A 226,427-nucleotide genomic window follows, 5' to 3' on the forward strand; every position below is an offset into this window, starting at 1 on the left:
TTTTCTTCTTACCGCTTTCTGAATTCCCTTAACGCTATGCGCCAGGCTGCGCAGAACGGATATTTTCCTGTTCCCCATCACTCCCTATTTCGTCATCTTAGCTCGGTCGTTAAACATCTTGATCTGTACCCATCAAGGGTATATTTTCACACGGAGAGTGAATGACCGACATTTATCTCACAAAAGCCTTCCAGACATTTGCCGGCGACGAACGCATCAGTGACGCCACGATAGTGAAAGCGGCGCGAGAGATGCAAAATCAGTTGTACGACGCCAATCTCGGTGGTTGCGTTTACAAAAAACGCATCGCCCGGATGGGGAGTGGAAAACGGCGCGGGTATCGGGTCTTAATCGCAACGGCAGATGAAGGCAGGATCTTTTTCATGTATGGCTTTGCCAAAAACGAAAGAGACAACATCAATCAGGATGAGTTAATTTCCTGGCGGCATTTGGCGGCGCTGTATCTGGATTATTCACCATTCAGACTGTATCAGCTGGTCAACTGCGGGGAATTAATAAGGTTACAACTATGAGCAAGATGCTGAAATCGATCCACCAGGAAGTTCAGGGCCTGCACCGCGCCGGTTTCGTCGACGACGTGACCATGCGCACCTTCGACATGCTGTGCCTGCGGCCGGTGAAACAGTTCGGGCCGGCCGAGATCCGCGCATTGCGCGAACGCGAAAACGTCAGTCAGCCGGTGTTTGCGCTGTATCTTAACGTCAGCAAAAAGGCGGTGCAGAAATGGGAGCGCGGCGAAGCGCAACCGAACTCCGCCGCGATGAAGCTGTTGACGCTGGTGGAACGCAACGGCCTGGCGATCCTGGCCTGAGGCGCCCCTCCCGCCACTTCGCTCACCGGATGAGGTCGGCAGCCGTCGGCCAGACAATCGAAGTTGAAATCAGAACACATTAAACAGCCCTCGATACAACAAGGAACTATCCGATGTATATTATCGATTCTATTAATTGCTTCATATCGAGAGCCAGCGAATCGGCCTATTGAATAAAACGCTTCAGGGTATTTATATTCATGCCATAAATGCCCGTAGCTTACATTTACCTTACCTGTTTTTGTTACTTAAACGGCGTCAATTTAGACGCTCGCAGCTTATAAAGCTCATTGTTTTTCGCTTTAAACTGCCCATCGATAATACCGCCATACCAATCGCCATACATCGGATTCGGGAAGATAATAAAACGCTTGCCAAATTCTTGCTGCACATCCTCCATCATTTTATTCCTTTCAGCCTGGCTTTTACCTTTTGAATCAATAAAGTCAGCCAGATTGTCGCCAAAATACAGCACGACGTCATACTGGCTTTCCAGCGCGTCGCGACGACTCTGTTTACCCTGCATCTCCGGTGTTTTTAACAAAAGATTTTCTTTTTTCGCCTGAGGCAAATTAATGCGGCGTAAATTTTTTAGCGTCACGTCAATCTGCGACTGCTTTCTGTCACTCAGGTAGAAAATGGTAACGCCGTTTTCATCGGCAAACCTCAGGAAATCGATAGCGCCGGGCACGGCTTCCGCCGCTGCCATGTCGACCCATTCGTCCCAACCGTCAAGCAAAAACGACTGGTTCTTTATCAACCAGGCCTGGTGCGGGCTGTCATCCAGCACGGTCTCATCAAGATCCAGCACGACGGCACGCGGCTTCTCCGATTTATTCTTTAATTCCTGCTCAAGTCGGAGCTTGCCCAACTGATACCCTTGATAAAAAGCCGCCCGTGCCTCTGCCGCATTCTGATACCACAATACCGACATGGCGAATTGTTCCGTGAGGCAACTGGCGGGCAGTTCAGTCCGGGAAGGATCGCAGTGATTATTTGACGAAGCGGTGAAAGCCACGCATAAAAGTAATAATGGCATGTATGATTTTAAAATTTTCATAGATACTCCATATAAGTTTAATTTTATGAGAGTACGGCGAGGATTATTTATATAGTTAATACATTGCGCATAATTTACTGAGGGACGGGTAAATTAACGCCCTTCACGCACATTTAATCTTCATAAATTTGAAGATTAAGCGGAAATTACAATAAAACAAAGAGAGAAACAACGTATAAAAATAGGATTATGACTGTTGTCACATAAACAGGCTCCAAATTGTGCCGCGCGACAAAATCGGCCGTGAGTCTTGAATTTCCAGGCTCATTTTATCGCTTAAGCATAACGCCGGCCGGCGCCAAACTACCCCGCCGAACCGGGCGGCGATCTATTCGTAATTGACGATCACCTGATTGCCAATCACCCGCAGCGGCGGGTTCAGCCCGCCTTGTGACTGCACGTAATAGACAAAGCGCAATTCCGCATTGGCCGGTTCGCCCTGCAGACCGTTGCTGCTGCCGCTGCCGCTGCCGAGCGGAATGCAGCGGTTTACCGTGCAGAGCTGGGCCTGCAGCCCGGCCGGCTCCGGCCCCAGCAAACGGTAGCGCCAGCTGACGCGGGTGATGCGCGCATTGGCGTCCGGCAGCGCGTTCGGCGGCCGCAAACCGGCGGACTCATCGCCCATGCCGCCCTGTTCCAACGTCACGCCCGCCCCTTCGGCCACCCAAGAGCCGGACACCGCGCCGGCAGTCAACGGGGCCAGCAAACACAGCACGAACAGACAGCGTTTCATCAAGCGGCTCCGATGGTCGAGGTCATGCGAATCTGGCGATCGTCGTTGATCTCGAGGTTGGACAGCACCACGAGCTGCGGCAGGCTGCGACGCAGGAAGCGCGCCAGTAAAGGCCGCAGCGCATGGTTAACCAACAGCACCGGCGGCGCGCTGAGCATCTCTTGCCGCTGCAGCGCCTGGCGCGCCTGCTCCAGCAGGCGATCGGCCAGCCCCGGCTCCAGACCGCCGCCGCCCTGCAACGCCTGCAGCAACAGACGCTCCAGTTGGGTATCCAGACCGATGACCTGGATCTCGCCGTTGCCCGGGAACCACTGCTGCGTGATCGCCCGGCCCAGCGCCACCCGCACCACGGTGGTCAGTTCATAAGGATCGCTCTGCGCCGGAGCGTGCTCCGCCAACGTTTCGACGATGGTGCGCATATCGCGGATGGAGACGCGCTCGGCCAGCAGGTTTTGCAGCACCTTGTGCAGCGTGGTCAGTGATACCACGCCCGGCACGAAGTCTTCGGTCAGCTTCGGCATCTCCTGCGACACGCGATCCAGTAACTGTTGGGTTTCCTGGCGGCCAAACAGCTCGCTGGCGAACTGGCCGATCAGGTGATTGAGGTGTGTCGCCACCACGGTGCTGGCTTCCACCACGGTAAAGCCTTGGATCTGCGCCTGCTCGCGCAAGGCACTGTCGATCCACACCGCCTCGAGCCCAAAGGCCGGATCGACGGTTTTGTCTCCCGCCAGCTCGCCCACGGCATTGCCGGGGTTGATCGCCAGCCAGCGGCCCGGCTGCGCTTCACCGCTGCCGATTTCGACGCCTTTCATCAGGATGCGGTAGCTGGCAGGCGGCAGTTCCAGGTTGTCGCGAATGTGTACCACCGGCGGCAGATAGCCCATGTCCTGCGCGAATTTCTTGCGGATCCCGCGGATACGCCCCAGCAGCTCGCCGTTTTGTTGAAAATCGACCATCGGAATCAGCCGGTAGCCCACCTCCATTCCCAGCGGATCTTCCAACTGCACGTCGGCCCAGCTGGCTTCGGCGGCCTGCGGGTTGTCCGGCATCACTGGCTCTTCAACCGCTCTCGGCGCCTGTTGTTCACGGCCGCGCAGCCACCAGGCAAGACCCAACAGAGCCGCGGTAAACAGCAGGAACACCAGGTTCGGCATGCCCGGCACCAGGCCCAACAGCCCGAGCACCCCGGCGCTCAACAGCATCACGCGCGGATTGTTGAACAGCTGGCCCACCATCTGCTCGCCGACGTCCTGATCGGTCGCGACGCGGGTGACGATAACGCCGGCGGCGGTGGAGATCACCAGCGCCGGGATCTGCGCCACCAGGCCGTCGCCGATGGTCAGCAGCGTATAGCTTTCCGCCGCCGCCCCCAGCTCCATGCCGTGTTGCACCACGCCGACCAACAGGCCGCCGACCACGTTCAGCACCATGATCATCAGGCCGGCGATGGCGTCGCCGCGCACGAATTTACTGGCGCCGTCCATCGAGCCGTAGAAATCGGCCTCCTGGGTGACTTCGGCGCGGCGTTTCTTCGCTTCGTCCTCGCCGATCAACCCGGCGTTCAGGTCTGCGTCGATCGCCATCTGCTTACCCGGCATGCCGTCCAGCACGAAGCGCGCGCCCACTTCGGCGATACGCCCCGCCCCCTTGGTGATCACCATAAAGTTGATCAACACCAGGATGATGAACACCACGATACCGATGGCGAAGTTGCCGCCCACCAGGAAGTGGCCGAAGGCCTCCACCACGCGGCCGGCGGCGGCGGAACCGGTGTGCCCTTCCAGCAGGATGATGCGCGTCGACGCGACGTTGAGCGACAAACGCAGCAGCGTGGAGAACAGCAGAATGGTCGGGAAGGCGGCGAATTCGAGCGTGCGCTGGGTGAACATCGCCACCAGGAGCACCATGATCGACAGCGCGATGTTGAAGGTAAACAGCAGGTCGAGGATAAACGCCGGCAACGGCAGCACCATCATCGACAGGATCAGCAGGATCAACACCGGGCCGGCCAACACCTGCCACTGCGTATCTTTAAAATTGCCCGGCAAACGAAGCAGGGAGGCCAAATTAGCCATCAGAGTCACTCTCTTTTGCAAAATCCAGTGCTTCCGGCACCGGTAAACGTTCAGGTTTTTTCGGGATCAGGCCGCCCTCGCGCCGCCAGCGGCGCAGCTGGTACACCCAGGCCAGCACTTCGGCGACCGCGGCATACAGGGTGGCCGGAATATGTTGCCCAATCTCGCTGTGTCGATACAGCGCACGCGCCAGCGGCGGCGCTTCCAGCATCGGGATGCGGTGTTCCGCGCCGAGCTCGCGGATGCGCAAGGCGATTTCACCGGCACCCTTGGCCAGCACTTTCGGCGCACTCATTTTTTTATCGTTGTACTGCAACGCGACGGCGTAGTGCGTCGGGTTGGTGACGATCACGTCCGCCTTGGGCACATCGGCCATCATGCGGCGCCGGGCGATCGCCCGCTGCTGCTGACGAATGCGCCCCTTGACGTGCGGGTCCCCTTCCTGATCCTTGAATTCGTCGCGAATATCCTGCTTGGTCATCTTCAGCTTTTTGAAGTGGCTCCACAGCTGATAGAACACGTCGAACGCCACCATCGGCGTCAGCCCCAGCACCACCAGAAAACCGCAGAACAGAATCATCTGCAGCGCATTGCCCAGCGCATCGAGCGGCTGCTGGGTCATCAGATGCAGCATCGCCGCCCAGTTGTGCCACAGATAGAGGCCGGTCACCCAGCCGACCAGCGTCGCTTTCAGGATCCCTTTCAGCAGCTCGGCCAGCACCTGGCTGGAAAAGATGCGCTTCAACCCGGACAACGGGTTCAGCCGTTTCAAGTCGAATTTGATCGACTTGCCGCTGAACAGGATGCCCCCCAACAGCATCGGCGCGGCGAGCGCCACCAGCACCAGCCCCGCCATGATTGGCAACAGCGCCAGCACCGCCTGGCGCAGCAACATGCCCAGTTGGCGCAGCATTTGTTTATCATTGCTGACCATGCCGTGGTCGAAGTTCAAGCCCTGCGTGAGCATCGCCGCCAACTGTTGCGCCATGTTGCTGCCGGACATCAGGATGATCGCCAGGCCCGAGAGCAGCATCAGTACCGAGGTCAGTTCGCGGGAACGCGGGATCTGGCCGTCTTCACGCGCCTTCTCCAGCCTGTGGGGCGTGGGGGCCTCGCTTTTTTCCAGATCGCTGTCTTCAGCCACGAAACGCCGTTCCTGTGTCGGGAGGGTAAAGAATGGCGGTCAGCATGCCAAAAAATTGGCGATGTCATTGAAGGAACAACGGGGGAAAAGGCGGGTTATTTAGGGGATGAGACGAAAACTGCGCGGAATGTTGTCGGGGCGCGCCGCTGTGCGCCCCGATAAGCCTCAGAAACCGAGGCTGTCGAGCAGATCGTCGACCTGCGCCTGGTTGGCGATCACGCCGACGCCGTTCTGGTCGAGCTGCGGGCCGTTCAGCAGGCTGTCGTTCGGCCGTTTTTCCTTCACCGGCTGCTCCGGCATGTTTTCCATCAGCACCATCAGCAGCTGCTTTTCGATCTCCTGCACCACGTCCATCATGCGCTTGATCACCTGACCGGTCAGATCCTGGAAGTCCTGCGCCATCATGATCTCCAGCAGCTGGGCGTTGGTGAAGGCCGTATGGCCCGGCACCTGATCCAGATACTGGCGCGTGTCGTTGACCAGAGAACGCGCGTCGTCCAGTTCGATAGGATTGGCGAACCACTCGTCCCAGCGCCCCTTCAACGCGTTCGCGCCGGATTCCAGCTCCGCCTGGCGCGGTTGCGCCGCCTCCACGCAGTTCAACGCCCGTTCCGCCGCCTGCGCCGTCATGGTTACGACATAGTCAAGACGGTCGCGCGCATCCGGGATCGCCTCTGCCGCCTGGGCGATCGCCTGATCGAGCCCCAGTTCGCGCATGCTGTCGCGCAGCATTCGGGTCAGTTGGCCGATGCGGGAGATGATCTCTCCCGCGGTCGCTGCATCGCTGGCAGGCATTGGAATGTCTCTCATCGCCCTCTCCTTACATGCCCAATTTTTCAAAAATCTTGTTGAGCTTTTCTTCCAGCGTCGCCGCCGTAAAAGGTTTCACTACATAACCGCTGGCGCCGGCCTGCGCCGCCGCGATGATATTTTCTTTCTTGGCTTCCGCCGTCACCATCAATACCGGCATCGCGGCCAGCGCGCTATCGGCGCGGATGGTTTGCAGCAGCTCCAGCCCGTCCATGTTCGGCATGTTCCAGTCGGACACCACGAAGTCGAAACCGCCGGCGCGCAGCTTGTTCAGCGCATCCGCGCCGTCTTCAGCTTCTTCGACGTTGTTGAAGCCCAGCTCTTTGAGCAGATTTCTGACGATGCGACGCATGGTGGAAAAATCGTCCACAACCAGAAATCTGAGGTTCTTGTCTGCCATTGTTACTCCTGAAATAGTTAACCGTTTAATGATGCAAAACCGCAGGCAGCCGCGCGGCGAGCCTGGGTCATATCGCCGCGGGGAAGACCCTGCGGACTAAAATCAAATGCGCAATGCCTGGCCGCCGGAAATCTGCGCCAACATGCGCTGGCTCATCCTGTCCAGCTCGACCACTTCGCTGACGCCGCCGCCGGCGATCGCCTCGCGCGGCATGCCGAACACCACGCAGCTCGCCTCGTTTTGCGCCAGGGTATAGGCCCCGGCGCGGTGCATCTCCAGCATCCCCGCCGCCCCGTCGTTGCCCATGCCGGTGAGGATAACGCCCACCGCATTGCGGCCGGCATATTGCGCCACCGAGCGGAACAGCACGTCGACCGACGGACGATGGCGGTTGACCGCCGGGCCGTCATGCAGCTTCACCTGATAGTTGGCGCCGCTGCGCGCCAGCTCCAGGTGGCGATCCCCCGGCGCGATGTAGGCATGGCCCGGCAGCACGCGCTCGCCGTCCTCCGCTTCTTTCACCGTGATCTGGCACAGCTTGTTCAGCCGCTCGGCGAACGAACGGGTGAAACCCGGCGGCATGTGCTGGGTGATCAGCAGCGCCGGGCTCGTCGCCGGCAGCGGCTGCAGCACCTGGCGGATCGCTTCGGTGCCGCCGGTGGAAGCGCCGATGGCGATCAGTTTTTCACTGCTCAGCAGCGGCGCGTGGCTGAGGATCGCCGGCGCCGGGCTGTTGGAACGCTGCGGCAGGCGCGCCCTGGCGGCGGTGCGGATCTTCTCGGCAATCAGCTCGCTGTAAGCCAACATGCCTTCGCGAATGCCGAGCTGCGGTTTGGTCACGAAGTCCACCGCGCCCAGCTCCAGCGCGCGCAGCGTGATTTCCGAGCCTTTGCCGGTCAGCGAAGAGACCATCACCACCGGCATCGGCCGCAGGCGCATCAGCTTCTCGAGGAAATCCAGCCCGTCCATGCGCGGCATCTCGACGTCCAGCGTCAGCACCTGGGGATTAAATTTTTTGATCAGATCGCGCGCCACCAGCGGATCCGGCGCGGTCGCCACCATCTCCATGTCGGCGTGGCCGTTCACGATTTCCGTCATCAGCTGGCGCATCAGTGCCGAATCGTCTACGCATAACACTCTGATTTTACTCATTACCTCTCCTTGGTCAGCCCATACACGGTCTGCCCACGCAAGTAGAAATCCGGGCTGATCTGGCTGAAATTCTCGGAGTGGCCGGCGAACATCAGCCCCCCCGGCTTAAGCAAGGGAACGAAGCGGCGCAGGATGCGCTCCTGCGTCGCCTTATCGAAATAGATCATGACGTTGCGGCAAAAAATGGCGTCGAACTGCCCCGGCAGCGCCCACTCCGGCGCCAGCAGGTTCAGCGACTGAAAGTTCACCCGCGCCGCCAGTTCCGGCCGCACGCGCACCAGCCCCTGATGCGGCCCGGTGCCGCGCAGGAAATAGCGCTGCATTTGGGTCGGCGTCAGGGTGCGCAGATCTTCCTGGCGGTAAACGCCCGCTTCCGCTTTTTCCAGCACCTGCGTATCGATGTCGCTGGCCCAGACCTGGCAACTGCCGGCCCGCTGGCCCAATGCATCGCTCAGCGTGATGGCGATCGAATACGGCTCTTCGCCGGTCGAGGCCGCGGTGCTCCACACGCTGTAGCCGTTCGGCCGCGAGCGCGCGTGTTCCGCCAGGATCGGGAAGTGATGCGCCTCGCGGAAAAAGGCCGTCAGGTTGGTGGTCAGCGCGTTGATAAACGCCTGCCACTCCGCGCTGTTCGGATCGCTTTCCAGCAGCGCCAGGTAGTCGCCGAAATCGTGCAATCCCAACAGCCGCAGCCGGCGCACCAGACGGTTGTAAACCATCTCGCGCTTATGCTCCGCCAGCACGATGCCGGCGCGTTGATAAATCAACTGGCTGATACGGCGAAAATGCACGTCCGACAGCGGCAGGCGCTGCACCATTTGCGTCAACATCGACGCAGTATCCCGGTTAGAAGTTGACGGCGCCTGTTTCATGCCACCTCACCGGGGAAACACGTGCTGCTTATGCGGTTTAACAATCTTGGGCTTCCTTTACCACGGGTGAAACTGCGTTGTTGCTGTTACCTGGCGCGACGAAGTTATCGTCCGCCAGACGGAATACCGCGACCGCGTCAGCCAGGGTAATGGCCTGCTCTTCCAGCGCGGTGGCGGCAGAAGCGGACTCTTCCACCAGCGCGGCGTTCTGCTGGGTGACCTGATCCATCTGGGTCACCGCCTGCGTCACCTGCTCGATGCCGCGGCTCTGTTCATCCGAAGCCGACGCGATCTCGCCCATGATGTCGGTCACGCGGGTCACCGAACGCACGATGTCCTGCATGGTGGCGCCGGAGTTTTCCACCAGCACCGAGCCGTGTTTGACGCGGCTGACCGATTCATCGATCAGCACCTTGATCTCTTTCGCCGCCTGCGCGCTGCGGCTCGCCAGGTTGCGCACTTCGCCGGCGACCACGGCGAAACCGCGCCCCTGTTCACCGGCGCGCGCCGCTTCCACCGCCGCATTGAGCGCCAGAATGTTGGTCTGGAAGGCGATGCCGTCAATCACGCTGGTGATGGCGCCGATTTTCTGCGAACTGTTGGCGATATCGTGCATGGTGGTCACCACGTCGCCGGCCAGTTCGCCGCCCTTGGCCGCGGTGGCCGAGGCATCGCGCGCCAGCTGAGAAGCCTGCCGCGCATTATCGGCGTTCTGTTTCACCGTGGCGGTCAGCTGTTCCATGCTGGCGGCGGTTTCTTCCAGCGACGCGGCCTGCTGCTCGGTGCGGGAAGAGAGATCGTTGTTGCCTTCGGCGATCTCCTGCAGGCCGATCAGAATCGACTCCGCCCCGTCGCGCACCGCGCCGACGGTGCCGATCAGCGACTGCTGCGTGCGTTGCAGGCTGGCGAACAGCATGCTGATTTCATTGCGGCCATACACCTGAATCGGCGTCGCCAAATCGCCGGCGGCGATGCGTTCAAAGTGGCTGCGGATCTGGTTCAGCGGCTGTACCAGCATGGTGCGTAACCACCACATGGCGCTGCCGGTCACCACGATCAGCATCAAGACCGCCCCCGCCAGCATCAGGCCCGCCAGCGTGAAGGAGAACTGGTTGGCGTCTCTGGCTTCGCTGATGTCGCCGTTGACCAACTGCAGGTACTGCACGAAGTCGGCTTCGAACAGGTCCTGGGTTTTCTGCGTCGGCTGGTCCATAAACGCCTGCAGCTCCCCTTTCTCCAGAAAGCCGATCAGCTCACGCAGCGCGCCGCGCAGCCGCTCGTAGCTGGCCTTGGTGGTTGCCGTCTGCTGACTCTGTTGCTCACTGCTGCGCTCAACCGCCATGAACTGATTGAAATAAAGATCGGCCTTCTGCAGCGAACTGCGGGCGCTGCTCATCAATTCGTTCACCTGCTCCTGCGGCAGTTTCAGCGCCGCACGGGTGCCGGCGCGGTTAAGCGTATTGCGCGCCTGCAACAGCGACACCCAGCTCAGGCTGAGCGAATCGCGCTGCTGGCTGCCGAGGGTGATGATGTCGAGGTTGTGGTTATCGGAACGAAACGCGGAATACGACAGGCCGCTGCTGGCCAACTGCAGAACGCAGAAGGTCATCAACAACAGGAACAAGCTGGTAGAGATACGGATTCGGTTAAACACTGTGAACCTCCTTGCAGCCGGCCGGCGACCGGCCTACGTAGGGGAAAGGGCCGCTGCGAGAGAGGCCCGATACCGGTCAGAACGTTTCCCAGTTATCCTGCAGATCGCTGGCGTTCATTTTCTTATGATTGATTACCGGTGTTACCGTCGCCTTGCTGGTGACAGGCGCTTTAAACTCTTCCTGGCCTTCCGCCCTCAGGCGGAATACCGCCACCGACTGGGTCAGCATGCTGGCCTGTTCTTCCAGCGCCGCCGCCGCCGAGGCGGACTCTTCCACCAACGAGGCGTTCTGCTGGGTCACGCGGTCCATTTCCGCTACCGCCTGGCCAACCTGATCGATCCCGCGGCTCTGTTCGTCCGAAGCCGAGGCGATTTCGCCCATGATGTCGGTCACGCGGGTGACGGCGTTGACGATGTCGCCCATGGTTTCGCCGGCGCTTTCCACCAGCACGGAACCCATATCGACGCGGCTGACCGAGTCTTCGATCAGGCCTTTGATCTCTTTGGCCGCCTGCGCGCTGCGCTGCGCCAGGTTGCGCACTTCACCGGCCACCACCGCGAAGCCGCGGCCCTGCTCGCCGGCGCGCGCCGCTTCCACCGCGGCGTTCAACGCCAGGATGTTGGTCTGGAAGGCGATGCCGTCGATCACGCCGGTGATATCGGCGATTTTCTGCGAGCTGCCGGCGATGTCGTGCATGGTCTGCACCACGTTGGCCACCACCTTGCCGCCCTTCTGCGCGGTTTCGGAGGCGCTCAGCGCCAGCTGTGAAGCCTGACGGGCGTTTTCGGCGTTCTGTTTCACCGTCGCGGTCAGCTGTTCCATGCTGGCGGCGGTCTCTTCCAGCGAAGCGGCCTGCTGCTCGGTGCGGGAAGAGAGATCGTTGTTGCCCGCGGCGATTTCAGACGCGCCGCTGTAGATGGCATCTGCGCCCTGACGCACGCCGCTGACGGTTTCGATCAGTTCGCTTTGCATGTGTTTCAGGCTGGCCGCCAGCACGCCCATTTCGTTGCGGCTGGTGACCACGATCTGCTGAGTCAGGTCGCCGGCGGCGATCTGTTTGATGTGGTCAATCATGCGGTTCAGCGGGCGCACCAGGATATGATGGATGCCGGTCCAAACGAGCACGATCACGGCCAACACGACCAGCAACACGATCACCAGCGTCCAAATGGCCGAGGAGAACGACTTGTTGCTGTCTTCTACCGCGCCTTGGTACAGCTTGTCGTTTTGTGCCAGGTAGGTGTTGTAGATCTGCTCGAAGCCATCCTGATAGCTTTGTGTCGGTTGATCGAAGAAGGCATTGATTTTGCCTTCGCCCAACAGCTGAATCAGTTCGGTCAAAGCACCGTGCAAGATGTCATACTGTTGCTTGAGTTTTTCCGCGGACTGCACGTCCTGACGCGGATCGAGAGGAATTTTTTCATAGGCGGCGTAATGCTGTTCCGCGACCGTCAGCATGCTCTTCGCCGAAGTCAACAGATCGGTGACGGTGGCACCGCTGCCGATTTTGTTGGTATCCATCATGTAACGAATACCCGCTCGGTTCAGGGTATTACGAGTCTGCAGCAGGTTGACCCAGCTTTCGTTCAATTCAGACTGCTGCTGGCGGATCGTTTGCAGGACGGTAAAGTTTTCCTTATCGCTTTTCAGCGAGGAGAAAAAGAGTCCGCCCGAAATCAACTGCAAGGCGCCAAACAGCACCAACACCAGCAACAGGCTGGTGACCACCTTCATACGATTTAACATGATTTCCCTTGTTGAAGCCCGCGCAGACAGGCTCTGATGACGTTGAATGTGAGAGTTATCGGCGCCGTGCGGCAAAACTTTATGCGGGAAAGTAACTATTTTTAGTGGGGGTTCCGGGCGCGGTCTGCGGCGCCGCGACAGGTCAGGAAGAGTGATGGATGAAGGGGGCAGCGCCCTGCCCCCTGGGGTCATGAATCAGACGCTTTTCGCCACGCTGTCGACCAGCGACATCTCTTCGCTGCTCAGCAGCTTTTCGATATCCACCAGGATCAGCATGCGCTCGCCCAGCGAACCGAGACCGGTGAGGTATTCGGTCGCCAGCGTCACCGCGAACTCCGGCGCCGGGCGGATCTGCTCGGCGGTCAGCGACAGCACGTCGGAAACGCCGTCGACCACGATGCCCACCACGCGCTGACCAAAGTTCAGCACGATCACCACGGTGTTTTCATCGTAAGACACGCTTTGCTGCGAGAATTTCACCCGCAGATCGATGATCGGGACAATCACGCCGCGCAGGTTGGTGACACCCTTGATGAACGCCGGCGTGTTGGCGATGCGGGTCACCTGATCGTAGCCGCGAATTTCCTGCACCTTGAGGATATCGATGCCGTACTCCTCATTGCCCAGGGTGAAAATCAGAAACTCTTGCCCTACCGTTTCGCCAGCCAATTTGCTGACGGCTGCCAATCCTGCCATATCATTCACCTTTTAAATCAATAAACTCATTATTATGCGGCGGCGTCCGTCAGACGCTTTTCACGGTTCAAGGTTTGCAACGCCGAGACATCGACGATCAAGGCCACGCTGCCGTCGCCCAAAATGGTCGCGGCGGAGATGCCCGGCACTTTGCGGTAGTTGCTTTCCAGATTCTTCACCACCACCTGGTGCTGGCCGATCAGTTGATCCACCAGCAACGCATAGCGGCGGCCGGCGCTTTGCAGGATAACGACGATGCCCTGCGTGGCGTCGGTTTTGGCGCCGTCCACTTCGAATACCCGATACAGCTCCACCAGCGGCAGGTATTCGCCGCGCACCTGCAGCACGCGTTCGCCCCCGGCCAGCGGATGCAGATCTTCCGCCTGCGGCTGCAGCGACTCCATCACCGCGTTCAGCGGCAGGATAAAGACTTCGTCGTTCACCTTGACCGACATGCCGTCGAGGATCGCCAGCGTCAGCGGCAGCAGGATGCGGATGGTGGTGCCTTTGCCGGCCTGCGAACGGATCTCGACGTGGCCGCCCATCTCCTGAATATTCCGTTTCACCACGTCCATGCCGACGCCGCGGCCGGAAACGTCGGTCACCTGCTCGGCGGTGGAGAAGCCCGGCGCGAAGATCAGCATGCCGACTTCTTCGTCGCTCATGCTTTCGCTCACCGCCAGCCCTTGCGACGCGGCCTTGGCGAGAATTTTTTCGCGGTTCAGGCCGGCGCCGTCGTCGATAACCTCAATACAGATGTTGCCGCCCTGATGTTCGGCCGACAGCACCAGATTGCCCACCGCCGATTTGCCGGCGGCGATGCGGGTGGCCGGCTCTTCGATACCGTGATCGAGGCTGTTGCGCACCAGGTGCGTCAACGGATCGATGATGCGTTCGATCAGGCTCTTGTCCAGTTCGGTCGAGCTGCCCTGCAGCGTCAGCTCCACCTGCTTGTTCAGCTTGCCGGCCAGATCGCGCACCAGGCGCGGGTAGCGGCTGAAGACGTATTCCATCGGCATCATGCGGATCGACATCACCGACTCCTGCAGATCGCGCGCGTTACGCTCCAGCTGGCTCATGCTGTTCAGCAGATCGCCGTGGTTGACCGGATCGAGCGTGCCGGAGCGCTGCGCCAGCATCGACTGGGTGATCACCAGCTCGCCCACCAGGTTGATCAGCTGATCCACCTTTTCCACCGCCACACGAATGCTGGTGGACTCGCTCGCCTTGGCGCGCGCTTTCGGCGCTTCCGCCGCTGCGGCGGCCGGTTTAGCGGCAGGCGGCGCGGCGCTGGCGACCGGCGCTGGCGCAGGTTCCGGCACGGCGACCGCTGCCGGTAAGCTAGCTTCTGCGACGGCCGGTTCGCTCGGCGTCGGCGTCGAGAAGCTGATTTGTTCCGGTTCCAGCACGAAGCACAGCACGGCGCTGATGTCGTCTTCGCTGGCGGAGGTGAGCAACGTCACGTCCAGACTGTGTTCCGTCTGATGAGGGTCTTTAACCTCGCCGAGGTTGCCCAGCTCTTCCAACATCAAGGGGATTTCACTGGCTTTCAGCCCGTTCAGGCTGATGCGCATGCCGCCTTCGATCGCCGCCGGCGCGGCCGCCGGCTTCACGACAGGCTGCTGAACGGCCGGTTGAGCCGCGGGCGCCGCCTGCTGCTGTTGCGCTTCCAACGCCAGCTGGCGCAGCGCCTGGCAAATGTATTCAAAGCTTTCGGCGTCAGGCTGTTGCGAGGTTTTATAGGCGTCCAGTTGCTCCTGCATAATGTCTTTGGTTTCCAGAAACAGGTTGATAATCTCGGTGCTCAGGCTCATTTCCTGGCGTCTTGCACCGTCCAGCAGGTTCTCCAGCAGGTGGGTGGTTTCCTGCAGCACCGAAAAGCCAAAGGTCGCCGCGCCGCCCTTGATCGAGTGCGCCGCGCGGAAGATGGCGTTCAACGGCTCGATATCGGGGGCCAGCGGATCCAGCTCCAGCAGATGTTGCTCCATGTCGGCCAGCAACTCGTCCGCCTCATCAAAGAAGGTCTGATAAAAATCGCTAATGTCCATGCTCACGGGGTCACCTCTGGCTGTGAGTCGCGGTTAGTCGGTGCGGGTGCGGCCGCCGGTTGTTCCGGCGCCTGATCGGCCGGGGCTATCGCCGGGGATACCTGCGCTGGGACGCTCGGCGCTGGCGTTGACGCCGCCGGCTCCGGGGCTGCCGCCGAGTGCTCCGGCGTTTGGCTGGCCGGTGCAGTTGCCGACGGCGCCAGCTGTTTCAGGCTGTCCGGCTGGGCGATATCCATCGCGTTGCTTTCGGCATTTTCATGTTCGATGCCTTCTTGCGTTTGCTTATTCAGCACCAGCACGGTGATGCGACGGTTAATCGCGTCATCGGCGCCGTGCTGTTTCAGGCTCATGGTGGCCGCCATGCCCACCACCCGCAGCACCTTGCCTTCCGCCAGGCCGCCGGCGATCAGCTCGCGTCGGGAGGCGTTGGCGCGATCGGCCGACAGTTCCCAGTTGCTGTAGCCGCGCTCGCCGGTGGCATAAGGGATATCATCGGTGTGGCCGGACAGGCTGATCTTGTTGGGCAAATCGTTGAGGATCGGCGCTATCGCCCGCAGAATATCGCGCATGTAGCTCTCGACCTGCGCGCTGCCGGTTTTGAACATCGGCCGGTTTTGGCTATCGATAATCTGGATGCGCAGCCCCTCGTCCATCATGTTGATCAGCAGATGCGGGCGCAGCGCCTTCAGGCGCGGATCGGACTCAATCAACTCATCCAGCTTTTCGCGCAGCTTGTTTAGGCGCAGCTCTTCGGCGCGCTTGTCCGGCGAATCGACCTGCTTTCTCACCAGGCCGTGCTGCTGCGTAGGATCGTCGCCGCCGCCCGGGATCGGGCTGCTTTCGGAGCTGCTCTTGTCGCCGCTGGTCAGGGCCACCTTGAGCGGCGTGCGGAAATATTCGGCGATTTGCGTCAGCTCCTGCGGGCTGGCGATCGCCAGCAGCCACATCACCAGGAAGAACGCCATCATCGCCGTCATAAAGTCGGCATAGGCGATCTTCCAGGAGCCGCCGTGATGGGCGGCATGATGTGACTTGCGCTTTCTGACCAGAACGACCGGATGATTCTGTTTCATGCTTCTTCTTCTTCCGTCGCCTGCTGCGCCGGCGCTTTCACGCGGCGCACGTGTTCTTCCAGCTCAACGAAAGAAGGACGTTCGGTGGTATACAGCGTTTTGCGGCCAAACTCGACGGCGATCTGCGGCGCGTAGCCGTTCAGGCTCGACAGCAGCGTGACCTTGATGCACTGCATCATCTTGACGTTTTCGGCGCTCTTCTGGCGCAGCAATGTGGCCAGCGGCGAGATGAAGCCGTAGGCCAGCAGAATGCCGAGGAAAGTACCGACCATGGCGTTGGCGATCAGCGCGCCCAGTTCCGCGGCCGGCCGATCGGCCGAAGCCAGGGCGTGCACCACACCCATCACCGCCGCGACGATACCGAACGCCGGCAAGGAGTCGCCCACCATCGCCAGGCTGCCGGCGGGCACTTCGCTTTCCTGCTCGTAGGTTTCGATCTCTTCGTCCATCAGCGCTTCGATCTCGAACGCATTCATATTGCCGCTCACCATCAGCCGTAAATAGTCGGTAATGAACTCCACCAGGGTGTTATCGGCAAGGATGCGCGGATAATTAGAAAAAATTTCACTTTCTTGCGGATTATCGATATCGAACTCGAGCGACAGCATGCCCTGCTGGCGCGATTTGGCCAGCAGGCGGAACAGCAGCGCCATCAGATCCATGTACAGATCTTTGTTGTATTTGGAACGGCGCATCAGCCGCGGCAGCGCGCGCAGCGTGGCTTTGATTGCCTTGCCGTTGTTGCCGACGATGAAAGCGCCGACCCCCGCCCCGCCGATAATCAGAAACTCCGCCGGCTGATACAACGCACCGAGATGGCCGCCCACGATCAGGTAGCCGCCAAACACCGCACCCAATACCACCAGATAACCCAAAATAACTAGCACACGCATTCCTTAAATTAACAATGTGGATGGAAGGTGGGGCAAACGCGCCCTGGCGCACTGACCAGGCTGCGTGTCTGGGGGCGGCATGCCGCCCCTGCGTATCACACGTCGGTATTCATTGCCGAGAGCCGGCAATGTGGCGGCTCAAATGGCGCGTTTGACCTGCTCGTCCAGCAGTTGAGGAATAATATCGGCCAGTTGCGGCGAAAGTTTACGTCTTTTTACGGCGCGGGATGGGGGTTGGCATAAACTGCAGATGAAACCGTTCAGCGGCTGGTGCGCGTGGGTGATAAATGCGCCGCCGCAGCAGCTGCAGGCAGAGAGCTGCAGCATGCCGCTGTCGACGAAACGCACCAGCGTCCAGGCACGGGTCAGCGCCAGCAACGGCGCCTCGCCGGCCTGCTGAGGACACTGCTCCAGGTAGAGGCGATAGGCTTTGATCACCGCCTCCACTCCGCTGCACTGCCCGCTTTTCATCAGAAACAGGTAGGCGTTGTAAAACATCGACGAGTGAATATTTTGTTCCCAGGTCATAAACCAGTCGGTTGAGAACGGTAACATTCCTTTTGGCGGCGGGCTGCCGCGTAACTCCTTGTAAAGTTTAATCAAGCGCCCGCGGCTAAGCTGGGTTTCGCTCTCCAGCATTTGCAATCGGGCTCCCAGCGAAATCAGCTCCATGGCGAGCTGAATGTCCTTGGCTTCTTGAACGATACTTTTCTCAACCATCATCAGGCTCTTTTCTTCGTCGGGCTAGCGTCTTTACTCGATAGCTCTTGCAGTAAATGGCTTGATAGCAAAATGCCGGTATGGATTTGTTGCAGATCGTCGACGCGCGACTCTTTGGTCAGGCGTTCGATGGTCTGGCTTTCGTTAAAGCGGAAGTGGCAAACCAGCTGGTTGGTCTCGGCCAGTTTCACCATTTGCGGCAAAGTCAGCTGCGCCAGCGCATCGGCCATGGCTTCATCAATACCAAGACGGAACATCGCGGAGGCTTTTTCATCGTTGATCAAACGCTGTGCTAAAAGTAAATATGACAGATTGATGTCATAAATATGCTTAAGTAATTCAGACGTACCCATATTCCCCATCCCGACAGACTATGTTTAAAAACATACGCTGGGTGATAAATTTTATCGCCCGTGACCTGGGTTGTTTCCCAAAGCTGGCAAATTAATCTCTCAAAAACGACTGCTATAATTTTCAACAATCGCTAAATTTGACCACTGTTCAGTATTTGCTACGAGCGTAAACCAACGTGTATGGATGTACAGCATTCTGCTTCGATAGTGTTTAGTCACCATGAAACTATTTTTACAAATTTAATAAGATTATTCCTAAAGCAGCGCAACTCTACCCCCGAACCATTAGCACACACAATGTAAGTGAGAGGCAATTTTAAATACAATGTGACATAGATCACAAAAATAAAAAATAATTAAGCCAAATACACCCAAATACGCTCACTTATTGACCGCCATTTTGTTCACAAAACAGCCATAGGTAAAAAAACGTCTTAAAAGCAATGTTTATCCGCCAAAAAATTATCTTTTTTAGATCAATTCGAACAAAAGCATCACCAAACCAAAATAACAGAACAAAAATCTGTATATAGGCGACAAACTCAGTATAAATAACCATTTGAGTTACTAAAAAATATCCAAGCTGAAAAATAACCTGCGTAAACTATAAGGTTATTAGCTATCGGATTTGACTTAAGCCCTCAGCCTGAAGCTGTTCTAATTTTCCACATCAGGTGATTATGGCTTATCAATGATTCGCAGGCGTAGTGAACAAGCTAACAGACGTAACGATATGTTTCCGTATTAGCGCGATGCAAGAATGCTTTTTCTACATTAGAGTTCACCAAAACGACATATCGGCAACAATCCATAAAACTTTAATGCCTTTATTTCTTTTTCTGTCGCCGTGATAATTCTCTCTCCCCCAGAGATTATTTACATGGCTTACGTTTTCATCACTTCATTGTCATAAAATAAAACGCAGTTTTGTTTTACTCTTCATATTTCTCCATCAAGAAAAACGGCTTTTCAGCGCAAGCGATGACGACAAACACCGCCCAATGCCGCAGCGGCACCACGGACGGTGAAAAAATCACCGCAAAGATGGCCTGGCGCGGTGCCGCGAGCTTGTGCACGGCAAGAACGACGACGCGTCGGCCGTCAGCCGCCCTGAGACTTTCCCTATTTATCCGTTTATCAGCAGGATGAGATTGCTGACGGCGCACTGGCATATTATGATTTATCAAAGCGCCGCTACGTGCGGCGTGACATCATTACCCGGTGCAATTTATCTACTTGAAATGATTTTTGTCAGGTCGTACATCGCTGCCTCGACGGCGTCGCCGTGAGCCGCCGATGTGTTATTCACCCGGCTTTAACTATTAACAGGCTATATTTTAATCATGACCGATACGCTCGAATATCTGCTGACATTCCGTAAATGCTCCTCTTTGGACAGCCTGGAGAAGGTGTACGACAAACTGAACTACTCCATTGAAAATGATAAAGAAATGAGCAACATGTACCGCGCCGCCGACCACCGTCGCGCCGAGCTGGTTGCCGGTAAATTGTTCGATCTGGGCAAGGTGCCGAAAACGCTGTGGGCGCAGGTGCTTTAATTCAGTGAAATTACGTGCGGCAACGGTTTTATCTTTTATTGCTATATAACCGGGGTAAATTCGGCTTTTATTGCCGCGCGTGATGCGAAACACATTTATTCCCCCCGCCAGGCTCTACCCTTTATCCGACGCAGTACCTCCGCTAAGGCCGCCGATGCAGCAGCCTGGAATGCGATGGATACAACAAGGAGTGGGATATGGGGTATCAAAACGTTCTGGTCACCGTCGCCGTTGCCCCTGACAGCCACCGCCTGGTGGAAAAAGCCGTCTCCATCGTCCGCCCTTACGGCGGCAGCATCACCTTGTTAAGCACCCTCGCCAACCCGGAAATGTACAATAATTTCGCCGGGCCGATGCTGGGGGATTTGCACTCGTTGATGGAGGAGGAAACCCGGCTGTTTATGGAGGAACTGCGTCAACGCGCCGGTTACCCGATCGCCGATGCGCTGATCGTGCATGGCGAGCTGGGTGACAGCCTGGAATACGCCAGCCGCCGTCAGCCGTTCGACCTGCTGATCTGCGGCAATCATCGCGACGGCATGATGAATAAGGTCTCCTGTTCCGCCGCCCGCTTTATCAATATCAGCCACATCGATGTGCTGATCGTTCCGCTCTAAGGCTAAGCACATTCGGTAACGTTGCCTTGCCGCCCCTGGACTAGGCTTAACGCATCTTGTTTGTCGCAACGCAAAGGAGCTTTCGATGTCCCCTTCTTCTCAACAGAACCGCCGCTTCCTGCTGGCCTCGCGTCCGCACGGTGAACCGACGGCGGCCAACTTCCGTCTCGATACCGTCCCCGCACCGCAGCCCGGCGCCGGACAGCTGGTGCTGCGCACCGTTTATCTGTCGCTGGATCCTTATATGCGCGGGCGCATGAGCGATGCCCCCTCCTACGCGCCGCCGGTGGAGATCGGTCAGGTGATGGTGGGCGGCACGGTATCGCGCGTAGCGGCTTCACAGCATCCCGATTTCAACGTCGGCGATTGGGTGTTGGGTTATGACGGCTGGCAGGATTACGCCCTGTCTGACGGCAGCGGCCTGCGCAACCTCGGCCCGCACCTGCCGCATCCTTCCCGCCTGCTGGGCGTGCTGGGCATGCCGGGATTTACCGCTTACATGGGGTTGCTCGACATCGGCCAACCGCAGGCGGGAGAAACGCTGGTGGTGGCCGCCGCCAGCGGTGCGGTCGGTTCGGTGGTCGGCCAAATCGGTAAGCTGAAAGGCTGCCGCGTCGTCGGCATCGCCGGCGGGGCGGAAAAATGCCGCTATGTGGTGGAAGAGTTGGGTTTCGACGCCTGCATCGATCACCGCGCCCCTGACTTTGCCGAACAGCTGGCGGCTGCCTGCCCTAAAGGCATCGACATCTATTACGAAAACGTCGGCGGGGCGGTGTTCGACACCGTACTGCCGCTGTTGAACACCAAAGCGCGCATTCCGGTGTGCGGCATCATCGCCCATTACAATGCCACCGGGTTGCCTGCGGGGCCGGACCGCTTGCCGCTGCTGGAGGGGCTGATCCTGCGCAAACGCATCCGTATGCAGGGCTTTATCATCTTCGACGACTACGGCTCACGCTTTGACGAGTTCCTGCAACAAATGAGCAGTTGGGTCGAGGAGGGGAAAATCAAGTTCCGCGAGGACATCGTCGACGGGCTGGAGCAGGCGCCGCAGGCGTTTATCGGCCTGCTGCAGGGCAAGAACTTCGGCAAGCTGGTGATCCGCGTCGCCGACGAATAACCTCTAGCAGGGCGTGGTACACCACGCCCTGCTTTTAGTCGCCGAATCGCACATCCTCCTCTACCGTCCTCGGCCGTCAGCGTCACCTGCACGATAGTGCGCACCGCTTCCACCCTCGCCGCCAGCGCCCTGCTCGGCTTGCCCGGATGCGCCGCCACCGGCAAACGCGCAACGCGTACGCATTCTCCCGCTGCCTGACGAATTGGCCATCACGTCTTTCCCCATTGAGCCGATCGCCGGCCGGCAGGCAAAGCGCGACCCGGCCTTAATCTGGCTCTGCGGCCTGATAAGCCAAATCGCCTTCGCTCCCTGTCCACATTAATAATTGCTGCATTATCAACCGTTCAACCCCTCGACCAACGGCCTGCAGAGGGGGCTTCCCACGCCTACCAAATAGGAATCATCCGAATTAACATTCGGAAAATTTATATATTTGATCATCTTTAAGTGGCAAATGGTAAGGATAAAAAACAGTCAGTGACTTTTTTTACGTAAAAAAAGAGTTGTTTTATAAGCACGTTGACTTAAGTGTTACAGATTTATTTTTTGGTATTACCAATTATCCAATAATTTGAGATAAAAAATGATCTGCTCGCATGTATATGTTTTAGATGATTAAAACCAAGATCGTGAGCAAGTTAACGAATTGAGCATTGATCCACAAGGCTATTTTGCAAATGCAGAGCTCTATTGTAGACTGCACAAATCGTGCCTTTGTGTAAACTTTGTTAAATCTTTCGTCAGTTCCTGTCTCCATTCGTGACAGATACGCCATCGGGATCGCGCGTCAATTCTCGTGCGGTAGCTATGCCTAAAGCGGGGAATAGTATGGATCGCCTTATCATTGCGCACACGCCTTTGCCCTCCCATCAGCTGTTGTTCAGAAGCCTTTCCGGTGAGGAAAAACTGGCCGGATTGTTCGAGTTCGACGTCGAGCTGCTCAGCCCCGACAATCGGCTCGATCTGAAAGCGCTGCTGGGACAAAAAATCACGTTGGAGCTGCGGGGCAATCCGCTGGCGCCGCGCTATCTCAACGGCAATATCACGCGTATGACCCTCTCCGGAAGGGAAGCCGGCGGCAACCGTTACTATATCTACCGCGCCGTGCTGCGCCCCACGCTGTGGTATCTGACGCAAAACCGCGATTTTCGCATCTACCAGGAAAAGACCGTTCCCGACATCCTGACGCAGGTGCTGGGGCAGTATCAGGTGAAAATCGATAACCGCCTGAGTTACGACTACCGCATCTGGGGGTACTGCGTGCAGTACCAGGAGAGCGATTTCGATTTCATCAGTCGCCTGATGGAGCACGAAGGCATCTATTACTATTTCACGCACCAGCAAGACGGCCATACGCTGGTGCTGGCTGACGCGCCGTCGGCGCATCAGGAACTCGCCGGCTACGCCAGCATTCCCTATCAGCTCGCGGAAGGCGGCCTGGTGGAAAACAAAGACAGCATCAACAGCTGGAGCGTTTCGGACGCCATCACGCCCAGCCTGTATAGCCTGGATGACTACGATTTTCGCAAGCCGCGCGCGCGGTTGCTGGAGGCGCGGCAGAATCCCGCCTCGTTCGCGCAGGACAAAGCCGAGGTGTTCGACTGGCCCGGGCGTTATACCGATCACGCCCACGGCCAGTTTTACGTCAAGGTTCGCCAGCAGGAGTTCGAAGCGCAGCACGAGCAGATGAGCGGCGAAGGCAGTTCGCAGGGCATTGCGCCCGGCTACCGTTTTCAACTGATCCAGGCGCCGCGTATGGAGGACAACCGCGCCTACCTGGTGGTCAGCGCGCATTACTTCATGCAGGAAAACAGCTACGCCAGCAATGATAACGACGTCGGCGAGCAGCGTACCGAATTTCAGGTCGTTCCGGCGGACATCAATTGGCGCCCGGCGCGCATCACGCCCTGGCCGAAAACCCACGGCCCGCAAACTGCCGAAGTGGTGGGGCCGGAAGGCGAAAGCATCTGGACCGATAAATATGGCCGGGTGAAACTCAAATTCCGTTGGGATCGCCACGGCAGCGGCAATGAAACCAGTTCCTGCTGGGTGCGCGTCTCCAGCGCCTGGGCCGGCTGGAAATACGGCGGGATCCAGATCCCGCGCGTGGGCGAAGAAGTGGTGGTCGACTTTATCAACGGCGATCCGGATCGCCCTATCATCACCGGCCGCGTTTACAACGAAGACAGCATGCCGCCGTGGGATCTGCCCGGCGACGCCACCAAAATGGGCTTTATGAGCCGCAGCAAAGGCGGCGGCGCCGACAACGCCAGCTTCCTGTTCCTGGAAGACTCGCCCGGCAACGAATCTTTCGACATGCACGCCGAACGCAACATGAACATGACGGTGGAAAACGACAAGAACGTCAATATTGACGGCAGCCGCACCACCACCATCGGCCGCAAGCAGGACGACACCGTCACCGGCGACGCCACGTTCCTGTACAAAGCGAAACGCACCACCACCGTCGATGGGCTGGAAACCGCCAACCTGAACGCCCACCAGACGGTGAACATCAAAGGCGGCCGCGACCTGACGATTATCGACGGCGGCGATAAAATCGACATCACCGGCAATCAGTCCTTCAAGCTTGACGGCGCGCAGACGCAAAACATTACGCAAACCCAACACGTCACGGTGAAGGGCAATCAGACCCTCGACATTACCGAAGGGCAACAAACCAGCACCATCAAGCAAGGGCAAACGGTCAACATCACCTCCGGCGGGCAGCACACCACCATCACCGCCGGCGGGCAGGAATTGACGGTTAAAGGCGGCGGCCAAACCGCTACCGTCACCGGGAATGTCACCGAGACCTACAAAAACGATCAGAGCACGACGATCACCGGTACGCTGACCATCAAAGCGAAAACGATCAACATCACCAGCGCGGACGGCGTGTCGGTGCAGACACCGAGCTGGAAAGATAACTGCCACGGTTGGAAATGGGTGGCGACCGGGGCCAACTTCGCCTTCTACGGCTCCAATCTTGCGTTGACAGGAGCCAGCCTGAAACACACGATGCTGGATATCTCGCACAATCCGCTGGCGATCAGCAAAACCAATTTCAAGCTCAGTAACGATCCCATGACGTTCACTCAGCTTGGCGCGCTGGTGACCAACGGCGCCTTACGGTTGAGCACCAAGGCGCTGGCGATCTTTTTATAAAGGGACTCCCATGTCGAAGGCCAAAAATGTTCTCACCGTTATCGGGTTGATTTTATTGGCTCCTATCCTCAGCCTGGTGGGTTTTTTCAAATTCATCACGGTCGATATCTGGGGTTATTTCAAACATATCGGTTCTTCCCTCAGCGTGATGGAGAACGGTATTTCCGCCTCCGGGCAAATCGTCAGCATTCGCCAGACCAACCTGTGGGACGGGAATCGGCCGGTCTGCGAAGTCGAAGTCAAATACATCGCCCAAGACGGAAAAAACCATACGGCCGTGGCGAAAGGCCCGATCAGCGTCGTGGATCTGCCGCGTTATCAGCCGGGCCATTTCACCGCGATCAAGTACGACCCGAAGAACCCCAAAAAAGCGGTGATCGAAGAGCTTTCCCGGCTTTGAGCGAAAAGGCTCCTTTCAATCACGCGATCCGATTGCAACGCTCTGCCAACGGCTTATCGTTCATCGGTTCGCTAACTCACCTTGCATAAGGAAGTGTCACGATGGGCGCGTTCATTGCCTTTTCGACGCAGGACAGCCTCTGGGGACAAATCCTGTTTACCTTCTTTGGCATCCTGGTTGGCTGCGTCTTGCTCGCCGCGATCGGCAAAACCTTTTTGTCGGCCAGCCGATCGGCCGCGTTGCCTGCGCGGTTGCTGATCTTTGTCGCGCTGATGCTGGCGCTGCTGAAATACAACCAGCAGGTGATGTCTGCGGTGAATGCCCCCGCAGAATTGATCGGGTTCCTGATTTTGCCCGGCTTTTTGATGGGTTACCTGGGTGCGGCGCCCACCGGCAGACTGGCGCTGGCGATAGAGCTGCCCTGTTTTGCGGCGCTCGCCGCGCTGCTGATTCTGGGCACCGCCGACGTCGAGTTTTTTGCCCCCTATCACCTGGAGAGCGCCGGCCAATTTATCGCCAAGGCGATCGCCGCGGCATTGTCCGTCGCCGCCGTGCTGTTGGCTCGCGGAATAAACGGGAAGGACGGCGCACTGTCCTCTTGATCATCCCTTTCGAAGCGGGGCCCTCCCCGCATTAACGATCGGCGCTGAACGCCGCATCGTTTTCTTCATCTGTTGTGACATAGCCTGATATCTATTAAACCGAAAAACGGATTGTTTTTGAGCAGCAGCCTGGCTGCCAGCTGATATCCACAGGAAGCTTTACACACACAATGAAAGTCGTAAAACCTCTGCGCCTCAGCGCGCTTCATCGCCCCTTCTCTTGGCAAGGGCAAAACCATCTGGGCGTTTCCGTTTTGGCCTTGGCCGATATGGGGGCTTCCCCGCGCCTGCGCCCCGAACCGGAACTGTGGCAGTTGGCCGCCGAAGAACTCACGCTGAGCGGCGGCGTGCTCGATTTGGCTATCCCCAAAGCCTGCGCGGAGTTTCTCGCCACCGGTAACGCCTACACCCACCATCAACAAGACAAAACCGCTTGCGCCGTAAAGATCCAGCTGGATTCGCTGGAAAAAACGCTGGTGGTTTTCGGCGATCGCCATTGGATCAACGATCGTCCCTCCACTCCCCTCCCTTTTGCAGAAATGCGTCTGGACTGGCGCCGGGCTTACGGCGGCACCCAGTTCGCCGATAATCCGCACGGCATCGGCGCCACTCCAGAAACATTTCCGCAGGGCCGCATCCATCGCCTACCCAATGTTGAACCGCTGCAGGGGCGCCTCGCGTCTCCTCGGCAAAGCGCGCAACCGGTAAGCTTTGACGCGTTGGATATCACCTGGCCGCGCCGCTTCTCCCGCATCGGTAAAAACTACGACGCCAACTGGTTGAAAAACGGCTTTCCCGGCTTCGCCAACGATATCGACTGGCGCCTGTTCAACATGGCGGAAAGCGATCAGCAGTTTCCTCAACGCGACAGCTTGCCGCCCCGCGCCGCCTATCGAATTTGGAACATGCACCCTTCAGAACCGGTGCAGCAAGGTCATTTGCCGCCGTGGCGCACACGCTGTTTCATCAACCGGCTGCGCGGCGACGAAACGCATTTCGAAGAAATCGCGATGCGCCACACCACCGTCTGGTTCTTCCCGCATCGGGAACAGATGCTGCTGATTTATCAGGGCAGCACACGCATCAATGAAGACGATGCCGCCGACGTAATGCAGCTGATGCCGGCTTTGGAAATCGAAGGCGAGCCCCGCTCCACCGTGCATTATCGGCAGGTGTTGACCCAGCGGCTGGATAAGGAACGGGGTGCTCTGCACGCGTTTCGTGAGCAAGAGTTGTTGCCGGAAGCGTGCATCGGCGCCTGGCTGGATACGGAAACGCCGACGCAGCAAAGCCCGATGGCGGAAAATATCGCCGCCTACGAGCACCGGCAGCGCGAAGAGCACCGCCAGCGCCTGCTGCGTGAAGGCCAGGACATCGATGAACTGTTCCCGCTGCCGTCGCAAGACGCGCCGCCGAAGCTGGACCAACTCGCCGAATTCGTCGAGCGTCTGGAAAGCCAGGCCGAGGCGCAGTATCAGGACATGCTCAAGCTGGCGCAAGCCGAGGGTATCGACCCGCGCAATCCCGGTGGGGATCACGTGCCGCCATCCGGTGCGGAAAGCTACCAGCAGCAGCGCGATCTGCTGTTCCAGGAGGCGCGCCGGCATCCCGACGCGTTCAGCGAAAAACAGCTGGGGGAAAGCGAGCGCGCGCTGCACCAAATGTATTTAATGTCGGCACAGGCGCAAAGCCCTGCGCTGCGTTTAAGCGGCGATCTGGCGCAAATCATTCGCCAACGCGTCACCGCCGCCATGCTGCGCGATAAGGATCTCAACGGTCTTGATCTCACCGGTGCCGATCTGTCCGGCATGGATCTCTGCCAGGCTAACTTGCGCGGCGCTTTGCTGGAAAACGCCAATCTGCGCCAAACCCAATTGGTGGGTTGCGACCTTCGCGAGGCGATGCTGGCGCGCGCCGATCTCAGCGGCGCCGTCTTGCAGCAGGCCGATCTGAGCCACGCCTCTTTGGCCCTGGCGAAATGCGAAGCGACGGATTTCGGCGGCGCACAGCTGCACGAAACCAACATTCAGCAAACGTTGTTTCAACGCTGCGATTTCACGATGGCCTCATTACGCGATTTGCTGGGATACGAAACCTTGCTCGGGCAGTGTGATTTCAGCCGCGCCACGCTGGCCAACATTACGCTGATGGAGCTGCAACTGGAGCAGCTGACATTCAGCCACGCCCGGCTCGAAAAAGTCAGCTTCGTCAAATGCCGCTTGCAGGCGGTGAACTTCGATCGGGCGCGGCTGGAAAGCTGCGCCTGGGTTGATACCGAGACGCAAAGCCTCAGCTTCCGCGCCGCACGCCTCACGGCCTGCGCCTTCGCGGCAAAGACGCTGCTGCCGCAGGCGGATTTCAGCGACGCGACGCTAAACCAGTGCAATTTACGCCAGATGCCGTTGCAGCGGGCCAATTTCAGCCGTGCACGTCTCAATAATTGCGACCTGTCGGAAAGCCGGTTGAACGACGCTGATTTCCGTCAGGCCAACGGCAGCGGCAGCCTGTTCATTCGCAGCGATCTGTCTCGCGCCAACCTGCGCGACGCCAATTTCATTGCGGCGATCCTGCAAAAATGCGTGCTGTCGGGCGCCGACCTGCAGGGCGCCAATCTGTTCCGGGCCGACCTGTCGCAGTCGCAAGTGGATCAGGCGACCCGGCTCGAGGGCGCCTATACCGCCAGGGTGAAAACATTGCCTCGCCACAACGGGAAGGAAGTATGACCTCAAAGCCAGAGCAAATACGCCAGCGCGTGAAACGCGGCGAGCTGATTGCCGGTGAGGATTTGCACGGCCTGTCATTCGCCGGTATGGATTTGGCCGGCGGCATGTTCAACGAACTGAACCTGAACGGTGTGAACTTCTCCGATTGCGATCTGCGCGACAGCGTCTTCAGCAATTGCCGGCTCGAACAGGCGCAATTTGCACGGGCGAACCTGAAGCAAACGGCCTTCAACCAGTGCGCCATGTCGGGCGGCCGCTTCAGCGAGAGCCATATCGAACTGACGATGTTCAACGACTGCCGGCTTGAACAGGGCGACTTCAGCCGGCTGGCGCTCAACCAAAGCCACTGGATGTCATGCCAATTGGCCGGCGCGAATTTTTCCGCCACTCAGCACGATCGCACCACCTTTTACGAAAGCCCGCTCGACGGCGCTGCGTTGAATCAGGCGCGGTTATCTCTTGTCACGTTCTTCCGATTAAACCTCCGTGACACGCGGTTTGAAGGGGCAGATTTCGACCGCGTCACGTTTTTCGAATGTGACCACCGCGGCAAAAGTTACGCCGGGCAGCGCCTGATCGCCTGCCAGTTTACCGATAACCAACTGGACGACGTCGATTTCAGCCAGGCGACGCTGCGTCAAAGCAACTTCAAGGGCGCTTCGCTGCGGCGCGCCAACCTGACGAGCGTGCAGGCGCAGCAGTCACTGTGGCTGGAGGCCAATCTGACCCACGCGCAGTGCCGCGGCGGGCAGTTCGATCAGGCGATCTTCAGCGAAGCGACGTTGGACGCCGCCAACTTCAGCCAGGCGCGCCTGTATCAATGCGTATTCCAGCACAGCCGCGCGGCGCGCTGTGATTTCAGCGACAGCGACCTGACCTACGCCGACTTCTGTTATGCCGACATCGGCGCCGCCGATTTCCGGCGCGCGCGCTTTATGCGCACCCGCATGCACCGCGCCCATCAGCAGCAAACGCGCTGGGGCGATCGCAGCGGGATCCTCGAGCGCGACGAAGAGCTGTACGCCGCCGAAACCTGGAGCGCACAGCGCCAGAGCCGAATCTGAATGCATTGACCACTTCACGAGGGGATCACCATGAGCGTTGCCAACACAACCCGCGCCGTCAACATCGCACCGCCCCAGCAGGCCGCCGGCCAGGTCGTCAACCTGTTGCCGGACGGCAGTCTGGTGGTGGAGTGCGAAGGCCGCGGCTGGCATTGCCGCCGGGCGGCGAGCTGCCTGCTGACGCCGGCACTCGGCGATAACGTGCTGGTCGCCGGCTGCGGCCACCAGCTGTGGGCGATCGCCGTCCTTGAGCGCGCGGAACCGCAAAGCGCGGCGCGGCTGAGCGTTGCAGGCGATCTGCACATTGAAACGCCGAGCGGCTCACTGTCGCTGCACGGCGCGCAGGCGCTGAAACTGAGCGGCGACGCCATGACGCTGCAGGCCAACAGCGGCGACTGCCAGGTCGACAAGATGAAATACAGCGGCGAAGAGCTGTCGGCCTTCGTCAGCATCAGCCGCCTGGTCGGCAAACGCTGCGAGTCGCTGTGGCATTCGGTCAGCCAGATCAGCCATTCGCTGTTCCGCAAAGTGCGCCAGACCGAGCACGTGCGCGCCGGGCAGCTGGATTACCAGGCGGAAGATTACGCCCGCATTCATGCCCGCAACACGCTCATTACTTCAAAAGACATCACCAAGCTGGATTCGGAACAAATCCACGTCGGATAACCTGCGGAGGCCTTTTATGTTTGCCAACAGCCAAATGATCGGCGTGGACCTGGCGTTTCCCGACGTCTGTCTGACGCCAAGCCCGGCGCCAGTACCCGTGCCCTACCCGGATATCGCCCTGGCGCCGACCGCCATTCCGAACGCGTTCAACATTCTGTTCGTCGGCACCCCGGCGCACAACATGGCGACGGTGACGCCGCTGACCAACGGCGACAACCCCGGCGTGGCCACCGGCGTCGCCTCCGGGACAGTGATGGGGCCGTCCCGCCACCTGACCGGCGCCTTTACCGTGCTGCTCAAAGGCACCCCGGCCACCCGGCTGACCAGCCTCAGCCTGCAAAATTCCACCAACGCGCTCGGCATGCGCATCGTGCCGAGCCAATTAAAAGTGTTGCTGCTTGCGCCCTGATGACGGCGCCCTATTACACAGCCATTAAACAAGAAGAGGACATTGTGAAAACACGGATTACCCTGACGCTGCTGACCGCCCTGACGCTTGCCGGTTGTTCCACGCCGCCGCCACCGCCGCCGGCGCTCAATAACGACGCCATCGTCAGCAGTGAGGTCAACGGCGTCACGCTAAAGCACCGCGCCGCGGTGAGCGCGCCGCAACAGTTCAAGCCGATTGGTGAGGAGTACCGCAGCCTGTACGCCGCCAGCATCATGAGCAGCCCGAATTATACCGGCACCGCCGTCGGCAGCCTGGACAACGCCGCCGCGTTCTACGCGCTGGGCGAAGTGGAAAACAACTGGCTGGCGATCTCCGCCATCCGGGGCGGCGACCTGGTGGGTTACATCCAGGCCAACGCCGGCGTACCGGAAGCGCGCTACAAATCGACGCTGCGCAAAGATCTGCCGCGCCGCGCGCGCGCCGCCAAACAGGACTGCGTCAAAGTCGGCGGCGACAGCAAGGCGTGTAAAAACGCCGGCTCAGCCACCTGGATCCTCCAGTAGTCAGCACGCCTGCGGGCGACGAGATTCCCATGATGACGACCCCTATCGCTTCCCGCTGGTGCGGGATGCTTTTTCTGCTGCTGAGCGCGTTGGCGCTCGGCGGCTGCATGTCTTCCGCCAAAAGCGTGCCGTCGCGATACAGCCTGGTGTTCGATGCCGATCGCCAGGTCAACGCCGCCGCCGGCGCGCAACCGGCGCCGATAAAAATTCGCGTGCTGCTGCTGCGTTCGGATGCGGAATTCATGGATGCCGACTTCTTCAGTCTGCAAAACGACGCCAAAAGCGTGCTCGGCAACAGCCTGCTGGACAGCGATCAGTTCTTCCTGACGCCGGGCCAGACCGGCAAAAAACTCGGTGGGCAAAGCGCGTTGGATGCGCGCTACATCGGCGTGATCGCCGAATATCAAAATCTGGACGGCAAAACCTGGCGCCTTTCACTGCCGCTGCCGGAACCCACCGAAACCAATTTCTACAAGGTATGGCAATTCTCGCCGGATGAGCTGGAAGCGCATATCGTCGCGGGCGTGAGTGGCCTGCGCCCCGTAAAAAAGGTCGACTGACCTACCGCTGCGCTGAAGCGAAGTAACTATAGGTGTGATGATGAAAGATGCTCATAAGGTTGTCTGGACGGAGGGGATGTTTTTGCGCCCCCACCATTTCCAGCAGGCGGAAAACTATCTCGAAGGCTATATGCGCAACTGGGGCCAGGCCCACAGCGGCTGTTTCTGGGGTTTCCTGACCCTGGATCTGGACCAAACGCTGCTGCGCCAGGGCAAGATTGCCCTCAACGCCGCCAGCGGCATCATGCCGGACGGCACGCCGTTTCGCTTCGCCGGCGCCCAGCAGGCGCCCGCGCCGCTGACCATCGCCGAAAACAAGACCGGCGAAAACGTGGTGCTGGCCCTGCCGACCTACCGCGCGGGGCGTGAAGACGTGATCTTTCAGGAAAGCCCGGAGGCGCTGGCGCGCTATCTGGCTTACGAGAATGAAGTCGACGATCTCAACGCCGTCTCGGTGGGCAGCGCGGCGCTGCAGTTTGGCCGCCTGCGCCTGCGGCTGATGCTGGAGAGCGAGCTCAACGCCGAATGGACGGCGCTCGGCGTGACCCGCGTGCTGGAAAAACGCGGCGACAACAGCCTGCGCCTCGATACCGCGCAGATCCCGCCGATGCTGAACTGCCAGGGCAACCCGGTACTGAAAACCTTCATCAACGATCTGCAGGGCCTGCTGCAACAGCGCAGCCAGCAGATGAGCCAGCGCCTGCTGCAGCCGGGCCGCGGCGGCAGTTCCGAAATGGTCGATTTCATGCTGCTGCAGCTGATCAACCGCCACCTCGGCCAGGTGAGCCACGCCTACCACCTCGACCATCTGCACCCGGAGCGCCTGTTCGCCGATTGGCTGCAGTTCGCCACCGAGCTCGCCAGCTTCTCGGCGCAGCGCACCCCGGAAGGCCGTCTGCCGGTGTATGACCACGACAACCTGGCGCTGTGCTTCGGCAAGCTGATGCTGTTGCTGCGCCAGGGGCTGTCGGTGGTGCTGGAAGACAACGCCATTCAGCTGACGCTGGTCGAACGCTCCCACGGGCTGAACGTCGCCACCGTGCAGGACGCCAAAATGATGCGCGACTTCGGCTTCGTGCTGGCGGTGCGCGCCGACGTGGCCGCCGAGGTGTTGCTGACCCATTTCCCGGCGCAGATGAAGATCGCCCCGGTCACGCGCATCCGCGATTTGGTGCAGCTGCAGCTGCCAGGCATCGGTTTGCGCACCATGCCCGCCGCGCCGCGCCAGATCCCCTATCACGCCGGCTACACCTACTTCGAGCTGGAAAAAGGCGGCGACCTGTGGAAACAGATGGAAAAATCCAGCGCCTTCGCTCTGCACCTGGCGGGCGAATTCCCGGGGCTGGACATGGAATTTTGGGCGATTCGCAGCCATACGGACCGGTAACCTATGACTCAGGAAAATAGCATGGCGCCGGCGGCCAACCCGCTGGTGGACGCCGCCAACCCGCTGCTGAACGCCATTTCGCAGATCCGCCAGTCGGCCACGCACGCCAACCCGGCGCAGCTGCGCCAACAGCTGATCGACGAAATGCGCCGCTTCGAGATCCGCGGCCAACGCGCCAACCTGCCGTACGAGGTGATCATCGGCGCGCGTTATTGCCTGTGCACCGCGCTGGATGAAGCGGCGGCGCTGACCCCGTGGGGCAGCAACAGCGTGTGGTCCGGCAGCGGGCTGCTGGTGACCTTCCATAACGAAACCTGGGGCGGCGAGAAATTCTTCCAGCTGCTGGCCAAGCTGTCGCAAAGTCCGCGCGAGCACATCAACCTGCTGGAGCTGATCAATTATTGCCTGCTGCTGGGCTTTGAAGGCCGCTACCGGGTGATGGAAAACGGCCGCTCGCAGCTGGAAACCATGAAACAGCGCCTGCTGCAGCTGATCCGGTCGGTGCGCGGCGGCTATGCCCCGCCGCTGTCGCCCCATGCGCTGGATCTGCCGGTACAGCAGAAACTGTGGCGCCCGCTGGTGCCGCTGTGGGCCTGCGTGGCGCTGACCGGCTTCCTGGCTTCGCTGCTGTTTATCGCCCTCAACTGGCGGCTGGGCGACAACACCAGTCCGGTGCTGGCGGCGATTTACCAAACCAATCTGCCGCAGGTGGCGATCGGTAACCCGGCGCCGGCCGCGCCGCCGACGCTGAGCCTGAAAAGCTTCCTGCGCAAAGAGATCGCCGAAGGGCTGGTGGTGGTGCGCGACGAAGCGCAGCAAAGCGTGGTGATCCTCAAAGGCGACGGGCTGTTCGACTCCGCCGCCACCACGGTGCGCGCCAACTATATTCCGGTTATCGACCGCATCGCCGCCGCCATGAACGGCGTCAGCGGCAAAATCCTGGTCACCGGCTACAGCGACAACGTGCCGATCCGCAGCGCCCGTTTCGCCTCCAACTGGGAGCTGTCGCTGGCGCGCGCCGAAGCGGTCAGCGCCCGGTTGCAAAAGCACCTCGCCAACCCGCAGCGGGTCAAGGCTGAGGGCCGCGGCGAAAGCAACCCCGTCGCGCCGAACGATAACAAAGTGAACCGCGCGTTGAACCGCCGGGTAGAAATTACGCTGTTGGTCGCCCCGGAAAATACCCAGGCGGAAATCAACGGCTTGCCGCAAGGAACCGGAAAGTAATGCTCAGTACGTTATTCTCCATCATCACCAGCCGCCTGCTGTGGGGCTTTGTCGGCATTACCGCGCTGGCGTTCATCATCTGGATGATCGGCCCGCTGGTGGCCATCGGCGACTATCGCCCGCTGGAGCCGGAACTCAACCGCCAGATCGCCATCGGCGTTATCTACCTGATCTGGTTCCTGTGCCGCCTGATCCCGCGCCTCTACAGCGCCTGGTTCAACAGCCGCCTGCTGAGCAACCTGCGCGCCGCCGAAGCGGTGCCGGCGGAAGACGGCAAGCCCGAGGTCAAACAAGACGATCAGTTGGCGCAGCGCTTCGACGAAGCGGCGCAGCTGCTGAAAAAGGCGCGCTTCACACCGGGCCAGGGCGACGGCAAACACCGCTGGATGACCCGCTTTAGCCGCCAGTACCTGTACCAGCTGCCGTGGTATGTGATCATCGGCGCGCCCGGCGCCGGCAAGACCACCGCGCTGGTCAACTCCGGCCTGCACTTCCCGCTGGCGGATCGCTTCGGCAAATCCGCGCTGCGCGGCGTGGGCGGCACCCGCAACTGCGACTGGTGGTTTACCAACGACGCCGTGCTGCTCGACACCGCCGGCCGCTACACCACGCAGGAAAGCCAGCGCGAAGAAGACGCCGGCGAGTGGCAAAGCTTCGTCGCGCTGCTGAAAAAATACCGCACCCGTCAGCCGATCAACGGCGTGATGGTGACCATCAGCGTCGCCGATCTGCTGAGCGACAGCGCCGAAGCGCGCGCCGCCCAGGCCAGCGCGCTGCGCAAACGCCTGATCGAACTGCACGAACAGCTGGGCATTCACTTCCCGGTCTATGTGCTGGTCACCAAAACCGACCTGCTCAACGGCTTTATGGCCTACTTCGGCAGCTTCGACAAAGCACAGCGCGACCAGATCTGGGGGTTCACCTTCCCTTACGAGCGCTCGCGGCAGCCGGACTTCAACCTGAACGCCGCTTTCGAACAGCAATACGCCCTGCTGCAACAGCGGCTGGACGCGGCGCTGCCTGATACGCTGCTGATGGAGCACGACGCGCGCCAGCGCGCCGAAAGCTACCTGTTCCCGCAGGAGTTCGCCGCGCTGCGCTCGCTGCTCGGCCAATACCTGGAGCAGGTGTTCGCCACCTCCAGTTTTGAAACCCGCTTTACCCCGCGCGGCATCTATTTCACCAGCGGCACGCAGGAAGGCCTGCCGTTCGACCGGGTGATGGGCGAGCTGAACCGCTATCTGCAGCTGCCGACGGCAAACTCAGGGGCGCAGGCCAACGCGGCCTGGGACAGCGTGGGCCAGGAAGCGCCAATCCCGGCGGCCAAGGGCCAAAGCTTCTTCCTGAAAGAGACGTTGGAATCGGTGGTCTTCCAGGAATCCGGGCTGGCGGGCAGCAACCGCTGGTGGGAATACCGCAACCGCGCCCTGCACTGGGCGGGTTACATCGCGCTGGCGGTGATCCTGGCGGTGCTGGCGATGCTCTGGTTCACCAGCTACGGCAACAACAAGGCCTATCTGGCGGAAGTGGCCGCCAAGGTGCCCGGCGTCGAGCGCCAGGGGCAAAACCTGACGCAGTTGGGCAACGGCGACATGTTCTCGCTGCTGCCGTTCCTCAACAGCCTGCTGCACCTGCCGGACAGCCAGAACTTTTCGCTGGACGATCCGCCGTTCACCTACCGCATGGGGCTGTTCCGCGGCGATCAGGTGAGCGACGCCGGCAATGCGCTGTACCAAAAAGCTCTGAAAGAGCTGCTGCTGCCGCAGGTGGCGCAACAGATCGCCACCACGCTGCGCAACGACAACCACGGCGATGCGGACTTCAGCTACGAAGCGCTGAAGGCCTACCAGATGCTGTATCTGCCGAAGCAGTACGACGGCAAATTCCTGCGCGCCTGGGTGATGCTCAACCTGCAGCGCAACCTGCCGCAGGGCAGCACCCAGAAACAGCTGCAGCAGATCGAATGGCATTTGGGCCAGCTGCTGGATGCGCAGATCCAGGCCTCGCCTTACGCCAAAGACGACCAACTGGTGGCGCAGGCGCAGGCTGCCATCAACCGGGCGCCGCTGTCGCAGCGCGTCTACGGCCGCCTCAAGCGCCTGCTGCTAAAGCAGACCGACATCAAGCCGGTCAGCCTGGTCGATTTGGCCGGCCCGCAGACCGAGCTGGCATTCAGCCGCAAAAGCGGCAAACCGGTGACCGACGGCGTGCCGGGTCTGTTTACCTCGCAGGGGTATTGGAAAGCGTTCAACGACAACATCGATCCGGTGACCGACACCCTGCGCAAGGAAGACGTCTGGGTGTTGAACAGCCAGACGCCGGAGCAGAAGAGCGCCGACCTGACCAAGACCATCCGCCAGCTGTACATGCAGGACTTCATCAGCGCCTGGGATGAGCTGCTGGGGGATATCCAGCTGGCCAACATCGGCAACCTGACCCAGCGCATCAGCAGCGCGCGCCTGCTGTCCGGCAACCCATCGCCGATGCGTAACCTGCTGGTCAACGTCAGCAAAAACGTCACCCTGCGCGACGAGAAAAGCGACGCCGACTCCCGCTCGCTGCTGGCCAAAACCGAAGACAGACTGAATCAAAACGCCAACCGCACGCTGGAAGCGCTGTTCACCAACCGGCCGGCCAACGCCGACGGCGACGTATCCGCCCAGCCGGAACAGCTGGTGATGGCGCACTTCGCGCCGCTGCTGGAGCTGGCGCAAAGCCAGGGCGAAGGCAATAAGGCGATCCCTTTCGACAGCGTGCTCAAGCAGGTCGATGAGCTGTACAGCTATCTGACGGCGGTTCAGGGCGCGGCCAACAGCGGCATGTCGGCGCCACCGAGCGACATCATCCCGCGTCTGCAGGCCGAATCCGGCCGCTTGCCGGTGCCGTTCAAACAGATGCTGCTGTCGCTGGCGATCGGCGCCAGCAGCGACACCCAGCGCAAAGAGATGGAGAACGTGAAAAAGCGCATCAGCTTCGAGGTCGGCAGTTTCTGCCGCCAGGCGATCGCCGGCCGTTATCCGCTGGTGGCACGGGCGCGCCAGGAGGTGACGCCGGACGATCTGGCGCGCATGTTCGCGCCGAACAGCGGGCTGATGGACAGCTTCTTCCGCGACAACCTGCAGGGCAAGGTCGACACCACCCGCGCCAACTGGCGTTTCACGCCCGGCGTGGACGGCAAAACGCTGCCCGGCGGCGAAGGCATCCTGCGTTCGTTCCAGCAGGCGCAGCGCATCCGCGACGCCTTTTTCGCCAACGGCACCGCGACGCCCTCTTACCGCGTGACCGTGCGGCCGGTGCGGATGGATAACGACATCCTCAACCTGACGCTGGATATCGACGGGCAGCTGTTCAAATACAGCCACGGCCCGCAGGTGCCGCTGGTGGTCAGCTGGCCGGGCACCCGCAATACCAACCAGGTGCATCTGCAGCTGGCGCTGGCCAACGGCACCACCGCCAGCCTGGTGACCAGCGGGCCGTGGGCGCTGAACCGCCTGGTAGACATGGCGCAATCTTCGGGCACCGGCGGCCTCGGCCGCCAGGCGACCTTCAATCTCGACGGCCACCGCGTCACGCTGGAGTTCACGCCCAACAGCATTCGCAATCCGTTCCAACTGCCGGCCTTCTCGTGCCCGTAGCCCCGAAAGGACATGACCATGAGCACTGATTCAAGCGCCCCGACGAGCATCGGCTGGTACGGCAAACTCCCTTCCGCCGGCGACTTCCTGCAACGCCGCCTGCCCGATCCGGTGGTCAACAACTGGGCCCACTGGTTCCATAACGGGCTGGTGAATTTGCAGCGCGATGCGCAGGGGCCGAACGGCCACCCGTTCAGCAACGCACCGGTGTGGAACTTCGTGATCCCCGCCACGCTCGGCAGCCCGTACGTGCAGATGGGTTGCCTGTTGCCGGCGCGCGATCGCGTCGGGCGACGCTACCCGATCTGCGCGCTGCGCCTGTTCAGCCAACAGGATTGGCGGCCGCAACAGCTGAACATGGCGGCGAGCTGGTACCAACAGCTCGGTTATACCCTGCTGAACGGCGTGCGCAACGGTTTCTCCGCCGAGCAGATCGACCGCACGTTGCAGGCGATCCCGGCGCTGCCCAGCCCGCCGGCGGAAGCGGATTCCGAGATATTGTCGATTATCGGTTTCCAGCATCCGGACGTACCGGGCCTCGGCTGGCAACAGGCCGCCGACTGTTTCGACCCGGCGCAGTACACCAGTTTCTGGTGGACCAATCAGGCCGACGGACACCCGCTCTACACCCACGTGCACAGCGGCAACCTCACCGTGCAGCTGTTTTCACTGCTGTTCGAGCCCAACGGCTGGGCGCGCCCCGGCCGCGGCGGCCAGTACCCGCAAATGTTTGATTAACATCGCTCGTTGAAGGAAATTTTATGGCTATCGACACCGATACCCTGCTGACCCCGGTCGACGCGGACAATCCCTGCGGCGACAACCTGGAATACGACGCCGACTTTCTGGCGATGGAACAAGCCGCCACCGGCAAGGCCGAACAACAGTTCGGCAGCACCATCATCCCGGAAGAAGCGCCGGATTGGGTGCAGGTCGAACGCCTCGCGACCTCGCTGCTGACGCGCACCAAAGACCTGCGCGTCATGCTGTATCTCACCCGCGCCTGGACCCAGCTGCGCGGGTTGCCGGGCTACGCCGACGGGCTGACGCTGATCCACCAGTCGATGGCCCGTTACTGGGACGCCCTGCAGCCGCCGCTGGAGTTCGACGGCGAGGCCGACCCGCTGTTTCGCATCAACGCGCTGGCCGACCTTGGCGACAAAGCCGCGCTGGCCGCTAGCGTGCGCGCCGCGCCGCTGCTGAAAAGCGCCGCCGGTGAAATCTCGCTGCGCGATGCCGGCGCCCTGCTCGACGGCAGCAAGCAGGAGTGCCCCAATTTTCCCGGCGGCCGCGCACGGCTGCAGGATGAACTGGCGCAACAGGATCGCCCCGAAGGCGCCCTGGTGGCGCGCATCGCCAACACCCTGAGCGCCATTCGCGGCGAAGTGACCCGTCATCTGGGGGAAAGCGCGCTGCCGGAAATGAGCGCGCTCACCAAGGTCTTTTCGCTGGTGGCGCTCGCCGGCCAGAGCGAGGCCCCGGCCGCCGCCGAACCCGACGCCCCGCCGGAAGCCGCCGCCGTGCAGCCACCCGCCGCCGTGCAGAGCGCCACCGCCCCGCTCAACTGGCGCAGCGCGCAGATCCAGTCGCGCGACGACGCCCAGCTGATGCTGGACAAGGTGAAAAACTATTTTCGTCTTCATGAGCCGAGCCACCCGGCGCCGCTGATGATCGATCGGGTCCAGCGGTTGATTACGCTGGACTTTATGCAAATCGTCCGCGATTTGGCGCCCGATGGGCTTAACCAACTGGAGACCATTCTCGGTCGCCCCGACAACGAGGAGAACAGCTAGCCGCCGACCTTTGTTCTCTTGACGCATCCGATACCGTCTGCCCCTGCGCAGACCCGAATCAGAACCTGACTCTCCCAGCCGGACGAGGCGCGTTCCCAATCGCCATTAGATGGAGTAAATCATGTCAAACTCGAAATCCCGCAGCGGGCAGAAATTCATCGCCCGCAACCGCGCGCCGCGCGTACAGATTGAATACGATGTCGAAATTTATGGCGCAGAGCGCAAAATCCAGCTGCCGTTCGTGATGGGCGTGATGGCGGATCTGGTGGGGAAAGCGGTCGATCCGCAAGCCAGCGTGGAAGAGCGCAAGTTCATGGAGATCGACGTCGACAACTTCGACGAGCGCATGAAATCGCTGAAGCCGCGCGTCGCTTATCAGGTCGACAACACCCTGACCGGCGAAGGCAAGCTGAACATCGATCTGACCTTCGAAAGCATGGAAGACTTCTCCCCCGCCGCCATCGCCCGCAAGGTCGACGCGCTGGACAATCTGCTGGACGCCCGCACCCAGCTTTCCAACCTGCTGTCCTACATGGACGGCAAGAACGGCGCCGAAGAGCTGATCTCCAAGATCCTGCAAAACCCGGCGCTGCTGCAATCCCTGACCGACGCGCCGAAGCCGGCGGTTAACGACGAAAACAACGAGCGTGAGGATTAATCGATGAGCAACTCGCCTCAGCAACAAAATGCGTTGCAGACCACCGAGACTTTTTCCAGCGATGAATTCAGCGCGCTGCTGAACAAAGAGTTCCGGCCGAAGACCGATCAGGCCAAAGAAGCGGTCGAGAACGCGGTGAAAACCCTGGCGCAGCAGGCGCTGGAAAACACCGTCACCGTTTCTTCCGACGCCTACCGCACCATCCAGGCGCTGATCGCGGAAATCGACGAAAAGCTGTCGCAGCAGATCAACCAGATCATTCACCACGACGACTTCCAGAAGCTGGAAGGCGCCTGGCACGGCCTGCATTATCTGGTCAACAACTCCGAAACCGACGAGATGCTGAAGATCCGCTTCATGAGCATTTCCAAACAGGAGCTAGGCCGCACGCTGAAGCGTTATAAAGGCGTGGGCTGGGACCAGAGCCCGATCTTCAAGAAAGTCTACGAAGAAGAGTATGGCCAGTTCGGCGGCGAACCGTTCGGCTGCCTGGTGGGCGACTACTACTTCGATCACAGCCCGCAGGACGTGGAGCTGCTGGGCGAAATGGCCAAGATCGGCGCCGCCTCGCACTGCCCGTTCATCGCCGGCACCGCGCCAAGCGTAATGCAGATGGAGTCCTGGCAGGAGCTCTCCAACCCGCGCGATCTGACCAAGATTTTCCAGAACACCGAGTACGCCGCCTGGCGCAGCCTGCGCGAGTCGGAAGACGCGCGCTACCTGGGTCTGGTGATGCCGCGCTTCCTGGCGCGCCTGCCGTACGGCATCCGCACCAACCCGGTGGACGAGTTTGACTTCGAAGAAGACACCGACGGCGCGACCCACGGCAACTACACCTGGACCAACGCCGCCTACGCCATGGCCGCCAACATCAACCGTTCGTTCAAAGAGTTCGGCTGGTGCACCGCCATTCGCGGGGTGGAATCCGGCGGCGCGGTGGAAAACCTGCCGTGCCACACCTTCCCGAGCGACGACGGCGGCGTGGACATGAAGTGCCCGACTGAGATCGCCATCAGCGATCGCCGCGAAGCCGAGCTGGCCAAAAACGGCTTTATGCCGCTGGTGCACCGCAAAAACTCCGACTTCGCCGCCTTTATCGGCGCGCAGTCGCTGCAGAAGCCGGCGGAATACTACGATGCCGACGCCTCCGCCAATGCCCAGCTTTCCGCGCGCCTGCCGTACCTGTTCGCCTGCTGCCGCTTCGCGCATTACCTGAAGTGCATCGTGCGCGACAAAATTGGCTCCTTCCGCGAGCGCGACGACATGGAACGCTGGCTGAACGACTGGATCATGAACTACGTGGACGGCGATCCGGCCAACTCCTCGCAGGAAACCAAGTCGCGCAAACCGCTGGCCGCGGCGGAAGTGCAGGTGGAAGAGATCGAAGACAACCCGGGCTATTACAGCGCCAAGTTCTTCCTGCGCCCGCACTACCAGCTGGAAGGCCTGACCGTCTCCCTGCGCCTGGTGTCGAAGCTGCCTTCGCTGAAGCAAAACGACGCGTCCTGATGGGCTGAAGTCAGGCCGCGATAGTGCGGCCTGGCTGATACATTAACCTCATCACAGGGAAAGAAAGATGAAGACAAAACGGTTTTATCTGGCATCGCTGTTGGCAGTCGTCTGCTCGCTCTCCGCCGCGCCGCCAGCTTTCGCAGAGCAGACAACGAGACAGCATTTGACGTCCGATGATGTCAATCTGCCAGGCAGCGACTTTTTCCGTTTCTATCGCAGTGCAGATAAACAGGAAAAAGAGAAAGCGCGGATTTATTTGCTGGGCGTGCTGGACGCGACGGAAGGAAAAAGCTGGTGCCAATACAGCCAGCTACAAACCGTCACTCTGCAGGAGTTTGTGTTCGAATTCTTTAATAAACTTCCCGCTGCGCGCCTGCACGAAAGGGCAGCCTCCCTGATTGAAGAGGCTCTGGCGACTCGCTTCCCCTGCAAAGGAGGCAAAGCATGAAACCATTATATCGTCAGCTAAAAAGCAGCCATTACTCCTCTGATTACTCTAGCCCGGGATATTTGGCCGCAGAAGCCGTTTACGCCGAGATTGGTTATGAGCTTGATACGCTTCTAAAGCAAAACCCTGGTTATGCCAATACCTGTGCCGTCCGCATGAGCCTGGCGCTGTTGAAAGCCGGCATCAGCTTCAAAGGCCGCCTGCCAATCAAAAAAGGCGCCTATAAGGGTAAAACAATTGAACCTGGAGCCAAACTGCTGGCCGATCAGTTGCATCGCTCCAGTAGTTTTGGCAAAGCCAACATTTTCTTTAATGCTCCAGATGCAGAGAAGGGTATCGGTAATAAAAAAGGCGTCGTGTTCTTCAATAAAATAACCAACTATGATGGCGGACACATTGATCTTATCGAACCAGAAAACTCGCTATTGACCTGCCATTCCCATTGCTATTTTAACTGCAAAGAAGTCTGGTTTTGGGAATTAAGCTAGTGTTCCATCGGCTTGTCAGTACATGCATGAGGTTTGGTTTAACTGCATGCTTGCTCATAGCAAGCAATCCAGAACGCACATGGACCAAGATAACGCGAAATAATTAAGCATTGAGCCATTAGCACTTAATAGTGGCTCGGTAACCCGTACCGATAGTTTTCGGTATTTAATAAGGTGCATGGCACAAGGATATAAATTGGTAATGCATTACCACACTTGCAATTCCTGCTGCTATTACCTGAGTTTTTCAACGTAACGTTAATACTACTGTTAACCCTTAATAAAGAGTGAAGAAACTATGGCTATTGATATGTTCCTGAAAGTTGAAGGTGCCAGCGGCGAATCTAAAGATTCGAATCACAAAGGCTGGACCGACATTACTTCTTTCTCCTGGGGCGCTTCTCAACCGGGCAATATGGGCGTTGGCGGCGGCGGTGGCGCTGGCAAAGTGTGCTTCAACGATCTGCACGTTAACGCGCTGGTCGACAAGTCAACCCCGGCGCTGCTGAAGCACTGCTCCAGCGGTAAGCACCTGACCAAGGTTGAGTTGTCTGTCTGCAAGGCGGGCGGTACTCAGGTTGAGTACGTTAAAATCACCCTGGACGACGTGCTGGTCACCGCCGTGCAGTACACCGGCGCAGGCGGCGAAGACACCGTGGGCGTCACCTACTCCTTCCAGGCGGCGAAAGTGAAACAGCAATACTGGGAGCAGAGCGACAAAGGCGGCAAAGGCGCCGAAAGCAGCGCAGGTTGGAACATCAAGGAAAACCGCGAAGCTTAATTTGTATGCCCCCCCGGTTACGGCCGGGGGTCTAATATAGGGAAATAACAATGAATAATAACCGCCCCATTTTTTCAGCCGCATGGGCTGCAAGCACTAAAATATATAACGCGCAATATTCAGCTCAGAATGTTGCCGAGATTATCGGTGGGCGTGTAGCCATGAATATTGCGCCTAATGGAAAGTGGGAAAACACCTGCGCTGTACGCATGAGCTACATCTTGAATAAATCTGGCTTTCCCATTCCTTATGTAAAAGATCAGACCGTATCAGGTGCCGATCGTCAATGGTATTTTTTTAGAGTTAAAGATCTTATCGCTTATTTGACAAAGATCTGGGGCAAACCCGACCTTCGAGTCAAGTTCCCTCCTCCAGGTGGTGGTGAATTAGCAGGAAAGAAGGGGATCATATTGTTTGAAATTGCAGGTTGGAGCGATGCCGGAGGACATGCTACGCTCTGGAATGGGAACGGCGATTGTTATGATCATTGTTATTTCAATGAACCAGAAGCTCGCTATACAACAAATTACGCTAACTTTTGGGTATTGAGATGAAAAAAATCCTTATCTCCTTTTTTTGTCTATATGCCACTTGTGCTATAGCACAGAAAAATCAAGAAGAACCTATTGAAAAGTGGCCACCGCAGGCAGCATACAGAAACTATTTGCAAAACTATAAAGATATCGCTCTAACCTACTGCATTTCAGTCGCTTATAAGACATCACCAGAAGCCAGCAAAGATGCAATTGCCTCATCGAATGGAATCGATGCGTGGTCATACTATGCAATTCGTGATGAAGAATCCCCTATCATTGCGCTGACAAAGCAGTACTTGCAAAAGAATTACAATGCTAAGGATGGGAAAAGCCGCTTAGACTTAATGAAGTGCATGGATATGTACCATAGTAAAGATCTTGACAAACTTGCGAAAGACTATGTACAGCGCCCTAATGATAATTGGGTGAAAGACAATCCGGATAGAATAAATGAAAATCCTCCTCGGAAATAATCAGTGAAAAGAATCTTACTGACTGTGGCCATCGCCGCAACGTTGAACGCTAATGCAGCGACAAAAATTGACTACTCCCCTGCCGAGTACCTCAAAAACTACGCGCTTAGCGTTTGTATCGCCGAGGGGTACTCAGCAAAAGAAGTCAAAAACGATGCCGCCGCTGCCGCCAGGGGTTACATGGAGTTCGGCGATTATTCTCTGGAAGCGCATACCGCTGTCAGGGCGCTGGCAAAAGAATTTCTGGCAAAGCCCTATGACAGCATGTCTGGGGAGCCGATGACGATGGCAAAGTGCATCGATCTTGTACATAGCCAAGCGTTGCAAACCATCATCAAGAAGTACCAAGGGAAAGACGACAACTGATATCAGAGTTGCTCAAACGACGGCTCATATCAAAGGTTATCTCGGATGAGAAGATACACGTACTTTTTAATGTCTCTGCTGCTCGGAAGCCATGTAGTCCTTGCTGAAAACTCGCTCAATGCTTTATCGCAAGAGGCACTATATAAAAATTGGTTAACCAGCCGCTGCATTGGGAAGTCCACTGACTCAGTAAAAACCAAACAGGATGCCTTCCGTTCCGCCGCCGCCTATTTAGAATTGAGTGAGCTGCCTCTGGATGCATTCGAACAAGGTGAAAAACTGGCTGAACAGTATGTCAATAAAAATAACCAAGGCTCAGTTAAAGGGAGTTATCATATTTTAGCGTGCCTTTCGCTGCAGAGCGCCAGTGAAGCTAACGTCATCTTTTCTCGCTACTCTAGCCAGTAAATTAGTTATAAGAGGGTAGTTACCTTGGGATAATCAAGAAATCTAATTTCAACTCTCTAATCAACAAGCCTTCAATTAATAACAAAAGCATTTCGTAAAATTAAGACCACAACAAGCCTTAGTGAACAAGTTAAGAAACAACTTAACGGCTTGCCAAAATACCCGCCAATTTTGGCAAGCCACAGATCGAATCATTAATTATTGCACTACCTCCTAATCAGCAGGAATGCCTTATGCGATTTTCCATTGTAAAAAATAAAAGCGGCCAGGTTCCGCCGCAGAGCAGTTGCGATTTTCTGCCGCCGGGCGGCACCATCGGCCGCAGCGTGGACAACAACCTGGTGCTGCCGGACGAAGAGCGCGCCATTTCTCGCCTGCAGGCGATCGTGCATATTTCCGCTGACGGCGAATGCCGCATCACCAACCGCGGCAACGTTACCCGCGTGCTGCTGAACGACATTCCGCTGGAACGTGGCCGCCAGGTTGAACTGCAGGACGGCGACGTGCTCGGCATCGACGATTACCAGATTGAAGTCAGCGCTCTGCAACAGCACGCCGCGCCACAGGCTCAACCGGTGGCCAAGGCCGCCGCCGTTGCCGCTGCTGCGGCCCCTGCAGCCGCCGCCAAAGAAAAATCCGCCGCGCCAATCCCCAACGAAATCTGGGACAGCCTGGTGGAAGAATTCACGCCGAATGCGCCGGCCGCCGCCACAGTCACACCGCCGCCGGTCGCCAATCCAGGCAACCACCCGCTGCTGGATACCCCCGCTCGCGAGCTGAACCCGGCCGATCCGCTGGCTCAGCTGGCGGGCGATGTCGATCTGCGCCAGTTGCAACAGCAGCAAACCGATCCGGCGGCGCTGTTCAACACCGACACCACCTTTGAGCGCGAACACATCCTGGCCGATACCACCCCCAGCGCGCTGCTGGCGGAGCAGGCTGCGCCGCCGCGCCCGGCGGCTCCCACCCAAAAAACGCAGCAACCGGAGCAAGAGCTGGATCCGCTGGCGCTGTTCGGCGGTTCATCCGCGCCCGCTTCACCAGAAGCGTTGAACAGCAACGATCCGCTGGGGCTGCTGATGGGCGGCGCCGTGCCGCTGGCCCAGCCGGAGGAACCGGTACAGCCGCCCGCGCCGCCGATCGCCGCACAACCGCAAGCGCCGCGCCCACAGCCGACGCCGCCACCTGTGCAAATCCCCGAGCCGCAGCCCCAACCCGCGCCGCAGTTCAGCCAGCAGGAACCACCCGTGCAGCCGCCGCGCCCGCGTCAGGGCAACCGCCTGGGCATCGATCCGGTCGCCTACCAGTCCGCCCAGCGGCAACACGCCGCCGCGCCGAATGGCGACACATTGGAAGGGCCGTTGCTGGCGGCGCTGCTGCAAGGCATCGGCCTCGACGATCTGCAGCCGCAGCCGCACTTCGACGAACAACAGATCCGCCAGGCCGGTCGCCTGCTGAGCCTGTTCTCGCAGGGCACCGTCGCCCTGCTCTCATCCCGCTCGATCCTCAAGCGCGGCGTGAAGGCCGAAATGACCATGATCCTCGACGAAGCCAACAACCCGTTCAAGCTGCTGCCTTCGGGCAAAACGGTGCTGATGCAGATGTTCGGCAGCCAGATGCCGGGCTTTATGCCGCCGGAGCAGGCGGTGCGCGACGCGCTGATCGACCTGCAGGCGCACCAGCTGGGGATGATCGCCGGTATTCGCGCCATCATCGCCGCCATGCTGCAGTCGTTCAACCCGGAGCGTCTCGAAGAAGAAGCGCGCAAGGAAGGCGTGGCGCCGCGCCTGTCGCTGCCCGCCAACCGCAAGGCTGCGCTGTGGGACTACTTCGTGAAGAACTATCAGCAAACCTCCGGCGAGATCGAGGACGATTTCCACACCCTGTTCGGCGAAGCCTTCCTGCACGCCTATGACGTTGAAGTGAATCAATACAAAGACTCACAGACCAAACCGGACGCGTAATGAATATCACCATAGCCTCTACCTCCAACCAGGGCGGCCGCGCCTCCAACCAGGATCAGACCGGCGAGGTGCTCGGCAACCGCGCCGCCTGCTTCGTGGTGTGCGACGGCATCGCCGGCTTTCCGGGCGGCGATATCGCCGCCAAACTGGCGCGCGACACCATTTTGCAAAACTTCGACGGCGAAAAGCACCTGAACGCCCAGAGCATTCGCCAGCACATTACGCGCGCCAACGCCGCCATCCACCAGCAGCAGCGACAGTCGGACGAATACAGCAAGATGGGCACCACGCTGGTCAGCCTGTTTATCGATCGCGATTATCAGCTGGCCTACTGGGCGCACGCCGGCGACAGCCGCCTGTATCTCTTCCGCCGCGGCTACCTGCATGCCGTTACCACCGACCATAGCCTGATCCAACAGATGCAGGACGCCGGTTATCAGACCAACGGCATCAACAGCAACCTGCTGTATTTCGCACTGGGGCTCAATGAAGAGCGCGACGCCACCTACAGCGACGTGCTGCAGCTGGAAGACGGCGACGTTTTCCTGCTGTGCACCGACGGCTTCTGGCACAGCTTCAGCCAGGCCGAACTGGAACAGTCGCTGCACATGGTCAACTCCCCCAGCGAGTGGATCGCCCTGATGCAGCAGGCATGGAAGAAAAACAATAACAGCGATAACTACAGCGCTATCGCCGTCTGGATTGGCTCACCGCAGGAAACCACCCTGCTGCATTCGCTGGCGGATGCGGAGCGGTTTCTGAGCCGCGACTGAGCAGCGCACATTCACAGCAAGGTTCACTATGAAATATTGGATGCCGGGGCTCGTCGCCCTGATGGCGGTGCCGACCGCGCAGGCGATGAACTATCGCCTGGTTTACTCCCCCAGCCAGAAGCTGGAAGTGTTTATCGATGACGTCAAAAACAGCAATCCGGCAAGCTGGTGCGGCAAAAGCATCCCGCTGCGCATCGTCTCGGCGCAAAGCCAGGATCCGGCGGTGCTGAACGACTTCCTGCCGCGCGTCGGCAATCTGCTGGAAAAGCAGTGCCCGAAAACCGGCCACCTGCCCTGGACGCTGACCGACAAGCGCGGTGAGAAGCTGGCCAGCGGCGAGGCCGCCAAAGCGCGCGGCTGGAAACCGGTGGTCAAACAGGAGGCCGTCGAGCAGCCGCAGACCCCGCCGCAGCCGGCGATCCCTGCGGCGGTAGCCGTGACCTCTCCGCAAGCGGACACCGCGCCGGCTCAGCGTTTCAGCCTGCCGCAGGGCTGCCACTTCCGCACCTTCTGGCGTGACGAAGCCAACGGCGGCGCGCTGTTCATTCCCGCCGGCGACGCGCTGCGCTGCGGCGAAGACGGCTGGCTGCAGGGCAGCGGCGCGGTCACGCTGCAACAGGGCGGCAAAACCCTCTCGCCGACGCTGTGGTTCCTGCAAGGCTATCCGCTGGCGCAGATCAACGGCGGCGATCGCGCGCTGACCGTCGTCAGCGCCAACGCCCAGCGGCTGGTTCTGGGCGGCAACCCGCAGGCGCCGGGCAGCTTCCTGCTGCTGAGCTTCGAACCGAAGCTGCACGCGTGGGCGTTCAACGGCGAAGCGATCGTTGAAATGCCGCGCGTCGACGCCGCAGACGAGAACAAGATCAAACAGCGCCTGCAGCAGGCGCAAACCGCCTGGCAACCGCTGCTGAGCGCCCCCGCTCCGCTGACCTTCAAGCTGGTGGAAAAGCTGGCCGCAGACCGGGTCGATCCCGCTAGCGGCAGCTACCTGTCGGTTAACGGCGCCACTCACTGATTACAAGGAAAGCCTGTGAAATCATTAGCAAGCATGCTGCAAGGTCAGTCGATCGGCGCGGCCATCACCGCCGTCGAAAACGATATCAAGGCGAAACCGGCGGATGCCGACCTGCGCGCCGCGCTGGTGCAACTGCTGTGCCTGAGCGGCAACTGGACGCGCGCCAACGCGCAGCTGAAATCCTGGCAGGCGCTGAAACCGATAGCTCAACCGACCACGCTGCTGCTGATGCAGTCGGTCAACGCCGAGCTGCAACGCCAGGCGGTGTTCGCCGGCACGGCCGCGCCGGCGCTGCTGCGGCAGGATCAGCCCTGGCTGAAACTGATGGTGCAGGCGCTGCATCAGGATGCGCAAGGGGCGGCCAAACAGGCCCAGGCGCTGCGCGATGAAGCGCTGGAGGCCGCCCCGGCCGGCGCCGGGCGGTTAACGCTGGCCGAAGGCGACCAAGAACGGCAACTGCGTTTCGACTGGCTGACCGACGGTGACGGCCGCCTCGGCCCGGTATGCGAGCTGGCGCTGAACGGCGTTTACTACTGGCTGCCGTTCGCCGACATCGCCGCGATCCAGTTCCAGGCGCCGCAGAGCGCCATCGATCTGGTGTGGAGCCATGCGCTGGTGCGCCTGACCGACGGCCGCGAACAGGTGTGCCAACTGCCCGCCCGCTACCCGCTGGCCGAAGACAGCGACGACGCGCTGCTGCTCGGCAAACGCACCGAATGGCAACCGCTGGGCGACGGCACCCACTATGCGGGGCTGGGCTTGAAGACCTGGCTCAGCGAAAGCGACGAATTCCCGCTGCACAGCCTGCGGCAGCTGAGCTTCGACGCGAGCGCCTGACCATGAACGACAAGCGCCCCCCCCACTACGACGGCGGCGATCTGCACCGCCAGGGCTATCGCTATCGTCAGGACAGCGAGCGCCTGACGTCGCGCGACAAAATGCAGCCGGTGCTGCTCGACATGCTGACCGACGACGAGCCGCAGAAAAAACAGGAGACGCAGGTGCGCAACCTGGTGTCGCACAGCGAACTGCGCCGCCGGGTGCTGCGCGATCTGCAGTGGCTGTTCAACTGCGTCAACAGCGAATCCAATCTGGATCTCGGCGATTTTCCGCAGGTGCGGCGCTCCACCCTGAATTACGGCATCGCCTCGCTGGCGGGCAAGCGCATGTCGGACATCGAATGGCTCGACATTCAGCGCGCGCTGACCGAGTCCATTCTCCATTTCGAGCCGCGCATTTTGCCCGAAGGGTTGCAAGTGCGCTGCATCTCGGACACCGGCTCGCTGGAGCTGCACAACGTGTTGTCGATCGAAATCAAGGGCCGCCTGTGGTGCGTGCCCTATCCGCTGGAGTTTCTGTTCCGTACCGACGTGGATCTGGAAAACGGCCACTTCGATCTGAAAGACATAGGGTAAGGCGATGGACAGTAAACTTTTAGACTATTACAACCGCGAGCTGGCCTATCTGCGCGAGATGGGCGCCGAGTTCGCCGAACAGTACCCGAAGGTCGCGGGCCGTCTCGGCATGCGCGGCATCGACGTGGCGGATCCCTATATCGAGCGCCTGATGGAAGGCTTCGCCTTCCTCACCTCGCGCGTGCAGCTGAAAATGGACGCCGAGTTTCCGCGCTTTTCTCAGCGCTTGCTGGAGATCATCTACCCCAACTACCTGTCGCCGACGCCGTCGATGGCGATCGCCGAACTGCAGCCGGACAGCAGCAAAGGTGACATCAGCAACGGTTTCGTGGTGCCGCGCGGCACCATGATGGACAGCCAGACGCTGAAGAAAAGCGGCATCACCTGCAGCTACGCCACCGCCCATGACGTCACGCTGCAGCCGGTGCGCATCGCCGCCGTCGAGCTGGGCGGCATTCCGGCCGATATCCCGTTGGCCTCGCTGGGGCTGCAGCACAGCGGCTGCGTCAGCGCGCTGCGCATTCGTCTCGAGTGCTACGAAAGCGTGACGCTCAACAACCTGCAGCTGGATCAGCTGATGTTTTACCTGGCCGGGCCGGACATGCAGGCGCAGCAGCTGCTGGAACTGCTGATGCAGCACAGCGTCGGGCTTGTTTGCCAAACGGTGGAGGCGCAGCCGCAGCGGCGGGCGCTGGCGCTGGATGGGCTGCGGCAGGAGGGCTTCGCCGCCGAACAGGCGCTGCTGCCCAACGATCTGCGCAACTTCGAAGGCTACCGGCTGCTGCAGGAGTACTTCGCCTTCCCGGCGCGCTTCCAGTTCTTCAGCGTCAACGGCCTGCGCCCGCTGCTGCAGAGCGTGCGCGGAGGGAAAAAGGCGCTGCGCCAGTTCGAAATCGTGGTGCTGCTGGATCGGCACGACGCCGCGCTGGAACGGGTGGTCGACGCCGCCCATTTGGCGCTGCACTGCACGCCGGTGATCAACCTGTTTCCGAAGGTCGCCGAACGCATCGCGATCAACGAAAAAAACCACGAATACCATCTGGTGGTCGACAATATCCGGCCGCTGGATTACGAAGTGTTCTCGGTGCAGCGGCTCGGCGGCAGCGCCAGCGAAAAACGCTACGAGCAAGAGTTTCGGCCGTTTTACAGCACCCTGAGCGCGGACGACGGCAACTATGGCGCCTACTTCTCGCTGCGGCGCGAACAGCGCACGCTGTCGGAGCACGCCCGCCGCTACGGCACCCGCACCGGCTATGCCGGTTCGGAAGTGTTCGTGTCACTGGTGGACGAGCGGCAATCGCCGTGGCACAGCGATCTGAAATACCTCACCGCCGACGTGCTGTGCACCAGCCGCGACCTGCCGTTGATGTTGCTGCAACAGGATCAGGGCAACTTCGTGATGCCCGATTCGATCCCGATCAAGCAGGTCTCGCTGCGCAAAGGCCCCACCCCGCCGCGCCCGGCGCTGGCCGAAGGCATGATCACCTGGCGGCTGATCAGCCAGCTGCAGCTGAACTACCTCAGCATGATGGACGGCGATCCGGAACAGGGCGCCGCCAGCCTGCGCCAGCTGCTGGGGCTGTACGGCAACCTGAGCGAGCCGGCGATCGCCAAACAGATCCAGGGCGTGCGCTACTGCAACCTGCGGCCGGTCTATCGGCGAGTGCCGGAGCCGGGCCCCATCGTGTTCGCGCGCGGCATCGCCATCGATCTGACGGTCGATGAGCAGGCGTTCTCCGGCAACAGCCCTTATCTGCTCGGCAGCGTGCTGGAGCGCCTGTTCTCGCGCCTGGTGGCGATGAACACCTTCACCGAGATGACGCTCTCCAGCCAGCAGCGCGGCGAAATCGCCCACTGGCAGGCGCGCATGGGCAAAAGGACGCTGATATGAGTGCGGAGATGATTGCCACCGAACTGGCGCCGCCGCAGATCAACGCGCTGTATCGCCTGCCGGACGACTTCTGGCCGCGGCTGCGCAGCGCGCCTTACAAGCACGATCTGTTTCAGCTGCTGCGCCGCATCGACGCCCAGGGCGGCCAGCCTTACCTGCTGGGGCGCGCGCCGCTGCCGCGCCACGAGATGCTGCGCCTGGGCCAGGAGCCGTCGCTGTCGTTCGCGCCCTCCACGCTGGCGCAGGTGGCGCCGCGCGCCAACAGCCCGCTGCACGACGTCTCGATCTTCAGCTTCGGCCTGTTCGGCCCCAACGGGCCGCTGCCGCTGCACCTGACCGAATACGTGCGCGAACGGGTGTACCACCACCAGGACACCAGCCTGCTGGCGTTCACCAACCTGTTTCATCACCGGCTGACGCTGCTGTTTTACCGCGCCTGGGCCGACGCGCAGCCGACGGTGTCGCTGGATCGTCCGGACAACCGGCGCTTCGACGAGTACCTGTCGAGCCTGATCGGCATCGGCCAGCCGGCGCAGCAGGAACGCGACAGCATCAACGCCCACGCCAAACATTTTATGGCCGGTCATCTGATTCGCCACAGCCGCGATCCGGAAGGCCTGAGCAAGATTTTGCAGCAGTATTTCAAGGTGCCGGTGCGCATCGTCGAAAACGTGCCGCACTGGCTGCGGGTGGAACCGCGCGAGCAAGCTCGGCTCAAGGCTGGGCGCGGCGCGCCGCGGCTCGGCGAGTCGGCCTTTCTCGGCATCGCGGTGCGCGATATTCAGCACAAATTCCGCATCGAGCTGGGGCCGATGCCGCAGCAAGACTATGACCGCTTCCTGCCCGGCGCCGACCTGTGCCGGCAGCTGCGCGACTGGGTGCGCCAATATCTGGGCATCGAGTTCGTCTGGGAAGTGCGCCTGATCCTGGCGAAGGAACAGGCGCACGGCATCCAGCTCGGCGGCGCGCAGCGACTGGGCCTGAGCAGCTGGCTGGCCGACGATCGGCGGCAACGCGATCTCGACGATCTGATCTTCAGCCCTGAACCGCTGGAAAATCCGTTCTGACCCTATTTCGGCCGGCGCCCTACGGCACCAGGCCACTCTGAGACCTGAGGAAAACCATGTCTGAAATCAGCCGCTCGGTATTATTTGGCAAACTGGATAGCCTGTTATTCACCTCTCTGGAAAGTGCGACGGCGTTTTGCAAGCTGCGCGGTAACCCCTACGTCGAACTGGCGCACTGGCTGCATCAGCTGATGCAATCGCCGGACGGCGATCTGCAGCAGATCGTCCGCCACTTCGCGCTGGACGAGGCGCAGCTGGCGCGCGATATCGTCGAGGCGCTCGATCGCCTGCCCCGCGGCGCCAGCGCCATCTCCGATCTGTCCGAGCACATCGACAGCGCGGTAGAACGCGCCTGGGTCTATGGCTCATTGAAATTCGGCGCGGCGCGCATCCGCGGCGGCCACCTGCTGCTCGGCATCCTGAAAACCTACAGCCTGCGCCATCTGCTGAAGGCCATTTCCCCGCAGTTCGAGCGCATCAACGCCGATCTGTTGATGGAGCAGTTCGCCGCCATCACCGCTCACTCGGCGGAAAACGCCCAGGATGCGCCGGCGGAAAGCAGCGCCGAGAACGTATCCGGCGCGGCGCGCAGCGGTGAAAGCGTGCTGGCGCAGTATGCCCAGGATCTGACCGCCAGAGCGCGCAACGGCGAGATCGATCCGGTGGCCGGGCGCGATGAGGAGATCCGGCAAATCATCGATATCCTGATGCGCCGCCGCCAGAACAACCCGCTGCTCACCGGCGAGGCCGGCGTCGGGAAAACCGCGGTGGTGGAAGGCCTGGCGCTGCGCATCGTGGCCGGCGACGTGCCGCCGCAGCTGCGCGACGTGAAACTGTGCCTGCTGGACATCGGCATGCTGCAGGCCGGCGCCGGTGTCAAAGGCGAGTTTGAAAAACGGCTGCAGGCGGTGATCGACGAAGTGCAGTCCAGCCCGACGCCGATCATCCTGTTTATCGACGAAATTCACACCCTGATCGGCGCCGGCGGCGCCCAGGGTACCGGCGACGCCGCCAACCTGCTGAAACCGGCGCTGGCGCGCGGCCAGCTGCGCACCCTCGGCGCCACCACCTGGTCGGAATACAAGAAATACATCGAGAAGGATCCGGCGCTCACCCGCCGTTTCCAGGTGGTCCAGGTACACGAGCCGAGCGAAGACAAAGCGCTGCTGATGCTGCGCAGCACCGTCAGCCCGCTGGAGCAACACCACCGCGTGCTGCTGCTGGATGAAGCGGTGGACGCCGCGGTGCGGCTGTCCCATCGCTATATTCCTGCCCGCCAGTTGCCGGACAAGGCGGTGGCGCTGCTGGATACCGCCTGCGCGCGCGTGGCGGTCAGCCAACATGCCGAGCCTGCTCAGGTCGAAGACTGCCGCCACCGCATCGATGCGCTGCAGATAGAGTTGGATATCGCCCGCCGCGAGGCCAAGGTCGGCATCGGCGATCCCCTGCGCCCACAGGAGATTGAAGCCCAGCTGACCGCGCTGCGCCAGGAATTGGAACAGCTGACCGACCGCTGGCAGCAGGAGCTGGCGCTGATCCAAGAGATCATCACACTGCGCGCTCAGCTACACCAACAGGAAGCGGAGCCTGCCGACGAAGAGACGCAGGCTGGCCCTGACGCCGACGCGCTGCGTGCCCAGTTGGGCGAACTGCAGCAGCAGTTGAGCGCGCTGCAGGGTGAAGCGCCGCTGATCTTCGCCGCCGTCGACGCCAACATCGTGGCGGCGGTAGTGGCCGACTGGACCGGCATCCCGCTGGGCCGCATGGTGAAAAACGAGATTGAGGCGGTGCTGCAACTCTCCGACACCCTGAACCAGCGCGTGATCGGCCAACGCCATGCGCTGGATCTGATCGCCCGCCGGGTGCGCACTTCGCGGGCGCGGCTGGACGATCCGAACAAGCCGGTCGGGGTGTTCCTGCTGGCCGGGCCGTCCGGCGTCGGCAAGACCGAAACCGCACTAGCGCTGGCGGAAACCCTGTACGGCGGCGAGCAGAACGTCATCACCATCAACATGAGCGAATTCCAGGAGTCGCACACCGTTTCGACGCTGAAAGGCGCGCCCCCGGGCTATGTCGGCTACGGCGAAGGCGGCGTGCTGACCGAGGCGGTGCGCCGCCGCCCTTACAGCGTGGTGCTGCTGGACGAAATCGAGAAGGCGCACCCGGACGTGCATGAAATCTTCTTCCAGGTGTTCGACAAGGGCTGGATGGAGGACGGCGAAGGCCGCCATATCGATTTCCGCAACACCATCATCATCCTGACCTCCAACGTCGGCACCGATCTGATCGCCGGACTGTGCAGCGATCCGGAGCTGCTGCCGGAGCCAGAGGCGCTGAGCGGCGCGCTGCGCCAGCCGCTGCTGTCGGTGTTCCCGGCCGCCTTGCTCGGCCGCCTGCTGGTGGTGCCGTATTACCCGCTGACCGACGCTACGCTGGGCAACATCGTGCGCCTGCAGCTGGGCCGCATCCAGCGTCGCCTGGCGGAGAATCACGGCATCGTCTGCACCTTCGACGACGCGGTCATCGAGCAGATCGTCAGCCGCTGCACCGAGGTGGAGTCCGGCGGCCGCATGGTCGACGCCATCCTGACCAACACCCTACTGCCGCAGATCAGCCACACCCTGCTGACCGGCAGCGCCAACGACCAGCGCTATCGCCAGCTGCATATCGCGCTGCAGAACAACGAATTCATTTGTCAATTTCAGGCATAACGCCGCGGCCGCCGAGACGGCGGCCCTTTGAACACAGAGAGTCATCACTATGTCGGGAACCGGGATAACCAAACCGAATTCGAACAGCCTGCCGAGCGGCTATCGATTCAACGAATTCGAGATCCAGGAAGCGATCGGCGAAGGCGGCTTCGGCATCGTCTACCGCGCCTACGATCACCAGCTGGAACGCACCATCGCCATCAAGGAGTACATGCCGACCTCGCTGGCGAAACGCAACGACGATCTCAGCATCGGGCTGCGCGGCGAGCGCTTCGGCAAAACCTTCCAGGCCGGGCTGAACAGCTTTATTCAGGAGGCGCGCCTGCTGGCGCGCTTCTCGCACCCCGGCCTGCTGCACGTGCTGCGCTTCTGGGAAGAGAACGGCACCGCCTACATGGGCACCCAGTTTTACAGCGGCACCACGCTGAAGAACCTGCAGGCGCAGCAGCCGGAGAAGATCGACGAGGCGTGGATCCGGCGGCTGCTGCCGCCGCTGTTCAGCGCCATCAACACCATCCATCAGGAAGGCTACCTGCACCGCGACATCTCACTGGATAACATCCAAATCCAGGAGAGCCAGCTGCCGGTACTGCTGGACTTCGGGTCGGCGCGCAAAGAGATCGGCAACCTGTCGGACGAAACGGAGATCATGCTGAAACCGGGTTTCGCGCCGATCGAGCAGTACACCGAGAACAGCGACGGCGAACAGGGGCCCTGGACCGATATTTATGCGCTGGGCGCCGTGCTGCACACGCTGATCGTCGGTTCGCCGCCGCCGGTCAGCGTGGTGCGCAGCATCGAAGACAGCTATCAGCCGCTGGCCGAGCGCCGCCCCGCCGGTTACTCGCCGGAGCTGCTGCGCACCGTCGACCGCGCGCTGGCGCTGAAACCGGAAGACCGCCCGCAAACCATCGATGAAATGGCCGAGCTGTTGCATCTGCCGATCGCCGATGAAAATGAAATCATCAGCACCCCGGCCGCCGCGCCGGAGAACCTGCTGGTGGCCGCCAACCCGGCTGCTGCCGCCGCGGCCGCCGGCGCCGTTACCGCGCGCAGCACCCAATTCTCGCGGCCGATGATGGCCGGCGCCGGCGTCGCGGCGCTGCTGGCGATCGGCGCCGTCGCCTGGCTGAGCGGCGGCCAGGATGATACCCCGGCCGTAGCGCAAAACACCGAGACGTCACCGGCGCAGAAAACCCTGACGGAGCAGCCGAGCGCACCGCAAATCGCGCCATCTGCGCCGGTGGAACCGCAAAAGGCGGCGCCGCCACCGCAGCCGGTGGCGCTGGTGTACTTCAAACTGCAGCCGGGCGAACAGGTCAGCCTCGACGGCAAGCCGCAGCAGGTGACGCCGGGCGAAAACGGCTTCGCCAGTCTGAATCTGGCGCCGGGCCGTTATCAGCTGGAGATCCGCCACAACGATCGGCTCCGCCAGCAGCAACTCAGCATCGACAACGCCGGCACCTGGCTGGTCAATCCGGCCACCGCCGGTTAATCCCGTTCTGCCCCCCGCCGCCGCGGGGGTTCCCTTTTTCATGAGACTGACGCACCACTGCCCACCATCATTGGCCGCGCGGCAAGGCCGCTGCAACGTCGGGGTATGCAGGGCACGACGTCAATCACAGAGGATGTTCTCATGTTGGATCGCATTATTGCGCACACGCCGCTGGGCCAGGAGCAGCTGCTGTTCCGCTCGCTGGACGGTATCGAGGCGCTTTCCACCCCTTTCGACTTCTCTATTGAATTGCTGAGCACCGACGCGCGGCTCGATCGCAAAGCGCTGCTCGGCCAACCGCTGACGCTCGAGATCCCGACTCAGGGCTTTCTCAGCGCCCCGCGCTACCTGAATGGCAAGATCACCGCCATCGCCGTCAGCAGCGAAGAGATCGGCGGCACGCGCTACGCGGTGTATAACCTGCACGTACAGCCGGATCTGTGGCCGATGACCAAGGATCGCAACTTCCGCATCTTCCAGGAACAAACGGTGCCCCAGATCGTCAAGACTCTGCTGGCGGAGCACAACGTGCAGTTGGAAGATCAGCTGACCGGCGACTATCGCCTGTGGGGCTACTGCGTGCAGTACAACGAAAGCAGCTTCAACTTCATCAGCCGCCTGATGGAGTTGGAGGGCATCTATTACTATTTCAAACACGAGATGGGCAAACACACGCTGGTGCTCGGGGATGCGCCCCACCACCACCAGCCCTATCCCGGCTACGAGATGATCCCCTACCACCTGACGCCGTCCGGCGGCAGCACCAGCGAGGAAGGCATCAGCCAGTGGACATTGTCCGATCGCGTCACGCCGGGCATCTACAGCCTGGACGACTACGATTTCCGCAAGCCGAACGCCTGGCTGTTCCAGGCGCGGCAAAACCCGGTCTCGCCGACGCCGGGGCAGATCGACGTCTACGACTGGCCGGGCCGCTACACCGAGCATCAGCAGGGGGAGTTCTACGCCCGCGTGCGCCAGGAGGCCTGGCAGGCCGAGCATCAGCAGATCCGGGGCACCGCCACCGCGATGGGCATCGCTCCCGGCAGCACCTTTACGCTGTATAACGCCCCGCACGCCGACGACAACCGCGAGTACCTGACGCTGCAGGCCAACTACCATCTGAAAGAGAACCGCTACGCCAGCGGCGACGATCAGAGCAGCGAACACCGTATCGACTTCACCGTGCTGCCGGCGGACGTGCCCTGGCACCCGCCGCAGCAGGCCACCTGGCCGAAAACCCACGGGCCGCAGACCGCCCGGGTGGTCGGCCCGGCCGGCGAATCAATCTGGACCGACAAATACGGCCGCATCAAGGTGAAATTCCACTGGGACCGCTTCGGGCCGAAGGACGACGGCAGCTCCTGCTGGGTGCGCGTCTCCAGCGCCTGGGCCGGCCAGGGCTACGGCGGCGTGCAGATCCCGCGCGTCAACGACGAAGTGGTGGTGGACTTTATCAACGGCGATCCGGATCGGCCGATCGTCACCGGACGCGTTTATAACGAAGCCAGCATGCCGCCGTGGGCGCTGCCGGCCGCCGCCACCCAAATGGGCTTTATGAGCCGTTCCAAAGATGGCACCGCCGACAACGCCAACGCCCTGCGTTTCGAAGACAAGGCCGGCGCCGAACAGGTGTGGATCCAGGCGGAACGCAACATGGACACCCAGGTCAAAAACGATGAGAGCCACAGCATCGCTAACGACCACACCCACCTGGTGGGTGGCAACCAGATCAAACGGGTGGTGCTCAATCAGGCCAGCGGCGTCAAAGGCGAGGCCTCGGCGCTGACCGGCAAAACGCGCAGCGACGCCGTGGTCAACGCCTTTACCCTCGGCTCCGGCGAATCGCTGCGGCTGGAGTGCGGCGAAAGCGTGATCGAGCTGCTGGCGAACGGCCAAATCAACATCACCGGCACCAGCTTCAATATCACGGTGAAAGAGGACGGGGAGATCAATACCGGCGGCCAGCTGGATCTCAACCAGCCCGGCGGCGCCGCACGCACCGCCGCGCCGGGCGGCGGCCATCAGGCGGCGATCCAGAGCGCCGTCGATCAGCTGTTCCCTAAAGAGTAGCCAAGTGGTACGTCGGGAAAGCCGGTTAACGCCGGCTTTCGGGCGGCGGCGCCGGCAAAACCGGCTGCCGCTGTAACCCCTTTTGGCAAGGAGGTGAATGCGCTGGCGGCAAGGTCACCGACGTTTAGCCAAAACAACGGGCTGAAGCTGTCCCGTTCATCGCTTCAGCCTTCCTTATCATCAACGCCCCCTCACCACTTCTTCACCGTCTGGTAAATATCGAGGTCGAAATAGCCGTCGGCTTCGCAGTCGTTGAGATAGTGCTCATAGCTTACCCCCTCAACCGGCTGATAGCCGCTGGCCGGCAACAGCTTCTGGTAGAACTCGCCCCACACCCGCTCGAAGTCGCCATCGCTGATGCGCACGTGGTAGACCGCGTACTGCCCGGCGGGCAGCGTCTGCACGGTAACGCCCTCGCTCTCCGCCGGCAGCGCGAAATCGTCCGCCACGCTCATCACCACGTCGGCGCGCAGCTTTTCCGGCGCCACTTCCGCCGGATCGTCCCAATACAGCACCAGCCATTTGCCGAACGGCACGCCGTGGCGCTGCCGCCATGCCAGCAGTTGCTGCGAGCCCTGTGGGATCGTCTGCGGATACGGCCCCACGACTCTCACCCCCACCACCTTCTCCGCCGCCTTATCGATAATCCTCACGCTCATCGCCCTTCCCCCCCACATTGTCTCAGGCGCCGATTTCGGTACGTACGTCCAGCAGCTCGGGGAAAAAGGTCAGATCCAACGCCTTTTTCAGGAAGCTGACGCCGCTGGAACCGCCGGTGCCCGACTTAAAGCCAATGATCCGCTCCACCGTTTTCATATGGCGGAAGCGCCACAGATGGAAGCTCTCTTCGATATCCACCAGCTTCTCCGCCATTTCATAAGCTTCCCAGTAGGTTTGCGGGTTGTCGTAGATCACTTTGAACGCCGGCAGCAGATCCGGGTTGCGCTGGTAGGGCTGCGTCCAGTCGCGCTCGAGGCACTCCTGCGGGATCGGCAGGCCGTGGCGCGCCAGGTACAGCAAGTATTCGTCGTACAGGCTTGGCGCTTCGAGGATCGCCTTCAACGCGGCGTGTTTTTCCGCGTCGCTGCTGAACACCGCCAGCATCGCCGCATTCTTGTTGCCGAGCAGGAACTCGATCGAGCGATATTGGTGCGACTGGAAGCCCGACGAGCTGCCCAGCACGTCGCGAAACTCGACGTACTCCGACGGCGTCAGCGTTTCCAGCACCGCCCACTGTTCGAACAACAGCCGCTGGATCTGTTTGACGCGCGCGAGGATTTTGAAGCAGTGGCTGAGTTTGTCCTGCTGCACCAGCCGCAGCGCCGCCTGCAGCTCATGCAGCATCAACTTCATCCACAGCTCGGAGGTTTGGTGCTGTATCACGAACAGCATTTCATCATGATGCGGCGGGTTGGAGAGCGGGTGCTGGCAGTCCAGCAGTTGGTCCAGGCACAGGTAGTCGCCGTAGCTCATGCGTTTGGAAAAATCGGTGACAATCGCGCTTTCTAATTCCCGTTTGTTCATCTGTGATCTCCGTTGCGCCCAGCGCCCCATCGGCCTGGAACGTGCCGCAAAGAGAAAACAATAGTACAGAACCCGCCGCCCCGAAGGGCGATAAACGAGAGGTGCTTCGCAGATCTCACTCATCTGCGCCGCCCCTCTCGCCCCGCTTTACCCTATCAGCCCAAACAGGTCGTTGAGCGACTCGCTCATGGTCGGATGGGTGAACAGCTGATCGCGCAGCCGGGTATAGGGCAGCCCGGCGTCCATCGCCGTTTTGACGATGTTGATTATCTCGTGGGCATCGCGGCACAGCAGCGCCACGCCGAGGATCTGGCCGGTCTGCGCATCGACCACCGCCTTCAGCAGGCCGCGCGTGTCGCCCAGCACGCGGGCGCGCGGGATCGCCGCCGCCGGCAGCGTGGCGACCTTAATGTCGCGCCCCTGCTGCCGGGCCTGATCTTCGCTGAGGCCGATACGCGAGAAGCTGGGGATGATGAACACCGAGTAAGGCACTGCGCCGCGATCGGCCGTGCTGCGTTTACCCGCGCCGAACAGGCTGTCGCGCACAATGCGGAAATCGTCCAGCGAGATATAGGTAAACTGCGGCCCGCCGTTGACGTCCCCCAGCGCCCAAATATGCGGCACGCTGCTGCGCAGCTGCGCGTCCACCCGCACGGCGCCGCGCTCATCCGTCTCAACGCCGGCGCGCGCCAGCTGCAAACCTGCGGTGTTCGGCGCGCGCCCGGCCGCCACCAGCAGCACATCGAACGACTGCACGCCGCCCTGATGCACTACCTCAACGCCCCCTTCCACATCGCGCACCTGCTTCACGCCGGCGTTAAACGTGAAGCTGACCCCGGCGTCGCTCAGGATTTGCTGTATCGCCTGCGCCATATCGCGGTCTTCCCGGCCGAGCAACGCATCCGCCTCTTCGAATACCGTCACGGCGCTGCCGAACTGCGCGAACATCGAAGCGAACTCCAGCCCGATATAACCGCCGCCAATAATGCCCAACCGCGCGGGCCGCTGCGTCAACTGCAGCAGGCCGGTGCTGTCGTAACTCCGCTGCGAGCGATCCAACCCGTCGATCACCGGCCAGCGGCTGACGGCCCCGGTGTTGATGAAGATGCGCTCGCCGCTCAGCACCTGCGTTCCCGCCGCGCCCTGCACGCTGATGCGATGCGGATCGATAAACTCCGCCCGTCCGTCGATCACCGTAACCTGTTCAAGCCCCGCCAGGTTTTGATAGTTTTTCTCCCGCAGCAGGCCGGTCACCTGCCGCTTGCGCGCCATCGCCTGGCTGAACGCCTGTTCGCCCGGCCCGTGAAGCTCGGCATCGTGCACCAGCGTTTTGGTCGGGATGCAGCCGATGTTGATGCAGGTGCCGCCATACATCTGCGCCGACGCCTCCACCATCGCCACGCGCCATCCCTGCCCGGCCAGAAAGGCCGCCAGCGTTTTGCCGGCCTTGCCAAAACCGATGATAATCGCCTGATAATCGTACATTGTGTCGCCTCGTCTCATGATGTTCATCGCCGGTCAATCAGCGTATTGCGGCCTCAACTAACCGCTCCAGCGGCCTCAGCGCCGCGATCTGTCGTTCGTCGGCCCCGGCGCTCCGCTTCAGACTTTCCGCCGGGTGGTAGCTGACCTGCGTTTTGCCCCGTTCGTCTTGCGCAATCAGCACCCTGAACGGCAGATCCAGCGCCAACGCCGGCCGCGCCAGCATCAGCGGCGTGCCCGCCAGCGGGTTGCCCAGCACCAGCACCGTGGTGGGCGGCATCGCCAGATGATGCTCACGCGCCGCTTTCGCGTGATCGAACTCGGCGAACAGCGTCACGCCCTTCTGCTCGGCCGTGCTGATAATGCGCTGACGCGTTTGCTGATAAGCGTAGGCGCTCTCTACCGTTCGGGTTTCTTGCCCCATCGTCCCCTCCGCCACGGCAGAACAGGCCAGCATCATCAGGCTGCCGGCCACGGCCCGGTTCATGACGCTCATGCGACCTTCCCCCGCCACTGTTTCTCGAGCAAACTGCGCGCCGAATCCGCCATGATCATCACCGCGCCCGCCAACATCAGGGTGTCCTTCAGCACCAGGCGCCCGGCGCCGGAGAGATAAGGGAAACCGTGATGCGCATCGCCCAGCGCGGGCACCCAGGCCTCCGGGGTGGTGATCAAAAAGGTCAGCGTCACCAGCGGCGTGCAAAAGGAGAGTATGCCGCCCAATAGCCCCAGCCATTTGGAGAACGGGTTGGCCAGCACCAGCAGCGCGATCGCCACCTCCACCACGCCCAGGCCGTTGGAGAAGCCATAGGTATTGTTGGCCTGCTGCCAGGCGCGGGCGGCGAGGTTCAGTTCGCCTTCGTGCGTCAGGTGAGCCTGATAGTCCTGCGGCATGTCATAGAAAAACGACATCAGCGGGCTGTTGGCGACGAACGGCGTGATGCTGTCCGCTTCGTAAGGGATGAATTTGAGCAGGCCAATCCATAAGAAAACGATGGCGATGCTGAGGCGAATCAGCGTTAATCCCAGCTTGTCGCCCTTGCTCAGAAAGAATAGTATTTTCATTACCGGCTCCATGTCATTGATAACTCATGCATCGCAGCGGCGCCCTCCGCATCGCTGCACTATCGAACCGATCTTAGTGCTTCGCATTACGCCGGCCCATTGCCGAAACAATCAGCTTCTTAGCCAGGAGTCTCAAAATGGATCCGCTCAGCCAACTGTTGATGCTTAACGACATGCGCGGTTATGTGGCGCGCGATTGCCATTTCAGCGGCGAGTGGCGCTCGCCGCATGCCGCCGGGGAGTGGAGCCAGATCCGCTGGCACATGGTGCTGGCGGGCAGCTGTCGGCTGGAGATCCCCGGCGGCCGGCCGGTACCGCTGGAGCAAGGCAGCCTGCTGTTCTTGCCGCACAACTCCGCCCACCGCCTGCTGCCGGAGAGAGTCGACAGTGCCACGCACCTGCTGTGCGGCGTGCAAATCTTGCCGCACAGCGCGTCGCCGCTGCTGGCGAGCCTGCCGGAATGTTTGCTATTCAACAGCCGCCAACAGGGGCGGCTGGCGCTGCTGCAGGCGACCGGCCAGCTGCTGAGCGATGAGTTCAGCCAACAGGGCCAGGGGCACAACGCCATTGTCAGCCAGACCATGGCGCTGCTGTTCGCGCTGGCGATCCGCGCCTGGCTGGCCCAGCCAAATCAGAGCGGCAATCTGGTCGCCGCGTTGCTGCATCCGCAGTTGGGCAACGTGGTTGAACAGATGCTGCGCCGCCCGCAACATCCCTGGACGCTGGTTGAACTGAGCAAACAGGCCCATATGTCGCGCGCCAACTTCGCCCGCGTCTTTCGTCAGGTCACGCAGCAAACGCCGCTGCAGGCCCTTACCGCCATCCGCATGCAGCTGGCGGCCCGGCTGCTGGCGCGCCAGGCGTTGCCGCTGAGCCGTATCGCCGAACAAACCGGCTATTCGTCGGAGGTGGCGCTGCACAAAGCCTTCACCCGCCACTTCGGCCTGACGCCGGGAAAATTCCGCCAGCAGGCCGCCGATGCGCCGCCGGACGCTTGCCCGATCCCGGCGTAACCTCCCACCCCGCCTTACTGTTTAGTAAACAACTCGGCCGCCGCCTGACAACTCTCACAAATGCGCGATCCCATGCGGGTTTCGCCCCGGTTGCGGCTTGCCTGCGCCTGTCTTCCCTTATAGATTGCAGGCTAACGGCAGGCAGCAAGGTATCGGCAAATGGCAAATATTCGAGATGTCGCGCGGTTGGCCGGCGTGTCCATCAGCAGCGTGTCGAACCTGCTGAATAACCGCAGCCACCAGATGAGCGCGCAGACCCGTGAGCGCATCGAACAAGCGATGGCGACCCTGGGGTATCGGCCGGCCCGAACGGCGGCGACACCCGCGCCGCAGGCCAAGATCATCGGCCTGCTGCTGCCGTCGATCGTCAACCCGAGCTTTTCGGCGCTGGCGCATGCGGTCGACGGCGCGGCGCGGGCTTATCGCTACCGCGTCCTGCTCGGCAACGCCTACCGCCAGGAACAGGAAGAGGCCGCGTTTATCGACGATATGTTCCTGCATGGTGTGCGCGGCATCATCGTGGCGGCGAGCGACATTCGCCAGACCCATTTTGTTCGGGCGGCCGAGAGAGGCATGAAGATTGTCAGCTACGACAGCCCGTTCGCCGAGCCGATGGCCACCGATACCCGGCTGTTCGACAGCGTGTCGATGGACAATATCGCCGCCGGGCGCCTGGCCGCGCAGCACCTGCTCGAACGCGGCTGCCGACACATTGTGTTCGCCACCGAAGCGACGCTGACCGTCGGGCGCAGCCACAAGATCGACGGTTTTCTAAGTGCGCTGGGGCACAGCCTGAGCGAACGCCAACGGGTGATCGAAGGCAAAGCCAACAGCGCCTACGGCGACACGGAAATGTTCGAATTAGGGCTGACGCTGGCGCCGCGCGTGCTCGCGCTGACGCCGCGCCCGGACGGTATCGTGGCGATTAACGATGCGCTGGGCATCGGGCTGATGGTGGGGCTGCGCGCCGCCGGCGTCCAGGTGCCCGCAGACATCTCGGTGATCGGCATCGACAATATCGCGCTGGCCGGCCTGGCCGAACCGGGACTGACGTCCGTCAGGCCGCCGCTGGCGGAGATGGCGCAGCTGATGGTCGAGCGCCTGATCGGCCGTATCAACGATGATGCGCAACCGCCCGGCGAGTTTCTCTTCCCGCCGACGGTCATCAGCCGGCGCTCGGTCAAAGCCGCCGGCTAAATGAAATAACAGCGTCTTCCCCAGGCGATGCGCCGCGGCATCGTCCGGATCGGTGTCAGCCAAAACAAAGGAACAGGCCGTCGGGCTTAAGGGATGCTCGCGCCTCAATGAATCAGCGTCGTGCCGTTATTTAACGTTCAGCTCAGGGTAATGAGCCGGGCCTCTATTATTCCGATTAACCACATTGGAAATATCAAAATGAAAATAAGCAAGCCGCAGGATATTGAACGCAGCGCTATCAGGAAATTGACGCTGCATATTGTCCCCCTCATGATTTTATTGTATTTCCTGGCGTTTCTCGATCGCAATAACATGGCCTACGCCGCCAAAGCGCTGGAAGATAACCTGGGCCTGACCGCCTCGGCCTTCGGCTTCGCCTCCGGGGTTTTCTTTATCGGCTATTTCCTATTTGAAATACCCAGCAACGCCGGCACCATTAAATTCGGCCCGCGCATCTGGTTCGCCAGAATATTAATTTCCTGGGGCATCTTCGCGACCCTGCTCGGCTTTGTGCGCACGCCGCTGGAGCTGTATATCTGCCGTTTTATGCTGGGCGTATGCGAAGCCGGATTCTTTCCCTCGGTAGTGTATTACTTCACGGTGTTCTTTCCGGAAAAATACCGCACCAAAATTCTCGGCATGTTCATCATCGTCCAGCCGCTGTCCAATGCCGTCGGCTCGCCGATTTCCGGCTTTATTCTCAATATTCAGCATGACTGGTTCGGGTTCGCTCCCTGGCAGCTGCTGTTTATCCTCGAAGGGTTGCCGCCGATCGTCATCGGCCTGCTGATCCCGTTCCTGATCAAGAACTCGCCCAAGGACGTCGGCTATCTGAACGTGGAGGAAAAGGCCTGGCTGATGAGCAACGCCGGCCGCTCCAAATCCGGCTCTAAAATCACGCTGGGCGACTTCCTGAAAGGGATGAAAAACAAGAAATACCTGCTCTACGCACTGCTCAACTTCGGCATGGTGTGCGGCATTTACGGCTTCGGCACCTGGCTGCCGTCGATCATTACCGCCCTCTCCGGCGGCGATATCTTCCGCGTCAGCCTGCTGGCGCTCATTCCCTACGGCCTGGCCGCGCTGCTGGTGTACCCGTGGAGCCTGTGGGCCAGCAAAACCAAAAAGCTCGGCGTGTTCGCCGGCCTCAGCATGGTGCTCGCCGCCATCGGCCTGATGGGGGCGGTGACATTTTTTAAATACGATCCGCTCGTCGCGCTGTCGTTCCTGTGCATCGCCGCCATCGGCATCTACACCGCCGTACCGCCGTTTTTATCCATGCCCGCCAATATTTCCACCGGCGCGGCCGCGGCAGCCGGGCTGGCGGTGGTCAGCTGCATCGGCAATATCGGCGGCTTCGTCGCGCCTTATGCGGTGGGCGTGTTGAACGATCTGACCGGCAGCAGCGCGCCGGGGCTGTTTTTCCTGGCCTCGTGCCTGCTGGCCACCGGGTTGATCTGCATTTTCTACTGCGCGAAACAGCGTGAAGGCGTCATCAATACTTAACGAACCAATAAGGAGTCAATCATGGGCGATCTTGCGGGCAAAAAGGTGTTTATCACCGGGGCGGAACAGGGCATCGGCCGCGCCACCGCAGAGCGGTTGATCAAGGCCGGTTGCGACATCTATTTTCACTATCACAGCGACGAAAGCGGCCCCAAAGCGCTGGTGGCGCTGGCCCATTCATTGGGGCAAAAGGCCGCTTACGGCTACGCCGATCTCATCGATAGCGACGAAACGCGGCGCTGCGTTTCGGCCGGCGCCGAGTTTCTCGGCGGCATCGACATTCTGGTCAATAACGTCGGCGGCATCGTCGGACGCAAATGGCTGGGCGAGATCGACCGCGCCTTCTGGCAAACCGTGATCGACGTGAACATGACCACCATGCTGAACGTGACCCAGAGCGCACTGCCGTTCCTGAAGGCGGCAAACGGCGCCAGCATCGTCAACCTGGCGTCGCAGGCGGGCCGCGCCGGCGGGCACTCTGGCTCGCTGGTCTATTCCGCCACCAAGGGCGCGGTGCTCACCTGGACGCGCTCGCTGGCGGCAGAGCTGGGCGAATACGGCATCCGAGTGAACGCGGTGGCGCCCGGCCTGATCCTCGGCACCCGCTTCCATAATCGCCACACCACCCAGGCATCGGCGGAGGAAACCGTTCGCGCCATCCCGCTGGGCCGTGCAGGCACGCCCGACGACGTGGCGCGCGCCATCACCTTCCTGGCGGCGGAGTACGACGGCTTCATCTCCGGCGCCACCCTCGACATCAACGGCGGCATCTACCGCATGTAGTTCAACCGCGGGCGGCATGGCTGCCGCCCCCTCATTCAGGAATCGCTTTATGATCAAATCCGCCATCACCCACCCGCCGCTGCTCGCCGCGCTGGCGCAATGCGGGCATAAAACCCAGGTACTGATCGCCGACGGCAACTACGCCTGCGTGACGCACGCGCCGAAAGACGCCACCGTGGTCTATCTGAACCTGGCGCCCGGCACGCTCGCCGCCCCGCCGATCCTGGAAAAGCTGCTGGCCTGCATCAACGTGGAAAGCGCGGCGCTGATGGCCTGCCCGCCGGACTTCACCAACACCATCGAAGCCGAATACCGGCAGCTGCTGCCGGCGCAGTGCCCGGTCGAACATCTGCCGCGCGAGGCGTTTTACGCCGCGGTCAAATCGGATCGGACGCTGCTGGTGATCGCCTCCGGCGAGCAGCGCCGCTTCGCCAACCTGCTGCTGACGGTGGCGCCGGGGGTGTGAGAAAGGGACATGTCGATAGGATAAAAAGATGGGGCTCCCCCCCTCTTGCGGTTACAGATCCACAATCAGTTTTTCCAGTTCTCCTGCAAGAGCCGCATCGATATAGCTGGTAGCCCAACCAAACAGATAAGCGAATGCAAAAATGCCCACCGTCGACGACACCAGCGTCGGCGCGAAAAACGCGGCGATAGCGGAGAGCGTGTAGCCTGCCCCGATGGACAACCCGAGTGCCTCAAGCTGATTACGGAACGCTTTCCAACTGCCGGTAGAGAAACCCTCGATCGCGGCGTTTGTCAGGTCCGCCCCTTTAATCGCCCAATCCACGCCGGTAAACGCCTTGCCCAATACCCGCGCATTGCGGGCATACTGTTCCGCATCGATCTTTTTCAACCAGGCGACAATCGCCGCTTTATCCTGCGCCTTGAGCTTTTTGTTCAAGCCCTTCGTTAATTGCTCGTAGGTTTTTTCCGCATCCTGCACATTGCGGATATATCTGCCTTGAATTCCTGCCTCCAAATCCTTGGCGAGCTTGGCGTATTTCGCGCCGAGCTTTTCCGCGATATCTTTATTGATGCCGGCGGCCAGGCTGACGCCATCCTTGATCGCTTTTAATTCCGCATTTTGATATTCGACGAACTCCTTAACGATATTTTTTACCGAGCCTGGAGATTTCACCGGCTTACCGTTGGCATATTTCACCTCCATGCCATTCAGGTTATCCCCTCTCACCACGGCGATAAACGCGGGCCGGTTCTTATTGGCCTTATAGTAGAGACTGTAGGTCGCCATTCCGGCTTGCTTTTCCACCTTCAAATGATGAAAGCCGAAATAACTCCCGGTCGTGCGGGTCGTCGAGAACTCACCGCTTTTGCCGTTACCATGCCAGCCGTTGACGGGCCGATCGCGGTGTGAGTCTGTCACGAAACTGCCTAACGAGGAGGCGCCGATCTGCCCGGCGTTCAGGCCATTATTACCACCTTTACCCGGGGTTGAGGTCTTGCGCGCATGGCCGGTTTCGATATCCCCGATCGCCACCATTCCTCCCTTGGCGTTGACTCCCATAACCAGTCCACCCAGGCCAATGTGCTTAGCCTGATCGGCCGTCAGACCGGTGGCAGAAAGGCTCAGCGTGCCAGACGGGCTGACGCTTTCAATACGCAATTGTGCATCCGGGTTGATTCTGCGCGCCGCCTTGATCACCGCCGCCAGCTTCATGCGCAACGCCGGATCGTTTTGGATCGCCGCTATCTGTTGCTGTTCCGGGCTGTTGCCAACACTGGCGCCGCCGCGATCGCCGGAATGGCCCTTATCACCGCCCCCAGGTTCTGGGCCCGTACCACGTTCAGAACTCCAGTTAGTTCCATCCCCTTTACCGCCATAATTAAATCCAGGCATATGCTTAATCCTTATTTCTTTATTATCAACATGCCGAGAAATACGCACGACGTAATTCTCGGCAAACCAATTTTTAACTGCCCGTCCGTTATAGAAATTCACAGCAACAAGAACAATGCATGGTGGCTGTGTGGCAGATTAAACAAAGAGAAACGGCGTTAACGGTAGAAATATGACGACCGAAAAACTTGATAGTCATAAATAGAAGGCGCTTACAGGAGGGGGGATATGCTGCGGCTTCCGATCCCGATTCAGATAACAGCCGCACACGAAGTTGGCCCAAAAGTACCGAATGTGGTCACCTGCCCTACTCTTGCACGATGAGCGGATGGCAAATAATGGCTCCCGAACTTATCGTTAACAGGAGAGTGCAAATGAAAGCTTTGGTTCATGCCACCTTGCTGGCCGCCATGATGGGCGCCGCTTCCTTCAATGCATTGGCTCAGGAGACCGAAAACGTGAATAGTAAAACCATCAGGGCCATGTCGGGCGCCCCCGCCACCACTAACCTGTCCGCCGCCAAAACGGCGCTGATCGTGGTGGATATCCAGAATGAATATTACGCAGGCAGCGGCTTTCGCGGCAAAATGGTGATCCCGGATGGCCAGAAGGTGTTGGATAACAGTAAAAAGCTGGTTGAGTTCGCCCGCAAAAACGGCATGCCGGTCTATTTCGTGCGGCATCTGGGGCCGGCCAACGGCCCGCTGTTTGCCGAAGGCTCGGTCTACGCCGAATTCCATCAAGCGCTGCAACCCGCTAAAGGGGATGCGGTGATCACCAAAGCAACGCCGAGCGCGTTCATCGGCACCGATCTGGATGCGCAGCTGAAGAAGCAGGGCATCAAAACGCTGATTGTGGCCGGTTTGATGACGCACATGTGCATCTCTTCTACCGCACGCGACGCGGTGCCGCTCGGCTATGATGTGTTGATCCCGCAAGACGCGACGGCGACGCGCGATCTGGACGACGGCGCGGGCGGCGTGGTCGATCATCGCGTGTTGCAGCGGGCGGCGCTGGCCGCGGTGGCGGACGTGTTCGCGGAAATCAAAACTACCGAGGGCATCCTGGCGCTGCCGGTGACCAAATAAGATTCAGCGCGCCGCTCCCCGGCGGCGCGCACTGCAAGAGGCGTTATCGCGGATGAAAATAGGCATTGTAGTTTTCGACGGCATCATTCCCTTTCACCTTTCGGTGCCTTTTGCGGTGTTTGAAAAAGCGCTGGCGCCTTCAGGCGCGCCACTGTGCGAACTGACCCTGTGCGCCGCCGAGCCTGGCGAGCTGAAAACCAATGCCGGTTTTTCCATTGTGGTCAACCTTGGGCTCGGCGCGCTGAACGGCATGGACATGGTGATCGTGCCCAGTTGGGACGATCCGGCCCGCCAGCCGGAACCCGCGCTGCTGGATGCGCTGTGCCATGCCCATGCTGCCGGCGCCACCGTCGTCGGCCTTTGCATGGGCGCATTCGTGCTGGCGGCGGCGGGCCTGCTGAATCATCGCCGGGCCACTACCCACTGGCGCTGGCTGCCGGACTTTCAGCAACGTTATCCGGCGGTGCTCGTCGAAAATGACGTGCTGTATCTCGATGAAGGGGATGTCGTGACGTCGGCCGGCACCGCCGCCGGCATCGATTGCTGCCTGCACCTGGTGAGAAAACGCTGGGGGGCTGACATGGCGGCGCAGGCGGCGCGCCACCTGGTGGTGCCCCCTCACCGGCAAGGCGGACAATCGCAGTATGTCGCGCTGCCGGTGCAAAATACCCGCCAGGGGGATAACTTTTCCTTGGCGCTGGCCTGGGCGATGGAAAACCTGCATCAGACGCTGTCGTTGGATAGTCTCGCGCAGAAAGCCTGCATGAGCCGCCGCAGCTTTACCCGCCGGTTTCAGCAAACCACCGGCACCCGCTTTTCGCTTTGGCTGCTGAATCAGCGCCTCATCGCCGCACAGCGTTTGCTGGAAAAGAGCGACTGCTCGGTGGAAACCATCGCGGAAAAGGTCGGCTTTCCCTCTACCACCTCATTGCGGCGCCACTTTCTTAAGCAACTGAACACCTCGCCCTCGCGCTACCGGCGCGAGTTTCGCGGCGACAGCCGCACCACCGGTATGTCTGCCAGCCGGGTGGTGTAGGCCGGCGACAGCATTTCGCGCTTCATTTGCCACGGCTTGACGATCCCCTGCCCGGCGAACCACACGCGCCCGCGCCCTTCCTGATTCAGGCGATCGAGGGTCGCCATCAGCCGCTCGCTGTTGCGGCGCGGCGGGCAGTCGTCGAACAGATCGATCTGCGCCATGGCGGCGGCGCTGAAATCCCCCAGCACCACGCCGCCCTTCAGATAACGCCGCCCTTCCTGCCAGATGCTTTCCAGCGCGCGCACCGCCATGGCGATGATATCGCGGCTGTCGTTGCTCGGGGTTTGCAGCCGGGCGGTGCCCATATTGCTGTAATACCCTTCGCCCGCCGAATGCGGGCTGGTTTTGATAAACACCGACACGTTGCGGCAGTAGCGCTTTTCTTGCCGCAGCTTTTCGGCGGCGCGTTCGGCGTAGCTGCAGATCGCCTCGCGCATGTGCGGGTAGTGCGTCAACCGTTGGCCGAACGAGCGGGAACAGATGATCTGTTCTTTCGCCGCCGCCTCATCTTCCCATTGCAGGCACGACTCGCCGCGCAGCTCGCGTATCGTGCGCTCCAGCACCACGCTGAAGGTTTTACGCGCCAGCCGGGTATCGCAGTCCGCCAGCTGCAGCGCGGTGTGAATGCCCATCGCCTGCAGCTGGCGAGTCAGGCGGCGCCCCACGCCCCATACCTCTTCCACCGGGATCAGCGCCAGCAGCTTGCGCTGGCGCGCTGGATCGGATAAATCCACCACGCCGCCGGTGCCGCGCCATTTCTTGGCGGCGAAGTTGGCCAGTTTGGCCAGCGTTTTGCTCGGCGCAATGCCGACCCCGACCGTTAAATGCAGCTCGCGCCGGATGCGATCGCGCACCCGCTGGCCGAACGGCTCCAGCGCTTCGCAGTGCGCCACGCCGTCCAGCCGCAGAAAGGCTTCGTCCAACGAGTAGATCTCCACCGCCGGCGCCATCTCTTCCAGCGTATCCATCACCCGGCGGGACATATCGGCGTACAGCGCGTAGTTAGAGGAGAACACCGCGACGTTGCGGCGGCGCATCTCCTCTTTGATCTTGAAATAAGGCGCGCCCATCGGCACGCCCAGCGCCTTCGCCTCGGCGCTGCGGGCGATCACGCAGCCGTCGTTGTTGGACAGCACGATCACCGGCCGCCCCCGCAGATCGGGCCGAAAGATGGTCTCGCAGGAAGCGTAGAAGCTGTTGACGTCTACCAGGGCGAACATGGTTACCGACCTTTCATCGTCAGTGGGTTGTTATTCATAACGGCACCAGATTACTGTTCATACATACAGTATTTGTATTTTTCTGGCGACGATCAAGTAGAAACCACCCCATCGCTGCTATCCGTTTGATACGCATTGGCTTTTAACTCAGCCTCCGTTTACCTGGAGCCAAGTTTTTCATTAACGGCGAACTTCACGCAGATCGAAACGAATCGGAATGTTCACGCTGAATTCCGCCTGCCCCGCTGCGATCTCGTTGCCGGGCGCGGGCAGTGGAGAAGCGCGCTGCGGTAACTGAAGCGCCTCCCGGTCGAGCGAAGCAACCCCACTCGATCGCAATAGCTTCACGCCCAGCACGTTCCCCTGCCGATCCAACGTCACGGCAACCTGAACAATGCCCTGGCGCTGCTGGCGTACCGCCAGGGTCGGGTAGCGTTTGAAACGGCTCAAATGCGCCAACAGCAGGCCGCTCCAGACCGAGGCATCCTGGCTCGGCTGCGACGCCACGCTGGTTTGCGGCGCGGCAACACGCTTTCCATCCAGAGACGGCGGCGCGCTGGTGCTTGATGCTATTGAGCTTGCAGGCGCTATTTTTTCCTGTTCCTTTTGCCTTGGGCGCGGCGGTTCCGTCTTCGGTCTGATGGGGGCGTTCCGTTGCCCTTTGGCCTTGCTCTGCTGCTCCGTCGCACGCGGCGCATGAATCAGCGGAGGCATCGCCGCCTCCGGTTCCCGGTTGGCCTGCCGTTGCGCCACCGCCTGCACCTGGCGCACACCGGTTGGCATCGGCTCTGCGTTGGGGATCGATTCCGCCTGCTCGGCAACCATCATCAACACCATCGGTTGCGCCGCGGGCAGCAACGGTGGCACCAGGTGATAACCAAGGCCAAACAACAACGCACCATGCAGACCCAACGCCAACACATTGGCGGTAGCCCAGCGCAATCGCCCGCCTGTAGGCGGTAAAGATAAATCGGCAGGTAATACGTTGTGATTCAACATGGAAAACGATACTCAGGTTAAGCGTGAAACAGACCAACGTACGCAGCGGTCAACGGCGGTCGGGGTATGTCAGAAAGGTCGTTTAGGCACGCGGCACCGGGCAGGGAACGAGAAAGAACAGGCCAAACGAAAAGGAAATACCCTAATGGCAGAGTAAAAAACTTTAGGACACGGTAATGAAGTATTTTGACAGCATATTTACCCTAACCGGCAGCGCACCGGGCAGAGCCGCAATGACGCGCTCGGGGTCAGCCAGCGGGAACGCACCGGAGAGCCGCAGGCCGGCGACCTCCGGCCGGCAGCGAATAACGCCCTGACGATAACGCCCCAGCTCCATCAGGAAGTCGTCCAGCCGCATGTTGTCGGCCAACAGCATGCCTTGCCGCCAACCGGGCTCTTGCGTCACGCGGTACGGATCGCCAATGCCTTGCCGGCTTAATCTGCCGCCCTGACCGGCGTTGAGCACCGCGTTCCGATGCGCCGGCGAAAGGATTGTGACCCGGCCAAGATAAACGGCGATATCACTGTAGGTTTCCCACAGGCGAACGCTGAAGCGAGCAGCCTGCGCCACGATCTCGCCCTGCGGCAGCCTCACCGTCAACGCGCCGCTTTCCGGCGGCAGATTCACCATCATTTCACCTTCCAGCAATGCGGCCTGCTGAAGGCTGACGTTGACCGCCGTTTGCGTGTTCAGCATCAACTGCGCGCCATCCGCCAACGCGACGGTTTGCTGCTCCCCCACCGCCGTGCGGTAATCCGCCAGCCAGGGGCGCCATGGCAGCGCGCCAGAACCGATGCCAACCGACCCTACCACGCCGATGGCCGCCAGGCTTCTCAGCAACCGGCGGCGTTGCGGGTTTGGCAACTGCGACAGACTACGCTGCGCCGCCGCCCCGTTAAGCAGAGAAAAACGGGATGAAAACGCGGCGATATGCCGCCAGGCGCGTTCATTTTCCGGTTTCGCCTGACACCAACGCCGCCAGTTTTCCCTATCCGCGTCGCTTGCCTCTTCCGACATCAGCTGGGTTAACCAGGCGGCGGCCTCACGCGCGCTCTGCCGATCGATATCCGATTCCATCATGGGTTCCGCACCTGCCGTTACGCCGCCAATGCAAAGAAACAGTGCAAATTGGCGCGCTGCAGATATTGTTTCACCGAACTGGTCGACACCCGCAAACGTTCAGCGATGTCGCAATAACGCATGCCCTGCAGGTGCGCCAACAGGAAAGCCTCGCGAACGTGCGCCGGCAATCCGTCCAACGCCTGATCCAACTGTTCGAGCATTTCGAGGGTTTGTTGACGGACCTCCGGCGAGGGCGCCTCGATCGCCGGCAGCTCGCTCAAGGCCTGCAGATAGCTCTCTTCGATTGTTTTACGCCGGTAATAATTCGCCACCAGCCGGCGCGCCACGGTCGCCAGGAAGGGGCGTGGTTGCCGAATGGCAAGCAACTGCGGACTCAGTAAAATACTGATGAACGTATCCTGCGCCAGGTCTTCGGCGTGATGCGCGCACCCGACCTTCTGTCTCAGCCAATGGCATAGCCAACTGTGGTGCTCAAGGTAAAGCTGTTGAGCAAACCCGTTGGCTGCCGCGGCCTCTTTCCTTGCCATTCGGTGACACCAATTGATAATGAGATTGAAAATGATAATTATTATTATTTTAAAATTGTAACTTCTGTGTCAAGCGATTGCTGATGATTTATAAACGGCGAAAAAGTAGGGAAATACGGGAGAGAAAACGTGAAAAGGGGCCAAAATGGCCCCTGTTAGCAGGATATTCAGAAACGTTGGCTAACGCTAAACTTGATGTTGCGCCCTACGCCGGACACCGATTCGCCCAGGTAAGGGTAATAATCGCGGTTGAACAGGTTGTCCACCGCGACGCGAGCTTCGAAGCCCTGCAAACCGCTGGGCTGCCACGAGGCGAACAGGCCGTGCAATGCATAACCCGACGTTTTCGGCAGCGCCCAGACAACGGCCATCGGATCGCCGTCGGCCGGTGAACGATCCTGTTTACGCACAAAATCGCCGGTCCAGCCGAAGGCCATGTCCCACTGCGGTACTTTCATACCCAGCATCGCGTGTGCCGTAACGGGTGGAATTTCGGCAATCCAGGTTTCGTTGCCCCACGGATCGCGCGGTGAAGCGTCGCGTTTGCCGCGAATCGAGGAGAACGACAGGCTGCCGAACAGGCTTTCGCTGTCATAAAACGATTCGAGCTCCACGCCCTCAATGGTATAGCCCGGCAAGTTGCGATAGTTCGACAACGGTTGCCCACATTGGCCCCCATGCCGTGCGGCGTCGCACACTACGCCGCGACGATAGAAAATCTCGTCCTTGCCGCGATTGCGGAACAGCGTAGTGCGGATCTGCAGGCTGTCTCGCGCCATCAACACATCGTTGAAGTCCAGCACCGCGCCAAGGCGCACGCCCGTCATGCGTTCCACCTGCAGGCCGCGGCTGGTGCCGGGCACGCTGGAAGCGGCGTATTGCACTTCGTACTGTTCGTCGATCACCGGGGCGCGCCAGGTGCGGCTAACGTCGGCAAACAGGGACAGATTCGACGTCGCTTTCCACATCACGCCCAAATGCGGCGACCAGCCGGTATAGGTCACGCTGCTGTAATCATGGCCCACGAGCGGATCGCTGTCGTTATAGCGCGGCGCCCGGTTCGGTTGCCCGGTATTGGTCACATGATCGTAACGCACGCCCGGCGTCACGGTCAGGCTGCCGAAGCTGACCGCATCCTGTAGATAAACGCTGCGGGTTTCCTGTTCGCCCGCCGGCATGTAATACGGCTGGAAATAGCCGTAGTTGTAACTGGCGTTTTTCACCTGCGAGGGGTAATACATCAGGGTATCGCGCTGGTGTTTATGCCAACGCGCGCCGAGCAACAGCTTGTGTTCCAGCGGCCCGCTGGCGAAACGGCTTTCATTGCTGACGTCAAACTGCCGATCGGTATAGTTCACCCAGCTTTCATTGCCCAACGTACCGAGATAGCTGAACTTTGAAGCGGAATCCGGCCGCTTGTCATGCTGCTCTGTCTTCGAATAGGCATAAGACAGCGTCAGATTCAGCAACGGCTGCGCTTCCGGCGCCAGATTCCATTTCACCGAGTAATTGGTGTCCGTCTGGTCGCGATACACCAGAATGCGGCGCCACGCTTCTTCCCGGCCATATTTATCGATATCCGCCTGGCTGGGCGCGGCGATATCGTCCCGCTTGGCGGCAAAAGGCTGCCAGCCATCGGAATCGGAGCGCATCGCCGACAGCGTCAGCGTTTGCGCCTCGCTCAGATAAATATTGGTTTTTAACAGGTAGGAAGCCTGATCGTTGGCGGAATAGGCAAAGCGCGTGCCGTCCGGCCGCTTCAGGTTGCCGCCGTCACGCTTGCTCATGTAGATCAAACCGTCGGCGAATCCTTCCGGCGTACGGCCGTACAACGCACCGCTGTAAATGCCCTGGCGATCGTTGGTGTGGTAGCTGTATTTCAGCAAGCCGCCAAAATCTTCGCCCGGCAGCAGCATATCTCCGGCATCTTTGGTCTCCAGCGTAATGGTTCCGCCAAAGCCGCCATTGCCGTTCAACAGATTGTGCGGCCCCTTATCGACCTCAACCTTTTTCAGCAATTCGGGTTCAATGAATACCGAACCCTGCCGATATTTCTCAAATCCCTTCGGCGCCCCGTCCAGCACCACCTTCACATCTTCCATGTCGCCCATGCCCCAGATATTCAGGCTTTGGCCACCCGGGCGCGGCGATCCCGCCATCCCTACGCCGGGCAAGCGATCAAGCAAACTGGCGATATTGTCTGCCTGCACGCGTTCGATATCTTCTTTATCCAGCACCGAACGGCCGGCGGCGACGCTGTCGGACAAACCGCCGACCACCGACAGCTCCGGTATCGTCAACGGCTGAACCGGCCCGGCGTCGACCAACCGATATCCCTGTGCGGTTTGTTGAGCGCGCAATCCGCTGCCCGCCAACAGCGTATTGAACGCGTCGGTGAGGCGATAATGTCCCTGCAGGCCCGTGGTGCTTTTTCCACGCGTCTGTTCGGGCGTGAAAATCACTATCACGCCGGCCTTAGCGGCCGCCGTCTGCAAGGCGGGCGCCAGATCACCGGCGGGAATGGCGAAGGAAAGGATAGCGGGCTGTTCGACCGCCGAGGGTGATGCCGACGCACCGGGTGCCGCCATCGCGGAGGTGAGCATGCCCGATAGTGCGCATCCTATCCCGATAGCGACGCGCTTCCCGGTAATGCGTTTGGCTGATGTGAACGTACGCCCTGCGCCGTTCTTGTTTTTTATGGCCATGAAGGATTCCCCTGAGTGTATTGAACTGGAAACTCAGTAGAGAGGTCACGCCAACGAAAAGATCGGGCAGAAAAAAATGAAAAAAAGGGCCGAAGTTACCGCGCCGCGTAGACGATAAAGGTCACCACGCCGAAGATCTCCAGCTGCGCCTCGTCGTCGAACACGATCGGCGCATAGGCGGGATTCATCGGCAACAGCCGCACGTCGGGGTGGCGCTGCAGCTTTTTGACGGTGAATTCGCCGTCCACCGCGGCGATCACGATATTGCCGTGCTCCGGCGTCAGGGCGCTGTCGACGATCAGCAGATCGCCATCCTGGATATTGCCGTCGATCATCGACTCGCCGCTGGCGCGCACGAAGTAAGTGGCGTTGGGGTGCCGCACCAGCAGCTTGCCGATGTCCAGCCTGCTCTCGACATAGTCCTGCGCCGGGGAAGGAAAGCCGCAGGCCACGCGATCGGCAAACAGCGGTAACGTTAGGGGTTCACCTGGTGAAAAAGCATACAACCTTGAATTGCTCAGCATAATCATAACCAAACTGTATATTTATACAGTTAAGCATAAACAAAACGCGAACGCGTGCAACCCCCAATCCCCCTGCGGATCGCGCTTTCCCGCGTAATATAATAATTTTCTGAGTGATTTTTCCTGCAGCTTTTGGCGTTCTTCGCGTGTGTTTACACACATGATACCCACCAAAACTGTGGATAATGCGGCCCTCAGACCGTTGGCGTATCGATGGGCAGGATGAGTGAGGGATTGTCATTGCGAACGGCGCCGACGGCGGGCGATACCGGTTGCCAGACGAAACCCTCTGCCTGCAGGCTGTACACGTCAGCCTGCATTTGACCAGAGGGCGGGACTAAGCGGGTGTCGCGCGCGGCCGTCGGTCTCTGCTGCGTACAGCGCCGCAAAGAACAGCGGCAGGCCTTGCCTCACGGGAGGAACGGCGGACGGCCTTACAAAATGACGCCAATAAAATTGCGACTGGCAATGGCATCAATGGGACGGCCAGAGACGAAAGTCAGTACGTTATGCCAGGAGCTTGGGATAACCCGACAAACGCTGTACCGCCACATTTCCCCTGATGGTCCACTGCGAGCTGACGGTATAAAGCTGCTCAACCGGGGATAATTTTAGCGGACGGAAAAATCTGGAGTTCCGGCGTAGAACCCCGAATAAGGAATAATCCTTAATTCATTTCAGGATTATTAATTCCATCTAAAACCTCTCGGCAATATTCTTTTTTATAGGCTTCATCATTACTTAATGACTTAACCAAAAAATCAGCATTTTTCCAACCATTATCCCAATGCGTATCGAATCCTGACTGTTCATACTTTAATGTTCTAGTTAATGAGTCTTTTATTTGTTTTTTATATTTATCAATTTTCTCATTGGTTGCCCCACAAACATCATGTGCAACACGAGCATTTGAGCCAGAAAAACCTATTGCTGAAATTGCCATCGCTTCATTTGATTTGTCGAAATCATTCGCATATGCCACAGCATTAGATAAAGCGAATATGACAAGAGCAGGTATGGTTTTTTTGTATGAAATCATCTTTCACCTCTACTCATTGATTGTTCATGGGGTCAGTTTGGATATCGAAAATTATTGTACATTAAGGCTGCTTTTTAATCAGTCTCAACTTCTTTATAGAAGGCCTGAATGCGACAAACTTGGGAAGTACTGTAGCCTGTCGCGTCTGCTGTTTCTCGGATGCTCAGTTTCCTAATCTGTCGGTAGTGCCTGATCCATCCTGCACGCTCCATCTCGCCGCTGGCGCGCACGAAGTAGGTGGCGTTGGGGTGCCGCACCAGCAGCTTGCCGATATCCAGCCTGCTCTCGACATAGTCCTGCGCCGGGGAAGGAAAGCCGCAGGCCACGCGATCGGCAAACAGCGGTAACGTCAGGGGTTCAGCTGGTGAAAAAGCATACAACCTTGAATTGCTCAGCATAATCATAACCAAACTGTATATTTATACAGTAAAGCATAAACAAAACGCGAACGCGTGCAACCCCCAATCCCCCTGCAGATCGCGCTTTGCCGCGTAATATAATAATTTTCTGAGCGATTTTTTTTTACGCCTGCTAAGGGTTTCACCGACCCTTGCACACACGTTATCCACCAAAACTGTGGATAACCTGGTGGGGTCGCCGGCAGACGTCATTCCCTGCGCGAGCGGGATCAGAATCCTGTATAATCCCCACACCTGCTAATAAGAATTCATCCCCGTCGGCGCCTCGTCACCGACGGTCACGAGAACGTTATGAACAAGCACCTGCTCCTCGCAGAAACCGACGATATCAAACAGGAATGCCTGTCGCGCCACGCGGTCTGGCAGCGCAACGATCTGGCCCAGGCGCAACAGGATTGGCTGGCGGAAGAAGTGCCGGTCGCCCTGGTGTACAACGGCATTTCCCACGTGGTGATGATGGCGACGCCGAAAGATCTGGCGGCCTTCGCCATCGGTTTTTCGCTGTCCGAAGGCATCATCGCCTCCCCCGACGATATCTACGACATCCGCCAACAGCCGGCCTGCAACGGCATTGAAGTGCATGTGGAACTCTCGAGCCGCCGTTTTATGCAGCTGAAAGAGAAGCGCCGCAGCCTGGCCGGCCGCACCGGCTGCGGCGTCTGCGGGGTGGAGCAACTGCAGGAGGTCGCCCAGCCCATCGCGCCGCTGCCCTTCACGCAACGCTTCGATTTGGCCCTGCTCGACCGGGCGTTGGCGCAGCTGCAGGAGGTGCAAACGGTGGGAAAACTGACCGGCTGCACCCACGCGGCGGCCTGGATCCAGCCGGATGGCGCGCTCAGCGGCGGGTGTGAAGACGTCGGCCGCCACGTGGCGCTCGACAAGCTGCTGGGCTACCGCAGCCAACAGGCGTGGCTGCAAGGGGCGGCGCTGGTGTCGAGCCGCGCCAGCTATGAAATGGTGCAAAAATCCGCCATGTGCGGCGTCGAGATCCTGTTCGCCGTTTCCGCCGCCACCCGCCTGGCGGTCGAGGTGGCCGAGCGCAGCAACCTGACGCTGGTGGGCTTCAGCAAGCCAGGGCGCGCCACCGTCTATACGCACCCGCAGCGGCTCTGGCAATCGACGACGGCGGCATAGCGCCGCCGGATAAGAATCGACTATTCTCAATAGCAGGACACCAGGAAGCACCCACGTCATGATAATTCGCCCGAACCAGAACTGGTTTTTTCGCCTGTTCGCCTGGCACGGTTCCGTGCTGTCAAAGATCACCTTTCGCCTGTCGCTGAACGTGCTGATGTCGATAGTGGCGGTGATCAGCTATCAATGGTACGAACAGCTCGGCGTGCATTTGACCATCGCGCCGTTCAGCCTGCTGGGTATCGCCATCGCGATTTTTCTCGGCTTTCGCAATAACGCCGGCTACAGCCGCTTTGTCGAAGCGCGCAACCTGTGGGGCTCGCTGCTGATTACCGAGCGATCCCTGCTGCGCCAGATAAAAAGCCTGCTGCCGGACGAACCGGCGGTGCACCAGAAGGTCGCCAAGCTGCTGATCGCCTTCAGCTGGAGCCTGAAGCATCAGCTGCGCGCCACCGATCCGACCGCCGATCTGTACCACAACCTCAGCAGCAAAGAGCTGGCGGAGGTGATCGCCAGCCCGATGCCGACCAACCGCATCCTGCTGATGCTGGGCCAGGAGATCGGCAAGCTGCGCCGACGGGGGCTGCTGAGCGACATCACCTTCGAGCTGCTCGACAACAAGCTGAGCGAGCTGTCCCACGCCCTCGGCGGCTGTGAACGGCTCGCCAGCACGCCGGTGCCGTTCGCCTATACCCTGATCCTGCAGCGCACCGTTTACCTGTTCTGCAGCCTGTTGCCTTTTGCCCTGGTGACCGATCTGCATTACATGACACCGTTTGTTTCGGTGTTCATTTCCTATACCTTCTTATCCTGGGACTCACTGGCCGAAGAGCTGGAAGATCCGTTCGGCGTGTCGGCCAACCATCTGCCGTTAAACGCCATCTGCAACACCATCGAGCGCAACCTGCTGGAAATGAACGACCAAAGCCCGCTGCCGCCGCCGATGAAACCCGACGAGCACTTTAATTTGATCTGATCGATTTCACCCGAACACACTGGAGCCGAATGCAATGAATGCAAATAACAACCCGCCGCAAGCCGTATTCACGCCGGTAACGCGCCATGCCATCTTCATCGTCGCCACTCTGTCGCCCGTTCCCGCCCATCTGGCGGCGGTGCGCGCCTGGTGCGGCGACATCGCCGCCGTGGTGCGTTCGGTCGGCAAACGCGCGCCGGCGGGCAACCTCACCTGCGTTTGCGGCTTCGGCTCCGAAGCCTGGGATACGCTGTTTGGTGCCCCGCGCCCTCGCCAGCTGCATCCGTTCAGCCCGATCGGCAGCGGGGAACGCGTCGCCGTCGCCACGCCCGGCGACATCCTGCTGCATATCCGCGCCGATGAAATGGATCTGTGTTTCGAACTGGCCTCGCAGCTGGTCGGCAAGCTCGGCGATGCCGTGACGGTGGTCGAAGAGGTGCACGGCTTCCGTTACTTCGATCAGCGCGCCATGATCGGCTTCGTCGACGGCACGGAGAACCCGGAGGGGCACGAAGCCTTCGACTACACGGTGATCGGCGACGAAGACGCGGCGTTCAGCGGCGGCAGCTATGTGCTGGTGCAAAAATACCTGCACGATATGCAGGGCTGGAATTCGCTCAGCGTGGAAACGCAGGAGAAGATCATCGGCCGCCATAAGCAGTCCAACATCGAACTGGATGAAGCGGTCAAACCGTCGTCATCGCACAGTTCGCTGACCACCATCACCGACGAGCAAGGCAACGAGGTGAAAATTCTGCGCGACAACATGCCGTTCGGCCGCCCCGGCCTGCGCGAATTCGGCACCTACTTTATCGGCTATGCGCGCTCCCCGCAGCCAATCGAGCAGATGCTGGAAAACATGTTTATCGGCCGCCCGGCCGGCAACTACGATCGGCTGCTCGATTTTAGCCACGCGGTGACCGGCACCCTGTTCTTCGTGCCGTCCGCCCCGCTGCTGGAAGCGCTGGCCGATCGCAGCGGCGCCGAACTGCATTAACCCTCCCTTCTGCGGCAAAGCCTCCCCCCGCGACTTATACTGAATTAACGTTGCGTATTGAGGGGAGGCACCATGCCGCTCAAATTCAAACGTTCGGAAAGGCTCTCCATCGGCACCGAAATAGAGCTGCAGCTGGTCGATGACAAGCACTACGATCTTACGGATCGGGCCGACCGGGTGGTCAGCGCGGTCGGCGACCGCCGGCGCGTCAAACATGAGCTCACCAAATCGATGGTGGAGCTGAACAGCTCGGTGCACCGCGATCTCGATGAGCTGCACGCCGAGCTGCGCGCCCTGACCCATACCGTCCGGCGCAGCGCGCAGCGCCTGGGCTGTGACGTCTGCGGCGGCGGCCGCCATCTGAGCAACGACTGGCGCAAGCAGGTCATCAGCGACAACGCGCGCTACAGGCAGCTGGCCAGCCGCTTTGGCTATCTTTCCAAGCTGGCCTGCGTGTTCGGCCAACACATCCACCTCGGCGTCAACGACGGGGACGAAGCGATGTACCTGTGCCATGCGCTGACGCCCTACTTTCCGCAGCTGATCGCACTCAGCGCATCGTCACCGCTGTACCAGGGCGTCGATACGCGCTTTGCCAGCTCCCGTTTCAGCGCGCAGAATTCCTTCCCCAACTACGGATGCCTGGAACACATCTACAGCTGGCGCGAATTCAATGCCTACTACGAACGGCTGAACGCCGCCGGCGTGATTGAAAGCATCAAGGATATTTACTGGGATGCGCGGCCCAAACCGGAGCTGGGCACGGTGGAGATCCGCATCTGCGATACGCCGCTGCGCCTCGCGCATGCCGTGCTGCTGGTCGGTTACTGCCGTCTGCTGGCTGATTTTCTGTTGCAACACCGCACGCCGATCGCGCCGGAATACGATGCCTTCACCAATTACAACAAGATCAACGCCTATCGCAGCGGTTTCGCCGCCGAATACGTCGATCCCGCGACGCTGCGCCGCAGCAGCCTGACCGCCCATATCCTGCACACTCTCGATGTGCTGAGCGAGTTCGCCGAGCGACGGGAGGATCGGGCCGTGCTACAGGCGATCGAGCACCATGTCCGCCAGGGCATCAGCGATTCGGAGCATATCCGCCAGATGTTGCACAACGGCCTGCCGCAGGCTCAGGTGATCAAGCGCCTGTGCGATGAGCTGTTGCAACCGGCAAGTTAAGTTTCGGCTATCGATTCCATACGCCAAAGCCGCTGTTCATTATGTGCTCTTTCGCTACAATCGTGAGCACTGACATTCATCGTATCGAGGACACCATGTACAACTTCTCCCGCTATCAGGCAAAAGAACTGGCGCTGGCTTACATGAGCGGCAAAAAACACGATCTGTCGCCGCAGGAATTTTTGCAGCAGCTGAAAAGCAGCGAGCGATCGTTTGAGCACCTGCTGAAACACGGCAGCGAAATGCCGCGTGACGTGCTGGTTAAAAGCTTCTGAACGGCCGGTTGCCGGCCACTTTCCGTTTACGCCGCCGGTGGCGAGCCTGCAGGCCCGCGCATTCCCGGCCATTCATTCCCCTCCTCACCCTGCCTCAATTCGTCCTCACAGGCGAAAATCCGATAAATTCGCTCTTAAAGGCGAATTATTGACATATTCGCATCCAGGTGCGAATTTATAGTCATCCTTCTATAAACATCGGAACATGTCATGCCGACGCCAATCAGCGTAATCAGCGGCGATCTGGTCGATTCCCGCCGATCAGACACCGTCAACTACCTCAATGAGCTGCATAGCCTGCTCGATCGGCTGCGGCGCGACGGGCGGCTGCATCAGGTGGAAATCTTTCGCGGCGACGCCTTCCAGGCACAAGCCGCCCCGGAGGACGGGCTGCTGCTGGCGGTGTATATTCGCCTCGCGCTGCGGGCGACGGGCGCCGCGCACTGGGATGCGCGCGTCGCCGTCGGGCTGGGCAGCCAACGGCCCGACGCCGCCGGCTATGGCAGCGCCTTTATCAACTCCGGCAGCGCGTTGGACGCCATGGCGAAAAATTGCCGGCTGGCTCTGAAAACCGACAACGATCGGACAAACGCCATTGTCAGCGATCTGCTGCCGATGTTAGATCATGTGATTGGCCGCCTGTCGCAGACCGAAGCGCGCATCGTCCAGGCGAGAATGTTCGCCGACAGCGGCGCTGCCGTGGCGGATCAGCTGCAAAAAGCCGCCTCCACGGTCTCCGCCGCGCTGAAACGCGCGGCCTACGAGGAAATCATGCGGTTTATTCACGCCATTAACAGGATCGTCTGACTATGGATCTGACCTATGCGCCTTTGCTGGCCTGGCTGTTGCTCGTCCATCTGCTGGCGGATTTTCCGCTGCAACCGCTGAGTTGGGTGGAAGATAAAATCCAGCATCGCGCGCGTTCACGTTTTCTGGTGTTGCACGCGTTGCTGCACGGGGTGCTGGCCGCCTGGGTGGTGGCCGGTTTCGGCCTGCTGCACGGCGGGCTTTCTTCACTTCAGGTGCTGGCCAGCCTGCTGATCATCGCCGTCAGCCACTACCTGATCGATTTACTGAAGGTCACCGCGATGAACCGCCTGAGCCCGGCCCGCAGTTTCCTGCTCGATCAGGGATTGCATCTGGCGGTAATCGCCTTGCTGTGGCTGGGGCTGACGCCGAATGCCGGTGAACTGCTCGCCGCGCTGGGGCGGCAACTGGGGCGTTGGCAAACCGGCCTGGTGCTGGTGGCCTACAGCCTGATTTATCTGCCGATGAGCCTGCTGATCGGGCAACTGCTGGCGCACTGGACGCCGCAAATGCCGCCTTCGGCCAAGGCCGACAACGACTCGCTGCTGCGCGCGGGCAAACAGATTGGCTATCTGGAGAGAACGCTGATCCTGACCTTTGTGCTGCTGGGGCAAATCCCGGCGATCGGCTTTTTGCTGGCGGCTAAATCTATCTTCCGTTTCGGCGATCTGCGCCAGAGCGACGATAAGATGCGCACCGAGTATGTGCTGCTCGGCACGCTGTTTTCCTTCACGCTGACCATCATGCTCGGCCTGCTGGTCAACAAACTGCTGTAGCGGAGCGGGGGCGAAGAATTTCGCCCCCGAAGTGAGTGCCGAAGCGGCTTACAGCCACTCGCCGAAGCGGCGGATGTAGAAACGCTTCATCAACTGCGCGACCACGCAGTAGCTGACCAGCGTAGCGGCCAACCACGGGAAGTATTCCCACGGCAGCGGCTGCAGGCCAACCAGGGCGCCGAGCGGCGAGAACGGAATGTAGATGCCGAGCGCCATCACCAACCCGGTGGTCAGCAACACCGGCAGCGCCGCGGTGCTCTGAATGAACGGGATCTTCTGGGTGCGCAGCATATGCACCACCAGCGTTTGCGACAGCAGCCCCTCAATGAACCAGCCGGACTGGAACAGCGCCTGGTGTTCCACGCTGTTGGCGGCGAACACGTACCACATCAGCGCATACGTCGTGATATCGAAGATTGACGAGGTCGGCCCAATCCACAGCATAAAGCGCCCGATGTTTTTGGAGTCCCACTTGCGCGGCTTGCGCAGGAACTCTTTGTCCATCTTGTCCCACGGCAGCGACAGCTGGGAAATATCGTACATCAGGTTTTGAATCAACAGGTGGATCGCCAGCATCGGCAGGAACGGAATGAAGGCGCTGGCCACCAGCACCGAGAACACGTTGCCGAAGTTGGAGCTGGCGGTCATGTTCAGGTACTTGATGATATTGCCGAAGGTCTCGCGCCCTTTGATCACCCCCTCTTCCAGCACCATCAGGTTCTTTTCCAACAGGATGATGTCCGCCGACTCCTTGGCGATGTCGGTGCCGGTGTCGACCGAAATGCCGACGTCGGCATCGCGCAGCGCCGGCGCATCGTTGATGCCGTCGCCGAGGAAGCCGACGGTATGGCCGTTGGCCTGCAGCATTTTCAGCACCCGCGATTTTTGCAGCGGCGTCAGCTTGGTGAAGACCGTGCGCTGCTCCACTTCGCGCGCCAGCGTTTCATCATCCATCTGTTCAATCTGCAACCCGGAGAGCGGTTCACCCGGCTCCAGCCCGACGTCGCGGCAAATCTTGCAGGTGATCACCGGGTTGTCGCCGGTCAGCACCTTCACCGTCACGCCGTTTTCCTGCAGTGCGGCGATCGCCTGCTGCGCGCTCTCCTTCGGCGGATCGAGGAAGGTCAGCAACCCTTGCACCACCATGTCGCGCTCGTCGGCCACGCTCAGCGGGTCGGCCGGGCGTTGCGCATCCAGCTCGCGCGTCGCCAGCACCAGCACGCGGAAACCGTCTTCGTTATACTCGCGGGCCAGCGCCTGCAGCGCCGCACGGCGCGCGTCGTCCAGTTCCAGCGTCTTGTCGCCTTCACGCACGTGAGTGGCGATCTCCAGCATCTCCTCTACCGCGCCCTTACAGATCAGCTGCTGCTTGCCATTTTCGTCCGCCACCACGATCGACAAGCGGCGGCGCACGAAATCGAACGGCAGCTCATCCACCTTGCTGAAACGCCCCAGGGCTTCGATCCCCGGTTTGCCGCGCCCGAAGCGGATCACCGCCTGATCCATCAGGTTCTTCATGCCGCTCTGATGGAAGCTGTTCAGCCAGGCCAGGTGCAGCACCTCGTTATCCCTGGCGCCGTTGACGTCGATATGGTGCTCGAGAATGATGCGGTCCTGGGTCAGCGTGCCGGTCTTGTCGGTGCAGAGCACGTCCATGGCGCCGAAGTTCTGAATGGCGTTCAGGCGCTTCACCACCACCTTGCGGCGCGACATGGCGATCGCCCCTTTCGCCAGGTTGGAGCTGACGATCATCGGCAGCATTTCCGGCGTCAGGCCGACCGCCACCGCCAGTGCGAACAGCGCCGCCTCGCTCCAGTCGCCTTTGGTGAAACCGTTGATCAGCAACACCACCGGCACCATCACCAGCATGAAGCGAATCAGCAGCCAGCTGACGCTGTTCACCCCGCGATCGAACGCGGTTTGCGCCCGCGAACCGACGATGGACTTGGCCAACGAGCCGAAGTAGGTGCGCCCGCCGGTCGCCACCACCACCGCCGTGGCGGTGCCGCTGGCGACGTTGGTGCCCATCAGGCAGACGTTGGAGAGCTCAAGCAGCGCGTTCTCGCTGGACACTTCCCCTTCGCTCGACTTCTGCGCCACGCTGCCCATGGCATCGTATTTTTCGATAGGGATCGCTTCGCCGGTCAATATCGCCTGGCTGATGAACAGATCGCGCGAGGCGATAAGGCGCACGTCGGCCGGCACCATGTCGCCGGCGGAGAGCTGAATGATATCCCCCGGCACCAGTTCGCGGATCGGCACTTCCAGCGTCAGCGGATGCGCGCTGTAGCTGCTGCGGCGCAGCACCGTGGCGGTGGTGCGCACCATCGACTTCAGCGCTTCCGCCGCTTTGTTGGTGCGGTATTCCTGCCAGAAACGCAGCAGCCCGCTCAGCGTGACCATGATGAGAATGATAATGACGCCGGTGAGTTCAGTTTCTTCACCGCTCTGGCGCGGCAGCCAATAATCGGTAAAGAAACTGATCGCAGCCAGCACCATCAGCACGAAGATAAACGGGTTGTTGAAAGCCTTGATCAGCTGGATCAAGGCATGCGGCGCCTTGTCGTGGGCGACCTGATTGGCGCCGAACTGCTCCAGCCGCTCATCGGCGTCGTCCTGAGTCAAACCGTTGCGGTTGCACTTCAGGTTCGCCAGCGTTTGGGCGATGCTGTTGGTCGCTTCTTCCGCAATGGCGTAGGTCACCGCGTCTTTATCACGGCGACGCGTTCTTTCATTAATCTGAGTCATAACGCTATTCTCTTATTTTCGTTCTGCGCACAGGGATATCCCGCCCGATAAACAGGTGACTCTGCGCAGAGTGGAATTTTTTAATTAGCGTGGCTGAATAGCGTGATTACCCTGTCAGCCACGCAAGAATCATTTCCCTTCCGGGGTCATCATCCATAACGCCTCCTTAATGCCCGCGTTATTCAGGCCTACCTGAATAAACACGAACATATAATCAAGTTAATAAATATTTATATCATTACTCAGACCGGTAATTCGGACGCAACGCGCCAGCGAACGGCGCTCACGCTTTTTTCCAGGCTGACGCGGCAGACAATACCCTCAATTTCTTTTTGTGCGGCCGGCGTGGCGGTAATTTCCGCGCACACTTCCAATTGCCCCGGGCTGGAAATATCGGCGCTGCGCAAAGATTGCAGCCGCAAGGCGACGCCGTTCAGCGCCTGCAGAATCAGGGTGCGCACCAGAATTTCATCCTGCTCGCCACAGGTCACCTGAATGCGATAGCACAGTTCCAGATCGGTCGCCTGCTGGTGTGGCTGCAGATTGATGCGCTGGGCGGCCTCGCGCAGCAGGATATTGGCGCACAGGATCACCAGCGTGGCGACCACCGCATCCCAATGCTGGCCCAGGCCGCACAGGACGCCGATCCCCGCCGAACACCACAGCGTGGCGGCGGTGTTGAGGCCGCGAATGTTCAGCCCTTCACGCATGATAACCCCGGCGCCGAGGAAGCCGATACCGGATACGATCTGCGCAGCCACGCGGCCGGCGCTGGCGGGATCGGTGGACATGGAGCTGAGAATAAAAACCGCCGCGCCGGTCGCCACCAGCGCATTGGTGCGCAGGCCGGCCATGCGTTGGCGCCACTGGCGCTCGGCGCCAATTACCGCGCCCAGGCACATCGCCAGCAATAAATTTAAAACGAAAGGAGTCATAGCCATGACTGTCCCCTTAATTAACCTCAGGAGATAAAATCATGTGCTGTTTAGCACACGCAAAATCGCGCCGAAAATAAATCAGCGAATCAGCGTACTGTGCCTGGAGGGAAAAGGCTGTGGCTGCAGAATACCATAATAACGCCCAACTCAATTCACCTGAAACCATCAGGCCTCAGGAAACGTTTTTTATTCGGGTATGCACAGCTCAGGAATAACTGGAGAGGGGTGCTGCCCGCCGATAACGGCAAGCAACAAATCAGAAGAGAATTGGTCAGCTTGCCTTATTTGTTTTATTACAACTACAACTGTCCAATTGGGTTTCTCCACCGAAATTTTGGCTGAGTATAGTGACGTCGGGTAATGAAGTAAAGGCTAATTTATTAAACGAAAAATAAACTGAAATACCGCGATGATATTTCGATGTCACAAATCGGCAGCGACAGCGTTGGGCGCCAGTGCGCTTATCGATAAACTGCTCCCCTTCATCTTTCAAGGACGCCCCCGATGAAACACCGGCTTTCCCCGCTCGCGCTCGCGCTGCTCGTCAGCTATCCCGCCGATGCCCTGCTGCTGCAGCAAGGCGACGCGCAGTTTGAACTCGATCCCGCCACGCTGCGCATTGCCGCCGGCGCTGTGCCGGTCAATCTGGCGCAGCCCGCGCAACAGGTGGAAGATCTCACCGCGTCGCCACAACGCGCCAGTTGGCGCTGGCCGCAGAGCGCGGTCAAGGTTAGCGCCCGTCTGGAAGGCGGCGATCTGCGCCTGAGCTTCAGCAGCGACCGGCCACAGCTTCTGAACTGGTATCGCCTGCCGCCACAAACAGAAACGCTGCTGTTGCCGATCGGCGAAGGCAGCCGCATTCCGCTCGACAACGCCGTCTGGCGCCATTACCTGACGGCGGAAATGACGCCGCTGGATACCAACTGGGATCTGAAGCTGCCGCTGTGGAGCCAGCAATACCAGGGCAAGGTCTACAGCTGGCTGATGTTGACGCCGTTCAGCAACCGGGTCACCTTCGCCTCGGCGCAGGAAAAGCTGGAGATGCGCGCCGGGCATCAGTTCAACCGCTTTAATCAGCAACAGGCATTCGAGGTGCTGCTGCACGTCGGTGACACGCCGCTGTCCGGCGCCCGCCGCTATCGCGACTATTTGCAACAGAACGGCCAGTTCAGCAGCCTGCGCGAGAAGATAAAGCAGGCGCCCGAAGGCGAAAAGCTGATCGGCGCCACCCATGTCTACCTGTGGGGCGATAAATTGCTGGCGGCGGAAGATGTCAAAGATTGGCCGGGGTTGCTGCACTACCTCGCCTCTCCCGCCGCCGAAGGGCTGCGGCAGAAGATGGATGCCGAGAGCAGAAAGCTCCTGCTGCAGCTGGCGGGCAAAACACCGGAGGGCTGGCAGCAACAGCCCCTGATCGACGGCATCAACCAGGCATTGACGGCGCAAATTCCGCTGGGCGCCACGCCGGATGACGCCGATTTTCTGCAGGCGCAGCAGCGCCAGGCCGCCGCGGTGCGGGAGCGGGCGCAACAGGAACTGGGGCGCTGGTTAACCCCGGCGGACCGTTGGGGGCAAGGGCTGGCCAAACCTGTGATCGACGCGCTGCGCCAGGCCGGCTTGCCGCGCCTGTGGTTGGGCACCGATAACTGGACAGCCGCCTTCCTGCACCCGCAGGCGGTGGCCGCCGCCAAGGCGGCCGGCTATCTGATCGCCAGCTACGACTCCTACGATACCGCCATTCCACGCGGCGTGAACGACAGCTGGCTCACCGCGCAACTGCCGACGGCGCTGCGGGAAAGTTGCGCCATCGTGCGCGCCGACGGCAGCAAGAAACCCGGCTTCGGCAAACAGGGGTACTACCTCAATCCGGGCTGCGTCCTGCCCTATTCTCAACGGCGCATGCGCGAGCTGGTGCAACTGGCCGGGTTGAACAGCCTGTTCCTCGACGTGGACGGCACCGGCATGGTCTCCGACGACTATCAGCCCGGCCACCCGACTGGCGCGGCACAGATGGCCGAGGCGCGCAACGCCCGGCTGGCCTGGTTCAGCGCCACCCTTAAGCTGCCGCTCGGCTCGGAGGACGGCAATGCGGTAACCGCCCGCAGCCTGATGTTCGCCCACGGCATGGAAACCTGGGGATTCGGCTGGGGCGACAAGCAGATGAATCAGGATAAATCCTCGCCCTATTATCTCGGCGCCTGGTGGCCCAACGCTCAACCGGCGTTTTTCTTCCGCCCCGCCAAGGTGAAGCAGCCCTACCGCACCGTCGAATTCGATCCGCGTTATCGCCTGCCGCTGTACCAAGCCGTTTTCCACGATGCGATCGTCAGCAGCCACCACTGGAATTACGACAATCTGAAGTTCAGCGACGTTCAGACCACCCGCAGTCTGCTCAGCCAGCTGTACAACATCGCGCCGATGTTCCATCTGAGCCGCGCCACCCTGGCGGCCCGCCTGCCGGCGATCAAACGCGCCGACGCCGCCTTCCGGCCGTTGCATCAGGCCCTCTGGGACAAAGCGCTGACCGACTTCCGCTGGCTCGATCGGGACGGCTGGGTGCAGCAGACGACCTTCAGCGACGGTTCGACGCTGACCGCCAACTTCAGCGCGCAGCCGTTCGCCGGCGTAGCGGCCCACAGCCTGCGCGCCAAACTGGCCGACGGCCGCACGTTCGACGTTGCGCCTTAGCAAGGTCGCCGGCGATGGGCTACGCTAGGCTATATTTCCGACGACCCGCAAGGAGTGGCTGATGACGCCTCTGATCCACACTCTGCTCGACGAGATTTGGCAAAGCCTGGGGCAACGCCCCGCGCCCTGCGACCGGTTAACCGTAAGCGGTACCGGCGCATTGCCTTCGGCTTTTCCCGTGACCGAATTGGCTACCGCCGCCTGGAGCGCCGCCGGTTTGGCCTGCGCCGAGTTGCTTCGCCGCGAGGCAGCCGATGCGCCGCAGGTCTGGATCGATCAACGCCTGGCCTCGCTCTGGTTCGGCTGGACGCTGCGTCCGCTGGGTTGGACGCTGCCTGCCGCCTGGGACGCCCTCGCCGGCGACTACGCGACGGCGGACGGCTGGATACGCCTGCACACCAATGCACCGCACCATCGGCGGGCGGTGGAACAGGTGCTGGGCCCGGCATCGGACAAAGGCGCGCTGGCGGAACGCGTGCTGGGCTGGAAAAAAAGCGAGCTGGAGGAAGCGGTGATCGAGGCCGGCGGCTGCGCGGCCCAAATGCGCTCGGCGGCCGCGTGGCGACAACATATTCAGGGCAAGAGCGTGGCGCTCGAACCGCTGATCCACGCCTCACTGCAGCCGGAAGCGCCGCCGCCGGGTTGGACGTTGCCCGTCGCCCGGCCGCTGCACGGCGTGCGGGTGCTGGATCTGACACGCATTCTCGCCGGACCGATCGCCACCCGTTTTCTCGCCGGTTTGGGCGCCGACGTGCTGCGCATCGATCCCTACGGTTGGGATGAGCCCGGCGTCGAGCACGAGGTAATGCTGGGCAAACGCAGCGCGCGCCTCAACCTGACCAATGCGCACGATCGCCACACGTTTGAACATCTGCTGAGGAACGCCGACGTGATCGTGCACGGCTACCGTGCCGGTGCGCTGGAGAAGTTGGGCTATGGCGCGGAGGAAAGGCGCGCGCTGGCGCCGGGCCTGATAGACGTCTGCCTGAATGCCTACGGCTGGAGCGGGCCGTGGCGCACCCGGCGCGGTTTCGACAGCCTGGTGCAGATGAGCTGCGGGCTGGCGGAGGCGGGCATGGTTTGGCGCAGCGCCAGTTTGCCGGTGCCGCTGCCGGTACAGGCGCTGGACCACGCCACCGGCTATTTGATGGCGGCGGCGGTGCTGACCGGTATGGCGCAGCGCCTAAGCCGCGGCACCGGCTACCACGCGCGGCTGTCGCTGGCGCGCACGGCGCAACTGCTGCTGGCGCATCCCTGTTCGGCAGATTATCGGCCGGAGCCGCTGGCGCCGGCCGGAACCGCCGACGAGAACCCGGAAACGGAACTGACTTACTGGGGCGCCGCGCAACGCCTGCGCGCCCCGTTAAGCCTGCAGGGTACGGCGCTGCAATGGGCGTTGCCGGCGACCACGCTCGGCACCTCACAGCCGGAGTGGCTGCGCCGTTAAACCGCCGCCAACTGTTGCTGCAGCCATTGCAGCAAGCGTGTGACCGCCGGCGTCAGCCCGGCGGTCTGCGGCCACACCAGATAAACGTCGTCCTCGCTCAGGCGACAGGGCGCAGCCAGCGCCACCAGCCGCCCCGCGTCGATCGCATCCTGCACCAGCAGCTTTTTCGCCAGCGCGATGCCGAACCCCTGCTCCGCGGCGCGAATCAACAACCCGGCATCGTTGAACACCGCCTGTTGCCGCCCGCACCGCGAGCGCCCTTGCGCATTGAACCAGTCGCGCCACGGGCTGACGTCGTGCTCCAGCAAGGGAACGTCGCCGCCGTTCTCGAATGCCGTTCCCCACTGCCGCGCCATATCCGGCGAGGCGACCGGCAGCACGTCGCCCGACGCGATGCGCTGCGCCTGCAGCCCCGCCCACTGGCCGCTGCCGATGCGGATCGCCGCATCGAACCCGCGCTGCGACAGATCCTGCAACGCCAGCGAGGCATCGATATCCAGCGCAATATCGGCGCAGGCTGCATGAAATGCCGGCAACCGCGGCAACAGCCAGTAATGGGCAAAAGACGGCAGCACGCTGATGCGCAGCGTCTGGCTCGCCGCCAAGCGCCGGGCGCGGGCGACGCCCTGCTGCAGCGCCTGCAGCGCCGGCTCTACCGCCGCCAGCAACTCTTTCCCGGCGGCATTCAGGCGCACACCGCGCCCGCGCCGTTCAAACAGCGGGTAGCCCACCGCCTGCTCCAGCAGCTGAATTTGCTGACTGACCGCGCCATGCGTCAAATGCACCTGCTGCGCCGTGGCGCGCAAATTCTCCAACCTAGCGGCGATAGCAAAGGTCGGCAAGACATGCAGCGGGAGACGTTCATTCATCATTGGTTAACCAGGCTAGCCAAAACGGCTATTTTTCATCGATTTTGGCCCGCAGGCAAATGTTCTATGTTTACCCCATCATCCCTGACGCTTTCGGAGCCGCCATGCACCCACGTTTACAACAGGATCTTGCACAGTTTCCGCAGATCCTCGACCACACCCGCCAGTTGGCGGAAGATTTTCTGGCCGGGCTGCAGCAACGCTCGGTCTGCCCACCGCTCGCGCAACAGCAACTGCAACCCGGTGACGATCGGCTGGCGGAAAACGGCGAAGGCGCCCTGGCGGCGCTGGATGACTTTTGGCAACGTTATCAGGCGGGCATTTCCGCCAGCGCCGGCCCGCGTTATTTTGGCTTCGTCACCGGCGGGGGCACGCCGGCGGCGGTCGCGGCAGACTGGCTGGTTAGCGTGACAGACCAAAATAGCCAGCTCAGCCATGATACGATCGCTGCGGCGATCGAGCTGGCCGCGGTGACGCAGTTGAAATCCCTGCTGGGCCTGCCGGAAGCGTTCAGCGGCAGCCTGGTCAGCGGCGCCACCATGGCCAATTTCGCCGGGCTGGCCATTGGCCGGCAGTGGCTGGGGCAACAGCACGGCGTGGATATCGCCCAACAGGGCCTGGCGGCGCTCGGCCCCATCCGGGTGCTGGCGGCCAACCCGCATTCCAGCAGCGTGAAGGCGCTCAGCATGCTCGGCATCGGCCGCGACGCGCTGACGACCGTCGCCAGCCTGCCGGACTCAGAAGCCATGGATATGGCGGCGCTGGAGCGACAGCTCGCCGCCGGCGCAGGCCGTCCCACGCTGGTGCTGGCCAGCGCCGGCACGGTCAACACCGTCGCTTTCGACGATCTGCCGCGTCTGCTGGCGCTGCGGGAGCGCTACCCGTTCTGGCTGCATGTCGATGCGGCATTCGGCGGCGTAGCGGCCTGCTCGCCGCTATACGCCCCAAGGCTCGAGGGCTGGCAGCATGCCGATTCCATCACCGTCGATGCGCACAAATGGCTGAACGTGCCTTATGACAGCGCGATCCAATTTACCCGCCACCTGGATCTGCAGATGCAGGTATTTCAGAACCATTCGGCTTACCTGGAAGCGCCGACGCCGCGGCCGGACAACTATCTGCATCTGACGCCGGAAAATTCGCGCCGCTTCCGCGCCCTGCCGCTTTGGCTGACGCTGAAAGCCTATGGCCGCAGCGGCATACGGGATATCGTCGAGCGCAACGTCCGATTGGCGCAGGCGCTGGGCGCGGCGTTAGCGGCCGACGACGGCTTCCATCTGCTGGCGCCGGTGAATTTGAACGTGGTGTGCTTCGCGCTCAGTCACCCGCAGGGCGACAGCGAAGCGGCGCGCGATCGCTTTCTCGATCGCCTTAACCGGCACGGCGTGGTGCGTTGCACCCCAACGAGCTATCACCATCAGCCGGGGATCCGCGCCGCGCTGGTCAACTGGATGACAGAGGAACAGGACATCAGACTGGCGCTGGACTCGCTGCGCCATTGCCTGGCGGAAGCGGCCTAATGCACGCGGCGCATTACTCGCGTCGGAAGGCCTGCAATTGCCGTGCTTGCCGCCCGTCATCGCCGATGTTATCCGGCGATAGCCAGGCAGCAAACGCCGCGCGCCGCGCCGGCCATTCCCCGTCGACGATCGACAGCCAGTCGGTGTCGCGCGTGCGTCCTTTGACGACGACGGCCTGGCGGAACGTGCCTTCATAGCGGAACCCCAGGCGCTCGGCGGCCTGGCGTGAAGGCAGATTGAGGCTATCGCATTTCCATTCGCAACGCCGGTAACCAAGATCGTCGAACAGGTGCCGCAGCATCAGGAAGATCGCCTCGCTGCCCAGCGCACTGCGCTTCATCAGCGGCGACCAGTTGATGGTGCCCAGTTCGGCCACGCCGTTGGCGGGATCGATGCGCAAAAAAGCGCAGGTTCCTACCGCGCGCCCGTTCGCCCGATCGATCACCACCATCGTGTTTCTGTCTGCGCTGGACGCCTGCGCCTGGAGATAACGCTGGAAGTCTGCGCGCGACTGCGGGCGTTCCCAAAACAGATAGGTCCAGTCGCGATCGTCCTCGGCGGTTTGATAAGCCTGATAAAGCGCCTCCCCCCATCGCTCGAGGTTAAGCGGTTCCAGGCGGCAAAACCGCCCTTGCAGTGGCGTGTGGCCGGGCATGCCTGCCGGCTGCCAATGAGGGAGGGCTTCACCTATCGGCTGCCCATACTGATTCCGTCTCACCGCGGCATCCTGTTTTTTGAAAGGTGGAGAGGCAAGTTAAAACCAACGCGGGCCAGAGACAACTCCGACCTGCCATTCCTCCCCGGGGATCGGGCAGCAGGATGATAGTTTAGAAAAATCACTCAATCACCGTTAAACATTCACGAAAACTATTTCATGTGAAATAAATATCCAGATAACTCATTGTAAAACGGTGATTTATAGCAACAATTAAGCTACACATTCCAGCCAGAATGTTAACTTCTGTTTGTTGTTATGATAAAAAAAGGCGTGCTTATCATTTGCGCGAAAAGCAAAAAACACCGCAAGATAATGATTTTTATATGTAAAAATCCAAAGCACTCAGTGCGAGTGTTTTTTCACCGCTCAAGAAACACGCTAAAAGACCTCAAAAAAACGACACATGAATTTTTTTTAAGACTTTTCCTAGCAAACTAAAATTTTGTTTCGTGACATGATGAACAGATTCACGGCAAGCAATGCAGACAGGCTCGGGCGCCAAGCGCAAATCAGGCTCAACATGCCGAAGCTGGACGAACAGCAGATCGCCCTGACTTAAGCCAAACTTATAGATTCATGCAATTAATAAGTTTAGTATGAAAATATCATTGAGTGACGTCGTGTTTATTGATAGAACACTCGCTACACTGAATTATTGCTCCATTTTGCCTTTCGGCTTTTTAGGCTTTTTCTCATATTACCGCAGTAAAACGGATTTAAGTGGGGGTGCGATATGCCAACGATCATCATGGATTCATGTAGCTATACCAGATTGGGATTAACCGACTATCTGACTTCGCATGGCGTGAAGAAACGCCATATTAATGCCATCGAGGACATTGACAGCCTGCACGAAAAATGCAGCAAGTTGAATCCCAGCCTGGTGTTTATTAACGAGGACTGCTTCATCCACGAAGCGAACGCCACCGAGCGAATAAAACGGGTGATTTCACTGCACCCGGATACGTTATTCTTCATCTTCATGGCCATTACCAACGTACATTTCGACGATTATTTATATGTTCGCAAGAACGTCATCATATCGTCAAAATCCATCAAACCAGAGACTATGAATCAGCTACTTAGTCACTATCTCGAGAGAACGTCCCTACGGGCGGAGAAATCCTCTCTGGATCAAACGCCGGTAACGCTGAGCCAGACCGAATCTAACATGTTACGCATGTGGATGTCCGGTCAAGGCACCATCCAGATATCAGACCAGATGCAAATAAAGGCCAAAACGGTCTCTTCCCACAAAGGAAACATCAAGCGGAAAATAAAGACGCACAACAAGCAGATCATTTACCACGTTGTTCGTTTGACCGATACCTTGACCAGTGGAATATTTGTCAATAGCCGTTAAACCACAGAGAACGCCCCCACTCTGTTTTGCCAGCCGTTAAATACCTGGTGATAATGTCATCTGGATATCAGATGCTGGCGCCCTTAAAAGAATACCTGCTGCGTTATCCCCCGCTAGCGCAACGGGTATTTTTTTGTCATCGATAAAAAGAATCTTACCGCTATGAAATAATCTCAAAACGGACAATTTCATTAGCAAATTAATGAGATTAGCCGAAGTTACTGCCCATGCTCGCGACAGGGCTCCACAAACGTGCCGTCACGGCTGTCGATTTCATTAAAAAACCATACGCCCGCCGGATAGTCGTCAAGAGAAACCAGATACATGGTGCCTTCGTTGAACACCTCTACGGCCAAAATGATGCCTTCACGCCGCGGGCCGCCGTCTGTTTTTACCGTCACTCGATCGTTAACCTGCATACCATTCCCCATTATTTGCGATTGCCGTCAGTGTATTACAAAACCGAGGGCGATGGACACCGCCCTAGCCCTGCCGGCCTCTGCTATCAGCGTAGCAGCCGCCTGGATTTTCACTTTCTTAACGGTTTGGCCGCAGAATCTTAAGCCGGTCTCGCGTAGCCTGTCTTCAGGCGTTTCCCCCCCAGAGAAGCGCTCGCAAATGAAGAAGTAACAAGGAACTTTTGCCCGCAGACTTGCGGGCTTTTTTTCGCACCGCCGAATTTCAGACACAAAAAAACCCGCCGCAGCGGGTTTTTTTCAATCAGCGCCAGGCGCCAATTAGATAGCGGTAACGTTAGCCGCAGATGGACCTTTCGCACCGTTCTCGATAGAGAACTGTACGTTCTGGCCTTCAGCCAGGGTCTTGAAGCCTTGATCCTGGATAGCAGAGAAGTGTACGAATACGTCTTTGCTGCCGTCTGCTGGGGTGATGAAACCAAAACCTTTAGCTTCGTTGAACCACTTCACTTGACCTTTGATCATGTTAGACATGTCTAATTCCTTCAATAATAAATGTAAGCCGCCATGGGCGAGGTAGCCGGTCATCAGTTACTTATGGAGGCACTGGAAAGGAAATTCGTCAGAGAAGGGCTATCCGGGATAACGCTTTAAATTTGAACTACTTTACTCAAAATGTCGTGCATAAATAGGTCTGTACCACAGGCCGACATCATTAACTCATGAGCGCGCGGCAATAGCAACCTTTTTCGCCGCGATGGGGCGCTAATCTCGGCTAAACGCACAGGATTTGACCCCGTCTGCCGATGGAATCGCCGCCTGGCTCGCCCGTAACGCCCAAGGCAAATGATAGTAATTCTCGTTCCGCTGTTTTATAGTTGCCTGACGAAATCATTCAGGGAGAGTCACCATGCCGAGATGGCTTACATTGCCGGCCGCCAGTGCCATTCTGCTGGCCTTTGCCGCTCGCAGCGCCCCGTTGGGCGCGCTGGAGCTGAATTATCATCCGCCTGAACCCAGCATCACCCCCGCCCCCAAAACTGCGCCGGAGCCGGGGCCGGCCCCCAAAGCGGAAAAACCGCCGATTGCCTGGGCAGAGGCGAGAGATAAAAGCGGTTTTCGCGTCGATATCGAGTGCGATCATCCAGGCTGCAGCAAACCACGCGCCAAACCTTATCCCGCGTATGAAGGCCCGGTGAAGAAAACCGATCGCCGCCGCCAGTCCGATCCTTATTCCACCAATCAGGATCCCGATTACAACATTCAGTTGGGCTATGAGTGGTAGCGGCGCTTTCGGAGTAATACCTATATCAACCGCCTTTGCCGCTGCATAGAATAGCGTCAGTTCACCACTCCTCCTGGTGTTGAACACAACAAGCTGTGTTGCAAATCTTTATGCGCCTCCCTATAGGCGCTTTTTTTTTGCCTCGCCCTCACAGCATCTTCCCGATTACAGATTGCTCTCATTGCCCCGCAGAGTGATCAATGTCACAAATACGCCTCCTTGCCATTCTTATTCGGAGGTAACGTTCATGGCCACAGGATCCCTTGCCCTCCTGGCCGTCTTGGCCGGCATTGCGGGCTTCGCCCTCTATAAACATTTAAAATCTCAGAAAAAAAGCACACTCATCCGCCCGTACGATCGGTAACCGACAACGCGCTTTCACCGCGAAGGCCCGGCACAACGCACGCCGCGCCTTCGCGGGCTGTCATGCTTTCATCACAAAATTGTCACACTATGGCCATATGATTATTCGCGTTTATCCGCTCTGGCTTAACACCAAGGATTTCGCCCATGACCATAATTAAAGCTGCAAACCATCAGGAAGCAGAAAAACTCATCCGCGCCGGCACCGCCAAGAAAATCGAACTGGCCTACGATATCGGCAGCGACGACTTCTTCCAGCTTGCCAGCCTGTGGTGCGATAAAGGCGCCAAGATCTCCAAAGGAAAAGACCACTTCATCGTCTCGTTGAAAGGGTTCCGCATCCCCCCTAACGATTGATGCCCTGCCGCCCATCGCGGCGGCTTCGCCCCTTCCTCGCAAAACCGCTCTATTCGACCACGCGCGCCTCATTCGATTTCGCTAAGCTAACAGCAGACTTTATTGCGGACGTTTCGCCCGATAGCCACGTCCGCCAAGATGAGGAGAGTGACCATGTCAACAAATGCAGCGCTGCCCGGCACGATGAAAGCGATTGAAATCAGCCAGCCGGGCGCCCCCGAGGTTCTGGTCGTCGCTGAACGCCCGGTGCCGGTTCCGCAAGCGGGCCAACTTCTGGTGAAAATCGCCGCCGCCGGCGTTAACCGCCCCGACGTGCTGCAGCGCCAGGGGAACTATGCGCCGCCGCCCGGCGCCTCGGATATCCCCGGCCTGGAAATTGCCGGCGAAGTGGTGGCCACTGGGGAAGGCGTGACCCGCTTCGCGCCCGGCGATCGGGTTTGCGCCCTCATCGCCGGCGGCGGCTATGCCGAATACTGCACCGTGCATGAAAGCAATGCGCTGCCCGTTCCGGCGGGCCTGAGCCTGACCGAGGCCGCCGCGCTGCCGGAAACCTTCTTTACCGTCTGGGTCAACGTGTTCCAGCGCGGCCACCTCAAGGCCGGCGAGACCGTGTTGATCCATGGCGGCACCTCCGGCATCGGCACGGTCGCCACCATGCTGGCGAAGGCCTTCTGCGCTCAGGTGATCACCACCGTCGGCTCCGAAGAGAAACGTCAGGCCAGCCTGGCGCTGGGCGCCGACGTGGCGATTAATTACCGCAGCGAAGACTTTGTCGCACGCACCAAAGACGCCACCAACGGTAAAGGCGCCGACGTTATCGTCGACCTGATCGCAGGCGATTATGTAGCCAAAAACTATCAGGCCGCGGCGATGGAAGGCCGCATCGTGCAAATCGGCACGCAAAACGGCGTGGTGAAAGAGCTCAATCTGATGCCGCTGCTGTTGAAACGCCTGACCCATACCGGTTCAACGCTGCGTTCGCGCAGCGTGGCGGACAAAGCGCAGATCGCCGCCGAGCTGCGCGAGAAGGTTTGGCCGCTGCTGGAGCGCGGCGTGCTGAAGCCGCAAATTTTTAAAACCTTCCCGCTTGAGCAGGCCGCCGCCGCGCATGCGCTGATGGAGTCCAGCGAGCACATCGGCAAGATCATGCTGACGTTCTGACCTCATTCCCCGCGGCCGGTGCTGCGGGGAAACCGATGCCACGCTCAGGGGATGATGCCGCGACGGCGGAACTCATCGAACAGCGAGAAAAACATGGCTTCGGTTTCGACAAACTGATGGAAACCGAAGCGCCGCGCCTTGCTGCCGTCCGCGAACATGTCATAGTCCCAGGAAAAGACGAAATCGGCGAAGCGCCAGCCGGCCACCGCGCGATAGTCCGGTTCAGCCAATTGGTGCCGCTGCACCAGCTCGCGCCACAGCGGCGCTTTGTCCGCCATCATGCTCTCCAGCGGCATCGGCAGCGGCGGCGCACATTCCAGCCCAAAGTAAGCGGCGATTTTCGGCCACATCTCGCTCCAGCGAAACAGATCGCCGTTGTTGATATTAAACGCCTGATTGGCCGCCGCCGGCTCGGTCGCCGCCCACAGCGTGGCGCGCGCCAACAGCCCGGCATCGGTCATTTCCAGCAGGCTGTGGTAAGCGCCCGGTTTACCGGGGAAGCGCAGCGGCAACCCGAGCGCTTTGCTGATCGACGCGTAAACCGCGATGCTTAACGCCAGATTCATCGGATTGCCGAGGGAGAAGCCCCCCACCACGCTCGGGCGAATGGCGCTCCAGCGCCAGCGCTTGCCGGCCTGCCGCTGCGCCAGATACTGTTGCTGCGCCACGTTAAACTCCGGCGGCATATGCCCGGCGTCGCTTTCGCGCGCCGGCGTTTTAAACGGCCCCAAATGCGCGCCATACACCTTATAGCCCTGCATCAGACTGATGTGCTCCAACGCCGGTGCGGCCGGCTCCAGCCCCTCGACAACGTGTTGCAACATCTGCAGGTTCGGCGCCACCAGTCCCGCCCAGTCCGGCGCATCCTGATAGGCGGCATAGAAAACGTGGCTAATCGCGCTCAGCGGCCGCAGCGCGTCGCGCGTCGCCGCCGCATCCAGCAGATCAACCTGCAGGTGGCGCACCCCCGGCGCCGGTTGCCCACCCCGGCGCGAGACGCCCACCACTTGCCAGCCCTGGCCGGTCAGCTCCTCAATCAATCGGCGCCCAATCACGCCATTGGCGCCGATCACCAATGCCTGTCGCTTTGCATTCATCTTGCCACTCCTCGGGTTGTCGATGCCCTGAGTGTTATTGATTAGCGATGCTTGCGGTAGAGCAGTATTAGCACTAACACTTATAAGAAAAATCTATAGGCAAGATCGACATGGATAAACTGAACGCAATGAAAACCTTTATGCGGGTGGCGGAACTGGGCAGCCTGTCGGCCGCCGCTCGCGATCTGCGTTTGACGCAGCCGGCGGTCAGTCAGCAAATCGCTGCCCTGGAGCAGCAACTGGGGGCCCAACTGCTGTTTCGCAGCACCCGGGCGGTCACCCTGACCGATGCCGGCAGCGGTTATTATCAGCGCCTCAAACCGATTCTGGCGGCGGTCGACGAAGCGGAAGAGGCGCTGCACGGCCAGCGCCACCAGTTGCAGGGCAATCTGCGCATTCACGCCCCGACCGGGTTCGGGCAGTTGCACGTCACACCGCTGGCCATCGCTTTCCAGCAGCGTCATCCGAACCTCGCCATCGAGCTGCTGCTGGACGATCGCCTCGCCGACGTGATCGGCGAAGGCATCGACGTGGCGCTGCGTTTCGGTGAACTGCATGCGCCCGGCATGGTGGCGAAACGTTTGGGCGAGCTGCAGCGCCTGCTGGTGGCGTCACCGGCCTATCTGGCCAGGCATGGCGCGCCGCGTTCCCCGGCGGAGTTGGCGAAACATGCGCACATTCGTTACAGCGGCCTGAACGACGGCGATACGCTCACCCTGTTCGGCCCGCACGGCCCCGAGACGGTTGCTCTGCGGCCCACGTTCCGCGCCAACAATACGCTATCGCTGCTGGCCGCCATTGAGGCTGGGGCCGGCATCGGCGGCGCTCAACGGCCTTTAATCGCCGAACAGCTGGCGTCAGGGGCGCTGGTGCCCGTTTTGCCGGAATACCGCTACCCGCCCATGGCGCTGCACGCGGTCTATCCCGCCTTGCGTTTTATTCCGGAGAAAGTGCGCGCCTGGGTGGTGCATCTGCAGCAGGCGTTGACGACGATCGAGGGGATCAGCGGAGTGAATGCCCCCGGCCAGACGCCGGGAGCCTAATCATTATTTGAACAGTTTACCGACCATGTCGCCCAGCTCGTTGCTGTCTTGCTGCACTTCACCGTTTGGCGAGGCGGCATCGGTGACCGTTGGCAAGAACTGTGCAATGGTGCTGGACGCCTGAGCCGGATCGATACCCAGCTTTTCAGCCAGTTGGTTGATGGCGTCGCTACCCAACGCCTGCTGTACGTGATCGCCGGTAATCGGCTGATTTTCGCCATTGCCGAGCCAGGAACCGACGATATCGCCGAACTGCCCCTGACGGAATTTGTCCAAAATGGCCTGCAGGCCGCCTTGTTGCTCGACCCACTGCATAATGGCGATGTAGTCGATGCCTTTGCCGTTGGCGCCGCCGCCCAGAATGTTACCCAATACGCTATCGAACAGACCCATGATATTCCCCTTTCAGCCGCTGCGGCCCGCGCCGCACAGCCGGATTGATTTCACGAAAAAGGGCCGCCGCGGCGACCCTGTTGAGCAATGGCTGCTTAGCCTTTGATCTTCCTGTAGACAAAAAGCACCACCAGGGCGCCGATTACTGCCACCACAAAGCTGCCCAGGTTAAAACCGTCAACGCGGCCCATACCGAAGAAGGTGCTGATATAGCCGCCGACTACGGCGCCCACGACCCCCAATATAACGGTCACAATAAAGCCGCCGCCGTCTTTGCCCGGCATAATCCACTTGGCCAGGATACCGGCGATTAAACCAAAAATGATCCAGGAAATGATGCCCATCTTTACTCTCCCTATTACCTTTTGCCTAACAGAAATCCTATTACCAGGCCCACGACGGCGCCGGCGCCTATCCCCGCCCAAGGGTTATCCTTGATGCAGGCACATGATTGCTCGAGCGCTGCCTTTACGCCGCTGCGCACTTCGCAGGCGGTGGTTTTCACGTAGTCGCTCGGTTGCTCAACACCGTTTAGATCGTCATTTTCATATGACATGTCAAATCCTTACAGACCAACCCTCTGAGAATCTCGTCACATGTTTCGCGCCAGGCGCCGTCCGCTCCACGATCTTGCTCTGGGCAACCTGCCCGCTGCCGCTCAATGCAGAGGCGTACGGCGACAAACGCATAACTTCACACTATGACTATAGTAAAAAATCAGCGGTTTACCCATTTCCGTCCGTCTGAATTTCACCGTACAAAAAACGATCTGATTTCATCCTGCTGTCATCTCGCGAGGCTAAACTTTAAACAAATCCTCCTGGAGGAAACGCCGATGTTCAATGCCCCTTTTGTCCTGATTCTCGCGCTACTGTACGCACTGGCCGCCGTTTGGGACGGTTCCGCCGCGTTATTGTTTCATTAAGGTTACATAGCAGTTGTCACTTTTGCGATGCGCTTAATTGTGTCTTTATTTTTCAATTTCGCCAGTCGTTTGAAATAGCGGAAAATATCCGCCATTCCCTCGGTAAAAATCCTATCTCTCCCCGTTTTTCGCCTGCGCTTAACTAAAGCGTAAAAAAAGCATTAATGGAAAATCCTATTTAGCTCAGAATGTTCTACCATTCGCCCTATGAAAATTTGGGTTAAGGTCCCATTGGAAAAGACAAGGAATCATAGGAAAAATGCTTTCTAACCAACGCTTTGAGCGCGAATTCTTGCGCCCTCGTTATTGGTTGCTGTGGATAGGGCTGGGAATACTCTATCTCTTGGTATTACTGCCCTACCCGCTCATTTATCGACTCGGACACGGCCTTGGCAGAATAGCCATGCGCCTGATGAAACGCCGGGTAAAAATAGCGCGCCGCAATTTAGAGCTCTGCTTCCCCGCGATGCCCGCCGCCGAGCGCGAGGCGCTGATCGTCAAAAATTTTGAGTCCGTCGGTATGGGCCTGTTCGAAGTCGGCATGGCCTGGTTCTGGCCCGACTGGCGCATCGCCCGCTGGTTCAAGGTGAGCGGCATGGAAAACATGCGGCTGGCGCGTCAGGGCGGCAAAGGCGTTCTGCTGATCGGCCTGCATTTTCTGACGCTGGAACTGGGCGCGCGCATTTTCGGCATGCAAAACCCCGGCATCGGCGTGCATCGCCCGCACAACAACAGGCTGATGGAGTGGGTACAAACCCGCGGCCGGCTGCGCTCGAATAAATTCATGCTCAATCGTAAAGATATCAAAGGCATGATCCGCAACCTGAAACAGGGCGAAATCCTGTGGTACGCGCCGGATCACGATTATGGGCCGCAAAGCAGCGTGTTCGCGCCGCTCTTCGCCGTGGAAAACGCCGCCACGACCACCGGAACCTTTATCCTGGCGCGCATGGGGCGGCCGTCGATCGTGCCTTTCGTACCGCGCCGCCTGCCAGATGCTCAGGGCTATGAGCTGATCGTGCAGCCGCCGTTGACGGACTTCCCGCTGGATGATGAAACGCGCGCGGCGGCCAAGATGAACCGCGTGGTGGAAGAACAGGTGCTGCTGGCCCCCGATCAGTACATGTGGCTGCACCGCCGCTTTAAAACCCGCCCAGCCGGCGAGCCGTCGCTGTATTGACCGCCCTTGCGCCTTCGCCCGTCATGCCGGCGGCGAAGGCGCACTCACCTCGCACAAGCATTCTGCGCCAGGGGAACTACACTAATAAGTCACCGACGGCAATTATTGCCGCCAGCAACCATTTCTTCCTGCCCGAGGGCCGGTCGTTGCCTGTCGAGCCACAACCGAGGTCAATGTCATGCTGGTACAACCCTATCTGTTTTTCAGCGGTAACTGTGAGCAAGCGATTAACTTCTACGAACAGCAGTTGAATGCCAAAATTGAAATGGTCATGCGCTATAAAGACATGCCCGAAGAAGCCCGGCAAGACGGGCCGCAGGACGTCAATCCGGAGGCGATCATGCATGCGCGCCTGCTGATCGGCGACGGCGTACTGATGGCCTCCGACGGCTGCCCGCAAGATGACGGCGGCGGCGCTTCTCATAAAGGCTTCTCGCTGTCGCTGAACCCCAGCGATGCGGAACAAGGACGCAAACTGTTCGACAATCTGGCGCAGGGCGGCCAGGTGACGATGCCTTACCAAGCCACCTTTTGGGCCAAAGGCTTTGGCATGCTGACCGACAAATTCGGCGTCAACTGGATGATCAACGTCGAATAACCCGTCATGGCGCCGCTAGCCATAGCGGTGCCAGTCATACGCCGCCTTGGCGAACAGCACGAACAGCAGCGCCAACAGCGCCAATCCCAACCGCCAATAGGGCGACCGGCGCCGCCGCCAGGCGAAGTACATCATCACCGCCAGCGTCCCTAGCGTAAGGGGGTAATACACCGCCAGCGTCAGTAAAGCGATAATGATGTAATCCGACATGGCTCTTTCACTCCACAGTGTTCACCCCGCCGCTGATACGGGGTGCAAACGCCCTTTCTCGCTATCGCCACGTTAGGGGCTAGAGGTCTGGCGCATTTATGCATAAAATATAAGATTGCTCTTAACTCAAATTGAATAGTAATCAAACAACAAGGGTGACATGACTCAGCAGCAACCCATACAGGATGCCGTGCCGGCGCGCAGCGCTAAAAGCTCCCCATTATTATTTCAGGCCGGCGTGTTTGTCATCATCGTTGCCGCCACGCTGATCCTCTTTAACAGCTGGCAAATCTGGAACGCGCATCAGCGCGATCTGCGCAGCGCCGAGCATGAGTCCGCCAACCTCGCCCGCTCGCTGGCGCAGCATGCCGACGATACTTTCATGCAGGTGGACGGCAACCTGCTCGATCTGACCGAACGTCTCCAAACCGACGGGTTGGGCCCATCGCAGCTGACGCGGCTGCAGCGCGTCATGCAGACGCAGGTCGGCAACCTGCCGCAGCTGCACGGGCTGTTTCTCTACGATGCGCGCGGCCGCTGGCTGGCGACCTCCTCGGGCAAATTCATCAAGAACGCCAACAACGCCGATCGCGATTACTTCAAATACCATCAAAACCGCGACGGCGGCGGCCTGTACATCGGCAAGGTGATCCGCAGCCGCACCACCGGCGATCTGATCATTCCCGTTTCGCGGCGATTCAACAACCCGGACGGCAGCTTTGGCGGCGTGGTGCTGGCGACGCTGTACGTCGATTATTTCCGCCAGTTTTACGACAGCTTCGCCCTCAATACCGACGCCTCACTGAACCTGCTGCTGGCGGACGGCACCATCCTTTACCGCCGCCCTTACTCGGCGGCGTCGATCGGTAAAAACATCGCCAAGGGCGTGCTGTTCAGCGAAATTTTGCCGCATTCGGAATTCGGCAACGCCACCATCACCTCGCTGTACGACAAAGTGGAGCGCATCTACGGCTATTCGCGGGTCAACCGCTTTCCGCTGGTGATCGCCGCCGGGTTGTCGAAACGCGACGCGCTGGCGGACTGGCGCACCGACGCCGGTCTGTTCGCCGCGGGCGGCCTCTCGCTGCTGATGATCCTGTTGGCGATGGGCATGGTGCTGCTGCGGCAAATCAAGCACAGCATGCAAACCGAAGCCGAGCTGATGCGCACCAGCGATCAGTTGACCAGCATCAACCAGATGCTCGAAGAGCTGGCGCTGCTGGACGGCCTCACCGGGCTGGCCAACCGCCGCCAGTTTGATATCGCGCTGAAGAACGAGCTGGCGCGGGCTTCGCGCAACTACCGCAGCGTGGCGCTGCTGATGCTGGATATCGACTATTTCAAACAGTACAACGACAGCTACGGCCACGTCGCCGGTGACCAGTGCCTGCAGCAGATCGGCCAAACACTCAAAGGGTTGGCCTGCCGCAGCAACGACGTCCTGGCGCGCTACGGCGGCGAAGAGATGGGGATTATCCTGCCGGATACCGACGTGCAAGGCGCACTGATTTTCGCCGAGCGCGTTATCAACGCGGTGCGCGATCTGAAAATTCCGCATCAGGGCAACCCGCACGGCATCGTTACCATCAGCATCGGCATCTGCGCCAAAGTGCCGCATATGTATAACGATACGCCGATCAGCTTTATCAGTGAGGCGGACAGTGCGTTGTATCAGGCCAAGAAAAAAGGCAAAAACTGCATTTACGGCGCTTAACCAATAATCGGGTCACCAAGATTTGGCGGCCCGATTTATTCGCCAGAAAAATGAAGTAGTTCCCTCACGAAACATTATTTCACCGGTTTACCCTGCACTCTGAATAAAATAACGGAAATAATAAGCAGTATATTTATTTTCATTACAATTCAATAAGATAAAAAACGCCATTCAGCAGGCAATTTGTGCCTTTTTTGATTATTCGTGCCTATACCTCGCCTCGTTTATACCCCGTTTACTTTTCATTGGCATTGCCGGTGATACCCTTACCAGGATTATTCTATCTATCAGGAAGCCATCGCACGCTTCGGCGCATTGCGCCCTGCTGATACAGCCATAATAGAACCCACAAATTTCACGTTGCCATTGGGCGGCCTGCTGACGCCGCTCCAGCCAGCCACTGCGCAAGCCAGTGCAGCCAATCACGCGGCAACCTGAGAGGCAGGAATAAAGCGATATAGATTTGCAAGGAGATCTCATGCCTACTGGCGATATTATGCACGAACAGGCCGTCCTGACGCTGCCGTTACGACAATGGGCGGCAGCGGAAGCATCCAGCGCGGTCAGCGAACTGGAACAGGGCAAGGTGCTGTTTCTGCCCGAACTGGCCTTCACCCTGTCTGAACAGGAAATGCCGCTGCTGGATCCGACATTGGTCGACCCGAAGCGCAAAAACATCAGCTACCAACCGCTGTCCGGCAAGCTGAGCGGCGTCGCCGTCGCGGAACGCCGGCAGCAGGTTCAGCAATTGCTGGAACGCTATTACCAATCCTGCCGCCAGCTGATCGCCGGGCTGTTGCCCGAATATCAGGAGGCGCTGCACCACCCGACCGGCAGCCTGCGTTTACATCCGGTTTCCGCCTGGCGGGCGGCCAGTTCCTGGCGCAAAGACGACAGCAGGCTGCACGTTGACGCCTTCCCGTCGCGCCCGAACTACGGCGAACGCATTCTGCGCATTTTCACCAACATCAACCCGCACGGCGAGCATCGCCAATGGCGGGTCGGCGAGCCGTTCCCTGAGCTGGCGGCACGCTTTATGCCGCGTCTCGCTCGCTACTCCGCCTTCGGCAGTTGGCTGCAGCACCAGGTGCGCATCACCAAAACCCGCCGCAGCCATTATGACCACCTGATGCTGCAGTTGCATGACGCCATGAAGGCCGACGGCGATTATCAGCAACGGGGGCCGCAGCTGGCGCTGACGTTCCCGCCGGGCAGCAGCTGGATTTGCTTCTCTGATCAAACGCCGCATGCCGCGATGGGCGGCCAGTTTATGCTGGAACAGACCTTCCTGCTGCCGGTGAATAAGATGCAGGACTCGCAGCGTTCACCGCTGAAAGTGCTTGAACAGCTGCGCGGTCAGCCGCTGATCTGAATGATTTGCCGCCGCCGGGGGCCGGCGGCGGCAAACGCGCATCACGCTTCGAAGTCCCCCTGTTGGCGCGCCACCAGCGTCAGAATGCTATACAGCGCCACCGGCTGCTGTTGCTGATTCAACACCTGCACATCCCACACCACCACGCCGTGCGGGCGATCTTCGGCGGTTTTCTGCGGCTTGCGGATTTTCTTTTTGCAGGTCAACCGCACCTGAATGGTATCGCCGATCTTCACCGGCTCGATAAAGCGCAGATTTTCCATGCCGTAGTTGGCGATCACCGGCCCGACGGCGGCGTCGACAAACAGCCCGGCCGCGGCGGATACCACAAAGTAACCGTGCGCCACCCGCTCGCCGAACAGCGAGTCGGCGGCGCCGATCTTGTCCATGTGCGCGTAGAAATGGTCGCCGCTCAGGCAGGCGAAGTTGACGATATCCGCTTCGGTCACGGTGCGGCGCGCGGTCAACAGGCTATCGCCCAGTTGCAGTTGCTCGAAGTATTTCCGGAACGGATGCACCGGATGCTCGGCGACCGGCGCGCCGCGCACCCATTCGCCGCCGATGGCCGCCAGCATCGCCGGGCTGCCCTGGATCGCCGTGCGCTGCATATAGTGTTTCACCGCGCGCAGCCCGCCCAGCTCTTCACCGCCGCCGGCGCGCCCCGGGCCGCCGTGCACCAGCATCGGCAGCGGCGAACCGTGGCCGGTGGACTCCGCCGCCGCCCGCTCATCCAAAATCAACATGCGGCCGTGGGCGCAGGCCGCCGCGCGAATGAAGCGCGTGGCCAATGCCGGATCGGCGGTCACCAGCGAGCCCGCCAGGCTGCCCTGCCCCAGCAACGCCAGCGCGATCGCCTGTTCGGTATCCGCATACGGCATCAGCGTCGCCACCGGGCCGAAGGCCTCGGTGCCGTGCACCGCCTGATGGGTGAACGGATCGGCGCAATACAGCAGGGTCGGCGGATAAAACGCCCCGCCGCGCGCGCCGTCGCCCAGCACCTCCAGCTTATCCAGCGCCGCGCCACAGAGCGGTTCGCAGCCGTTGCGCAGCAGGAACTCCACCTTGCTTTGCACATCATCACGCTGCTCGTGGCTGACCAACGCCCCCATGCGCACCTGCTCCAGCTGCGGGTCGCCCACCGTCACCCCCGCCAGGCGCTGCAGCAAGGCCTGACGCACCGCCACCACCTGCGCCGCCGGCACGATGATGCGGCGGATCGCGGTGCATTTCTGCCCCGCCTTGGCGGTCATTTCACGGCACACTTCTTTGATGAACAGCGCAAACTCGGGCATTTCCGGCGTCACGTCTTCCGCCAGCACGCAGCAGTTGAGCGAATCCGCCTCCATGGTGAACGCGATCGATTTTTCCAACAGGCGCGGGTGTGCCCGCAGCCGCTGCCCGGTCTGCGCCGAACCGGTGAAAGTCACCGCATCCTGGTAATCCAGGTGCGCAAACATGTCGCCGACGCCGCCGCAAACCAGCTGCAGCGCCCCTTCCGGCACCAGGCCGCTATCGACGATCAGCCTGACCATCGCCTGCGTCAGCTGCGCGGTGGCGGTGGCCGGCTTGATGATGGCCGGCATGCCCGCCAGCCAGGTCGGCGCCAGTTTCTCCAGCATGCCCCAGCACGGGAAGTTGAAGGCGTTGATGTGCAGCGCCACGCCGGGGCGTGAAGTGAGCACGTGGCGGGCGGCGAACTGCGCCTGTTTCGACAATGGGATCAGCTCGTCTTCCGGCCACAGGGTATCGTCCGGCAGATCGCGGCCGGCCATGCCGGCATAGGCGAACAGCGTGGCGATGCCGCCCTCGATATCGACCCAGCCGTCGCTGCGCGTCGCCCCGGTTTGATAGGAAATCTGATACAGCGCCTCTTTATGCGCCAGCAGGTGTTTGGCTACCGCTTTCAGCATCTGGGCGCGCTGCTGGAACGTCATGTGTGCCAGCGCCGGGCCGCCGCGGCTGCGGGCATAGTCCAGGCTCGCCGCCAACGGCAGGCCGTCGGAGCAGACCTGGTACAGCGCTTCGCCGGTCACCGCGTGGCGGATTTCGCGCGCCTCTCCCTGCCCGTACACCCAGGCGCCAGAAAGATAACTGTGTAACTGCTGCATGTGCCCTCCGAAATTCATAAATTTTCACCATACAGCTTAATTACGTATCATATAAATGCCAGTCGAGGCCAAATCAAATTTTAACAAAAAGAGAACAAAAGGCGTTTTCAGACCGCTTAACCTGCCATAAACAAGTAATTAATCACTTTATTTATCAAACAAAATCAAATAAATAACAAAAGCCATTGTGAGTAACCTCGCAAAACCACATTAATTACGTTTGATCTTTTTGTTATCAGTTTGTAGCCTTATGGTTAGTTAAAGTGATTCACATTTTTATGTTTAATGTGAAAAATACGAATCACCAAGAGGCAAGCATGACAACTGACGCACAGTATCAGCAGCATTTCGACGACAAGATCGCGGCGGATATCGCCATTGAGGCCAAAGACTGGATGCCGGACGCCTACCGTCAGAACCTGATTCGGCAGATTGGCCAACACGCCCACTCGGAAGTCATCGGCATGCTGCCGGAAGCCAACTGGCTGACGCGCGCCCCCACGCTGCGCCGCAAAGCGGTGCTGCTGGCCAAAGTGCAAGATGAGGCCGGCCACGGTCTGTACCTCTACAGCGCCGCCGAAACCCTCGGCTGTTCGCGCCAGGACATCTACCAAAAGATGCTCGACGGCAAGATGAAGTACTCCTCTATCTTCAATTACCCCACGCTCAACTGGGCGGATATCGGCGTGATCGGCTGGCTGGTCGACGGCGCCGCCATCGTCAACCAGGTGGCGCTGTGCCGCGCGTCCTACGGCCCCTATGCGCGGGCGATGGTGAAGATCTGCAAAGAGGAAAGCTTCCATCAGCGCCAGGGCTACGAGGCGGTAATGGCGATGGCCAACGGCAGCGACACGCAGCGCGCCATGCTGCAGGACGCCATCGATCGCTTCTGGTGGCCGGTGCTGATGATGTTTGGCCCGAGCGACGCCGACTCCCCCCACAGCGCCCAGAGCATGGCGTGGAAGATCAAACGCCACAGCAACGATGAGCTGCGGCAGAAGTTCGTCGACAACACCGTGCCGCAGCTTGAAGCGCTGGGCATGACGGCGCCGGATCCGGAGCTGCGCTGGGACGCCGCCGCCGGCCACTATCGCTTCGGCGAAATCGACTGGAGCGAGCTGCATGAGGTGATCAAAGGGCGCGGCCAATGCAACCACGAACGCCTGCAGGCCAAACGCCGCGCCTGGGAAGACGGCGCCTGGGTGCGCGACGGCGCCATGGCCCACGCCGCGAAAAACGCCGCCTCCGCCGCATAGCCAACATAAGGAACCGAGATCATGAGCCACGTTGAATGGCCGCTGTATGAAGTGTTTATCCGCAGCAAACAAGGGCTGGCGCATCGCCACGTCGGCAGCCTGCACGCCGCCGACGACCAAATGGCGCTGGAAAACGCCCGCGACGCCTACACGCGCCGCAACGAAGGCTGCTCGATCTGGGTGGTGCAATCGCGCCATCTGATCGCCTCGCAGCCGGAAGATCGCGGCGCGTTCTTCGATCCGTCCGAAGACAAGATCTACCGTCATCCGACGTTTTACACCATTCCCGACGGCATCAAGAACATGTAGAGGCGACCATGACGGTTAACGATCCGCGCATCAGATATTTACTCCGCCAGGGCGACACGCCACTGATCCTCGCCCAGCGCCTGTGCGCCTGGTGCGGCCACGCGCCCGAGTTGGAAATCGATCTGGCGCTGGCCAACATCGGGCTCGATCTGCTCGGCCAGGCGCGCAACTTCCTGGGCTACGCCGCCGAACTGGCCGGCCCGCCCTGCAGCGAAGACAGCTTGGCCTTCGGGCGCGACGAGCGCCAGTTTCATAACCTGCTGTTGGCGGAGCAGCCGAACGGCGGTTTCAACGACACGCTGGTGCGTCAGTTCCTGCTCGATGCCTACCACGTACAGCTGCACCAGGCGCTGAGCCGCAGCCGCGACGCGCAGATCGCCGCCATCGCCGCCAAGTCGTTGAAGGAGGCCGATTATCACCTGCGCTTCAGCCACGGCTGGATGATCCGCCTCGGCGACGGCAACGACGTCAGCCACCGCAAGATCCAGCAATCGCTGGATAACCTGTGGCGCTTCACCGCCGAGCTGTTCCACGCCGACGCGCTGGAGCTGGAACTGGCGGAACAAGGCATCGCCGTCGATCCCCGCGAACTGCAGGCCCCCTGGCAAGCGCAGGTGGAAGAGACGCTGCGCCAGGCGACGCTGGCGCTGCCTGCCGAGCAGGCGTTCCGACACGGCGGCAAGCAAGGCCGGCACAGCGAACACCTCGGCCCGCTGCTGGCGGAGATGCAGTTCCTGCAGCGCGCCTATCCAAACGGGCAATGGTAGGAGGCAGCGATGAACGTCACCCGTTTGCAACCCGCCGAAATTCCGCAGATTTGGCACTGCCTGCAGCAGATCAGCGATCCCGAGCTGCCGGTGCTGTCGATCACCGATTTGGGCATGGTGCGCGACGTGGCGCGCGACGGCGCTGGCTGGCGCGTGACCTTCACCCCGACGTACTCCGGCTGCCCGGCCACCGAATTTCTGCTCAACGCCATCGAGCAGCGGCTGGCGGCCGCCGGCTTCAGCCCGGTGCAGGTGGACATTCGCCTCAGCCCGGCCTGGACCACCGACTGGATGAACGCCGACGCCCGCGAGCGGCTGCGGCAATACGGCGTAGCGCCCCCGCAGGGCCACACCTGCGATCGGCCGCACGCCCACGGCCCGGTAGCCTGCCCGCGCTGCGGCAGCACCCACAGCGAGAAGATCAGCGAGTTCGGCTCCACCGCCTGTAAAGCGCTGTACCGCTGCTGCGACTGCCGGGAACCGTTCGATTATTTCAAATGCATATAGGAGCGCTGACACCATGACGGTCTTTCATCGCCTGAACGTTGCCGCCATCGAGCGCGAAACACCGGACGCCGTAGCCATCACCCTGCGGGTGCCCGAAGAGCTGCAAAACCAATACCGCTATACCCCCGGCCAGCACCTGACGCTCAAGGCGTTGGTCAACGGCGAAGAGCTGCGGCGTTGCTACTCCATCTGCAGTTCGCCGCAGGAAGGCCTGCTGCAGATCGGCGTGAAGGCGATTGACCAGGGGCGCTTCTCCGGCTTCGTCAACCGCATGCTGAAAGTCGGCGACGCGCTGGAGGTGATGGTGCCGCAGGGGCGCTTCGGCTACCAGCCGCAGGCAGAGCGCCACGGCAACTACCTGGCGATCGCCGCCGGCTCCGGCATCACGCCGATGCTGTCGATCATCAAGGCGACGCTGCTGCTCGAACCGGGCAGCAGCTTCACCCTGATCTACGGCAACCGCAACAGCCGTTCGATGATGTTCAAAGAGGCGCTGTCGGATCTGAAAAACCGCTACCCGCAGCGTTTTCAGCCGCTGTACCTGTTCAGCCAGGAAAGTCTCGACAGCCCGCTGCTCAGCGGCCGTATCGACCGCGAACGCCTCGCGGCGATCGGCGGCGCGCTGCTGGATTTCCGCGACTATGACCACGCCTTTATCTGCGGGCCGGAATTGATGATGGACGACGCGCAAACCGTGCTGGAACAGGCCGGCGTCCCGGCCAACCACATCCACAGCGAGCGCTTCAACACCAGCGGTTTGGCCGCCCGCCCGCGCCACAGCGGCGATCGCAACGCCACCCGGGTGGCGATCCTGCTCGACGGCCGCCGGTTGGATATCGAGATCGGCGAACAGGACGACAGCATTCTCGACGCCGCGCTGCGCCAGGGCGCCGACCTGCCCTACGCCTGCAAAGGCGGCGTCTGCGCCACCTGCAAATGCCGTCTGAAGGCCGGCCAGGTGGAGATGGGCGTCAACTATAGCCTGGAGCCGGATCAGCTGGCTGCGGGCTACGTATTGAGCTGCCAGTCGTGGCCGAAAGGCGACGGCGTGGTATTGGACTTCGACGTCTAGGAGCCGCGATGGACACCCCCTTTATTTTGCATCAGCAGCAGCACCGCGTGGTCACGCTGACGCTGCATCGCCCGGAGGCGCGCAACGCCCTGAGCACGCCGTGCCTGGAACAGCTGGTTGCCCGCCTGGAGCAGGCCGACGCCGACAGCGGCGTGGGCGCCGTGGTGATCGCCGGTGCGGCGCGCTTCTTCGCCGCCGGCGCCGATCTGCGCGAACTGCAACAGCAGGATCTGCCGGCCGCGCTGGCGGATCGCCGTCCGCAGCTGTGGCAGCGTCTGGCGCAGTTCAGCAAGCCGCTGCTGGCGGCGGTGAACGGTTATGCCCTGGGCGCCGGCTGTGAGCTGGCGCTGGCCTGCGACATCGTCATCGGCGGCGAAAGCGCCCGCTTCGGCCTGCCGGAGATCACCCTCGGCCTGATGCCGGGCGCCGGGGGCACCCAGCGCCTGATCCGCTGCGTCGGCAAGTCGCGCGCCAGCCAGATGGTGCTGACCGGCGAGCCCATCGACGCCCGCACCGCGCTGCAGGCCGGCCTGATCGGCGAAGTGTGCGTCGATGCCCTGACGCTGGAACGCACGCAGCAGATTGCCGAACGCATCAGCCGTCAGGCGCCGCTGGCGCTGCGCGCCGCCAAACAGGCGCTGAAACAGGCCGAGGAAGTCGGCCTCAGCCAGGGGCTGGCGATGGAGCGTCAGCAGTTCGTCACCCTGGCCGCCACCGACGATCGCCGCGAAGGCATCGCCGCCTTTTTCGAAAAACGTACGCCAAACTATCAGGGGCGCTGATTTATGGATAACGCATTGATTCTCAGCCATCTCGACGCCGGCGTGTTGACGCTGACCCTCAACCGGCCGGATCGGCTCAACAGCTTTAACGACGAGATGCATCGCCAGCTGAGCGAAGCGCTGACGCAAGCCGAGCGCGACGACAGCGTGCGCTGCCTGCTGATCGCCGGCGCCGGGCGCGGTTTCTGCGCCGGGCAGGATCTCAACGATCGCAACGTCAGCGCCGATCAACAGGCGCCGGATCTCGGCCTGTCGGTCGAACGTTTCTACAACCCCCTGATCCGTCGCCTGACCGCCCTGCCGAAGCCGGTGGTGTGCGCGGTCAACGGCGTGGCGGCCGGCGCCGGCGCCGCGCTGGCCCTGGCGTGCGATATCGTCATCGCCGCCGACAACGCCAGCTTCATTCAGTCGTTCTGCCGTCTGGGGCTGGTGCCTGACTCCGGCGGCAGCTGGTTCCTGCCGCGGCTGGCCGGCCACGCCCGCGCGATGGGCATGGCCATGCTGGGTGACAAAATCAGCGCCCAACAGGCGCTGGCGTGGGGCATGATCTGGCAGGTAGTGCCGGCGGATGAATTGACTGACCGCACGCAAACGCTGGCGCGCCATCTGGCTACCCAGCCGACCTACGGCCTGGGGCTGATCAAGAAAGCCCTCTACAGCTCGGCCACCAACAGCCTCGATCAGCAGCTCGATCTGGAGCGCGATCTGCAACGCCTGGGCGGCCGCAGCGACGACTATCGCGAAGGCGTCAGCGCGTTCTTTGCCAAACGCACGCCCAACTTCAGCGGGAAATAGCCATGAATGCGCCCCTTCTTAACGGCCAGGTGGCGGTGATCGGCGCCGGCACCATGGGCATCGGCATCGCCCAGGTGGCCGCCGCCGCCGGCCACCCGGTGCGGCTGTTCGATATCGCGCCCGCCGCCGCCCAGCGCGCGATCGACGATCTCGCTCGCCGCCTGCGCCAGCGGGTAGACGGCGGCAAGGCCGACGCCGCGCCCACCGAAGCGCTGCTGGCGCGCCTCGAACGCGCCGACTCGCTCGAGCAGTTGGCCGACTGCACGCTGGTGATTGAAGCGGTGGCGGAAAATTTGGCGATTAAGCAGAGCCTGTTCCGCGATCTGGAGGCGATCTGCTCGCCCACGACGCTGTTCGTAAGCAATACCTCTTCGCTGTCGATCACCGCCATCGCCGGCGCACTGCAATACCCGCAGCGCATGGCCGGGCTGCACTTCTTCAACCCGGCGCCGCTGATGAAGCTGGTGGAGATCGTCAGCGGCCTGGAGACCGGCGCCGAGACCCTCGCCGCGCTGCAGGCCCTGGCGCAGCGCTGGGGTAAGCAAAGCGTCGTATGCCGCTCGACGCCGGGATTTATCGTCAACCGCGTGGCGCGGCCGTTCTATGCCGAAACCCTGCGCGCGCTGGAGGAACGGGTGGCCGACGCCGCCACGCTGGACGCGGTATTGCGCGACGCCGGCGGTTTCGCCATGGGCCCGCTGCAGTTAACCGATCTGATCGGCCAGGACGTCAATTACGCCGTGACCGAATCGGTGTATCAGGCCTTCTATCAGGATCCGCGCTTCACGCCCTCACTGGAGCAGCAGGAACTGGTGGCGGCCGGACGCCTCGGCCGCAAGTCCGGCCGCGGTTTCTACCGCTACGACGCACCGCGATCCGCCGCCGCGATCGCCTTTGCGCCTCCGGCGCAGGCCGCATTGCCGCAACGCGTTACGCTGCACGGCGACTGGTCTTCGCTGGCCGATTTGGCGGAACTGTTGATCGAAAATGCGGGGGCGATCAAACAACCCGGCCAGACCAGCCCGCACGTCACGATCGACGACGTTACACTGATGTTAACCAATGGTAAAACCGCCAGCCAACTGGCCGACGAACGTGGAACGCCCGTGGTGCTGTTCGATCTCTGTGCCGACTATGCGCACGCTTCCGCCATCGCCATCAGCTGCGCGGCGCAAAACGATGCGCAACACAATGCCAAAGCGATTCGCCTGTTGCAGTCCCTCGGCAAGCAGGTCATTCAACTGCCGGATTACCCCGGCCTGCTGACGATGCGCACCCTGGCCATGCTGGCCAACGAAGCGCTCGACGTGGTGAACAAAGGCGTCGCCAGCGCCGAAGATACCGATCTGGCGATGCTGCGCGGCGTCAACTATCCGCGCGGCCCGCTGGCCTGGGGCGCCGCGATCGGCTGGCGCCACATTCTGGCGACGCTGGAAAACCTGCAACGCTATTACGGCGAAGCGCGCTATCGCCCGATGCCGCTGCTGCGCCGCTACGCTTCCCCCGCCTCTTTCCCAGGAGCCGAACGATGAACGCCAATACGCCGCGCGCGCTGGCTCAGCGCTGCGCCGAACAGATGTTCCAGCAAGATACCTGCGCTCAGGCGATGGGAATGCACATCGACGCCGTCGACGCCGGATACGCTCAGGTCAGCATGACCGTCGGCCCGCAGATGCTCAACGGCCACCAGACCTGCCACGGCGGCCAGCTGTTCAGCCTGGCGGACACCGCCTTCGCCTACGCCTGCAACAGCCAGGGGTTGGCGGCGGTGGCCTCCGGCTGCAGCATCGACTTCGTCCGCCCGGCGCTGGCCGGCGACCGCCTCACCGCCAGCGCGGCGGTGCGCCATCAGGGCAAAGCCACCGGGCTGTATGACGTCGAGATCGTTAACCAACTGGGCAAAACCGTCGCCTGGTTCCGCGGCCGCGCGCACCGCCTCGGCCACAGCATTTTAGGAGATCAGGCATGAATCAGGCATTTATCTGCGGCGGCGTGCGCACCCCGATCGGCCGCTATGGCGGCGCGCTGGCCCAGGTGCGCGCCGACGACCTGGCCGCCCTGCCGCTGCGCGTGCTGTTGGAACGCCATCCGCAGGTGGATTGGGCGCAGCTGGACGACGTGATCCTCGGCTGCGCCAACCAGGCCGGGGAAGACAACCGCAACCTGGCGCGCATGGCGCTGCTGCTGGCCGGATTGCCGGTCGGCGTGTCCGGCACCACGGTGAACCGCCTGTGCGGATCGGGCCTGGATGCGCTGGCGATGGCGGCGCGCAGCATCAAAGCCGGTGACGCCGGGCTGCTGCTGGCGGGCGGCGCGGAATCGATGACCCGTGCGCCGCTGGTGATGGGCAAGGCCGACAGCGCCTTCAGCCGCCAGGCGCAGCTGTACGACACCACCCTCGGCTGGCGCTTCGTCAATCCGCGGATGCAGGCCGAGTTCGGCACCGATTCGATGCCGGAGACCGCCGAAAACGTCGCGGCACAGTTCAACATCAGCCGCGCCGATCAGGACGCCTTTGCGCTGCGCAGCCAGCAGCGCGCCGCCCGGGCGCAGGCGCTGGGCCACCTGGCGCAGGAGATAGCCCCCGTCAGCCTCAGCGGCAAAAAAGGCGCGGTGACGCTGTTTAGCCAGGATGAACACCCGCGCCCCGACACTACCCTCGAGCAGCTGCAGGCGCTGAAAACCCCGTTCCGTCAGCCCGGCAGCGTCACCGCCGGCAACGCCTCAGGCCTGAACGACGGTGCGGCGGTGCTGATCGTCGCCTCCGAAGCGATGGCGGCGCGCCAGGGGCTGACGCCGCGCGCGCGCATCGTTGCCACCGCCACCTGCGGCGTAGAGCCGCGGCTGATGGGCATCGGCCCGCTGCCGGCCACCCGCAAGGTGCTGGAAATCGCCGGGCTGAGCCTGGCGCAGATGGACGTTATCGAACTGAACGAAGCGTTCGCCGCCCAGGCGTTGGCGGTGATGCGCCAGCTTGGCCTGCCGGACGATGCCCCGCAGGTCAACCCCAACGGCGGCGCGATCGCTCTGGGGCATCCGCTGGGCATGAGCGGCGCGCGCCTGGCGCTGGCCGCCCTGTTTGAACTGGAACGGCGAGCCGGCCGCTACGCGCTTTGCACCATGTGCATCGGCGTCGGCCAAGGCATCGCCATGATCATTGAGCGTGTCTGACCCCTGAGGCTAACCATGACAATAAATCCACAGCCCCTCGAAACGATCGAATTCGCCTCGCGCGATGAGATTGAAGCGTTGCAGTTGGCGCGTCTGAAGTGGACGCTGCACCACGCCTACGACAATGTGCCGATGTACAAGCGCAAATTCGACCAGGCCGGCGTACACCCCGACGATCTCAAACAGCTGAGCGATCTGGCGCGCTTCCCCTACACCACCAAGCAGGATCTGCGCGACAACTACCCGTTCGACACCTTCGCGGTGCCGATGGAACAGGTGGTGCGCATCCACGCCTCCTCGGGCACCACCGGCCGGCCGACGGTGGTGGGTTACACCCAGCGCGACATCGATAACTGGGCCGATATCGTCGCTCGCTGTCTGCGCGCCGGCGGCGCCACCGCCAAAGACAAGGTGCACGTCGCCTACGGTTACGGCCTGTTCACCGGCGGCCTTGGCGCGCACTACGGTGCGGAGCGGCTCGGCGCGACGGTGATCCCGATGTCCGGCGGCCAGACGGAACGCCAGGCGCAGCTGATCCTCGATTTCAAACCCGACATCATCATGGTGACGCCGTCCTATTGCCTGACGCTGATCGACGAGCTGGAACGCAAGATGGGCGGCGACGCGCGCGGCTGCTCGCTGCGGCTCGGCGTGTTCGGCGCCGAACCCTGGACCGAAGCCCTGCGCCACGAAATCGAAACCCGCATGGGCATCAAGGCGCTGGACATTTACGGCCTGTCGGAAGTGATGGGGCCGGGCGTGGCGATGGAGTGCCTGGAAAGCGGCGGCGGCCCCACCATTTGGGAAGACCACTTCCTGCCGGAGATCATCTGCCCGGAAACCGGCGTCGCCCTGCCGGACGGCGAGCACGGCGAACTGGTGTTCACCACCCTGACCAAAGAGGCGCTGCCGGTGATCCGCTACCGCACCCGCGATCTCACCCGGCTGCTGCCGGGCGACGCACGCCAGATGCGCCGCATGGGCAAAATCACCGGCCGCTCCGACGACATGCTGATCATCCGCGGCGTCAACGTCTTCCCGTCGCAGGTGGAAGAGCAGATCATGCAGTTCGAGCAGCTGTCGCCGCACTATCAGCTGCAGGTCAGCCGCAGCGGGCACCTGGACACGCTGGCGGTGCGCGTCGAACTGAAAGAATCGGCGCTCAGCCTCAGCCACCAGCAACGTTGCGACATCTGCCACCAGCTGCGCCACCACATCAAATCGATCGTGGGCGTCAGCACCGACGTCAGCATCGCCAACTGCGGCGATATTCCGCGTTCGGAAGGCAAAGCGCAGCGCGTGGTCGATCTGCGGCCGCGCTGAGGCGCACGGCGTCACGGATGACTCCGCCCCAAATTAGGCGTAATGTTATGGCTCATCGAAGGCTAACCCATGGAAAAATATGGAACATAAACTGGATGAGTTCATTCGCCATGCCGTCGACGCGCAGCCGATCAGCGGCACCTCGTTGATCATTTCGCTGTACGGCGACGCGCTCAGCCACCGCGGCGGCGAAGTGTGGCTCGGCAGCCTGAGCGCGCTGCTGGAGGCCTTCGGCTTCGGCGATCGCTTCGTGCGCACCTCGGTGTTCCGCCTGCAGAAAGAGGGTTGGCTGGCGGTGGAGAAAATAGGCCGCCGCAGCTTCTACCGCGTGACCGAGCAAGGGATGCGCCAGTTCCGCCACGCCGAATCGAAAATCTATTTGCGTGAGCAGCCCGCCTGGGACGGCAAGTGGGAGCTGTTGCTGCTGGAAAGCGCCGAAAAAAACGCGCGCGCGCGGCTGAAAAAAGAGCTGGGCTGGCTCGGGTTCGGGCAAATCGCCAGCAACCTGATGGCCGCCCCCACCCATGCGCAAACCGACGTGACGGCGCTGCTCGGCGAGCTGAACGCCAGTGAGCAGGTGATTTACTTCCGCGCCGATTATCCCTACAACCGCTCCGAGCAAACCCTGCAGAAATTGGTGGCCGACTGCTGGTCGCTGAGCGAGGTGGCGGCCGGCTATCACGAGTTTATCGTCTCCTTCCGGCCGCTGATGGCGCTGCTGCGCGAAGTCGATCCGGCGGCGCTGACGCCGCTGCGCTGTTTTCAGATTAAGCTATTATTGATTCACTTCTTCCGTCGCGTGGTGTTGAAAGATCCGCTGCTGCCGGACGCGCTGTTGCCCGCGCAGTGGGAGGGCCAGATCGCCCGCAATCTGTGCATCAATCTCTATCAGCAGGTCGATCGCGCCGCGACGGAGTACGTCAGCGCGCTGGCGGAAACCACCATCGGCGCCCTGCCCGCGCCGGCCGCCGGCTACTATCGGCGCTTCGGCGGCCTGCCGCGCGACCCTACATATTAAGGAACTCACGCTATGCCTGTGTATCAGATTGACGGCCTGACGCCGGTCGTTGACCCCAGCAGTTACGTGCACCCGACGGCGGTGCTGATCGGCGACGTGATCGTCGGCAAACACGTGTACATCGGCCCGAACGCCAGCCTGCGCGGCGATTTTGGCCGCCTGGTGATCTGCGACGGCGCCAACATTCAGGACAACTGCGTGATGCACGGCTTCCCGCAGCAGGACACGGTGGTGGAAGAAGACGGCCATATCGGGCATGGCGCCATCCTGCACGGCTGCCGCATTCGCCGCAATGCGATGGTGGGCATGAATGCGGTGGTGATGGACGGCGCGGAGATCGGCGAGAACACCATCGTCGGCGCGATGGCGTTCGTCAAAGCCGCGGCGATTCTCGAAGCCAACAAGCTGGTGGTCGGCAGCCCGGCGCGCGTGTTGCGCGATCTGACCGAGCAAGAACTGGCCTGGAAGATCGCCGGCACCCGCGAATATCAGGATCTGGTTCAGCGCTGCAAATCCTCGCTGCGCGAAGTGGCGCCGCTGACCGAAATCGAACCGGGCCGCCAGCGCCTGAGCTTCGGCGACCACCTGATCCCGAAAAGCCAGCTGTAATCCCCGGGGCTGAGGCGCGCCTCAGCCCCTCTCCCGCATTACTCCACCTCCGGCGCCTTGAACGGCGACGGCGCCGCCGCGCGGCGGCTTTGGAAGCGGTAGGCCGCCACCAGCAGCAAGGTGAACGGAATACCGAACCACAGCGTCATGCGGAAGAATTCGGTAAACGCGGTCGAGATCATCAGCGCCGCCATCAGCCCGGCGCCCAGCAAGGTGGTATAGGGGAACCCCCACATGCGGAATTTCAGGTGGGTCTGCCGGTGCCGGCGGCGGAAGAACAGGTGGGTGACGAAAATCATCAGCCAGGTAAAGCAGGCGCCATACACCGAAATGGACATCATGGCGGCAAACGAGGTTTCCGGCGCCACCAGGCTCAGCACGATAGACACCACGATGCCGATGCACGACATCGCCAGCGCATTGACCGGAATGCCGCGCCGGCTAACGCGCCCCAATGCCGCCGGCGCCTGCCCGGCGCGCGACAGCGAGAACATCATGCGGGTGGTGATATACAGCTGGCTGTTCATCGCCGACAGCGCCGCCACCAGCACGATAAAGTTGAAAATACCGGCGGCGGCGGGCAGATGGATGACGTTCATCGCCATCAGGAACGGGCTTTCACCGGTGCCGGACTGGCGCCAGGGCACGATGGCCAGCATCAGAGCGATCGACAGCATGTAGAAGATGAACAGCCGCACGAGGGTGCCCTTGAACGCCGCCTTCACCGCAATCACCGGATTTTTCGCCTCGCCGGCGGCCACCGCGATCATTTCAATGCTCAGGTAGCTGAAGATGGACACGATCGTTGCGAACCACATGCCCTTGATGCCAAACGGCATGAAGCCGCCGGCGGTCAGGTTGCGCAGGCCGTAGGCCGGGTTGCCCGAGAACGCCAGCATGCCGAGACCGATCAGAATGAACGCCACGATCGCCGTCACTTTGACGGTGGACAGCGCGTATTCCACCTGGCCGAACGACTTCACTCCGATCACATTGACGACGATCACCGCCGCCGAGAACAGCAGCACCCACGGCCAGGTCGGCGTCGCCGGGAACCAGAACTGCATGTACATGCCGATGGCGGTAACTTCGGTGCCCACCGCCAGCACCACGCAAGACCAGTAGGAATAACGCACCAGAAAACCGAACAGCGGGCCGAGATAGAATTCGGCGTAGTCGCCGAACGAGCCGGGCGTCGGGTGTTCGGAGGTCATTTCCGCCAGGCTGCCCATCAACAGCAGCGCAATAACGCCGCCGATCAGGTAGCTCAGCAATACCGCCGGCCCCGCCATCTGAATGGCGTAGGCACTGCCGAGAAACAGCCCGGTGCCGATGGCGCCGCCGATCGCCAGCATCGACATCTGCCCGGCGGTAAGATGCTTGTTCAACCCGCCCTGACGGCGGGCGATATGCTCAAAATCATTCATCTGTGGCATGGCTGGGTTCCCGGGCGAAGTTAGACGGTACGGGTGACGTCGAGAATGGCGGCGGTCACGTAGTCGATATTGCCGGGGTTTAGCCCCGACAAGTGCATGCGGCCGGGCGAAAATCATTCTGCCGGTCGTAATAGAGGCCAATGCCCAAATCCACTTTTTGCGGATTGGGATCCTGCAAATAGACTCCCATCAGCGATGGAACAGAATCGGCCGCGGAAGGTGCAATCTGTTTAAACATGACGCATCCTTAACTCGTTATTGAATTAATATGAAGACGGACTTAATGAGAAATTAAATCAGGCGATGGCGCTGACGGTAATTTCTATTTTCATTCCCGGCACCACCAATTTATCGACAATAACCGTGGAGCGATTGGGATAAGGATAATTAAAGTATTTCCGGTAAATATCATCGAGCAATTTAACGTCGTTAACGTCGGTGAGATAAACCATTACCTGCAGCACCTTATCGCTGTGGCTGCCCGCCGCCTTCAGCGTCTGGGCCAGGTTGTCGAAGGTTAGCGCAATCTGTTGCTCAGGCGCGCCGGTCTCGATGCTGCCGTCCGCCCGCACCGGGCCGTGGGCGGTAAACAGCATGCCGCCGCCCCGGGTAGCCCAGGAAAAAGGCTGGCCGATCTCCGGCAGCCCGGTTTCTACGATCTCGCGCATGTCAGTGGTTCCCGTGGTGGTCAAGTTGGCGAAGCAGCGCGCCGTCGGCGGCGAACAACGCATCCAGAATGGTGAAATGATTGGCGCCGGGCACCGCGACCAGATCGGCCGGCAGCCCGCCTTGGCGCAGCGCCGCGTGATAGTGCTGCGACTGGCCGATCAGTTCCGGCAGCTCATCAGCGCCGTAATACAACGTGAGCGGCTTACTGCGCGCCGGCAGCCGGCGCGCCGGGCTGAGCGTTTCAATCTGCCGCGCGGTCAGCTGCAGCGCCCGGTTGACATAGCTCTCTTGCAGCGGCGCCAGTTCGAACAGGCCGCTGACGGGAAAGACCGCATCCACCAACGCATGCCGCTGCCAAAACGCCGCCAGATGCCCGCCGGCGGAATGGCCGCACAAATGCACCGGATGGGCATAGTGCGGCGGCAGACGGCGCTGAATAGCATCAAGCGCCGCCCCCACCTGGCGACAAATGGCGTCAAGATTAACCGCCGGCGCCAGCGCATATTCCACCAGCACCACGTCAAAACCCAACGCCAACGGCCCGGCGGCGATAAAGGCGAAATCCGCCTTATCGCAGCATTGCCAATAGCCGCCGTGAATAAAAACTAACGTGCCCTGGTGCTGCTTTGCAGAATAAAGCCAATCAATCGTCTCGCGTTCGCTTTCGCCATACGCAATATTCTTTTCATGCTTCGCCTGATGATAAATAGCCGCGCTGCGAGTTTGAAATGAAGTCAAAATAGCGTCTTCATTATCCACCGTGGCGCCGTTGTCATAGCTCCCCGCAAGTTGTTTCATATATTAAACTTCGTTTATTATTTAAGATATGAATTAACTATTAGCACCGGCAACATTATTGTCAAGATGGGCGCATCAGCAATGCGCGCCCGGTAAAATAAAATGAGACAGGCGGCGAAAAAGTTTAACCCATGAAACTTTTCGCGCTTATTTTCCCCGCCCGTCCGGCTGAATTTGCGGCAATGCGCTGAGCCGTTCAAACGCATAATCCCAAAAGGCGCGCACCTTCAGCGGCATGCGCTGCGCCTGCTGCGCCACCAGCTGTACCGGCATCGGCAACGGTTCATGGTCCGCCAGCAGCCGTACCAGCGTGCCGGCGGCCAGATCGTCCGCTACCTGATACGAGAGCAGCCGGGCGATGCCCTTGCCGGCGCGCACCGCCAGCAGCTGCGCCTCCACGTCGTTGAGCAACAGCCGGGGAGCCAAGCGCACGCGCTCGCCGTTTTCCTGCGGGCCGAAGCGCCATTCGCGCAGCGACGGCCGCTGGGTGCCAACGATGGTGGCGTGCTCCGCCAGTTGCGCCGGCGAGCGCGGCTCGCCGCAGCGCGCCAGGTAAGCCGGGCTGGCGACCGTCACCCGGCTGACCTGCCCCAGCCGCCGCGCCACGCGCGAAGAGTCCTGCAGATGACCGATGCGCACCGCGATATCCAATCCTTCGTCAATCAGATCGAGATTGCGATCGTTCAACACCATTTCGATCTGCATCTGTGGGTAATCATCGAGAAACGCCATCACCACCGGCGCCACGTAGCGGCGGCCGAACTGCACCGGCGAGGTGACGCGCAGCAAGCCGCTCAGCTGCGCTTCAGCGGTATCCTGCACCACCGCCTGATAATCCTGCAGCAGCTGTTGCGCGCGCTCCAGCAGCCGCACGCCCGCCTCGGTAGGCGCCAGCCGCCGGGTGGTGCGTTCCACCAGTCGGGTGCCGAACCGCTGTTCCAGCGCGGCGATCGCCCGGGTGATCGCTGGCGCCGAGCGCCGCAGTTTGCGCCCGGCCGCCGCCAGACTGCCCTGCTGCACCACCGCCACGAAGATGGCCAACTCGTCTAACCGATCCATAGACTCTTCCGAAAAATGAAATTATCAATTTCCACATTGCCGGATTCCGTTCATTCGCCGCAAGAGTATGCTGAAAAAAACAGTGAGGAGAAACGCCATGTCCACCATCACCCTCTACGGCACCCCGCTTTCCGGCCACGTTCACCGCGTGGCGTTGCTGCTGCGCATGCTGGCGCTGCCCTATGAATGGGTAGAAGCCTCGGCGGAAGTACGCCAGAGCGCGGCCTTTCGCCGGCTCAACCCGTTCGGCCAGATCCCGGTCTTGCAGGACGGCGATCTGACGCTGGCCGACAGCAACGCCATTCTGGTCTATCTGGTGAAGCGCTATGCGCCGAACAGCCACTGGCTGCCGGAACAGCCGGCGGCGGCGGCGCGAGTGCAGGCCTGGCTTTCCAAAGCCGCCGGTGAAGTGCGCTACGGCCCGGCCTCCTGCCGATTGATCGCCCAGTTCGCGGTGCCGGAGGATTATCAGGCGGCGCGGGCAATCAGCGATCGTTTTCTGCCGCAGATGGAGCAGCACCTGAGCGAGCGCGACTATCTGGCCGGCGAACAGGCGACCATCGCCGATCTGGCCTGCTACAGCTATGTGGCGGTCGCGGCCGAAGGCGGCATTTCGCTGGCGCCTTACCCCGCCATACGCCGCTGGGTGGCGAGCATCGCGGCGCTTCCCGGCTTCTTCGCCATGCCGGCCCTGCCGGAACCGGCGGCGAGCTGACGCCATGATCCCGCAACGGTTCCACCCCGATGAGCTGCGCGCGCAAACGCTGGCCGGTTTCGATCGCGTGGGCGGCGGCATCTACCCCGCGATGCCGGATCAGCACCGCGCTTTTTTCGCCGCGTTGCCCTACCTGTTCGTCGCCACGCTGGACGAACAGGGCTGGCCCATCGCCACCCTGTTCAGCGGCCCGCCCGGGTTTTTACGCACGCCGGACGACACGCACCTGCGCATCAGCGCGCCGCGCCGCAGCGACGATCCCGCCCAGGCGCTGTTGCTGCCCGGCAAACCGGTCGGTGCGCTCGGGCTCGACTTCAGCAACCGGCGGCGCAACCGCGCCAACGGCATCGTCGGCCGCACCGACAAAAACCGGGTGGAGATCGTCGTTCACCAAAGCTTCGGCAACTGCCCGCAGTACATTCAGCGCCGCGAACTCTACCCGGTGGAGAGCCGACCACAGCCGGTTGAGCATTTAGCTTCGCTCGATGCGGCGGCGCAGGCGCTGATCCGCACCGCGGACACCAGCTTCGTCGCCAGCGGCGCGCACCTGGAACTGGCGCAGGGCGGCGTCGATATTTCCCATCGCGGCGGGCGGCCCGGCTTTATCCATCTGGAAGGCGACACGCTGTGGATGCCGGACTTTCGCGGCAACCGCTATATGAATACGCTGGGCAACCTGCTGGCCGAACCGCGGGCGGCGCTGCTGTTCATCGATTTTGAGCGCGGCGACGTGCTGCATCTGCAGGGAAAAACGCAGATCCTCTGGCAGGCGGAAGGACATCCCGGCGTTGAAGGGGCGGAACGCTATTGGCGGTTTGACGTTCACCGCGCCTGGCGTTTTGCGGCGGCGCTGCCGTGGCGGGGACGCGATCTGGAATATTCGCCGGCGACGCTGGCGACCGGGGTGTGGCGCCGCTGAAATGAAAAGCCCCGCTGCGGCGGGGCTGAATCGGAAGATTACAGGCTGTGTTCGGCCGCCGATGCGGCTTGATAAAGCTGACGAAAATAACGCAACCGCGCAAAGAACAGGCGGCTTTGCTGTTCCGACATATTGCCGGCCACCTGCCCGGCGTCAATCTGCCGCCCTTGCCATTCCATCAGGGCGATGCTCGACGCCAAAAAATCCATTTCGCTGCCGTAGGCCGCGAGATGTCTGTCCACTGATTTCATCATCCGCACACTCCTTTTAATTACATCGAAAAGGGTCATATGCCTGCTCTTTCAGTATCGGCCCGGCGGAGGATATTTTTTGTACAGAAGGTGCGCATAAAGAAAACGATCATCTTGTTGCCGCGCGGGCAAACGGCGGCGGCAAAGTTTGCTAGGGTAAAGGGTAGCCGTATGGGATAGACCACTCTGTTGAACTCAGCAAAGAAGGAAGAGACTCATGAGCACCAGCATCTGCGCTACCCTCAAGGACCCCACGCTGTTCCGCGAGGCCAATTACATCGACGGGCAATGGTTGCCGGCCAAAGCAGGCCACGCGATCGCCATCCATAACCCCGCCAACGGCGAGCTGGTTGGCCATGTGCCGGCCTTCGGCGCCGAAGAAACCGCGCGCGCCATCGCCGCCGCCAAGAAGGCGCTGCCCGCCTGGCGTGCGCTGACCGCCAAAGAGCGCGCCGGCAAACTGCGGCGGCTGTTTGAGCTGATGATGGAAAATCAGGAGGATCTGGCGCGCATCATGACGGCGGAACAGGGTAAACCGCTGGCTGAAAGCCGCGGTGAGATCGCCTATGCCGCCTCCTTTATCGAATGGTTCGCCGAGGAAGGCAAGCGGGTCTACGGCGACACCATTCCGCAGCCGCAGGCCGGTCGCCGCATTATCGTGCAGAAAGAGCCGATCGGCGTGTTCGCCGCCATCACCCCGTGGAACTTCCCGGCGGCGATGATCACCCGCAAAGCCGGCCCCGGCTGGGCGGCGGGCTGTACCGGAGTGATCCGCCCCGCCAGCCAGACGCCGTTCTCTGCGCTGGCGATCGCCGTGCTGGCGGAGCGCGCCGGGCTGCCCGCCGGGGTGTGCAACGTGATCACCGGCCCCAGCAAGGGCATCGGCGGCGAACTCACCGCCAACCCGGATGTGCGTAAACTCTCCTTCACCGGCAGCACCGAAGTCGGCGCGCAGCTGCTGGCCCAGTGCGCGCCCACCATCAAGAAAACCAGCATGGAGCTGGGCGGCAACGCGCCGTTTATCGTGTTCGACGACGCCGATCTGGACGCCGCCGTGGCCGGCGCGGTCGCCTCGAAATACCGCAACGCCGGCCAGACCTGCGTCTGCACCAACCGTTTTCTGGTGCAGGACGGCGTATACGACGCCTTCGCCGCCAAACTGAAAGCCGCCGTCGCCAAGCTGAAAGTCGGCAACGGGCTGGATGAGGGCGTCACCATCGGCCCGCTGATTAACCCGGACGCAGTGGAGAAAGTGCGCGAGCATATCGCCGACGCCGTCGAACACGGCGCATCGGTGCTGCTGGGCGGCAAGCCTGACGCGCTGGGCGGCAATTTCTTCACCCCGACCATCCTGACCGACGTGCCGCGCACGGCGAAAATCTTCCGCGAGGAGACGTTCGGCCCGGTGGCGCCCCTGATCCGCTTCAACCACGAGGCCGACGCCGTCGAACTGGCCAACGACACGCCGTTCGGCCTGGCCGCTTACTTCTACAGCCGCGACATCGGCCGGGTGATGCGCGTGGCCGAAGCGCTGGAGTACGGCATCGTCGGCATCAACGAAGGGCTGATCTCCACCGAGGTGGCGCCGTTCGGCGGCATGAAGCACTCCGGTTTGGGGCGCGAAGGCTCAAAATACGGCATCGAAGACTATCTCGAAATCAAATACCTGTGCCTTGGCGGTTTGGGCGCCTGATGCGATGGGCTCCCGCGCCTGCGGGGGCCCTGCCTGGCGGTTTTGGAGAGTCTTTGCTACCTTTAGGCCTCTTTTCAGCGGTTAAAAGGCATTGCCTCCGTAACAGTGAGATCAACGATGACCACCTTCTCCCCCGCCATTCCGATCCTGCGCATCTTTTCGGTCGACAAGGCCAAAGAGTTTTATCTGGATTTTCTCGGTTTCACGCTGGCGTGGGAGCACCGTTTCAGCGAAGATCTGCCGCTGTACATGCAGGTGAGCCGTGCCGGATTGACGCTGCACCTGAGCGAACACCATGGCGACAGCACGCCCGGCGCCGCCCTTTTCATCCCGGTGCACGATATCGACGCGCTGCACCGGGAGCTCACGGCCAAAAACTACCGCTATGCCCGGCCGGGAGTGGAGGTTGTCGACTGGGGCAAGGAGCTGAATCTCACCGATCCGTTCGGCAACCGCCTGCGGTTTTGCGAGCAGAGCCACGAGGCCTGAGCGGCCTTATTGGCGGTACTCCGCCTCGCTGACCGGCTCCAGCCAGGTCACCGGGCTGCCGTCCACCGCTTCGGCGATGGCGATATGGGTCATGGCGGTGTCCGGCGTCGCGCCGTGCCAGTGTTTGACGCCTGCCGGGATCCAGACGAGATCGCCGGGGTGCATTTCCTGCGTGGTCTCGCCCCACATCTGGATCCAACCGCGCCCCTGAGTCACGATCAGCGTCTGGCCGAGCGGATGCGTATGCCAGGCCGTGCGGGCGCCGGGTTCGAAGGTGACGGTCGCGCCGCCCACCCTGGCCGGCGCGTCACCGGCGAACGGCGCGTCGATGCGTACCTGCCCGGTAAAATAATCCGCTGAACCGCGCTGTGATGGGATCGAACCGCTGCGTTGTATTTTCATCTGTCGTGTCCTCCGCGCCGGCTCTCACCGCCGGCGCTGATCGTCATGAGTGCGTGATGCCAAGATAGCGCCATGCTTTTCCGGCGACTAGCGGGTAAAATGCGCAAGGAGCTATGAGCTAAATTCATAAATCTGCGCGACAGTGCGCTCACCTTCCTCTTCGGTGCCGATATGTTGAAAGAAAACTTTAACGATCTGATCGCTTTCCTGATGGTGGCCAGGGAGCGCAGCTTCACCAAAGCGGCGGCGCAGCTTGGGGTTTCCCAATCGGCGCTCAGCCACGCTATTCGCGGGCTGGAAGAACGCCTGGCGCTGCGCTTGCTCACCCGCACCACCCGCAGCGTCGCCCCCACCGAGGCCGGTGAACGGCTGCTCAACAGCATCGGCCCGCGCTTTGCGGAGATTGAAAGCGAGCTGAACGCGCTGGGTGAAATGCGCGATCGGCCCGCCGGCAACATCCGCATCACCGCCGGCGAACACGCGGTGGATGCGGTGCTGTGGCCGGTGTTGCGCACTTTTCTCGTCGATTACCCGGATATCAACGTGGAAATCACCGTCGACAACAGCCTGACCGACATCGTCGCCGGGCGATTCGACGCCGGCATTCGGCTGGGGGAACAGGTGGCGAAGGATATGGTGGCGGTGCGCATCGGGCCGGACATGCGCATGGTGCCCGTCGCCTCCCCTGACTATTTCGCCCGTTACGGCCTCCCTGCCACGCCGCAAGCGCTGCAAAACCATCGCTGCATCAACATGCGCCTTCCCACCCTCGGCGGGCTGTACGCCTGGGAATTTGCCCGCGATGGCCGGGAGATCAAAGTGCGGGTGGAGGGGCAACTGACCTTCAACAGCCTGCGCCAGCGGATCGACGCCGCGCAGCTCGGCCTCGGCATCGCCTTTGTGCCGGAAGATACCGTCGCCGAGCCGCTGGCCGACGGCCGGCTGCAGATGGCGCTGGACGACTGGTGCCCGCCGTTTCCCGGCTATTACCTCTATTATCCGAGCCGCAGGCAGCACACCACCGCCTTTGCGCTGCTGATTGAGGCGCTGCGGCGCGGGGCTTAACGCCCGACGTTTTTCTGCAGATGCGCCGGGTAGCGATCGCCGATCACGTCGATAGCGGAAAGCGCGCGCTCAATCTCGCCCAGCTCGTCCGCCGCCAACGCGACCGCCGCCGCCGCGAGGTTTTCTTGCAGACGATGGCGCTTGGTGGTTCCCGGGATCGGCACGATCCACGGCTGCTGCGCCAGCAGCCAGGCCAGAGCGATCTGCGCCGGCGTCGCGCCCTTGCGCTGCGCTATCTGCCCCAGCACATCCACCAGCGCCTGGTTGGCTCGGCGCGCCTCGGCGCTGAAGCGTGGCACCTGGTTGCGAAAATCGCCGCTGTCGAAGGTGGTGTCCTCGGTGATGGCGCCGGTGAGAAAGCCCTTGCCGAGCGGGCTGAACGGCACCAGACCGATGCCCAGTTCCGCCAGCGTCGGCAAGATTTCACGCTCCGGCTCGCGCCACCACAGCGAATATTCGCTTTGCAGCGCCGTGACCGGCTGCACTGCGTGGGCACGCCGAATGGTTTGCGCTCCGGCTTCCGACAGGCCGAAGTACTTCACTTTCCCTTCGCGAATCAGTTGCTGCACCGCCCCGGCCACCTCCTCGATAGGCACCTCGGGATCGACGCGATGTTGATACAGCAGATCGATGGTCTCTACCCGCAGGCGCTTCAGCGAACCGTCCACCGCCCGGCGAATATGCTCCGGACGGCTGTTCAACACCTGTTGCCCCGCCGGCTGCGACAGATCGAAACCAAACTTGGTGGCGATAACGACCCGATCGCGCACCGGCGCCAGCGCTTCGCCCAACAATTCCTCGTTGGTGAACGGACCATAAATCTCGGCGGTATCGAAGAACGTCACGCCTTCGTCGACCGCGGCACGGATCAGCTCGATCGCCTGTCGTTTGTCGGTGGCCGGGCCATAGCCAAAACTCAGCCCCATGCAGCCCAACCCCAACGCCGAGACTTCCAGCCCTTCGCGCCCCAATTTGCGTGTTTGCATCTTCACTCTCCCGCTGATTGATACCGGCGCCGCCTGACGCGGCGCCGCTCCGGTGTGATGACTGTAAAACACGGTTGGCACCATGACTATGGGGCGAAATACGCTTGGGCTTATGAGCCAGGCTCATGAATCAAACGTCATCGTTGAGCGCTTGGCCGATCGCCTCCTCACACAGCAGGATGTTATGGTGATGACAAGCCAGCGGGATGACCTGCAGCCGCTCGCAGGCGGCGCCAAGCCCATTATCTTCCACCGCCAGCAGCGGCGCCGTAACCGCCTCCGGCAACTGCGGGTTCCTCTCCGTCGCCTTAAACAGCGTCACCTTGGTGGTCTGCAGCTTGCGGCTCAGCCGCCCTTCTGACAGCCGCCGCTCCGCCTGCCCTGCGGCCATGGCGCGTGTCGCCGCCTCGCCTTCGATGCCCAGCACCGGCAGCAGCTGATCCAAGGGCAACTCCGCCGTAGCCTGCCGGTAGAAGCTGTCCAGCAGATACAGTTGCACGTTACGGCAGCCACGCGCTTCCAGGCGGGCGGCAATCTCCAACGCGATAATGCCCCCCAGCGACCAACCGAGAATGCGCACCGGCCCGGCGCCTTGCAGCAGACCGGCGGCGATCATCTCGTTCAGATACCGTTCGGCCAGATCGCCGAGCGAGTCGATGGCGGGTTGATGGTAAAGGTTATGGTTATCGACGCCATAGCAGTTGAATCGCCCCTGCAGCGGCTGGGCGAAAGCGTGGAATGCCTCCGCCCCTACCAGCGCCGGATGGATCATCCATACGACGGGCGCGCCCTCTGCCCAGCGGTTAAGCGGCAAGACCAGGCGGCGTTCGTTGGCGGCCAACAGGTTTTTCAGCGTGCGACTTTGCAACAGCTGCACCACCGGCACCGGCGCGGCCATCAATTCGCCCATGCCGACACACAGGGAAATGGCCTTGATCGAGGTGCCGCCCAGCAGAAAGAAATCGTCCGTCATGCCGACCTGCCCGCACTGCAGCGCCGCCTGCCACAGCGCACACAGCTGCTGTTCCAGCTCGTTCGCGGGAGCGACATAAACCTGCGGTTCGCTCGCCGCAGGCGTAGGCAACGCCTTGCGATCCAGCTTGCCGCTGGAGTTGTGCGGCAACGCTTCCAGCCGCATCAGCGCCGCAGGCAGCATGTACAACGGCAATTGCCCGCTCATAAAGGCCAACAGCGCCGATTCATCCAGCGGCGCCTCGCTGACGTAATACAGCGCCAGGCGCTGCCGATGCGCCTCCGACAGCACGACGGCGCAACAGGATTTGATCGCGCCGAACGCCAGCGCACATTGCTCGACCTCGCCCAGTTCAACGCGGTAGCCGTTGATTTTCACCTGAAAATCCATACGGCCGAGGAACTCCAGGTTGCCGTCCGGCAAATAGCGGCCGGCGTCGCCGGTGCGATAAAGCCGCTCCCCCAGCTCCGGATGGTAGATGAATTTCTCTTCGGTCAGCGACGGATTGCGGTAATAACCGCGCGCCACGCCGATCCCACCGATGTATTGCTCCCCCGGCAAGCAGGGCGGCAGCACGCGCAGATGACGATCCAGCACGTAAAAACGCTGATGGGCCATCGCCTGACCGTAAGGCACGCTGGGCGCCAGGATCGGCGTCTCCGGGATGTCGTACAGGATCGACCAAATGGAGCTCTCGGTCGCGCCCCCGGCGCTGACGACTCGGCACCCCGGCCGCCATTGACGAATGCGCGCCGGCAGTTGGCGGGAGATCACCTCGCCCACCAGCACCACGTTGCGCAGCTGCGGCCACTGCGCCTGCGACGCGGCGGATTCCAACTGCTCTACCAACAGCGTCATCACCGAAGGCGCGGAGTTCCAGAAGGTCACGCCCTGAGTCATCAACAGCCGATGCCAGGCCTCAGGCTGATAGCGTTCGGTTTCGGACGGCATCACGATAGCGCCGCCCACCGACAGCAGGCCGAAAATATCGAACACCGAAATGTCGAAACTCAGCGCGCTGAGCGCCAACCCGCGATCGTCCGCGCCGATTTCCAGCTGGCGCAAGGTATCGATGATGCTGTTCACCGCGCCGCGATGTTCTATCGCCACCCCTTTCGGCGCGCCGGTAGAGCCGGAGGTGAAAATCACATAGGCCAGCGCGGAAGGCGCCGGCAAGACAGGCTCTCCCGGCGCCGCCGGCGGTAACGCCGTGACGGCCCCCTGCGGATCGATGGTCAACAGCCTGGCCTCGCCGCTGGTCGCCCACTCCCGGCTGCTGAGGATAATTCGGGTCTGCGACTGCGCGACGATATCCAGGCGGCGGCGTTCCGGCCAGGCGCCGTCCAGCGGCAAATAGGCCTTGCCGGCCATCAGAATCGCCAGCACCGCAATGATTTGCGCCCGCCCTTTGTCCACCATCACCGCGATGGTATCGGCGCGCATGTCCGCGTGCTGACGCAGCTGCAGCGACAGCGTCAGCGCGCGCCGATACAGCTCACCGTAGCTCAGTTCGCCCCATTCATCGACGATCGCCCGCCGTTGCGGATGGCGCTCGGCCTGACGGATGAAATCATGATGGATGGCACGCTCAAAATCGTAGACCGGCGGACAGGATTGATGGAAGGCGCGTTGCCGCGCCATTTCGCTCTCCGAGACCAGCGCCAACTGGCTGACGCGCTGCTCCCCGTGATTGACGATCTGCGTGAGGATGGTCAGATAATACTCGCCCAACAGCGCCAGCGTGGCCGGTGCGAACAATGCGGTGGCATAGTTGAAGATCGCCCTGCCGCCCTGCGGCGCCGGCTGTATGCTCAGCGTCAAATCGAATTTGGCCGCCTGGTAGTGCGCCAGCAGATCCTGTGGTGCCAGCCAGGCCGGCGCATCCCCCACTTCCTCCAGCGCGAACAGCGCCTGGAACAGCGGATGGCGCGACAGATCGCGCGGCACCTGCAGCAGCTCGATCAGCTGATCCAACGGCAAATTCTGATGCCGTTGCGCCTGCAGCACGCCGTCAAAGACCCGGTTTACATAGTCGTTCAGCGACGCCGCATCGTCGATCTGCGAACGCAGCGGCAGCGTGTTGACGAAGAACCCGATCGCCGAGCGGGTCTCCGCCACCGGCCGGTTGGCGACCGGCGTGCCGACCAGAATATCTTGCTGGCCGCTGAAGTAACCGAGCAGCAGGTTAAAGGCCGCGAGATACAGCGCAAACGGCGTGACGCCCTGGCGCCGGGCGAACTGCGTCGCCTGCATCGTCAGGGCCTCCGGCAGCGCGATGACGTGGTTGGCGCCGCGATGATCGAAGCGGGCCGGCCGCACGAAATCGAGCGGCATTTCCAGCGCCTGCCATCCATCCAGCGCTTGCCGCCAATACGCCTTCGCCTCATCCGCCTGAGCGGATTCCAGCCAGCGCCGTTGCCAGACGGCATAGTCGCCATAGTGCAACGGCAACGCCGCCAGCCCGGCCTCTTGCCCTTGCCGCTGCGCCTGATACAGCACGTCCAGCTCCTGCAACAGCACCGGCTGCGACCAGCCGTCAAACGCCAGGTGATGCACCAGAATCAGGCTGTAAGTCACCCACCCGCCATCCGGCTGCGCCACCCGGTAAACGGCTGCCCGGATCGGCAATTCCGCCCCCAGCGCGAACGGCCGGTCGATATCCTGCCGCAGCCTGTCCGGCCAGTGCGCCGCCGCCAGCGTCACGCGCTCCAGCGAAAGCGTCAGTTCACAGGCGCGGGCGACGGCGCTTTGGGATGGCATCTGGACAATCAGGCTGTGCAAGACCTGATGCCGGGCGACCACCGCCTGCAAACTGCGCTCGTAAGCCGCCAGGCACACCTCGTCGCCGAGACGGAACAGCATCGGCACGTGGTAGAGATTGCCGCCGCCGTTCAAATTCTCGATAAACCACAGCTGCAGCTGTGAAGAAGAGAGCGGATACTCGCGCTGCCGCAGCGGCGGGATCGACACCGGCGCGGCGCCCTGCTCCTGTTGCGGCAACGCGCGGCACAGCGAGCGGATCGTCGGGAAGCGCCCCAGCTCGCTCAGCGTGACCTCACGCGCCAGCCGCCGGCCGATCTGATAGCAGGCCTGAATAGCCAGAAGAGAGTTGCCCCCCAGCGAGAAGAAATTGTCCTCCACGCCGATATCCTGCCGCTGCAGCAAATCGCGCCACACCGCCAGACAGGCGTTCTCCCATTCGCCCTGCGCCGCGACAAACTCACGCGCCGCCCTTTCCGGCTGCGGCAACGCCTGTCGCGCTATCTTGCCGTTTTCGGTCAGCGGCAGCTGCGCCAACTGCATCAGCGCCTGCGGCACCATGTAAGGAGGCAGTTGGCGGCTCAAATGCTGAGCCAGCGCCTGAGGGGCGATCGCCTCATCGGCAACGTAATACGCGGCCAGGCAGGGCTGCGGTTGCGTGACGAGCACGCAGCAACAGGCGGTCACGCCCGGATAGGCGAGCGCGGCATGTTCTATCTCCCCCAGTTCGATGCGATAGCCGTTCAGTTTGATCTGCTGATCGAGGCGCCCCATAAACTCCACGTTGCCATCCTCCAGCCATCGGCCCGCATCGCCGGTGCGATACACCCGCTCCTGCAGCTCGTCATGCCAGAAGAAACTCTCGGCGGTGCGTTGCGGATCGCCGTAATACCCGCGCGCCAGGCCTTCCCCCGCCAGATAGATTTCGCCTCGGACACCCGGCGCGGCGGGCCGCCGCCCGGCATCCAGGATATAGCAACGCTGGTGCGGCAACGGTTTGCCGTAAGGAATGCTGACCGACCGAATTTTCTGACCGCGCGGCACTTCGTACAGCATGGTGAAGATCGCCGCCTCCGTAGCGCCGCCGGCGCTGCAAAAACGGCCGTGCGGCGCCCAGGCCAGGCAGCGTTCCGGCAGTGAGGTGGCGATCCAGTCGCCCCCCACCATCACCGCCCGCAGCGCCGGTGCCGGCCCGGCCGTCAACCCCGCCCCGTTCACATAATCCAGCAACAGCTCCATCAGCGCCGGTGCGCTCAGCCATTGCGTCACCCGATGGGTCATCATCAGCTGATACCAGGCCTGCGGATTGGTCCGATCCCGCTCGGCTGGCATTACGACCGCGCCGCCGGCGCTCAACGGGCTGAAAATGTCGAAGATCGCCAGATCGAAGCTCAACGCGCTGAGGGCCAGGCTGCGATCCCGCTCGTTGAGGCCGAAATACCGCCGCACGCCTTCCAGCATATTCACCGCGCTGCGATGTTCGATCGCCACGCCTTTCGGTGTGCCGGTCGATCCCGAGGTGAAAATGATATAGGCCAGGCTGTCGGGCCCGGCGTCCAGCGCCGGCAGGCGCTGTTCCGGCAGCGGCAGCTGCGCCGCCAGCCCTGCGGCATTCAGTTCGATCAGATTGATCTCGTCGCAGGCCCAGGGCGCATCGCTGAGCAGCGTATTGATGCCGGCCTGCGCCATCACGTTCAGCCGGCGCTGCGGCGGCCATGCCGCCTCCATCGGCAAAAACGCCTTGCCGCACATCAGCGCCGCCAGCAGGGCTACCGGTTGCCGGCGCCCCTTGTCGGCGATGACGGCGATGGCGTCACCGGTCATCCGCCCTTGCACGCGCAGCTGAGTGGCAAGCGTCAGCGCCGCCGCGTGCAGCTCGCCGTAAGTCATCTCGCCCTGCTCGTCGACAACCGCCACGGCCTGCGGATTGCGCCGCGCATGCTGCACGAAGTCCTGTTGCAGGCTGCGTTCAAACGCATAGCCGAAGGCGGGCGACGCCGGCAGCGCCTGACTCTGCGGTTGCAGACGGATATTTTCCAGCGGCCAGTCGTCGTGGTGCGCCATCTGCTGCAACACGGCGAGATAGTAGCCGGCCAACCGATCCATCGACGCTTTGCTGAACAGCGCCGAAGCGAAGTTGAAGCGCGCGCGCATCTGCTCCCCCTGCGGCGTCAGCGTGAGCGTAAGATCAAACTTGGCGGTGCGTTCATAAGCGCTCAGATCGACCACCGACAGCCAGTCCGGGCGCGCCAGTGCGCCGCCTTCGTTCTCCAGCGCGAACATGACCTGGAACAGCGGATGGCGCGAAAAATCGCGCGGCAGCGCCAGGTCGTCCACCAGCGCTTCCAGCGACAGCGTCTGATGCTGCTGCGCCTGCAGCGTCGTGGCCGCGACCTGCCGCACAAACTCCACGACGCGATGGCGCGGGTCAATCTGCCGGCGCAAAGGCAGCGTATTGACGAAGAACCCGATCAGATTCTCCAGTTCAGGGCGGCTGCGGTTGGCCAACGGCGTGCCGACCATGACATCGTTCTGGCCGCTGTAGCGGGACAGCAGTAACATGAACCCCGCCAGCATCACCGCATGCAGCGTCACCCCCTCTCTGCGCGCCAGCGCATCCAGCGCCTTCACCAGCGCCGCCGGCAACGGCACTTCGCTGTTGTCGCCGCGCTCGTCGAAGACCGCCGGCCGCAAAAAGTCCAACGGCAGCGAGAGTTGCTGGCAACCTGCCAGCGCTTGCCGCCAAAAGGCCAATTCTTCCGCCCGGCGCTGCACATTTTCCGGCGCTTGTTGCCAGCGCGCATAGTCGAGGTATTGCAACGCCGGCTCTGTCGCCTCACGCCACGTGCCGCGATAGCGCGCGTCCAGCTCCTGCAGCAGCACCTCAAGCGACCAGCCGTCAAAGACGATGTGATGGAACACCAACAGGCAAACGGTCGTTTCCCGCTCCGCCGCATCGCGGTAACGGTAGCGCGTGGCGCGCAGCGGCAGCTCGCGCGTCAAATCCATCGGCTGGCTGCAGGCTTGCGTCAGCGCGGCGTCAAATTCATCGGCGCTCAGCGCCAGCACAGGCACCGGCAGCGCGGTGTCGCTAACCCACTGGCTGGCTTCGCCCCGATCATTCTGGCGAATCAGGCTGCGCAAGATCTGGTGGCGCTCGACGATCGCCTGCAGGCACTGCGCAAAACGTTCGTCATCGATATCCGGCGACAGCCGCAGCAGCACCGGCGACAGATAATGCGTGGCGTTCACCGACAGTTGCTGAACAAACCACAGCCGCGACTGCTGAAGCGACAGCGGCGCCTCCCGCAGCCCGCCGGGGAGAATCGGCAGCTCGTCCGGCGGCGCCTGACGCTGGGCAGCGATGTGCTCGCTCAGCGCGGCCACCGTCGGGTGCTGATTCAACGTTAGCACCGAGATCTTCGCCCCCGGCAGTTTATTCACTTCGTGGCACAGCCTGATCGCCATCATGGAGTTGCCGCCGAGGCGGAAGAAGTTGTCATCCACGCCGACATCGCCCCCCAGCAGCCGATTGAACAGTGCCGACAGGCGAATCTCCAGCGGCGAACACGGCCGGCGAAACGCCGTTTGCGGCTCGATCGGCAACGGTTCCGGCAATGCCCGGTAATCGACCTTGCGGCTCACCGTCAGCGGCAGCGCCGCCAGCGCCCGCATCGCCGAGGGCAACATGTAGTGCGGCAGCTGCGCCGCCAGCCGTTGCAAGATGTCGCCGGCCTCCGGCTCCGCGCCAGGTTGCGGCACATACCAGGCCGCCAGCTGGTCCGTAGTGCCGGGACGCAGGCTCACCACCGCCTCGGCCACCCCAGGCAGCGCGCGCAGCTGCATTTCTATCTCGCCCAATTCGATGCGATAGCCGTTGATCTTGATTTGCTGATCGTGCCGTCCGAGGTACTCCAGACTGCCGTCGGCCAAGCGCCGCACTCTGTCGCCGGTGCGGTACAGGCGCCGGTACGGTTCACGCAGTTCAAAAGGATTGGCGGTGAACGCGGCCTCCGTCAACGTCGGCAGGTTCAGGTATCCGCGCGCCAGGCCGACACCGGCCAGGCACAGCTCGCCTTCCGCCCCCAGCGGCAGCAAGTTATCGTGCTCGTCAACCACATAGCAACGCATGTTGGCGATGGCGTGGCCGATATTGCGCGCGCCGTTGCGGCGATAAATATTCAGGCTGGCGCTGACCGAAGCTTCGGTCGGGCCATACATGTTGGCGACCTGCATGCCGCGGGCCAGGTAATGGTCGAGCGCTTCCTGCGCGCTCGCCTCGCCGCCGGTCGCGAGATAGCGCACCGAAGCCGGCAATTCAGGGAAGGTGCCAAGCAGCGCCGGCGGCAGGAAGCAGGCCTCGATGCACCAGGCCGCCATCTGTTCGCACAACAACGCCGGATCTCGTCGCTGCGCTTCGCTCGCGATGAACAGCCGGTGGCCGTTGCCCAGGGCCATGAACACCTCAAAGACGTGCGCGTCAAACGCCAGCGAGGCGAACTGCAGGCAGTTGAGCGCATCCGGCTCATTGCGCAACAAACGCTGCGTATGGCCAAGCACCATGTTGGCCGCGCCCCGGTGTTCACACAGCGTGCCCTTCGGCCGCCCGCTGGTGCCGGAGGTGTAAATCACGTAGGCCAACTGCCGGGCGTCCACACGCGGCAAGCTCGCGGCGTCCGCGTCGGCGAGCGGTTCATCCGCCGACAGGCAAAGATCGCCCGGCGCCAATCGCTGCGCCGCGGCCTGCAACGCGCTTTCAGTCAGGACGATCGGGCTGTTCACCTCTTGCAGGATATAATCCAGCCGCTGCGCCGGCGCGGCGGGATCCAGCGGCACATAGGCACCGCCCGCCTTCATGATGGCCAGCATCGCCACCACCGCCTCCACGCTGCGCTGCAGATACAGCGGGATCAGCGTCTCCGGCGGCATGGCCACGCCGCGCAGCCGTTGATACTCCGCCTGCAGCCGCAGCGCCAAACGATCGCTGCGCTGCGCCAACTGGCGGTAGCTGAGCGATCCTTTGGCGTCGGTCACGGCGATGCGTTCCGGGTGACGGCGCGCCTGGCGGGCCAAGCCGTCGAGCAGCGTCGCTTCCGCATCGGCCGTTGCAGGCCCGCTCTCCCAGGCGTCGCGGCAGCGCAAAACCTGTTGCGCCGTCAGCTGCGGCCAAGCGGCAATCGGCGCATCCGGTTCGGTTAACGCGCGCTGCAATAGCCAAAGATACTGCTCCGCCATCTCCGCCATCTGGGTCGCGTCGAACAGATCGGGGCGGTAGCGCAGGCGAAACTCAAAGGCCTGCTCGGTGGGCTGATACTCCAGCAGCAGTTCCGAACCGGCCAGATCGACATTGAACCGGTGATTGACGCCAATGCGACACCCCTCGAGCGCCAGCGGCGCATCTTTCAGGTAAGCCTGGGTAAAGTTGACGTTCAGCTGACGCACCGGACTGAGGCTCAGCATGTCATAAACCGGTAATTGGCTGTGCCGCAGCTTGCCAGCCACCTTGAGCGCTTTGCTGTAGGCCAGCGTCGCGCGGTACAGCTGATTGAACGTGGCTCCCGGGGCGAGTGTCAAGGGAAACACCGCAGTGTTGACCTGTGCGCCGAAGAACAGCGCCTCGCCACCCTCCGGCGCGATGGGATAACCGATATGCACCGTTTCCTGCGCAGATTGTCGGGCGATCAGCAGCGCCCACAGCGTTTTGAAGATCAGGAAAGGATTGGCATACCTGACGCCGGATTTCAGCGCTTGCCACTCAGCGAACGGCAACGCAAAGCGCACTTCGCCGGCGCCGGGCGCTTCGGCCGCTGCGCCGGGGAGATAAGGCAACGCCACGCGCGGGGCGCATTCGGCCAGCATGTCGCCCCAGAATGACGCGGAACCGAACTCGTGTTTCAACGCCGCGATATCCGCCTCATAGCGCCGGTACAATGTGCTGATGTCCGTTTCATCCGCCTGCGGCGGCGTCACCGCCGTGCCGCGATTGTAATAGGCAGAAACGGCGCTGTAGAACTCCTGTCCGGACAGGCCGTCGATCAGGATGTGATGAACGACAATGATCAGGTTATAGCGCTGCGGAGCCAGCTCAATCAGGTAGAAGCGGCACAGCGGCCCTTCCCGGAGATCGAACGGCGTGTTGATTAACTTACCGACATCGCAATCGGCATCGAGCGTTTCCAGCGCAATTTTTTTCGCCGACCTTACCCAGCGTAATTGCGAGGCGCTGTCATCCAGAACGTGGTGAAACAGAATATAGTCACGGCAAACCCCGTCGATCGCCGCGCGCAGTCGGCCGACGTCCAATTCTCCCTCAATCGTCTGATCCAGCACCAGGTTGTACTCGCAGGAGTGTGGATTGAGCATGTACTCATTCCAAAATGTGTGGGTATAGGGTGAAGCGATGAGCGCGTCCATAAATCAATTCCCTTTTAATATATTCCGTAAATATATAAATAGATACTTATGCATGACATAAATACCGTACGCGTTATACGATTGAGCTGTTAACTGAAAACCTAAAAAAGATAAGAGAGAATATTATTTTATTTTTATAAAAAATAAAGCCACAAAAATACAAATAAATAAACACCATAAAAAACAATTAGATATAATCTATTTTGATTTTCCACCAATGGATTAACCACATTGCATTCATTAATAAAATAAATGAAAGAAACAAATTAAAAAAACGAATAGGATTATGTTTAAGATAAGTCAGGGTAATTTAAAAACGCCCAGCACATCGCTATTGAATAGAGAACTTTCTTAATTGAAAACACGCCTCTTTCGGCTGCGCTATTCCAAAGCATACGATATCGGAATATCCTATACTCTTTGCAGGATGCAGTTTCCTTCCCCTTGAATGCCGGTACAGGGAGTCAAAAATGGCTATTTTCGCCCCCTTGCGGGCAACTCTTTCAGCATTATTGGCAGAATTATCTGATGAATAAAAAACGTCCCGCCTTGACCCCGGCAACCCTGTTATTGCTACAGCCGATCTGTATCGGCTCGGCCCTGGCGGCGGAGCAAAAAGACAGCGACACCCTGGTGGTGATGGCGCAACCCACCGGATTGACGGAGCTGGGGTCGCCGGTCTCCGTCAGCGTGATCGACGGCGAAGACCTGCGCAACGCCGCGCCGCAGATTAACCTGTCGGAAAACCTCGGCAGCGTGCCGGGCCTGCAGATCCAAAACCGGCAAAACTATGCGCAGGATCTGCAGCTGTCGATACGCGGGTTCGGTAGCCGCTCGATGTTCGGCGTGCGCGGGGTGCGCATGTACGTCGACGGCATTCCCGCCACTATGCCCGACGGCCAGGGGCAAACCTCCAATATCGACATCAATTCCGTCGAACGCATCGAGGTGCTGCGCGGCCCCTATTCCGCGCTGTACGGCAACGCCTCGGGCGGGGTCATCAATGTTGACACCATTACCGGCACCCAGCCGCCGACGCTGGAAGCCGGCGGCTATTTCGGCAGCGACAACACCTGGCGCTACGGAGTGAAAGCGACCGGCGCCACCGGCGACGGCACCCAGGCCGGCGACGTCAACTACGCCATCTCCGGCACCCGCTTTACCACCCAGGGATACCGCGATCACAGCGCCGCGCGGAAAAACCTCGGCAACGGCAAGCTCGGCGTGCGGCTGGACGACGTCAGCACCCTGACGCTGATGTTCAACAGCGTCTCGATTGACGCCGGCGATCCGGGCGGCCTGACCGAAGCGGAATGGAAGGAAAACCCGCGCCAGGCGCCGCGCGCGGATCAATACAACACCCGCAAATCGCTCGACCAGACCCAGGCCGGCCTGCGCTATCAACGCCAGATGAGCGAACGCGACGAACTGACCCTGACCGCCTACCACGGCGAGCGCCACACCACGCAGTACCAATCGATCCCGATGGGGCCGCAGCTCAACCCCACCCACGCCGGCGGGGTGATCGTGCTGGAAAGAAAATATCAGGGCATTGACACTCGCTGGAAGCATGAGGATACTCTCGCATCGTTACCGGTAACACTGATCGGCGGTCTGGATTATGAAACCATGACCGAACGCCGGCAGGGGTTCGAAAACTTTATTCTGCGAGACGGCACAGTGGACTACGGCGAGAAAGGCGACCAGCGGCGCAACGAGAAGAACCGCATCTGGAACCTGGATCCTTACCTGCAAACCTCCTGGCAACTGACGCCGCACTGGACGCTGGATGCCGGCCTGCGCTACAGCACGGTCAGCTTCGACTCGACCGACTATTACATCACGCCGCGCAACGGCGACGACAGCGGCAGCAAGCGCTACCACCAGTGGCTGCCGATGGGCTCGCTCAACTACAAGATCAATCCGGCGTGGAACCTTTATCTCTCCGCCGGCCGCGGCTTTGAAACCCCCACCATCAACGAGCTCTCATACCGCCCCGACGGCCAGGCGGGCCTCAACATCGGCCTGCAGCCGTCTACCAGCGACACCGTCGAGCTGGGCAGCAAGCTGCGCCTCGGCAACGGCCTGGTGAGCGCCGCCCTGTTCCAGACCGAGACCGAAAACGAACTGGTGGTGGCGGAAAGCAGCGGCGGGCGCACCAGCTATGCCAACGCCGGTAAAACCCGGCGGCGCGGCCTCGAGCTGGCGCTGGATCAGGAGTTTGCGCTGGACTGGCGCCTGAATATGGCCTGGACGCTGCTGGACGCCACCTACCGCAGCGATATGTGCGGTAAATCCGGCTGTACCCCCGCCGGCAATCGCCTGCCGGGCATCGCGCGCAATATGGGCTACGCCTCGCTGGCCTGGGCGCCGCCGGAAGGCTGGCACGCCGGCGCGGAGCTGCGCTACATGAGCGACATTCAGGCTAACGACGCCAACAGCGCGCAGGCGCCCTCTTACACCGTGGCCGGCGTAAACGCCGGTTATCGCTTTACCTGGAACCGCTGGGCGCTGGACGTGTTCAGCCGGGTAGACAATGTGTTCGATCGCCGTTACGTCGGTTCGGTGATCGTCAACGAAGGCAACGGCCGCTATTTCGAGCCGGCGCCGGGTCGCAACTGGGGTGGCGGCGCCACCTTGTCTTACCGCTTTGAATAAGGCAAAGCACCTTAAGGTTAAAAAACGGGATGGGTTTTACGTCACCCTAGCGGCTTCCCGCTGAAATATTAGGGAGAAACCGCGTGTTTTTTCCGATTTGGCTTAATCTCTAAATCGGGGACTTTCATTTTTGGTAAGGGTATTGCTATGCAAAATAAAGCGTCACTATCGCCGCTTATCGTCATAACGGCGCTATTTGCCGCGCTGAGCGGGCTTTATCTGCTCGGCGGCGGCATTTGGCTGGCCAAGTTGGGCGGTTCGCTGTATTACATCATCGCCGGGCTGGTGCTGCTGGCGACCTCCTGGCTGCTGTTCCGCCGCCGCGCCACCGCGCTGCTACTGTACGCCGTATTCCTGCTGGGCACCACCGTTTGGGCCCTGTGGGAAGTCGGCCCGGACTTCTGGGCGCTGACGCCGCGCCTGGACGTCACCTTCTTCTTCGGCCTGTGGCTGGTGCTGCCCTTTATCTACCGTAAGCTGGTCGCCAACGGCAAGTTCGCCTACGGTGCGCTGAGCGCGGCGCTGGCAATCACCGTCATCGCGCTGGCCTATGCCGTATTCAACGATCCGCAAGAGATCAACGGCACTCTCGACGCCGCGCAGGTGCAGCCGAAAGACGCCAACGGCGCCGACTGGCCGGCCTATGGCCGCACCCAGGAAGGCACCCGTTACTCGCCGCTGAGCCAGATCAACGACAAAAACGTTGGCCAGCTGCAAGAGGTTTGGCGTTTCCAGACCGGCGATCTGAAGACCGCCAACGATCCGGGTGAGATCACCAACGAAGTCACGCCGATCAAGATCCGCGATACCCTTTACATGTGTACGCCGCACCAGAAGCTGTTCGCGCTGGATGCCGCCACCGGTAAAGAAAAGTGGAAATTTGATCCGCAGCTGAAGTACAACCCGACCTTCCAGCACATCACCTGCCGCGGCGTGTCTTACCACGAAACCGCTGCAGCCGCGGGCGCCGCCGGCGATGCTGCACCGGCGATGTGCGCACGCCGCATCATTCTGCCGGTCAACGACGGCCGCCTGTTCGCGCTGGACGCCGACACCGGCAAACCATGCCCGGACTTCGCCAACAACGGCGAGTTGAACCTGCAGAGCAACATGCCGTATGCGACGCCGGGCCACTACGAGCCGACTTCGCCGCCGGTGATCACCGATAAAGTGATCGTCATCGCCGGCGCCGTGACCGACAACTACTCCAACCGCGAGCCTTCCGGCGTCATTCGCGGCTTCGACGTCAACAGCGGCAAGCTGCTGTGGGCCTTCGATCCGGGCGCGAAAGATCCGAACGCCATCCCGGCGGACGAGCATCACTTCGTGCCGAACTCGCCGAACTCCTGGGCGCCGGCCGCCTATGACGCCAAGCTGGATATCGTCTATCTGCCGATGGGCGTTTCCACGCCGGACATCTGGGGCGGCGATCGCACCCCGGAAATGGAGCGCTACGCCAGCGGCCTGTTGGCGCTGAACGCCTCCACCGGCAAGCTGGCCTGGTTCTATCAGACGGTACACCACGACCTGTGGGATATGGACGTGCCGGCGCAGCCGACCCTGGCGGACATTACCGACAAGAGCGGTAAAAAAGTGCCGGTCATCTACGTGCCGACCAAAACCGGCAACATCTTCGTGCTGAACCGCACCAACGGCGAGTTGGTGGTGCCGGCGCCGGAGAAACCGGTACCGCAGGGCCCGGCCAAAGGCGACCGCCTGTCGCCGACCCAGCCGTTCTCCGAGCTGACCTTCCGTCCTGAGAAGAAACTGACCGGTGCGGACATGTGGGGCGCGACCATCTATGACCAGCTGGTCTGCCGCGTTATGTTCCACAGCCTGCGTTACGAAGGCACCTTCACCCCGCCGTCCGAGCAGGGCACCCTGGTGTTCCCGGGTAACCTCGGCATGTTCGAGTGGGGCGGCCTGGCCGTCGATACCGATCGCGAAATCGCCATCGCCAACCCGATCGCGCTGCCGTTCGTGTCCAAGCTGATCCCACGCGGCCCAGGCAACCCGATTGAACCGCCGGAAGGCGACAAGGGCGGCAGCGGCACCGAATCCGGCGTACAGCCGCAGTATGGCGTGCCGTTCGGCGTGACCCTGAACCCGTTCCTGTCACCGTTCGGTCTGCCGTGCAAACAGCCGGCCTGGGGTTACATTTCCGCCGTGGATCTGAAAACCAACGACATCGTGTGGAAAAAACGCATCGGCACCGTGCGCGACAGCTCCCCGCTGCCGCTGCCGTTCAAAATGGGCATGCCGATGCTGGGCGGCCCGGTGACCACCGCCGGTAACGTGTTCTTCATCGGCGCCACCGCAGACAACTACCTGCGCGCCTTCAGCGTGACCAACGGTGAAAAACTGTGGGAAGCGCGCTTGCCGGCCGGCGGCCAGGCGACGCCGATGACCTATGAGGTCAACGGCAAGCAGTACGTGCTGATCTTCGCCGGCGGCCACGGTTCCTTCGGCACCAAGCTGGGTGACTATCTGGTCGCTTACGCCCTGCCCGACCAGAAGTAACCGCTGCAGTTAATACCGCGCAAAGCACGCCGCAAGGCGTGCTTTTTCTTTTCCCGCCCCGCCGACTGCCCCTCGTAATACCCTTAATTTTTTCACTCTCATTGTTGATAATGGTTATCATTCGCAATATTATGAGTGCGTGGCCCCGGCAGCGGCCCGAAATCCTTATCCAGCTTAATGGGCAATACAACGATCGGCCGCCTGCGGGCGGCTTTATTCGGAGGCGCATGGTCGACCATACTCGGAAGCATCGGAAGAAAATTCTGCAAGCGGCGGTGAAGACGCGGCGCGCCGCTCTGCCGCTCGCGGCGAACTCCCCCGCCACTGCGCATTTTATTGGTTTGCCCCATCAGACGGAGGCCGTGCTGGTGCACCTGGTCGGCGATGATGACGCACAAGAGGAGCATGAATGAACCTGCAGCCCTTTACCGCCATGCTGATGTTCGCCTACGTGCTGTTGATGGTGCCGCTGCTCTACATCATCGACAGCCGGCTGAGCGCCAGCAAACTGGTGCGCAAAGCCACACAAAACGTCATCATCATCGTGTTGACGCTACTGTTCTTCAGCGCGATGACGCTGCTGTATTGACGCCGCAGCGGTTCCGGCGCCAAGCCGCGCACCTGAACCGCACCCCTCTCCTCGCGACCGCTCTACGGTTTTCAGGCCCCCTTGCCGCAGCCAGTGGTATAAATCGACGTTGCGTTTAAACCCCAACTTTCTCATCGCTGCCTGCTTGTGGTTACTGACGGTCTTCACGCTCAACGCCAAATAACGCGCTATCGCCGTCGGCGGCATTTCCCAGGCCAGATAGCGCATCACATCCTGTTCGCGGCGGGTAATGCGCTGCCGCTCGCACCAATAACAGCGGCGCGCTTCGCTATCAGACGTCTGCAACGCCAGCGCCTGTTCCACCCGGCTCAGCACGAGGCCGATCGTATCGTTGCGAAAGATCACACCCGATTCGCTGATGCAGCGCGGCTTGTCGCGCCAACGGGTGTCATCCGGCGCACGCAGAGAAAAATTAATCTGTTTACCGCCCTCCGCGGCACGCAGGCAGAATCGCGCCTGCCAATCCCTTTCCACGGACTGGAACACCATATCCGCCTGCGCCGCCGCGGCGGGATCCAGCAATCGAACCGGAATCGCCCTGCGGGCAAAATAAGACAGCAGCACCCGCTGCAGCCCTTCAATAAAAAAGCGGTCGTTATCGATGAACGCCAGGGACAGACTATTTCCCATCGGTACCTTCTCCATGAAATCTCCCTTTTCGCACCCAGATGCACGTCATCCTTTCCGCTTATCAGCGCTAAAAAGACCGATGACGGCCTTGCGGTGATACGCGGCCTTAAGCGCGACCAAGCGGCTACGGCAGCGCCAGAATGGCGACCGACTGTCCAGAGTAATCACCGGCTTTGACCGTTCCGGTCACGCCGAGCGTTGAAGTGACCGGCAACGTGATGCCGCTCGTGTCGGCAGTGAACGGATAGCCCTGATTGCCCAACACGCCATTGATGCGCAGCGTGCTGTAGACGCCCGAGTTGTTGCCCAGATCCAAACGGCCGCTGCTGCCGGTGCGGATATACATGACGATATTCATCTTCTGCGAACACACCACCCGCAGACTGCCGCGCGCGGTATTACCCGCCAGTTCAGTGTCCTGCAGCACGCCATGGTTCAAATCGAGCTGCTGCTCATCAATGCCGCACACCCCGACCGGCGGCGGCGCGATGCCGCAGACGCTGCTGGGCATCAGGCGCGCATTGCTCCCCGTTACCGCGGAACCGGAGCGCGTGTTGTAAAACAACCCGACGCACTCCTGAGTGATCGACTCCCCCACGTGCGAAGTGCTCCCCTGTATCGGCAACGGATAGATGCTTTGATAAAAACGGCTGAGCTCGCCCATCGTCGCCAATTGAGTAATTTGCGGATAACGCGTCGAGCCGACAACGTAGGCAGACGGTGACACCGAAGATGTGCCCCCGGTGTTGGTGCTGGTATGCCGGTGGTTAATGCCGATAGCGCAATTTGCCTGCTGATAGCAGGGATTGGGCGACAGGTCGTCCATATCCCAGCTTTCAAGCACGAACTTATAGCTAGCGTTGGAGGGAGAGCCGGTGCTTTGGGTGACGTACGAATAGATTTGTGCCGAGCACAGCCCCGGCGCCAGGCCAAGCAGTAGAGACATCCATCTGAAATGAGCACGCTGCATCGCGTCAGGTCCTTATTCTGTTTTGCCGAATACCGGGCCGGCCCGGCGTTTATTGATAGTCCAGGTTGAAAGTCGCAATGGCGTTGAACGCGCCGCGACCGATGGTCTTCTTCGCCAGCGCCTCCGGTTCGCCCCGCACATAAGCCTGCACGGCGATCACCGTACTGCCGTTCTGCAACGGGTATTTGCCGCCGGCGCTGTTGAGCGGCAATGGCCGCCCTTGCGCGGTTTCCATGCCGATGGCGATCCCGCTGGCCTCGCTGCTCGCCGCCAGCGCCAACAACCCCGGCAACTGCGGGTTTTCCTCGCCCTTGAAGGTGATCGACACCGTTTTTCCCAGACTCAGATCGCATTCGGACAGCCGCAGCTCGAACGGTTGGCTCAACGTGCGCTGATTCAGGTACAGGTATTTGTCGACCACGGTGCCGAAATCCAGTTGGATATCTTCGTCGCCCGGCTGAATGACACAGGGCTCCGCCACCAGCGCGCCGTGCATATACAGATTGTCCGCCGCTCGCACCATGCCGCTCGCGCCCAGTGAAAACAGCAACAGCCCCGCCGTCGCCCAGCGGCGTCTTGGCGTCATTTTCATACGTGTTCCCTCCTTCACTGGTAGTCAGCCTGCAGGGTCGCCGTGGCGTCGAACGCCCCTTCCGTCAAGGTTTCCCCCGCCTTGCCGACCGGCACCGCTTCCAGCACCGGCGGCTTGAGCGGATCGATGGGCAGCGAACTGCCCACTTTGAATGGCGCGGCATTTTGGTAAATGCGAATGCCCAGATAACGGTGGTTGGTTTGCACCGCCGCCTCATCGAAAGACGTCGCCGTGCCGTTCAGGCGCAACATCATGTCCCACTTGCCGATCCCCGGCTCGCAGGTAATGCGATAGCCGATGGTTTGCCGGTAATTCACGCCGTCGACCTTATTGATACCGACGCGATCGCCGAAATCCACATCGATCACGCCATCATCGTTAATGGTGCAGGGCGGCGGCTCGATCAGCGTGCCGCGGAACTGCATATCGACCGTTTTTTCCGCCCAGGCGAAGTGGCACACCACGCCGGCGCACAGCAGCACGCTCGCCGTTAAACGCTGTTTCATGCTCTAGCTCCTGCGTTACTGATAGTCCACTTTCATCGTCGCGCCGGCGGTGAATTCGCCCGCTGTCAGTTTGGCAGTGGCCGACTTCACCGGCACCGCCTCAAGCGTCGGCGTGACGGGATAGGTAAAACTCAACCACTGATTGATCGGCCAGCGGCCGCCCCCGTGAAGCAGCGCGATGCCCAGTCCGTCCTGGCTGGTGCGCAACAATTGACCGTCGAAACCGGCCGCCGCCCCCTGAACCTGCAGTTTGAGAGCGTTACTGCTCTGCCCGTTGCACGTCAGCGTATAGTTCACCGGCCGCCGATAGTTGTTGCCGTCGATCCGGGTGGTCATCACTTCATCGCCGAAATTCACCTCGATAGGCTGCCCACCGTTGATAACGCAGGGAGGGGAAAGCACGGTGACCCGCACGTTCACCAGGGTGTTCGCCTCAGCCGACAGTTGAACCAGCGCCAACAGCCCCGCCAGCCAGAGCGCCGTTCGGCTTCGTTTCATCATCTGCGCCATCTCGCCGCCTCAGTCATAACTCAGCCTAAAATCCACCGCCGCCCGATAAGCGCCGGCCATCAACGGCGCCGCGGTTCGCTCCGGCGCGACGGTGTAGCTCAAGGTATTCTGCCCCGGCGTCAGCATCAGCGGCTCACCGCGGCTGCCCAGGCGAACGTCGCGGCCACGGCCGTCCAGCAGGCGCAGCCCCAGACCAGACACGCCCAGCGCTTTCACCAACTGTGGGTTGTCCATATCCGCCGGCGCGCCGAAGCTGACGGTCACCGCCGGTTGGTTCGGCGCCCAGGTCAGTGCGCCGGTGCGCGCATCGCGCTGGCTGGTCGAGGCGCGCAGACAATCTTGCAGACGCAGCTCGAACGCCACCGGCAGCCCGCGATCGCCGGCCTGCCGCAAGCGTGCGGTGCCGGTTTCCCCCAGCCAAATATCCTGCCGCGCGCTGGTCATCTCCAACCGACAGGCACTCTCCGTCAGCGCGCCGCGCACCTGCAACACGCCGTTGGCGCCTTCCACTTGCCAGTTGTCGGCCGCGACGGCTTTCGGCAATAGCAGCGGCAACATCAGCGCCAGGCCGCCCATCGCGGCGTAATAGCGCCATTCGCAGCGCTGCGGCAGGCTGTCCTTTTTCAGTTTTCGTTTCATCCTTTGCACCTGAGTCACTCTCCCGTCGATAACGGCCTGAACAGAGGGTTATGAAGCCGGTTTCTTTTCCGGCACCACTTTGCAACTGCCGCCGCTGCAGCTGAAACTGAGCTGCGGCCGGCCGCCGTAGTCGTTGATATAGGTCAGCACCGGGCTGCCGCCCAGGGCCGCCGCGCTCACGGTCAGCCGCGCATTGCTCTTGGGCGCGATCATGAAGGGCTCGAAACCCTGCGCGCCTTCGCCGTGCTTTTTGCTCCCGGCATCGACAATGGTGATGTAATAAGGGGTCGGGTTATTGACCTGATAGCCGTCTCCCTGCCGCGTCAGTGTCAGTTGCTCTTGCCACGGCGTCGCCATGTCGGCGCGGCTCGGCACGATCGCCGTCGGCCGGTAAAACAGCTTGATGCGCGTTTGCAGCGCGATCTGCAGCGTGTTCGGTTTGTCGCTCTTCGGCGGGATCTCGCGCAAATTGAAGTAGTACAGGCTCTCGCGATCCTGCGGCAGCTGTTTGGCCGCCGGCAGCGCCTGAATCTTTATCTGGCTCGGTTTGCCCGGCTCGATGCGCTGCACCGGCGGCAGCACCACCAGCGGGCTCTGAATCTTGTTGCCCTGCTCGTCCTCCAGCCAACCCTGCGCCAGATACGGCAGCTGTTTGTTCTGGTTGCTGAGGTTCAGGCTGACCGAGCTCTGGCCGCCGTCAAAGATCACCCGGGTGCGATCGAGCGCGATCGCCGCCGATGCCTGCTGCGACATCGCTGTGCTCAACAGGGCGATCGCCGCCGCGGTCTTCAGGGAAATGTTCTGCATGTTGTCGATTACTCCAGATTCAGAATGATGAATTTATTCAGCCGGGGCGAGCGGCCGGCAAGGCAGCAACAATGTGCGCATCAGCATGTCGGCCGGCAGCGAAGACGGCAGCTGTATTTGGCACTGTGCGGCGCCATTCCAGTGGACCGTCATGGTTTCACCGGCGTTGATGCCGCTCAGGTAGACGCTGCCGCCGTCGTTGACGATGCCGGTTTCCTGTTTGCGGGCGTTCAACACCGTAGCGCCGAACGGCGGCGTACTGCCGTCCGCCAGTTTGACGATCGCCATTGCCTTCTCACCGGCGATCACATCGAACTTGCGGTAGCCAATCGCCCCTTCCGTCAGGGTGGCCTGCACCACCGATCGGGTGGCCTCGGCGTTGTCTCCCAGCTTGTTCAGATCGATGCTGGCCTTGTTGCGGTAATAGCTGTTGACGTCCGCCACCACCGCCTTGCCGAAGCGGTTGGTGCTCACGGTGCTGCCGTAGCCGCGCACCGGTACCCCGGCTACGCCGTTGGTGTCCAGCAACAGGCGCGTACCGCCCATAACGGTAGAGCGATGCAGCGCGCCGCCTTCCTGCGTGACGGTCATCCCTCCCTGCGCGGACAGGCCAACGGCGCTGTAGCGCCCGGCCTGATAGCTGGCGTTGGCGCTCAGACGCGCCACGTCGCCCTCGTGGTTGTAGTAGCCGTTCAAATTGGCGCCGCTCCGCGCGCTGCCGGCGCTCACCTGATAGTTGTTGTGTTCGTCGACGCGGTTGTAGTACCCCACGCGATGAGTGTTGTCGTTGCGATTCACCGTGGTGTTGTAGCTGAGAGTGGCACCATTGCCCCACGGCATTGACAGCGACAGATACATGCCGTCGTCGTTGGTCTCGTTGTAACGGTTGCGATAAGCCGACAACGACAGGCTTAGGTTTTTGAAGTCGCCGATGTCGAAATAGCGCGACGCCGTCAGGCTGTAACGGTCATTGGCCGGGCGATCCCAATAAGTCTGATGGTTGTAGTTGAGGTAGGTGCTCAACCCCCAGTCGCGGAACTGCTTGTTAAAGGTGATGGTGTACATCTCCTTGTTGTTGCCGACCCGATTACCGTAATAACGCGCGTCGAGGTATTCGCTCATGCTCATGTAGTCTTCTTCCGAGAAACGGTAGCCGGCGAAGGTGACCTGGCTGTCCAACTCATCGAAGGTTTTCGAATAGCTCACCCGGTAAGAACCGCCGCTCAGCGTTTTTTCCTGCTGCGGCAGGCGCGCCCGCGATTGGGTGGCGTCGAACGACAGCGCGCCGAACATCATCAGATCGCGCCCCACGCCCAGCGAAAGGGCGTTATAATCGCCGCCCGCCAACGCGCCGCCATACAACGACCAGCCGTTGCTGATGCCCCATGAGAATTCGCCGGTGCCAAACAGCGGCCCGCGAGCGTGGTGTTGCCAGTCGGACGGCTTGCCCGCCGCCAGTTTGAAACGCCACGAGCCCGGGCGGGTCAGATACGGAATGCTGGCGGTGTTCATCTTGAACGCCTGTACGCTGCCGTCCTGTTCTTCCACCCGCACATCCAACTCGCCGGAGATGGCGTCATTGATGTCCTGAATACGGAACGGCCCCGCCGCCACCTGGGTTTCATAAATGACCCGCCCCTGCTGACTGATGGTCACCTTGGCGTTGGTTTTGGCCACGCCGACCACCTCTGGCGCATAGCCGCGCAGGTTGGGCGGCAGCATATTGTCGTCGGAGACCAGACTCGCGCCTGAAAAACGGAAGCTCTCGAAAATGCCCGAATCCAAATAGTCTTCACCCAGCGTCAGGCGCGAACGCAGCGCGGGGATGGCGCGGTAGGCGTAATAGCGGCTCCACTCCAACTTCTTATCGGTAGGCTGCCCGACACCGGTTTGATGGTTAAGCTGCCCCTGCCAGTCGGCGCGCAGACGCCAGGCGCCGAGATTGGCGCCGGCGGTACCGTTGCCGCTGACGCTATACTCGCGAGTGCCCTCCTTTTGCTGATGCCGGCTTTGAGCATTGAGGTTATAGTCGAACAACAACCCCGGAATGCCCTCATCCCAGCGCGACGGCGGATCCCAGTCTTCCGAGCTGTACTCCATATAAGCCTGCGGCACGCTCAGATAGAGCGCAGCCGTCGCAAGATCGCCGCGCGACGCCATGCCTTTCAGGCTGGATTCGTCCAGACACTCACCCTGATGCCACCAGCTGAGCGATCGCATCATCTCTTGCTTCAGCCCCAATTGTTCGACCAACGCTTTGGTGATGCAGGCCCGGCTGCCGTCCGGATCGCTGTCCGGCGGATAAAACGATATTTTTTGCTCCGGCAGTTCGTTTTTATTGATATGAACCACCATGCTGTAACTCCCCGGCATAATGTAGCCGCTGCGGGAAAATTGGCTTAGGTCGATATTTTTCCGATCGTTAACATCCAGAATGTCGGTATTAAATTGAATACCGTCTTCAGCGTAAACACGCGTTGATGAACTTCCCAGTGCCAGCGTGATACATAACCCCAAAACCTGAAATCGAAATAGCTTCCCAGCAGGTGATAACATCATATCCCTAACCTTTATCGTATATTTCCGTCGTTGCGGCCCACCGTAAGCCGTAATAAAAACTTCAGTAATAATCCAGCTTGAAGCGCACCGCAGAAAAATAGCTTCCGGCATGCAGCGGTTGCTTATTGGCAACCAGCTTGATGGAATAGTTGAGCGACATGCTTCCTGGTGAAATATCGCCACGTGGCAAAGGCACACCGGGCGCCGCGATATTCCCTTGGCCATCGGATATTTGCAGCGCCACACCCTTCGCATCTCCGCGCACGCCGAATAACTCGCCATCGGCATCGCCGTCAAAAACAACCTGGAATTGCTTCCAGTTCGGCAAATTGGGCTTTGGCCGTTCAAACGTGCAGTTGATTAATTCGATGGTGAATGGGCGCGTATTGCCCTGTCCATCGCGCGCAATATTTCCCAGCGGCAACACATCCATATCGATAGTCTGATCGCGACTGCCGGCGGCAATGGCGCAAGCGGTATCGATAATGGCTCCTTGCATATTCACTCGCCCCCATCCCTGAACCTTGGGAGCAGCCTGAGTGGCCGGAATAACTAGCATGGTCATCAATATGAAAGGAGACACTAAATGGTAAATAAACCGGTTCATTGAATACCCCTGACAAATACCCTTCATCCTGGGAAAATGCATGCGGGATATCCCGCATGCATAAAAGACGTCACGCCAATGGCGATGAGACTTATTGGTAAGCCAGTTTGAAATCGGCTACGGCGGTGAAATCACCTGGAACCACGGTGGCGGAAGCGCCGTCACCCTGCAGGTAAGCGGCGAAGCGCAACGTGTTGTTGCCGTCGTTCAACGTCTGAGGAGCCGTTGCGGTGCCCAGTTTGATCGGATTGCTCGCCATGTCGGTAATGGCGATGCTGGCGCCGCTGGCGGTACCGATGATGCCCAGCAGATCAGGATTCGCGGCAGAAGCCTTGCCGTCAAAAGTGGTGGTGACGGTTTTCAGGGTGGAGGTGTCGCACTGTTCCAGTTTAATATCGAACTGACGCGGCGCTGATTTGCCGCCATTTTTCAGCGCGACATTGGAAATCTGCCCCATTTCCACAGTTTGATCGGCCGATTCAGGCGCAATGGAGCAAGGAGCATCAATAATAGAACCGGTAAAAGTCACTTTGCCATGACCCTGATCGGCGGCATTCGCCAGAGAAGACACGCCAAACGCCAGAACAGTTGCCAGCATGATTTTGTTCAGTTTCATAATTCACTTATTCCTTTAATATTGTGTAAAAAGCGCAGGATTGCTCCCGTTCCTTTAACAGCCATTTATACATTCCAGAATGAATAACGGTATTACTCTTCGCCAAAAAGAAAGACGTCGCAATTGTGAAATCGCGACTGTCAATTCATTACCACCCAATTAGGGTTATAAACGAATAGCTAAACAGGCAAAAAGAAAAACACGCTTAAATAAAGATCGTCTAAAGACTTACCCTTCAGAGATATTTAAAATAAGTTCCGTCTTACCCGCTCATTTTGGCCTGGTTATTCTTACAAAAACACTCACACCTTGGAAAGCCATTTTAATCAAAACCAATAAATACAAAATATAAGCCCAAAAACCACGAGACGAATATATTTTTGCGAGACAACAGATCGTAAAAGCAATAACACCAGTCAATTGTATCGAAAAACATATTTTCCACGACATTAACGATCGCCATTTTGCTATTTGCGTTATAATGCGCCGACAAAGAGAAGGAATACTTAACGATCCGAACAGGTGAAAACCAGGCTCGGAAGTACACCATGGAGCAAAACAATGAAATACAACCAATACACACAGCCGGCCGGGCCCCCGGCAACGGCATTCTCCATCCTGCCCCTTGCACGCCGCCGGGTTATAGCGGCGAAAATATCAGGTTCAGACGGCCGTCCGGGAATAGCTCAGGAGCGTCTTGTCGGCAACCGGCACTATTCTCTGACCCATCTTTTACCGCTATATCAAAACTCACCTGAAGTTTAAGGGAGGCTTACATGGCAAAACGCATCTCAAAACAACAAGAATTGCAGAACCTGCAGCAACATTTACTCACGACGCTACACAACCTGTGCCCTTCAGCCAGGGAAACGCCGCCGCCGCCCCCCGGCGAATGGCCCACCACGCGCCAATTGGCCGAGTCCAACGACTTGACGATTTATCAGGCGCGCAATTTGCTGCTGAGCCTGGCGGGCAAGGGAAAAGTGCTGGTCACCCAAGGCCCTGTCAATAACTCACTGCGCTGGTATCCTTCGACTCACCACTCCTGACGACGCCATTTTCTTGTCGGCGGCCGTTCAATCGGCGCCGGCAGTTCCCCGATAATACACGGTTAACCTTTCCTCTCTCGCCTCATCCGCGGATATTTCCACAGCCAGCGCCCGCTGACCATGCGCCAATAGAACAAGGCGCCGCGCACTGCCCAATCGAGGAACATCCCCAACCAGACGCCCACCACGCCCATGCCCAGTTCAATGCCCAGCGCGTAGCCCGCCACCACGCGGCAGCCCCACATGCCCAGCATCGTCACCCACATGGCAAAGCGGGCATCGCGCGCGCCTTTCAGCCCGGCAGGCAACACCCAGGAAGCGGCCCAGATCGGCATAAAGGCGGCGTTGAGCCAAATCAGGGTTTTCACCACCGATTTCACGTCATCCTGCGAGGTATAAAACGCGGCGAATACCCCGGCCAGCGGCGCCGTGCCCCAGGCGATGGCGGTTAGCCCAAGGGTAGACAGCCAGAAAATATGACGCAGCTGCCGCTCCGCCTGGCCGATCTCGCCTTTGCCGAGCCGCCGGCCGACGATGATGGTCGAGGCCGATCCCAACGCGTTGCCCGGCAAGTTGATCAACGAAGCGATGGAGAAGGCGATGAAGTTACCGGCGATCACGTTGGTGCCCATGCCGGCGACGAACATCTGCGTCAACAGCTTGCCGCCGTTGAACAACACCGATTCAACGCTGGCGGGAATGCCGATCCCCAGCACTTCCCACAGGATGCTCATCTTCAGCGGCGTGAAATAGCTTTTCAGCGTGATGTGCAGCGCCGGGTTAAAACCGATCGCCAGCACATAGAGAATGGCGATGGCGCCGATATAGCGGGAAATCGTCAGCCCCAGCCCCGCGCCGACGAAGCCCAGCCCGTGCCAACCCAGCATGCCGTAAATCAGGATGCTGCTGATGATGATATTGAGGATATTCATGCCGCCATTGATCAGCAGCGGGATCTTGGTGTTGCCCGCGCCGCGCAGGGCGCCGCTGCCGATCAGCGCAATCGCCGCCGCCGGGTAGCTCCACACCGTGGTCTGCAGGTAAGAGAGCGCCAGCGCTTTCACTTCCGGCGAGGCCGCGCCGGCGATCACATCGATGATCGGTTCGCCCGCCAGATGAATGCCCGCCGCCAACAGCAGCGCCACGCCGGTCATCAAGACCAACGACTGACGCGCCGCCGCCCGCGCGCGCCTGCGATCCCGCTTGCCGAGGCTGAAGGCCACCACCACGGTGGTGCCGAGATCCACCGCGGCAAAAAAGGCGATGATCACCATGTTGAAGCTGTCCGCCAGCCCCACCCCGGCCATCGCCTCTTTGCCGAGCCAGCTCACCAGAAAGGTGCTCAGCACCCCCATCAGCAGCACGCAGGCGTTCTCCAGGAAGATCGGCACCGCCAGCGGCGTGATCTCGCGCCAGAACAGCACGCGGTAGCTTTTCCGTTTGGCGTACCAGGGCGTATTTTCCACGCGCTGACGCAGGGCGGCATACAGGTTCAAGGTGGGCTCGGTGGATAAAAGTGAAACATCATTTCAAATGATGATCGATAAATCGTTATCCTGCAAAGAATTTTTGGGCGCCCGTGACGAGCACCCGACAGGCTTGCCGCAACGCTACTCCATGTAGTCTTCCTGATCGGCCTGCGCCGCCGCGATAAAGCGCGCGGTGCTGCGGCTGAGCGTGGCACATTTATCCGTCAGCAGCTGATTATCCTGTTGCAGAGCCAAATAGCGCGCCTGGGTGAGCGCCGGCAGCTGCCGATACCCTGCCGCATGCGTGTCCCAGCCGCGGTGCTGCGCCGTACGCATCGCGGTGCGCTGCAATTTCACATCGTCCGGCACTTCGCTGCGCCCGCACGCCACGCGCAGGAAATGCCCGCCGGCCAGCATCAGAGCGATGTGATCCAACTGCGCCTGCAGCGGCGGCGCCGGTTTATGCGCCGTCTGCTGACAACCCGCAAGCAGCAACGCCACCGCGCCGCAAAGAGAAGTGCGAAACAGAGTAGACATGGGCGCTCCCGGAAACCTGTGGGTGATGCAATGATCTTAGGTGAGCGAATGCCGGGCGGCAAGGCGGGCTACACGCTTAGCGCCGGCCGCTGCTGACCTTGGTGGCGCGGGCGGGGTTGCCGGCGACGAACTCCAGCGTGGGGGAATAGTAAAACGGCAGCCAGGCGTTATAGCCGCTCTCCCACTCCCATTTGACCGGGCAGGGCCACAGCATGTCTTCATGCAGGATGTAATAGATCCACCGCCCGGGCGGACGGCGCGGTTTGCGCGTTTTCATAGCGGGTTCGACGGCCTGATGGAATGCGATAGGGTGAACTGCTGCATTTTACCGCGATTTGGGTCGCGGGGACAGCCTGCGTTGCCGTGCGCAATGCCCGCCGAACCTCGCCCGCTGATTCGGCGTAAAGCCCGCCGTTTTACTGATCCAGAACATCTTTCGCATTCACCTTGCTGATATATTGATTGAAAATCATTCCTATTCAGGAGGAAGGGTCATGGTTAAGTCACTGAATGCGGCATTCACGCGCCTTTTTGATCGCCCGGACGCCGGTAAGTTGGCGCTCAGACTGACCTTCGGCGGGCTGATGCTGTTTCACGGCGTGGCGAAAATTCAGCATGGCGTCGGCTGGATCGCCGATGCGTTACAACAACAGGGGCTGCCCGCCTTCATCGCCTATGGCGTGTATGTAGGGGAGATCCTGGCGCCGATACTGATCGTTTTGGGGCTGTTCACCCGCCCCGCCGCGCTGGTTTACGCCCTCACGCTGGTGGTGGCGTTTCTGATGGTGGGCACCGGCAAGGTGTTTACCGTCACCGACGTCGGCGCCTGGGGCATTGAAAACGAACTGGTGTTCTTTATGGGTGGGGTCGTCATCCTGCTGCTGGGCAGCGGGAAATACGCGATCGCGCGCAATGAAGCCTATCGGTAAGCGGCACTGTAAAGGAGGTTCCTGATTCGAACCTCCTTTTTGCATGCCTAAGGTTTGGCAAGCAGCGTGTTCGCCATGAAAGACAGTAAGGCGGTCGATTGAGGGTAGGCTGCACGGTTCTCGGTAACCTCGCGATCAAACCGCCAGTTCATGATGTAAACCACAGGCGCATTGGGATATTGGTTAATAAAATCCCAATACAGTTGAATTTGCGCGTGCAGTTGCTGGTCGTTCATTCCTAACGATGCCGTGGAAGGCGGTACCAACACCCACTTTTGTCCGGCTGCGCTTATCGGCGCCAGGCGGTTGTAGGTACTCCACATATCCGCCACCGACCAGTTGTAGTTATCCACCCCAACCCAATCGGGCGTGCTTTTTACGTTGGCCGGACACGCGGTCGCAGGCGCGCCCTGCTGTATTTCACGGATCCATTCGGCGTTGTTGGCATGCCGGTAGGACAAGATGGTGTAGATGGGGATCGCGACGCCATACTGCTGCATGGCCTGCCGCAGGGTGCAAACATAGCTTGAATATTGGTAAGCGTCGTATTTCCCCGCGGTCTGTAACGCGGGAACGTCGAACGGCTCATCGATAAAATAAATGGCACCGGGCTTATGTTTGGCTTCGGCGATCTTTTTCACCGCCGTCCAAATGGCGTTCCAGGAACCCGCGGCCTGACAACTGCCGTTCGAGTCTGCGCCAGGGCAGATATCGATAAACGGCGATCCCGAGACCGCACCCGAACCAGCCTGAATGTTCACGGCGCAGGTGCCACCGGCGCAAACGGGCAGATTGAGGCTTGCCAACGTGTGCACCACGTTCAGATTGGTCATACTGAAGCCGGTGCCGGTAATCGCCTTAAGCGCCTCTGTGGCGCTGAAAGACGGCGTGGCAGTTTCATAAAAGTCCAGCCAGTCATAGCCGTAATACTTGATATTGGCGTTGGGGCCAGCCGCCAGAGCGTTGGCGCCGATCAGGCACCAGCACAGCAGTGCAAAACGTTTCAGCATACTCTTCTCCTTCAAACCCTCGTCGATGTTAGCCAAAGGTGGGCGGCAAACGGCGCCGACCACCGGAAACACCATCGTGACACCGGCTATCGACGATGGCCCGCCGTCTGTGTTGTGCCGCTGCAGAACGAACGCTGAGTCAGGTCGTCGCGTCGGTTTTCTTACCGAACGGCGAGGAGATGCGGGTAAAAAAGGATCGTAGAAGAGCCAGGCGGAGACCGGCGGGAATCAAGCCTCATAATATAAACCGCCGGCTATCGGCCATTAACTCTCGGCCAGGCGGTACACCGGGACCTTGCGCGTCGTGCCGGTCAGGGTGTCGAAGATCTCGGTTTCCGCCGTCACGATCGCCATGCCGGTTTTTCTTAGCCTGCGCACCTCGGCGGCAATGCGCTGGATGCCGAACCAGAACAATCCATCCAGCGCCGTTACCGGCAGCCCCTGCTCCAGCGCCAGCTTGAGCCGCTCACGCGGCGCTTTGAGCGCCTTGGCGATTTCCCGGTAAGGCAGCGCGTCCACGCCCGACGCCGAGGTTCGATGAATACGGGTCGACAGGCTGTACTGAAAGGCCTCCGGCACGCCGCTCAAATCGCTTTTCAGGCTGTAGACACAGCCGAAACGCTTGCCGTTGAACACCACATTTTTTTGACTTATCGACAGCTCATCGCGCAGGCCGGCGATCAGCTGCGGCGCCCGCACCAGCAATAAGCGAAACGGCAATTCGAAACTGGTCACATAGTCCACGTTGAGCAGCGCAATGCGCAGACGCTCTTCCGCCCCGGCCTGCGTCTCGCGGCACTCGTTCAGCACCTCACGCCACTGGTGCGCAAGCCGCGGGGCCTCATCCAGCGGCGCGAAATGGTATTTCTCGATGTGATAGTCGATTTTCTCGTTCATGTCCGTTGGCCCCCGCGTCAGTCATCTTTGCCAACAGCAAATTACCTTACCCGCGGGCAACAGTACAACACCGCATGACTCACCTGGCGCGGTAAAAAACCGGCGTTAACTCCGGCAGGTACCCAAAGTTCAAGATTAGTCGTGCAACAGCAGCGATATCTCTTCGGCGGCCGAGCGCAATAAAGGCAAGTGGTGCTGATACAAACGCTCTGCGGAAACCTGGCTGGCATGCACACCGACGTTCAACGCCGCGGCGATACGGCCGTCCGGCGTGGTGAGCGGCACCGCCAGTGAACGCAGACCAATCTCCAGTTCCTGATCGTTGATGGCATATCCCTGCTGACGCACGCGCGCCAGCTCTTCCCGCAATGCGCTAACGCTCACCAGAGTATGGCTGGTGTAACGCAGTTGCGTCAGCCGCGCCAAATAGTCATTCAACGGCTCATTGGCGAGCCCGCTCAGCAGAACCCGCCCCATCGACGTCGTGCTGGCAGGTAAGCGACTGCCGACGTGCAAATCAATGGTCATGATCCGCGAAGTCGATGCGCGGGCGATATAAAGAATGTCATCACCGTCCAATATGGCCATGGAACAGGACTCATTGAGCGTCTGGCTGAGTTGCCTCAACACCGGTTGCGCGGCGTTGGCCAACGGCGAAGCCGCCAGCCAGTTATGGCCCAGCGACAAGACGCGCGGGCGCAGCTCATAATTCTTGCCGTCTTCCGCGTACACAAAGCCCAGTTTACTCAGGGTGTAAAGGCAGCGGCGCACCGCCGCGCGCGGAATGCCGGTACGCTGGCTAATCTGCGATACCGACATCAGCCGCCGCTGCGGCGTAAAAGCCTGCAGAACTTCCAATCCTCGCGCCAAAGAGGCCATAAAGTCGGGATCCCCCTTCCAGGGATCGGTGCTGCTGCGCGTAATTTCCTGCCCTTTTTCCATTCTCGTTACCCCGCTGTCTGCCTGAAATTTCGGTGTGCCGACGATCACAGCCTGCGAACCTTTGTTAAACAATAGCCGATAATCGCACACTTTTTCGATAATCGGTATTGTTTGCCTGAAAGGGACGATCTACTTTTCCCATTGACGATAGACACTCCCCCCGGCGGGCATCGAACAAAAGGAACAACAGATGATCGATAAAAGTGTGGCCACCCTGGAAGATGCCGTGTCCATCATTCCGGACGGCGCGAGCATCATGATTGGCGGCTTTGGCCCCGCGGGACAGCCGCTGGAACTGATCGATGCGCTGATTGAACGCGGTGCCCGCGAGCTGACGGTAATCAGCAATAACGCCGGCAACGGCGACAGCGGCCTCGCGGCTCTGCTCAAGACCGGCTGTGTGCGAAAGATGATTTGCTCCTTCCCGCGCCAGGCCGATTCGTGGGTCTTCGACGATCTTTATCGCCGCGGCGCGATCGAACTGGAACTGGTGCCGCAGGGCAACCTGGCGGCCCGCATGCAGGCCGCCGGCAGCGGGTTGGGCGGCATTTTCACCCCAACCGCCTTTGGCACGCCGCTGGCGCAAGGCAAAGAAACGCGTGAAATCGACGGGCGTCATTACGTGTTTGAAACGCCCTTAAAGGCGGATTTCGCCTTGATAAAGGCCCATCGGGGTGACCGCTGGGGCAATCTGGTTTACCGCAAAGCGGCGCGTAATTTTGGCCCGGTGATGGCGATGGCCGCCGCCACGACGATAGCGCAGGTCGCTGAATTGGTGCCGTTGGGCGCACTGGATCCGGAAAACGTGATAACGCCGGGCATCTTCGTCCAGCGCCTGGTGGCGGTGGCGCGCCCCGCGACCTTTTCCCTCTCTGCCTGAGGAGTAGAACATGCAAAAATTAACCCGCGACCAATTAGCCCAACGGGTGGCGCGCGATATTCCGGAAGGCGCCTACGTCAACCTCGGAATAGGGCTGCCGACCCGCATCGCTAACTACCTGCCCGCCGACAAAGAAGTGATTCTGCACAGCGAAAACGGCCTGCTCGGCATGGGGCCGTCACCCGCGCCGGGCGAAGAAGATCCGGAACTCATCAACGCCGGCAAAGAGCTGGTGACCTTGCTGCCCGGCGGCAGTTATTTCCATCACGCCGACTCTTTTACCATGATGCGCGGCGGCCATCTCGATATCTGCGTGATGGGGGCGTATCAGGTCTCGGCTGCCGGCGATCTGGCCAACTGGAGCACCGGCGCCGAAGACGCGATCCCGGCGGTGGGCGGCGCCATGGATCTGGCCATCGGCGCGCGCAAAGTCTATGTGATGATGGACTACCTGACCAAGACCGGCGAATGCAAGCTGGTGGAACAGTGCAGCTACCCGTTGACCGGGTTGGCCTGCGTCAGCCGCATCTATTCGGATATGGCAATCATTGATATCACCCCGGACGGCCCGCAGGTGCTGGAGCTGTGTCCGGGGCTCACCTTTGACGCGCTGCAAGCGTTAACCCCGATACGTTTACTGCAATCTGACCTGATCCCCGCTTGAGGAAATCGCCATGCAACAGGCTTTAATCTGCGATGCCGTTCGTACGCCCTTTGGCCGTTACGGCGGCGCATTATCCGCGCTGCGCGCCGACGATTTGGCCGCTCTGCCCCTGAAGGCGCTGCTTGCCAGGCTGCCGCAGCTGGATCCCCAGGCCATTGATGACGTTATTCTGGGGTGCGCCAACCAGGCCGGTGAAGACAACCGCAACGTGGCGCGAATGGCGCTGCTGCTGGCCGGATTGCCGCACTCCGTGCCGGGCACCACCCACAATCGCCTGTGCGGTTCGGGATTGGACGCGGTAGGGATGGCGGCGCGCGCCATTAAATGCGGCGAAGCGGAGGTCATCATCGCGGGCGGCGTGGAAAGCATGTCGCGCGCACCCTTTGTCACCGGCAAAGCGGACAGCGCCTTCAGCCGATCGCTGAAAATGGAAGATACGACGATGGGATGGCGCTTTATCAACCCGCAAATGCGCGCTCAGTTCGGTGTCGAAACCATGCCTGAAACCGCCGAAAATGTGGCTCGCGAATTCGCCGTCAGCCGCGCCGATCAAGACGCCTTTGCATTGCGCAGCCAACAACGCACCGCCCGCGCTCAGGAGCTGGGCCTGTTTGATGAGGAACTGATCGCCGTCAACATTCCGCAACGCAAAGGCGAACCGCTCAACTTGGTTCGCGACGAACATCCCCGCAGCACCTCTTTGGCCGCGCTGTCCGCACTGAAGGGCGTCGTACACGCCGAGGGGAGCGTCACCGCCGGCAACGCCTCGGGCATCAACGACGGGGCCAGCGCCCTGCTCATTGCCAGCGAACGCGCGGCGGTGCAGTATGGACTCGCCCCGCTGGCGCGGGTGGTCGCCATGTCCGCCTGCGGCGTAGAGCCGCGCATCATGGGTTACGGGCCGGTTCCCGCGGTCCGCAAGGTACTGGCGCAAACCGGTTTGAGCCTGGCGCAAATGGACGTCATCGAGTTGAATGAGGCCTTTGCCGCCCAGGCGCTGGCCGTGATGCGCGCCCTGGGGTTACCGGATGATGCGGCACAGGTCAACCCTAATGGCGGCGCCATCGCGCTGGGCCATCCTCTGGGCGCATCCGGCGGCAGGCTGGCTATGACCGCCGCTTATCAGCTGCGTCGCACCGGCGGGCGCTTTGCCCTGTGCACCATGTGCGTAGGTGTTGGGCAGGGCGTCGCCTTGATTCTGGAACGGATATAACCAATGTCACTCTATAGCGCAATGTTTATGACGTCGCCATTAACGCCCTGCTTCAGCGATACGGCCCTGCTACAGGGCATGCTCGATTTCGAAGCCGGCCTGGCGCAAGCCCTGGCATCTGCAGGGATTATCGATGACGAGTCGGCTCGAATCATACGCAGCCACTGCCGGGCGGAAAAACTCGACGCCGCCGCGCTGGCGCAGTCCGCCGGATTGGCGGGCAACTTAGCGATTCCGCTCGTCAAACAGTTGACGGCGCTGGTGGCTCAACGCTCGCCGGACGCGGCGCGCTTCGTTCACTGGGGGGCAACCAGTCAGGATGCGATTGACAGCGGGCTGGTGCTGCAACTGCGCAGCGCGCTCAACCAAACCGACACGCTGCTCAATCATCTGATTGCGGCGCTGACGGCGCAATGTCGGCGCCATAGCGCAACGTTAATGGTCGGCCGCACCTGGCTGCAACACGCGTTACCCACGACGCTGGGGCTGAAGCTGGCCGGCACGCTGGACGCCTTGCTGCGCTTTCGGGTTCGTCTGGCTGAGATGCGGCCACGCGTGCTGGCGCTGCAATTCGGCGGTGCCGCCGGCACGCTCGCCTCATTCGGCGAGCAGGGAGAACGCGTCGAGCAGGCGCTGGCGGAAGCGCTGGCGCTGCCGCGCAGCGCCACGCCGTGGCATACCCAACGCGACCGGTTGCTGGAACTGGCCGGCTGGTATGCCGGACTCACGGGCACGCTCGGCAAGCTGGCGCGTGACATGTCGCTGTTGATGCAAACCGAGGTCGCTGAAATCAGCGAACCTTCGGCTCCGGGTCGCGGCGGCTCCTCCACCATGCCGCATAAGCGTAATCCGGTACTCTGCGCCGCCATCCTCAGCGCGGCTAACCGCTTGCCTGCGCTGATGGCGGGATTGTATGCCGGCCAGGTGCAGGAGCACGAACGCGCGCTGGGAGGCTGGCAGGCCGAGTGGCAAAGCCTGCCGCAGCTCCTGGTGCTGAGCGGAGCGGCAATGGCGCAAAGCCTTGACCTCGTTAACGGCCTGGAGGTGCATGAAGCGGCGATGCGGCGCAATCTGGCGCTGACGCAGGGGCAGATCATGGCTGAATCGGTTTCCCTGGCCTTAGCCCCTCTTCTCGGCCGCCAGCAGGCGCACCAGCATATCGCGCAATGTTGCCGCCAGGCTCAGGCAACGCAGCAATCCCTGTTAACCCTGCTGTGCGCCGATGCGGAAGTCTCTTCCCGACTCAGCCGGGAAGCTCTGGAGACGTTGCTCGATCCGGCCAATGCCACAGGCAGCGCACAGCGTTTCATTCAACAAGTTCTGGCATCGGCCGAAAAGGAGCAATGATGTTGAATTATGTCCTGGAAGGGCCCGAAAACGCCCCGGTCATTCTGTTCAGCAACTCGCTGGGGACGTCATTGGCAATGTGGCAACCGCAGCGCGACGCGCTCATCTCCCACTATCGCATTCTGCGCTACGACGTTGCCGGCCACGGCGCATCGCCGCCCGGTGAACAACCCGGATCGCTGGCGCTGCTGGGCAGACAGGTGCTGTCATTGCTGGACGCTCTGGCGATTGAGCGCGTCCATTTTTGCGGTATCTCCATGGGGGGGTTAACGGGATTATGGCTGGCGCGTTTTCATCCCGAGCGCTTGCTGACGTTGACCATCGCCAATAGCGCAGCAAAAATTGGAACGGCGGCGAATTGGCGACAACGCGCCGCGCAAGTGCGTCAGTCGGGGATGTCCGCCGTCAGCGATGGCGCAGCATCACGCTGGTTCACGCCGGCATTTTGCCAATCCGCCCCCGCCAGGGTGCAAGCATTATTGAATCAGCTGACGGCCTGCGATCCCAACAGCTATGCCGCTTGCTGCGAAGCATTGGCAAACGCCGATTTACGCGCCGAGCTGGAAGGGATCCTCGTGCCGACGCTGATTATCGCCGGACATGACGACGCGGTAACCACCGTCGATGATGCCAAAGCGTTAGTGGCGGGCATTCCCGGCGCTCAATGCGTCATCTTGCCCGCCTCTCACCTTTCCAGCGTCGAGGCCTGGCGGGCATTCAATCGCACTTTCCGGACCTTTTTGGATGAACAGCTCACGCAGCGGCAACGCTATCAGCAAGGCATGACGGTGCGCAGAGCCGTATTGGGCGATGAACATGTCGATAATACCCTCGCGGCGCTGTCGCCGTTCAACGAGGAATTTCAACATTTCATCACTCGCTACGCCTGGGGGGAAATGTGGACGCGTCCGGGTCTGTCGCGCCATACCCGCAGCCTGATCACCATCGCGATGTTGATCGCCTTGAATCGCGAAGCTGAACTGAAAATGCATATACGAGCCGCCTTCAACAACGGCGTCACGCGCGAAGAGCTCAAAGAAGTCCTGATGCATGCGGCGCTTTACTGCGGCCTGCCCGCCTCGAACGCCGCCTTTCATTTGGCGCAATCCGTCTTTGCCGAACACGATGCCGGGCAGCCGCCGGTCGAATAGAACAGCCGTTTATACCGGCACATCCAGTACTCTCTGACGCAGCGCTGCGACCAGGCGCTGCTGCTCAGGGGGCGTGAACGCCTCTTGCCGGGTAATGATGCCCAACGGTTCTGCCATTCCCTGAGTAGGCAACGGCAGCGCACGCAGGTGATTGCCGAACAGATCGTCGCGCACCGCGCCGTAAGGCACCAGCCAAACATAGCCATACTGCAACGTCAGGCAGCGCGCCAGCGTGACCGACAAGGTCTCGACGCAGCCTTCCGGCACGGCCAGCCCGTGGCTGACAATGAGCGCCTCCGCATTCTGGCGCGGTACGGTCCCACGCGGTGAGAGCACCAATGGCCAACTCAGGGCCTCCGCCAGCGTGACATCCGCATGCAGCAGCGGATGATGGGGGGAAACCACCAGCCGCAGCGTTTCATGATACAGCAGCTCGAAATTGAGCCCCTCCATGCGAGAGGGGTCTGACATACGCCCTATCCCTAAGGTTAATTGCCCGGATCTCACCGCCATCATCAGCGCATCGTTGGCCAGCGTCGAAACCTGCATGCGCCAACCTGGCGATTGCTGCTGCAACCCCACCACGACCGGCGCGACCAAACTCACCAGCGTGGTGGGCAGCGCCCCGATATGCAGCGGCGCCGGCAGCGCCTCGCTGTCCGATGCGACCGTACGCCCCAACACATTCAGCGCATCCAAAACGCGCCCCGCATCCTGCAGGAAACGCGCCCCGGCGGCGGTCAGCTCTGCCCCCTGCCGGCTGCGCGAAAACAGGCGCTCGCCGGCCAGGCTTTCCAGTTCATTGAGCGTTTTGGAGAGGGCGGGCTGCGTGATGCCCAATTGCTGTGCGGCGCGCACCAGCGTCCCCTGCTGCGCGGTAGCGACAAAGGCGTGCAGATGACGCAGGCGGATGCGTTGGCTAAAGCGAGAAGTCATGTTCATGATTTATAGTATTAACTTGCCGCCGACGCGGCAAGCTCATTCACAGGGCAAACGGAGGTCAAATATCAAAAAAAACGGTCTCGTTCTCGCCCTGTAGCCAGATATCGAAATGGTATACCGTCTGATCACCGCGCTGCCGCCTTTGCGCCAATAACGTGCCGCGCCGTTTCTCCCATTCAATGAGGTTCAACACCGGATCTTCAGCGTTCGCCGCCTGCTCGTCGGCGAAGTAAAGACGCGTGTTCAACCCGATGTTGATGCCGCGGGCCACGATCCATAAATTGAGATGAGGCGCCATCAGCCGGCCGTCGCGCCCCATCACTCTGCCCGGTTTGATCGTCTCAAATTGCCACAGGCCGCTGGTGAAATCCGAACAGGTTCGCCCCCAGCCGCGAAAAGCGGGGTCGTCGGGTTTATCTCGTTGGCCGTCGGCGGGATGCTGATATCGCCCGGCGGCGTTGGCCTGCCAGACTTCAACCAGCGCGTCTCGCACCGGCGTGCCGGTACCGTCATAAACATGCCCTTCCACCACGATGCGTTCCCCGCGCGTTTCCGGTTGCGTCAACACATGGGTGAAATTACGCTCAAAAATGTCAAAACCGGCGGCATGCGGCGCCAAACCGATGTGCACATAAGGGCCGGCGGTTTGCGAGGCCGTTTCAGACAAATACTTTTTCATCACGCGGCTCCCTGTGTACGGTTCTCAAACCACGTGGCCCGATGGCCGCGCAGCACCAGATCGAAGCGGTAGGCCAGGCTGTCCAGCGGCACGGCGGCGTGCATATCCAGCTCGGCAATCAGCGTGCGCATCGCATCGTCGCTGCCTACCGACTGCAAGATGGGGCAACGAACGAGCAACGGATCGCCTTCGAAATACATCTGCGTGATCAACCGCTGCGCGAACGCCTCGCCGGAGAGCGAGAAGTGAATATGCGCCGGACGCCAGTCGCTGACCTGATTGCGCCAGGGGTACGGGCCCGGCTTGATGGTGCGAAAACAGTAATACCCGTTGTCGTCGGTCAGCATCCTGCCGCAGCCGCCAAAATTGGGATCGATAGGCGCCAGATACTGATCCTTCTTGTGACGATAGCGCCCTCCCGCATTGGCCTGCCATACCTCGACCAGGGCGTTGCGCACCGGCGCACCGAAGGCATCGCGCACATATCCATGCACGATGATCCGCTCGCCGATCGGTAAGCCGTCTTTGGCGTAGTTCAGAATCAGATCGTGATCAATCGGGCCGATATCCGTTGGCGTGAACACGGGTGCGGTCAGTTCAGACAGCGAGTTTTGCAATGAAATTAATGCATTGCGCGGCGATCGCAGCACGCTGGTTTTATACAGCGGCGCCAGCGCAGGCGGGTGATGGCTGTAATCGCGATGCACCAGTTCTCGCGCCATCCAATCACTTTTCATCCCGGTATCCTTATTATTTGAGGGTACATGTCGACAGAGTGTAGGAAGCGCAATATGTAAAAGTAAAGTGAGAAAACCGATCGCTTTATATAACTAAAAGTCATGGAATGTTCTGAATTGACGAAACATTTCATTTGGTCCATAACAGGTTTCAATTCCCGTCGGTGGTCCGCCTCGCTACTGAATGGTCGCTTTCAGGTCATCCATGACCGCTTAACTGGAGGCAATGATGAAACGTTCTATCGCGACGGTCTCGGTATCGGGCTCGCTGCCGGAAAAACTGCGGGCTATCGCCGCCGCAGGCTTTGATGGCGTCGAAATTTTCGATAACGATCTGGTCTATTACCCCGGTTCACCGGCGCAAATCCGTGAGCTGTGCGCCGAACTGGGCCTGGAAATTTTGCTGTTCCAGCCGTTTCGGGACTTCGAAGGCGGCTCGCGCGAAAGCCTGGCGCAGAACCTTTCACGCGCAGCGCGCAAGTTCGACGTCATGCAGCAATTGGGCTGCTCGCGCATGCTGCTCTGCAGTAATGTCTCGCCCGACAGCAGCGAAGACATGGCCACGCAAGTGAGCGATTTGCGCGCGTTGGCGGAGTTGGCCGCCGAGTATGATATTACTGTCGGTTATGAAGCGCTGGCATGGGGACGTCACGTGAACCTGTGGCGCGACGCCTGGGCGCGGGTTAAGGCCGTAGACCATCCGGCGCTGGGGATCATTCTCGATAGTTTTCATATCCTGTCGCGCGGCGATAATCTTGACGGCCTTGATGAAGTCCCGCCCGAAAAAATTGTGTTTGTACAACTGGCGGACGCCCCGCTGCTGAAGATGGACGTGCTCGCCTGGAGCCGCCATTTCCGCTGTTTCCCCGGCCAAGGGGAGCTGAACCTGGCTCAGTTCATGACTCAACTTTCCGCGCATGGCTATCGCGGCGCCTGGTCGCTGGAGATATTTAACGATGGTTTCCGCGCCTCGCCGGTGCTTCCCACGGCTCAGGACGGTTTCCGATCGTTGTTGTGGCTGGAGGAACAAACCTATGACTGGCTGGCCAAACAGCCTCTGCTGCCCAACGCCATGGCCTCGCTCATAGAACATTCATTATTTCATTCAGAAGCGCATCCCCCCTTGCTGGCGCTGGAGTTTATCGAATTTGCCGTCTCGCACAGCGATGGGCTGGCGATGGGCCAATGGCTGACGCAGTTGGGATTGGTTCACGCCGGCGAACACCGCTCCAAAAGCGTCGCCCTCTATCGCAACGGCAAAGTGAATGTCATTCTGAATGCCCAACCGGAAAGTCAGGCCAGCGGCTATTATCACTTGCACGGCATTTCTCTTTGCGCCGTGGCGTGGCGGGTTCGCGGCGTAGCGCGTATACTGCAACGGGCGCAAGACTACGGTTACGCCCTCTGGCAAGGAGAAACCGGCCCCAACGAGCGGCAAATTCCCGCCCTGTGCGCACCGGACGGCAGCCTGATTTATCTGGTCGAGGCGGACGAAGATCCCAAGAACGATATTTATCACACCGATTTTCATCTGACTCATCGCAGCGCGCCGCCGCCTGCACTGCAGAGCATCGATCACCTCGCGATAGCGCTGACGGACGAATCTTGCGGCAACTGGATCATGTTCCTGCGCAGCGTGCCGGGTTTTGTGCAGGACAACGAGTGGGAACTGCCCGATCCGTTGGGTTTGGTGCGCAGCCGCGTGTTGCGCAGCCCCAACGACGCCATCCGGCTGCCGCTGAATATGTCGGTGAGCCGGGAAACCCAAATCGCCCAGGCATTAACCACCTATCAGGGCGCGGGATTACAGCATGTCGCCTTTGGCTGTAATGATTTGTTCAGCGTAGTGAAAGCGGCTCAGCAGCGTGGATTAAAAACGCTGAGCATCCCCGATAACTACTATCAAGACCTCAGAGCGCGTTTCGATCTTGATCCCGTTTTCCTTTCGCAGCTGCAAGCGTTCAATGTGCTCTACGATCGAGACGAGCAAGGTGGAGAATTACTGCACGTCTATACCGTCGCCTACGAGAAAGGGCGCTTCTTCTTCGAGTTACTGGAACGTCGGGGCGGCTACCGCGGCTTCGGGGCCGTCAACGCCCCGGTTCGGCTCACCGCCATGCGTTAACCGTGCGGGCCATCAAGGCCCGCTCATTCTTTCATCTTACTGAAAAGATTAATGATCACGCTCACACTCTCAACCGCTTCCCGCTCAGACATTCCCACGGCAATCCCTTTTCATAACATAAGGTTAACATTCCACCCTCACTTCCCTCTCACCTCATCGTCCGATAAACGCACATTATTTCGATAATCGACATTTATTGCCCCGCCAACGGCTGCTTATAGTGATGACACTCAACTACTGCACCGGGAGCCCCCCATGTCGGGAAACAACGCAATCAATGTTCGGGCGCTGATCGACAGCCGCCCCTTAGGGAAATGGCAAAAGATGGTCGTGCTGCTCGGCTTTTGCATCATTGCTCTGGATGGATTCGATATCGTTATCATGGGATTTATTGCGCCAGAGCTTAAGGCCGATTGGCAAATCACTAATCGCGAGCTGGGGCTGGTGATCAGCGCGGCGCTGATTGGCCTGTCGCTGGGCGCGATGCTTTCCGGGCCATTGTCAGACAGGTTCGGCCGCAAAGTGGTCATCATCAACAGCGTATTCTTTTTTGGCGTTTGGACGCTGGTGACGGCGTTTTCTCAAAATATGGAGCAGATGATGTTATTTCGCCTGCTCACCGGCTTGGGGCTGGGCGCCGCCATGCCGAATGTCGGCACCCTGGTGGCGGAATTCGCGCCTGCCCGGCGCCGCGCTTTCTTGATTACCGTGGTCTTCTGCGGCTTCACCTTTGGCGCCGCCTTGGGCGGATTCGCCGCCTCTTGGCTAATGCCACGCTTCGGCTGGCATTCCGTGCTGCTGCTCGGCGGGATCTTGCCCCTGCTGTTCGCGCCCGTGCTGATGGCGGCGTTACCCGAATCGGTGTGTTTCCTGGTGGAGAAACGGGCGAAGAACGACGGAATTCAGCGGATTTTGGCGAAACTGGCGCCCGACCTCGATCTTCGGCACAGCACCATCATATTGCCCCCGCCAAACCAGGCCTGCGCGCACCCCATCAAATTAGTGGTGAGCTCGCAGTATCGCTTCGGCAGTTTAATGCTGTGGGGATCGTATTTTTCCGCGCTGTTTCTGTTCTATACGTTGGGCAGCTGGCTGCCGTTGCTGATTAAAGACGGCGGCTTCAACGTCACGCAAGCGGCGATCATCACCGCCCTGTTTCAGGCGGGCGGCACGCTGGGCTCACTGTTTTCCGGCTGGCTGATGGACAGGTCCGAACCGCATCGCGCTTTGGCGTCCATTTATGGGATGGGGGCGCTGTTCACCCTGCTTATGGGGCCGGCGATGGGCTACCCCGTCCTGATGGGAGGCTGCGCGATGGCGATCGGATTCTGCATCGGAGGAGCCAACACCGGCATGAATGCCCTGACGGCCAGTTTTTATCCCACCGAAGCCCGGGCTACCGGCTCCAGCTGGATGCACGGCATCGGTCGTTTGGGCGCCATATTGAGCGCGCTGGCCGGCGCTGAAATGCTGGCGCTCGGTTGGAGCTTAAGCACCATTTTCACCGTGCTGGCGCTGCCGGCGCTATTGACGGTGGCGATGATCGTCGCCAAAGGGCGCCATCAAGTTCGCCAAGCGGCAGGGCATGGGTATACGGCTTACCTTGACGCACGTTCAAATGACATGCGCTGAACGCGCGGAGTAGCCCCCGTTTGAACAGCGACGACAGGATAGCGGGAATGACATTCCCTCCCTTCCTTTCTTCGGTACAGACGCCTTCCGGCTGCAAACACGCGACGCCTGAGACGGAAGGCGCACCGCCACCTCATTCCCCTTTTTAACCGCCTCAGAGAAAAATCACTAAGGAGCTCATATGCAAAAAGCGCACAGGACGCGGGACGGGAAGAAGTACCTCCTGTGGTTTCTTGCCGGATTGATGTTCATTATCGGCCTGGCAATCTGCCTTCTCGGCGCCAGGTTGGCCTTCGTCGGCGGAACGTTTTATTTCGTGGCGATGGGTCTGGCGATGATTATCGCCGCCGTACTGATTGCCCGGCGCCGTCGCAGCGGCATTATCCTGTACGCGATCGCCTTCGTCGCCTCCCTGTTTTGGGCCGTCGCCGATGCCGGCTGGCATTACTGGCCGCTGTTCTCGCGCCTTTTCACCCTCGGCGTTTTAGCATTTCTTTGCGCTATCGCCTGGCCATTGATGCCAGGCCATTCGGCCAAAAAAGGCCCGGCTTTCGGCTTAGCGGCGATCCTGGCCATCGGGCTGGGGGTCAGCTTCGGGTGGATGTTCAGACCCCAACCGCTGGTCAGCGCGACGAAAGCCATCCCCGTATTTCCAGTAGCCGCCGGCGAGCAACAAAAGAATTGGGAGCACTGGGGAAATACCCCGCATGGCGATCGCTTCGCCGCACTTGATCAAATAAACAAGCAGAACGTTTCCCGCTTGCAGGTGGCCTGGACTGCCCATACCGGCGATCTTCCCGTGAGCAAAGGTTCGGGCGCGGAAGATCAGAATACGCCTTTGCAGGTCGGCGACACGCTTTATGTCTGCACCCCGTACAGTAAAGTGCTGGCTTTAGATGTGGATAGCGGAAAAGAAAAATGGCGTTTCGATCCGCAGGCCGCCTCGCCGAACTGGCAGCGCTGCCGGGGCCTGGGTTACTACGAGGATCACGCCGCTCCTGCAGCAACAGGCTCGAGTCGCCCACCCGCGATCTGTTCGCGTCGTTTGTTCCTGCCCACGATTGACGCCAGACTCATCGCCCTTGATGCCGACACGGGGAAATTGTGCGACGCCTTTGGCGATCGCGGTACCGTCGATCTCGGCAGCGGCATGGGCGAAATCAAACCGGGCTATTATCAACAAACCTCCACGCCGCTGGTGGCCGGAGAAATCGTCGTCGTGGGGGGACGCGTAGCGGACAACTTTTCCACCGATGAGCCTCCCGGCGTTGTTCGAGCTTATGATGTTCACTCCGGCAACCTCGTGTGGGCCTGGGATCCGGGCAACCCTGAACTGAGCGGCCTGCCGCCGCAGGGGCAAACCTATACTCGCGGCACGCCGAATGTCTGGTCAGCCATGTCCTATGACAAGCGGTTGAACCTCATCTATTTACCCACAGGCAACGCGACGCCAGACTTTTTCGGCGGCACTCGCAGCGCGCTGGACGATAAATACAGCTCCGCCGTCGTCGCCATAGACGCCGCTACCGGCAAAGTTCGCTGGCACTATCAGACGACCCACCACGATTTGTGGGACTTCGATCTGCCCTCACAGCCGCTGTTGTTCGATTTGCCCGACGGCAAAGGCGGCATTACGCCGGTTCTGGTGCAAACCAGCAAGCAAGGCATGATTTTCATGCTCAACCGCGTGACCGGCGAGCCCGTCGCGCAAGTTGAAGAACGCCCGGTGCCAACGGGAGCTATCAAGGGTGAACGCTATTCCCCCACCCAGCCGTACTCAGTGGGGATGCCGATGATTGGCAATGAACAACTGAAAGAGTCGGATATGTGGGGCGCAACGCCGATTGACCTGCTGTTATGCCGCATTCAGTTTAAAGAAATGCGCTATCAAGGCATTTTCACCCCGCCGGGTGAAGACCGCGCCCTGCAATACCCAGGCTCCCTGGGAGGAATGAACTGGGGCAGCGTCGCCGTGGATCCCCACAATAACCTGATGTTCGTTAACGACATGCGTCTGGGATTGGCGCATTATCTGGTGCCGAGGGATAAGGTGCCGACCAACGCCAGCGGTATTGAAATGGGGATAGTCCCGATGGAGGGCACCCCGTTCGGGGCCCTGCGAGAACGGTTCCTCTCCCCGCTGGGGATCCCCTGCCAGAAACCGCCGTTCGGCACGATGTCCGCCGTGGACCTGACTACCGGCAAATTGGTGTGGCAGGTCCCTGTCGGGACAGTCGAGGATACCGGGCCGCTCGGCATCAGCATGCATATGCCGATCCCTATCGGCATGCCAACGCTGGGCGCGCCGCTGACGACGCAGTCGGGTCTTCTGTTTTTCGCCGGCACGCAGGACTTCTATTTACGCGCCTTTGATACCGCCAACGGTAAAGAGATTTGGAAATCGCGCTTGCCGGTCGGGAGCCAATCCGGCCCGATGACTTACCTTTCGCCGAAAACCGGCAAACAGTACATTGTCATCAATGCGGGGGGCGCACGCCAATCACCGATGCGCGGCGACTACATTATCGCCTATGCGCTGCCGGACAAGTAATCTCGCACGAGAAATATCAAGGCGCATCGGGTTTACAGAGTGAGTCAATCCCATCGGCAACGGGCGGTGTCAAACCCGCCCTATCGTTCACAACATGACAAACGGTAAGACGAAAAGACAGTTTGATAACGTCGGCAAAGGGTCGGGACAGGAAAATAAGAACGACAGCCGATAAGAACGGTGGTTTTACTGTGATGGGGATCGTTGAAAGATTTATTCGTAAGTGATTGAATAGTGGCGGAGAGAGGGGGATTTGAACCCCCGGTAGAGTTGCCCCTACTCCAGTTTTCGAGACTGGTCCGTTCAGCCGCTCCGGCATCTCTCCTGACAACGCTTGCTATCATGCCCGCTTTTGCGGCATTTTTACAGCATTAGCATACCGCTGAACGTTCAAGTGATGAGTTTACGAGCAACCTGATGATTAAATGGCCGTGGAAAGCGACTCAACCCTCTCAATCCCAGGCAGACATCGAGGCCCAGTGGCAGGACGCGCTGGCGATCCCGCTGCTGTCGCCGCTGAATGAGCAGGAGCGGCAGCGGCTGGTGGCCGTCGCCGGGCAAATCTTGCAGCAAAAGCGCATCGTGCCGCTGCAGGGGCTGCAGCTCACCTCACAAATGCAGGCGCGCATCGCCCTGCTGTTCGCCCTGCCGGTGCTGGAGCTCGGCGCGGAGTGCCTCGACGGCTTCAACGAAATCCTGCTCTACCCCACCCCGTTCGTGGTGGAAGACGAATGGCAGGACGAAATCGGCCTGGTGCACTCGGGGCCGGTGGTGCAGTCCGGCCAGAGCTGGGAACAGGGGCCGATCGTGCTCAATTGGCAAGACGTGCAGGACTCTTTCGATCTCTCCGGTTTCAATCTGGTGATCCACGAAGCGGTGCACAAGCTGGATATGCGCAACGGCGGCGTCGCTACCGGCGTGCCGCCGATCCCGCTGCGCGAAGTGGCTGCTTGGGAGCACGATCTGCACGCCGCGATGGAAAGCCTGCAGGATGAAATCGACATGGTCGGCGAAGAGGCCGCCAGCATGGATGCCTACGCCGCCACCGATGCGGCCGAGTGCTTCGCCGTGCTGTCGGAGTATTTTTTCAGCGCCCCCGAGCTGCTGGCAGAACGCTTTCCGGCGCTGTATCAGCACTTTTGCCGCTTCTACCGCCAGGATCCGCTGGCGCGCCTGCTGCGCGGCCAGGCGGAAAACGATGCGCAATGGGCTGATTGACGGACACATTGCTCAGATACCGAGCAGTCGCACCACTCAAGGCAATTTAGCGTTGACACACCCGGGGCCGCTGGATATCATGCGCCCCGTTCACACGATTCCTCTGTAGTTCAGTCGGTAGAACGGCGGACTGTTAATCCGTATGTCACTGGTTCGAGTCCAGTCAGAGGAGCCATATTTAGAGAAGCCCGCTTAAGGAAACTTAAGCGGGCTTTTTGCTATGGGCATTTACAGCCCGCGTTTTTCCATCAGCAGCGCCAGATCGACCAACCGATTGGAGAACCCCCACTCATTGTCATACCAGGCGAGCACTTTCACCAGGTTGCCGCCGATGACCAGCGTAGACAAACCATCGATAATCGATGAGCGCGCGTCGCCCCGGTAGTCGCTCGACACCAGTGGTTCATCGCTGTAGCCCAAAATTCCTTTCAGCGGGCCGGATGCCGCCGCCGCGCGGAAAGCGGCGTTGATCTCCTCCACCGTCGCCGGGCGTTTCAGCGTCACCGTCAGATCGACGATCGAGACGACCGGTACCGGCACCCGCAGCGAGTAACCGGTCAGGCGGCCGTCGAGATCCGGGATCACCTTGCCGAGCGCCTTGGCCGCGCCGCTGGAGTAAGGCACGATCGACTCCGCCGCCGCCCGCGCGCCGCGCAGATCTTTTTCCGGCTGATCGTGCAGCGCCTGGCTGTTGGTATAGGCGTGAGTGGTGTTCATCAGCCCGTATTCGATGCCGAACGCCTGATGCAGCACCTGCGCGGCGGGCGCCAGCCCGTTGGTGGTGCAGCTGCCGTTGCTGACCACTTTATGCCGCGCCGGATCGTAGAGCTGGTCGTTAACCCCCATGACGATGGTGATGTCGTCGTTCTTGGCCGGCGCCGAGATAATCACCCGCTTAGCGCCGCCGTGCGTGATGTGCACTTCCGCCTTGGCTTTATCGGTAAAGAAGCCCGTCGCTTCGATCACCACGTCCACGCCCACGCTGCGCCAGGGGATCTCGGCGGGATCGCGCTGGGAAAACACCTGAATTGGCCGGCCGTCCAGCAGCAGCCGATTGTCGCCGGCTTCCACTTTGGCCGCCAGCGTGCCGGAAAGCGTGTCGTATTTCAGCAGGTGCGCCAGCGTTTTGCTGTCCGTCAGATCGTTGATCGCCACCACTTCAAAATCGCTGCGCCCCAGCGCCGCGCGCAGCACGTTGCGCCCGATCCTGCCGAAGCCGTTAATGCCTACTCTCACCATGATGCTCTCCTCGTTTGGGCTTTGCCTCAAATCTAGCCCTGCCCCAAGGCGGCGTAAATGACGTTTAACAATCAATTTACGCCAAATTGCGCGCGTGGAAGCGTTCGCGGTATTCGCTCGGGGTCAGCTGCAGTTTGCGCTCAAACACCCGCCGCAGGTTAAGGCCGTTGCCAAAGCCGGTGGCCAGCGCGATCTGTTCGATGCCTTCCGCGCTTTGCTCGAGGCGCTGTCTGGCGGTATGCAACCGCCCTTCTTCGACGAATTTGGCGGGAGAAATGCCCGTCTCGCGGGTGAATACGCGGGTAAAGTTGCGCGGGCTCATCGCCACGCGTTCGGCCAACCGATCGACGCTGAGATCGTCGGCGAGGTTTTCCAGGATCCAGGACTGCAGGTCGCGGATCGGGCCCGGCGATTTGGCCTGGTTGAGCGGGTAGCGGCTGAACTGCGCCTGCCCGCCGGGGCGACGCAGAAACATCACCAGATCCTGCGCCACTTCGCGCGCCTGCACGAAGCCGTAATCGTCCTCCACCAGCGCCAGCGTCAGGTCGAAGCCGGAGCTGACGCCGCCGGAGGTCCAAATCGGCCCGTCCTGCACGTAGATCGGGCCGTTTTCGACCTGCACCCGCGGGAAGCGCGCCTGCAACGTTTCCGCCAGCCGCCAGTGGGTAGTCGCCCGCCGCCCGTCCAGCAACCCGGCTTCGGCCAGCAGCAGAGCCCCGCCGCAAACGGAAGCGATCCGGCGCGCCTGCGGGGCCGCGCGGCGCAGCCAATCCGCCACCAGGGCGCCCTCTTCTTCGGTCGCCCCCTTGCCGGCAACAATGACGGTATCGCGCGGCAGGGCCGGATCGAGATCCGCCAGGCGGTGGTCGGCCAACAGGCTCAGCCCGGACAGGCCATGTACCACCCGATGGGATTGCGTGGTGGCGACCGCGATCTGATACAGCGGCGCCTCGGCAGGGCTCAGACGGTTAGCCTGCATCAGGATATCGGCGATGCCCGCCGCTTCGAACAGCATGCCCCCTTCAGGGACGATAATCAGGAATGTATGCATGGCGATAATAGGAAGAACAAGCAAAACAGGTCAGACAGCCACTGTATAAGAAAAGACTCGCCGGTTCACCCTGCGGGCATAAAAAAGCCCGCCGGCAAGCGCCGACGGGCCAACAAAGCACTGTCCTCAAGCCTGCGGCAGGCTCACCCCGCCGGCGCGCGCCAATTGCGCCAGCAGCGCCGTTTGAAACGCCTCGTCGTATACCGCGGCGTGGGGATCGAAGCGCTGTTGATGGTGCCAATAACCGCCGGACGCCAGAGCCTGCGGCTCATCGCTGCTCACCAGCCACGCCTGCGTCACATGCCCCAGCGCCAGATCGTCGGGCGCATCCGCGCCGCCCATTTTGGTCGGCACCCAGCCGGGATCGACCGCGCTGCTGATCACGTCAGGCCACAGGCGCGCCACGGCGGCGGCCAGCGCGGTGACGAACAGTTTGCTGTCCGAATAGGAGCCGGCTGCGCCGCCAAGCCAGTCCACGCCGCTCAGTTCCGCCACGCCGTCAAAGTGCATGCTGCTGCTCAGATAGACGATACGCTTGGGGCGTTCGATCAGGGCCGTCAGCAGGTAGGGCGCAACGACGTTCACCGGCATCACCTGCGGCCCGGTAAACATACCGGCGTTGTGGATCACCGCGTCCGGGCGGCCGAGGCGGTTGACCTGCTCGGCAAGCTGCCGGATCTGCTGCACATCGGACAGATCGCCAATCGCCGCCTGCGCACCGCGATCCAGCAGATCGCGCACCACGTCCAAACGGCCGGGCTCACGCGCATGCAGAATTACCTGATGCCCTTCGTCCAACAGCGTTTGCGCGGCGGCGCGGCCCAGCCCGTCTACCGAACCGGTAATGAAAATGCGTGACATGCCACTCCTCCGTTTAGCGCCAGCCGAGCGCCGGCGCGACATGGGTTAAAATCGATTCGATGACGTGGGCGTTGTAATCCACGCCCAGCTGGTTAGGCACGGTCAGCAGCAAGGTATCCGCTTCGGCGATGGCCTCGTCCTGCGCCAGCTGCTTGATCAGCTCGTCCGGCTCGGCGGCATAGCTGCGGCCGAAGATCGCCCGGGTCTGCGCGTCGATATACCCCAGTTGATCGCCCTCCTTGCCGCCGCCGCCGAAGTAGTTGCGATCCCGCTGATCCACCAGCGCGAAGATGCTGCGGCTGACGGAAACCCGCGGCTCGCGCGCATGGCCCGCCTCTTGCCAGGCGGCGCGGTAGGCGCGGATCTGCTTGGCCTGCTGGATATGGAAGGGTTCGCCGGTTTCGTCGTTCTTGAGCGTCGAGCTTTGCAGGTTCATGCCCAGCTTCGCCGCCCAGACGGCGGTGGCGTTCGAACCGGCGCCCCACCAGATGCGGTCGCGCAGCCCGGCGGAAAACGGCTCCGGCCGCAGCAGCCCAGGCGGATTCGGGAACATCGGCTGTGGATTGGGTTCGGCGAACCCTTCGCCGCGCAGCGCTTCCAGGAACACTTCGGTATGGCGGCGGGCCATGTCCGCGTCGCTCTCGCCGTCGGCCGGGGCATAGCCGAAATAGCGCCAGCCGTCGATCACCTGCTCCGGCGAACCGCGGCTGATGCCAAGCTGCAGCCGCCCGCCGGCGATCAGATCCGCCGCGCCGGCGTCTTCCACCATGTACAGCGGATTTTCATAACGCATGTCGATCACGCCGGTGCCGATCTCGATGCGTTGGGTTTTGGCGCCGATGGCGGCCAGCAGCGGGAACGGCGACCCCAGCTGGCGTGCGAAGTGGTGTACGCGAAAATAGGCGCCGTCCGCCCCCAGATCTTCGGCGGCGACCGCCAGATCGATGGACTGCAGCAGCGCATCCGCCGCGGAACGGGTGCCGGACTGGGCGGAAGGCGACCAGTGGCCAAACGAGAGAAAACCAATCTTTTTCATCGGGCATCGTCCTCAAAGGCAAATCATCGGCCTACAGTGACAAAAACCGCGCGCCCTGCGCCAGCAAAATCGCCCCCGATCGCACTAAACGAACCGATTGCCGCCGCGCCGCCCGGCGATTGTAATCAAAAAACAAATGTCGTATAACAAGCAGCTCCGAGGGGTGTCCTGTTACGGGCTGAGATGGCGCAAGCCGAACCCTTTGAACCTGATCTGGGTCATGCCAGCGAAGGGACGGTTAGGCAACAACGCTTTCACCCGTTGCCTGTTCATACCCCAGCGTGCCCGGATCTCCACTGACTCAAGGAGGTCCCATGTCCATCACCACCCTGTTCGAAAGCGGTCTTTACGGCCGGCTGCGCCAACATGCCGGCAGCCACTGGCAAGACTACGTCGATCACCCGTTTCTGCAGCAGCTGGCCGCCGGCACCTTGCCCGAACGCGCGTTTCGCCGCTACCTGACCCAGGACTATCTGTTCCTGCTGCACTTCGCCCGCGCCTACGCGCTGCTGGTCAGCAAGCTGCGCACCCTGCCGGAAATGCGCGCCGCCACCGCCTCGCTCAACGGCATCGTCGCCGAACTGCCGCTGCACGTGGCCTACTGCGCCGAATGGGGGCTGAGCGAAGCGCAGATCGCCGCCCAGCCGGAAGCGGCGGAAACCATGAACTATACCCGCTACGTACTGGATATCGGCCATGCCGGCGACGCCCTCGACCTGCTGGCCGGCCTGCTGCCCTGCGTGGCCGGCTATGCCGAAATCGGCCTGCGGCTGCTGCACGATCCCGCCACCCAAATGGAGGGCAATCCTTACGCCTCCTGGATCCGCAACTACGGCGACGAGGGCTATCTGGCCGGCGTGCGCGCCGCCATCGAGCTGCTGGAAACCGTCGGCCACCAGCGCGGCGCACCAGGCCGCTTCACCGAGCTGGCGCAGATTTTCACCACCGCCACCCAGCTGGAATCGGCATTTTGGCAAATGGGGCTGAACGCCTCATGACCTCCCCGCTTCTCCCGCCCGGCATCCAGGTGCGGGATCTCAGCCTGCGTTTCGGTCAACAGACGATCTTTGAGCGGCTGAGTTTCGACATCGCCGGCGGTAGCTTCGTTGCCCTGCTCGGCGCCAGCGGCGCCGGCAAAACCAGCCTGCTGAAGATCATCGCCGGCCTGGCGCAGGCCACCTCGGGCACGGTGACCGGCAGCGACGGCCTGCCGATCGCCGGGCGCATCGCCTACATGGGGCAAAAAGACCTGCTCTACCCGTGGCTGACCGTCGAAGAGAACGTCGCCCTCGGCTCGCGGCTGCGCGGCGAAACGCCGGATCGGGCGTGGGCGGCGCACCTGCTGGAGCGCGTGGGCCTGGCCGCTCACGGCCGCAGCCTGCCCGCCGCGCTGTCCGGCGGCATGCGCCAGCGCGCCGCCATCGCCCGCACGCTCTATGAACGCCAGCCGATCGTGCTGATGGACGAACCCTTTTCGGCGCTGGACGCCATCACCCGCGCCGAGATCCAAAGTCTGGCCGCCGAGCTGCTGGCGCAAAACACCGTGCTGCTGATCACCCACGACCCGATGGAAGCCTGCCGCCTGAGCCACCGGCTGCTGGTGCTGTCGCCCTGGCCGCTGGGCCTCGACGATACCCACTGCATCAGCGGGCGGCCGCCGCGCGCACCGGATGACGCCGGCCTGCTGAAAAGCCAGGCCGAGCTGCTGCTGCAGATGGTGAGGGCCGCGCAATGAATATCGCCAAAGAGCGCGGCCTCACCCGCCTGCGGCGCGGGCTGACGGTGTTCGTCGGCCTGCTGCTGCTGTGGTGGCTGGCGGCGCAAAGCGGCATTCCGGCCTTTCTGCTGCCCACGCCGGGCGCGGTGGCGCAGGCACTGTGGGACGGGCGCGGCTATCTCGCCTGGCACACGCTGGTCACCGCTTCGGAGATCGTCAGCGGGCTGGCGCTGGGCGTGCTGCTCGGTGCGGCGCTGGCGCTGTGCATGATCTTCTCGCCGCGCCTGCAGCGCTGGCTGATGCCGTTGGTACTCACCAGCCAGGCGATACCGGTATTCGCTCTGGCCCCGCTGCTGGTGCTGTGGTTCGGCTTCGGCATGAGCGCCAAGGTGGCGATGGCGGTGCTGGTGATTTTCTTCCCGGTGGTGTCGGCCTTTTTCGATGGGCTGCGCCGGGTCAACAACGACTATCTCGATCTGGCGCGCACGATGCGCGCTTCGCGCTGGGCGCAGCTGCGGCACGTGCGGCTGATGGCGGCGCTGCCGGCCTTCGGCTCCGGCCTGCGCATGGCCGCCGCCGTCGCGCCGATCGGCGCCATCATCGGCGAATGGGTCGGCTCGGCCGAAGGGCTGGGCTACGTGATGCTGAACGCCAATGCGCGCATGCAGACCGACGTCTGCTTCGCCGCGCTGTTTATTTTGGTGCTGATGACCGTGCTGCTGTGGGCTGCGGTGGATGCGCTGCTGCGGCGCCTGATCGCCTGGGCGCCGGAAAACGACTGATGATTGCAACCATAACCAGGGATAAAGGAACGACCATGATCAAACAAACCGTTTGCGGGCTGTTGCTCGGCGCCGCCATCACCGGCCAGGCCGGCGCGGCCGAAAAGCTGACGCTGGTGCTCGACTGGTACATCAACCCCGATCACGCGCCGATTATGGTGGCCGAGCAGATCGGCGCCTTCAAGGCCGAAGGGCTGGACGTCAAGATCGTGCCGCCGTCCGATCCGGCGCTGCCGCCGCGGCTGGTGGCCGCCAAACAGGCCGACCTCGCCATCACCTACCAACCGCAGCTGCATTTCTTCGCCGATCAGGGCCTGCCGCTGATGCGCGTCGGCACGCTGATCAACACGCCGTTGAATACGGTGATCGCGCTGGATAAAAACATCACGTCGCCGGCGGATCTCAAGGGCAAGACGGTGGGTTACTCGGTCAGCGGCATCGAACAGGCGACGCTGGCCACCATGGTCGAACACGAGCACCTCAAGCCGCAGGACATCAAGCTCATCAACGTCAACTTCCAGCTGACCAGCGCCCTGCTGGCGGGCCAGGTCGATGCGGTGATCGGCGGCTACCGCAACATCGAAGCGCTGGAGCTGAAGCTGCAGGGCAAGACGCCGGTGGTGTTCAACGTCGAAGATTACGGCGTGCCGGCCTACGACGAGCTGATCATCGTCGCCCACCGCGATGCGGTGAACGAGCCGAAAATCCGCAAGTTCCTCGCCGCGCTGAAGCAAGGCAGCGACTACCTGCACGCGCACCCGCAGGACACCTGGCTGGCGTTCGCCAAGGCGCACCCGGAGCTGAATACCGAGCTGAACAAACAGGCGTGGCAAGCCAGCCTGCCGCTGTTCGCGCGCGATCCGGCCAAGCTGGATCGCGCCCGCTACCAGGCTTACGAACAGTTCCTGTTCGACAACAAGCTGATCAAGAAAATCACTCCGGGGGAACAGTACGCGGTGGAGCTCGACTGATCACGCCGAGGCGGCCGGCGGCGCCACCGTCACCTCACCCTGGCCGCTGCGCTGCAAGGCCGCCTTCACCAGCCCGTTGGCCTTGCAGCGCTCGATAAAATCGTTCACGTAGGCGGCGCCCTGCGTTTTTTGCCGCGGCACCGCCATTGCCTGGCGGATAGCGGTGAAATGCCCGTCCAGCACCCGGTAGCCGGGATGGACGGCCGCGGCGGCCAGCAGCGGTTGGCGCACGCCGGCCGCCGCCTCCAGCCCCCGGTCGAAAAACAGCGCGATCGCCTCGGCAGAGGTTGCCGCCCGCACCAGTTGCGCCTGCTGCAGCGTGCGCGATAAAAACAGATCGTACGCCGCCCCCTGGCCGACCGCGATGCGCACCTCCGGCCTGTCGAGCTGCGCCACCTCAAAGTAAGGCGCGTCGTTCGCCACCAGGTAAGTCCCCTCGATGATCACGTACGGCTCGCTGAAGGCAATCTGCGCCGCGCGCACCGGCTCGATGGCCATAAACGCCAGGTTCCAGGCGCCGCTGTCCAGATCGGCGAACACCTTGCCCGCCGCGTCATAGGTCACCAGCTCGAGCGCCACGCCCAGCTCCTGGGCCAGCGCGGTGGCCAGCTCCACCGAAGCGCCTTGCGGTTTGCCGCCGGCTCCGGCCTGCGCCAGCACCGGATTGCCGTAGTTGATCGCCGCGCGCAACACGCCTTGCGGGGCCAGATCGTCGAGTACCGCTGCGGGAATCGTCTGCATACTTCCTCCTGAATGGCTGATGGGCGCGCCGTCGTGGCGCTCATTAAGCGTAGAGCGAAACCTCCGACCAGCAAGCTTTCGCCGCCGAAGCCGCCGCCGGCGTGATTAACGTCACACTATTGTCATAAAAATGTACAATAGCCGCCGTTCGTCGGCCGTAGCGGGAGATCGCGCGTTGTTCCGCCGCCGGCAATAGGCTATACCCTTCACTTTTCGCGCCGCGGCACGCTCGGCGGCGCAGACCAGGGCAGCAACGGTTTTATTTCAATCAGACAGGGTTTGGCGGATGGTTTTAGCAGTCGTTTCGTTTGTTCTCTTTTTGGCGTCGATTTTGATTTATCGCACCCGGGCCGCCGCCAACCGCTGGTGGTTCGCCATTCTGCTGACGCTGCTCGGCAGCTATCTGGTGCTGAACGTCATCCTGATCGCCAGCAACTACTTCACCGGCGACGGCATCACCGACGCGGTGATCTACACCGTCACCAGCAGCCTCAAAGGCGCGGGCATCAGCAAATACGTGCTGCCGTTTATCGGCCTGCTGGCGGCGCTGGGGCTTATCTTCGCGGTGCTGGCTCGCAGCCTCCTGCGCCGCAAGGCCAAAGGCAGCAGCGTGGCCTACAGCATCGTCGCCGTGCTGCTGGCGCTGTTTTCGGTCGGCACCACCCCGGCGTTTCAGGACATCTCGCTGCTGGTCAAGAGCCAGATCGTCGGCGATACCGCCGATTTCAGCACCTACTACAAGGCGCCGAAAAAGACCGTGCAGGGCAAGCGGCCGAACCTGGTGTACATCTATGCCGAAAGCCTGGAGCGCACCTACTTCGACGCAGAGCTGTTTCCCGGCCTGGCCGACGAGCTGAACGCCCTGCGCACGGACAGCATCGATTTCAGCAACACCCAGCAGCTGCCGGGCACCGGCTACACCATCGCCGGCATGGTCGCCTCGCAGTGCGGCATTCCGCTGTTCGCGCCCTTCGACGGCAACGCCTCCAGCGCGGTCTCCACCTTCTACCCGGAGAACGTCTGCCTGGGCGACGTGCTGAAGGCCGCCGGCTACAGCAACTATTTCTATCAGGGCGCCGAGCTGGCGTTCGCCGGTAAAGACACCTTCCTGAAATCCCACGGTTTCGACCACGTTTACGGCTTCAAAGAGCTGCGTGAACAGGTCGCCGATCCGAGCTACAAAAACGACTGGGGCTGGTACGACGACAGCGTGCTGGACGTGGTGTACGGCAAGTTCGTCGAGCTGTCCAAGCAGCGCCAACCCTTCTCGCTGTTTACCCTGACCGTCGATACCCATCACCCGGACGGCTTTATCTCCGCCGGCTGCAGCAAGAAAAGTTACGCCTGGCAGAACAAGGAAAACCGCTCGCTGAGCGCGGTGGCCTGCAGCCAGCAACACATCGCCGCGCTGATCGACAAGATCAAACGCTCGCCCTATTTCAGCAACACCGTGATCGTGGTGTCCTCCGATCATCTGGCGATGAACAACACCGCCTACGATATCCTGACCAAACAGAAGCGCCGCAACCTGTTCTTCATCATCGACGGCACCCGGCCGCTGGCGGAACAGCGCAACGAGAAGCGCAGCACGCTGGACAACGGCGCCACGGTGCTGGACGTGATGGGCGGCGACAACTACATCGGCCTCGGCCGCAGCAGCCTGTCGGCGCCGTCGCTGTCTACGGTGTTCCTGAACATCGAAGAAAAAATCAACGGCTGGAAACCGGCAGTGATCAACCAGTGGGGCCTGCCGAACCGCATCAGCGACTACAGCGTGGATACGCGCCAGCGCAGCTTCAGCTTCTCCGGCGTCACCTACAAGGTGCCGTTCATTCTGCGGGTGGGCGATAACCGCATCGAACCGATGTTCAACGTCTACCTTTCCACCCCGCTGCGCAAGCAGCTGGCCGGGCTGGGCGCGGGGGAGAAATTCGTCTGGGTCGATAAATGCTACGAGATCGGCCGGGTCTGGGCGCCGCAGCTGGCGTTGAGCACCGACATCTGCGTGGCCTCCGGCACCCTGGCCTCGCCGCCGCAGATCGTGCAGGCCAGCGGCGAACGCTTCCGCGGCAAGGTGAGCTTTACCGCCCCGCCGGCGGACAGCGTCGCCGATTATCAAAACGCCGTCGCCCGCCTGCAGGTGGACGACGCGGCGATGAAGTACCGGGCGGACAGCATCGAGTTCATGCTGCCCGGCCTGCCGGAGCAGGTGAAAGCCATCACCGGCGTTTCCGGCGTCGAGGAGTGGGGCCGCTGGTCCGACGCCAACCTGGCGCCGGCGGTCGACATCGATTACGTCGATCCGCTGCCGAAGCGCTTCGATCTGGTGCTGCGCGCCCGCGCCTACGGCAATAACGTCGGCGAACCGATTTCGGTGCGCGTCGGCGACGAAGAGCGTTTCGTGTCGCTCGGCGAACAGGACAGCACCGTCACCCTGCGCTTCGACAACCCGCGCGGCGCGCAGAAGATCAGCATTACCCCGCCGGCGCCGACCGAGCCGAAAGAGAGCGCCAGCGGCGGCTTCACGCCGAAAAAGCTGGGCATCGGCCTGGTGTCGCTGAAGGTCGAGGCGGCCTCCCCCTCCTCCTGATCCCCACGCCTTCACGGGCGCGGTATTTTCTTTGCCGCGCCCGTCATTTCGACCAAGCTTTTACGCCCTTCTTCGGCTAACCTGTGACGGTAAAACGCCGCAACCCCGCTACAGAGCCGGGACATCCAAGGAGAAAGTATGAGCTATGCCCCACCTCGCAGCGGCCTCAGCGCCGATCAGGCACTCGATCAACTGGAAGCCCTGTATGACGCCGCGGTAGACGCGCTGCGTCAGGCGGTCAGCGACTTTATCAGCCACGGCACGCTGCCGGATGCGCAGGCGCGCGCCGCCGGGCTGTTCGTGTATCCCGAGCTGCGCGTCAGCTGGGACGGGCAGCAATCCGGCCCGAACAAAACCCGCGCCTTCGGCCGCTTTACCCATCCCGGCAGCTACAGCACCACCGTGACCCGGCCGCAGCTGTTCCGCCATTATCTGGCCGAACAGCTGGCGATGCTGGAGCACGATTATGCCGCCCATATCGAAGTGGCGCCGTCGCAGCAGGAGATCCCATTCCCTTACGTGATCGACGGCTCCAGCCTGGCGCTCGATCGCTCGATGAGCGCCGGCATCGCGCAGCATTTCCCCACCACCGAGCTGGCGCAGATCGGTGACGAGACCGCCGACGGCCTGTACCACGCCACCGACAGCCATTTCCCGCTGTCGCATTTCGATGCGCTGCGCGCGGATTTCTCGCTGGCGCGGCTGCGGCACTACACCGGCACGCCGGTGGAACACTTCCAGCCGTTCGTGCTGTTCACCAACTACACCCGCTATGTAGATGAGTTCGTGCGCTGGGCCTGCGCCCAGATCGCCGATCCGGCCAGCCCCTACATCGCCCTCTCCAGCGCCGGCGGCACCTACATCACGCCGGAAACCCGCGCCCCGGAGCAGGCAGTGTCCGATCTGGCGTGGAAAAACCACCAGATGCCGGCCTATCACCTGATCTCGCGCACCGGCCAGGGCATTACGCTGATCAACATCGGCGTCGGCCCGTCCAACGCCAAAACCATCTGCGATCACCTGGCGGTGCTGCGCCCGAGCGCCTGGCTGATGATCGGCCACTGCGGCGGCCTGCGCGAAAGCCAGAAGATCGGCGATTATGTGCTGGCCCACGCCTATCTGCGCGACGATCACGTGCTGGATGCGGTGCTGCCGCCGGATATTCCGATCCCGAGCATCGCCGAGGTGCAGCGCGCCCTGTACGACGCCACCAAGATGGTCAGCGGCATGCCCGGCGAAGAGGTCAAACAGCGTTTGCGCACCGGCACCGTGGTCACCACCGACGATCGCAACTGGGAGCTGCGCTATTCCGCTTCGGCGCGGCGCTTCAACCTCAGCCGCGCGGTGGCGGTCGACATGGAGAGCGCCACCATCGCCGCCCAGGGTTACCGCTTCCGGGTGCCGTACGGCACGCTGCTGTGCGTCTCCGACAAACCGTTGCACGGCGAAATAAAACTGCCGGGCCAGGCCAACCGCTTCTACGAAGGAGCGATCTCCGAGCACCTGCAGATCGGCATCTGCGCCATCGATCTGCTGCGCGCCGAGGGCGATCGCCTGCACTCGCGCAAGCTGCGCACCTTCAACGAGCCGCCGTTCCGGTAACGTCAGGCCCGCTGCGGCGGGCCATTTTTTCCTTAACGCACCAACGCCAGCGCGCGCTTCTCCTGGCTGCGGCCGCCGGCGATCGACAGCAGCAGGTCTTTGACCAGCAGCGCCGGGGCGGACAGCGCCTGTTGGCCCGACATGCACAGCGACAGCGGCACCGACATCGTCGGCGCATTGATGCGCGCCATCCAGGCCTTGGCCGGGCCGATCATCGCGCGCGCCACCGATTCCGGCAGCACGGTCGCCCCCAGCCCGCTGGCGATCGCGGCGCTCAGTGCGCCCGAGGATTCGATCTCCCCCACCACGTTGACAGCCAGCTTGCGCAGCGCCATCGCCTCTTCCAGCTGATTGCGCACCGCATCGCCCTCGCGCGGCAGGAACAGGTTTAGCCGCGCCACGTCCAGCAGCTCGACGCTGTTGCCAGGATGCGGCACCGCGCGCGTCGCCACCAGATAAAGATCTTCTCGCATCAGCGCGATGGCGTGCAGCCCGGCGGGCATTTTGGCGCCGTAGACCATCGCCATGTCCAGCGTCTGGTTAGCCACCTGCCCGGCCAGCGCCGCGCCGCCGTTTTCATGCAGGCTGAGCAGGATACCCGGCTGCTGATCGCGCAGGCTCTGCAGCAGCGGCAACGCCAGCTGCGCCGCGGTGCTGCCCGACGCCAGCCCGAGAGACACCTGGCCGCTCATCGCCTGCCCGGCGCTGTTGACCGCACTCTGCGCCTGCTCGCACTGGCGCAGAATGGTTTGCGCGTGGGCATACAGAATGTTGCCGGCCTCGGTCGGCTGCACGCCGCGCTTGGTGCGGATCAGCAGCTGTTGCTTCAGCTCCCCCTCCAGCGTCGCCAGCTGCTGGCTGAGCGCCGGCTGGGCGATGTGCAACACCTCCGCCGCCTGGGTCAGGCTGCCGATATCGACGATTTTCACGAAGTACTTCAGACGTCTGAAATTCATAGTGCCTCCAGCGAGCCGCTAAATTGAGAATGCCGAAATCCGGTCAGGCAACCACAGCAAGATCCAGGCCAGAGTCGGTAAACGGCCACGGAAGCGGGATATACGGCGGTCAACGGCCGTTCGCCGGGCGACGCGCGCCACCGCGCAGGGCAGCCGTTGCACCATCGGCAGGCAAATGCGCCAAACAATGGGCAATCCGGCGGCGCTGCGCGCGGGATAAGCGATAAAAGCGAGAAAAAGCAGCAGGTTGGGCAATCTTGCAGCAAACGAACGCGTCGGGCGTTTTCACGCTTTACAAGCCGCAACCGCCCCGCTATTATTCGCCCCGTTCACACGATTCCTCTGTAGTTCAGTCGGTAGAACGGCGGACTGTTAATCCGTATGTCACTGGTTCGAGTCCAGTCAGAGGAGCCATATTTAGAGAAGCCCGCTCAGGGAAACCCGAGCGGGCTTTTTGCTTTCTGCCGCCGTCAAAAGCTGCGTTTCGCCACCAGATAGGCGCCCGCCACCAGCAGCAGGGCGCCGAACAGCGCCGGCAGATTGTCTCGCAGCGCCGCCGGGCCGGCGCGGTAGACGTCCACCAGCAGCCCCATGCACAGCTGGCTGGCGACCAGGATCGAGATGGTGGCCGCCGCGCCCAGTTTTTGGTAGCCCAGGATGCCGGCGAACACGAACAGCGATCCCAACAGCCCCGGCAGCAGCATCCACCACCTGGCGGCGCCGGTCACTTCCACCACCGCGCCGAGGCCGTTTTTGGCCAGTAGCAACCCCACCAGCAGCAGCAAACCGACGCTGGAGTTGATCACCAGCGTGATAAGGATGGTCGAGACGCTTTCGGTAATGCGCACCATCAGCAGATTCTGCACCACCAGCCCCATTCCCGCCGCGATCAGCAGCAATATCATATTCATCGCCCTGTCTCCAGGATCAGCGCGCCGGCGGCGCCGTTCGCTCGTCGAGCGTCAGCTGCAGGAAAGTCAGATCCAGCCATTGGCCAAATTTGGCGCCCACCTGCTCCATGCGCCCCACCTCGCGGAACCCGAGCGCCAGATGCAGCTTAATCGAGGCCTGATTGCCGGATTCGATACCGGCCACCATCACGTGCTTGCCGATCTCCCGCGCCCGTGCGATCAGGGCGATCAACAGCGCTTTGCCAATCCCTTCACCGCGATGCGCCTGATGGACATACACCGAGTGTTCTACGGTATGGCGATAGCCGTCCCAGGCGCGCCAGTCGCCGAACGACGCGTAGCCGATCGCCTCGTCCGCGCCGTTCACCGCCACCAGCACCGGGTAGCCCGCCGCCTGCCGTTCGCCGATCCACGCCGCGCGGTTGGCCGCATCCACGGTTTGTTCATTCCAGATGGCGGTGCTGTTCAACACCGCGTCGTTATAGATGGCGGCAATCGCCGCGCTATCGTTGAGCGTCGCATTTCGTATAATCATGGTTTACCCCGGCCAATTGTCCACTATAATACTACGATATGAACATTAAATTAGACAATCTAAATCAGCTGATCGGCGCACGCATTCGCCTTGAACGCGAGGCGCGCCACTGGTCGCTGTCCGATCTGGCCGAGCAGGCGGGCGTCTCACGGGCGATGGTTCATAAGATCGAGCGCGGCGAGAGCAGCCCGACGGCGATGCTGCTGGCCCGGCTGGCGGGGGCGTTCGGCCTCAGCATGTCCAAGCTGATCGCCCGGGCGGAAACGCAGGAAGGCCGGCTGCTGCGCCGGGAAGATCAACCGGTTTGGGTCGATCCGGAGAGCGGCTACGTGCGGCGCCACGTGTCGCCGCGCACCGATCTGCCGCTCGATCTGGTGCGTATCGAACTGCCGGCCGGCGCGACGATCCCGATGCCGGCTTCGGTGTATGCCTTCAAGCGTCAGCTGATCTGGGTTTTATCCGGCGAGTTGGTCTTTGTGGAAGGTGACGCGCGCCATGACATGGCCGAGGGAGACTGCCTGGAGCTCGGCCCACCGGCGGACTGCCGCTTTGAAAACCAGAGCGATCAACCGTGCGTGTATATGGTGGCGGTGCTGAGCGCCGCCTGATGCCCCGCCCGCGCTAGCCCTGCGTCGGCCGGTTATAGCCGGCGCGGAAAAACTTCTCCGCCAGCCGGCTGTCGCCGCCGGAAAAAAACTCGCTCATCGGCTCGCTGCCGAGGCCATAGGCGCGGCTCAGCTGCCCGGCTTCGAACGCCGCCCGATTCTCGTCGCCGCAGCGCTGCGCTAAATGGTGCGCATAGCCGAGCACAAAGCCGCGCTTGTAGTCGGAGCAAAAGCGCGACAGCTCCGTCTCCGGCTTCAGGTTCTCCGCCTTTAGCCCCGCCAACAGCCCTTTGCCAAAATGGTCACCCACGGTTTCCTCCTCATTACGCCATCGCTATATAACAAAATATACAGCGAATGAGCGAACGAGAACATACTCCCTAAGTTTTACTCGCCGCATAAAAAAGGCCCGCCAAGCGGGCCTGAGGGTAAGCGGGCAATCACAGCGTGAAATTCAGCCCTTCGCTGACGGTTTTGCCCAGCGGCAGGCGGCCCGACGGCGCCTCTTTTTCCTGCAGGAAATCTGGCAGGCGGGCCTTGTCGCCCGGTTTGCCGATCGCCACCATGGCGTGCACCGCATAGTCGTCCGGCAGCTGCAGCGCCGCTTTGATCTTGTCGTGGTGAATGCCGCTCATGCAGTGGGTCAGCCAGCCTTTCAGGTGCGCCTGATGCGCCAGGCTGGCCCAGGCGGCGCCGGTATCGAACGCGTGGGTCGGGTTGTCCACCAGCCGTTCGCCGTTCAGGCTGGTGGTTTTGGAGACGATCACCACCAGCGCCGAGGCATGCTGCGCCCAGCCGCGGTTGAAGTCGATCAGGAATTCCAAGTAGTTCTCCCAGCTGTCGGAACCGTGCTTGCTGTAGGCAAAGCGCCACGGCTGAATGTTGTAGGCCGAAGGCGACCAGCGCGCCGCTTCAAAAAAGCTCAGCAGCGTTTGATCGTCGATGGCGTCGTTGGCCATCGCGCGCGGCGACCAGCGTTCGATAAATTGCGCATCAATCGGATAATCGGAAGTTCTTGGCTGGCTCATGATAGGTTCTCGCAGTGAAGTAAAAACAAAAGTTCGCTGATATTCCCACAGCTTAGGACGATAAAACTTTTATTTCGTGCCATTGCCCTGCGGCAGTTCCTGCTGCAGCCAGGCGAGAAACGCCCTGACCGGCGGATGCCGCTCGCGCCCCGGCGCGCACAGCACGCTGTACGCGGCGCCCGGTACGCGCACCTCCGGCCGGTACGCCACCAGCAGACCGTTGTCCACCATATCGGACACCATCACCGAGCTGGCGAGCACCATCCCCTGCCCGGCCACCGCCGCCTGCAGGGCGTAATGCTCCTCGTGATAGCTGCGCATCGCCGCATGGCGCTGCCACCAGTCCACGCCGGCGGCCAGGCACCAGTCGCGCCAGCCGCTGTCGTACAGCGCCGAATCCCCCCATTTGACGGTGATCAGCACCGGGTTTTCCGGCTCGGCGGCGGCCAGCTCCGGCGCCGCGTAGACGCCAAAGCTTTCCTCCAGCCGCGCCGTCTGATGCAGCGCGGGATACTGCGCGCGGCTGTAGCGCACCGCCACGTCCACGCTGGCGTCCTGCTGCAGATCGATCACCTCGGCGCAGGCCTCCAGGCGCACCAGATAGTGCGGGTACGCCTGGTAGAAACGCCCCAGGCGCGGCACCAGCCACAGCGCCGCGAAAGAGTGCGTGACCGAGACGCACAGCGATCCTGTGCTGGGCTGCGGCCGCAGGCCCTCGAGCGTGGCGGCGACGTCCAGCAGCGCGCCGTGCACCCCGGCAAACAGCGTTTCGCCTTTCGGCGTCAGCCGCACGCCGCGCGGCACCCGCTCGAACAGCGCAAACCCCAACTGCTGTTCCAGCGCTTTGATCTGGTGCGAAATCGCCGTCGGCGTCACCGCCAGCTCGGCCGCCGCCAGCTTGAAGCTGCGCAGGCGAGCGGCAGATTCAAAGGTGCGTAATGCGTTGACGGGCAGCGTGGCGAACATGGCGAAACCTCTAGAGATGAGTTGAGCTCATCCTGGCAGAAAAGCCGTCATTTGTCGCCTGCCACTAGTTGTTTCTAGAGTAGGGCTGAATTCACTTCATACCGAGGAACATGACATGAATACAACTCATCAATCCAAACGTCTGGTGGTGCTGGTCGGCAGCCCGCGCCGCGACGGCAACAGCGCCACGCTGGCGCAGGCGATCATGGCGGGCGCCGCCGAAGCCGGCACGTCCGCCAGCCTGCATTTTCTCGATGATTACCTGAGCGGTTTTCTGAGCGATGAACGCCACACGCCGCCACCGGCCGATCGCTACGCCGAGCTGTTTCTGGAGCACTTCCTGCCGGCCGACGGCGCGGTATTCTGCACGCCGATTTACTGGTACGGCATGTCGGCGCAAACCAAGGCCTTTTTCGATCGCTCGTTCAGCTTCTATTCCAATGCCTACCCTCAGGCGGAACAGGTGCACCAACGCATGAGCGGCAAACGCATCGGGCTGGCGGTGGCGTCGGAAGAGACCTACCCCGGCGCGGCGCTGGGCATCGTGCATCAGCTCCAGGAATTCAGCCGCTACACCCATTCCTCGTTCGTCGGCGTGGTGCACGGCGCCGGCAATCAGCGCGGCGAGATCGCCCGCGATCCGCGCAACCCGCTGCAGGCCGCCCGCGAGTTGGGGCGCGAGTTTTTCACTCGCCCCTATTCGGATTATCAGATGGACAGCCCGCGCAGCACGCAGGTGTGGGAGGAGTAAGCGCGGCGCCCGGAGGCAATTGCAAGCATAACGTTAGCATCTGTTCGAAGGCAGTCCCTGCTTTCATGACGTGATTTACTGGGACTACAAAGCCAAAGACATGTTGGGCGTTATTCAACGCCAGCGAAAAAACCGGCCACAGCTACTGAGGGTAATCGTCAACCTGCAAATGCCGGTGGCTGGAGAATAGCGTAACAGCGCCGCCGCTTGGCATTGATGGGGTTTTGTTATAACGTATCATAACTTTAGCCAAAGGAAGACGACGATGAAAATCCAGCTGTCGCTGCTGTTTCTCTGCCTGCTGGCCGGCAAGGCCGCGGCGTTTCAGTCGAAAGTGCCCGAACCGCGCCCGGAACAGGCGCGCGCGGCGGAACAAAACATCGAAAATCTGTTTTACGGCTTTCACGCCATGGACGCCCAGCCGGTGAACATCGGCAGCTGCGCGGCTGTGCCGGTGGCGGGATGCCAATGCGCGTTCTGCACCCAGCTGCGGCAGGCCGGGCGCTGAGCCGCCCCCCTTATTCAATTCAACTCAGCGCATACTGCACGATCAGCTGCCCCTTCTTCATCTTTACGCCGGTGATAGCGATCGCGCCCACCTCGCCCAGCGCGGCGACATGGGTGCCACCGCAGCCGTAGGCGGGCAGTTCGCCGAAACCGACCTGGCGCATCCCGTCCACCGCCAGTTGGCGGCGCGGCAGATCGGCGGCGATCAAGCGCGCCAGCTCCGCCTGCAAAAAGTCCGCTTCTATCGTCTGCGCATCCGGCCCTGGCGCGAACGTGATGCGCCCCTCCCCCGGCCAATGATGCGCCTTGACCGGCCGCCAGCCTCGGGTTTCTCCCAGCCAACCGATCAGATGCCCGCCGGAGTGCCAGCGGGCGTGCAGGCGGCGCTGCGCTTCATCGATTTGCATCGTAACCGGCCCGAGCGGCAGCGGCGCGGCGGTAAAGTGCAGCACGGTATCCCCCTGCTGCTGCACCCGCAGCACGGCGACGCCGCCTAACGTCCCCACGTCGGACGGCTGGCCGCCGCCCTGTGGGTGGAACAGCGTGGCGTCCAGCTCTACGGCGTAGGCGCCCGCCTCGGCCGGCGCGCAGCTCAACACCTGCGCCTGGCCCTGTACATCGTCGCTGTAGTAATAACGTCGTTCGGTCATCATTTTTCTCCTCGGTTCGAAGAGCCATTATATTCATGTCATAATCGAGGGATAATCCGCCGCCATCACAATGGACCTTTGCGTCATGAGCACAAATCTTTCTTACGCGCTGTTGCCTGAAATGGCCGTTTTCGTTCAGGTGGTAGAGAGCGGCAGCTTTTCCGCCGCCGCCCGCAAGCTGGATACTTCGCCTTCCGCCGTCAGCCGCAGCGTGGCAAGGCTCGAGCAGGCGCTGGCGCTGCAGCTGTTGCACCGCACCACCCGCAAACTGCGGCTGAGCGAAAGCGGCGAAGAGGCATTTGCGCACTGCCGCACCCTGCTGACGGCCGCCGACGCGGTTATGGCGATCGGCGGGCGCGGCGCCGCGGAGCCCGAAGGATTGGTCAGCGTCAGCGTGCCCAAGGCGGTGGGGCGCTTCGTGCTGCATCCGCACATGCCGGAGTTCCTGCGCCGCTACCCGAAGGTGGACGTGCGGCTGCGGCTGGAAGATCGCTACATGGATCTGATCGACGATCGGGTCGATCTGGCGCTGCGCATTACCGATCGCCCATCGCCCGGATTGATCGGCCGCCAGTTGATGAGAATAGACCATCTGCTGTGCGCCACGCCGCACTACCTGGCGCAGCACGGCACGCCGCAGCACCCGCACGATCTGGCGGCGCACAGCTGCATCTATCTGGGTGAAACGCCGAGCGACGCACAATGGAAGTTCCGCCGCAGCGGCAAAACGGTGACGGTCAACGTGCGCGGCCGCTACGCCGCCAACCACACCGGCGTGCGGCTGGACGCGGTGAAACAGCATATCGGCATCGGCAGCCTGCCGTATTTTACCGCCCGCCAGGCGCTCGATGACGGCGAGATCGTGCAGGTGTTGCCGGCGTGGGATTTCCTCAGCAGCTATCACGGCGGCCTGTGGTTGCTTTACGCGCCCAACCAGTATCTGCCGCCCAAACTGCGGGTGTTTATCGACTATCTCGTCGCCTGCCTGGCGCAGGAGCCGCAGCTAAAGCGCCTTGCGTAGCGTGATGTTGATGCGGTGCGGCCCCACCAACGAGTGATAGCCTTCCTTGACCGGCAGGATGCCGTGAAAACAGAGCCGCGATGGGCCGCCCCACACCACCACGTCGCCGTGCGCCAGCGGGATGCGCCGCGCCCGGTCGCTGCGTTGCAGCCCGCCGAACTGAAATACCGCCGGCAGCCCGAGCGACACCGAGACGATGGGGGCGCCGAAGTCGTGCTCGTCTTTATCCTGATGCAGCGACAGCTTGCTGCCCGGATCGTAGCGGTTCATCAGGCAGGAATCCGGCACGAAGCGGCCGAAGCTCGCCTGCTGCGCGGCTTCGTCCGCCAGCGCCATCAGGATGGGGGGAATGGCCGGCCAGCGTTTGCCGCTGCGCGCGTCGCGTTCCGAATAGCGGTAACCGCGGCTGTCGCTGGTCCAGCCGTTGCCGCACCAGCTCATCGCCACCGACATCACGTGCCCGCCGGGGGTGGTCAAATGCCGCCACGGCACCTGGGCGACGACGCCCTGCACCGCCGCGAGCAGTTCCGGCCCGTGATCGCGCACGAAGCCGTGCATCACCACCGCGCCGGGGGCGATTTCTTCGCGCCACGGCGGCGGCAGCGCGTCTTCAAAAAGATCGATTGTCATCGCCAAAGCCTGTATGAATACACAGTAATTATTGTAACCCGCCGCCGCCGATTGTCCAGCGCCCGGCAACGCCATTGTCGTTGGCGGCAAATTTCTCTACAGTAGCCGCCATAAAATCAATCACTCACCAGGAATGCGTGTGATTAAAGGCATTACTCTTTCGGTCGTCGCCTCCATCTTGTTCGGCGCGATGTATTACTTCACCTCTACCCTCACCCCGCTGAACGGCGAGCAGGTCTACGGCTGGCGCACGCTGCTGACGCTGCCGTTCCTGACGCTGTTTATGGCGCTGTCCGGCGATTGGCGCAAAGTGGGCGACACGCTGGGCTGGATCGGCCAACGGCCGCAGCGCCTGCTGGGCCTGCTGCTCACCTCGGCGCTGCTGGGGGTGCAGCTGTGGCTGTTCCTGTGGGCGCCGCTGCACGGCAAGGCGCTCGACGTGTCGCTCGGCTATTTTCTGCTGCCGCTGACCATGGTGCTGGCGGGCCGTTTGATCTACCGCGATCGGCTGTCGCTGCTGCAAAAGCTGGCGGTGGCGTGCGCCATGGTGGGGGTGGGCAATGAGCTGTATCAGGCGGGCGGCGTCTCGTGGCCGACGCTGGTAGTGGCGCTGGGCTATCCGCTCTACTTTATTTTGCGGCGGCGTTTCGGCACCGACAATCTCGGCGGGCTGTGGTGCGAACTGGCGCTGATGCTGCCGGCGGCGGCCTGGTTCGCCTTCGGCGACGGCGGCGCGGCGGCGTTGCCGACCAATGCCGAGCTGTATTGGCGCATTCCGCTGCTCGGCGTCATCAGCGCCGTGGCGCTGGTGTGTTACATCCTCGCCAGCCGCCTGCTGCCTTTCAGCCTGTTCGGCCTGCTGAGCTATGTGGAACCGGTGCTGCTGGTGATCGTCGCGCTGCTGCTCGGCGAGAGCATCGGCCAAAGCGAATGGCCAACCTATCTGGCGATCTGGCTGGCGGTGCTGCTGCTGGCGGCGGAAGGTGCGCAGCACCTGCTGCGCCGCCAGCGGGTCTGACTCAGGCGGCCAGCGTGGCGCCGCCGTCGATCACGATATCCTGCATAGTGATGTGGCTGGCCAAATCGGAGGCCAGGAACAACACCGCATTGGCGATTTCGTCCGGGCGGGCGATTTTGCCGAGCGGGATCCCCAGCTTGAACATCTCGGGGAAACCGGCGATGGTGCGTTGCTGCGCATCGTCGGTCTGCCACATGCCGCGCTGCATCGGCGTGTCGGTCGAGCCCGGCGACACCAGATTGCAGCGCACGCCGAACGGCGCCATCTCCAGCCCCACGCAGTGGTTCAGGCTGGTCAGCGCCGCCTTGGAGGCGCAGTAGGCCGCCATCTGCGTGCGCGGCACGTGCGCGGCGTTGGAGCCGATGCTGACGATCGCCCCGCTGCGCTGCGCCTTGAAGTGCGGCAGCACGGCGCGGAACAGGTAAAACGCCCCCGAGGCGTTGACGTTGATGCACTGATGCCAGTCATCCACGCTCAAATCTTCGGTATTGCCCATGCGCAGAATGCCGGCGGCGTTGACCAACACGTCCAGTTTTGGGTTCTCCGCCAGCTGTTGGCGGCACACCGCCTCCACCTGCTCCGGCCGGCTGATGTCCAGCGTCACGCAAGGGTAAGGCAGATCCGGGTTGGCGAACTCGCGGTCAAATCCCACCACCTCGGCGCCCTGCGTCAAAAAATGCCGGGCGATCTGCTCGCCGATGCCGCGCGCCGCGCCGGTCACCCACACGCGTTTGCCGGTGAAATCCATCTGAATGCTCATGCGCGCACCGCCATCCGGGCGCACAGCCGGGTCATGTTGTTGTTCATCGTTGTCTCCTGCGAAAGCGTATGACGCGGCGCGCACTGCGCCGCAAAGAGGCCTACAGCGCGCCGCTGTTCAGGCCGAAAGCGTTGAGCATGGTGCCCAGTTTGGCGGCGGTTTCCATCCACTCGGCCTGCGGCGTCGAGGCGGCGACGATGCCCGCGCCGGCGAACAGCCGCACCCGGTTGCCGCGCAGCAGGCCGCTGCGGATGACGATCGCCCACTCGCCGTCGCCGTTGGCGTCGCACCAGCCGACAATGCCGCTGAACAGGCCGCGATCGTGCGGTTCCAGATCGGCGATCAGTTGGCGGGCGCTCTCGGTCGGGAAGCCGCACAGCGCCGGCGTCGGATGCAGCAGGCAGGCCAGTTGCATCACATTGAGATTCGGGTTCAGCAGTTCGCCGCGAATGCGGGTGGACAGGTGCCACATGGTGCCGGTGCTGAGCAGCGACGGGCCGCTGGGCACGCTCAGGCTGGCGCACAGCGGCGCCAGGTGGCGGCGAATGTCGTCGATCACCAGCTTGTGTTCGTATTTGTCTTTGGTCGAGCGCATCAGGCGCTCGCTGCCGAGGCGATCCTGCTGCGGATCGTCCTGACGGCGCGCCGAGCCCGCCAGCGGATTGGTGTGGATCTCGCCGCCCTGCTTGCGGATCAGCAGCTCCGGGCTGGCGCCGATCAGCACGCCGCCATCGGCCAGCGGCAGGGAAAAGTGGTAACCGGTCGGGTTCTGCACCATCAGGTTATTGAGGATCTGGTGGCCCGCCACCGGCTGCTCCAGCTCAATGTCGAGGATGCGCGACAGCACCGCCTTGTCCAGCTTGCCTTGTTTAAAGCGGCTGACCGCTTCCGCCACCGCGTGCTTGAAGCGCGGCTCGTCCGGAATGCTGGTGCAGGCGGCCAGGCGATGCGGCTGTTGCAGCATCGGGCGCGCGGCGCGGGTAAAACTGTCGTTGGCGACAAACTGTAAACTTTCAGGCACGTACAGGCTGGAAGGCCGGCGCGTATCGAACGGAATGGCGCCCACCACCACCGGCGTCTCCTGGCCGGCGGATTTGGCGCGCGCCAGCGCCTGGCGGATATGCTGCGCCAGCGCGCTGCCTTCCTGCTCGCCGCCGAACGCCGGCGTCTCGATACGCTCGAACACGCCACCGGCGGAGAGGGAACGGAATTCGGACCGGTACAAAAAGGTCGATTGTTCGGCGTACACAAACCCGGGGAAGGTTTGGTTTTCTGTCGTCAGTGTCGCCACAAGACCACTCCTTTGTTGCGCCTTACCAATGATAATGTTTATGCGAATAATTATCATTAGCTGTAAAAGGAGGATAAATTACACCGGATCCCCAGCGTGGGTCAATCTCCGATGAATGAATCTTTCCGCCCGCCGCGGCAAACCTGCGTTACGGCGAATAAAGAAATAACACACTGTTATTATTGGATTTTAGCAAAAGATAAAAGTCGTGACATCGTCACCTTTACGCCAAAAACGCCCGCTAAACCGGCGACCGGCGGGGCAATTTGGCGTCAGCGTCTTAAGCAACGTTAATACAAACGTCTGCCGCTGCGCATCCACGGCGACCATGCGCGCATCGAGAAAATCGAAGTAACAGCGCACCTGCGGATACAGCGCCTTGAACAGGCTCTCTTTGGCGGAAAACGTCAGCGTCAGCAGTTCATTGAACGGCAGCGCCTCGCGCAGCAACGCCTCGCGCTCCGCCGGGGAAACGATCGCGCCCCACAACTCCTCCGCCCGCACGTCGGAGAGCAGCGTCTCCACATCCAACCCAACGCCGCCCAGCCCGCGCTCGCGGTGCACGGCGCACAGCGCGGTATCCGAATTATGGCTCAGCGCCCCGGCGATGCCCGGCGGCCACTGCGGCGCGCGATCTTCGCCGCGCGCCAGGGTGAAGTCGGCAAAACCGAGCGGCGCCAACAGTTGCCGCGCCAGAACACGCCCGGCCAGATACTCCGCGCGGCGCTTCGGCACCGCGCGCGCCAGATGTTCCGGCAGTGCAAAACCCGCCTCGGGAAAACTGTCGTCGCGATACTCCGCCAGCGTAAAATGGCAGCGCGCCACCTGGCCCGGATAGCCGGCCGGCGTGAAAAATTCGATATTGCGGATAAAAGTGGGCAACCGGCAGGAACCAGAGTCACTGTCCAAAGAGAGTTTAATCACCGTCGTTTAACTTCTCGGCATCCTGGCGTACCGCCACCAGCTGTGTCAGCAGTTCCGGCAACGCCGTTTGCACCGTCGCCCAGACCACTTCAAGGTTGATATCAAAATAACCGTGCGCAATGCGATTACGCATGCCGCGCATGTTGCGCCAGGGGATTTCAGGATGACGTTGCGTAAACGCGGGGCTGCCATCCATGATTTTCGTCACGGCTTCACCGATGATAATCAGGCTCATAATGACGGCCTGCTGAGTGCGTTTATCTTCGATAAAATCTGCCGCCGCCAGGCCATCAACGAAATCGCAGGCATCCTGCGCCGCCTGTTGCATATGGCTCAGATAATCGACCAACCGCGCATCTTTCATACCGGCTGGGCCTCCGCCAAAACCTGCTGGCGAAAGGTCGGCGGCAAATCGAGCGGCGTCAGCAGATCCACCTGAATGCCCAGCAGCGCTTCCAGTTCCGACTGCAGCCCTCCCAGATCAAACAACGTGGCGCCCGGCAACGCATCGACCAACAGATCCAAATCACTGCCCTCCCGATCGGTGCCATGCAGCACCGAGCCGAAAATACGCGGATTAGCCGCAGGGAACAGCCCAACCGTTTCTCGGATCGCCTGGCGATGCTCTGCAAGAACAATGGATGGTCGCATGGTTTTCTCTCCCCGTTACATCTAACGAAATGCTAGGTGATCGGTTGAGGGGATTCAAGCACAATCCCCCCGGCAGCCGCGCCTTCGCCTCTCCCCCGCGCTCGGGAGAGAAGCTGGGCATTACAAGATGCCTTTCATGGTCTTTTCGAAATCGCTCCAGGCGCAGAAGCCGTCTTTGTCGATCGGGCAGCCTTTCAGCGCCAGCGTCACGCGCTGCGGCGGGGTTTGCAGCGTCAGCGGCGTCGCCTTGCGCAGTTGCTCAGTGGACTGATAGACGTACTCGATCTTCAGCAATTCACGGTCGTTCTGCGCGTCGCGCCAGCGCTGGAACACCAGTTTGCCGCCGATCGGCGTTTTCTCGTATTGCTGCGGCAGTTGATACGGCTGGAACTGCATGGCCGACAGCAGCGAGGCAATATTGGAATCGTGGCCGACCAGCACCGTCAGCTTCGGCGCGTCCGGTTTGCGCTCGCCGAGCAGCGCATTGTTGATGTAGGTCAGCAGCGGCTTGGCGACGTTCTGCGCCACCACCGGCGAGGTGAACAGCGAGTCCTGATAGCCGTCTTTCAGCTGCGCCAGCTGCTGCCACTGATGTGGGGTGGCGATTTTGCCCCAGGCCACCTCTTTCATCGGGAAACCTTCGTAGTACTGCAGCATAAAGGCGTCCACCAGCGAGTTGCCCACCCGCAGCGGGCCGGAGACGCCCGGCTCTTTGCCCGGCACCGCGCTCATCACGCTGGCTTCCTTGGTCAAGTCACAGTGTTTGTCGGTCTTACAGGCGGCGGAGTCCTTGTAGTCGATAATCTTCGCCAGCTGTTGGTAAGAGACGTCCAGCTTCAGCGATCCCAGCGCGGCGTTCATCGCCGCCAGCGCCTGCTGGTTGAAGGCTTCGCTGGTGTCGGTGATGATCGGGTTGAAGGTCGGATCCATCTCGCCCATTTTGTCCTGATGATGCACGCCGACGTCGCAGCCGGGGAACGCGCCGTTGCTGAAGAACTGCGCGGTGGCCACCGTGCGCTGCAGACTGTTCGCGTAGACGTACACGCTACCGGCGGTCGGGCAGCCCTCTTGCGGCAACAGGCCGGTCTGCTTCAGCCAGGCGTTGAAATAGTGCCCCATATACACTTCCAGCACCCCGCCCTTGGTGGTCAGCTGGCCGCCCGGCGTTTCCCAGGCCGGCCAGGCCTTCGGCGTGGACTGCGCCAGCACGCTGCCGTTGTTGGCCAGCGGTGCGCGCAGGTTATGGCGGCTCATCACCAGCACCTGCTCCAGCTGATAACCGCCGGCTTCCGCCAGCGCGTTCCCGGTGAATAACAAAGGCAGGCACAGCAATAAGGTTTTTTTTCTCATCCGCAGAGGCTCCCGGAAAATGATTATTTTTAAGGTGTTAGCGTTTGCCTGCGTATGATGGCGGGGTTAGTGTGACAAGTGTGTGACAGGGGTCACGGGAAAGGATCGTAACCGCGGCCACCGGGCGGTGGCCGCGTGGCTTCAACTCAGTACCACAGGCTCATGATCGGCCAGCCGATCAGCAGCAGCGCGGCGATGTACACCACGCCGAGAATGCCGCCCAGGCGCCAGTAGTCTTTCGACTTCACGTAGCCGCAGCCGTAGATGATCACCCCCGGCCCGGTGGCGTACGGCGTCAGCACGCCCATGATGCCGATCGACAGCACCAGCAGCATCGACAGCTGCTCCATCGGCACACCCGGCAGCCCTTTGCCGACCGCCAGGATCACCGGCAGCATGGTGGCGGTGTGCGCCGACAGGCTGGCGAACAGGTAGTGGGCGAAGTAGAACACCAGCACCAGCGCCACCACCGTCATGTTCGGCGAGAAGCCGTCCAGGTGGGTGCTCATGGTCTGGGCGAACCAGTCGATAAAGCCGGAGCGCGTCAGGCCGTTGGCCATCACCACCAGCGTCGCCAGGTTAACCAGCGTGTTCCAGGCGCTGGAGTATTTGGTGATCTCTTTCCACGACACCACGTGCAGCGCCAGCATCAGCGACACCGCCAGCAGGCACACCGCGGTGGCGTCCAGCATTTTGCCGCCGAACACCCACAGGCACAGGCTGAGCAGCACCAGGCCGATCAGGGTGTATTCCTTGCGCGTCAGCTTGCCCATTTCCCCCAGCGCGGTATCCGCCCAGGCGGCCACTTCGCTGCTGTGGGTCACGCCCGGTTTGTACAGGTAGTAGGAGATCAGCGGCGCAACGATCAGCAGCAGCAGGCCGACCGGCAGGAACGCCAGGAACCACTGCATCCAGCTGATGTGCACCCCGGCGATCTTGCCGACGAACTCGATGCCCAGCACGTTCGGCGCGGCGCCGGTGACGAACATCGAGGAGCTGATGCTGGTGCCGACCACCATCATCCACATCAGGTAACCGCCGATGCGGCGTGAAGAGGGATCGTTGGGGAAAGAATCGAACAGCGGCGGCAGGTTTTTCACCACCGGGAACACCGTGCCGCCGGTGCGCGCGGTGTTGGACGGCGTGAACGGCGCCAGCAGGATATCGATGATCACCACCGCATAGCCCAGCGTCAGCGTGCGCTTGCCCATGAACTTCACCAGGAACAGCGCGATGCGCCGCCCCAGACCGGTGGCCTCGTAGCCCAGCGCGAAGATAAAGGCGCCGAACACCAGCCAGACGGTGGTGCTGGAGAAACCCGCCAGCCCCCATTTCAGCGCCTCTTTACCGGCTTTGAAGCCCGGCTCCGCCAGCTCCTGCGCGCCAAACAGCACCCAGTTGGCGCTGAGCACACTGACGGTCACCGCGATAAAGCTGATGGCGGTGGCCGGGATCGGCTCCAGAATCATGCCGACGATCATCGCCACGAAGATGGCGAAGTAGTGCCACGCCTGCGGCGGCATGCCGTCGGGCACCGGTATCAATAACAGGATCGCGAGCACCGCCAGCGGCGCTATCGCTTTCCAGATCTTTTCCTGGGTTTGGGACATAGGGACTCTCCTGAAGGCTTGGTTATTATTCTTGGGCACCCAGCTGCGCCAGCAGCCAGGTCACTATCAACAGGTCGGCGCTGCCGCCGGGGCTGAGGTTGCGGGCGATACAGTCAGCATCGAAGCGCCGCAGACGCGCCAGGCCCGCTTCCCCCGCCGAGCCGCCCTGCGCCAGCAGCAATGCCGCCCGGCGCCGCAGCCAGCGCAGCCCGTGCAGGCCGCCGCGCGAGGCGACGTTGGTGTCGTCGTTGTGGGCCATCAGCCACAGCAGGCTGTCCAGCAGCGCCCGCTGTTCGTCGTCGCCGGCGGCCAGCCGTTGCCGATACAGGGGCAGCGCGCCGTCAATGACCAGCCGGAAACCGGCCTCCGCCTCGCCGCGCGCGCCGCTCAGCCCGTGCGCGGCGAACAGCCGCTGGCCGGCGGTCTGCCCAGCGTTGTTGCGCCGCAGCTCGCGATCCACCAGCCCCCGGCACATCGCCGCCACCTCGGCGCACAGCGCCTCTGCGCCGATGGCGCGACCCTGCTGCTGCAGGCGGCCGAAGGCGGTGCACAGCAACCCGAGCGAGAACACGCTGCCCTTGTGGGTGTTAATGCCGCCAGTAGCGCGAAACATCTGGTTTTCGCAGGCCAGGCCGAGCGGCCGCAGCCGCGCCAGCTGCTGCTCTGCCGGCAAAGCGGCGTCTTCGCGCCCGCGTTGGATAAAGCGCGGCAGCCACACGCCGATGGCGCGGGCGCTACGGTAGAAATGCCCGAGATCCATATCGCGGTGGGCGCCGGTGTTATGGCGATCCACCAGCCCCGGTTTGGGCGTAAGGTTGACCTCCACCAGCAGCGCGCGGAAAGCGGCGCGGGCGAAGTCGCAGGCCGGTTCGGCACGGTGGGCGGGCAGGTTAATCGGCAGAGATCGCATCGTTGAACATCCTTTCCATTTCATGCAGCAGCTGCTCGCTGCTGTGCCGCCGCTGGCGGGCGCAGATCTTGGCCGGTTGGCCGCACAGCAGGCAGCGCCGTTCCGGCAGGCCGATGTCGCGGCGCGACAAAATGCGCCCCTGCGTATCCAGCACGTCGATATCCCACAGCCGGCCGATCGGGCGGCTCACCTCCAGCTGCATGGCGCAGTCCTTCACCCGCTGGGCATCGGCGCGCAGCGCGACAAACCCTTCGCAGCCGGTGGAGAGCGCCAGCGCCTCGGCCTGCGGGCTGGGCCAGCCCTGTTCGGCGCACAGCCGCAGCAGCGCCGCCCACCCGAGGTTAAATATGCCGCGCGTCAGCGCGCTGTCCTTCACCGGGCCGGGCACCACCAGCGTCAGCACCAGCAGCGTGCACTCGTGCTGCGCCAGCCACGCCTGCTGGCGCGCCTGGCGGCATTCGCGGCTGGTGAGCAACTCCGGCAGGCTGACCGCGCGTTCGGCGGCCAGTTGGGGATCGACGGCGGCCATCGGCTACTCCGCCACCTGATGCACCACGTCAATCACCGAGCCGTCGCGGTAGCGCACCACCGCCACCACCTTGTCGGTAAAGGCGATCGGCTGCGGTTCGCCGGTCAGCTGCAGCGCGCGGGCGCGCAGCCAGTCGATGCTCACCACCTCGAGGCCGGCCTCCCGCAGGCGCTGCGCCAGCTCCGGCCGCGCCGGGTTGACGGCGATGCCGTGGTCGGTCACCAGAATGTCGATGCTGGAGCCCGGCGTGACGCAGGTAGTCACCTGCTCCACCAGCGTCGGGATGCGCCCGCGCACCAACGGCGCAACGATGATCGCCAGCCGCGCGGCAGCGGCGGTGTCGCAGTGGCCACCGGACGCGCCGCGCAGCACGCCGTCGGAGCCGGTCAGCACGTTAACGTTGAAGCCGGTATCGATTTCCAGCGCGCTCAGCACTACCACGTCGAGCCGATCAACAGAGGCGCCCTTGGAGCTGAAGTTGGCGTACTGGTTGGCGCTGATTTCGATATGGCGCGGGTTGCGCGCCAGCGAGGTCGCCGCCGCCCGATCGAAACTCTGCACGTCCAGCAGTTTGCCGATCAGCCCTTTCTCGTGCAGATCCACCATGGTCGAGGTGATGCCGCCGAGGGCGAACGCGGCACGAATGCCGCGGGCGCGCATCTTGTCCTCCAGGAACCGGGTCACCGCCAGCGAGGCGCCGCCGGTGCCGGTTTGCAGCGAGAAGCCTTCGGTGAAGTAGCCGGAACCGGCGATCACCTCGGCGGCGCGGCGGGCGATCAGCAGCTCGCGCGGGTTCGAGGTCATGCGCGTAGCGTCGGCGCCGATCTTGTCGGCGTCGCCCACCCGCTCCAGCTGCACGATCAGATCCACCCGATCCTGCGCCAGGCTGGCGGGATGATGCGGATACGGCACCAGTTGCTCGGTCAACAGCACCACGGTGCCCGCCGCCTCGGCGTCCACCCGCGCATAGCCGAGCGAGCCGCAGCAGGCTTCACCGCTGTAACCGTTGGCATTGCCAAACTCATCGCAGGCCGGCACGCCGAGGAAGGCCACGTCTATCCTCAGCTCGCCGGATTCGATCAGGTTGACCCGGCCGCCGTGCGAGTGAATTTGCACCGGCTCCGCCAGCAGGCCGCGCGAAACCGCGTCCGCCAGCGGGCCGCGCAGCCCGGAGGTGTAAATGCGGCTCACCACGCCGTGGCGGATATGCTCAACCAGCGGCGCATGGCAGTCGGTCAGCGAGCTGGACGCCAGCGTCAGGTTGCGGAACCCCATCGCCGCCAGCGTCTCCATCACCTGATTGAGCGTCAAATCACCGCCGCGAAACGCATGGTGGAAGGAAATGGTCATGCCGTCCTGCAGTCCGCTGCGGCGCACCGCTTCCTGCAAGGAGTCGCACAGCTTGAGATCGCGCGGTTTGCGCGCCTGCAGATTGGCTTTGGAGACGTCCTGATAGCCCGGCAGATCCGTCGGGTTGGCGAAGGTCATCAATCGTTGTTGGCGGTTCATCATGCTTCCTCCCCGTGCTGCGCCGGTTCTTCCCGTAAGCCGGACAGCGCGGCGCGCTCCAGCACCAGCCGGGCGCGCTCAATCACCGGGCTGTCGACCATTTTTCCGTTGAGCGACACCACGCCGCGCCCTTCTCGCTCCGCCGCTTCGGCGGCGTCCACCACCCGCTGCGCGTACGCCACCTCTTTGGCGGTCGGCGCGTACAGGTTGTGCAACAGCTCAATCTGGCGCGGGTTAATCAGCGATTTGCCGTCGAAGCCGAGCTGTTTGATCAGCGCCGCTTCCTGCAGGAAACCGGCTTCGTTGTTGGCGTCGGAATAGACGGTGTCGAACGCCTGAATGCCGGCGGCGCGCGCCGCCTGCAGCAGCGAGCAGCGGGCGAACAGCAGCTCGATGCCCTCCGGCGAGCGCTCGGTGCGCAGGTTGCGCACATAGTCTTCCGCCCCCAGCGCGATGCCGATCAGGCGCGGCGAGGCGTGCGCGATCGCCACCGCGTTGGTGATGCCCTGCGCCGATTCGATCGCCGCCAGCAGCCCGGTGCTGCCGACCGGCCGGCCGCAGGCCGCTTCGATGGCGGCAATCTCGCGCTCCATGTCGACAACATCCTGCGCGCTGTCGGTCTTCGGCAGGCGCACGATGTCCGCGCCGCCGCGCACCACCGCCTGCAGATCCGCCAGGCCGTAGGCAGAGTCGAGCGCATTGACGCGCACGATGGTTTCCACCTCCTGGTACAGCGGGTGCTGCAGCGCGTGGTACACCAGCCGGCGCGCCGCGTCTTTTTCACGCAGGATCACCGAGTCTTCCAGATCGAACATCAGCGCATCGGCCTGGTAGATAAAGGCGTTGCTGACCATCGCCGCGTTGGCGCCGGGGACGAACAACATGCTGCGGCGCAGCCGGGTTTTATTCAGCGTTTTCATCTTTCGCCTCCCACGGCAGTTGGCCGCCCTCGCAGGCGCGCATCAGCGCGGTTTCCAGCCGGGCGCGCAGCACGCAGTCCAGCGCGCCCTTGTCGTCGACGATCACCTGCACCGGCTCCACCTCATAGCGCTGCAGCACCTCCAGCAGGGTGTGGCGGATCGCCGCGCCGAACTGTTTTTCCACGCTGCTGGCGATCAACAGATCGTGCTGCGGCCCCTCGGCGGGCGCGATGCGCACCATGACATCGCTGGATTCCAGCGTGCCGGCCATTGCTTCTCGGATAATTTTCATCATTCACCTGATTGTGCGGACTCAAAAGGATGCGGGGCCGCCTTGGCGCGGCGCTGCGTTTGCAGATCCTGCAGGTAGTACAGGGTGTCCGGCGGCACCAGCGGCGCGGCGGCGTGGAAGTCCCCCGCCGCCAGCAGCTTGCGCACCCAGGAGGCGGAGATCGCCGTGCCCTGATATTGCAAACGCTCGATTTCCACCAGCGCGATCGGCGGGCTAGGCAGCGCCGGCGTTTCCAGCCAGTAGCGCATGTCGCGGTTGTATTTCGCGGTCACCGCGCAGAACGGCTCGTTGCCGACGAAGCGGTGCGTAATGCCCAGCGCGGGCGCCAGATACTGGCGGAAGATCTTCAGATCGATTTCGGTGTAACAGTCGTCGGCCACGCCCTGATCCTTGATGAAGTAACAGGGGAAGGTGGCGCGCGAGATCACGTACTGCGAGCCTTCGTGTACCGTGAGGTTGGGGATATCGGCGGTGCCGGCCAGCACCAGCCGGCGGCGGTCTTCATAGCTGAAGCGCGAGGTGTTTTCCTTCACCAGAAACAGGTGCAGCCAGTCGCAGCGTTTGGCCGCCTGACGCACCAGATACTGATGCCCGCGGGTGAAGGGGTTGGCGTTCATCACAATGCTGCCGATGGTGTCGCCCGGCCGGCGCTGGCTCGCCAGCTGGGCGGCGTAGCGCTTCAGGCGGCACGGGCTGTTTTCCATCAGCACCACGATGCCCGGCACGGTGGCGATCGGGTAGAAACCGCACTGGCGGAACAGCGGCTCGTTCTGCACCTTGGTGTAGATAAACAGCTGGGTGTGGTGGCGCTCGTAGGCCAGGTTCACCAGCTCGGTCGCCAGCGCCAGCGCCAACCCTTCGCCGCGCATCAGCGGGCTGATGGCGACGCATTTGATAATATTGTCGGCGATGCCGCCGCAGGCGACCAATTTGTCGTGCTGGGTAACGGTAATAAATATTTCAACCGTGGTGTCGATATTCAGATCGTTACTGCGCAAGAAGGCGCTTATTTCCGAAATCGCTTTATGATCCGATCGCTTTACCCGATTAAATACGGCATCGCCTAACATAACACGCTCTCTGGGTTAACTGGCAAACAACAAATTAAATACAAAAAGGCATTTTAATTAACATCAGCAAGGGTAATTAAAACCTTAAAAACCATGCAGATAAACGCGACTTTGCGTTCGATAAATTAATGGTAAACAGAAAAAAAACGCCGATTATTGACCTATTTCACAAACCGATTCCGGTTAATAAGTTATTTAATGTTCTTTATTTGCTTAATTAATCTTATGGTGTTTATTATTGAGATGATCTTTATTTTGTGCCGCAATTTACTTACATTCATTTAGCATCTTGATTGCAATAGTAGGTTTCATTATGGAATGGCTGAACATCCTGATCGTTGAAGACGAAACGCCGCTGGCGGAGATGCACGCGGAGTTTATCCGCCAGAACGGCGGCTGCCGCCAGATTTGGCTGGCCGGCACGCTGGCGCAGGCGCGCGCCATGACCGAGCGCTTCAAGCCGGACCTGATCCTGCTGGACAACTTTCTGCCCGACGGCCAGGGCATCACCCTGCTGCGCGAACTGACGCTGAGCGGGTATCGCGGCGGCATCGTGTTCATCACCGCCGCCAGCGACATGGCCACCGTGGCCGAGGCGTTGCGTTACGGCGTATTCGACTACCTGATCAAACCGCTGGCCTATGACCGGCTGAGCCAGACGCTGCTGCGCTTCAGCCAGCGCCGCGAAGCGCTGAAAGACAAAGCGCGCCTCAACCAGCGCCGCATCGACGAGATGTTCAATACCTACGCCCGCGGCGAGCAGCAGGCGGCGCTTCCCGCCGGCATCGACGAGCTGACGCTGGGCAAGGTCCGCGCGCTGTTCGCCGAACCTGCCGCGCGGCACACCGCTGAAAGCGTTGCGCAAAAAATGGGGCTCAGCCGCACCACCGCTCGCCGTTATCTGGAGTTTTGCACCGCCGCGCAGCAGCTGCGTGCCGAGATCATTTACGGCAAGGTCGGCCGCCCGCAGCGGATCTACCGCGCCGGCGAACCGCATTAGCGGTTATTTGATCGCCCTTGCAAGGTTGCGTGTAACCGCTTTACTTTTTATGCGCCGGTCAGCATCTTGGTGAGCATCACCTAGCCGACTGGACGATCGCCGATGCCCGCTGCGCCCCTTGCTTCCCTGACCGAGATCCTCGCCCGCCGTGACTGGCAAAACCCGGCCTGCACCCACTACCGCCGGCTGGACGCCCACCCGCCATTCGCCAGCTGGCGCACGGTGGAAGACGCGCGCGACGATGCCCCCAGCGCCAGCCGCCGCTCGCTGAACGGCGAGTGGCGCTTCAGCTATTTCCCGCGCCCAGAGGCGGCGCCGGAAGGCTGGCTGCAGCAGGACCTGCCGGACGCCGCCCCGCTGGCGGTGCCGGGCAACTGGCAGCTCGCCGGCTACGATGCGCCGATTTACACCAACGTGCGCTACCCGTTCCCGGTCGATCCGCCGCACGTGCCGGAAGACAACCCGACCGGCTGCTACTCGCACACCTTCAGCGTCGATCCGGCCTGGCTGGCCGCCGGCCAGACGCGCATCATCTTCGACGGCGTCAACTCGGCGTTCTATTTGTGGTGCAACGGCCACTGGGTCGGCTATTCGCAGGACAGCCGCCTGCCGGCGGAGTTCGATCTCAGCCCGTGGCTGCAGCCGGGTGAAAACCGGCTGGCGGTGATGGTGCTGCGCTGGTGCGACGGCAGCTATCTGGAAGATCAGGACATGTGGCGCATGAGCGGCATCTTCCGCGACGTCAGCCTGCTGCACAAACCCGCCGCGCACCTGAGCGATGTGCGCATCACCACGCCGCTGCATGACAGCTTTACCCGCGGCGAACTGGTGGTGACGGCGCGCGCCAGCCGGCCCGGCCCGCTGCAGGTGCAGGTTCAGCTGTGGCGCGATGGCGCGCGGGTGGCCGAACGCACCCAGCCGCTCGGCAGCGAGATCGTGGACGAGCGCGGCGCCTATGACGATCGCGTCACGCTGCGCCTGCCGGTAGAACGCCCGGCGCTGTGGAGCGCCGAAACGCCCACGCTGTATCGCGCCACCGTCGCCCTGCTCTCATCCGAGGGGGAGATTATCGAGGTGGAGGCCTATGACGTCGGCTTCCGCCAGGTAGAAATCATCGGCGGGTTGCTGAAGCTCAACGGGCAGCCGCTGCTGATCCGCGGCGTTAACCGCCACGAGCATCATCCGCGCCACGGCCAGGTGATGGACGAGGCGACGATGCGCCACGACATCCTGCTGATGAAGCAGCACAACTTCAACGCGGTGCGCTGCTCGCACTATCCCAACCACCCGCTGTGGTATCGGCTGTGCGACCGCTATGGGCTGTACGTGGTGGACGAAGCCAATATCGAGACCCACGGCATGCAGCCGATGAACCGCCTGGCTGACGATCCGCTGTGGCTGCCGGCGATGAGCGAGCGCGTTACCCGCATGGTGCAGCGCGATCGCAACCACCCCTGCATCATTATCTGGTCGCTGGGGAACGAGTCCGGCCACGGCGTGAACCACGACGCGCTGTACCGCTGGGTGAAAAGCCAGGATCCGACCCGCCCGGTGCAATATGAAGGCGGCGGCGCCGACACCGCCGCTACCGACATCATCTGCCCGATGTATGCGCGGGTGGATCAGGATCAGCCGTTCCCGGCGGTGCCCAAATGGGCGATCGGCAAGTGGATCGGCCTGCCGGAGGAACAGCGGCCGCTGATCCTGTGCGAATACGCCCATGCGATGGGCAACAGCTTCGGCGGCTTTGAGCGCTACTGGCGCGCGTTCCACGAACATCCGCGCCTGCAGGGCGGCTTTGTCTGGGACTGGGTCGATCAGGCGCTGATCAAGCGCGACGCACAGGGCGAAGAGTTCTGGGCCTACGGCGGCGACTTCGGCGATACCCCCAACGATCGCCAGTTCTGCCTGAACGGGCTGGTGTTCGCGGATCGCACCCCGCACCCGGCGCTGTTCGAAGCGCAGCGGGCGCAGCAGCTGTTCCGCTTCGCCTTCGACGCCGCCTCGCTGACGCTGACCGTCACCAGCGATTACCTGTTCCGCCAGACCGACAACGAGCAGCTCAACTGGCGGCTGGAGCTGGACGGCGTGGAGCGCGCCAGCGGCAGCTTCGATCTGGCGCTGCCGCCGCAGGGCAGCCATAGCTTCACCCTGCTCGACCGCCTGCCGATGCTGCATCAGCCCGGCGAGCTGTGGCTGAACGTGGAGGTGGTGCAGCCGCAGGCCACCGACTGGTCCGAAGCGCACCACCGCTGCGCCTGGGATCAATGGCGGGTGCCGCGCGCGCTGCATCCCGCGCCGCCGCCGGCGCAGGGCGTGCCGCCAACGCTGATTGAGGACGATCAGGGGCTGACCCTCACCCACGGCGACCAGCGCTGGCGCTTCGAGCGCAGCAGCGGCCATCTGACGCAGTGGTGGCAGAATGAGCAGCCGCAGCTGCTGACGCCGCTGCGCGACGGCTTTGCGCGCGCGCCGATCGATAACGACATCGGCGTCAGCGAGGCGGACCGTATCGATCCCAACGCCTGGGTCGAACGCTGGAAGCTGGCGGGCCTGTACCGGCTGGAGGAGCGCTGCACGCAGTTGCAGGCCGATGCGCTGCAAAACGGCGTGCGGGTGGTGAGCGAACACCAGTTCGGCGTGGACGGGCAGATTTTGCTGATTAGCCGCAAGCAGTGGCTGTTCGACGCGCTGGGCGCGGTGTGCGTGAACGTGGAGGTCGAGGTGGCCGACGCCCTGCCGCCGCCGGCGCGCATCGGCCTGAACTGCCAACTGGCGACGGTGCAGCCGCACGCGGAATGGCTGGGCCTGGGCCCGCACGAGAATTACCCGGATCGCCGCCTGGCCGCGCAGCACGGGCGCTGGCGCCTGCCGCTGGCAGATCTGCACACGCCGTATATTTTCCCCGGCGAGAACGGCCTGCGCTGCGACACCCGCAGCCTGCGCTACGGCGGCTGGCGCATCGACGGCCGCTTCCACTTCTCGCTCAGCCGCTACGGCCTGCCACAGCTGATGGCCTGCAGCCACCAGCATCTGCTGCAGCCGGAAGCCGGCACCTGGCTGCATCTGGACGGCTTCCATATGGGGGTGGGCGGCGACGACTCCTGGAGCCCGAGCGTGCACCGGGATTACCTGCTCACCGCCGGCGTTTACCGCTATCAGCTGCGCCTGCAGCGGGCGCCCGAGGGCTAAATCTGCCAAAAAACTCAACGGGTTGCGCATTCTGTAAGCAAACAGTCACAGAATGTGTAATCCGCCTTTGACATGCCGACGGCGCCTCGCTATTATTCGCCCCGTTCAAACGATTCCTCTGTAGTTCAGTCGGTAGAACGGCGGACTGTTAATCCGTATGTCACTGGTTCGAGTCCAGTCAGAGGAGCCATATTTAGAGAAGCCCGCTCAGGGAAACCTGAGCGGGCTTTTTGGTTTTGGTACTTCAGTCAGGGGGGGAACATACTTGACGATGTCTCGGCGCAATGTAATTGTAACAGGGTTAGTCTGTTTCGCGTAAAAAAGGTATATTCTCAAGTAATTATGACGTTTAAGGACGAAATAGGAGCAAACAAGATAGCAAGGGCTGGAAAATGGAATTTGCCTTAGTCCCATCATCCCTATATGATAGATATCATGTTAAGATTATGATTTTAATATCATAATTTAAAATCACCAATGTACCAATACGATTATACTTTAAATTGCTAACATCACGATTTATATGTCTCGTAATTGGCTTCATTGAGGTACAATAATCCATCAATTAAATTTCTCACGGTTTAAAAATGCTTAAAAAAACAGCTCGCTCTGGAACATTCACTGACAATATGAAGTTACCTATTCACCGCTGGTTCCGCTATTCAGCAGGCTTTTCTGCAGAATGGGTAGTAGCTGAAATTGAAACATTCCAAGAAGAAACAGGTAATAAAGCTGTTGTGCTTGAACCGTTTACTGGTTCGGGAACAACAAATATTGCCGCAGACTCTCTTGGCGTTAGTTCATATGGATTTGAAGGTCATCCTTTTGTTGCAAGGATAGCACAAGCTAAGCAAAATTGGAATTTAAACACGAATGAATTGCGTCGAGCAAGTAAAGAAACTCTTGAACTTGCGACTTCGTTAAAAATTAATTCAGACAATAGTAGATATTCAGAATTTAATCTATTGGGAAAGTGTTACTCTCTTGAATCATTTTATAAACTGGAACAACTTAAGGCTGCATATGAAATGCTTGCCGAACCCCATAACCCAGTGTGGGAATTGGTAAGGCTTAACATAACTTCAATTTTAAGAGCATGTAGTCATGTTGGAACCGCTCAATGGCAATACATTTTACCAAATAAATCAAAAAGTAAAGTGTTAGATCCATTTGAGGCCTTCAACGCAAAAATGGAAATTATGGTTGCAGATATGGAGTATGCAGTTTCCTCAGGCTGGGAGTGCTGTTCGAATATCTCCCAGCATGATGTTCGACAATCTTTTATAGCACCACAAAAATGCAATTTAATTATTACATCACCTCCTTACCCAAACAATTATGACTATGCTGATGCTACTCGCCTAGAAATGATGTTTTGGGGAGAAATTAATGGATGGGGGGATCTTAAAAATGTGGTAAGACCAAGTTTAATGAGATCATGCTCACAGCATTCAGCATCTGATAAAATTGACCTCGAAGAGGTTCTTGAGGATAAATTATTAAACCCCATAAAGAAAGACATATCGCTTGTAACTAAGCAATTAGAAGAAATTAGACATACGAAAGGCGGAAAAAAAACATATCACACTATGGTCGCTGCGTATTTCTTAGATTTGGCAAAAATTTGGTCGAACTTAAGAGTTAATATGTCGGATAATTCTAAAATTTGTTTTGTCATTGGTGATTCTGCTCCATACGGGATTCACGTTCCTGCTGAGAAATGGCTAGGTGAGCTAGCTTTAGCTGCTGGATTTAAATCTTACAGTTTTGAAAAACTAAGAGATAGAAATGTCAAATGGAAAAACCGTACCCATACTGTACCGTTGCATGAAGGTCGTTTGTGGATAAAAGGGTAACTTAATATGGCCGAATCACCATCACATAAATTAGGACAGCTAATAGGTAACATCCTAGAGAGTTTGTTTGTGCCTCTTCTTCAAGGAATTGCAGATAAATCAGGATTATATCTTGATGTTGTTGGTCAAAATAGGAAAGCCCGTAAAGGCAAAAAAATCACATGGGAAGATGCTTATGGAAGCACTCATGACTTAGATTTTGTTTTTGAATTTTCTGGTAGTGACACCACCTTAGGTAGGCCTGTTGCTTTTATTGAATCGGCATGGCGTCGTTATACAAAGCATTCAAAAAATAAAGTACAAGAGATTCAAGGAGCAGTTCTACCTATAGTCAATAAATATCAAGTCGAGTGTCCCTTTAAAGGTGCAATCCTTGCTGGTGAATTTACAGAACCGTCACTAAAGCAGTTACAAAGCTGTGGATTTCAAGTTCTTTACATTCCTTACAAAAACTTCGTTTCTGCATTTTTAGTTGCAGGAATAGATATGTCATTTGATGAGAACACTCCAGTGAGCGTTCTTTCCAACAAAGTAGCATCAATAGAAAAACTAGAACAAAATCAACTAGAAAAAGTAAAAGAAGCAGTATTTAAATCAAGCCAAAATGAAATCAATGAATTTATTAAATCTTTAGAACTCAAAGTTCAGAAAACACTTAAATACATAACAATAAGCCCGTTGTATGGCCATGATTTCAAATTTAAAACCCTCGATGAGGCCAAAGCCTTCATAACTGAACACAATAGTAATAAAACACCAGATAATCTTCGTTTTAATACGTTCGTCATTCACGTAAAATACATGAATGGTGATACAATAAATGCAGAATTATCCTCAAAAAGTGCTGCTATTAGTTTCTTAACAAGTATTTTATCTTGAATTACTAATCCCACGGATAAAGAAAGAGGTTTATGGCCTCTTTCTTTGATCAGCTGAAATGCATTTTTTCACATTAACACAAAAATTTTCTTTCAAAAAAAAATAAAATAAATTAACTTACACAACAGCCAAACACGCTAATTATTAAAAAATTAAACCAGAAAAATTCAAAATGTAATTACAGCACCAGATCATTGCAAACCAATAATGCTCCCCCCCCCCAAAAAAACCATCAAATCCATAATAAACCAATTAAATCACCGACAACACATAATAATAAAACAGATCATAGCACATCGTTATAAATTTTAGTTTCAAAAACATATTTTATAAAATAAAAATTCAGCAATCTTTTTAATTATATAAAATATAGTGAAAGAAGATAAATTCAAGCAAGATCTGTCAATATTCAGGCAGGGCGAAAGCGCGCTCAATCAGCACGTCGTCAATATCTACAATTGGGATCAAGGATACTTTGGCATCAATCTGGAGCAGCCGGCCATTCAGCTCGTCGGCTTGCAAACTGTTGCCCCGCAAGAGCTGGCGGCCGCCCAAGCGAAGCCCGCCGGGTTTACCGGGCGGGCTGTTTTCCCTTCAGCGCGACGGCTCAGGCCCCATCCCGCTCCGCAACCCGCGCCATCAACGCCCCCAGCAGCGCCAAATCGACCAGCAGCGCCAGCGCGAAACAGCTTCCTCTCTCGCCCGGCGCGGCGTAGGTTTGAATCAGCAAAGCGGCAACCCCCACGGCCACGATGCTCACCACCGTCGCCAGCCTGCACGCCACGGCGAACGCCGCTCTCTCCCCCACCGCCGTGCGATAGGCCACGCCCTGCCCCAGGCCGCCGAGGGCGATGCCCGCCAGCAGGGCCGGCCAATCATGGCCGCCGAACAGCATCAGCAGCGTCAATAGCCACCCCGCCGCCGCCAGCAAAAAACCGTCGCGGAGCATAGCCAGCGCAGGCCGGTTCCGCAGCGGCTGCCAGCGGGCCAGTGCGGCGCCGCCGAGAAACGCCAGCGCCAATGCCGTTAGCAGCATCAGCGTTGCGCCGATGCCCAGCAGGCTTTCGGTCTTCAGCAGCAAGGCGCCCGCCGCGACCGGCACGCTGAGCGCCAGGGCGCTCGCCGCCGTACCCGTGTGTTCCATGGCGCCCAGGGCGCCGTTGTTGACATATATGCTCATCGTTAACTCCCGACATGGTGGAAATGATGAAATAAATTCATTTCCCTGTTCACATGTCAGTAGCCTATCTCTTGTATAATCGGTCAGACAAACTCATAGTTTTCAGCCTTAGATGAGAATAACTCAGCCATGAGAAAACCCCGTTTGCCGCCGCTGGGCGCGCTGCGCGCCTTCCACGCCGTGGCCGGCTGCCGCAGCTTCAAACTGGCCGCCGAGGCGCTGGGCGTCAGCGCGACGGCGGTCAGCCACCAGATTAAGCTGCTGGAGTCGGTGCTGGCATGCCGGGTGTGCGAGCGCAGCGCGCAGGGCGTCAGCCTGACCGAGACCGGCGAGATCCTGTATGCCGGCACCCAGCGCGCCTTTGCCGCGCTGGAGCAGTCCGTCGCCCAAATCACCCGCGCCCAACAGCCGCCGGCGCTGACCGTCACCACCACTTCCAATTTTCTCACCCACTGGCTGGTGCCACGCCTGGCGGATTTCAAGGCGGAGTTTCCCGCCATCGATCTGCGCCTGCACACCAGCGTCGAGCGCGTCGATCTCAACCAGCGCACCGTGGACGTCGCCATCCGCTACCGTGAAACGCCGGAAACCGATCTGCACTGCACCCTGCTGCATGAGGATCGCTTTATCGTGGTGGCCAGCCCGGCGCTGGCGCTGGAGCGCAGCGAGGATTTGCAGCGGGTAACGCTGTTTCACGTGGAACATCGGCAGGTGCCCGCCGACGCGCCGACCTGGGAAAACTGGCGGCGGCGCTACGGGCCGGAAGGGTTGAACGTGGAAGCCGGGCTGACCTTCAGCGACGAGACGCATGCGCTGCAGGCGGCGGTGGCGGGCCAGGGGGTGGTGATCGCCAGCCGGCTGCTGGCGCGCGATTTGTTGCAGCGCGGCGTGCTGGCCGCGCCGTTCGAGATGTCGTTACCCGGCGCCAACTATTATCTGGTGGCCACCGAAGAAACCGCGCAGCGCTCCGATATCATTGCGCTGCGCGAGTGGCTGCTGCGGCAAATGGCGGTGGGCTAACGGCGCTCGGGGGCGATTTCCCCCAGGCGGATCGCCACGCTGATGGCCTGCGCGGTGGTGGCGGCACCAAGGCGTTGGCGAATGCGCCGCAGGTGGTTTTCCACCGTGCGCTCAGACAGGCCGAGCATCGCGGCGATATCCGCCTGCCGCCGGCCGATGGCGGTCCAGCTCAGCACCTCGCGCTCACGCGCCGACAGCCTGCTCTCCCCCTCGCCGGCCGCCGGTGCGAACAGCCGCCGCGCCGCCTGAAAGGCCGCCGTGCCCACCAGCACCAGCGCCAGCCGCACCGGCGGCGAGGCGTCGATGCGATCGCCCCCCAGGCTGACGGCGCCCTCCAAACCGGCCGGGCCGAACACCGGGATCTGCACGCCGTGCAGGCCGGCGCCACGCGGCGTGCGTACAATCCGGTAGCGCTCGCCCTGCTGCGCCCGGGTCTTGGTCCAGAAGAACGGCTCGCTGACCCGCAGCATATGCCGGGTCACCGGGCAGTGCCGCACGTAGGTCAACGCATCGACCGCCTCGCCGTCGCCGAACCAGTCGCCCTCGACCCAATAGATATGCTCGATCCCCGCCTCCGCCGCAGCGGAAGCGGAAAACAGCACAAAGCGATCGAAGCCGAACGGCGCGGCAAAGGCACGAACCCGCCCCTGAATGGCGGACAGGGTTCGCTCGTGGTCCATCGCCAGCGCCGTCTGGAAAGCGCGCTGCGCGATCTCGTCGCTCATCGCGCGGCGACGTCGGCCAGCAGCGTCTCTGCCGCCAGCTTGCCGAGGTTGTTGGAAGCCAGCGGGCTGTCGCCGGTCAGCAGGCGCCGATCTTTATGCACCTTGCCGGTGATGTCGGCGTTAACGATCTTCACGCCCCGCTCGCGCAAGCGCTCGCCCACCAGCCAGGGCATCGGGCCGGGGATGTAGCCAATGTCGATGTTGGCGCCGGTATCGAGCGAGTCCGGGAACACGCACATTTCATAGCCACGATAGAGGAAATCCTCTTTGCTCTCGCCGATGCCCGCCGCCAGCAAACCGGCCGGCCCGTGGCACAGCGAAATCACGTAGCGATCGTTGTCGTGCGCCCAGTGCAGGGTCTTTTTCACCTCTTCGCTGAACGGGATATCATTCAGTACGCCGTGGCCGCCGGGGATGAAAACGCCGAGGTAGTTGCCGCCATCCAGATCCTTCACCACCTCCGTCAGCTTTTTCGGCTGCTTGAGCTGGCTGCGGTACTTCTCGTAGGTGGCCTTGACCGCGTCGTCTTCCTGCGGGAACGCCCACATCTCCAGCTTCACCGGATCGCCGGACGGCGTGGCGATGTCGATCTCGAAACCGGCCAGATCCAGGTG

At 61.1% G+C, this 226,427-nt stretch carries 212 protein-coding genes, 4 tRNA genes, 2 pseudogenes and 1 riboswitch (1 of these 219 only partly in view); of the genes and pseudogenes, 116 read left to right on the top strand and 102 right to left on the bottom strand.

The window, feature by feature from the left end; all coding sequences use genetic code 11:
• Nucleotides 1–161 precede the first annotated feature (161 nt).
• Together ACJ8IM_RS01645 and ACJ8IM_RS01650 are read left to right on the top strand one after the other, a co-directional pair.
• Nucleotides 162–533: a type II toxin-antitoxin system RelE/ParE family toxin gene (locus ACJ8IM_RS01645; protein WP_033647787.1), complete on the top strand. Its 372-nt coding sequence runs from the start codon at nucleotides 162–164 to the stop codon at nucleotides 531–533.
• The gene (locus ACJ8IM_RS01650; protein ID WP_033653634.1) at nucleotides 530–832 is read left to right on the top strand and encodes a helix-turn-helix domain-containing protein; all 303 of its coding nucleotides are present in this window, start codon (nucleotides 530–532) and stop codon (nucleotides 830–832) included. The genes ACJ8IM_RS01645 and ACJ8IM_RS01650 overlap by 4 nt, the downstream gene beginning before the upstream one ends.
• A 244-nt stretch (nucleotides 833–1,076) precedes the next feature.
• Here ACJ8IM_RS01650 and ACJ8IM_RS01655 read toward each other — a convergent pair whose 3' ends face one another.
• From ACJ8IM_RS01655 to ACJ8IM_RS01735, 17 genes are all read right to left on the bottom strand, one after another.
• Nucleotides 1,077–1,892, bottom strand: coding sequence for a 5'-nucleotidase, lipoprotein e(P4) family (locus ACJ8IM_RS01655; protein ID WP_033653633.1), 816 nt, complete (start codon nucleotides 1,890–1,892; stop codon nucleotides 1,077–1,079).
• 328 nt (nucleotides 1,893–2,220) lie between these two features.
• Nucleotides 2,221–2,625 carry a flagellar protein FlhE gene (locus ACJ8IM_RS01660; RefSeq protein ID WP_033653632.1) on the bottom strand — a complete coding sequence of 135 codons (405 nt, stop codon included), beginning with the start codon at nucleotides 2,623–2,625 and terminating at the stop codon, nucleotides 2,221–2,223.
• A complete protein-coding gene (gene flhA / locus ACJ8IM_RS01665) occupies nucleotides 2,625–4,703 on the bottom strand; it encodes a flagellar biosynthesis protein FlhA (protein ID WP_033635001.1) in 2,079 nt (692 codons plus the stop codon). The genes ACJ8IM_RS01660 and flhA overlap by 1 nt, the downstream gene beginning before the upstream one ends.
• Nucleotides 4,696–5,847 (bottom strand): flagellar biosynthesis protein FlhB, encoded by a 1,152-nt coding sequence (flhB, locus tag ACJ8IM_RS01670; protein WP_015378261.1) that lies wholly within the window; start codon nucleotides 5,845–5,847, stop codon nucleotides 4,696–4,698. Before flhB ends, flhA begins: the two co-directional genes overlap by 8 nt.
• Before the next feature lie 165 nt (nucleotides 5,848–6,012).
• Nucleotides 6,013–6,657, bottom strand: coding sequence for a protein phosphatase CheZ (gene cheZ, locus ACJ8IM_RS01675; protein ID WP_004934858.1), 645 nt, complete (start codon nucleotides 6,655–6,657; stop codon nucleotides 6,013–6,015).
• Nucleotides 6,658–6,667: 10 nt separating this feature from the next.
• The gene (cheY, locus tag ACJ8IM_RS01680) at nucleotides 6,668–7,057 is read right to left on the bottom strand and encodes a chemotaxis response regulator CheY (RefSeq protein ID WP_004934862.1); all 390 of its coding nucleotides are present in this window, start codon (nucleotides 7,055–7,057) and stop codon (nucleotides 6,668–6,670) included.
• A 102-nt stretch (nucleotides 7,058–7,159) separates the two neighbouring features.
• Entirely contained in the window at nucleotides 7,160–8,209 is a 1,050-nt protein-coding gene (locus ACJ8IM_RS01685) for a protein-glutamate methylesterase/protein-glutamine glutaminase (protein WP_060438544.1), read from the bottom strand.
• Nucleotides 8,209–9,081, bottom strand: a complete 873-nt coding sequence (gene cheR, locus ACJ8IM_RS01690) for a protein-glutamate O-methyltransferase CheR (protein ID WP_060438543.1) — start codon at nucleotides 9,079–9,081, stop codon at nucleotides 8,209–8,211. The genes ACJ8IM_RS01685 and cheR overlap by 1 nt, the downstream gene beginning before the upstream one ends.
• A gap of 37 nt (nucleotides 9,082–9,118) precedes the next feature.
• Nucleotides 9,119–10,735, bottom strand: coding sequence for a methyl-accepting chemotaxis protein (locus tag ACJ8IM_RS01695; protein WP_033653630.1), 1,617 nt, complete (start codon nucleotides 10,733–10,735; stop codon nucleotides 9,119–9,121).
• Nucleotides 10,736–10,811: 76 nt separating this feature from the next.
• Nucleotides 10,812–12,482: a methyl-accepting chemotaxis protein gene (gene tsr / locus ACJ8IM_RS01700; RefSeq protein WP_033653629.1), complete on the bottom strand. Its 1,671-nt coding sequence runs from the start codon at nucleotides 12,480–12,482 to the stop codon at nucleotides 10,812–10,814.
• A 195-nt stretch (nucleotides 12,483–12,677) separates the two neighbouring features.
• Nucleotides 12,678–13,178: a chemotaxis protein CheW gene (gene cheW, locus ACJ8IM_RS01705; RefSeq protein WP_025303271.1), complete on the bottom strand. Its 501-nt coding sequence runs from the start codon at nucleotides 13,176–13,178 to the stop codon at nucleotides 12,678–12,680.
• Nucleotides 13,179–13,210: 32 nt separating this feature from the next.
• Nucleotides 13,211–15,232, bottom strand: a complete 2,022-nt coding sequence (cheA, locus tag ACJ8IM_RS01710; RefSeq protein WP_033653628.1) for a chemotaxis protein CheA — start codon at nucleotides 15,230–15,232, stop codon at nucleotides 13,211–13,213.
• Nucleotides 15,229–16,299 (bottom strand): flagellar motor protein MotB, encoded by a 1,071-nt coding sequence (gene motB, locus ACJ8IM_RS01715; protein WP_033653627.1) that lies wholly within the window; start codon nucleotides 16,297–16,299, stop codon nucleotides 15,229–15,231. The genes cheA and motB overlap by 4 nt, the downstream gene beginning before the upstream one ends.
• Nucleotides 16,296–17,186, bottom strand: a complete 891-nt coding sequence (gene motA, locus ACJ8IM_RS01720; protein WP_015378266.1) for a flagellar motor stator protein MotA — start codon at nucleotides 17,184–17,186, stop codon at nucleotides 16,296–16,298. The genes motB and motA overlap by 4 nt, the downstream gene beginning before the upstream one ends.
• 144 nt (nucleotides 17,187–17,330) lie before the next feature.
• Nucleotides 17,331–17,915 (bottom strand): flagellar transcriptional regulator FlhC, encoded by a 585-nt coding sequence (gene flhC / locus ACJ8IM_RS01725; RefSeq protein ID WP_016927281.1) that lies wholly within the window; start codon nucleotides 17,913–17,915, stop codon nucleotides 17,331–17,333.
• Entirely contained in the window at nucleotides 17,915–18,265 is a 351-nt protein-coding gene (gene flhD, locus ACJ8IM_RS01730; protein ID WP_033647796.1) for a flagellar transcriptional regulator FlhD, read from the bottom strand. Before flhD ends, flhC begins: the two co-directional genes overlap by 1 nt.
• 932 nt (nucleotides 18,266–19,197) lie before the next feature.
• On the bottom strand, nucleotides 19,198–19,437 hold the full coding sequence (locus ACJ8IM_RS01735; protein ID WP_144337636.1) for a hypothetical protein: 240 nt from the start codon (nucleotides 19,435–19,437) through the stop codon (nucleotides 19,198–19,200).
• A gap of 171 nt (nucleotides 19,438–19,608) precedes the next feature.
• Between ACJ8IM_RS01735 and ydgT the strand changes: the two genes are divergently transcribed.
• From ydgT to ACJ8IM_RS01915, 36 genes are all read left to right on the top strand, one after another.
• Entirely contained in the window at nucleotides 19,609–19,824 is a 216-nt protein-coding gene (gene ydgT, locus ACJ8IM_RS01740) for a transcription modulator YdgT (protein WP_033635010.1), read from the top strand.
• A gap of 197 nt (nucleotides 19,825–20,021) precedes the next feature.
• Complete coding sequence (gene uspC / locus ACJ8IM_RS01745) at nucleotides 20,022–20,441, top strand: universal stress protein UspC (protein ID WP_033653626.1); 420 nt, start codon at nucleotides 20,022–20,024, stop codon at nucleotides 20,439–20,441.
• Between the two features lie 85 nt (nucleotides 20,442–20,526).
• Entirely contained in the window at nucleotides 20,527–21,561 is a 1,035-nt protein-coding gene (locus ACJ8IM_RS01750) for an NADP-dependent oxidoreductase (protein WP_033653625.1), read from the top strand.
• Between the two features lie 828 nt (nucleotides 21,562–22,389).
• Nucleotides 22,390–24,729, top strand: coding sequence for a type VI secretion system Vgr family protein (locus ACJ8IM_RS01755; RefSeq protein ID WP_033647800.1), 2,340 nt, complete (start codon nucleotides 22,390–22,392; stop codon nucleotides 24,727–24,729).
• A gap of 10 nt (nucleotides 24,730–24,739) precedes the next feature.
• Entirely contained in the window at nucleotides 24,740–25,129 is a 390-nt protein-coding gene (locus tag ACJ8IM_RS01760) for a DUF3592 domain-containing protein (RefSeq protein WP_033647801.1), read from the top strand.
• A 101-nt stretch (nucleotides 25,130–25,230) separates the two neighbouring features.
• Nucleotides 25,231–25,731 (top strand): hypothetical protein, encoded by a 501-nt coding sequence (locus tag ACJ8IM_RS01765; RefSeq protein ID WP_033653624.1) that lies wholly within the window; start codon nucleotides 25,231–25,233, stop codon nucleotides 25,729–25,731.
• Between the two features lie 170 nt (nucleotides 25,732–25,901).
• On the top strand, nucleotides 25,902–28,454 hold the full coding sequence (locus ACJ8IM_RS01770; RefSeq protein ID WP_033653623.1) for a DUF2169 family type VI secretion system accessory protein: 2,553 nt from the start codon (nucleotides 25,902–25,904) through the stop codon (nucleotides 28,452–28,454).
• Nucleotides 28,451–29,518: a pentapeptide repeat-containing protein gene (locus ACJ8IM_RS01775; RefSeq protein ID WP_033653622.1), complete on the top strand. Its 1,068-nt coding sequence runs from the start codon at nucleotides 28,451–28,453 to the stop codon at nucleotides 29,516–29,518. The genes ACJ8IM_RS01770 and ACJ8IM_RS01775 overlap by 4 nt, the downstream gene beginning before the upstream one ends.
• Before the next feature lie 30 nt (nucleotides 29,519–29,548).
• Nucleotides 29,549–30,184: a DUF3540 domain-containing protein gene (locus tag ACJ8IM_RS01780; protein WP_033653621.1), complete on the top strand. Its 636-nt coding sequence runs from the start codon at nucleotides 29,549–29,551 to the stop codon at nucleotides 30,182–30,184.
• 16 nt (nucleotides 30,185–30,200) lie between these two features.
• Nucleotides 30,201–30,593 carry a DUF4150 domain-containing protein gene (locus tag ACJ8IM_RS01785; protein ID WP_004934933.1) on the top strand — a complete coding sequence of 131 codons (393 nt, stop codon included), beginning with the start codon at nucleotides 30,201–30,203 and terminating at the stop codon, nucleotides 30,591–30,593.
• Nucleotides 30,594–30,637: 44 nt separating this feature from the next.
• A complete protein-coding gene (gene tagV / locus ACJ8IM_RS01790; protein WP_033638520.1) occupies nucleotides 30,638–31,138 on the top strand; it encodes a type VI secretion system accessory protein TagV in 501 nt (166 codons plus the stop codon).
• Nucleotides 31,139–31,167: 29 nt separating this feature from the next.
• On the top strand, nucleotides 31,168–31,698 hold the full coding sequence (tssJ, locus tag ACJ8IM_RS01795) for a type VI secretion system lipoprotein TssJ (protein WP_050438933.1): 531 nt from the start codon (nucleotides 31,168–31,170) through the stop codon (nucleotides 31,696–31,698).
• 40 nt (nucleotides 31,699–31,738) lie between these two features.
• Nucleotides 31,739–33,085: a type VI secretion system baseplate subunit TssK gene (gene tssK / locus ACJ8IM_RS01800; protein ID WP_033638522.1), complete on the top strand. Its 1,347-nt coding sequence runs from the start codon at nucleotides 31,739–31,741 to the stop codon at nucleotides 33,083–33,085.
• Between the two features lie 21 nt (nucleotides 33,086–33,106).
• The gene (locus ACJ8IM_RS01805; RefSeq protein ID WP_049272050.1) at nucleotides 33,107–34,309 is read left to right on the top strand and encodes a DotU family type VI secretion system protein; all 1,203 of its coding nucleotides are present in this window, start codon (nucleotides 33,107–33,109) and stop codon (nucleotides 34,307–34,309) included.
• Nucleotides 34,309–37,944, top strand: coding sequence for a type VI secretion system membrane subunit TssM (tssM, locus tag ACJ8IM_RS01810; protein ID WP_033653620.1), 3,636 nt, complete (start codon nucleotides 34,309–34,311; stop codon nucleotides 37,942–37,944). The genes ACJ8IM_RS01805 and tssM overlap by 1 nt, the downstream gene beginning before the upstream one ends.
• Before the next feature lie 18 nt (nucleotides 37,945–37,962).
• Nucleotides 37,963–38,682 carry a type VI secretion system-associated protein TagF gene (gene tagF / locus ACJ8IM_RS01815; RefSeq protein ID WP_033647808.1) on the top strand — a complete coding sequence of 240 codons (720 nt, stop codon included), beginning with the start codon at nucleotides 37,963–37,965 and terminating at the stop codon, nucleotides 38,680–38,682.
• Between the two features lie 23 nt (nucleotides 38,683–38,705).
• The gene (gene tssA, locus ACJ8IM_RS01820) at nucleotides 38,706–39,737 is read left to right on the top strand and encodes a type VI secretion system protein TssA (protein WP_033653619.1); all 1,032 of its coding nucleotides are present in this window, start codon (nucleotides 38,706–38,708) and stop codon (nucleotides 39,735–39,737) included.
• A gap of 121 nt (nucleotides 39,738–39,858) precedes the next feature.
• Nucleotides 39,859–40,395 carry a type VI secretion system contractile sheath small subunit gene (gene tssB, locus ACJ8IM_RS01825; protein ID WP_033635026.1) on the top strand — a complete coding sequence of 179 codons (537 nt, stop codon included), beginning with the start codon at nucleotides 39,859–39,861 and terminating at the stop codon, nucleotides 40,393–40,395.
• 3 nt (nucleotides 40,396–40,398) lie between these two features.
• Entirely contained in the window at nucleotides 40,399–41,904 is a 1,506-nt protein-coding gene (tssC, locus tag ACJ8IM_RS01830) for a type VI secretion system contractile sheath large subunit (RefSeq protein ID WP_016927259.1), read from the top strand.
• Nucleotides 41,905–41,971: 67 nt separating this feature from the next.
• Nucleotides 41,972–42,355 carry a Rap1a/Tai family immunity protein gene (locus tag ACJ8IM_RS01835; RefSeq protein ID WP_049194641.1) on the top strand — a complete coding sequence of 128 codons (384 nt, stop codon included), beginning with the start codon at nucleotides 41,972–41,974 and terminating at the stop codon, nucleotides 42,353–42,355.
• On the top strand, nucleotides 42,352–42,843 hold the full coding sequence (locus ACJ8IM_RS01840) for a T6SS effector amidase Tae4 family protein (RefSeq protein WP_033653618.1): 492 nt from the start codon (nucleotides 42,352–42,354) through the stop codon (nucleotides 42,841–42,843). The genes ACJ8IM_RS01835 and ACJ8IM_RS01840 overlap by 4 nt, the downstream gene beginning before the upstream one ends.
• A 298-nt stretch (nucleotides 42,844–43,141) precedes the next feature.
• On the top strand, nucleotides 43,142–43,624 hold the full coding sequence (locus tag ACJ8IM_RS01845; protein ID WP_004961372.1) for an Hcp family type VI secretion system effector: 483 nt from the start codon (nucleotides 43,142–43,144) through the stop codon (nucleotides 43,622–43,624).
• Nucleotides 43,625–43,674: 50 nt separating this feature from the next.
• Nucleotides 43,675–44,178 (top strand): type VI secretion system amidase effector protein Tae4, encoded by a 504-nt coding sequence (locus ACJ8IM_RS01850; protein ID WP_071883819.1) that lies wholly within the window; start codon nucleotides 43,675–43,677, stop codon nucleotides 44,176–44,178.
• On the top strand, nucleotides 44,175–44,633 hold the full coding sequence (locus tag ACJ8IM_RS01855; RefSeq protein ID WP_033653617.1) for a T6SS amidase immunity protein Tai4 family protein: 459 nt from the start codon (nucleotides 44,175–44,177) through the stop codon (nucleotides 44,631–44,633). Before ACJ8IM_RS01850 ends, ACJ8IM_RS01855 begins: the two co-directional genes overlap by 4 nt.
• Nucleotides 44,634–44,651: 18 nt before the next feature.
• Complete coding sequence (locus tag ACJ8IM_RS01860; protein ID WP_256498823.1) at nucleotides 44,652–44,999, top strand: T6SS amidase immunity protein Tai4 family protein; 348 nt, start codon at nucleotides 44,652–44,654, stop codon at nucleotides 44,997–44,999.
• Between the two features lie 69 nt (nucleotides 45,000–45,068).
• The gene (locus tag ACJ8IM_RS01865) at nucleotides 45,069–45,407 is read left to right on the top strand and encodes a T6SS amidase immunity protein Tai4 family protein (RefSeq protein WP_229601697.1); all 339 of its coding nucleotides are present in this window, start codon (nucleotides 45,069–45,071) and stop codon (nucleotides 45,405–45,407) included.
• A gap of 233 nt (nucleotides 45,408–45,640) precedes the next feature.
• The gene (gene tagH, locus ACJ8IM_RS01870; RefSeq protein WP_033653615.1) at nucleotides 45,641–47,371 is read left to right on the top strand and encodes a type VI secretion system-associated FHA domain protein TagH; all 1,731 of its coding nucleotides are present in this window, start codon (nucleotides 45,641–45,643) and stop codon (nucleotides 47,369–47,371) included.
• Nucleotides 47,371–48,144, top strand: a complete 774-nt coding sequence (locus tag ACJ8IM_RS01875) for a PP2C family protein-serine/threonine phosphatase (RefSeq protein WP_015378289.1) — start codon at nucleotides 47,371–47,373, stop codon at nucleotides 48,142–48,144. The genes tagH and ACJ8IM_RS01875 overlap by 1 nt, the downstream gene beginning before the upstream one ends.
• Before the next feature lie 28 nt (nucleotides 48,145–48,172).
• Nucleotides 48,173–49,159 (top strand): hypothetical protein, encoded by a 987-nt coding sequence (locus tag ACJ8IM_RS01880; protein WP_033653614.1) that lies wholly within the window; start codon nucleotides 48,173–48,175, stop codon nucleotides 49,157–49,159.
• A gap of 15 nt (nucleotides 49,160–49,174) precedes the next feature.
• Complete coding sequence (locus ACJ8IM_RS01885) at nucleotides 49,175–49,996, top strand: type VI secretion system accessory protein TagJ (protein ID WP_072008401.1); 822 nt, start codon at nucleotides 49,175–49,177, stop codon at nucleotides 49,994–49,996.
• A gap of 2 nt (nucleotides 49,997–49,998) precedes the next feature.
• Nucleotides 49,999–50,574: a type VI secretion system baseplate subunit TssE gene (locus ACJ8IM_RS01890; RefSeq protein WP_033635032.1), complete on the top strand. Its 576-nt coding sequence runs from the start codon at nucleotides 49,999–50,001 to the stop codon at nucleotides 50,572–50,574.
• A 4-nt stretch (nucleotides 50,575–50,578) separates the two neighbouring features.
• The gene (gene tssF, locus ACJ8IM_RS01895; RefSeq protein ID WP_033653612.1) at nucleotides 50,579–52,465 is read left to right on the top strand and encodes a type VI secretion system baseplate subunit TssF; all 1,887 of its coding nucleotides are present in this window, start codon (nucleotides 50,579–50,581) and stop codon (nucleotides 52,463–52,465) included.
• Nucleotides 52,462–53,532, top strand: a complete 1,071-nt coding sequence (tssG, locus tag ACJ8IM_RS01900; RefSeq protein WP_033653611.1) for a type VI secretion system baseplate subunit TssG — start codon at nucleotides 52,462–52,464, stop codon at nucleotides 53,530–53,532. Before tssF ends, tssG begins: the two co-directional genes overlap by 4 nt.
• A gap of 56 nt (nucleotides 53,533–53,588) precedes the next feature.
• A complete protein-coding gene (gene tssH / locus ACJ8IM_RS01905) occupies nucleotides 53,589–56,243 on the top strand; it encodes a type VI secretion system ATPase TssH (RefSeq protein WP_033653610.1) in 2,655 nt (884 codons plus the stop codon).
• A gap of 49 nt (nucleotides 56,244–56,292) precedes the next feature.
• Nucleotides 56,293–57,738, top strand: a complete 1,446-nt coding sequence (locus ACJ8IM_RS01910; protein WP_033653609.1) for a serine/threonine protein kinase — start codon at nucleotides 56,293–56,295, stop codon at nucleotides 57,736–57,738.
• A 141-nt stretch (nucleotides 57,739–57,879) separates the two neighbouring features.
• Nucleotides 57,880–59,808 (top strand): type VI secretion system Vgr family protein, encoded by a 1,929-nt coding sequence (locus ACJ8IM_RS01915; protein WP_033653607.1) that lies wholly within the window; start codon nucleotides 57,880–57,882, stop codon nucleotides 59,806–59,808.
• Nucleotides 59,809–59,999: 191 nt separating this feature from the next.
• Here the strand turns inward: ACJ8IM_RS01915 and sbmC are convergent, their stop codons facing one another.
• The 5 genes from sbmC to rclC form a co-directional block, all read right to left on the bottom strand.
• Nucleotides 60,000–60,467 (bottom strand): DNA gyrase inhibitor SbmC, encoded by a 468-nt coding sequence (gene sbmC / locus ACJ8IM_RS01920; RefSeq protein ID WP_033647817.1) that lies wholly within the window; start codon nucleotides 60,465–60,467, stop codon nucleotides 60,000–60,002.
• A 22-nt stretch (nucleotides 60,468–60,489) separates the two neighbouring features.
• On the bottom strand, nucleotides 60,490–61,332 hold the full coding sequence (gene kynA / locus ACJ8IM_RS01925; RefSeq protein ID WP_033635042.1) for a tryptophan 2,3-dioxygenase: 843 nt from the start codon (nucleotides 61,330–61,332) through the stop codon (nucleotides 60,490–60,492).
• A gap of 147 nt (nucleotides 61,333–61,479) precedes the next feature.
• The gene (gene rclA / locus ACJ8IM_RS01930; RefSeq protein WP_033653606.1) at nucleotides 61,480–62,817 is read right to left on the bottom strand and encodes a reactive chlorine resistance oxidoreductase RclA; all 1,338 of its coding nucleotides are present in this window, start codon (nucleotides 62,815–62,817) and stop codon (nucleotides 61,480–61,482) included.
• 37 nt (nucleotides 62,818–62,854) lie between these two features.
• Nucleotides 62,855–63,271 carry a DUF302 domain-containing protein gene (locus tag ACJ8IM_RS01935; protein ID WP_223915833.1) on the bottom strand — a complete coding sequence of 139 codons (417 nt, stop codon included), beginning with the start codon at nucleotides 63,269–63,271 and terminating at the stop codon, nucleotides 62,855–62,857.
• A 35-nt stretch (nucleotides 63,272–63,306) separates the two neighbouring features.
• A complete protein-coding gene (gene rclC, locus ACJ8IM_RS01940) occupies nucleotides 63,307–63,879 on the bottom strand; it encodes a reactive chlorine resistance membrane protein RclC (RefSeq protein WP_086556934.1) in 573 nt (190 codons plus the stop codon).
• A 137-nt stretch (nucleotides 63,880–64,016) separates the two neighbouring features.
• Here rclC and ACJ8IM_RS01945 point away from each other — a divergent pair, with 137 nt between their 5' ends.
• The 5 genes from ACJ8IM_RS01945 (at nucleotide 64,017) to ACJ8IM_RS01965 (ending at nucleotide 68,844) form a co-directional block, all read left to right on the top strand.
• Nucleotides 64,017–64,892: a cupin domain-containing protein gene (locus ACJ8IM_RS01945; RefSeq protein WP_051917620.1), complete on the top strand. Its 876-nt coding sequence runs from the start codon at nucleotides 64,017–64,019 to the stop codon at nucleotides 64,890–64,892.
• Nucleotides 64,893–65,051: 159 nt separating this feature from the next.
• A complete protein-coding gene (locus ACJ8IM_RS01950) occupies nucleotides 65,052–66,089 on the top strand; it encodes a LacI family DNA-binding transcriptional regulator (protein ID WP_033653604.1) in 1,038 nt (345 codons plus the stop codon).
• 270 nt (nucleotides 66,090–66,359) lie between these two features.
• Nucleotides 66,360–67,595 (top strand): MFS transporter, encoded by a 1,236-nt coding sequence (locus ACJ8IM_RS01955; protein WP_172448737.1) that lies wholly within the window; start codon nucleotides 66,360–66,362, stop codon nucleotides 67,593–67,595.
• A gap of 21 nt (nucleotides 67,596–67,616) precedes the next feature.
• Entirely contained in the window at nucleotides 67,617–68,378 is a 762-nt protein-coding gene (locus ACJ8IM_RS01960; protein ID WP_033653602.1) for an SDR family NAD(P)-dependent oxidoreductase, read from the top strand.
• 49 nt (nucleotides 68,379–68,427) lie between these two features.
• Entirely contained in the window at nucleotides 68,428–68,844 is a 417-nt protein-coding gene (locus ACJ8IM_RS01965) for an RbsD/FucU domain-containing protein (protein ID WP_033653601.1), read from the top strand.
• A 51-nt stretch (nucleotides 68,845–68,895) separates the two neighbouring features.
• Here ACJ8IM_RS01965 and ACJ8IM_RS01970 read toward each other — a convergent pair whose 3' ends face one another.
• Nucleotides 68,896–70,239 (bottom strand): colicin-like pore-forming protein, encoded by a 1,344-nt coding sequence (locus ACJ8IM_RS01970; RefSeq protein ID WP_033653600.1) that lies wholly within the window; start codon nucleotides 70,237–70,239, stop codon nucleotides 68,896–68,898.
• Nucleotides 70,240–70,613: 374 nt separating this feature from the next.
• On the opposite strand from ACJ8IM_RS01970, the gene ACJ8IM_RS01975 reads away from it, so the two are divergent.
• The gene (locus ACJ8IM_RS01975; protein ID WP_033653598.1) at nucleotides 70,614–71,327 is read left to right on the top strand and encodes a cysteine hydrolase family protein; all 714 of its coding nucleotides are present in this window, start codon (nucleotides 70,614–70,616) and stop codon (nucleotides 71,325–71,327) included.
• A gap of 52 nt (nucleotides 71,328–71,379) precedes the next feature.
• A complete protein-coding gene (locus ACJ8IM_RS01980; RefSeq protein ID WP_101455502.1) occupies nucleotides 71,380–72,363 on the top strand; it encodes a GlxA family transcriptional regulator in 984 nt (327 codons plus the stop codon).
• Here ACJ8IM_RS01980 and umuC read toward each other — a convergent pair.
• The 9 genes and pseudogenes from umuC to ACJ8IM_RS02025 form a co-directional block, all read right to left on the bottom strand.
• Entirely contained in the window at nucleotides 72,300–73,586 is a 1,287-nt protein-coding gene (umuC, locus tag ACJ8IM_RS01985) for a translesion error-prone DNA polymerase V subunit UmuC (protein ID WP_049196296.1), read from the bottom strand. The genes ACJ8IM_RS01980 and umuC overlap by 64 nt on opposite strands.
• A gap of 180 nt (nucleotides 73,587–73,766) precedes the next feature.
• Nucleotides 73,767–74,528, bottom strand: a complete 762-nt coding sequence (locus ACJ8IM_RS01990; protein ID WP_172448735.1) for an energy transducer TonB — start codon at nucleotides 74,526–74,528, stop codon at nucleotides 73,767–73,769.
• A gap of 220 nt (nucleotides 74,529–74,748) precedes the next feature.
• Nucleotides 74,749–75,666, bottom strand: coding sequence for a DUF4880 domain-containing protein (locus tag ACJ8IM_RS01995; protein WP_033653595.1), 918 nt, complete (start codon nucleotides 75,664–75,666; stop codon nucleotides 74,749–74,751).
• A gap of 17 nt (nucleotides 75,667–75,683) precedes the next feature.
• Nucleotides 75,684–76,196 carry a sigma-70 family RNA polymerase sigma factor gene (locus tag ACJ8IM_RS02000; RefSeq protein WP_025303329.1) on the bottom strand — a complete coding sequence of 171 codons (513 nt, stop codon included), beginning with the start codon at nucleotides 76,194–76,196 and terminating at the stop codon, nucleotides 75,684–75,686.
• Between the two features lie 167 nt (nucleotides 76,197–76,363).
• A complete protein-coding gene (locus ACJ8IM_RS02005) occupies nucleotides 76,364–78,901 on the bottom strand; it encodes a TonB-dependent receptor (RefSeq protein WP_051917617.1) in 2,538 nt (845 codons plus the stop codon).
• Between the two features lie 95 nt (nucleotides 78,902–78,996).
• Nucleotides 78,997–79,431: a translesion error-prone DNA polymerase V autoproteolytic subunit gene (gene umuD / locus ACJ8IM_RS02010; protein WP_033635060.1), complete on the bottom strand. Its 435-nt coding sequence runs from the start codon at nucleotides 79,429–79,431 to the stop codon at nucleotides 78,997–78,999.
• A gap of 188 nt (nucleotides 79,432–79,619) precedes the next feature.
• Nucleotides 79,620–79,790 (bottom strand): annotated as a pseudogene (locus ACJ8IM_RS02015) (SOS response-associated peptidase family protein); the annotation flags it as partial.
• A 302-nt stretch (nucleotides 79,791–80,092) separates the two neighbouring features.
• A complete protein-coding gene (locus tag ACJ8IM_RS02020; protein ID WP_126171699.1) occupies nucleotides 80,093–80,464 on the bottom strand; it encodes a hypothetical protein in 372 nt (123 codons plus the stop codon).
• Nucleotides 80,465–80,676: 212 nt separating this feature from the next.
• A pseudogene (locus ACJ8IM_RS02025) lies at nucleotides 80,677–80,868 on the bottom strand (DNA polymerase V); the annotation flags it as partial.
• 306 nt (nucleotides 80,869–81,174) lie between these two features.
• Here ACJ8IM_RS02025 and fdhD point away from each other — a divergent pair.
• The 7 genes from fdhD (at nucleotide 81,175) to ACJ8IM_RS02060 (ending at nucleotide 87,030) form a co-directional block, all read left to right on the top strand.
• Complete coding sequence (gene fdhD, locus ACJ8IM_RS02030) at nucleotides 81,175–82,017, top strand: formate dehydrogenase accessory sulfurtransferase FdhD (RefSeq protein WP_025303336.1); 843 nt, start codon at nucleotides 81,175–81,177, stop codon at nucleotides 82,015–82,017.
• A gap of 58 nt (nucleotides 82,018–82,075) precedes the next feature.
• Nucleotides 82,076–82,993 (top strand): bestrophin family protein, encoded by a 918-nt coding sequence (locus tag ACJ8IM_RS02035; RefSeq protein WP_033635062.1) that lies wholly within the window; start codon nucleotides 82,076–82,078, stop codon nucleotides 82,991–82,993.
• Between the two features lie 34 nt (nucleotides 82,994–83,027).
• Nucleotides 83,028–83,990, top strand: a complete 963-nt coding sequence (locus ACJ8IM_RS02040; protein ID WP_033635063.1) for a Dyp-type peroxidase — start codon at nucleotides 83,028–83,030, stop codon at nucleotides 83,988–83,990.
• A 72-nt stretch (nucleotides 83,991–84,062) separates the two neighbouring features.
• Entirely contained in the window at nucleotides 84,063–85,172 is a 1,110-nt protein-coding gene (locus ACJ8IM_RS02045; RefSeq protein WP_033653592.1) for a YbdK family carboxylate-amine ligase, read from the top strand.
• Nucleotides 85,173–85,267: 95 nt separating this feature from the next.
• Complete coding sequence (locus ACJ8IM_RS02050) at nucleotides 85,268–85,447, top strand: hypothetical protein (protein WP_004935085.1); 180 nt, start codon at nucleotides 85,268–85,270, stop codon at nucleotides 85,445–85,447.
• 210 nt (nucleotides 85,448–85,657) lie between these two features.
• A complete protein-coding gene (locus ACJ8IM_RS02055) occupies nucleotides 85,658–86,254 on the top strand; it encodes a hypothetical protein (RefSeq protein WP_033635069.1) in 597 nt (198 codons plus the stop codon).
• A gap of 2 nt (nucleotides 86,255–86,256) precedes the next feature.
• Entirely contained in the window at nucleotides 86,257–87,030 is a 774-nt protein-coding gene (locus ACJ8IM_RS02060; protein WP_033635070.1) for a DUF3307 domain-containing protein, read from the top strand.
• Between the two features lie 48 nt (nucleotides 87,031–87,078).
• Here the strand turns inward: ACJ8IM_RS02060 and mgtA are convergent, their stop codons facing one another.
• Both mgtA and ACJ8IM_RS02070 read right to left on the bottom strand, forming a co-directional pair.
• A complete protein-coding gene (mgtA, locus tag ACJ8IM_RS02065; protein WP_033653591.1) occupies nucleotides 87,079–89,778 on the bottom strand; it encodes a magnesium-translocating P-type ATPase in 2,700 nt (899 codons plus the stop codon).
• 242 nt (nucleotides 89,779–90,020) lie between these two features.
• Nucleotides 90,021–90,719, bottom strand: coding sequence for an MgtC family protein (locus ACJ8IM_RS02070; RefSeq protein WP_025303346.1), 699 nt, complete (start codon nucleotides 90,717–90,719; stop codon nucleotides 90,021–90,023).
• Between the two features lie 501 nt (nucleotides 90,720–91,220).
• On the opposite strand from ACJ8IM_RS02070, the gene ACJ8IM_RS02075 reads away from it, so the two are divergent.
• Together ACJ8IM_RS02075 and ACJ8IM_RS02080 are read left to right on the top strand one after the other, a co-directional pair.
• Nucleotides 91,221–93,404, top strand: coding sequence for a glycoside hydrolase (locus tag ACJ8IM_RS02075; RefSeq protein ID WP_101455504.1), 2,184 nt, complete (start codon nucleotides 91,221–91,223; stop codon nucleotides 93,402–93,404).
• Nucleotides 93,405–93,465: 61 nt separating this feature from the next.
• Nucleotides 93,466–94,851, top strand: coding sequence for a CoA transferase (locus ACJ8IM_RS02080; RefSeq protein ID WP_060421619.1), 1,386 nt, complete (start codon nucleotides 93,466–93,468; stop codon nucleotides 94,849–94,851).
• Here ACJ8IM_RS02080 and ACJ8IM_RS02085 read toward each other — a convergent pair.
• Complete coding sequence (locus ACJ8IM_RS02085) at nucleotides 94,848–95,723, bottom strand: LysR substrate-binding domain-containing protein (RefSeq protein ID WP_101455505.1); 876 nt, start codon at nucleotides 95,721–95,723, stop codon at nucleotides 94,848–94,850. The two genes, ACJ8IM_RS02080 and ACJ8IM_RS02085, sit on opposite strands and share 4 nt — an antisense overlap.
• A 101-nt stretch (nucleotides 95,724–95,824) precedes the next feature.
• On the opposite strand from ACJ8IM_RS02085, the gene ACJ8IM_RS02090 reads away from it, so the two are divergent.
• Nucleotides 95,825–97,240, top strand: a complete 1,416-nt coding sequence (locus tag ACJ8IM_RS02090) for a pyridoxal phosphate-dependent decarboxylase family protein (protein WP_033647845.1) — start codon at nucleotides 95,825–95,827, stop codon at nucleotides 97,238–97,240.
• Between the two features lie 13 nt (nucleotides 97,241–97,253).
• Here the strand turns inward: ACJ8IM_RS02090 and ACJ8IM_RS02095 are convergent, their stop codons facing one another.
• Nucleotides 97,254–97,895, bottom strand: coding sequence for a GNAT family N-acetyltransferase (locus ACJ8IM_RS02095; protein WP_080289899.1), 642 nt, complete (start codon nucleotides 97,893–97,895; stop codon nucleotides 97,254–97,256).
• A 796-nt stretch (nucleotides 97,896–98,691) separates the two neighbouring features.
• On the opposite strand from ACJ8IM_RS02095, the gene rcsA reads away from it, so the two are divergent.
• Nucleotides 98,692–99,321, top strand: a complete 630-nt coding sequence (gene rcsA, locus ACJ8IM_RS02100) for a transcriptional regulator RcsA (RefSeq protein WP_033635078.1) — start codon at nucleotides 98,692–98,694, stop codon at nucleotides 99,319–99,321.
• A gap of 218 nt (nucleotides 99,322–99,539) precedes the next feature.
• On the opposite strand, the gene dsrB is transcribed toward rcsA, so the two are convergent.
• A complete protein-coding gene (gene dsrB, locus ACJ8IM_RS02105) occupies nucleotides 99,540–99,740 on the bottom strand; it encodes a protein DsrB (protein WP_033635079.1) in 201 nt (66 codons plus the stop codon).
• 318 nt (nucleotides 99,741–100,058) lie between these two features.
• On the bottom strand, nucleotides 100,059–100,271 hold the full coding sequence (gene cspE / locus ACJ8IM_RS02110) for a transcription antiterminator/RNA stability regulator CspE (RefSeq protein ID WP_004935122.1): 213 nt from the start codon (nucleotides 100,269–100,271) through the stop codon (nucleotides 100,059–100,061).
• Between the two features lie 376 nt (nucleotides 100,272–100,647).
• On the opposite strand from cspE, the gene ACJ8IM_RS02115 reads away from it, so the two are divergent.
• The 3 genes from ACJ8IM_RS02115 (at nucleotide 100,648) to ACJ8IM_RS02125 (ending at nucleotide 102,903) form a co-directional block, all read left to right on the top strand.
• Nucleotides 100,648–101,022: a hypothetical protein gene (locus tag ACJ8IM_RS02115; protein WP_033653585.1), complete on the top strand. Its 375-nt coding sequence runs from the start codon at nucleotides 100,648–100,650 to the stop codon at nucleotides 101,020–101,022.
• A 510-nt stretch (nucleotides 101,023–101,532) separates the two neighbouring features.
• Complete coding sequence (locus ACJ8IM_RS02120) at nucleotides 101,533–101,742, top strand: hypothetical protein (RefSeq protein ID WP_033647847.1); 210 nt, start codon at nucleotides 101,533–101,535, stop codon at nucleotides 101,740–101,742.
• A gap of 153 nt (nucleotides 101,743–101,895) precedes the next feature.
• Nucleotides 101,896–102,903, top strand: coding sequence for an NAD(P)H-quinone oxidoreductase (locus tag ACJ8IM_RS02125; RefSeq protein WP_033647848.1), 1,008 nt, complete (start codon nucleotides 101,896–101,898; stop codon nucleotides 102,901–102,903).
• Nucleotides 102,904–102,947: 44 nt separating this feature from the next.
• Here ACJ8IM_RS02125 and ACJ8IM_RS02130 read toward each other — a convergent pair whose 3' ends face one another.
• Nucleotides 102,948–104,000, bottom strand: coding sequence for an SDR family oxidoreductase (locus ACJ8IM_RS02130; protein WP_033653584.1), 1,053 nt, complete (start codon nucleotides 103,998–104,000; stop codon nucleotides 102,948–102,950).
• Nucleotides 104,001–104,110: 110 nt separating this feature from the next.
• Here ACJ8IM_RS02130 and ACJ8IM_RS02135 point away from each other — a divergent pair, with 110 nt between their 5' ends.
• Nucleotides 104,111–105,043 carry a LysR family transcriptional regulator gene (locus ACJ8IM_RS02135; protein ID WP_033653583.1) on the top strand — a complete coding sequence of 311 codons (933 nt, stop codon included), beginning with the start codon at nucleotides 104,111–104,113 and terminating at the stop codon, nucleotides 105,041–105,043.
• 3 nt (nucleotides 105,044–105,046) lie between these two features.
• Here ACJ8IM_RS02135 and ACJ8IM_RS02140 read toward each other — a convergent pair whose 3' ends face one another.
• The 3 genes from ACJ8IM_RS02140 to ACJ8IM_RS02150 form a co-directional block, all read right to left on the bottom strand.
• A complete protein-coding gene (locus tag ACJ8IM_RS02140; protein WP_033635085.1) occupies nucleotides 105,047–105,436 on the bottom strand; it encodes a YidB family protein in 390 nt (129 codons plus the stop codon).
• 95 nt (nucleotides 105,437–105,531) lie between these two features.
• On the bottom strand, nucleotides 105,532–105,780 hold the full coding sequence (locus ACJ8IM_RS02145) for a GlsB/YeaQ/YmgE family stress response membrane protein (RefSeq protein WP_033635086.1): 249 nt from the start codon (nucleotides 105,778–105,780) through the stop codon (nucleotides 105,532–105,534).
• A gap of 14 nt (nucleotides 105,781–105,794) precedes the next feature.
• The gene (locus ACJ8IM_RS02150; RefSeq protein ID WP_033635087.1) at nucleotides 105,795–105,992 is read right to left on the bottom strand and encodes a DUF883 family protein; all 198 of its coding nucleotides are present in this window, start codon (nucleotides 105,990–105,992) and stop codon (nucleotides 105,795–105,797) included.
• Between the two features lie 628 nt (nucleotides 105,993–106,620).
• Between ACJ8IM_RS02150 and ACJ8IM_RS02155 the strand changes: the two genes are divergently transcribed.
• Both ACJ8IM_RS02155 and yjdN read left to right on the top strand, forming a co-directional pair.
• On the top strand, nucleotides 106,621–107,541 hold the full coding sequence (locus ACJ8IM_RS02155) for a Kdo(2)-lipid IV(A) acyltransferase (RefSeq protein WP_033653582.1): 921 nt from the start codon (nucleotides 106,621–106,623) through the stop codon (nucleotides 107,539–107,541).
• Nucleotides 107,542–107,719: 178 nt separating this feature from the next.
• Nucleotides 107,720–108,139 (top strand): VOC family metalloprotein YjdN, encoded by a 420-nt coding sequence (gene yjdN / locus ACJ8IM_RS02160; protein ID WP_033635089.1) that lies wholly within the window; start codon nucleotides 107,720–107,722, stop codon nucleotides 108,137–108,139.
• A 15-nt stretch (nucleotides 108,140–108,154) separates the two neighbouring features.
• On the opposite strand, the gene ACJ8IM_RS02165 is transcribed toward yjdN, so the two are convergent.
• On the bottom strand, nucleotides 108,155–108,349 hold the full coding sequence (locus tag ACJ8IM_RS02165; RefSeq protein WP_004935157.1) for a hypothetical protein: 195 nt from the start codon (nucleotides 108,347–108,349) through the stop codon (nucleotides 108,155–108,157).
• A gap of 160 nt (nucleotides 108,350–108,509) precedes the next feature.
• On the opposite strand from ACJ8IM_RS02165, the gene ACJ8IM_RS02170 reads away from it, so the two are divergent.
• Nucleotides 108,510–110,063 (top strand): sensor domain-containing diguanylate cyclase, encoded by a 1,554-nt coding sequence (locus tag ACJ8IM_RS02170; protein WP_442516214.1) that lies wholly within the window; start codon nucleotides 108,510–108,512, stop codon nucleotides 110,061–110,063.
• A gap of 478 nt (nucleotides 110,064–110,541) precedes the next feature.
• Nucleotides 110,542–111,435: a Kdo hydroxylase family protein gene (locus ACJ8IM_RS02175; RefSeq protein ID WP_033653580.1), complete on the top strand. Its 894-nt coding sequence runs from the start codon at nucleotides 110,542–110,544 to the stop codon at nucleotides 111,433–111,435.
• A 41-nt stretch (nucleotides 111,436–111,476) separates the two neighbouring features.
• Here ACJ8IM_RS02175 and paaZ read toward each other — a convergent pair whose 3' ends face one another.
• Nucleotides 111,477–113,543, bottom strand: coding sequence for a phenylacetic acid degradation bifunctional protein PaaZ (gene paaZ / locus ACJ8IM_RS02180; protein ID WP_033653579.1), 2,067 nt, complete (start codon nucleotides 113,541–113,543; stop codon nucleotides 111,477–111,479).
• Between the two features lie 317 nt (nucleotides 113,544–113,860).
• Between paaZ and paaA the strand changes: the two genes are divergently transcribed.
• The 13 genes from paaA (at nucleotide 113,861) to paaY (ending at nucleotide 125,152) form a co-directional block, all read left to right on the top strand.
• Complete coding sequence (gene paaA, locus ACJ8IM_RS02185) at nucleotides 113,861–114,799, top strand: 1,2-phenylacetyl-CoA epoxidase subunit PaaA (protein ID WP_033635096.1); 939 nt, start codon at nucleotides 113,861–113,863, stop codon at nucleotides 114,797–114,799.
• A gap of 21 nt (nucleotides 114,800–114,820) precedes the next feature.
• Nucleotides 114,821–115,108 carry a 1,2-phenylacetyl-CoA epoxidase subunit PaaB gene (gene paaB / locus ACJ8IM_RS02190; protein ID WP_004935173.1) on the top strand — a complete coding sequence of 96 codons (288 nt, stop codon included), beginning with the start codon at nucleotides 114,821–114,823 and terminating at the stop codon, nucleotides 115,106–115,108.
• A gap of 8 nt (nucleotides 115,109–115,116) precedes the next feature.
• Entirely contained in the window at nucleotides 115,117–115,875 is a 759-nt protein-coding gene (paaC, locus tag ACJ8IM_RS02195; protein WP_033653578.1) for a 1,2-phenylacetyl-CoA epoxidase subunit PaaC, read from the top strand.
• Between the two features lie 9 nt (nucleotides 115,876–115,884).
• On the top strand, nucleotides 115,885–116,382 hold the full coding sequence (gene paaD / locus ACJ8IM_RS02200; protein WP_033653577.1) for a 1,2-phenylacetyl-CoA epoxidase subunit PaaD: 498 nt from the start codon (nucleotides 115,885–115,887) through the stop codon (nucleotides 116,380–116,382).
• Nucleotides 116,383–116,395: 13 nt separating this feature from the next.
• Nucleotides 116,396–117,454 carry a 1,2-phenylacetyl-CoA epoxidase subunit PaaE gene (paaE, locus tag ACJ8IM_RS02205; RefSeq protein WP_033653576.1) on the top strand — a complete coding sequence of 353 codons (1,059 nt, stop codon included), beginning with the start codon at nucleotides 116,396–116,398 and terminating at the stop codon, nucleotides 117,452–117,454.
• An 8-nt stretch (nucleotides 117,455–117,462) separates the two neighbouring features.
• The gene (gene paaF, locus ACJ8IM_RS02210; RefSeq protein WP_033653575.1) at nucleotides 117,463–118,236 is read left to right on the top strand and encodes a 2,3-dehydroadipyl-CoA hydratase PaaF; all 774 of its coding nucleotides are present in this window, start codon (nucleotides 117,463–117,465) and stop codon (nucleotides 118,234–118,236) included.
• Between the two features lie 3 nt (nucleotides 118,237–118,239).
• Nucleotides 118,240–119,031 (top strand): 2-(1,2-epoxy-1,2-dihydrophenyl)acetyl-CoA isomerase PaaG, encoded by a 792-nt coding sequence (gene paaG / locus ACJ8IM_RS02215; RefSeq protein ID WP_033653574.1) that lies wholly within the window; start codon nucleotides 118,240–118,242, stop codon nucleotides 119,029–119,031.
• A gap of 2 nt (nucleotides 119,032–119,033) precedes the next feature.
• On the top strand, nucleotides 119,034–120,563 hold the full coding sequence (locus tag ACJ8IM_RS02220) for a 3-hydroxyacyl-CoA dehydrogenase (protein WP_033653573.1): 1,530 nt from the start codon (nucleotides 119,034–119,036) through the stop codon (nucleotides 120,561–120,563).
• Nucleotides 120,560–121,000: a hydroxyphenylacetyl-CoA thioesterase PaaI gene (paaI, locus tag ACJ8IM_RS02225; RefSeq protein WP_016927190.1), complete on the top strand. Its 441-nt coding sequence runs from the start codon at nucleotides 120,560–120,562 to the stop codon at nucleotides 120,998–121,000. The genes ACJ8IM_RS02220 and paaI overlap by 4 nt, the downstream gene beginning before the upstream one ends.
• Nucleotides 120,997–122,202 (top strand): 3-oxoadipyl-CoA thiolase, encoded by a 1,206-nt coding sequence (gene pcaF, locus ACJ8IM_RS02230; protein ID WP_101455506.1) that lies wholly within the window; start codon nucleotides 120,997–120,999, stop codon nucleotides 122,200–122,202. The genes paaI and pcaF (ACJ8IM_RS02230) overlap by 4 nt, the downstream gene beginning before the upstream one ends.
• Before the next feature lie 15 nt (nucleotides 122,203–122,217).
• Nucleotides 122,218–123,525, top strand: coding sequence for a phenylacetate--CoA ligase PaaK (gene paaK / locus ACJ8IM_RS02235; protein WP_033635108.1), 1,308 nt, complete (start codon nucleotides 122,218–122,220; stop codon nucleotides 123,523–123,525).
• Nucleotides 123,526–123,604: 79 nt separating this feature from the next.
• Entirely contained in the window at nucleotides 123,605–124,543 is a 939-nt protein-coding gene (gene paaX / locus ACJ8IM_RS02240) for a phenylacetic acid degradation operon negative regulatory protein PaaX (protein WP_033647864.1), read from the top strand.
• A 12-nt stretch (nucleotides 124,544–124,555) separates the two neighbouring features.
• Nucleotides 124,556–125,152, top strand: coding sequence for a phenylacetic acid degradation protein PaaY (gene paaY / locus ACJ8IM_RS02245; RefSeq protein WP_033653572.1), 597 nt, complete (start codon nucleotides 124,556–124,558; stop codon nucleotides 125,150–125,152).
• 38 nt (nucleotides 125,153–125,190) lie between these two features.
• On the opposite strand, the gene ACJ8IM_RS02250 is transcribed toward paaY, so the two are convergent.
• The 5 genes from ACJ8IM_RS02250 to ACJ8IM_RS02270 form a co-directional block, all read right to left on the bottom strand.
• The gene (locus tag ACJ8IM_RS02250; RefSeq protein WP_033653571.1) at nucleotides 125,191–126,588 is read right to left on the bottom strand and encodes an amino acid permease; all 1,398 of its coding nucleotides are present in this window, start codon (nucleotides 126,586–126,588) and stop codon (nucleotides 125,191–125,193) included.
• Nucleotides 126,589–126,667: 79 nt separating this feature from the next.
• On the bottom strand, nucleotides 126,668–126,826 hold the full coding sequence (locus tag ACJ8IM_RS02255; RefSeq protein WP_229601696.1) for a hypothetical protein: 159 nt from the start codon (nucleotides 126,824–126,826) through the stop codon (nucleotides 126,668–126,670).
• A 58-nt stretch (nucleotides 126,827–126,884) separates the two neighbouring features.
• Nucleotides 126,885–127,256: a RidA family protein gene (locus tag ACJ8IM_RS02260; RefSeq protein ID WP_033653570.1), complete on the bottom strand. Its 372-nt coding sequence runs from the start codon at nucleotides 127,254–127,256 to the stop codon at nucleotides 126,885–126,887.
• Nucleotide 127,257: 1 nt separating this feature from the next.
• A complete protein-coding gene (locus tag ACJ8IM_RS02265) occupies nucleotides 127,258–128,055 on the bottom strand; it encodes an alpha/beta hydrolase (protein ID WP_033653569.1) in 798 nt (265 codons plus the stop codon).
• A 147-nt stretch (nucleotides 128,056–128,202) separates the two neighbouring features.
• Nucleotides 128,203–129,114 carry a LysR family transcriptional regulator gene (locus ACJ8IM_RS02270; protein ID WP_033647869.1) on the bottom strand — a complete coding sequence of 304 codons (912 nt, stop codon included), beginning with the start codon at nucleotides 129,112–129,114 and terminating at the stop codon, nucleotides 128,203–128,205.
• A gap of 97 nt (nucleotides 129,115–129,211) precedes the next feature.
• Here ACJ8IM_RS02270 and ACJ8IM_RS02275 point away from each other — a divergent pair, with 97 nt between their 5' ends.
• Nucleotides 129,212–129,829 (top strand): glutathione S-transferase family protein, encoded by a 618-nt coding sequence (locus ACJ8IM_RS02275; RefSeq protein ID WP_033653568.1) that lies wholly within the window; start codon nucleotides 129,212–129,214, stop codon nucleotides 129,827–129,829.
• A 4-nt stretch (nucleotides 129,830–129,833) separates the two neighbouring features.
• On the top strand, nucleotides 129,834–130,748 hold the full coding sequence (locus ACJ8IM_RS02280) for a pyridoxamine 5'-phosphate oxidase family protein (protein WP_033653567.1): 915 nt from the start codon (nucleotides 129,834–129,836) through the stop codon (nucleotides 130,746–130,748).
• 38 nt (nucleotides 130,749–130,786) lie between these two features.
• Here ACJ8IM_RS02280 and ACJ8IM_RS02285 read toward each other — a convergent pair whose 3' ends face one another.
• Nucleotides 130,787–131,002: a glycogen synthase gene (locus ACJ8IM_RS02285; RefSeq protein ID WP_033647872.1), complete on the bottom strand. Its 216-nt coding sequence runs from the start codon at nucleotides 131,000–131,002 to the stop codon at nucleotides 130,787–130,789.
• Nucleotides 131,003–131,216: 214 nt separating this feature from the next.
• Between ACJ8IM_RS02285 and gabD the strand changes: the two genes are divergently transcribed.
• Nucleotides 131,217–132,692 carry an NADP-dependent succinate-semialdehyde dehydrogenase gene (gene gabD / locus ACJ8IM_RS02290; RefSeq protein WP_033653566.1) on the top strand — a complete coding sequence of 492 codons (1,476 nt, stop codon included), beginning with the start codon at nucleotides 131,217–131,219 and terminating at the stop codon, nucleotides 132,690–132,692.
• 117 nt (nucleotides 132,693–132,809) lie between these two features.
• On the top strand, nucleotides 132,810–133,181 hold the full coding sequence (locus ACJ8IM_RS02295; protein WP_033653565.1) for a glyoxalase superfamily protein: 372 nt from the start codon (nucleotides 132,810–132,812) through the stop codon (nucleotides 133,179–133,181).
• A 6-nt stretch (nucleotides 133,182–133,187) separates the two neighbouring features.
• Here ACJ8IM_RS02295 and ACJ8IM_RS02300 read toward each other — a convergent pair whose 3' ends face one another.
• Complete coding sequence (locus ACJ8IM_RS02300; RefSeq protein WP_033653564.1) at nucleotides 133,188–133,583, bottom strand: (R)-mandelonitrile lyase; 396 nt, start codon at nucleotides 133,581–133,583, stop codon at nucleotides 133,188–133,190.
• A 171-nt stretch (nucleotides 133,584–133,754) separates the two neighbouring features.
• On the opposite strand from ACJ8IM_RS02300, the gene ACJ8IM_RS02305 reads away from it, so the two are divergent.
• A complete protein-coding gene (locus tag ACJ8IM_RS02305; RefSeq protein ID WP_033653563.1) occupies nucleotides 133,755–134,648 on the top strand; it encodes a LysR family transcriptional regulator in 894 nt (297 codons plus the stop codon).
• Here ACJ8IM_RS02305 and ACJ8IM_RS02310 read toward each other — a convergent pair.
• Nucleotides 134,645–135,634, bottom strand: a complete 990-nt coding sequence (locus ACJ8IM_RS02310; RefSeq protein WP_033653562.1) for an aldo/keto reductase — start codon at nucleotides 135,632–135,634, stop codon at nucleotides 134,645–134,647. The two genes, ACJ8IM_RS02305 and ACJ8IM_RS02310, sit on opposite strands and share 4 nt — an antisense overlap.
• Nucleotides 135,635–135,764: 130 nt before the next feature.
• Nucleotides 135,765–145,781 carry a non-ribosomal peptide synthetase gene (locus tag ACJ8IM_RS02315; RefSeq protein WP_101455508.1) on the bottom strand — a complete coding sequence of 3,339 codons (10,017 nt, stop codon included), beginning with the start codon at nucleotides 145,779–145,781 and terminating at the stop codon, nucleotides 135,765–135,767.
• Nucleotides 145,782–146,309: 528 nt separating this feature from the next.
• On the opposite strand from ACJ8IM_RS02315, the gene pqqU reads away from it, so the two are divergent.
• The 4 genes from pqqU (at nucleotide 146,310) to ACJ8IM_RS02335 (ending at nucleotide 151,548) form a co-directional block, all read left to right on the top strand.
• Nucleotides 146,310–148,439: a TonB-dependent receptor PqqU gene (gene pqqU, locus ACJ8IM_RS02320; RefSeq protein WP_033653559.1), complete on the top strand. Its 2,130-nt coding sequence runs from the start codon at nucleotides 146,310–146,312 to the stop codon at nucleotides 148,437–148,439.
• 147 nt (nucleotides 148,440–148,586) lie between these two features.
• Nucleotides 148,587–150,959 carry a glucose/quinate/shikimate family membrane-bound PQQ-dependent dehydrogenase gene (locus ACJ8IM_RS02325; protein ID WP_033653558.1) on the top strand — a complete coding sequence of 791 codons (2,373 nt, stop codon included), beginning with the start codon at nucleotides 148,587–148,589 and terminating at the stop codon, nucleotides 150,957–150,959.
• Between the two features lie 227 nt (nucleotides 150,960–151,186).
• Nucleotides 151,187–151,372, top strand: coding sequence for a hypothetical protein (locus ACJ8IM_RS02330; RefSeq protein WP_033648139.1), 186 nt, complete (start codon nucleotides 151,187–151,189; stop codon nucleotides 151,370–151,372).
• A complete protein-coding gene (locus ACJ8IM_RS02335; RefSeq protein ID WP_033635123.1) occupies nucleotides 151,369–151,548 on the top strand; it encodes a hypothetical protein in 180 nt (59 codons plus the stop codon). The genes ACJ8IM_RS02330 and ACJ8IM_RS02335 overlap by 4 nt, the downstream gene beginning before the upstream one ends.
• On the opposite strand, the gene ACJ8IM_RS02340 is transcribed toward ACJ8IM_RS02335, so the two are convergent.
• The 10 genes from ACJ8IM_RS02340 to ACJ8IM_RS02385 all read right to left on the bottom strand — a co-directional run bounded on the left by ACJ8IM_RS02340 (nucleotide 151,513) and on the right by ACJ8IM_RS02385 (nucleotide 160,005).
• The gene (locus ACJ8IM_RS02340) at nucleotides 151,513–152,214 is read right to left on the bottom strand and encodes a helix-turn-helix transcriptional regulator (RefSeq protein WP_079656596.1); all 702 of its coding nucleotides are present in this window, start codon (nucleotides 152,212–152,214) and stop codon (nucleotides 151,513–151,515) included. The two genes, ACJ8IM_RS02335 and ACJ8IM_RS02340, sit on opposite strands and share 36 nt — an antisense overlap.
• A gap of 109 nt (nucleotides 152,215–152,323) precedes the next feature.
• Entirely contained in the window at nucleotides 152,324–153,145 is an 822-nt protein-coding gene (locus ACJ8IM_RS02345; protein ID WP_223181969.1) for an MrpH family fimbial adhesin, read from the bottom strand.
• A 73-nt stretch (nucleotides 153,146–153,218) separates the two neighbouring features.
• On the bottom strand, nucleotides 153,219–153,761 hold the full coding sequence (locus tag ACJ8IM_RS02350; RefSeq protein WP_371317395.1) for a fimbrial protein: 543 nt from the start codon (nucleotides 153,759–153,761) through the stop codon (nucleotides 153,219–153,221).
• Between the two features lie 14 nt (nucleotides 153,762–153,775).
• Entirely contained in the window at nucleotides 153,776–154,267 is a 492-nt protein-coding gene (locus ACJ8IM_RS02355; RefSeq protein WP_050438937.1) for a fimbrial protein, read from the bottom strand.
• Nucleotides 154,268–154,282: 15 nt separating this feature from the next.
• Complete coding sequence (locus tag ACJ8IM_RS02360; protein WP_230201778.1) at nucleotides 154,283–154,768, bottom strand: fimbrial protein; 486 nt, start codon at nucleotides 154,766–154,768, stop codon at nucleotides 154,283–154,285.
• An 18-nt stretch (nucleotides 154,769–154,786) separates the two neighbouring features.
• Nucleotides 154,787–155,416: a fimbrial protein gene (locus ACJ8IM_RS02365; RefSeq protein ID WP_230116452.1), complete on the bottom strand. Its 630-nt coding sequence runs from the start codon at nucleotides 155,414–155,416 to the stop codon at nucleotides 154,787–154,789.
• A 48-nt stretch (nucleotides 155,417–155,464) separates the two neighbouring features.
• On the bottom strand, nucleotides 155,465–156,223 hold the full coding sequence (locus ACJ8IM_RS02370) for a fimbria/pilus periplasmic chaperone (RefSeq protein ID WP_033635126.1): 759 nt from the start codon (nucleotides 156,221–156,223) through the stop codon (nucleotides 155,465–155,467).
• A 33-nt stretch (nucleotides 156,224–156,256) separates the two neighbouring features.
• Entirely contained in the window at nucleotides 156,257–158,782 is a 2,526-nt protein-coding gene (locus tag ACJ8IM_RS02375; RefSeq protein ID WP_049197304.1) for an outer membrane usher protein, read from the bottom strand.
• 61 nt (nucleotides 158,783–158,843) lie between these two features.
• A complete protein-coding gene (locus ACJ8IM_RS02380) occupies nucleotides 158,844–159,389 on the bottom strand; it encodes a fimbrial protein (RefSeq protein ID WP_101455510.1) in 546 nt (181 codons plus the stop codon).
• A gap of 91 nt (nucleotides 159,390–159,480) precedes the next feature.
• Nucleotides 159,481–160,005, bottom strand: coding sequence for a fimbrial protein (locus ACJ8IM_RS02385; protein WP_033653555.1), 525 nt, complete (start codon nucleotides 160,003–160,005; stop codon nucleotides 159,481–159,483).
• 776 nt (nucleotides 160,006–160,781) lie between these two features.
• On the opposite strand from ACJ8IM_RS02385, the gene ACJ8IM_RS02390 reads away from it, so the two are divergent.
• On the top strand, nucleotides 160,782–161,054 hold the full coding sequence (locus ACJ8IM_RS02390; RefSeq protein ID WP_033647885.1) for a hypothetical protein: 273 nt from the start codon (nucleotides 160,782–160,784) through the stop codon (nucleotides 161,052–161,054).
• A 62-nt stretch (nucleotides 161,055–161,116) separates the two neighbouring features.
• On the opposite strand, the gene ACJ8IM_RS02395 is transcribed toward ACJ8IM_RS02390, so the two are convergent.
• The 3 genes from ACJ8IM_RS02395 to ACJ8IM_RS02405 all read right to left on the bottom strand — a co-directional run bounded on the left by ACJ8IM_RS02395 (nucleotide 161,117) and on the right by ACJ8IM_RS02405 (nucleotide 163,337).
• Entirely contained in the window at nucleotides 161,117–162,550 is a 1,434-nt protein-coding gene (locus ACJ8IM_RS02395; RefSeq protein WP_033653553.1) for an EmmdR/YeeO family multidrug/toxin efflux MATE transporter, read from the bottom strand.
• Between the two features lie 114 nt (nucleotides 162,551–162,664).
• Complete coding sequence (gspS, locus tag ACJ8IM_RS02400; protein ID WP_033653552.1) at nucleotides 162,665–163,060, bottom strand: type II secretion system pilot lipoprotein GspS; 396 nt, start codon at nucleotides 163,058–163,060, stop codon at nucleotides 162,665–162,667.
• 76 nt (nucleotides 163,061–163,136) lie between these two features.
• Complete coding sequence (locus ACJ8IM_RS02405; RefSeq protein ID WP_015378375.1) at nucleotides 163,137–163,337, bottom strand: hypothetical protein; 201 nt, start codon at nucleotides 163,335–163,337, stop codon at nucleotides 163,137–163,139.
• Between the two features lie 217 nt (nucleotides 163,338–163,554).
• Between ACJ8IM_RS02405 and ACJ8IM_RS02410 the strand changes: the two genes are divergently transcribed.
• Entirely contained in the window at nucleotides 163,555–163,989 is a 435-nt protein-coding gene (locus ACJ8IM_RS02410; protein WP_033635133.1) for a DoxX family protein, read from the top strand.
• A 47-nt stretch (nucleotides 163,990–164,036) separates the two neighbouring features.
• On the opposite strand, the gene ACJ8IM_RS02415 is transcribed toward ACJ8IM_RS02410, so the two are convergent.
• From ACJ8IM_RS02415 to ACJ8IM_RS02425, 3 genes are all read right to left on the bottom strand, one after another.
• Nucleotides 164,037–164,999 (bottom strand): hypothetical protein, encoded by a 963-nt coding sequence (locus ACJ8IM_RS02415; RefSeq protein ID WP_033635134.1) that lies wholly within the window; start codon nucleotides 164,997–164,999, stop codon nucleotides 164,037–164,039.
• Nucleotides 165,000–165,263: 264 nt separating this feature from the next.
• Nucleotides 165,264–165,896 (bottom strand): helix-turn-helix domain-containing protein, encoded by a 633-nt coding sequence (locus tag ACJ8IM_RS02420; protein WP_033647887.1) that lies wholly within the window; start codon nucleotides 165,894–165,896, stop codon nucleotides 165,264–165,266.
• 135 nt (nucleotides 165,897–166,031) lie between these two features.
• Complete coding sequence (locus ACJ8IM_RS02425) at nucleotides 166,032–166,838, bottom strand: IclR family transcriptional regulator domain-containing protein (protein ID WP_033635136.1); 807 nt, start codon at nucleotides 166,836–166,838, stop codon at nucleotides 166,032–166,034.
• 190 nt (nucleotides 166,839–167,028) lie between these two features.
• Between ACJ8IM_RS02425 and ACJ8IM_RS02430 the strand changes: the two genes are divergently transcribed.
• The 5 genes from ACJ8IM_RS02430 to pcaDC are packed head-to-tail and all read left to right on the top strand — an operon-like array spanning nucleotide 167,029 to nucleotide 172,093.
• On the top strand, nucleotides 167,029–167,718 hold the full coding sequence (locus tag ACJ8IM_RS02430; RefSeq protein WP_033647888.1) for a 3-oxoacid CoA-transferase subunit A: 690 nt from the start codon (nucleotides 167,029–167,031) through the stop codon (nucleotides 167,716–167,718).
• A 10-nt stretch (nucleotides 167,719–167,728) separates the two neighbouring features.
• On the top strand, nucleotides 167,729–168,382 hold the full coding sequence (locus ACJ8IM_RS02435; RefSeq protein WP_033647889.1) for a 3-oxoacid CoA-transferase subunit B: 654 nt from the start codon (nucleotides 167,729–167,731) through the stop codon (nucleotides 168,380–168,382).
• Between the two features lie 10 nt (nucleotides 168,383–168,392).
• Nucleotides 168,393–169,595 carry a 3-oxoadipyl-CoA thiolase gene (pcaF, locus tag ACJ8IM_RS02440; RefSeq protein WP_101455511.1) on the top strand — a complete coding sequence of 401 codons (1,203 nt, stop codon included), beginning with the start codon at nucleotides 168,393–168,395 and terminating at the stop codon, nucleotides 169,593–169,595.
• Nucleotides 169,596–169,598: 3 nt separating this feature from the next.
• Nucleotides 169,599–170,942, top strand: coding sequence for a 3-carboxy-cis,cis-muconate cycloisomerase (locus tag ACJ8IM_RS02445; protein WP_049197314.1), 1,344 nt, complete (start codon nucleotides 169,599–169,601; stop codon nucleotides 170,940–170,942).
• Entirely contained in the window at nucleotides 170,939–172,093 is a 1,155-nt protein-coding gene (pcaDC, locus tag ACJ8IM_RS02450) for a bifunctional 3-oxoadipate enol-lactonase/4-carboxymuconolactone decarboxylase PcaDC (RefSeq protein WP_060437760.1), read from the top strand. The genes ACJ8IM_RS02445 and pcaDC overlap by 4 nt, the downstream gene beginning before the upstream one ends.
• A 9-nt stretch (nucleotides 172,094–172,102) precedes the next feature.
• On the opposite strand, the gene ACJ8IM_RS02455 is transcribed toward pcaDC, so the two are convergent.
• Genes ACJ8IM_RS02455 through pcaH form a run of 3 tightly spaced genes read right to left on the bottom strand, consistent with a single transcriptional unit; the run spans nucleotide 172,103 to nucleotide 174,451 of the window.
• Nucleotides 172,103–173,035, bottom strand: coding sequence for a LysR substrate-binding domain-containing protein (locus tag ACJ8IM_RS02455; protein ID WP_033635142.1), 933 nt, complete (start codon nucleotides 173,033–173,035; stop codon nucleotides 172,103–172,105).
• A gap of 58 nt (nucleotides 173,036–173,093) precedes the next feature.
• Nucleotides 173,094–173,714 (bottom strand): protocatechuate 3,4-dioxygenase subunit alpha, encoded by a 621-nt coding sequence (gene pcaG, locus ACJ8IM_RS02460; protein ID WP_033635143.1) that lies wholly within the window; start codon nucleotides 173,712–173,714, stop codon nucleotides 173,094–173,096.
• Nucleotides 173,714–174,451, bottom strand: a complete 738-nt coding sequence (gene pcaH / locus ACJ8IM_RS02465; protein WP_033647894.1) for a protocatechuate 3,4-dioxygenase subunit beta — start codon at nucleotides 174,449–174,451, stop codon at nucleotides 173,714–173,716. Before pcaH ends, pcaG begins: the two co-directional genes overlap by 1 nt.
• 229 nt (nucleotides 174,452–174,680) lie before the next feature.
• On the opposite strand from pcaH, the gene ACJ8IM_RS02470 reads away from it, so the two are divergent.
• The 3 genes from ACJ8IM_RS02470 to ACJ8IM_RS02480 all read left to right on the top strand — a co-directional run bounded on the left by ACJ8IM_RS02470 (nucleotide 174,681) and on the right by ACJ8IM_RS02480 (nucleotide 180,759).
• Nucleotides 174,681–176,576 carry a bifunctional sugar phosphate isomerase/epimerase/4-hydroxyphenylpyruvate dioxygenase family protein gene (locus ACJ8IM_RS02470; protein ID WP_101455512.1) on the top strand — a complete coding sequence of 632 codons (1,896 nt, stop codon included), beginning with the start codon at nucleotides 174,681–174,683 and terminating at the stop codon, nucleotides 176,574–176,576.
• Nucleotides 176,577–176,831: 255 nt separating this feature from the next.
• The gene (locus ACJ8IM_RS02475; protein ID WP_101455513.1) at nucleotides 176,832–178,208 is read left to right on the top strand and encodes an MFS transporter; all 1,377 of its coding nucleotides are present in this window, start codon (nucleotides 176,832–176,834) and stop codon (nucleotides 178,206–178,208) included.
• A 181-nt stretch (nucleotides 178,209–178,389) separates the two neighbouring features.
• Entirely contained in the window at nucleotides 178,390–180,759 is a 2,370-nt protein-coding gene (locus ACJ8IM_RS02480; protein ID WP_101455514.1) for a glucose/quinate/shikimate family membrane-bound PQQ-dependent dehydrogenase, read from the top strand.
• Between the two features lie 235 nt (nucleotides 180,760–180,994).
• Here ACJ8IM_RS02480 and ACJ8IM_RS02485 read toward each other — a convergent pair.
• A tRNA-Ser gene (locus ACJ8IM_RS02485) sits at nucleotides 180,995–181,084 on the bottom strand.
• A 92-nt stretch (nucleotides 181,085–181,176) separates the two neighbouring features.
• On the opposite strand from ACJ8IM_RS02485, the gene mtfA reads away from it, so the two are divergent.
• Both mtfA and ACJ8IM_RS02495 read left to right on the top strand, forming a co-directional pair.
• Nucleotides 181,177–181,977 (top strand): DgsA anti-repressor MtfA, encoded by an 801-nt coding sequence (gene mtfA, locus ACJ8IM_RS02490; RefSeq protein ID WP_033635147.1) that lies wholly within the window; start codon nucleotides 181,177–181,179, stop codon nucleotides 181,975–181,977.
• A 99-nt stretch (nucleotides 181,978–182,076) separates the two neighbouring features.
• Nucleotides 182,077–182,152, top strand: a tRNA-Asn gene (locus tag ACJ8IM_RS02495).
• Between the two features lie 53 nt (nucleotides 182,153–182,205).
• Here ACJ8IM_RS02495 and gap read toward each other — a convergent pair.
• The 4 genes from gap to ACJ8IM_RS02515 form a co-directional block, all read right to left on the bottom strand.
• A complete protein-coding gene (gene gap, locus ACJ8IM_RS02500) occupies nucleotides 182,206–183,216 on the bottom strand; it encodes a type I glyceraldehyde-3-phosphate dehydrogenase (protein ID WP_033655331.1) in 1,011 nt (336 codons plus the stop codon).
• A gap of 76 nt (nucleotides 183,217–183,292) precedes the next feature.
• Nucleotides 183,293–184,267, bottom strand: a complete 975-nt coding sequence (locus ACJ8IM_RS02505) for a GlxA family transcriptional regulator (protein WP_049234372.1) — start codon at nucleotides 184,265–184,267, stop codon at nucleotides 183,293–183,295.
• Between the two features lie 126 nt (nucleotides 184,268–184,393).
• Complete coding sequence (locus ACJ8IM_RS02510; protein ID WP_101427110.1) at nucleotides 184,394–185,128, bottom strand: SDR family NAD(P)-dependent oxidoreductase; 735 nt, start codon at nucleotides 185,126–185,128, stop codon at nucleotides 184,394–184,396.
• A gap of 13 nt (nucleotides 185,129–185,141) precedes the next feature.
• Nucleotides 185,142–186,164, bottom strand: coding sequence for an LLM class flavin-dependent oxidoreductase (locus ACJ8IM_RS02515; RefSeq protein WP_033635151.1), 1,023 nt, complete (start codon nucleotides 186,162–186,164; stop codon nucleotides 185,142–185,144).
• Nucleotides 186,165–186,313: 149 nt separating this feature from the next.
• A riboswitch (TPP riboswitch) is annotated at nucleotides 186,314–186,416 on the top strand.
• Nucleotides 186,417–186,478: 62 nt separating this feature from the next.
• Between ACJ8IM_RS02515 and ACJ8IM_RS02520 the strand changes: the two genes are divergently transcribed.
• Genes ACJ8IM_RS02520 through ACJ8IM_RS02535 form a run of 4 tightly spaced genes read left to right on the top strand, consistent with a single transcriptional unit; the run spans nucleotide 186,479 to nucleotide 189,634 of the window.
• Nucleotides 186,479–187,162 (top strand): TenA family protein, encoded by a 684-nt coding sequence (locus tag ACJ8IM_RS02520; protein ID WP_033647901.1) that lies wholly within the window; start codon nucleotides 186,479–186,481, stop codon nucleotides 187,160–187,162.
• Entirely contained in the window at nucleotides 187,159–187,899 is a 741-nt protein-coding gene (locus ACJ8IM_RS02525; RefSeq protein ID WP_101455515.1) for an ABC transporter ATP-binding protein, read from the top strand. Before ACJ8IM_RS02520 ends, ACJ8IM_RS02525 begins: the two co-directional genes overlap by 4 nt.
• Nucleotides 187,896–188,663: an ABC transporter permease gene (locus ACJ8IM_RS02530; protein WP_101455516.1), complete on the top strand. Its 768-nt coding sequence runs from the start codon at nucleotides 187,896–187,898 to the stop codon at nucleotides 188,661–188,663. The genes ACJ8IM_RS02525 and ACJ8IM_RS02530 overlap by 4 nt, the downstream gene beginning before the upstream one ends.
• 35 nt (nucleotides 188,664–188,698) lie before the next feature.
• Nucleotides 188,699–189,634, top strand: coding sequence for an ABC transporter substrate-binding protein (locus ACJ8IM_RS02535; protein ID WP_101455517.1), 936 nt, complete (start codon nucleotides 188,699–188,701; stop codon nucleotides 189,632–189,634).
• Here ACJ8IM_RS02535 and ACJ8IM_RS02540 read toward each other — a convergent pair whose 3' ends face one another.
• The gene (locus ACJ8IM_RS02540; protein ID WP_101455518.1) at nucleotides 189,635–190,375 is read right to left on the bottom strand and encodes a transporter substrate-binding domain-containing protein; all 741 of its coding nucleotides are present in this window, start codon (nucleotides 190,373–190,375) and stop codon (nucleotides 189,635–189,637) included.
• Nucleotides 190,376–190,661: 286 nt separating this feature from the next.
• Between ACJ8IM_RS02540 and opgB the strand changes: the two genes are divergently transcribed.
• Complete coding sequence (gene opgB, locus ACJ8IM_RS02545) at nucleotides 190,662–192,965, top strand: phosphatidylglycerol--membrane-oligosaccharide glycerophosphotransferase (RefSeq protein WP_101455519.1); 2,304 nt, start codon at nucleotides 190,662–190,664, stop codon at nucleotides 192,963–192,965.
• Nucleotides 192,966–193,103: 138 nt separating this feature from the next.
• A complete protein-coding gene (locus ACJ8IM_RS02550) occupies nucleotides 193,104–194,567 on the top strand; it encodes an AMP nucleosidase (RefSeq protein ID WP_033647909.1) in 1,464 nt (487 codons plus the stop codon).
• A 32-nt stretch (nucleotides 194,568–194,599) separates the two neighbouring features.
• Here the strand turns inward: ACJ8IM_RS02550 and nac are convergent, their stop codons facing one another.
• A complete protein-coding gene (gene nac / locus ACJ8IM_RS02555; protein ID WP_041035809.1) occupies nucleotides 194,600–195,523 on the bottom strand; it encodes a nitrogen assimilation transcriptional regulator NAC in 924 nt (307 codons plus the stop codon).
• 338 nt (nucleotides 195,524–195,861) lie between these two features.
• Between nac and ACJ8IM_RS02560 the strand changes: the two genes are divergently transcribed.
• Nucleotides 195,862–195,937, top strand: a tRNA-Asn gene (locus ACJ8IM_RS02560).
• Between the two features lie 56 nt (nucleotides 195,938–195,993).
• Here the strand turns inward: ACJ8IM_RS02560 and ACJ8IM_RS02565 are convergent.
• Nucleotides 195,994–196,434, bottom strand: coding sequence for a DMT family transporter (locus ACJ8IM_RS02565; protein ID WP_101455520.1), 441 nt, complete (start codon nucleotides 196,432–196,434; stop codon nucleotides 195,994–195,996).
• A gap of 16 nt (nucleotides 196,435–196,450) precedes the next feature.
• On the bottom strand, nucleotides 196,451–196,969 hold the full coding sequence (locus tag ACJ8IM_RS02570) for a GNAT family N-acetyltransferase (protein ID WP_033654908.1): 519 nt from the start codon (nucleotides 196,967–196,969) through the stop codon (nucleotides 196,451–196,453).
• Between the two features lie 38 nt (nucleotides 196,970–197,007).
• Here ACJ8IM_RS02570 and ACJ8IM_RS02575 point away from each other — a divergent pair, with 38 nt between their 5' ends.
• Entirely contained in the window at nucleotides 197,008–197,577 is a 570-nt protein-coding gene (locus ACJ8IM_RS02575) for a helix-turn-helix domain-containing protein (protein WP_041035812.1), read from the top strand.
• A 13-nt stretch (nucleotides 197,578–197,590) separates the two neighbouring features.
• Here the strand turns inward: ACJ8IM_RS02575 and ACJ8IM_RS02580 are convergent, their stop codons facing one another.
• The 3 genes from ACJ8IM_RS02580 to ACJ8IM_RS02590 all read right to left on the bottom strand — a co-directional run bounded on the left by ACJ8IM_RS02580 (nucleotide 197,591) and on the right by ACJ8IM_RS02590 (nucleotide 199,568).
• Nucleotides 197,591–197,884 (bottom strand): DUF2623 family protein, encoded by a 294-nt coding sequence (locus ACJ8IM_RS02580; protein ID WP_038878018.1) that lies wholly within the window; start codon nucleotides 197,882–197,884, stop codon nucleotides 197,591–197,593.
• A 130-nt stretch (nucleotides 197,885–198,014) separates the two neighbouring features.
• Nucleotides 198,015–198,602, bottom strand: a complete 588-nt coding sequence (locus tag ACJ8IM_RS02585; protein WP_033635168.1) for a nitroreductase family protein — start codon at nucleotides 198,600–198,602, stop codon at nucleotides 198,015–198,017.
• A gap of 69 nt (nucleotides 198,603–198,671) precedes the next feature.
• The gene (locus tag ACJ8IM_RS02590; RefSeq protein WP_101455521.1) at nucleotides 198,672–199,568 is read right to left on the bottom strand and encodes a LysR substrate-binding domain-containing protein; all 897 of its coding nucleotides are present in this window, start codon (nucleotides 199,566–199,568) and stop codon (nucleotides 198,672–198,674) included.
• A 115-nt stretch (nucleotides 199,569–199,683) separates the two neighbouring features.
• Between ACJ8IM_RS02590 and ACJ8IM_RS02595 the strand changes: the two genes are divergently transcribed.
• Nucleotides 199,684–200,319, top strand: coding sequence for a flavodoxin family protein (locus ACJ8IM_RS02595; protein ID WP_101427115.1), 636 nt, complete (start codon nucleotides 199,684–199,686; stop codon nucleotides 200,317–200,319).
• A 265-nt stretch (nucleotides 200,320–200,584) separates the two neighbouring features.
• On the top strand, nucleotides 200,585–200,827 hold the full coding sequence (locus tag ACJ8IM_RS02600) for a hypothetical protein (RefSeq protein ID WP_033635174.1): 243 nt from the start codon (nucleotides 200,585–200,587) through the stop codon (nucleotides 200,825–200,827).
• 19 nt (nucleotides 200,828–200,846) lie between these two features.
• Here the strand turns inward: ACJ8IM_RS02600 and ACJ8IM_RS02605 are convergent, their stop codons facing one another.
• Nucleotides 200,847–201,476, bottom strand: a complete 630-nt coding sequence (locus ACJ8IM_RS02605; RefSeq protein WP_033654912.1) for a serine-tRNA(Ala) deacylase AlaX — start codon at nucleotides 201,474–201,476, stop codon at nucleotides 200,847–200,849.
• Nucleotides 201,477–201,561: 85 nt separating this feature from the next.
• Between ACJ8IM_RS02605 and ACJ8IM_RS02610 the strand changes: the two genes are divergently transcribed.
• Nucleotides 201,562–202,497: a LysR family transcriptional regulator gene (locus ACJ8IM_RS02610; protein WP_033654913.1), complete on the top strand. Its 936-nt coding sequence runs from the start codon at nucleotides 201,562–201,564 to the stop codon at nucleotides 202,495–202,497.
• Here ACJ8IM_RS02610 and alkB read toward each other — a convergent pair.
• Nucleotides 202,480–203,127: a DNA oxidative demethylase AlkB gene (alkB, locus tag ACJ8IM_RS02615; protein WP_033654914.1), complete on the bottom strand. Its 648-nt coding sequence runs from the start codon at nucleotides 203,125–203,127 to the stop codon at nucleotides 202,480–202,482. The genes ACJ8IM_RS02610 and alkB overlap by 18 nt on opposite strands.
• A 139-nt stretch (nucleotides 203,128–203,266) precedes the next feature.
• Between alkB and rarD the strand changes: the two genes are divergently transcribed.
• Complete coding sequence (rarD, locus tag ACJ8IM_RS02620) at nucleotides 203,267–204,145, top strand: EamA family transporter RarD (protein ID WP_033647922.1); 879 nt, start codon at nucleotides 203,267–203,269, stop codon at nucleotides 204,143–204,145.
• Nucleotide 204,146: 1 nt separating this feature from the next.
• Here rarD and dhbA read toward each other — a convergent pair whose 3' ends face one another.
• The 13 genes from dhbA to citC all read right to left on the bottom strand — a co-directional run bounded on the left by dhbA (nucleotide 204,147) and on the right by citC (nucleotide 215,961).
• On the bottom strand, nucleotides 204,147–204,905 hold the full coding sequence (gene dhbA / locus ACJ8IM_RS02625) for a 2,3-dihydro-2,3-dihydroxybenzoate dehydrogenase (RefSeq protein ID WP_033638538.1): 759 nt from the start codon (nucleotides 204,903–204,905) through the stop codon (nucleotides 204,147–204,149).
• Nucleotides 204,906–205,005: 100 nt separating this feature from the next.
• Nucleotides 205,006–206,196 (bottom strand): isochorismate synthase, encoded by a 1,191-nt coding sequence (locus ACJ8IM_RS02630; RefSeq protein WP_033654915.1) that lies wholly within the window; start codon nucleotides 206,194–206,196, stop codon nucleotides 205,006–205,008.
• Nucleotides 206,197–206,385: 189 nt separating this feature from the next.
• Nucleotides 206,386–207,078, bottom strand: a complete 693-nt coding sequence (locus tag ACJ8IM_RS02635; protein ID WP_033654916.1) for a 4'-phosphopantetheinyl transferase family protein — start codon at nucleotides 207,076–207,078, stop codon at nucleotides 206,386–206,388.
• 34 nt (nucleotides 207,079–207,112) lie between these two features.
• A complete protein-coding gene (locus ACJ8IM_RS02640) occupies nucleotides 207,113–207,484 on the bottom strand; it encodes a HepT-like ribonuclease domain-containing protein (RefSeq protein ID WP_033654917.1) in 372 nt (123 codons plus the stop codon).
• Nucleotides 207,481–207,771, bottom strand: coding sequence for a nucleotidyltransferase family protein (locus tag ACJ8IM_RS02645; RefSeq protein ID WP_033654918.1), 291 nt, complete (start codon nucleotides 207,769–207,771; stop codon nucleotides 207,481–207,483). Before ACJ8IM_RS02645 ends, ACJ8IM_RS02640 begins: the two co-directional genes overlap by 4 nt.
• A 120-nt stretch (nucleotides 207,772–207,891) precedes the next feature.
• Nucleotides 207,892–209,121 (bottom strand): bifunctional glucose-1-phosphatase/inositol phosphatase, encoded by a 1,230-nt coding sequence (gene agp, locus ACJ8IM_RS02650; protein ID WP_033654919.1) that lies wholly within the window; start codon nucleotides 209,119–209,121, stop codon nucleotides 207,892–207,894.
• Nucleotides 209,122–209,267: 146 nt separating this feature from the next.
• Nucleotides 209,268–210,731, bottom strand: a complete 1,464-nt coding sequence (locus ACJ8IM_RS02655; RefSeq protein ID WP_033647927.1) for an anion permease — start codon at nucleotides 210,729–210,731, stop codon at nucleotides 209,268–209,270.
• Nucleotides 210,732–210,756: 25 nt separating this feature from the next.
• A complete protein-coding gene (gene citG, locus ACJ8IM_RS02660; RefSeq protein WP_033654920.1) occupies nucleotides 210,757–211,641 on the bottom strand; it encodes a triphosphoribosyl-dephospho-CoA synthase CitG in 885 nt (294 codons plus the stop codon).
• Entirely contained in the window at nucleotides 211,622–212,170 is a 549-nt protein-coding gene (gene citX / locus ACJ8IM_RS02665; RefSeq protein WP_033654921.1) for a citrate lyase holo-[acyl-carrier protein] synthase, read from the bottom strand. Before citX ends, citG begins: the two co-directional genes overlap by 20 nt.
• 3 nt (nucleotides 212,171–212,173) lie before the next feature.
• Nucleotides 212,174–213,679 carry a citrate lyase subunit alpha gene (gene citF / locus ACJ8IM_RS02670; protein ID WP_033654922.1) on the bottom strand — a complete coding sequence of 502 codons (1,506 nt, stop codon included), beginning with the start codon at nucleotides 213,677–213,679 and terminating at the stop codon, nucleotides 212,174–212,176.
• Complete coding sequence (citE, locus tag ACJ8IM_RS02675; protein ID WP_033654923.1) at nucleotides 213,679–214,599, bottom strand: citrate (pro-3S)-lyase subunit beta; 921 nt, start codon at nucleotides 214,597–214,599, stop codon at nucleotides 213,679–213,681. Before citE ends, citF begins: the two co-directional genes overlap by 1 nt.
• Complete coding sequence (citD, locus tag ACJ8IM_RS02680) at nucleotides 214,583–214,891, bottom strand: citrate lyase acyl carrier protein (protein ID WP_019452464.1); 309 nt, start codon at nucleotides 214,889–214,891, stop codon at nucleotides 214,583–214,585. Before citD ends, citE begins: the two co-directional genes overlap by 17 nt.
• Nucleotides 214,891–215,961, bottom strand: a complete 1,071-nt coding sequence (gene citC, locus ACJ8IM_RS02685; protein WP_004940809.1) for a [citrate (pro-3S)-lyase] ligase — start codon at nucleotides 215,959–215,961, stop codon at nucleotides 214,891–214,893. Before citC ends, citD begins: the two co-directional genes overlap by 1 nt.
• 313 nt (nucleotides 215,962–216,274) lie before the next feature.
• On the opposite strand from citC, the gene dpiA reads away from it, so the two are divergent.
• From dpiA to ACJ8IM_RS02710, 5 genes are all read left to right on the top strand, one after another.
• Nucleotides 216,275–216,961, top strand: a complete 687-nt coding sequence (gene dpiA, locus ACJ8IM_RS02690) for a two-component response regulator DpiA (protein WP_033654924.1) — start codon at nucleotides 216,275–216,277, stop codon at nucleotides 216,959–216,961.
• A 102-nt stretch (nucleotides 216,962–217,063) separates the two neighbouring features.
• Entirely contained in the window at nucleotides 217,064–220,153 is a 3,090-nt protein-coding gene (locus ACJ8IM_RS02695) for a beta-galactosidase (protein WP_101455523.1), read from the top strand.
• Between the two features lie 114 nt (nucleotides 220,154–220,267).
• Nucleotides 220,268–220,343 (top strand) — tRNA-Asn (locus tag ACJ8IM_RS02700).
• 397 nt (nucleotides 220,344–220,740) lie between these two features.
• Nucleotides 220,741–222,009, top strand: a complete 1,269-nt coding sequence (locus ACJ8IM_RS02705) for a site-specific DNA-methyltransferase (RefSeq protein ID WP_229601723.1) — start codon at nucleotides 220,741–220,743, stop codon at nucleotides 222,007–222,009.
• A 6-nt stretch (nucleotides 222,010–222,015) separates the two neighbouring features.
• Complete coding sequence (locus tag ACJ8IM_RS02710) at nucleotides 222,016–222,888, top strand: hypothetical protein (protein ID WP_072008439.1); 873 nt, start codon at nucleotides 222,016–222,018, stop codon at nucleotides 222,886–222,888.
• Nucleotides 222,889–223,495: 607 nt separating this feature from the next.
• Here the strand turns inward: ACJ8IM_RS02710 and ACJ8IM_RS02715 are convergent.
• A complete protein-coding gene (locus ACJ8IM_RS02715) occupies nucleotides 223,496–224,068 on the bottom strand; it encodes a hypothetical protein (protein ID WP_033654927.1) in 573 nt (190 codons plus the stop codon).
• A 129-nt stretch (nucleotides 224,069–224,197) separates the two neighbouring features.
• Here ACJ8IM_RS02715 and ACJ8IM_RS02720 point away from each other — a divergent pair, with 129 nt between their 5' ends.
• The gene (locus ACJ8IM_RS02720) at nucleotides 224,198–225,088 is read left to right on the top strand and encodes a LysR substrate-binding domain-containing protein (RefSeq protein WP_033654928.1); all 891 of its coding nucleotides are present in this window, start codon (nucleotides 224,198–224,200) and stop codon (nucleotides 225,086–225,088) included.
• On the opposite strand, the gene ACJ8IM_RS02725 is transcribed toward ACJ8IM_RS02720, so the two are convergent.
• A complete protein-coding gene (locus tag ACJ8IM_RS02725; protein ID WP_033647935.1) occupies nucleotides 225,085–225,813 on the bottom strand; it encodes a PA1136 family autoinducer-binding transcriptional regulator in 729 nt (242 codons plus the stop codon). The two genes, ACJ8IM_RS02720 and ACJ8IM_RS02725, sit on opposite strands and share 4 nt — an antisense overlap.
• Nucleotides 225,810–226,427: the 3' portion of a glyoxalase III HchA gene (hchA, locus tag ACJ8IM_RS02730; RefSeq protein ID WP_033654929.1), read on the bottom strand. It continues 258 nt past the right edge of the window; 618 of the gene's 876 nt are visible here — the last part of the coding sequence; its start codon lies off the right edge, out of view; it ends in the stop codon at nucleotides 225,810–225,812. The genes ACJ8IM_RS02725 and hchA overlap by 4 nt, the downstream gene beginning before the upstream one ends.

It is taken from the genome of Serratia sp. CY33525 (genome assembly GCF_052169115.1).
Classification (GTDB): domain Bacteria; phylum Pseudomonadota; class Gammaproteobacteria; order Enterobacterales; family Enterobacteriaceae; genus Serratia; species Serratia sarumanii.

Coding starts and splice junctions, on each gene's coding strand:
- ACJ8IM_RS01645 (WP_033647787.1), top strand. CDS start 162: ATGACCGACATTTATCTCACAAAAGCCTTCCAGACATTTGCCGGCGAC.
- ACJ8IM_RS01650 (WP_033653634.1), top strand. CDS start 530: ATGAGCAAGATGCTGAAATCGATCCACCAGGAAGTTCAGGGCCTGCAC.
- ACJ8IM_RS01655 (WP_033653633.1), bottom strand. CDS start 1,892: ATGAAAATTTTAAAATCATACATGCCATTATTACTTTTATGCGTGGCT.
- ACJ8IM_RS01660 (WP_033653632.1), bottom strand. CDS start 2,625: ATGAAACGCTGTCTGTTCGTGCTGTGTTTGCTGGCCCCGTTGACTGCC.
- flhA (WP_033635001.1), bottom strand. CDS start 4,703: ATGGCTAATTTGGCCTCCCTGCTTCGTTTGCCGGGCAATTTTAAAGAT.
- cheZ (WP_004934858.1), bottom strand. CDS start 6,657: ATGAGAGACATTCCAATGCCTGCCAGCGATGCAGCGACCGCGGGAGAG.
- cheY (WP_004934862.1), bottom strand. CDS start 7,057: ATGGCAGACAAGAACCTCAGATTTCTGGTTGTGGACGATTTTTCCACC.
- ACJ8IM_RS01685 (WP_060438544.1), bottom strand. CDS start 8,209: ATGAGTAAAATCAGAGTGTTATGCGTAGACGATTCGGCACTGATGCGC.
- cheR (WP_060438543.1), bottom strand. CDS start 9,081: ATGAAACAGGCGCCGTCAACTTCTAACCGGGATACTGCGTCGATGTTG.
- tsr (WP_033653629.1), bottom strand. CDS start 12,482: ATGTTAAATCGTATGAAGGTGGTCACCAGCCTGTTGCTGGTGTTGGTG.
- cheW (WP_025303271.1), bottom strand. CDS start 13,178: ATGGCAGGATTGGCAGCCGTCAGCAAATTGGCTGGCGAAACGGTAGGG.
- motB (WP_033653627.1), bottom strand. CDS start 16,299: ATGAAACAGAATCATCCGGTCGTTCTGGTCAGAAAGCGCAAGTCACAT.
- flhC (WP_016927281.1), bottom strand. CDS start 17,915: ATGATGGTTGAGAAAAGTATCGTTCAAGAAGCCAAGGACATTCAGCTC.
- flhD (WP_033647796.1), bottom strand. CDS start 18,265: ATGGGTACGTCTGAATTACTTAAGCATATTTATGACATCAATCTGTCA.
- ACJ8IM_RS01735 (WP_144337636.1), bottom strand. CDS start 19,437: ATGCCAGTGCGCCGTCAGCAATCTCATCCTGCTGATAAACGGATAAAT.
- ydgT (WP_033635010.1), top strand. CDS start 19,609: ATGACCGATACGCTCGAATATCTGCTGACATTCCGTAAATGCTCCTCT.
- uspC (WP_033653626.1), top strand. CDS start 20,022: ATGGGGTATCAAAACGTTCTGGTCACCGTCGCCGTTGCCCCTGACAGC.
- ACJ8IM_RS01750 (WP_033653625.1), top strand. CDS start 20,527: ATGTCCCCTTCTTCTCAACAGAACCGCCGCTTCCTGCTGGCCTCGCGT.
- ACJ8IM_RS01755 (WP_033647800.1), top strand. CDS start 22,390: ATGGATCGCCTTATCATTGCGCACACGCCTTTGCCCTCCCATCAGCTG.
- ACJ8IM_RS01760 (WP_033647801.1), top strand. CDS start 24,740: ATGTCGAAGGCCAAAAATGTTCTCACCGTTATCGGGTTGATTTTATTG.
- ACJ8IM_RS01765 (WP_033653624.1), top strand. CDS start 25,231: ATGGGCGCGTTCATTGCCTTTTCGACGCAGGACAGCCTCTGGGGACAA.
- ACJ8IM_RS01770 (WP_033653623.1), top strand. CDS start 25,902: ATGAAAGTCGTAAAACCTCTGCGCCTCAGCGCGCTTCATCGCCCCTTC.
- ACJ8IM_RS01775 (WP_033653622.1), top strand. CDS start 28,451: ATGACCTCAAAGCCAGAGCAAATACGCCAGCGCGTGAAACGCGGCGAG.
- ACJ8IM_RS01780 (WP_033653621.1), top strand. CDS start 29,549: ATGAGCGTTGCCAACACAACCCGCGCCGTCAACATCGCACCGCCCCAG.
- ACJ8IM_RS01785 (WP_004934933.1), top strand. CDS start 30,201: ATGTTTGCCAACAGCCAAATGATCGGCGTGGACCTGGCGTTTCCCGAC.
- tssJ (WP_050438933.1), top strand. CDS start 31,168: ATGATGACGACCCCTATCGCTTCCCGCTGGTGCGGGATGCTTTTTCTG.
- tssK (WP_033638522.1), top strand. CDS start 31,739: ATGAAAGATGCTCATAAGGTTGTCTGGACGGAGGGGATGTTTTTGCGC.
- ACJ8IM_RS01805 (WP_049272050.1), top strand. CDS start 33,107: ATGGCGCCGGCGGCCAACCCGCTGGTGGACGCCGCCAACCCGCTGCTG.
- tssM (WP_033653620.1), top strand. CDS start 34,309: ATGCTCAGTACGTTATTCTCCATCATCACCAGCCGCCTGCTGTGGGGC.
- tagF (WP_033647808.1), top strand. CDS start 37,963: ATGAGCACTGATTCAAGCGCCCCGACGAGCATCGGCTGGTACGGCAAA.
- tssA (WP_033653619.1), top strand. CDS start 38,706: ATGGCTATCGACACCGATACCCTGCTGACCCCGGTCGACGCGGACAAT.
- tssB (WP_033635026.1), top strand. CDS start 39,859: ATGTCAAACTCGAAATCCCGCAGCGGGCAGAAATTCATCGCCCGCAAC.
- tssC (WP_016927259.1), top strand. CDS start 40,399: ATGAGCAACTCGCCTCAGCAACAAAATGCGTTGCAGACCACCGAGACT.
- ACJ8IM_RS01835 (WP_049194641.1), top strand. CDS start 41,972: ATGAAGACAAAACGGTTTTATCTGGCATCGCTGTTGGCAGTCGTCTGC.
- ACJ8IM_RS01840 (WP_033653618.1), top strand. CDS start 42,352: ATGAAACCATTATATCGTCAGCTAAAAAGCAGCCATTACTCCTCTGAT.
- ACJ8IM_RS01845 (WP_004961372.1), top strand. CDS start 43,142: ATGGCTATTGATATGTTCCTGAAAGTTGAAGGTGCCAGCGGCGAATCT.
- ACJ8IM_RS01850 (WP_071883819.1), top strand. CDS start 43,675: ATGAATAATAACCGCCCCATTTTTTCAGCCGCATGGGCTGCAAGCACT.
- ACJ8IM_RS01855 (WP_033653617.1), top strand. CDS start 44,175: ATGAAAAAAATCCTTATCTCCTTTTTTTGTCTATATGCCACTTGTGCT.
- ACJ8IM_RS01865 (WP_229601697.1), top strand. CDS start 45,069: ATGTCTCTGCTGCTCGGAAGCCATGTAGTCCTTGCTGAAAACTCGCTC.
- tagH (WP_033653615.1), top strand. CDS start 45,641: ATGCGATTTTCCATTGTAAAAAATAAAAGCGGCCAGGTTCCGCCGCAG.
- ACJ8IM_RS01875 (WP_015378289.1), top strand. CDS start 47,371: ATGAATATCACCATAGCCTCTACCTCCAACCAGGGCGGCCGCGCCTCC.
- ACJ8IM_RS01880 (WP_033653614.1), top strand. CDS start 48,173: ATGAAATATTGGATGCCGGGGCTCGTCGCCCTGATGGCGGTGCCGACC.
- ACJ8IM_RS01890 (WP_033635032.1), top strand. CDS start 49,999: ATGAACGACAAGCGCCCCCCCCACTACGACGGCGGCGATCTGCACCGC.
- tssF (WP_033653612.1), top strand. CDS start 50,579: ATGGACAGTAAACTTTTAGACTATTACAACCGCGAGCTGGCCTATCTG.
- tssG (WP_033653611.1), top strand. CDS start 52,462: ATGAGTGCGGAGATGATTGCCACCGAACTGGCGCCGCCGCAGATCAAC.
- tssH (WP_033653610.1), top strand. CDS start 53,589: ATGTCTGAAATCAGCCGCTCGGTATTATTTGGCAAACTGGATAGCCTG.
- ACJ8IM_RS01910 (WP_033653609.1), top strand. CDS start 56,293: ATGTCGGGAACCGGGATAACCAAACCGAATTCGAACAGCCTGCCGAGC.
- ACJ8IM_RS01915 (WP_033653607.1), top strand. CDS start 57,880: ATGTTGGATCGCATTATTGCGCACACGCCGCTGGGCCAGGAGCAGCTG.
- sbmC (WP_033647817.1), bottom strand. CDS start 60,467: ATGAGCGTGAGGATTATCGATAAGGCGGCGGAGAAGGTGGTGGGGGTG.
- kynA (WP_033635042.1), bottom strand. CDS start 61,332: ATGAACAAACGGGAATTAGAAAGCGCGATTGTCACCGATTTTTCCAAA.
- rclA (WP_033653606.1), bottom strand. CDS start 62,817: ATGTACGATTATCAGGCGATTATCATCGGTTTTGGCAAGGCCGGCAAA.
- ACJ8IM_RS01935 (WP_223915833.1), bottom strand. CDS start 63,271: ATGCTGGCCTGTTCTGCCGTGGCGGAGGGGACGATGGGGCAAGAAACC.
- rclC (WP_086556934.1), bottom strand. CDS start 63,879: ATGAAAATACTATTCTTTCTGAGCAAGGGCGACAAGCTGGGATTAACG.
- ACJ8IM_RS01945 (WP_051917620.1), top strand. CDS start 64,017: ATGGATCCGCTCAGCCAACTGTTGATGCTTAACGACATGCGCGGTTAT.
- ACJ8IM_RS01950 (WP_033653604.1), top strand. CDS start 65,052: ATGGCAAATATTCGAGATGTCGCGCGGTTGGCCGGCGTGTCCATCAGC.
- ACJ8IM_RS01955 (WP_172448737.1), top strand. CDS start 66,360: ATGATTTTATTGTATTTCCTGGCGTTTCTCGATCGCAATAACATGGCC.
- ACJ8IM_RS01960 (WP_033653602.1), top strand. CDS start 67,617: ATGGGCGATCTTGCGGGCAAAAAGGTGTTTATCACCGGGGCGGAACAG.
- ACJ8IM_RS01965 (WP_033653601.1), top strand. CDS start 68,428: ATGATCAAATCCGCCATCACCCACCCGCCGCTGCTCGCCGCGCTGGCG.
- ACJ8IM_RS01970 (WP_033653600.1), bottom strand. CDS start 70,239: ATGCCTGGATTTAATTATGGCGGTAAAGGGGATGGAACTAACTGGAGT.
- ACJ8IM_RS01975 (WP_033653598.1), top strand. CDS start 70,614: ATGAAAGCTTTGGTTCATGCCACCTTGCTGGCCGCCATGATGGGCGCC.
- ACJ8IM_RS01980 (WP_101455502.1), top strand. CDS start 71,380: ATGAAAATAGGCATTGTAGTTTTCGACGGCATCATTCCCTTTCACCTT.
- umuC (WP_049196296.1), bottom strand. CDS start 73,586: ATGTTCGCCCTGGTAGACGTCAACAGCTTCTACGCTTCCTGCGAGACC.
- ACJ8IM_RS01995 (WP_033653595.1), bottom strand. CDS start 75,666: ATGATGGAATCGGATATCGATCGGCAGAGCGCGCGTGAGGCCGCCGCC.
- ACJ8IM_RS02000 (WP_025303329.1), bottom strand. CDS start 76,196: ATGGCAAGGAAAGAGGCCGCGGCAGCCAACGGGTTTGCTCAACAGCTT.
- ACJ8IM_RS02005 (WP_051917617.1), bottom strand. CDS start 78,901: ATGGCCATAAAAAACAAGAACGGCGCAGGGCGTACGTTCACATCAGCC.
- umuD (WP_033635060.1), bottom strand. CDS start 79,431: ATGATTATGCTGAGCAATTCAAGGTTGTATGCTTTTTCACCAGGTGAA.
- ACJ8IM_RS02020 (WP_126171699.1), bottom strand. CDS start 80,464: ATGATTTCATACAAAAAAACCATACCTGCTCTTGTCATATTCGCTTTA.
- fdhD (WP_025303336.1), top strand. CDS start 81,175: ATGAACAAGCACCTGCTCCTCGCAGAAACCGACGATATCAAACAGGAA.
- ACJ8IM_RS02035 (WP_033635062.1), top strand. CDS start 82,076: ATGATAATTCGCCCGAACCAGAACTGGTTTTTTCGCCTGTTCGCCTGG.
- ACJ8IM_RS02040 (WP_033635063.1), top strand. CDS start 83,028: ATGAATGCAAATAACAACCCGCCGCAAGCCGTATTCACGCCGGTAACG.
- ACJ8IM_RS02045 (WP_033653592.1), top strand. CDS start 84,063: ATGCCGCTCAAATTCAAACGTTCGGAAAGGCTCTCCATCGGCACCGAA.
- ACJ8IM_RS02050 (WP_004935085.1), top strand. CDS start 85,268: ATGTACAACTTCTCCCGCTATCAGGCAAAAGAACTGGCGCTGGCTTAC.
- ACJ8IM_RS02055 (WP_033635069.1), top strand. CDS start 85,658: ATGCCGACGCCAATCAGCGTAATCAGCGGCGATCTGGTCGATTCCCGC.
- ACJ8IM_RS02060 (WP_033635070.1), top strand. CDS start 86,257: ATGGATCTGACCTATGCGCCTTTGCTGGCCTGGCTGTTGCTCGTCCAT.
- mgtA (WP_033653591.1), bottom strand. CDS start 89,778: ATGACTCAGATTAATGAAAGAACGCGTCGCCGTGATAAAGACGCGGTG.
- ACJ8IM_RS02070 (WP_025303346.1), bottom strand. CDS start 90,719: ATGGCTATGACTCCTTTCGTTTTAAATTTATTGCTGGCGATGTGCCTG.
- ACJ8IM_RS02075 (WP_101455504.1), top strand. CDS start 91,221: ATGAAACACCGGCTTTCCCCGCTCGCGCTCGCGCTGCTCGTCAGCTAT.
- ACJ8IM_RS02080 (WP_060421619.1), top strand. CDS start 93,466: ATGACGCCTCTGATCCACACTCTGCTCGACGAGATTTGGCAAAGCCTG.
- ACJ8IM_RS02085 (WP_101455505.1), bottom strand. CDS start 95,723: ATGATGAATGAACGTCTCCCGCTGCATGTCTTGCCGACCTTTGCTATC.
- ACJ8IM_RS02090 (WP_033647845.1), top strand. CDS start 95,825: ATGCACCCACGTTTACAACAGGATCTTGCACAGTTTCCGCAGATCCTC.
- ACJ8IM_RS02095 (WP_080289899.1), bottom strand. CDS start 97,895: ATGCCCGGCCACACGCCACTGCAAGGGCGGTTTTGCCGCCTGGAACCG.
- rcsA (WP_033635078.1), top strand. CDS start 98,692: ATGCCAACGATCATCATGGATTCATGTAGCTATACCAGATTGGGATTA.
- dsrB (WP_033635079.1), bottom strand. CDS start 99,740: ATGCAGGTTAACGATCGAGTGACGGTAAAAACAGACGGCGGCCCGCGG.
- cspE (WP_004935122.1), bottom strand. CDS start 100,271: ATGTCTAACATGATCAAAGGTCAAGTGAAGTGGTTCAACGAAGCTAAA.
- ACJ8IM_RS02115 (WP_033653585.1), top strand. CDS start 100,648: ATGCCGAGATGGCTTACATTGCCGGCCGCCAGTGCCATTCTGCTGGCC.
- ACJ8IM_RS02120 (WP_033647847.1), top strand. CDS start 101,533: ATGACCATAATTAAAGCTGCAAACCATCAGGAAGCAGAAAAACTCATC.
- ACJ8IM_RS02125 (WP_033647848.1), top strand. CDS start 101,896: ATGTCAACAAATGCAGCGCTGCCCGGCACGATGAAAGCGATTGAAATC.
- ACJ8IM_RS02130 (WP_033653584.1), bottom strand. CDS start 104,000: ATGAATGCAAAGCGACAGGCATTGGTGATCGGCGCCAATGGCGTGATT.
- ACJ8IM_RS02135 (WP_033653583.1), top strand. CDS start 104,111: ATGGATAAACTGAACGCAATGAAAACCTTTATGCGGGTGGCGGAACTG.
- ACJ8IM_RS02140 (WP_033635085.1), bottom strand. CDS start 105,436: ATGGGTCTGTTCGATAGCGTATTGGGTAACATTCTGGGCGGCGGCGCC.
- ACJ8IM_RS02145 (WP_033635086.1), bottom strand. CDS start 105,780: ATGGGCATCATTTCCTGGATCATTTTTGGTTTAATCGCCGGTATCCTG.
- ACJ8IM_RS02150 (WP_033635087.1), bottom strand. CDS start 105,992: ATGTCATATGAAAATGACGATCTAAACGGTGTTGAGCAACCGAGCGAC.
- ACJ8IM_RS02155 (WP_033653582.1), top strand. CDS start 106,621: ATGCTTTCTAACCAACGCTTTGAGCGCGAATTCTTGCGCCCTCGTTAT.
- yjdN (WP_033635089.1), top strand. CDS start 107,720: ATGCTGGTACAACCCTATCTGTTTTTCAGCGGTAACTGTGAGCAAGCG.
- ACJ8IM_RS02165 (WP_004935157.1), bottom strand. CDS start 108,349: ATGTCGGATTACATCATTATCGCTTTACTGACGCTGGCGGTGTATTAC.
- ACJ8IM_RS02170 (WP_442516214.1), top strand. CDS start 108,510: ATGACTCAGCAGCAACCCATACAGGATGCCGTGCCGGCGCGCAGCGCT.
- ACJ8IM_RS02175 (WP_033653580.1), top strand. CDS start 110,542: ATGCCTACTGGCGATATTATGCACGAACAGGCCGTCCTGACGCTGCCG.
- paaZ (WP_033653579.1), bottom strand. CDS start 113,543: ATGCAGCAGTTACACAGTTATCTTTCTGGCGCCTGGGTGTACGGGCAG.
- paaA (WP_033635096.1), top strand. CDS start 113,861: ATGACAACTGACGCACAGTATCAGCAGCATTTCGACGACAAGATCGCG.
- paaB (WP_004935173.1), top strand. CDS start 114,821: ATGAGCCACGTTGAATGGCCGCTGTATGAAGTGTTTATCCGCAGCAAA.
- paaC (WP_033653578.1), top strand. CDS start 115,117: ATGACGGTTAACGATCCGCGCATCAGATATTTACTCCGCCAGGGCGAC.
- paaD (WP_033653577.1), top strand. CDS start 115,885: ATGAACGTCACCCGTTTGCAACCCGCCGAAATTCCGCAGATTTGGCAC.
- paaE (WP_033653576.1), top strand. CDS start 116,396: ATGACGGTCTTTCATCGCCTGAACGTTGCCGCCATCGAGCGCGAAACA.
- paaF (WP_033653575.1), top strand. CDS start 117,463: ATGGACACCCCCTTTATTTTGCATCAGCAGCAGCACCGCGTGGTCACG.
- paaG (WP_033653574.1), top strand. CDS start 118,240: ATGGATAACGCATTGATTCTCAGCCATCTCGACGCCGGCGTGTTGACG.
- ACJ8IM_RS02220 (WP_033653573.1), top strand. CDS start 119,034: ATGAATGCGCCCCTTCTTAACGGCCAGGTGGCGGTGATCGGCGCCGGC.
- paaI (WP_016927190.1), top strand. CDS start 120,560: ATGAACGCCAATACGCCGCGCGCGCTGGCTCAGCGCTGCGCCGAACAG.
- pcaF (WP_101455506.1), top strand. CDS start 120,997: ATGAATCAGGCATTTATCTGCGGCGGCGTGCGCACCCCGATCGGCCGC.
- paaK (WP_033635108.1), top strand. CDS start 122,218: ATGACAATAAATCCACAGCCCCTCGAAACGATCGAATTCGCCTCGCGC.
- paaX (WP_033647864.1), top strand. CDS start 123,605: ATGGAACATAAACTGGATGAGTTCATTCGCCATGCCGTCGACGCGCAG.
- paaY (WP_033653572.1), top strand. CDS start 124,556: ATGCCTGTGTATCAGATTGACGGCCTGACGCCGGTCGTTGACCCCAGC.
- ACJ8IM_RS02250 (WP_033653571.1), bottom strand. CDS start 126,588: ATGCCACAGATGAATGATTTTGAGCATATCGCCCGCCGTCAGGGCGGG.
- ACJ8IM_RS02255 (WP_229601696.1), bottom strand. CDS start 126,826: ATGTTTAAACAGATTGCACCTTCCGCGGCCGATTCTGTTCCATCGCTG.
- ACJ8IM_RS02260 (WP_033653570.1), bottom strand. CDS start 127,256: ATGCGCGAGATCGTAGAAACCGGGCTGCCGGAGATCGGCCAGCCTTTT.
- ACJ8IM_RS02265 (WP_033653569.1), bottom strand. CDS start 128,055: ATGAAACAACTTGCGGGGAGCTATGACAACGGCGCCACGGTGGATAAT.
- ACJ8IM_RS02270 (WP_033647869.1), bottom strand. CDS start 129,114: ATGGATCGGTTAGACGAGTTGGCCATCTTCGTGGCGGTGGTGCAGCAG.
- ACJ8IM_RS02275 (WP_033653568.1), top strand. CDS start 129,212: ATGTCCACCATCACCCTCTACGGCACCCCGCTTTCCGGCCACGTTCAC.
- ACJ8IM_RS02280 (WP_033653567.1), top strand. CDS start 129,834: ATGATCCCGCAACGGTTCCACCCCGATGAGCTGCGCGCGCAAACGCTG.
- ACJ8IM_RS02285 (WP_033647872.1), bottom strand. CDS start 131,002: ATGATGAAATCAGTGGACAGACATCTCGCGGCCTACGGCAGCGAAATG.
- gabD (WP_033653566.1), top strand. CDS start 131,217: ATGAGCACCAGCATCTGCGCTACCCTCAAGGACCCCACGCTGTTCCGC.
- ACJ8IM_RS02295 (WP_033653565.1), top strand. CDS start 132,810: ATGACCACCTTCTCCCCCGCCATTCCGATCCTGCGCATCTTTTCGGTC.
- ACJ8IM_RS02300 (WP_033653564.1), bottom strand. CDS start 133,583: ATGAAAATACAACGCAGCGGTTCGATCCCATCACAGCGCGGTTCAGCG.
- ACJ8IM_RS02305 (WP_033653563.1), top strand. CDS start 133,755: ATGTTGAAAGAAAACTTTAACGATCTGATCGCTTTCCTGATGGTGGCC.
- ACJ8IM_RS02310 (WP_033653562.1), bottom strand. CDS start 135,634: ATGCAAACACGCAAATTGGGGCGCGAAGGGCTGGAAGTCTCGGCGTTG.
- ACJ8IM_RS02315 (WP_101455508.1), bottom strand. CDS start 145,781: ATGGACGCGCTCATCGCTTCACCCTATACCCACACATTTTGGAATGAG.
- pqqU (WP_033653559.1), top strand. CDS start 146,310: ATGAATAAAAAACGTCCCGCCTTGACCCCGGCAACCCTGTTATTGCTA.
- ACJ8IM_RS02325 (WP_033653558.1), top strand. CDS start 148,587: ATGCAAAATAAAGCGTCACTATCGCCGCTTATCGTCATAACGGCGCTA.
- ACJ8IM_RS02330 (WP_033648139.1), top strand. CDS start 151,187: ATGGTCGACCATACTCGGAAGCATCGGAAGAAAATTCTGCAAGCGGCG.
- ACJ8IM_RS02335 (WP_033635123.1), top strand. CDS start 151,369: ATGAACCTGCAGCCCTTTACCGCCATGCTGATGTTCGCCTACGTGCTG.
- ACJ8IM_RS02340 (WP_079656596.1), bottom strand. CDS start 152,214: ATGGAGAAGGTACCGATGGGAAATAGTCTGTCCCTGGCGTTCATCGAT.
- ACJ8IM_RS02345 (WP_223181969.1), bottom strand. CDS start 153,145: ATGTCTCTACTGCTTGGCCTGGCGCCGGGGCTGTGCTCGGCACAAATC.
- ACJ8IM_RS02350 (WP_371317395.1), bottom strand. CDS start 153,761: ATGAAAATGACGCCAAGACGCCGCTGGGCGACGGCGGGGCTGTTGCTG.
- ACJ8IM_RS02355 (WP_050438937.1), bottom strand. CDS start 154,267: ATGAAACAGCGTTTAACGGCGAGCGTGCTGCTGTGCGCCGGCGTGGTG.
- ACJ8IM_RS02360 (WP_230201778.1), bottom strand. CDS start 154,768: ATGATGAAACGAAGCCGAACGGCGCTCTGGCTGGCGGGGCTGTTGGCG.
- ACJ8IM_RS02365 (WP_230116452.1), bottom strand. CDS start 155,416: ATGAAACGAAAACTGAAAAAGGACAGCCTGCCGCAGCGCTGCGAATGG.
- ACJ8IM_RS02370 (WP_033635126.1), bottom strand. CDS start 156,223: ATGCAGAACATTTCCCTGAAGACCGCGGCGGCGATCGCCCTGTTGAGC.
- ACJ8IM_RS02375 (WP_049197304.1), bottom strand. CDS start 158,782: ATGATGTTATCACCTGCTGGGAAGCTATTTCGATTTCAGGTTTTGGGG.
- ACJ8IM_RS02380 (WP_101455510.1), bottom strand. CDS start 159,389: ATGAACCGGTTTATTTACCATTTAGTGTCTCCTTTCATATTGATGACC.
- ACJ8IM_RS02385 (WP_033653555.1), bottom strand. CDS start 160,005: ATGAAACTGAACAAAATCATGCTGGCAACTGTTCTGGCGTTTGGCGTG.
- ACJ8IM_RS02390 (WP_033647885.1), top strand. CDS start 160,782: ATGGCAAAACGCATCTCAAAACAACAAGAATTGCAGAACCTGCAGCAA.
- gspS (WP_033653552.1), bottom strand. CDS start 163,060: ATGTCTACTCTGTTTCGCACTTCTCTTTGCGGCGCGGTGGCGTTGCTG.
- ACJ8IM_RS02405 (WP_015378375.1), bottom strand. CDS start 163,337: ATGAAAACGCGCAAACCGCGCCGTCCGCCCGGGCGGTGGATCTATTAC.
- ACJ8IM_RS02410 (WP_033635133.1), top strand. CDS start 163,555: ATGGTTAAGTCACTGAATGCGGCATTCACGCGCCTTTTTGATCGCCCG.
- ACJ8IM_RS02415 (WP_033635134.1), bottom strand. CDS start 164,999: ATGCTGAAACGTTTTGCACTGCTGTGCTGGTGCCTGATCGGCGCCAAC.
- ACJ8IM_RS02420 (WP_033647887.1), bottom strand. CDS start 165,896: ATGAACGAGAAAATCGACTATCACATCGAGAAATACCATTTCGCGCCG.
- ACJ8IM_RS02425 (WP_033635136.1), bottom strand. CDS start 166,838: ATGGAAAAAGGGCAGGAAATTACGCGCAGCAGCACCGATCCCTGGAAG.
- ACJ8IM_RS02430 (WP_033647888.1), top strand. CDS start 167,029: ATGATCGATAAAAGTGTGGCCACCCTGGAAGATGCCGTGTCCATCATT.
- ACJ8IM_RS02435 (WP_033647889.1), top strand. CDS start 167,729: ATGCAAAAATTAACCCGCGACCAATTAGCCCAACGGGTGGCGCGCGAT.
- pcaF (WP_101455511.1), top strand. CDS start 168,393: ATGCAACAGGCTTTAATCTGCGATGCCGTTCGTACGCCCTTTGGCCGT.
- ACJ8IM_RS02445 (WP_049197314.1), top strand. CDS start 169,599: ATGTCACTCTATAGCGCAATGTTTATGACGTCGCCATTAACGCCCTGC.
- pcaDC (WP_060437760.1), top strand. CDS start 170,939: ATGATGTTGAATTATGTCCTGGAAGGGCCCGAAAACGCCCCGGTCATT.
- ACJ8IM_RS02455 (WP_033635142.1), bottom strand. CDS start 173,035: ATGAACATGACTTCTCGCTTTAGCCAACGCATCCGCCTGCGTCATCTG.
- pcaG (WP_033635143.1), bottom strand. CDS start 173,714: ATGAAAAAGTATTTGTCTGAAACGGCCTCGCAAACCGCCGGCCCTTAT.
- pcaH (WP_033647894.1), bottom strand. CDS start 174,451: ATGAAAAGTGATTGGATGGCGCGAGAACTGGTGCATCGCGATTACAGC.
- ACJ8IM_RS02470 (WP_101455512.1), top strand. CDS start 174,681: ATGAAACGTTCTATCGCGACGGTCTCGGTATCGGGCTCGCTGCCGGAA.
- ACJ8IM_RS02475 (WP_101455513.1), top strand. CDS start 176,832: ATGTCGGGAAACAACGCAATCAATGTTCGGGCGCTGATCGACAGCCGC.
- ACJ8IM_RS02480 (WP_101455514.1), top strand. CDS start 178,390: ATGCAAAAAGCGCACAGGACGCGGGACGGGAAGAAGTACCTCCTGTGG.
- mtfA (WP_033635147.1), top strand. CDS start 181,177: ATGATTAAATGGCCGTGGAAAGCGACTCAACCCTCTCAATCCCAGGCA.
- gap (WP_033655331.1), bottom strand. CDS start 183,216: ATGGTGAGAGTAGGCATTAACGGCTTCGGCAGGATCGGGCGCAACGTG.
- ACJ8IM_RS02505 (WP_049234372.1), bottom strand. CDS start 184,267: ATGCATACATTCCTGATTATCGTCCCTGAAGGGGGCATGCTGTTCGAA.
- ACJ8IM_RS02510 (WP_101427110.1), bottom strand. CDS start 185,128: ATGTCACGCATTTTCATTACCGGTTCGGTAGACGGGCTGGGCCGCGCC.
- ACJ8IM_RS02515 (WP_033635151.1), bottom strand. CDS start 186,164: ATGAAAAAGATTGGTTTTCTCTCGTTTGGCCACTGGTCGCCTTCCGCC.
- ACJ8IM_RS02520 (WP_033647901.1), top strand. CDS start 186,479: ATGTCCATCACCACCCTGTTCGAAAGCGGTCTTTACGGCCGGCTGCGC.
- ACJ8IM_RS02525 (WP_101455515.1), top strand. CDS start 187,159: ATGACCTCCCCGCTTCTCCCGCCCGGCATCCAGGTGCGGGATCTCAGC.
- ACJ8IM_RS02530 (WP_101455516.1), top strand. CDS start 187,896: ATGAATATCGCCAAAGAGCGCGGCCTCACCCGCCTGCGGCGCGGGCTG.
- ACJ8IM_RS02535 (WP_101455517.1), top strand. CDS start 188,699: ATGATCAAACAAACCGTTTGCGGGCTGTTGCTCGGCGCCGCCATCACC.
- ACJ8IM_RS02540 (WP_101455518.1), bottom strand. CDS start 190,375: ATGCAGACGATTCCCGCAGCGGTACTCGACGATCTGGCCCCGCAAGGC.
- opgB (WP_101455519.1), top strand. CDS start 190,662: ATGGTTTTAGCAGTCGTTTCGTTTGTTCTCTTTTTGGCGTCGATTTTG.
- ACJ8IM_RS02550 (WP_033647909.1), top strand. CDS start 193,104: ATGAGCTATGCCCCACCTCGCAGCGGCCTCAGCGCCGATCAGGCACTC.
- nac (WP_041035809.1), bottom strand. CDS start 195,523: ATGAATTTCAGACGTCTGAAGTACTTCGTGAAAATCGTCGATATCGGC.
- ACJ8IM_RS02565 (WP_101455520.1), bottom strand. CDS start 196,434: ATGAATATGATATTGCTGCTGATCGCGGCGGGAATGGGGCTGGTGGTG.
- ACJ8IM_RS02570 (WP_033654908.1), bottom strand. CDS start 196,969: ATGATTATACGAAATGCGACGCTCAACGATAGCGCGGCGATTGCCGCC.
- ACJ8IM_RS02575 (WP_041035812.1), top strand. CDS start 197,008: ATGAACATTAAATTAGACAATCTAAATCAGCTGATCGGCGCACGCATT.
- ACJ8IM_RS02585 (WP_033635168.1), bottom strand. CDS start 198,602: ATGAGCCAGCCAAGAACTTCCGATTATCCGATTGATGCGCAATTTATC.
- ACJ8IM_RS02590 (WP_101455521.1), bottom strand. CDS start 199,568: ATGTTCGCCACGCTGCCCGTCAACGCATTACGCACCTTTGAATCTGCC.
- ACJ8IM_RS02595 (WP_101427115.1), top strand. CDS start 199,684: ATGAATACAACTCATCAATCCAAACGTCTGGTGGTGCTGGTCGGCAGC.
- ACJ8IM_RS02600 (WP_033635174.1), top strand. CDS start 200,585: ATGAAAATCCAGCTGTCGCTGCTGTTTCTCTGCCTGCTGGCCGGCAAG.
- ACJ8IM_RS02605 (WP_033654912.1), bottom strand. CDS start 201,476: ATGACCGAACGACGTTATTACTACAGCGACGATGTACAGGGCCAGGCG.
- ACJ8IM_RS02610 (WP_033654913.1), top strand. CDS start 201,562: ATGAGCACAAATCTTTCTTACGCGCTGTTGCCTGAAATGGCCGTTTTC.
- alkB (WP_033654914.1), bottom strand. CDS start 203,127: ATGACAATCGATCTTTTTGAAGACGCGCTGCCGCCGCCGTGGCGCGAA.
- dhbA (WP_033638538.1), bottom strand. CDS start 204,905: ATGAGCATTCAGATGGATTTCACCGGCAAACGCGTGTGGGTGACCGGC.
- ACJ8IM_RS02640 (WP_033654917.1), bottom strand. CDS start 207,484: ATGAAAGATGCGCGGTTGGTCGATTATCTGAGCCATATGCAACAGGCG.
- ACJ8IM_RS02645 (WP_033654918.1), bottom strand. CDS start 207,771: ATGCGACCATCCATTGTTCTTGCAGAGCATCGCCAGGCGATCCGAGAA.
- agp (WP_033654919.1), bottom strand. CDS start 209,121: ATGAGAAAAAAAACCTTATTGCTGTGCCTGCCTTTGTTATTCACCGGG.
- ACJ8IM_RS02655 (WP_033647927.1), bottom strand. CDS start 210,731: ATGTCCCAAACCCAGGAAAAGATCTGGAAAGCGATAGCGCCGCTGGCG.
- citG (WP_033654920.1), bottom strand. CDS start 211,641: ATGCGATCTCTGCCGATTAACCTGCCCGCCCACCGTGCCGAACCGGCC.
- citX (WP_033654921.1), bottom strand. CDS start 212,170: ATGGCCGCCGTCGATCCCCAACTGGCCGCCGAACGCGCGGTCAGCCTG.
- citF (WP_033654922.1), bottom strand. CDS start 213,679: ATGAACCGCCAACAACGATTGATGACCTTCGCCAACCCGACGGATCTG.
- citE (WP_033654923.1), bottom strand. CDS start 214,599: ATGAAAACGCTGAATAAAACCCGGCTGCGCCGCAGCATGTTGTTCGTC.
- citD (WP_019452464.1), bottom strand. CDS start 214,891: ATGAAAATTATCCGAGAAGCAATGGCCGGCACGCTGGAATCCAGCGAT.
- citC (WP_004940809.1), bottom strand. CDS start 215,961: ATGTTAGGCGATGCCGTATTTAATCGGGTAAAGCGATCGGATCATAAA.
- dpiA (WP_033654924.1), top strand. CDS start 216,275: ATGGAATGGCTGAACATCCTGATCGTTGAAGACGAAACGCCGCTGGCG.
- ACJ8IM_RS02695 (WP_101455523.1), top strand. CDS start 217,064: ATGCCCGCTGCGCCCCTTGCTTCCCTGACCGAGATCCTCGCCCGCCGT.
- ACJ8IM_RS02705 (WP_229601723.1), top strand. CDS start 220,741: ATGCTTAAAAAAACAGCTCGCTCTGGAACATTCACTGACAATATGAAG.
- ACJ8IM_RS02710 (WP_072008439.1), top strand. CDS start 222,016: ATGGCCGAATCACCATCACATAAATTAGGACAGCTAATAGGTAACATC.
- ACJ8IM_RS02715 (WP_033654927.1), bottom strand. CDS start 224,068: ATGAGCATATATGTCAACAACGGCGCCCTGGGCGCCATGGAACACACG.
- ACJ8IM_RS02720 (WP_033654928.1), top strand. CDS start 224,198: ATGAGAAAACCCCGTTTGCCGCCGCTGGGCGCGCTGCGCGCCTTCCAC.
- ACJ8IM_RS02725 (WP_033647935.1), bottom strand. CDS start 225,813: ATGAGCGACGAGATCGCGCAGCGCGCTTTCCAGACGGCGCTGGCGATG.